Annotated in this window: 156 protein-coding genes, 3 pseudogenes and 1 riboswitch; of the genes and pseudogenes, 83 read left to right on the forward strand and 76 right to left on the reverse strand. The window is 66.8% G+C overall.

Annotated features, from left to right (window positions below; translation table 11 throughout):
• Positions 1 to 206: 206 nt before the first annotated feature.
• Positions 207 to 1,301: an NADH:flavin oxidoreductase/NADH oxidase gene (locus tag ACSHZY_RS10375; protein ID WP_435168817.1), complete on the forward strand. Its 1,095-nt coding sequence runs from the start codon at positions 207 to 209 to the stop codon at positions 1,299 to 1,301.
• Here ACSHZY_RS10375 and ACSHZY_RS10380 read toward each other — a convergent pair whose 3' ends face one another.
• The 6 genes from ACSHZY_RS10380 to dps form a co-directional block, all read right to left on the reverse strand.
• Positions 1,302 to 2,039 carry an ABC transporter permease gene (locus tag ACSHZY_RS10380; protein WP_435168819.1) on the reverse strand — a complete coding sequence of 246 codons (738 nt, stop codon included), beginning with the start codon at positions 2,037 to 2,039 and terminating at the stop codon, positions 1,302 to 1,304.
• Positions 2,036 to 2,953 carry an ABC transporter ATP-binding protein gene (locus ACSHZY_RS10385; RefSeq protein ID WP_435168821.1) on the reverse strand — a complete coding sequence of 306 codons (918 nt, stop codon included), beginning with the start codon at positions 2,951 to 2,953 and terminating at the stop codon, positions 2,036 to 2,038. The genes ACSHZY_RS10380 and ACSHZY_RS10385 overlap by 4 nt, the downstream gene beginning before the upstream one ends.
• Entirely contained in the window at positions 2,950 to 4,059 is a 1,110-nt protein-coding gene (locus tag ACSHZY_RS10390) for an ABC transporter permease (RefSeq protein WP_435168823.1), read from the reverse strand. Before ACSHZY_RS10390 ends, ACSHZY_RS10385 begins: the two co-directional genes overlap by 4 nt.
• Entirely contained in the window at positions 4,056 to 4,955 is a 900-nt protein-coding gene (gene osmF, locus ACSHZY_RS10395; RefSeq protein ID WP_435168825.1) for a glycine betaine ABC transporter substrate-binding protein OsmF, read from the reverse strand. The genes ACSHZY_RS10390 and osmF overlap by 4 nt, the downstream gene beginning before the upstream one ends.
• A gap of 92 nt (positions 4,956 to 5,047) precedes the next feature.
• Positions 5,048 to 6,190: a diguanylate cyclase gene (locus ACSHZY_RS10400; RefSeq protein ID WP_435168827.1), complete on the reverse strand. Its 1,143-nt coding sequence runs from the start codon at positions 6,188 to 6,190 to the stop codon at positions 5,048 to 5,050.
• 47 nt (positions 6,191 to 6,237) lie between these two features.
• Complete coding sequence (gene dps, locus ACSHZY_RS10405) at positions 6,238 to 6,720, reverse strand: DNA starvation/stationary phase protection protein Dps (protein WP_435168829.1); 483 nt, start codon at positions 6,718 to 6,720, stop codon at positions 6,238 to 6,240.
• A gap of 136 nt (positions 6,721 to 6,856) precedes the next feature.
• Here dps and ACSHZY_RS10410 point away from each other — a divergent pair, with 136 nt between their 5' ends.
• The 6 genes from ACSHZY_RS10410 to ACSHZY_RS10435 all read left to right on the forward strand — a co-directional run bounded on the left by ACSHZY_RS10410 (position 6,857) and on the right by ACSHZY_RS10435 (position 11,691).
• The gene (locus tag ACSHZY_RS10410; protein ID WP_435168831.1) at positions 6,857 to 7,252 is read left to right on the forward strand and encodes a hypothetical protein; all 396 of its coding nucleotides are present in this window, start codon (positions 6,857 to 6,859) and stop codon (positions 7,250 to 7,252) included.
• A 61-nt stretch (positions 7,253 to 7,313) separates the two neighbouring features.
• On the forward strand, positions 7,314 to 8,390 hold the full coding sequence (locus ACSHZY_RS10415) for an ABC transporter substrate-binding protein (RefSeq protein WP_435168833.1): 1,077 nt from the start codon (positions 7,314 to 7,316) through the stop codon (positions 8,388 to 8,390).
• A complete protein-coding gene (locus ACSHZY_RS10420) occupies positions 8,387 to 9,427 on the forward strand; it encodes a FecCD family ABC transporter permease (protein ID WP_435168835.1) in 1,041 nt (346 codons plus the stop codon). The genes ACSHZY_RS10415 and ACSHZY_RS10420 overlap by 4 nt, the downstream gene beginning before the upstream one ends.
• Positions 9,428 to 9,429: 2 nt before the next feature.
• Positions 9,430 to 10,173: an ABC transporter ATP-binding protein gene (locus ACSHZY_RS10425; RefSeq protein WP_435168837.1), complete on the forward strand. Its 744-nt coding sequence runs from the start codon at positions 9,430 to 9,432 to the stop codon at positions 10,171 to 10,173.
• 15 nt (positions 10,174 to 10,188) lie between these two features.
• Complete coding sequence (locus ACSHZY_RS10430) at positions 10,189 to 10,650, forward strand: copper chaperone PCu(A)C (protein WP_435168839.1); 462 nt, start codon at positions 10,189 to 10,191, stop codon at positions 10,648 to 10,650.
• 81 nt (positions 10,651 to 10,731) lie between these two features.
• A complete protein-coding gene (locus ACSHZY_RS10435) occupies positions 10,732 to 11,691 on the forward strand; it encodes a glycosyltransferase family 8 protein (protein ID WP_435168841.1) in 960 nt (319 codons plus the stop codon).
• Here the strand turns inward: ACSHZY_RS10435 and ACSHZY_RS10440 are convergent.
• The 7 genes from ACSHZY_RS10440 to ACSHZY_RS10470 form a co-directional block, all read right to left on the reverse strand.
• Positions 11,675 to 12,778, reverse strand: a complete 1,104-nt coding sequence (locus ACSHZY_RS10440) for an ABC transporter permease subunit (RefSeq protein WP_435168843.1) — start codon at positions 12,776 to 12,778, stop codon at positions 11,675 to 11,677. The genes ACSHZY_RS10435 and ACSHZY_RS10440 overlap by 17 nt on opposite strands.
• A gap of 3 nt (positions 12,779 to 12,781) precedes the next feature.
• Positions 12,782 to 13,225 carry a hypothetical protein gene (locus ACSHZY_RS10445; RefSeq protein WP_435168845.1) on the reverse strand — a complete coding sequence of 148 codons (444 nt, stop codon included), beginning with the start codon at positions 13,223 to 13,225 and terminating at the stop codon, positions 12,782 to 12,784.
• Positions 13,226 to 13,426: 201 nt separating this feature from the next.
• Positions 13,427 to 14,098, reverse strand: a complete 672-nt coding sequence (locus ACSHZY_RS10450; RefSeq protein WP_435169108.1) for an ABC transporter substrate-binding protein — start codon at positions 14,096 to 14,098, stop codon at positions 13,427 to 13,429.
• A complete protein-coding gene (locus ACSHZY_RS10455; protein ID WP_435168847.1) occupies positions 14,099 to 14,236 on the reverse strand; it encodes a hypothetical protein in 138 nt (45 codons plus the stop codon).
• Between the two features lie 331 nt (positions 14,237 to 14,567).
• Complete coding sequence (locus ACSHZY_RS10460; protein WP_435168849.1) at positions 14,568 to 14,753, reverse strand: hypothetical protein; 186 nt, start codon at positions 14,751 to 14,753, stop codon at positions 14,568 to 14,570.
• Positions 14,750 to 15,046 (reverse strand): hypothetical protein, encoded by a 297-nt coding sequence (locus ACSHZY_RS10465; protein WP_435168851.1) that lies wholly within the window; start codon positions 15,044 to 15,046, stop codon positions 14,750 to 14,752. The genes ACSHZY_RS10460 and ACSHZY_RS10465 overlap by 4 nt, the downstream gene beginning before the upstream one ends.
• Entirely contained in the window at positions 15,001 to 15,528 is a 528-nt protein-coding gene (locus tag ACSHZY_RS10470) for an ATP-binding cassette domain-containing protein (RefSeq protein WP_435168853.1), read from the reverse strand. The genes ACSHZY_RS10465 and ACSHZY_RS10470 overlap by 46 nt, the downstream gene beginning before the upstream one ends.
• Positions 15,529 to 15,675: 147 nt before the next feature.
• On the opposite strand from ACSHZY_RS10470, the gene ACSHZY_RS10475 reads away from it, so the two are divergent.
• Entirely contained in the window at positions 15,676 to 15,966 is a 291-nt protein-coding gene (locus ACSHZY_RS10475; protein ID WP_435168855.1) for a hypothetical protein, read from the forward strand.
• Between the two features lie 34 nt (positions 15,967 to 16,000).
• On the opposite strand, the gene ACSHZY_RS10480 is transcribed toward ACSHZY_RS10475, so the two are convergent.
• Together ACSHZY_RS10480 and ACSHZY_RS10485 are read right to left on the reverse strand one after the other, a co-directional pair.
• On the reverse strand, positions 16,001 to 17,029 hold the full coding sequence (locus ACSHZY_RS10480; RefSeq protein WP_435168857.1) for an NADP-dependent oxidoreductase: 1,029 nt from the start codon (positions 17,027 to 17,029) through the stop codon (positions 16,001 to 16,003).
• Positions 17,030 to 17,099: 70 nt separating this feature from the next.
• Positions 17,100 to 17,729 (reverse strand): trimeric intracellular cation channel family protein, encoded by a 630-nt coding sequence (locus tag ACSHZY_RS10485; RefSeq protein ID WP_435168859.1) that lies wholly within the window; start codon positions 17,727 to 17,729, stop codon positions 17,100 to 17,102.
• Positions 17,730 to 17,856: 127 nt separating this feature from the next.
• Between ACSHZY_RS10485 and ACSHZY_RS10490 the strand changes: the two genes are divergently transcribed.
• The gene (locus tag ACSHZY_RS10490; protein ID WP_435168861.1) at positions 17,857 to 18,996 is read left to right on the forward strand and encodes a lytic murein transglycosylase; all 1,140 of its coding nucleotides are present in this window, start codon (positions 17,857 to 17,859) and stop codon (positions 18,994 to 18,996) included.
• On the opposite strand, the gene ACSHZY_RS10495 is transcribed toward ACSHZY_RS10490, so the two are convergent.
• The 6 genes from ACSHZY_RS10495 to ACSHZY_RS10520 form a co-directional block, all read right to left on the reverse strand.
• Positions 18,993 to 20,111 carry a mechanosensitive ion channel family protein gene (locus tag ACSHZY_RS10495; RefSeq protein WP_435168863.1) on the reverse strand — a complete coding sequence of 373 codons (1,119 nt, stop codon included), beginning with the start codon at positions 20,109 to 20,111 and terminating at the stop codon, positions 18,993 to 18,995. The genes ACSHZY_RS10490 and ACSHZY_RS10495 overlap by 4 nt on opposite strands.
• Positions 20,112 to 20,180: 69 nt before the next feature.
• Positions 20,181 to 22,502, reverse strand: coding sequence for a glycosyltransferase (locus ACSHZY_RS10500; protein ID WP_435168865.1), 2,322 nt, complete (start codon positions 22,500 to 22,502; stop codon positions 20,181 to 20,183).
• On the reverse strand, positions 22,502 to 23,608 hold the full coding sequence (locus ACSHZY_RS10505) for a zinc-dependent alcohol dehydrogenase (RefSeq protein WP_435168867.1): 1,107 nt from the start codon (positions 23,606 to 23,608) through the stop codon (positions 22,502 to 22,504). The genes ACSHZY_RS10500 and ACSHZY_RS10505 overlap by 1 nt, the downstream gene beginning before the upstream one ends.
• A 1-nt stretch (position 23,609) precedes the next feature.
• The gene (locus ACSHZY_RS10510; RefSeq protein WP_435168869.1) at positions 23,610 to 25,673 is read right to left on the reverse strand and encodes a glycosyltransferase; all 2,064 of its coding nucleotides are present in this window, start codon (positions 25,671 to 25,673) and stop codon (positions 23,610 to 23,612) included.
• On the reverse strand, positions 25,670 to 26,830 hold the full coding sequence (locus ACSHZY_RS10515) for a glycosyltransferase family 1 protein (RefSeq protein WP_435168871.1): 1,161 nt from the start codon (positions 26,828 to 26,830) through the stop codon (positions 25,670 to 25,672). Before ACSHZY_RS10515 ends, ACSHZY_RS10510 begins: the two co-directional genes overlap by 4 nt.
• On the reverse strand, positions 26,827 to 27,969 hold the full coding sequence (locus tag ACSHZY_RS10520; protein ID WP_435168873.1) for a glycosyltransferase family 4 protein: 1,143 nt from the start codon (positions 27,967 to 27,969) through the stop codon (positions 26,827 to 26,829). Before ACSHZY_RS10520 ends, ACSHZY_RS10515 begins: the two co-directional genes overlap by 4 nt.
• Before the next feature lie 169 nt (positions 27,970 to 28,138).
• Here ACSHZY_RS10520 and glf point away from each other — a divergent pair, with 169 nt between their 5' ends.
• Positions 28,139 to 29,290: a UDP-galactopyranose mutase gene (gene glf, locus ACSHZY_RS10525; protein ID WP_435168875.1), complete on the forward strand. Its 1,152-nt coding sequence runs from the start codon at positions 28,139 to 28,141 to the stop codon at positions 29,288 to 29,290.
• A gap of 79 nt (positions 29,291 to 29,369) precedes the next feature.
• On the opposite strand, the gene ACSHZY_RS10530 is transcribed toward glf, so the two are convergent.
• Positions 29,370 to 30,263, reverse strand: coding sequence for a PhnA-like protein (locus tag ACSHZY_RS10530; RefSeq protein WP_435168877.1), 894 nt, complete (start codon positions 30,261 to 30,263; stop codon positions 29,370 to 29,372).
• Positions 30,264 to 30,396: 133 nt separating this feature from the next.
• Positions 30,397 to 31,248 carry a KPN_02809 family neutral zinc metallopeptidase gene (ypfJ, locus tag ACSHZY_RS10535; RefSeq protein ID WP_435168879.1) on the reverse strand — a complete coding sequence of 284 codons (852 nt, stop codon included), beginning with the start codon at positions 31,246 to 31,248 and terminating at the stop codon, positions 30,397 to 30,399.
• 161 nt (positions 31,249 to 31,409) lie between these two features.
• Positions 31,410 to 31,606, forward strand: a riboswitch (cobalamin riboswitch).
• A 124-nt stretch (positions 31,607 to 31,730) separates the two neighbouring features.
• Here ypfJ and ACSHZY_RS10540 point away from each other — a divergent pair.
• Genes ACSHZY_RS10540 through ACSHZY_RS10560 form a run of 5 tightly spaced genes read left to right on the forward strand, consistent with a single transcriptional unit; the run spans position 31,731 to position 36,641 of the window.
• The gene (locus tag ACSHZY_RS10540) at positions 31,731 to 33,593 is read left to right on the forward strand and encodes a TonB-dependent receptor plug domain-containing protein (RefSeq protein WP_435168881.1); all 1,863 of its coding nucleotides are present in this window, start codon (positions 31,731 to 31,733) and stop codon (positions 33,591 to 33,593) included.
• Positions 33,587 to 34,384 carry an ABC transporter substrate-binding protein gene (locus ACSHZY_RS10545; protein WP_435168883.1) on the forward strand — a complete coding sequence of 266 codons (798 nt, stop codon included), beginning with the start codon at positions 33,587 to 33,589 and terminating at the stop codon, positions 34,382 to 34,384. The genes ACSHZY_RS10540 and ACSHZY_RS10545 overlap by 7 nt, the downstream gene beginning before the upstream one ends.
• Positions 34,381 to 35,364: a FecCD family ABC transporter permease gene (locus tag ACSHZY_RS10550; protein WP_435168885.1), complete on the forward strand. Its 984-nt coding sequence runs from the start codon at positions 34,381 to 34,383 to the stop codon at positions 35,362 to 35,364. The genes ACSHZY_RS10545 and ACSHZY_RS10550 overlap by 4 nt, the downstream gene beginning before the upstream one ends.
• Complete coding sequence (locus ACSHZY_RS10555; protein WP_435168887.1) at positions 35,361 to 36,101, forward strand: ABC transporter ATP-binding protein; 741 nt, start codon at positions 35,361 to 35,363, stop codon at positions 36,099 to 36,101. The genes ACSHZY_RS10550 and ACSHZY_RS10555 overlap by 4 nt, the downstream gene beginning before the upstream one ends.
• On the forward strand, positions 36,102 to 36,641 hold the full coding sequence (locus ACSHZY_RS10560; RefSeq protein WP_435168889.1) for a cob(I)yrinic acid a,c-diamide adenosyltransferase: 540 nt from the start codon (positions 36,102 to 36,104) through the stop codon (positions 36,639 to 36,641). It begins immediately after the preceding gene.
• Here the strand turns inward: ACSHZY_RS10560 and metH are convergent.
• The 5 genes from metH to ACSHZY_RS10585 all read right to left on the reverse strand — a co-directional run bounded on the left by metH (position 36,638) and on the right by ACSHZY_RS10585 (position 44,517).
• Positions 36,638 to 39,340 (reverse strand): methionine synthase, encoded by a 2,703-nt coding sequence (gene metH / locus ACSHZY_RS10565; protein WP_435168891.1) that lies wholly within the window; start codon positions 39,338 to 39,340, stop codon positions 36,638 to 36,640. The two genes, ACSHZY_RS10560 and metH, sit on opposite strands and share 4 nt — an antisense overlap.
• A complete protein-coding gene (locus tag ACSHZY_RS10570; protein WP_435168893.1) occupies positions 39,337 to 40,377 on the reverse strand; it encodes a homocysteine S-methyltransferase family protein in 1,041 nt (346 codons plus the stop codon). Before ACSHZY_RS10570 ends, metH begins: the two co-directional genes overlap by 4 nt.
• An 84-nt stretch (positions 40,378 to 40,461) precedes the next feature.
• Positions 40,462 to 41,313 (reverse strand): PPC domain-containing protein, encoded by an 852-nt coding sequence (locus ACSHZY_RS10575; protein WP_435168894.1) that lies wholly within the window; start codon positions 41,311 to 41,313, stop codon positions 40,462 to 40,464.
• 58 nt (positions 41,314 to 41,371) lie between these two features.
• Positions 41,372 to 43,855, reverse strand: coding sequence for an ABC transporter permease (locus tag ACSHZY_RS10580; protein WP_435168896.1), 2,484 nt, complete (start codon positions 43,853 to 43,855; stop codon positions 41,372 to 41,374).
• The gene (locus ACSHZY_RS10585; RefSeq protein WP_435168898.1) at positions 43,852 to 44,517 is read right to left on the reverse strand and encodes an ABC transporter ATP-binding protein; all 666 of its coding nucleotides are present in this window, start codon (positions 44,515 to 44,517) and stop codon (positions 43,852 to 43,854) included. The genes ACSHZY_RS10580 and ACSHZY_RS10585 overlap by 4 nt, the downstream gene beginning before the upstream one ends.
• Between ACSHZY_RS10585 and ACSHZY_RS10590 the strand changes: the two genes are divergently transcribed.
• Positions 44,516 to 45,187: an arylesterase gene (locus ACSHZY_RS10590; RefSeq protein WP_435168899.1), complete on the forward strand. Its 672-nt coding sequence runs from the start codon at positions 44,516 to 44,518 to the stop codon at positions 45,185 to 45,187. The genes ACSHZY_RS10585 and ACSHZY_RS10590 overlap by 2 nt on opposite strands.
• A gap of 4 nt (positions 45,188 to 45,191) precedes the next feature.
• Here ACSHZY_RS10590 and ACSHZY_RS10595 read toward each other — a convergent pair whose 3' ends face one another.
• From ACSHZY_RS10595 to ACSHZY_RS10630, 8 genes are read right to left on the reverse strand one after another with little or no spacing between them, the layout of a single operon-like run.
• Entirely contained in the window at positions 45,192 to 46,649 is a 1,458-nt protein-coding gene (locus ACSHZY_RS10595; protein ID WP_435168901.1) for a sensor histidine kinase, read from the reverse strand.
• A complete protein-coding gene (locus ACSHZY_RS10600; protein ID WP_435168903.1) occupies positions 46,646 to 46,930 on the reverse strand; it encodes a circadian clock KaiB family protein in 285 nt (94 codons plus the stop codon). Before ACSHZY_RS10600 ends, ACSHZY_RS10595 begins: the two co-directional genes overlap by 4 nt.
• A gap of 2 nt (positions 46,931 to 46,932) precedes the next feature.
• A complete protein-coding gene (gene kaiC / locus ACSHZY_RS10605) occupies positions 46,933 to 48,624 on the reverse strand; it encodes a circadian clock protein KaiC (protein ID WP_435168905.1) in 1,692 nt (563 codons plus the stop codon).
• A 46-nt stretch (positions 48,625 to 48,670) separates the two neighbouring features.
• The gene (locus tag ACSHZY_RS10610) at positions 48,671 to 49,579 is read right to left on the reverse strand and encodes an ROK family protein (RefSeq protein WP_435168907.1); all 909 of its coding nucleotides are present in this window, start codon (positions 49,577 to 49,579) and stop codon (positions 48,671 to 48,673) included.
• Complete coding sequence (nagA, locus tag ACSHZY_RS10615) at positions 49,576 to 50,667, reverse strand: N-acetylglucosamine-6-phosphate deacetylase (protein WP_435168909.1); 1,092 nt, start codon at positions 50,665 to 50,667, stop codon at positions 49,576 to 49,578. Before nagA ends, ACSHZY_RS10610 begins: the two co-directional genes overlap by 4 nt.
• Positions 50,664 to 51,746 (reverse strand): D-TA family PLP-dependent enzyme, encoded by a 1,083-nt coding sequence (locus tag ACSHZY_RS10620; RefSeq protein ID WP_435168911.1) that lies wholly within the window; start codon positions 51,744 to 51,746, stop codon positions 50,664 to 50,666. The genes nagA and ACSHZY_RS10620 overlap by 4 nt, the downstream gene beginning before the upstream one ends.
• A complete protein-coding gene (locus ACSHZY_RS10625) occupies positions 51,743 to 53,209 on the reverse strand; it encodes a M81 family metallopeptidase (protein WP_435168913.1) in 1,467 nt (488 codons plus the stop codon). Before ACSHZY_RS10625 ends, ACSHZY_RS10620 begins: the two co-directional genes overlap by 4 nt.
• Positions 53,206 to 53,700 carry a hypothetical protein gene (locus ACSHZY_RS10630; RefSeq protein ID WP_435168915.1) on the reverse strand — a complete coding sequence of 165 codons (495 nt, stop codon included), beginning with the start codon at positions 53,698 to 53,700 and terminating at the stop codon, positions 53,206 to 53,208. Before ACSHZY_RS10630 ends, ACSHZY_RS10625 begins: the two co-directional genes overlap by 4 nt.
• A 93-nt stretch (positions 53,701 to 53,793) precedes the next feature.
• Between ACSHZY_RS10630 and ACSHZY_RS10635 the strand changes: the two genes are divergently transcribed.
• The 6 genes and pseudogenes from ACSHZY_RS10635 (at position 53,794) to ACSHZY_RS10660 (ending at position 60,763) form a co-directional block, all read left to right on the forward strand.
• A complete protein-coding gene (locus ACSHZY_RS10635) occupies positions 53,794 to 54,681 on the forward strand; it encodes a MurR/RpiR family transcriptional regulator (RefSeq protein ID WP_435168917.1) in 888 nt (295 codons plus the stop codon).
• A 17-nt stretch (positions 54,682 to 54,698) separates the two neighbouring features.
• Positions 54,699 to 55,457 (forward strand): SDR family oxidoreductase, encoded by a 759-nt coding sequence (locus ACSHZY_RS10640; protein ID WP_435168919.1) that lies wholly within the window; start codon positions 54,699 to 54,701, stop codon positions 55,455 to 55,457.
• Positions 55,457 to 57,355 carry a beta-N-acetylhexosaminidase gene (locus ACSHZY_RS10645; protein ID WP_435168921.1) on the forward strand — a complete coding sequence of 633 codons (1,899 nt, stop codon included), beginning with the start codon at positions 55,457 to 55,459 and terminating at the stop codon, positions 57,353 to 57,355. The genes ACSHZY_RS10640 and ACSHZY_RS10645 overlap by 1 nt, the downstream gene beginning before the upstream one ends.
• Before the next feature lie 2 nt (positions 57,356 to 57,357).
• Positions 57,358 to 58,782, forward strand: coding sequence for a M81 family metallopeptidase (locus ACSHZY_RS10650; RefSeq protein ID WP_435168923.1), 1,425 nt, complete (start codon positions 57,358 to 57,360; stop codon positions 58,780 to 58,782).
• Positions 58,764 to 60,053 (forward strand): annotated as a pseudogene (locus ACSHZY_RS10655) (MFS transporter); the annotation flags it as partial. The gene ACSHZY_RS10650 and the pseudogene ACSHZY_RS10655, both read left to right, overlap by 19 nt.
• Positions 60,050 to 60,763, forward strand: coding sequence for a copper homeostasis protein CutC (locus tag ACSHZY_RS10660; protein WP_435168925.1), 714 nt, complete (start codon positions 60,050 to 60,052; stop codon positions 60,761 to 60,763). The pseudogene ACSHZY_RS10655 and the gene ACSHZY_RS10660, both read left to right, overlap by 4 nt.
• Here ACSHZY_RS10660 and nagB read toward each other — a convergent pair.
• Genes nagB through ACSHZY_RS10695 form a run of 7 tightly spaced genes read right to left on the reverse strand, consistent with a single transcriptional unit; the run spans position 60,745 to position 67,279 of the window.
• Positions 60,745 to 61,512, reverse strand: coding sequence for a glucosamine-6-phosphate deaminase (nagB, locus tag ACSHZY_RS10665; RefSeq protein WP_435168927.1), 768 nt, complete (start codon positions 61,510 to 61,512; stop codon positions 60,745 to 60,747). The genes ACSHZY_RS10660 and nagB overlap by 19 nt on opposite strands.
• Positions 61,509 to 61,907: a RidA family protein gene (locus tag ACSHZY_RS10670; RefSeq protein ID WP_435168928.1), complete on the reverse strand. Its 399-nt coding sequence runs from the start codon at positions 61,905 to 61,907 to the stop codon at positions 61,509 to 61,511. The genes nagB and ACSHZY_RS10670 overlap by 4 nt, the downstream gene beginning before the upstream one ends.
• A 14-nt stretch (positions 61,908 to 61,921) precedes the next feature.
• Positions 61,922 to 63,034, reverse strand: a complete 1,113-nt coding sequence (locus ACSHZY_RS10675; RefSeq protein WP_435168930.1) for an ABC transporter ATP-binding protein — start codon at positions 63,032 to 63,034, stop codon at positions 61,922 to 61,924.
• A gap of 48 nt (positions 63,035 to 63,082) precedes the next feature.
• A complete protein-coding gene (locus ACSHZY_RS10680) occupies positions 63,083 to 64,288 on the reverse strand; it encodes an extracellular solute-binding protein (RefSeq protein ID WP_435168932.1) in 1,206 nt (401 codons plus the stop codon).
• A 21-nt stretch (positions 64,289 to 64,309) separates the two neighbouring features.
• Positions 64,310 to 65,233: a carbohydrate ABC transporter permease gene (locus ACSHZY_RS10685; RefSeq protein ID WP_435168934.1), complete on the reverse strand. Its 924-nt coding sequence runs from the start codon at positions 65,231 to 65,233 to the stop codon at positions 64,310 to 64,312.
• 10 nt (positions 65,234 to 65,243) lie between these two features.
• Positions 65,244 to 66,122 carry a carbohydrate ABC transporter permease gene (locus ACSHZY_RS10690; protein WP_435168936.1) on the reverse strand — a complete coding sequence of 293 codons (879 nt, stop codon included), beginning with the start codon at positions 66,120 to 66,122 and terminating at the stop codon, positions 65,244 to 65,246.
• A complete protein-coding gene (locus ACSHZY_RS10695; protein WP_435168938.1) occupies positions 66,122 to 67,279 on the reverse strand; it encodes a Gfo/Idh/MocA family protein in 1,158 nt (385 codons plus the stop codon). The genes ACSHZY_RS10690 and ACSHZY_RS10695 overlap by 1 nt, the downstream gene beginning before the upstream one ends.
• Before the next feature lie 228 nt (positions 67,280 to 67,507).
• Here ACSHZY_RS10695 and ACSHZY_RS10700 point away from each other — a divergent pair, with 228 nt between their 5' ends.
• From ACSHZY_RS10700 to ACSHZY_RS10710, 3 genes are all read left to right on the forward strand, one after another.
• A complete protein-coding gene (locus ACSHZY_RS10700; RefSeq protein ID WP_435168940.1) occupies positions 67,508 to 67,996 on the forward strand; it encodes a PRC-barrel domain-containing protein in 489 nt (162 codons plus the stop codon).
• Between the two features lie 71 nt (positions 67,997 to 68,067).
• Positions 68,068 to 68,964 carry an SMP-30/gluconolactonase/LRE family protein gene (locus ACSHZY_RS10705; RefSeq protein ID WP_435168942.1) on the forward strand — a complete coding sequence of 299 codons (897 nt, stop codon included), beginning with the start codon at positions 68,068 to 68,070 and terminating at the stop codon, positions 68,962 to 68,964.
• Between the two features lie 81 nt (positions 68,965 to 69,045).
• Positions 69,046 to 69,240 carry a hypothetical protein gene (locus ACSHZY_RS10710; protein WP_435168944.1) on the forward strand — a complete coding sequence of 65 codons (195 nt, stop codon included), beginning with the start codon at positions 69,046 to 69,048 and terminating at the stop codon, positions 69,238 to 69,240.
• Positions 69,241 to 69,295: 55 nt separating this feature from the next.
• On the opposite strand, the gene ACSHZY_RS10715 is transcribed toward ACSHZY_RS10710, so the two are convergent.
• Positions 69,296 to 69,502 (reverse strand): cold-shock protein, encoded by a 207-nt coding sequence (locus ACSHZY_RS10715; RefSeq protein WP_271973045.1) that lies wholly within the window; start codon positions 69,500 to 69,502, stop codon positions 69,296 to 69,298.
• Positions 69,503 to 69,793: 291 nt separating this feature from the next.
• Between ACSHZY_RS10715 and ACSHZY_RS10720 the strand changes: the two genes are divergently transcribed.
• From ACSHZY_RS10720 to ACSHZY_RS10730, 3 genes are all read left to right on the forward strand, one after another.
• Entirely contained in the window at positions 69,794 to 71,014 is a 1,221-nt protein-coding gene (locus ACSHZY_RS10720; protein WP_435168946.1) for an HAD family hydrolase, read from the forward strand.
• Between the two features lie 42 nt (positions 71,015 to 71,056).
• Positions 71,057 to 71,656, forward strand: coding sequence for a uracil-DNA glycosylase family protein (locus tag ACSHZY_RS10725; RefSeq protein WP_435168947.1), 600 nt, complete (start codon positions 71,057 to 71,059; stop codon positions 71,654 to 71,656).
• Positions 71,657 to 71,740: 84 nt separating this feature from the next.
• A complete protein-coding gene (locus tag ACSHZY_RS10730; protein ID WP_435168949.1) occupies positions 71,741 to 73,855 on the forward strand; it encodes a histidine kinase dimerization/phosphoacceptor domain -containing protein in 2,115 nt (704 codons plus the stop codon).
• 3 nt (positions 73,856 to 73,858) lie between these two features.
• Here the strand turns inward: ACSHZY_RS10730 and ACSHZY_RS10735 are convergent, their stop codons facing one another.
• Both ACSHZY_RS10735 and ACSHZY_RS10740 read right to left on the reverse strand, forming a co-directional pair.
• Positions 73,859 to 74,311 carry a response regulator gene (locus tag ACSHZY_RS10735; RefSeq protein WP_435168951.1) on the reverse strand — a complete coding sequence of 151 codons (453 nt, stop codon included), beginning with the start codon at positions 74,309 to 74,311 and terminating at the stop codon, positions 73,859 to 73,861.
• Entirely contained in the window at positions 74,308 to 75,399 is a 1,092-nt protein-coding gene (locus ACSHZY_RS10740) for a PAS domain-containing protein (RefSeq protein ID WP_435168953.1), read from the reverse strand. The genes ACSHZY_RS10735 and ACSHZY_RS10740 overlap by 4 nt, the downstream gene beginning before the upstream one ends.
• Positions 75,400 to 75,576: 177 nt before the next feature.
• Between ACSHZY_RS10740 and ACSHZY_RS10745 the strand changes: the two genes are divergently transcribed.
• The 3 genes from ACSHZY_RS10745 to ACSHZY_RS10755 all read left to right on the forward strand — a co-directional run bounded on the left by ACSHZY_RS10745 (position 75,577) and on the right by ACSHZY_RS10755 (position 81,199).
• Positions 75,577 to 77,652: an ATP-binding protein gene (locus tag ACSHZY_RS10745; RefSeq protein WP_435168955.1), complete on the forward strand. Its 2,076-nt coding sequence runs from the start codon at positions 75,577 to 75,579 to the stop codon at positions 77,650 to 77,652.
• 76 nt (positions 77,653 to 77,728) lie between these two features.
• Positions 77,729 to 79,672, forward strand: a complete 1,944-nt coding sequence (locus tag ACSHZY_RS10750; protein ID WP_435168957.1) for an AI-2E family transporter — start codon at positions 77,729 to 77,731, stop codon at positions 79,670 to 79,672.
• Between the two features lie 75 nt (positions 79,673 to 79,747).
• Positions 79,748 to 81,199, forward strand: a complete 1,452-nt coding sequence (locus ACSHZY_RS10755) for a phospholipase D-like domain-containing protein (RefSeq protein WP_435168959.1) — start codon at positions 79,748 to 79,750, stop codon at positions 81,197 to 81,199.
• A gap of 107 nt (positions 81,200 to 81,306) precedes the next feature.
• Here the strand turns inward: ACSHZY_RS10755 and ACSHZY_RS10760 are convergent, their stop codons facing one another.
• Positions 81,307 to 82,485 carry a replication initiation protein gene (locus ACSHZY_RS10760; protein ID WP_435168961.1) on the reverse strand — a complete coding sequence of 393 codons (1,179 nt, stop codon included), beginning with the start codon at positions 82,483 to 82,485 and terminating at the stop codon, positions 81,307 to 81,309.
• Between the two features lie 553 nt (positions 82,486 to 83,038).
• Between ACSHZY_RS10760 and ACSHZY_RS10765 the strand changes: the two genes are divergently transcribed.
• Positions 83,039 to 84,439: an AAA family ATPase gene (locus ACSHZY_RS10765; protein WP_435168963.1), complete on the forward strand. Its 1,401-nt coding sequence runs from the start codon at positions 83,039 to 83,041 to the stop codon at positions 84,437 to 84,439.
• A gap of 3 nt (positions 84,440 to 84,442) precedes the next feature.
• Positions 84,443 to 85,537: a ParB N-terminal domain-containing protein gene (locus tag ACSHZY_RS10770; protein ID WP_435168965.1), complete on the forward strand. Its 1,095-nt coding sequence runs from the start codon at positions 84,443 to 84,445 to the stop codon at positions 85,535 to 85,537.
• Between the two features lies 1 nt (position 85,538).
• Here the strand turns inward: ACSHZY_RS10770 and ACSHZY_RS10775 are convergent, their stop codons facing one another.
• Positions 85,539 to 86,678: a M20 family metallopeptidase gene (locus ACSHZY_RS10775; RefSeq protein ID WP_435168967.1), complete on the reverse strand. Its 1,140-nt coding sequence runs from the start codon at positions 86,676 to 86,678 to the stop codon at positions 85,539 to 85,541.
• A gap of 104 nt (positions 86,679 to 86,782) precedes the next feature.
• Between ACSHZY_RS10775 and purU the strand changes: the two genes are divergently transcribed.
• The 5 genes from purU (at position 86,783) to ACSHZY_RS10800 (ending at position 92,617) form a co-directional block, all read left to right on the forward strand.
• The gene (purU, locus tag ACSHZY_RS10780) at positions 86,783 to 87,667 is read left to right on the forward strand and encodes a formyltetrahydrofolate deformylase (protein WP_435168969.1); all 885 of its coding nucleotides are present in this window, start codon (positions 86,783 to 86,785) and stop codon (positions 87,665 to 87,667) included.
• Positions 87,668 to 87,771: 104 nt separating this feature from the next.
• Positions 87,772 to 90,327: an aconitate hydratase AcnA gene (gene acnA / locus ACSHZY_RS10785; RefSeq protein ID WP_435168971.1), complete on the forward strand. Its 2,556-nt coding sequence runs from the start codon at positions 87,772 to 87,774 to the stop codon at positions 90,325 to 90,327.
• Between the two features lie 130 nt (positions 90,328 to 90,457).
• Positions 90,458 to 91,210, forward strand: a complete 753-nt coding sequence (locus ACSHZY_RS10790; protein WP_435168973.1) for an amino acid ABC transporter substrate-binding protein — start codon at positions 90,458 to 90,460, stop codon at positions 91,208 to 91,210.
• Between the two features lies 1 nt (position 91,211).
• Positions 91,212 to 91,886, forward strand: coding sequence for an amino acid ABC transporter permease (locus ACSHZY_RS10795; protein ID WP_435168975.1), 675 nt, complete (start codon positions 91,212 to 91,214; stop codon positions 91,884 to 91,886).
• Positions 91,883 to 92,617 carry an amino acid ABC transporter ATP-binding protein gene (locus ACSHZY_RS10800; protein ID WP_435168977.1) on the forward strand — a complete coding sequence of 245 codons (735 nt, stop codon included), beginning with the start codon at positions 91,883 to 91,885 and terminating at the stop codon, positions 92,615 to 92,617. Before ACSHZY_RS10795 ends, ACSHZY_RS10800 begins: the two co-directional genes overlap by 4 nt.
• A gap of 3 nt (positions 92,618 to 92,620) precedes the next feature.
• On the opposite strand, the gene ACSHZY_RS10805 is transcribed toward ACSHZY_RS10800, so the two are convergent.
• The 4 genes from ACSHZY_RS10805 to ACSHZY_RS10820 form a co-directional block, all read right to left on the reverse strand.
• Entirely contained in the window at positions 92,621 to 93,901 is a 1,281-nt protein-coding gene (locus tag ACSHZY_RS10805) for a TRAP transporter large permease (protein ID WP_435168979.1), read from the reverse strand.
• A 4-nt stretch (positions 93,902 to 93,905) separates the two neighbouring features.
• On the reverse strand, positions 93,906 to 94,442 hold the full coding sequence (locus ACSHZY_RS10810; RefSeq protein ID WP_435168981.1) for a TRAP transporter small permease: 537 nt from the start codon (positions 94,440 to 94,442) through the stop codon (positions 93,906 to 93,908).
• 68 nt (positions 94,443 to 94,510) lie between these two features.
• Positions 94,511 to 95,497, reverse strand: coding sequence for a TRAP transporter substrate-binding protein (locus tag ACSHZY_RS10815; protein ID WP_435168983.1), 987 nt, complete (start codon positions 95,495 to 95,497; stop codon positions 94,511 to 94,513).
• Positions 95,498 to 95,727: 230 nt separating this feature from the next.
• A complete protein-coding gene (locus ACSHZY_RS10820; protein ID WP_435168984.1) occupies positions 95,728 to 96,075 on the reverse strand; it encodes a DUF4112 domain-containing protein in 348 nt (115 codons plus the stop codon).
• A 118-nt stretch (positions 96,076 to 96,193) separates the two neighbouring features.
• On the opposite strand from ACSHZY_RS10820, the gene ACSHZY_RS10825 reads away from it, so the two are divergent.
• The 8 genes from ACSHZY_RS10825 (at position 96,194) to ACSHZY_RS10860 (ending at position 104,307) form a co-directional block, all read left to right on the forward strand.
• A complete protein-coding gene (locus ACSHZY_RS10825) occupies positions 96,194 to 97,786 on the forward strand; it encodes a phospholipase D family protein (RefSeq protein WP_435168986.1) in 1,593 nt (530 codons plus the stop codon).
• A 67-nt stretch (positions 97,787 to 97,853) separates the two neighbouring features.
• Entirely contained in the window at positions 97,854 to 98,093 is a 240-nt protein-coding gene (locus tag ACSHZY_RS10830; protein ID WP_435168988.1) for a DUF982 domain-containing protein, read from the forward strand.
• A 189-nt stretch (positions 98,094 to 98,282) separates the two neighbouring features.
• The gene (locus ACSHZY_RS10835) at positions 98,283 to 99,881 is read left to right on the forward strand and encodes an ABC transporter substrate-binding protein (RefSeq protein ID WP_435168990.1); all 1,599 of its coding nucleotides are present in this window, start codon (positions 98,283 to 98,285) and stop codon (positions 99,879 to 99,881) included.
• Between the two features lie 16 nt (positions 99,882 to 99,897).
• Positions 99,898 to 100,917, forward strand: coding sequence for an ABC transporter permease (locus ACSHZY_RS10840; RefSeq protein ID WP_435168992.1), 1,020 nt, complete (start codon positions 99,898 to 99,900; stop codon positions 100,915 to 100,917).
• A 29-nt stretch (positions 100,918 to 100,946) separates the two neighbouring features.
• Positions 100,947 to 101,807 (forward strand): ABC transporter permease, encoded by an 861-nt coding sequence (locus ACSHZY_RS10845; RefSeq protein ID WP_435169110.1) that lies wholly within the window; start codon positions 100,947 to 100,949, stop codon positions 101,805 to 101,807.
• A gap of 1 nt (position 101,808) precedes the next feature.
• Positions 101,809 to 102,645, forward strand: coding sequence for an ABC transporter ATP-binding protein (locus ACSHZY_RS10850; protein WP_435168993.1), 837 nt, complete (start codon positions 101,809 to 101,811; stop codon positions 102,643 to 102,645).
• Positions 102,642 to 103,397, forward strand: coding sequence for an ABC transporter ATP-binding protein (locus ACSHZY_RS10855; RefSeq protein WP_435168995.1), 756 nt, complete (start codon positions 102,642 to 102,644; stop codon positions 103,395 to 103,397). The genes ACSHZY_RS10850 and ACSHZY_RS10855 overlap by 4 nt, the downstream gene beginning before the upstream one ends.
• Complete coding sequence (locus ACSHZY_RS10860; protein WP_435168997.1) at positions 103,381 to 104,307, forward strand: dienelactone hydrolase family protein; 927 nt, start codon at positions 103,381 to 103,383, stop codon at positions 104,305 to 104,307. Before ACSHZY_RS10855 ends, ACSHZY_RS10860 begins: the two co-directional genes overlap by 17 nt.
• On the opposite strand, the gene ACSHZY_RS10865 is transcribed toward ACSHZY_RS10860, so the two are convergent.
• Both ACSHZY_RS10865 and ACSHZY_RS10870 read right to left on the reverse strand, forming a co-directional pair.
• Positions 104,282 to 105,430, reverse strand: coding sequence for a mandelate racemase family protein (locus ACSHZY_RS10865; protein WP_435168999.1), 1,149 nt, complete (start codon positions 105,428 to 105,430; stop codon positions 104,282 to 104,284). The two genes, ACSHZY_RS10860 and ACSHZY_RS10865, sit on opposite strands and share 26 nt — an antisense overlap.
• Before the next feature lie 47 nt (positions 105,431 to 105,477).
• The gene (locus ACSHZY_RS10870) at positions 105,478 to 106,188 is read right to left on the reverse strand and encodes a FadR/GntR family transcriptional regulator (RefSeq protein WP_435169001.1); all 711 of its coding nucleotides are present in this window, start codon (positions 106,186 to 106,188) and stop codon (positions 105,478 to 105,480) included.
• 101 nt (positions 106,189 to 106,289) lie between these two features.
• Between ACSHZY_RS10870 and ACSHZY_RS10875 the strand changes: the two genes are divergently transcribed.
• From ACSHZY_RS10875 to ACSHZY_RS10890, 4 genes are all read left to right on the forward strand, one after another.
• A complete protein-coding gene (locus ACSHZY_RS10875; RefSeq protein WP_435169003.1) occupies positions 106,290 to 106,997 on the forward strand; it encodes a FadR/GntR family transcriptional regulator in 708 nt (235 codons plus the stop codon).
• Between the two features lie 80 nt (positions 106,998 to 107,077).
• Positions 107,078 to 107,995 (forward strand): 5-dehydro-4-deoxyglucarate dehydratase, encoded by a 918-nt coding sequence (gene kdgD / locus ACSHZY_RS10880; RefSeq protein ID WP_435169005.1) that lies wholly within the window; start codon positions 107,078 to 107,080, stop codon positions 107,993 to 107,995.
• A gap of 6 nt (positions 107,996 to 108,001) precedes the next feature.
• Positions 108,002 to 109,138 carry a mandelate racemase/muconate lactonizing enzyme family protein gene (locus ACSHZY_RS10885; RefSeq protein WP_435169007.1) on the forward strand — a complete coding sequence of 379 codons (1,137 nt, stop codon included), beginning with the start codon at positions 108,002 to 108,004 and terminating at the stop codon, positions 109,136 to 109,138.
• Between the two features lie 6 nt (positions 109,139 to 109,144).
• Positions 109,145 to 110,002 (forward strand): amidohydrolase family protein, encoded by an 858-nt coding sequence (locus ACSHZY_RS10890; protein ID WP_435169009.1) that lies wholly within the window; start codon positions 109,145 to 109,147, stop codon positions 110,000 to 110,002.
• Between the two features lie 27 nt (positions 110,003 to 110,029).
• On the opposite strand, the gene ACSHZY_RS10895 is transcribed toward ACSHZY_RS10890, so the two are convergent.
• Entirely contained in the window at positions 110,030 to 111,832 is a 1,803-nt protein-coding gene (locus ACSHZY_RS10895; protein ID WP_435169011.1) for a glycoside hydrolase family 15 protein, read from the reverse strand.
• Complete coding sequence (locus tag ACSHZY_RS10900; RefSeq protein ID WP_435169013.1) at positions 111,829 to 111,954, reverse strand: hypothetical protein; 126 nt, start codon at positions 111,952 to 111,954, stop codon at positions 111,829 to 111,831. The genes ACSHZY_RS10895 and ACSHZY_RS10900 overlap by 4 nt, the downstream gene beginning before the upstream one ends.
• 115 nt (positions 111,955 to 112,069) lie before the next feature.
• On the opposite strand from ACSHZY_RS10900, the gene ACSHZY_RS10905 reads away from it, so the two are divergent.
• Together ACSHZY_RS10905 and ACSHZY_RS10910 are read left to right on the forward strand one after the other, a co-directional pair.
• A complete protein-coding gene (locus ACSHZY_RS10905) occupies positions 112,070 to 112,963 on the forward strand; it encodes an MBL fold metallo-hydrolase (RefSeq protein WP_435169015.1) in 894 nt (297 codons plus the stop codon).
• Positions 112,964 to 113,191: 228 nt separating this feature from the next.
• Positions 113,192 to 113,926: a siderophore-interacting protein gene (locus ACSHZY_RS10910; protein WP_435169016.1), complete on the forward strand. Its 735-nt coding sequence runs from the start codon at positions 113,192 to 113,194 to the stop codon at positions 113,924 to 113,926.
• Positions 113,927 to 113,952: 26 nt separating this feature from the next.
• Here the strand turns inward: ACSHZY_RS10910 and proP are convergent, their stop codons facing one another.
• Positions 113,953 to 115,485 carry a glycine betaine/L-proline transporter ProP gene (gene proP, locus ACSHZY_RS10915; RefSeq protein WP_435169018.1) on the reverse strand — a complete coding sequence of 511 codons (1,533 nt, stop codon included), beginning with the start codon at positions 115,483 to 115,485 and terminating at the stop codon, positions 113,953 to 113,955.
• A gap of 178 nt (positions 115,486 to 115,663) precedes the next feature.
• Between proP and ACSHZY_RS10920 the strand changes: the two genes are divergently transcribed.
• The 4 genes from ACSHZY_RS10920 to ACSHZY_RS10935 are packed head-to-tail and all read left to right on the forward strand — an operon-like array spanning position 115,664 to position 120,858.
• On the forward strand, positions 115,664 to 117,625 hold the full coding sequence (locus ACSHZY_RS10920) for an HAD-IIB family hydrolase (protein WP_435169020.1): 1,962 nt from the start codon (positions 115,664 to 115,666) through the stop codon (positions 117,623 to 117,625).
• Entirely contained in the window at positions 117,622 to 118,761 is a 1,140-nt protein-coding gene (locus ACSHZY_RS10925) for a hypothetical protein (RefSeq protein WP_435169021.1), read from the forward strand. The genes ACSHZY_RS10920 and ACSHZY_RS10925 overlap by 4 nt, the downstream gene beginning before the upstream one ends.
• Positions 118,762 to 118,768: 7 nt before the next feature.
• Positions 118,769 to 119,725, forward strand: coding sequence for a glycosyltransferase family 2 protein (locus ACSHZY_RS10930; protein WP_435169023.1), 957 nt, complete (start codon positions 118,769 to 118,771; stop codon positions 119,723 to 119,725).
• Complete coding sequence (locus tag ACSHZY_RS10935; protein WP_435169025.1) at positions 119,725 to 120,858, forward strand: glycosyltransferase; 1,134 nt, start codon at positions 119,725 to 119,727, stop codon at positions 120,856 to 120,858. Before ACSHZY_RS10930 ends, ACSHZY_RS10935 begins: the two co-directional genes overlap by 1 nt.
• Positions 120,859 to 120,896: 38 nt before the next feature.
• Here the strand turns inward: ACSHZY_RS10935 and ACSHZY_RS10940 are convergent, their stop codons facing one another.
• The gene (locus ACSHZY_RS10940) at positions 120,897 to 121,133 is read right to left on the reverse strand and encodes a DUF2934 domain-containing protein (RefSeq protein ID WP_435169027.1); all 237 of its coding nucleotides are present in this window, start codon (positions 121,131 to 121,133) and stop codon (positions 120,897 to 120,899) included.
• Positions 121,134 to 121,750: 617 nt separating this feature from the next.
• On the opposite strand from ACSHZY_RS10940, the gene ACSHZY_RS10945 reads away from it, so the two are divergent.
• Complete coding sequence (locus tag ACSHZY_RS10945; RefSeq protein ID WP_435169029.1) at positions 121,751 to 122,107, forward strand: hypothetical protein; 357 nt, start codon at positions 121,751 to 121,753, stop codon at positions 122,105 to 122,107.
• 308 nt (positions 122,108 to 122,415) lie between these two features.
• Here the strand turns inward: ACSHZY_RS10945 and ACSHZY_RS10950 are convergent, their stop codons facing one another.
• Entirely contained in the window at positions 122,416 to 123,612 is a 1,197-nt protein-coding gene (locus ACSHZY_RS10950; protein WP_435169031.1) for an MFS transporter, read from the reverse strand.
• A 102-nt stretch (positions 123,613 to 123,714) separates the two neighbouring features.
• On the opposite strand from ACSHZY_RS10950, the gene ACSHZY_RS10955 reads away from it, so the two are divergent.
• Positions 123,715 to 124,677 carry an AraC family transcriptional regulator gene (locus tag ACSHZY_RS10955; protein WP_435169033.1) on the forward strand — a complete coding sequence of 321 codons (963 nt, stop codon included), beginning with the start codon at positions 123,715 to 123,717 and terminating at the stop codon, positions 124,675 to 124,677.
• Here the strand turns inward: ACSHZY_RS10955 and ACSHZY_RS10960 are convergent.
• Positions 124,646 to 125,575: a DMT family transporter gene (locus ACSHZY_RS10960; RefSeq protein ID WP_435169035.1), complete on the reverse strand. Its 930-nt coding sequence runs from the start codon at positions 125,573 to 125,575 to the stop codon at positions 124,646 to 124,648. The genes ACSHZY_RS10955 and ACSHZY_RS10960 overlap by 32 nt on opposite strands.
• Positions 125,576 to 126,215: 640 nt before the next feature.
• Between ACSHZY_RS10960 and ACSHZY_RS10965 the strand changes: the two genes are divergently transcribed.
• Positions 126,216 to 130,136, forward strand: coding sequence for a Hint domain-containing protein (locus tag ACSHZY_RS10965; RefSeq protein WP_435169037.1), 3,921 nt, complete (start codon positions 126,216 to 126,218; stop codon positions 130,134 to 130,136).
• A gap of 475 nt (positions 130,137 to 130,611) precedes the next feature.
• Here the strand turns inward: ACSHZY_RS10965 and ACSHZY_RS10970 are convergent, their stop codons facing one another.
• From ACSHZY_RS10970 to rfbG, 3 genes are read right to left on the reverse strand one after another with little or no spacing between them, the layout of a single operon-like run.
• On the reverse strand, positions 130,612 to 131,907 hold the full coding sequence (locus ACSHZY_RS10970; RefSeq protein WP_435169039.1) for an NAD(P)H-dependent oxidoreductase: 1,296 nt from the start codon (positions 131,905 to 131,907) through the stop codon (positions 130,612 to 130,614).
• Complete coding sequence (rfbC, locus tag ACSHZY_RS10975) at positions 131,907 to 132,455, reverse strand: dTDP-4-dehydrorhamnose 3,5-epimerase (protein WP_435169041.1); 549 nt, start codon at positions 132,453 to 132,455, stop codon at positions 131,907 to 131,909. The genes ACSHZY_RS10970 and rfbC overlap by 1 nt, the downstream gene beginning before the upstream one ends.
• Before the next feature lie 4 nt (positions 132,456 to 132,459).
• A complete protein-coding gene (rfbG, locus tag ACSHZY_RS10980; protein ID WP_435169042.1) occupies positions 132,460 to 133,602 on the reverse strand; it encodes a CDP-glucose 4,6-dehydratase in 1,143 nt (380 codons plus the stop codon).
• A 386-nt stretch (positions 133,603 to 133,988) separates the two neighbouring features.
• On the opposite strand from rfbG, the gene rfbF reads away from it, so the two are divergent.
• Positions 133,989 to 134,762 carry a glucose-1-phosphate cytidylyltransferase gene (gene rfbF / locus ACSHZY_RS10985; RefSeq protein ID WP_435169044.1) on the forward strand — a complete coding sequence of 258 codons (774 nt, stop codon included), beginning with the start codon at positions 133,989 to 133,991 and terminating at the stop codon, positions 134,760 to 134,762.
• Between the two features lie 28 nt (positions 134,763 to 134,790).
• Here rfbF and ACSHZY_RS10990 read toward each other — a convergent pair whose 3' ends face one another.
• Positions 134,791 to 136,686, reverse strand: a complete 1,896-nt coding sequence (locus ACSHZY_RS10990; protein WP_435169046.1) for a hypothetical protein — start codon at positions 136,684 to 136,686, stop codon at positions 134,791 to 134,793.
• A gap of 604 nt (positions 136,687 to 137,290) precedes the next feature.
• A complete protein-coding gene (locus ACSHZY_RS10995) occupies positions 137,291 to 137,806 on the reverse strand; it encodes a hypothetical protein (protein WP_435169113.1) in 516 nt (171 codons plus the stop codon).
• Between ACSHZY_RS10995 and ACSHZY_RS11000 the strand changes: the two genes are divergently transcribed.
• The 13 genes and pseudogenes from ACSHZY_RS11000 to ACSHZY_RS11060 all read left to right on the forward strand — a co-directional run.
• Positions 137,735 to 138,889, forward strand: a complete 1,155-nt coding sequence (locus tag ACSHZY_RS11000) for an MBOAT family O-acyltransferase (protein ID WP_435169112.1) — start codon at positions 137,735 to 137,737, stop codon at positions 138,887 to 138,889. The two genes, ACSHZY_RS10995 and ACSHZY_RS11000, sit on opposite strands and share 72 nt — an antisense overlap.
• A 6-nt stretch (positions 138,890 to 138,895) precedes the next feature.
• Positions 138,896 to 140,830 (forward strand): HAD-IIIC family phosphatase, encoded by a 1,935-nt coding sequence (locus ACSHZY_RS11005; protein WP_435169047.1) that lies wholly within the window; start codon positions 138,896 to 138,898, stop codon positions 140,828 to 140,830.
• Complete coding sequence (locus ACSHZY_RS11010; protein WP_435169049.1) at positions 140,827 to 141,075, forward strand: acyl carrier protein; 249 nt, start codon at positions 140,827 to 140,829, stop codon at positions 141,073 to 141,075. Before ACSHZY_RS11005 ends, ACSHZY_RS11010 begins: the two co-directional genes overlap by 4 nt.
• Positions 141,072 to 142,055 carry a hypothetical protein gene (locus ACSHZY_RS11015; RefSeq protein WP_435169051.1) on the forward strand — a complete coding sequence of 328 codons (984 nt, stop codon included), beginning with the start codon at positions 141,072 to 141,074 and terminating at the stop codon, positions 142,053 to 142,055. Before ACSHZY_RS11010 ends, ACSHZY_RS11015 begins: the two co-directional genes overlap by 4 nt.
• Positions 142,056 to 142,345: 290 nt before the next feature.
• Positions 142,346 to 143,806, forward strand: coding sequence for a lipopolysaccharide biosynthesis protein (locus ACSHZY_RS11020; RefSeq protein WP_435169052.1), 1,461 nt, complete (start codon positions 142,346 to 142,348; stop codon positions 143,804 to 143,806).
• A gap of 35 nt (positions 143,807 to 143,841) precedes the next feature.
• Positions 143,842 to 144,867, forward strand: coding sequence for a phosphoribosyltransferase family protein (locus ACSHZY_RS11025; protein WP_435169054.1), 1,026 nt, complete (start codon positions 143,842 to 143,844; stop codon positions 144,865 to 144,867).
• Positions 144,868 to 144,892: 25 nt separating this feature from the next.
• A complete protein-coding gene (locus ACSHZY_RS11030; RefSeq protein WP_435169056.1) occupies positions 144,893 to 145,774 on the forward strand; it encodes a glycosyltransferase family 2 protein in 882 nt (293 codons plus the stop codon).
• A 111-nt stretch (positions 145,775 to 145,885) separates the two neighbouring features.
• Positions 145,886 to 146,956, forward strand: a complete 1,071-nt coding sequence (locus ACSHZY_RS11035; RefSeq protein WP_435169058.1) for a glycosyltransferase — start codon at positions 145,886 to 145,888, stop codon at positions 146,954 to 146,956.
• On the forward strand, positions 146,957 to 148,024 hold the full coding sequence (locus ACSHZY_RS11040) for a glycosyltransferase family 4 protein (RefSeq protein WP_435169060.1): 1,068 nt from the start codon (positions 146,957 to 146,959) through the stop codon (positions 148,022 to 148,024). It begins immediately after the preceding gene.
• A 171-nt stretch (positions 148,025 to 148,195) separates the two neighbouring features.
• The gene (locus tag ACSHZY_RS11045) at positions 148,196 to 148,501 is read left to right on the forward strand and encodes a transposase (protein WP_435169062.1); all 306 of its coding nucleotides are present in this window, start codon (positions 148,196 to 148,198) and stop codon (positions 148,499 to 148,501) included.
• The gene (locus tag ACSHZY_RS11050) at positions 148,498 to 148,842 is read left to right on the forward strand and encodes a hypothetical protein (protein WP_435169064.1); all 345 of its coding nucleotides are present in this window, start codon (positions 148,498 to 148,500) and stop codon (positions 148,840 to 148,842) included. The genes ACSHZY_RS11045 and ACSHZY_RS11050 overlap by 4 nt, the downstream gene beginning before the upstream one ends.
• The gene (locus ACSHZY_RS11055; RefSeq protein ID WP_435169066.1) at positions 148,821 to 149,306 is read left to right on the forward strand and encodes a transposase; all 486 of its coding nucleotides are present in this window, start codon (positions 148,821 to 148,823) and stop codon (positions 149,304 to 149,306) included. Before ACSHZY_RS11050 ends, ACSHZY_RS11055 begins: the two co-directional genes overlap by 22 nt.
• Positions 149,307 to 149,386: 80 nt before the next feature.
• A pseudogene (locus tag ACSHZY_RS11060) lies at positions 149,387 to 149,539 on the forward strand (transposase); the annotation flags it as partial.
• A gap of 157 nt (positions 149,540 to 149,696) precedes the next feature.
• On the opposite strand, the gene ACSHZY_RS11065 reads toward ACSHZY_RS11060, so the two are convergent.
• Together ACSHZY_RS11065 and ACSHZY_RS11070 are read right to left on the reverse strand one after the other, a co-directional pair.
• On the reverse strand, positions 149,697 to 153,389 hold the full coding sequence (locus ACSHZY_RS11065; protein WP_435169068.1) for a nucleoside hydrolase-like domain-containing protein: 3,693 nt from the start codon (positions 153,387 to 153,389) through the stop codon (positions 149,697 to 149,699).
• 510 nt (positions 153,390 to 153,899) lie between these two features.
• Positions 153,900 to 156,764, reverse strand: a complete 2,865-nt coding sequence (locus tag ACSHZY_RS11070; RefSeq protein ID WP_435169070.1) for a PAS domain S-box protein — start codon at positions 156,762 to 156,764, stop codon at positions 153,900 to 153,902.
• A gap of 472 nt (positions 156,765 to 157,236) precedes the next feature.
• Between ACSHZY_RS11070 and ACSHZY_RS11075 the strand changes: the two genes are divergently transcribed.
• A complete protein-coding gene (locus ACSHZY_RS11075) occupies positions 157,237 to 157,716 on the forward strand; it encodes a YidB family protein (RefSeq protein ID WP_435169072.1) in 480 nt (159 codons plus the stop codon).
• 90 nt (positions 157,717 to 157,806) lie between these two features.
• Here ACSHZY_RS11075 and ACSHZY_RS11080 read toward each other — a convergent pair whose 3' ends face one another.
• Both ACSHZY_RS11080 and ACSHZY_RS11085 read right to left on the reverse strand, forming a co-directional pair.
• A complete protein-coding gene (locus tag ACSHZY_RS11080; protein WP_435169074.1) occupies positions 157,807 to 158,322 on the reverse strand; it encodes a CYTH domain-containing protein in 516 nt (171 codons plus the stop codon).
• Between the two features lie 81 nt (positions 158,323 to 158,403).
• On the reverse strand, positions 158,404 to 159,225 hold the full coding sequence (locus ACSHZY_RS11085) for a YsnF/AvaK domain-containing protein (RefSeq protein WP_435169076.1): 822 nt from the start codon (positions 159,223 to 159,225) through the stop codon (positions 158,404 to 158,406).
• 735 nt (positions 159,226 to 159,960) lie between these two features.
• Between ACSHZY_RS11085 and ACSHZY_RS11090 the strand changes: the two genes are divergently transcribed.
• Both ACSHZY_RS11090 and ACSHZY_RS11095 read left to right on the forward strand, forming a co-directional pair.
• On the forward strand, positions 159,961 to 161,592 hold the full coding sequence (locus ACSHZY_RS11090; protein WP_435169078.1) for an arylsulfatase: 1,632 nt from the start codon (positions 159,961 to 159,963) through the stop codon (positions 161,590 to 161,592).
• On the forward strand, positions 161,589 to 162,497 hold the full coding sequence (locus ACSHZY_RS11095; protein ID WP_435169080.1) for a formylglycine-generating enzyme family protein: 909 nt from the start codon (positions 161,589 to 161,591) through the stop codon (positions 162,495 to 162,497). The genes ACSHZY_RS11090 and ACSHZY_RS11095 overlap by 4 nt, the downstream gene beginning before the upstream one ends.
• 91 nt (positions 162,498 to 162,588) lie before the next feature.
• Here the strand turns inward: ACSHZY_RS11095 and ACSHZY_RS11100 are convergent, their stop codons facing one another.
• The 5 genes from ACSHZY_RS11100 to ACSHZY_RS11120 are packed head-to-tail and all read right to left on the reverse strand — an operon-like array spanning position 162,589 to position 167,853.
• Complete coding sequence (locus ACSHZY_RS11100; RefSeq protein ID WP_435169082.1) at positions 162,589 to 163,941, reverse strand: FAD/NAD(P)-binding protein; 1,353 nt, start codon at positions 163,939 to 163,941, stop codon at positions 162,589 to 162,591.
• Complete coding sequence (locus tag ACSHZY_RS11105; protein ID WP_435169084.1) at positions 163,938 to 165,275, reverse strand: LLM class flavin-dependent oxidoreductase; 1,338 nt, start codon at positions 165,273 to 165,275, stop codon at positions 163,938 to 163,940. Before ACSHZY_RS11105 ends, ACSHZY_RS11100 begins: the two co-directional genes overlap by 4 nt.
• Before the next feature lie 12 nt (positions 165,276 to 165,287).
• The gene (locus ACSHZY_RS11110; protein ID WP_435169086.1) at positions 165,288 to 166,016 is read right to left on the reverse strand and encodes an ABC transporter ATP-binding protein; all 729 of its coding nucleotides are present in this window, start codon (positions 166,014 to 166,016) and stop codon (positions 165,288 to 165,290) included.
• Complete coding sequence (locus ACSHZY_RS11115) at positions 166,013 to 166,858, reverse strand: ABC transporter permease (protein WP_435169088.1); 846 nt, start codon at positions 166,856 to 166,858, stop codon at positions 166,013 to 166,015. Before ACSHZY_RS11115 ends, ACSHZY_RS11110 begins: the two co-directional genes overlap by 4 nt.
• 14 nt (positions 166,859 to 166,872) lie before the next feature.
• The gene (locus tag ACSHZY_RS11120; RefSeq protein ID WP_435169090.1) at positions 166,873 to 167,853 is read right to left on the reverse strand and encodes an ABC transporter substrate-binding protein; all 981 of its coding nucleotides are present in this window, start codon (positions 167,851 to 167,853) and stop codon (positions 166,873 to 166,875) included.
• Positions 167,854 to 168,294: 441 nt separating this feature from the next.
• Here ACSHZY_RS11120 and ACSHZY_RS11125 point away from each other — a divergent pair, with 441 nt between their 5' ends.
• Both ACSHZY_RS11125 and ACSHZY_RS11130 read left to right on the forward strand, forming a co-directional pair.
• Entirely contained in the window at positions 168,295 to 169,410 is a 1,116-nt protein-coding gene (locus ACSHZY_RS11125; protein WP_435169092.1) for a Gfo/Idh/MocA family protein, read from the forward strand.
• 216 nt (positions 169,411 to 169,626) lie between these two features.
• Positions 169,627 to 169,818, forward strand: a pseudogene (locus tag ACSHZY_RS11130) (transposase); the annotation flags it as partial.
• A gap of 16 nt (positions 169,819 to 169,834) precedes the next feature.
• Here ACSHZY_RS11130 and ACSHZY_RS11135 read toward each other — a convergent pair.
• Complete coding sequence (locus ACSHZY_RS11135; protein ID WP_435169094.1) at positions 169,835 to 170,758, reverse strand: LysR family transcriptional regulator; 924 nt, start codon at positions 170,756 to 170,758, stop codon at positions 169,835 to 169,837.
• 293 nt (positions 170,759 to 171,051) lie between these two features.
• On the opposite strand from ACSHZY_RS11135, the gene ACSHZY_RS11140 reads away from it, so the two are divergent.
• The 5 genes from ACSHZY_RS11140 to ACSHZY_RS11160 all read left to right on the forward strand — a co-directional run bounded on the left by ACSHZY_RS11140 (position 171,052) and on the right by ACSHZY_RS11160 (position 176,612).
• Complete coding sequence (locus tag ACSHZY_RS11140) at positions 171,052 to 172,275, forward strand: ABC transporter substrate-binding protein (protein ID WP_435169096.1); 1,224 nt, start codon at positions 171,052 to 171,054, stop codon at positions 172,273 to 172,275.
• Positions 172,276 to 172,281: 6 nt separating this feature from the next.
• The gene (locus ACSHZY_RS11145) at positions 172,282 to 173,226 is read left to right on the forward strand and encodes a carbohydrate ABC transporter permease (RefSeq protein ID WP_435169098.1); all 945 of its coding nucleotides are present in this window, start codon (positions 172,282 to 172,284) and stop codon (positions 173,224 to 173,226) included.
• Positions 173,219 to 174,094 (forward strand): carbohydrate ABC transporter permease, encoded by an 876-nt coding sequence (locus ACSHZY_RS11150; protein WP_435169100.1) that lies wholly within the window; start codon positions 173,219 to 173,221, stop codon positions 174,092 to 174,094. The genes ACSHZY_RS11145 and ACSHZY_RS11150 overlap by 8 nt, the downstream gene beginning before the upstream one ends.
• Before the next feature lie 60 nt (positions 174,095 to 174,154).
• Positions 174,155 to 175,228 (forward strand): ABC transporter ATP-binding protein, encoded by a 1,074-nt coding sequence (locus ACSHZY_RS11155; protein ID WP_435169102.1) that lies wholly within the window; start codon positions 174,155 to 174,157, stop codon positions 175,226 to 175,228.
• Positions 175,229 to 175,331: 103 nt separating this feature from the next.
• Entirely contained in the window at positions 175,332 to 176,612 is a 1,281-nt protein-coding gene (locus tag ACSHZY_RS11160) for a Gfo/Idh/MocA family oxidoreductase (RefSeq protein WP_435169104.1), read from the forward strand.
• Between the two features lie 599 nt (positions 176,613 to 177,211).
• Here the strand turns inward: ACSHZY_RS11160 and ACSHZY_RS11165 are convergent.
• Positions 177,212 to 177,419, reverse strand: a 208-nt coding sequence (locus ACSHZY_RS11165) for an integrase core domain-containing protein (protein ID WP_435169106.1), incomplete at its 5' end; no start/stop codon positions are given.

A 177,419-nucleotide genomic window follows, 5' to 3' on the forward strand; every position in this document is an offset into this window, starting at 1 on the left:
TGTCGATCCGCCGCTTCCTGCGCCCCGTCGCCTTCCAGAACATGCCGGCCGCGCTGCTGGAGCGTGATCTGGCCTGACCCCGTTGCGGCCGCCCCCATGCGGGGCGGCCCTTCCCCTGACAGCCCTGTGATGGTCCATATGGCCATCGGCGATGGCCGCCCCCCTTCTTCGGACTAGTTTCCCCCCAGAAGCATCCGGAGACTTTCATGCCCAAACTGTTCACCCCGATCCATGTCGGCACCCAGACGCTGGAAAACCGCATCGTCATCGCGCCGATGTGCCAGTATTCCGCCGAAGACGGTTGCACCACGGCTTGGCACGACGTGCATCTGGGCAACCTCGCCTTGTCCGGCGCCGGCCTTTTGACGATCGAGGCGACGGCCGTCGTGCCGGAAGGTCGCATCACCTATGGCGATGTGGGCCTTTGGGACGACAAGACCGAAGCTGCACTGGCCCGCACACTCGCCACCGTCCGCGCCGTGTCCGACATGCCGATCGCGATCCAACTGGCCCATGCCGGGCGCAAGGCCTCCTGCGCGAAGCCGTGGGATGGCGGCGCGCAGATCGCCCCCGATGCGCCGAACGGCTGGCAGACCGAGGCCCCGTCGGCCATCGCCTTCGAAGATCATGAATCGGCCCCCGTCGCCTTGGACGAGGCTGGGCTGACCCGCCTGAAGAACGCCTTCGCCGACGCCGCCCGCCGCGCCGTGCGCCTTGGCATCGACGCGATCCAGGTTCACGCGGCCCACGGCTACCTGCTGCACAGCTTCCTGTCGCCCTTGTCCAACCGGCGCGAGGATGCCTATGGCGGATCGCTTGCCAACCGCATGCGCTTCCCGCTTGAGGTGTTCGAGGCAATCAAGGCCGCCGTGCCCGCAGGCTATCCCGTGACCGTGCGCGTGTCCGGAACGGACTGGGTCGAAGGCGGCTGGGATGTCGAAGGCACGATCGCCTTCGCGAAGGAGCTGGAAGCGCGGGGCTGCGCCGCGATCCACGTCTCCTCGGGCGGGCTGCATCCGGATCAGAAGATCCCCGTCGGGCCCAGCTATCAGGTGCCGCTGTCGCGGGCGGTGAAGCAGGCCGTGTCCATGCCCGTCGTCGCGGTGGGCCTGATCACTGAACCCGAACATGCCGAGGCGGTTCTGGCCACCGGCGACGCCGACATGATCGGCATCGCGCGCGGCATCCTGTACGACCCGCGCTGGCCGTGGCATGCGGCGGCTCAGCTTGGGGCGCAGCTGAAACCGGCACGCCAATACCTGCGCTGCCAGCCCCACACGCTGAAGAACCTGTTCATCTGATCAGGCCCTTGGCGTCCCGCCCGCGCGGGACGCTTTCGGACCGGCAATCGAAAAAACCTGCGCCAGCAGGATCGCAAGCGCCGCCACCAGAAGTCCGCCCTGCGCCACGAAGGCCAGGTTCTGCGAGGTCAGGCCGGCGATGATGACCTCCCCCAGACCCCTTGCCGCCACGACGGACCCGATGGTCGCGGTGGACAGCGAAATCACGCTGGCCGTGCGCACGCCGTCCAGGATCAGCGGCAGGGCCAGCGGCAGTTCCACCTGCCACAAACGCTGGCGCGGCGTCATGCCCATGCCGCGCGCCGCCTCCACCACCGAAGGGGGCAGGCCCTGAAAGGCCGCGACCGTGTTTTCGAACACCGGCAGCAAGCCATAGAGGAACAGCGCCAGCAGGGTCGGCCATGTGCCGAAGCCCAGCACCGGCACCGTCAGCGCCAGCACCGCCACCGGCGGAAAGGTTTGCCCGAACCCGGTCAGGCTGCGCGACAGGGGCAGGAATGCGGCACCGGACGGGCGCTGGACAAAGACACCTAGGGCCACCGCCATCAGCGTTGCCGGCACCATCGCCCCCGCCACCAGCCCCAGATGCGCCAGCGTCAGGGACAGCAGGTTCGCACGGTCATAGATGACGGGGGCCCCGACCGGCGCCAGCGGCGCCAGAAGCGGGGCGAACAGCATCGGCCGGATCAGGAAGGCAAGAACGAGGACCAGCAGAACGGCCACAGGCCAGCGTTTCATGGGTGGCCGGCGCGCAGCAGGGCCGAACGGGTGACGCGGCCGCCACCTTCCACCGGCAGCGCCTCCACGCCGTGCCAGATCAGGGCGTTCAGCGCCTCGGCTGCGGTGGCGTCGGCAGGCAGGGCGAGGCCGTCCGCCGCCCCGCCTTCTGCCAGACTTTCGACCGAGGTGAGGGAAAGGTAGCGGAACGCCCGCTCCCCCTCCCCGACCAGCGCGCGCACGAAATCGGTGGCGGGACGGGCGAGGATCTCGGCCGGCGGGGCGAACTGCTCCACCCGCCCCGCGCGCATGACGGCGATGCGGTCGGACAAGGCGATCGCTTCCGAGATGTCATGCGTGACCAGCAGGATCGTCGTGCCCAGCGTGCGCTGGATGGCCCGCAGATCGGCCTGCGCCTTGCCCCGCAGGACGGGGTCCAAGGCACCGAAAGGTTCATCCATCAGCAGCAGGTCCGGTTCGGCGGCCAGCGCCCGGGCAACGCCCACCCGCTGCATCTGCCCACCCGACAATTGATGGGGAAAGCGTGGTCCAATGGTGGCGGGGTCGAGGGAGAGGAGGGTCATCAACTCCTCCACCCGCGCCTCCACCCGCGCCTTGGGCCAGCCCAGCAGACGGGGCACGGTGGCGATGTTGCGTGCCACGGTCCAATGCGGGAACAGCCCATGGTTCTGGATGACATAGCCGATGCGGCGACGCAGCTCGAACGCCGGGATGGCGCGGTTGTCCTGCCCGTCGATGGTGACATGGCCCGACGTCGGCTCGATCAGGCGGTTCACAAGCCGCAGCAGCGTGGACTTGCCGGAACCGGATGTGCCCACGATGGCAACGACGCTGCCTTTCTCCACGCTCAGACTGACATCGTCGACGGCTTTCGTGGCACCGTAATGCTTGGACAGGTTGTTCAGGCCGATCATGGGCGCACCCCCGGAAGAAGGTCGATCAGCGCGTCGAACACCACTTGCGCGGCGAAGGCCAGCGCCACCGTGGGCAACGCGCCCAAAAGGATGAGGTCGGGCGCCGTCTGGCCCAATCCTTGGAACACGAAGGTCCCGAAGCCGCCCGCCCCGATCAGGGCCCCGATGGTCGCAAGCCCGATGTTCTGCACCAGCACGATCCGCGCGCCCGTCAAGATCACCGGCAGCGCCAGAGGAAGGTCCACGCGGGTCAGCCGCTGGCGCGGGTCGAGCCCCATGCCGCGCGCCGCCTCCGACACACTGGCGGGGACGCCGCGCAAGCCCGCCACCGTGTTCGTGACCATCGGCAGCAGCGCATACAGGAACAGCGCGACGAAGGCTGGCGCCATGCCGATCCCGCTGACGCCCATCGCCCGGGCCAGCGGGACGTAGGCGGCCAGCCAGCCCAGCGGCAGAATCAGAAGCCCGAACAGCGCGATGGACGGCACGGTCTGGATCGCCGTCAACGCCCCCATCACCGCGCCGTGCAGCCGGTCGCGCCGCTGGATCAGGATGCCCAGGGGAACGCCCACCAACACCGCCGCGGCGAAGGACCCGAGGGCCAGCGCCAGATGACGTTGCGCTTCGCCCCAGAACGTCACGCGGCGGGCGCCGTATTCCTGCAGGATCGATACGTTGTCCCAGCCCTGCAACAGCAGCCCCAGCACGACAAGGCTTCCGGCCAGCCAGGCCAGCCGCGCCGCCGGCCCCGGTTGCCGCCGCGCCAGGCCGTCCGCCAGCAGCAAAGCCAGCGCCACCGCCCCCAGCCAGAAGCCCGCCCCCGGGGATACCCTTGCATACTCCGAACCGCCGGACGCCAGACGTGCGGCCACATACCCCAAAAGGGCCAACCATGCCGCCAAAGCCGGCGCCGCCAGAAGACGGCCCCGAGCCACCGTCAGAACGGCGCAGAGGCAAATGCCAAGCGTCGCCGGCCAGCCCAAGGCCTGCCAAAGCCAGACAGGTTCGGCCGCCGCGATCCGGTTTGCCCGCAGCCCCGCAAACGGCAGGGCCAGTCCCGCGGCCAAGGGCACGGACAGGACAAGGGCAAGCCGGTTCGGGATCAAAGGAAGCCGCCCTCCGACAGGAACTGCTTGGCCACATCCGCCGCCGGAACGCCTTCGACCTGCACCTTGCCGTTCAGCGTCTGCAGCACCTCCAGCGTCAGGGCCTCGAAGACGGGGGCCAGCGCGTCCTCGATCTGCGGATACTCCTCCAGCACCTCGGCCCGGATGACGGGCGCGGGTTGATAGACCGGCTGGACCGCCTTGTCATCCGCCAGCACGCGCAAACCCGCGAAGGGAATGGCACCATCCGTGCCATAGACCATGGCCGCGTTCACGCCGCTGGTGCCGTTGGCCGCCGCCTGGATCGTCGCCGCCGTGTCGCCGCCCGACAGGACCACCAGCTGATCGGCCGAAAGCTGGAACCCGTAGGTCGTCTGGAACGACGGCAGCGCGGGGGCGGAGTTCACGAATTCCGACGACGCCGCCAGCTTCACCTCGCCCCCGTCTTTCACCCATGCCCCAAAATCGCTGAGGGTGCCGACCTTTGCCTCGTCCGCCACATCGTCCCGCAAGGCGATGCCCCAGGTGTTGTTGGCGGGCGCGGGGGCCAGCCAGACCACCTTGTTGGCGTCCAGATCCAAGTCATGGGCCGTTTGCCACGCGTCCTTCGCGTCCTTCCAGACCGAATCGTCGGCGCGGTTGAAGAAGAAGGCCGCGTTGCCCGTGTATTCCGGGTAAAGGTCGATCTCACCCCCCAGCAGGGCCTGACGAACGATGGGTGTGCCGCCCAGTTGCAAGCGGCTTTCCACCGGGATGTCATTGGCCTGCAGCACCTGAAGGATGATGTTGCCAAGAACCCCGCCTTCAGTGTCGATCTTCGACGACACCACGACTTGGGCCTGCGCGGCCCCCGTCCCCAGAAGAAGTGCCAGCGCGGCGGATTTCAAAACGGACATGCGGGCCCCTTCCCCAGACGATTTCCCGGAAGGATAAGCCGCCGACGTTTCGAAACCAGTGCCGCGCCGTAATTTCGAAACGGGTTCCCGCCCTACCCGGCCACCATGTCGTCCCAGGAGACGCGGTTGCGCCCGTCGCGCTTCGACCGGTAAAGCGCCAGGTCCGCCCGCGCGATCGCCTCCTCCAGCCGCTCCCCCCCGCGCAGGGAGGTCAGGCCGAAGCTGGCCGTGATCTGCTGGCCGCCCCCCAGATCCTGAAGCGAGGCGGGAACGGAACGACGCATGCGTTCGACCCGCGCCAGACCTTCGGCGGGTTCCGTGCCGGGCAGGACGAAGATGAACTCCTCCCCCCCGGTGCGCGCCGCCAGTTCCTGACCGCCAAGCGCCGAGGAAATCTGCCGCGCGAAGCGGCGCAGGACGGCATCCCCCGCCGCGTGGCCCAGCGTGTCGTTCACCGCCTTGAAATGATCCAGATCCGCCACCACGACCACGAACGGTTCCGGCAGCGGGCGGGTGGCCTTCATTTCAGCAATGCGCTGTTCGAAGCCGCGCCGGTTCAGAAGCCCGGTCAGCGGGTCCGTCCAAGCCTGCATCCGCAACTCCCCCGCAAGGTCGGACGCGGTGATCAGCAGGGTCAGGATGCCGAAGGACACGGCAACCACCGGCCCGCCCACCGCAACTGTCAGCGGAAAGAGAGAGGCGGCCTCCCGACCCGTGTTGCCGATCGTCGCCGCCAACATCGCCACGGCCGCCACGTAAAGCATGGCCAGCACGAACATGATCTGGCCAAGGCGGATCGTCTTTCGTGCCCCCTTCAGGGCCGACAGCGCGATCACCAGAAGCGTCATGTCGCAGAAAGCTGTCAGCAGCCGGTAGGCCGTGATCCATCCATCCCCCTGCCGCGACCACAGGATGACCAGCAAAAGCAGGCCGAAGCCCGACACCTCGAATATCAGGCGCGTGTTGCGCCTTGCACGCCGGCAAAAGCCCCAGGCCAGAAGGCTGACGCTGAGGATGGACGTGCAGCAGGACAGAAGCAGAAGATCCTCCGCCCCTCCCGGCACCAGGCCGGCGGAAAAGCGCAGGCCGTTGGTCATGGCCGCCAATGCGAAGGCGGCGGCCCATGCAAGCGCATGGCCGCCAAGCCGGAAGTCGCGCCATGCCGTCAGCAGGCCGGTGGCCAGCAGCAGGCAGATCACGACGATCGAGGACATGAGGGCGGCATTGATCAACATATGCCGTCTTATAGACTGGTCCTCTTAATGAAACGTAGCGTTTTCGCTCAGTTTCCTTCGGCGTTCGCGCCGATGAACCAGGCATCCTTGTCCACGATCCGGCTCGCCTCGGTGAAGAGGTCGGACGTGTCCTGATCGCCCGCCTCGTCGGTGGTGTCGATCGCTTCGCGCAGCGCGGCGGCCACGATCTTGTAGCGGTCCGTCAGTTCGCGGACATGGTCCTTTACCAGCAGGATGTCGGTGGGATAGCGCGGCAGCGTCGTCTCGTTCGCGACCACCTGCGACAGGCCGACCGGCACGCCGCCCAGAACCACGGCGCGTTCGGCCATGTTGTCCAGAATCACCTGCAGGTTGGCGTAGGTTTCATCCAGCAGCTTGTGGACGCCGATGAAGTTCGTGCCCTGCATGTTCCAGTGGGCCTGCTTCACGATCAGCGACAGGTCGATCACGAGGCTCAGGTTGCGGTTCAGGACCGCGACGGAGGTCTTGGCCGCATCATCGGTCAGTCCGCTGGCAAAACGTTGGCGCATCTTTCTCTCCTTCGTTCGGATGGTCGGGGGCCTAACGCGCAAGGTCGCCGTTCGGTTGCCATGCCATCGTGAAACCGCGCGACGGTGGGACAATTTAGCGCTTGCCGCCCCACGGACTTCCTTGCGACAAGACGGCATGCGTGTGCTTGCGCCCCTTCGTGCCGTGGGTCTGGTTCTGCTGGCCCTGACCGCCGTCGCCTTCGCGACCGGCACGGCCCTGCGTGCCGCCCCGTCCCTGTCGGAACTGCGGCTGGACGCGTATCAGCTGGCCGGCGGCGCGCTGGTGGACCTGTGCAACGATCAGGGGCCGGACCATGCCCACATGGCCAGTTGCGCGCTGTGCCATCTTGTGGCCGGCAGCGACCTGCCCGACACGGACCTTGCCCTGATCGAGATCGAGCGGCGCTATGTCACCGCGCAGCTGCTGCCACAGGTGCGCCGGGCCGAAGCGCGCGCCCGTGATCCCGCCATCCCGCCGCGCGGCCCCCCACTCTCTGTTAAAACGCCTTTCGTCCGTTTCAACCGCGCCTGAACGGCGCCCCTCCGGCCATCGGCCGCGATCCAGAGAGTTGGCAATGACATTTCTAAAATCCATGGCCCTCGCCATGGCCGTTCTGGGCGCGCAAGCGGCCCAGGCGGGGGTCACCCTGACGGACCTTGACGGGCGTCAGGTGGTGCTGGACCACCCGCCCGAACGCATCGCCCTCGGCTTCTATTTCGAGGATTACCTGGCGGTGGCGGGCCCGGAAGGTGCGGACCGCCTTGTGGCCCTGTCGCGCGCGCCCTGGGCCGACTGGCGGCCCGGCCAGTGGAAGGCCTACGCCGCCCGCTATCCGCAGTTGAACAGCCTGCCCGACATCGGCCACGCCGACGACAACACCCTGTCGGCCGAGGCGATCATCGCCACGCGTCCCGACGTCGCGATCCTGTCCACTTGGCAAACCTCCGCCCTTGGGGAACCGGGCCTGCGCCAGCTGGACGCCGCGGGCGTGAAGGTCGTGGCGCTGGATTACAACGCGCAGACGGTGGAACGGCACGTCCTGTCGACGCAGGTTCTGGGCGCCGTTCTGGGCCAGCCAGAGCGGGCGCAGCGTCTGGCCGATCTTTACCGCGCCAAGATCGACGACACACTGGCCCGGATCGCCATGGCCGGCCCCTCCCACCTCAAGATCTATGTGGAACTGGCGCAAAGCGGGCCGAGGGAGGTCGGCAACAGCTATGGCAAGGGGATGTGGGCCGGGGTCATCGACCTTGTGGGCGGGCAGAACATTGCGGCGGGGCAGATCGGCAACTGGGGACCGTTGTCGCCCGAATACGTCATCGCACAGCAGCCAGACGTCATCCTTCTGGCCGGATCGGAATGGATCAACCGACCCGCGTCCGTCCCGATGGGGTTCGGTGCGACGGACACCGTGGCGCAGACGCGCCTTCAGGCCTATGCCGCACGAGCGGGCTGGGCGGACCTTCCCGCGGTGGAAACCAGGCAGGTTTACGGCATCTATCACGGCGGCATCCGCACGCTGTCGGACTTCGTGTATGTCCGCAGCGTGGCAAAGGCCCTTTATCCCGACGCCTTCGCCGATGTCGATCCGGTGCAGGAGCTTCAGGACTTCTACGCCGACTGGCTGCCCGTGGCGCCGGACGGTTTGTTCGTGACGCGCCTGAAATGACCGATGCCATCGTCTCCTGGCGGCGCCGGTCGACACGGCGCGCGGCGGCCCTCGGTGCGGCGCTTGCGGCGCTGGTGGTCCTGATGCTGCTGGACCTTGCCACCGGCCCGTCGGGGATGCCGGTGGGTCAGGTCGTCCACGCGCTGGCGGCAGGACCGAGGGGTGCGGACCATGCCGCCGCCGCCATCATGTTCCAGATCCGCCTGCCCCAGACGACGATGGCCGCGATCGTGGGCGCCTGCCTCGGCCTCGCAGGGCTCTTGATGCAGACCATGCTCGCGAACCCCCTCGCCTCGCCCTACACGCTGGGGTTTTCGGCAGCCGCGGGGTTTGGCGCCTCGCTGGCCATCCTTGGGGCCGGGGGCGCGACATTTGGTCTGCCCTTGTGGCTTCTGACGCCGGTGGCGGCGTTCCTTACCACGCTGATCGCGACCGGGCTTGTCTGGACGATGGCCCATCTGAAAGGCAACCGGCCCGAGATCATGGTGCTGTCCGGCATCGCGGTGCTGTTCCTGTTCCAGTCGCTGCAATCGCTGGTGCAGTTCCTCGCCTCGCCCGAGGTGCTGCAGCAGATCGTCTTCTGGCTGTTCGGCTCGTTTCTGAAGGCGAACTGGACCAGCGTGTGCGTGTCCGGCACCATTCTGCTGGCGTGCCTTCCTTGGATCGCGCGGGACGTCTGGGCCCTGACCGCCCTGCGGATGGGCGAGGCGAACGCCGAAACGCTGGGCCTGAACATGACCGCCCTGCGCCGCCGCACCTTTTTGCTGACCGCGGCCCTGACGGCGGCGGCGGTGGCCTTCACCGGCACCATCGGCTTCGTGGGCCTCATCGCCCCCCATGTCGCCCGCGCGCTGGTGGGGGAGGATCACCGTTTCGCCCTGCCCGGCGCGGCGCTGGCCGGGGCGCTGATCCTGATGTCGGCCTCCGTTCTGGGAAAGCTGATCTCTCCGGGCGCGGTCATTCCGGTGGGCATCATCACGGCGCTGGCGGGCGTGCCGATGCTGCTGGCCGTCATCTGGCGGCACGAGGAGACCTGACCATGCTGTCCCTGACCTGCCCCGCCCTTCACCGCGGCCCCGCCCGCATACTGGAGCCCATGAGGCTGGAGCTTGCCGCCGGCACGATGATCGGCGTCACGGGGCCGAACGGTGCCGGCAAATCCACCCTGCTGCGCGCGATGGCCGGACTTGCGCGCGAACGTGTTAATCTGCGCTTGGACGATCAACCGCTGGGGCGCGATCAGGTTTCCCTTCTGCCGCAGGCCTTCGCGATCCGGTCCTCGCTGTCCGTGCTGGACTGCGTGCTTCTGGGCCAGCGCCGGCAGCTGGGCTTCCGCGTTCCGCCCGCGCTGATCGTGCAGGGGCAGAAGCTGCTGGAGGGGCTGGGGCTGGCCGATCTGGCCGACCGCCCGATGAACCGCCTGTCCGGCGGCCAGCAGCAGCGGGTCCTGATTGCGCAACGGCTTTTCGGCAAGCCGCGCCTTCTTCTGCTGGATGAACCGACCTCCGCCCTTGACCTGCATCACCAGCTGGCAACCCTGTCCCTGCTGCGCACGCACGCGCGCGACAGCGGAACGGTGGTCATCGCCGCGCTGCACGACCTGACGCTCGCCTCGCGCTTCTGCGACCGCCTTCTGGTGCTGGGGCAGGGCCGCATCTGCGCCGACGGCCCGGCCGAGGACGCCCTGACCCCCGCCACGGTGGAGGCTTGCTGGAAGATCCGCCCCGAATACCTGCGGGACCGGGATGACCGCCTTGTCCTGATCCCTCACCTCCCCTTCTGACACAAAGGTTTTGCCATGTTCCGTACCCTGATCCTTGCCCTGTCCCTTTTGATCGCCGGCCCCGTGCTGGCACAAGGCACCGGCGCCATCTCCGTCAGCGACGCCTTCGCGCGGGCGACCCTTCCGGGCGCGCCGGTGGGCGGCGTCTACATGACGCTGACGAACACCGGCGATGATGATGATCGCCTGCTGAAGGCGACCACCGACGCCGCGCAGGAGGTGACGCTTCACCAGATGGTCATGCAGGGCGACACGATGCGCATGGCCCCGCTGTCTGACGGACTTGACCTTCAGGCCGGGCAATCCGTCACGCTGGCCCCCTCCGGCATGCACCTGATGCTGGAGGATCTGGCCGCCCCCCTGAAGGAAGGCGCCCCGATCGACGTCACCCTGACCTTCGAACAGGGGCCGCCGCTGACGGTCGCTGTGCCGGTGATGGCCCTGAACGCTGGCCAGGCGCATCACCACCATCACTGACAGCAGGCCCTTTGCGTCGGGGCCGTCCGTTCTGCTATAGAGGCCGACGGGCACCATGCCCGGAATCGCAACGGACAGATCATGACCCAGCCGGCCCCCGACCAGAAGGCGCCCCTCCGCAAGGCCATCGCCTTCTGCTGCGACGACCGGTACCGCCCCTTCGCGCTGTTCGCGGCGGCGCAGCTCGTGACGCTTCATCCCGACCGGGATTTCGACATCTGCCTGTGCGACGCGACGGCGCCCACCATCCCCGACACGCTGCGCCATCTGGGCCTGCGGTCGGTCGCGCTGAACCCCGGCGACACCTTCGCCGGCTTCGCGCTGGACGACCGCCGGTCCGAAAGCGCCTATTACCGGCTGCTGCTTCCGCGCCTCCTGGGGCTGGAGTATGACCGGATCCTGTATCTGGACGCGGACGTCTTCATTCAGGACGGCGACTTCTCGCACCTGCTGGACGTGCCGCTGATCAATCCGGTGGCGGCGGTGCGGGACAACCCCCAATGGCGCACCCCCAACCGCATGCCGAAGGAGTTCCGGACGGCCGGCCTGCCCAACGCCCCCTATTTCAACAGCGGCGTCCTGCTGATCGACGTCCCCCTGTGGCAAAAACAGCAGGTGGAGGAACGGGCCATCGCCTACGGCGCCGCCTGCAACGGGCGCCTGCGCCGTCACGACCAGACCCTGCTGAACATCGTGCTGCACCGCAACTGGACCGAGATGTCGCCCGTCTGGAACTGGCAATACAGCAAGGCCGCCCGCCTGCACGAGGCGGTGGTCGGCGCCAATGTCGTCCATTTCATCGGCCCGCAAAAGCCGTGGAACGCGCCCCAGCACGCCCTCCCCGCCCGCTTTGCCGCCGCGATGACCTGCTTCCTGCGCGAACACTTTCCCGAACGGATGATCGACCGCACCTTCACCCACATGCCCGTCGACAACCGGATCATGGTGGGAATGCTTCTGCGCCATCTGGTCAACGGCCGGAAGATGACCCGCTACCTGTCGCGCTTTCCCAGCCGGTATTCGGTCATTCCGACGGCCTGACGGACAGGCGGGGTGGCAGCGCCTCGCCCGTTGACGGGTTCAGGTGCGCCGGTCCCACCGCTGGGACGACAGGGCCACACCCAGCACCGACAGCAGCGCCAAGGCCAGAACCGGCGTCAGCACGGCCCAAAGCGCCCGCTCGACATAGGGCATCCCCTCGGCTAGGCTGAGGCCCCATTCGGGCGACGGCGGCCGGGGGCTCAGGCCCCAGAAACCCAAGGGCCGCCGAGGCCAGCGCGGCGCCCGGCAGCCGCAGCGTCGCATGACGCAGCACCGGCGCCGCCACGGCCGGCAAGACGGAGCGGAAGATCAGCCGCACCGGCCCCACGCCAAGGACGGGGGCGATCTGCACATGCGGCTGCGCCCGCACCTCGGCCACCAGGGCGGCGGTGTGCGCGGCCAGCGGGGCCCAGGCCACCGCCGTCACCGCGATCAGGGCGCCGCTGGCGCTTGGCCCCATCGCCGCCGTCACCACAAGGCCCGCGATGATCGGCGGGGTGGCCTTCGTCACCTTTATCAGGCCGATGGTCACGCGCGGCGCAAGGCCCATGACAAGGCCGATCAGCAGGGAAAGCGCCGTCACGGCCACTGCCATGCCGATGGTGGAAACCGCACCATGCGCCACCCGGGCCAGAACGTCGCGCCCTGTGCCGTCCGCCCCCAATGGAAGTGCAAGGCTTGGCCCCTGCAACCGCAGGAAGTCCGAATTGTAGGGGTCGCGCGGCAGGCCGGCCACCACGATCACCAGAGTCACGACCGGCACCCGCCAGCCGCCCCCTTCCTCCTGCGGGACGGGCAGCGCGCCCAGATGCAGCGCGCGCCCCAGAAGCAGCGTGCGGATCAGGTTGGCCACGATCCCGATCGCGGTCACCAGCAGGATCAGGATGCCCGCCCGCAACGCCGGCAGATCCTGGGCCGAGGCCGCGCCCAGCGTGGCACGGCCCAGCCGGGGGATGGAGAAGACCTGCTCCACCGCGATGGCGCCGCCGGTCATGCCGACCATGACCATGCCGATCTGGGGCATCAGGCTGGGCAAGGTGCGGCGCAGCACGGCCAGCCCGATCTGCGGACGGGAAAACCCCGCCACGGCCTAGGCGGCGATCCAGCGTTCGGAGAAGGTGGCGGCCCGCCCGTCCGACAAAAGCCGCCCCAGAAGCCCCCCGGCCGGAAGCCCCCGTGCCAGCGCGGGAAGGATCACATGCCGCGCGTCCTGCCAGCCATAAGGCGGCAGCCATCCCAGCCGGACCGAGAAGACGGCAAGGAACAGCGAGGACAGCATGAACTCCGGCATTGCCGTCAGCCCGGCGGCCAGCGCTCCCGCTGTTTGCGTCCCGCGTCCCCGCAACCCCCGGCGCAGGGTGGACAGGGCGACCAGGACCGCCACCACCGCCGCCACGGCAAAGGCCGCAGCCATGAGCGTCAGCGACACGTCGAAGGCCGCGAGCATCCCCGGCCCCACCGGCCCACCGGAAATCCACGAGGTGCCCGCGCGCCCCTGCAAAAGGTTCGCCCCCCATCGCCGCAGGTGGTCCACCGGACCAAGCGCCAGCCCAAGCTGATGGCGGATCGCGTCCAGCGCCTCGGGCGTGGCCGCCTGCTCGCCGGAACGGGCGGGCAGGATGCTCAGCGCCGGATCCCGGCCCGAGCTCCAGGGGGAGAAGCCCCAACAGCAGCATCACCGTCACCAAGGTCACGGCCCGCGACAGCGCAGGGGCAAGGCCGGCCGGCATCCGCATCATTCGGTCAGGGTCGTGTGTTCGGTGATCAGCGTGCGCTCGCGCGGATCGCGGGCGGCGTCGGCCACGCCCGCCCCTCGCCCTGATTCACCCGTTCGTGCAGCAAGGGCACGGCCGCGTCGGTGGCAAGGATGGCCTGTTCCGCCCGGATGATGGCGCGGCGGCGGTCTTCCCCCCGGAAGGGCCTCGGCCGCGTGTTGCAGGGCGGCGTCCACCGCCGGATCGCACAGCTGCGACAGGTTGAACGATCCGTCGCAGGCGAAATCGCTGTACATGTAGGCCACCGGATCCCCGGAATCGAGGATGGTGGCGCGCGACAGGATGAAGACGTTAAAGGCGCCGGCCAGCGCGTCCGCCTCGATATGGGCGTATTGGCGCACCTCCTGCGTGACGTCGACGCCCGCCTCGGCCAACGACTGGGCGACCAGCACGGCCACTTCCGGCAGTTCGGCGCGATCGCTGAAGGTGGCCACCGTGATCTTGTTGCCTTCGGGAACGGCGGGCGTTGTCCGGTCGAACGCGGGGCGCAAGCCGTCCGCCCAAGGCAGCGCCGGGCCCAGTAGCCCCCGCGCCACGTCCGCGCGGCCTTCATATACCATACGGACGATGCGCGCGCGGTCCACGGCGGCGCGCAGGGCGGGATCGGCCAGCGGGCCCTTTTCAGTGTTCAGCTACAAGGTGTTCGTGCGCGGCATCGGCATTTCGTGGATCAGGTCGGGGTCGATCAGCGCGGCCTGCGACACGGGCAGCGCCTTCACCTGCGCGGTGCCTGTGCGCAGGGCCGCGGCACGGGCTGGGCCGTCGGACACGTAATCCGCGTCGATGCCCGACAGCTTCGCCCGTTCGCCCCAATATCCATCGAACCCATCCAGATGCGCTGGTGACGCCGTTGATCGTCTTCAGCACGAAGGGGCCGGTGCCGGCCTCGATCGGGTTCACGCGGCCATCGGCGCCATAGGCGGGCGGCAAGGATGGCCAGTTGCGGGCTCGACAAACGGTTGGGCAACAGGGGATCGTCGGCCACCGTGCGCACGACACCCGCGTCGCCTTCGGCCATCGTCATCTCGGCCCCATCAAGGATGCGCGGCTTCGGAACCGCCTTCGTCGCCGCCAGAAGGGAGGCCGCCACGCGTTCCACCGTCAGGTCGGCGCCGTCATAAATCTCAGACCCTTGCGGATGATGAAGCGCCGGGTCTGCGCGTCCACGTGTTTCCATTCCGTGACGAGGAAGGGCTGCGGGTTGCGCGACCACGGCGCGCGTCCATAATGGGCATCGGTCAGGCCGACGCCCGACAGCGACAGCGACAGAAAGGGCGCGAGGGTCATGCGTGCAGACGCTCGCACCCGATGCCGCAGCCTTGCGCCGCGTGCACCAGCGATCGGGTGTAGGGTTCGGCCGGCCGGCTCAGGATTTTCGTCATCGGACTGTCCTCCACGATCCGGCCGCCGTCCAGCACAAGGGCGCGGTCGCACAGATGCGCGGCGGCATACAGGTCGTGGGTGATGAACGGCATCCCCGGCCCGCCCGGCGCCTCTGTCACCGCACGCAGCAGCTTCAGGATGCCCGCCTGCGTCACGACATCCAGCGCGATGGTCGGTTCGTCCGAGGCGAGAACCATCGTGATGCGCACCCGCTGCCGCTGCCCGCCGACAGTTCCGGCGAACACCGGTCCAGGATCTCCATACCGGGAAGGCCCATCCGCATCATCAGCCGAACCGCCTCCTCTCGTGCCGCCGCGCGCGACAGGCCGCGGTGGCGCATCAGGGGACGCCCGATCTGGTGGCCGACGGTGGTCAGCGGGTTCGGCGCCGATTGCGTGTCCGGCATGATCATCGCAGCGCGCGTTTTGGGCCAACGGTTCAGGGCGTGGGTGCGGGCGCTGTCGGTGCCGTTCACCTCCACCGTGCCCGACAGGGTCAGCGGCCATGGCATCAGGCCAAGCACGGCGCGGGCCGAAAGCGACTTGCTCGACCCTGACTGCCCCAGAAGGGCCGCGCGTTCCCCCGCGCCGATGCGGAAAGTCAGGTCCTTCAGCAACACGCGGCCCTGCAGCGCGACGCCGAAGTTCCGGAAGGACAGGGTGGAGGGGCGCGAGGACATGGTTCGCCAAGCAATCCTGAAAGGGCGATGGGATCACATAACGTAACCGTCAATCCTGCCTGCGGAAAATTCGGCACTCGCGATGCCGCCGTCGTGACGGGCGCTAGATCCAGACCACAGGCCGAACTCCCTCAGGACGCGATGAACATGACCCACACGGTTGACGACAGAACCACGCTGCAATGCGACATCATGCTGGAAGGCATGGCGGCCATCCGCAACATCTCGGGCGCGCTGCTGGCCTGGGACTGGAAGGATGACGCCGAGCGCCTGGCCGCGATCCACGGCATCTCCGAAGCACTGTACAATTTCGACGTGCGCAGCGATGTGGCCCTTGGCGTCACCCGCACCGCCCTCCTGAAACTGCGCGAGGATCATCCGGAGATCGCCAACATGTGCCCGCAGGCTTTCGCCTGGGTGGACAGCGCCGAGGGCTGACCGGACCGGCGCGCAATGCGCGCCGGACACCCCTTCAAAGATCGGCGACCTTCACCACCACCTTGCCGAAATTCTTGCCTTCCAGCAGTCCGATGAACGCGTCGGGGGCGTTTTCCAGCCCTTCGACCATGTCCTCGCGCCACCTGACGCGGCCTTCGGCGATCCAGCCGGTGACGTCCTTCAGGAAGGCGGGCATCTGCTCCTCCATGAGTTCCGACATGATGAACCCGCGGATGGTGAGGCTTTTCTTCAGCACCGTGCCCATCATCGCGGGCAGGCGGTCCGGCCCTTCGGCCACGTCCTTGTCGTTGTAATGCGCCACCAGACCGCAGACAGGAATCCGGGCGTACAGGTTCAGCAAGGGCTGCACCGCGTCCCAGACGGGGCCGCCCACATTCTCGAAATACACGTCGATGCCGTCGGGGCAGGCCTGCGCCAGTTGCTTTGCGAAATCCGGGGCGCGGTGGTCCACGGCGGCGTCGAAGCCCAGTTCGTCCACCACATAGGCGCATTTGTCCGCACCGCCCGCGATGCCCACGACACGTGCGCCCCTGATCCGCGCGATCTGCCCCACCATCGACCCCACCGGCCCGCTCGCGGCGGCGACCACGACCGTCTCACCCTCTTTCGGCTGTCCGATGGTCAGCAGGCCCGAATAAGCGGTGAACCCCGTCATCCCCAGAACATGCAGCGCGGTTGACGGGGGCGCCGCGTCCGGATCCAGCTTGCGCAGCCCCTTGCCGTCCACCACCGCATGCGTCTGCCACCCTGCAGCGGACAGGACCACATCCCCCGCCTTCAGGTTCGGATAGCGCGACTCCACGACCCGCGACACGGTGCCGCCCACCATGACATCGCCAAGGGCCATCGGCGGCGCATAGGACTCCCCCTCGTTCATCCGGCCCCGCATGTAGGGGTCCAGCGAGAGATACAGCGTTTCCAGCAGCACCTGCCCATCCTGTGGCGCCTTCAGCGCCTGCGTTTCCGTCCGGAAATCCGACGGCTTGGGGCGCCCTTCGGGGCGGGCGGCAAGAACGATGCGGGTGGTCTGGATGTCGGTCATAGTCGGCTCCTGTGAATGCGTCGACCCTCAACGCGCAACAGGGGAACCGGTTCGATGTGACGTCGCGGGACTAGCGGTGATAGCCCGGAAGCGCCAGGCCCCGCAAAAGCGCCAGCGCCCGCAACGCAAAGCCCGCCCCGGCGCCAAGCCCCGCCGCGACCCAAGGCTCCACCCCCGCCGAGGTCAGGGCCACGTACAGCCCCGACGCCACGGCCGCCGCCGTCACATACAGTTCCGGCCGCATCACGATGGAGGGGGTGCCCGCCAGCATGTCGCGCAGGATGCCGCCCAAACAGGCCGTGACCACCCCCATGATGGCGGCGGGCAACGGCGGGATCCCGTAGGCGAGCGCCTTGCCCGACCCATAGACCGCATAGGCCGCCAGCCCCACGGCGTCGAACCATTCCACCGCGCGCAGCGGCCACAACCGTTGCGGCGTGAACCACACCGCCACCGCAACCACGAGGCAGGCGGAGATCCAGACCGGATCGTGCATCCAGAACACCGGCGCCCCGATCAGAAGGTCGCGCATCGTCCCGCCCCCGATCGCCGTGACCGAGGCGAAGAAGGCGAAGGTCACCATCGTCTGCCCTGCCCGCGCCGCCGCCAGCGCCCCCGACACCGCGAAGACGGAAATGCCTGCAAGGTCCAGCCAGGGCAGGGCGGACTGGGTCAGGGAGTGGATGGTGTCGGGAGTCATCATGGCCGTTCTTATGCCACCGCACGCGCGGATCGTCCAACACCCGCGCATCGCGGCCAAGCCCCATTGCGGCCACGGTGTCATCGTCTACTGTTCCCGTCACAAAATCGGACGAGGGAGAGACGGGATGATCGGCAGGCGGAACTTCACCATGGGACTGGGCGCGTTGGGGCTTTCGGCCTGCACAAGCTCCTTCACGGGCGGCACATCCCCGGCCCCGGCTGCCTTGCCCGACGATCTGCGGCCGGTGCGCGACGCGGGCTATGACGCCTGGCTGGCGGCCTTCCGTGGCCGCGCCACCGCGCGCGGGATCACGCCCGCCACCGTGGACCGCGCCTTCCGCTCTGCAGGCTTCCTGCCCGGCGCCATCACGCGTGACCGCAACCAGCCCGAATCCTCCCGCACGCTGGAGGATTACCTGTCCATCGCCGTGTCGGACGAACGGGTGGCCAAGGGCCGCGCCGCCTATGCCCGCAACCGCGCCATCCTGTCCACGCTGGAACAGCGCTATGGCGTCGACGGCACGATCGTCACCGCCGTCTGGGGGCTGGAAAGCTTCTACGGCGAACGCCGGGGGGAGGTGTCGGTGATCGCCGCCACCTCCACCCTCGCCTATGAAGGGCGCCGCGCGGCCTTCTTCGAACAACAGCTGATGGCCGCGCTGCGCATCCTGCAGAACGGCGACATCACACCCGAAGGCATGACGGGAAGCTGGGCCGGCGCCATGGGCCACACGCAGTTCATCCCCACCTCCTACGAGGCTTATGCCGTGGACTTCAACGGCGACGGGCGGCGCGACATCTGGTCGGACGATCCGACGGACGCGCTCGCCTCCACCGCGTCCTACCTCGCGCGCAGCGGCTGGACCCGCGGCACCCGCTGGGGGCAGGAGGTGACGGGCGGCGCATCCGGCGGCACCATCCTCCAGCCGCAGGCGGGCGGGCCGCGCTTTGCGGTGACGGGCAACTTCCGGGCGATCAAGCGCTACAACAACTCCGACCTTTACGCGATCGGGGTGGGGCATCTGGCGGACCGCATCGGCGGTGCGGGCCCGTTGCGGGGCAGCTTCCCGCCCGACGCCAACGGGTTGACCAAAAACGACCGCATCGCGCTGCAACAACGGCTGACGGCCCAAGGCTTCGACACGGGCGGGGCGGATGGGGTGCTGGGCAACAAGTCCCGCGCCGCCATCAGCGCCTATCAGACGCGCATGGGGCAGCCCGTCACCGGGCAACCCTCGCTCGCGCTGCTGCGCAGCCTCGGTTAATCCGGCTTCTGCCCCAGATCGCGGGCCAGCACACCCAGCGTGCTGGCCTGCACCTCCTCGCGCGTGCGCGGCAGGGCGTGGGGCATTTCGCGCTGGATGAAATCGACCAGCTTTTCCCGCATCTCGCACCGCACGTCGAAGGTGCGGGACGCGTTCCGCGCGGATACCAGCACCCGCACCTCCATCACCCGTTCGCGGAAGTCCGTCACCGCAAGGTTGTAGACCTTGCCGTCCCACAAGGGGGAGGCGCGGGCGATCCGCTCCCCTTCGACGCGAATCCGGTCGATGGGGGCGCTGTGGTCCAGATAGATCATCACCACGCCGATCAGCTCGGCATTCTCGCGCGTCCAGTTCTGGAACGGCTTTTCAATGAAATAGCTCAGCGGGATGATCAGCCGCCGCCAGTCCCACACCCGGATCACGACATAGGTGGAGGTGATCTCCTCCACGTTGCCCCATTCGCCTTCCACGATCACGGCGTCGTCGATGCGGATGGGCTGGGTGATCGCCAGTTGGATGCCCGCGAACAGGTTCTTCAGCAAGGGCTGCAAGGCCAGACCTGCCACGATGCCCGCCGCCCCGGCCGACGCCAGAAGCGACACCCCGTATTGCCGCACTGCGTCAAAGGTCATCAGCACGGCCGCCACCGCGATCACGATGATCAGGATCTTGCTGACCTTCACCAAGATGCGGCTTTGCGTGATGTGCTTGCGCGCCATCAGGTTGTCTTCGGCGTCCAGCTTGAACCGCCGCATGTGGATCGTGGTCCAGATGTACAAGGCGGTGTAGGACATCCACGCGATGCAGATGATCGTGCCTACCGTCAGCAACCGCCACAGGACCTGCGCCTCCCCCGTTGTCAGGGGGGACAGGGCGGTGCCGAAGGCCAGCGCGATGATGATCATCACCAGCCGGATCGGGGCCGCCCCCCGTTCCACGAGCGATCGCCAGAACAGGTCCCGGCCCGCCACCATCCGCGTCAGGATGCGGAACAGAATGCGGTAGCACAGCGTGGCCAGAAGAATGGCCAGCGCCAGGATGATAAGCGTGACCAGCCAGTCCGGCAGCCACTGCGTCGCCTCAAGGGCGAAATCTTGTGCGTCATCAAAGGTCATGACGCCAAGCATAGGGTGGAGGAGGCCGAGGTCACGCCAGGCGCGCTGACGAAACCGCGACCGCCTCCATTAAAATTTCAGCGCCGTCCCGCTGCGCGATCCAAGCGCACGTTTGACTTCCGCCGCCAATGGTTCGTGCACCGTCCGCCCCGCGGGACCCGGTTCGTGCCCCACCAGACCGTTCGGGCACAAGCGGCTGTCGTCCCAGCCCAGATGGTTCGCCACCGGGTAAAGGCATATGCCTTCCACCTGCACGCCACGGCCCCGCGCCCTTTGCACCTCTTCCGAGACGTAGCGGAGCCAGGAGGCACGACGCTCCCCCTCCGTCCCCGTTTCGGCGATCATGACCGGGCGGTCGTACCGAGCGGCCACCTCGAACAGCAGGTCCGACAGGGGGGCATACAGCGGATGGTCCATGTCGATGGGCGGCCCGCCATGGATCCACTGGTTGTTGAAGTAGTAGTTCACCCCCGCGATGTCGAGGAAGGACGGATCCCCCCCGATCTGCGGCCAGATCCGGCCCGAGATCAGGTCCATCGCCTGGAACTGCGCGTCGTGCCAGCCATGCGCTTCCCACCGGGGACGGCCGGTATGTTCGGCTTGATGGATACCGATCAGCGGCTCGGCATGGACGAAACGCGCGCGCGGGTCGATGGCGCGCAGTTCTTGCATCGCCATGATGGAGGCGCGGGCCATCTGGACCTTCAGCTCATACCCCCGTCCCGCGGCGAAGGGGTTCAGATACTGTGCATCCCCCCCGGCCCAGGAAAAGAAGCTGATCTCGTTCACCGGGCACCAGAAGGGCACGGCGTCCGTCACTTCGCGGTGGTGCCGCCCCACGGCCCCGGCCAGGGCGGCGAACCGGTCCACGAAGGCGGGCGACCAGATGTCCAGATCGTCGGGCCAGCCGTAATGCATCAGGTCCCAGATAACCTGGGTGCCCGTGTCCCGCGCCGCTTCGAACATCGGGGTGACCGAGGAAAAGTCAAAGCGTCCCGGCGCCTCTTCGATCCGGTGCCAGCGCACAGCGTCGCGATGCGCGCGGATGCCCAGACCGGCCAGCTGGCGATAATCGCTCGCGGCGTTCCGGTCATGGCCGGTCGATTCCAGCACGTCCAGCCGCGTTCCGTTCCGCAGCCGATGGGTGGAACTTTCCCACCCGCCCAGAACGAAGCTCTGGAACACCTCCGCCTTCGGTGCGGGCGCGCGTTCCGCCAGAACCTCGGCGAACAGGCGTTCCCACTGGGGCACCACCACCTCGGCCGCGTAGGTGGATCGGACATGGGCCTGAAGGCGCTTGCCCAGACGGACGCGCAGGGCGGGATCATCCACCAGACGGCGCAGCATCGCGGCCAGCGCGGCGGGGTCCTCGTGCGGCACGAACAGGCCGGTCTCTCCGTCGCGGATCTGCTGAAGCGCGCCGTTGTCGGGTGTGGCCAGAACCGGCAAACCCGCCGCCCCCGCCTCGGCGATGACATGCGGCATGCCTTCGCCCCGCGACAGCCAGCAGAACACGTCCATCGCCGCCAAAAGGTCCGGCACGTCCGCCCGATCGCCGGTGAAGGTCAGGCGCCCTTCCAAGCCCAGATCGCGCGCCAGATGATGCAGTTCATGGGTGTATTCCGGCATGAATGCGTCCGGCCCGCCCACGACCACGAAGTGCGCCTTGGAATGCGTGCAGGCCACGTCGGCGGCGGCGCGGATGAAATCCTCCACCCGCTTCTTGCGGTCCAGACGGCCGACCCAGCCGATCAGCACCTCGCCCTCCGCCACGCCCAGCCGGGCGCGCATTGGGCCCCGTGCGGCCGGATCGAACTCCGCCAGATCCACCATCGACGGGATTTCCAGCGCGTGCTGCGGCCGGTCCGGCATGCGCGACGCCGCCGCCTCGCGGATCGTGTCGCACACGCCGACATAGCGGGTGGTGTGGTGCTTCGGTCCCGACAGCGCCTCGCGCACCAGCCCCCCATGCTCGATCAGCGGGGGGTGCAGGGCCAGCCGGTCCATCGCCGGATAGATGTCCGCCACGTCCTGCGACGACAGCACGATGTCGGCCCGGGCGATTCGGCGGCGCAGATAATCCACCGTCTCCTCGAACCCGAGGGCGTAGGCGGTCGTGTCGACCTCCACCCCAAGGGCGCGCAGCTGCTCGTGGCTTTGTTCGGGCATGCCCTCCTTGCGGAAGCAGGGCAGCACCGTGATCTTGTAGCGGTCGCGGTCCAGAAGGCGCGCCAGATGCCGCACCTCCGTCTCCTCTCCTCCCACGACCAGCCATGCAAAGACCCACAGAATGCGGATCTTGCCCGCGTCCGGATGCGGGTCGGGGAAGTTGCCCCGCGACAGGATCTCTACCGCGCGGCGTTCCTCGCGTTCGCGATCGGTCCCGTCCATCACGAATGCTCCAGCACGATCTGAAGGAATTCGGGCCGGTCGCGGACAAGATGGCGCAGGAAGTCCGGCGCGTCGTCATAAGGCACCACATGGGTGATCATGTGCTGGCGGATCGCCTCGCCATCGATGGCCAGCAGCGCCAGCGTTTCCTGCGCCAACCGGCGCTGGTCCCAGGCCGCCGCCACCGGGCGCGGCATGCGGTTGATCTGCGCGCAGCGGATGGACAGCCCATTGTGGTGGAACTCCTCCCCCAGACGCGCGTCGTTCAGGCCGCCCTGATAGAAGGCCAGATCGATGATGGTGCCCTGCGGCTGCAAGGCCCGCAGCGCCAGATGCAGGCTGCCAGAATGGGCGCGAGTCTGGAACACGATCTCGGCCCCGCGGCCGGATTTCGACCTCCAGCGGGCCTTGGCGTGGCGCCACGCCTCATCCTCGCCCATCGCTTGGAATCCCATGCGGCGGGCCAGATCCTGACGCCAGCCCGAGGGATCGACGACCACAACCTCGGACGCGCCCGCCCGGCGGGCGAACAGCGCGCAGAACAGGCCCACCGTGCCGCCGCCCCAGACCAGCACCGGCCGCCCCGCGACCCCTGCCCCCAGATGCGGCACATGCGCGCCGAATTGCTCGGCATCTGCGTGCAGGATGCCATTGGCCGCGATCGGCCCCATCTGCGCCACAAAGACGCCCAGCATCGGGTCGATCCCTTCGGGCATCGGCAGCAGCAGGTCGTGATCGGGATTGGCCGTGTGGCCGGTCTTGTGCCCGAAGGTCGTGGCCAGCACGTCGCCGTTGGCGAAACCGCCGGCCCGCGCGTCGATCACCCGCGCCACTTCCATGTAACCCAGGAAGTTGACCGGATAATGCGCCGACGCTTCCCCTTCCACGAACACGCCGCGGCCTTCGTCCCAGCGGCTGTGCAGGTAGGGGTTCGTGCCCTTCATGAAGGTCAGCTCGGTCCCCGCGCTGATCCCCGAAAACATCAGGTCCAACCGCAGCTGCCCGTCGCCCGCGGGCCCTTCGTCATAGCCGAAGAAATAGGGTTCGTTCGGACGCTCGATCCCAAGGCTGCGGATGTGGCGGTGCTGATGCGGCAGGGCGGGCATCCTACGAAGCGGTTTCACGAAAAAACGGCTGCGGGTTGGACCGCAGCACCTCCATCTTCACGACCGCGCCCGACGCCGCGGATTGCGAGATGGCCAGCGCCACGCGGTGCGTTTCCAGCGCCTCGGAATAAGGGCAGCGGATGCGGTTCTCCTTGCCCTGCACGGCGTCGATGAAGTCGCGGTCCTCACGCCAGACGGGGTCGCCCTCGGCGTGGCGGACGGGGCGGCCGCGGCCCACATCGACCATGATGTCGTGATCCGTGATCTCCATCGCCAGCGCGTCGGCATAGACATGCAGGCCCACGCGGTGGTTCCAGCGCAGAAGGCAGGTCGCCGACAGGTTGGCGATGGCCCCGCCGGCAAAACGCAGGCTGGCCGTGGTGGCCGTGGGCACCGTCAGCCCGTCGAAGTCCGGCCGGTCGCGGCGGGCGGCAAGGCCGAACGCCTCTGTCACGTCACCGGCGAGGAAACGGGCAAGGTCGATCACATGCGTCGCCTGTTCCACGACCTGCCCGCCCGACCCGTCCTCGCGCCACCACCACTGGGGCGGCGGGGTCTGGTCCAGCCAGAAGCCGGTCATCAGGTGCGCGGGGTTCTGCGCCAGTTGCGCCCGCGCCTCGTCCACCGTGTCCAGATAGCGCCAGTGATACCCCACGGCGGTGATCAGGCCCGCCTCCTCCACCTCGGCGGCGATTTCCTCGGCCAGCTTCAGGTCCAGCGACAGCGGCTTTTCCACGAAGAAGGGCAGCCCGCGGGCGATGCAGGCGCGCTCCACGTCCCCATGGGCGAAGGGCGGCACGCAGATGAACACGGCGTCCAGCTCCACCGTGTCCAGCATGGCCGCGTGGTCGGCAAAGACCGCCGCACCGAAGCGCCGGCCGGCCTCCTCGGCCCGGCCCGTGTCCGGATCGGCGATGGCTGCAATGCGCACATCCGCCATATGCTCCAGCACGCCGAAGTGGCGATGGGCGATGCCCCCCGCGCCGATAAAGCCGAGCCGTGTCGTCATGGGGGTCGTCCTTTGTCTTGTCTGCAACAGGGTGGTGAAGAACGTGTCGGTGTCCGCCGCCATGCGATCGGCGGTGTAATCTTGCGCGAAACGCACCTTTTGCGCGGAGGCCACGGTCGCCCGCAGGTCGGGCCGGTCCAGCGCGTCGGCCAGCGCCGCCGCCAGCGCACGCGCATCGCCTGCCGGGACCAACCAGGGGTGATCGTCGCCAAGCGCTTCGGTCACGCCGCCGATGCGGGTCGCAACCACCGGACATCCGGCCGCCATCGCTTCCAGCACCACCAGCGGCAGGCCCTCGAACGCCGAGGGCAGGACCAAAAGATCCGCCCCCGCCATCAGGGCCGGCACATCATCGGACGGCCCAAGGAATGCGGCCCGGACCCCATAACGCGCAACACGGCGGCGGACAGCAGCCTCCTCCGGCCCCGATCCCACAAGGATAAGGCGCGCCTCCGGATGCGTCCGCTGCAAGCGCGCCAGCGCGTGGATCAGGACGGAATGGTTTTTTTGCGGGGTGAACCGCGCCACGCACAGGATCGTCGGGACGTCCGGCACGGTGCGGGGGGACGGCGCGCTCAGGATGCCGTTCGGGATCGCGCGGCAGGGCAGGTCCGGACGCATCGCCGCCAGCACGGGCCGCCACGTCTCGGCCGAGGCGCGGCTGACCGTGACAACCGCATCCACTTGCGACAGCGCCGCCTTGTAGTCCGCGATCTGATCAGCATCGGTCAGCAGCCAAGGCAGATGTTCCGTCCGCACCACGACCGCCCCGCCAGCCTGGGCGGTGCCACAAAGGTCATGGCTTTCCCAGCCGATGCCGGCATGGACGTTGATCAGCGTGGCACCCTTGAACGCGATGCCCCAGGCCCCTTCCGCCACGACGGCGGCCACCAGCCCGCGCGATCGCGCCTCCGCCACAAGGGCGCGACCGGCCGCGTGGTCCGGAAACAGCAGCCGCGCCCAAGGCAGGCCCCCCGCCAGCGTCAGCATCACCCTCCCGACGCCCGAAGGCTCCGCGCTGTCGGTCGCAAGAACGACGTCCGTGGCGGTGGTCACCCCCGCGCTCCGGACGGCAGAGGCACAAGATGTGCGCCGTCCAGAAGCCCCTTCATATGGGCGAACGTGCAGTCCCAGCTGGTGTCCGCCAGCATCCGGTCCACCTCGTCCAGCCACGGGCCGGGCTTGGTGGCCAGGGCCGCCTCGCAGGCCGCGAGGAAGCCGGGCGTGTCCCCCGCGATCCGAACCGCCTGCACGTCGCCGTAATGCCGGATCACGTCCCGCACGGGGGTGGACACGACCTGACGGCCCCCGGCCAGATATTCCGGCGTCTTGGTCGGGCTGATGAAGCGCGTCGCGTCGTTGATCGCGAACGGCATCAGCGCCACGTCCCAGCCCGCCAGATAGGCCGGAAGATCGGCATAGTTCTTCTGGCCCAGCCAGTGGATGTTCGCCGCATGCGGCAGGTCCGATGGCGCCAGTTTCGCCACCGGACCCACCATCACGATGTGCCAGTCGGGGCGCGCGGCGGCCATGTCGCGGATCAGGTCCAGATCCAGACGTTCGTCGATGACGCCGTAATACCCCAGACGCGGATGCGGGATGCCGACCTGATCGGTTGGATCGGGGCGCGCCTCGCGGGCCGCAGCGAAATGCATCGCCTCCACCGCCGAGGGGAAAGGATGGATGTTGTTGTGCTGATGCCGCTTGGCCTCGTACAGGCTGTAACCGCCGGTGAAGACCACATCCGCCGCGGCCAGCAGCGCCGCCTCGTTCCGCTGAAGATCGGGCGGGGCGAAGCGGAAGTTCGACAATTCGTCCATGCAGTCATAGACCACCGCCGCCGGGCGCAGATGGCGTGCGATCGGCCACATCTGCGGGGTGTAGAACCACAGCACCGGCTGATGCGCCCCCGTGATCGCCAGAAGCTGGTCCAGCAAGCCGGACAGTGCCCGCGCCGCATCCTCGGGCGACAGCCGGGCCGGCACGCGGGGGCGGATCGCCTGAACGCTCGTCCCCTCGAAGGCGTGGAATTCCAGATAAGGCAGATGGTGGTCGGTCGGGATCATCTCCTCCCAGAACCAGACGGGGCGTTCCTGCGCGAAACGCGACATCAGGTGCTGGGGCCGCTGCAACACGAAATCCCAGCGAAGATGGGAAAAACAGATAAGCGGGGCGGGCTTTGCAAGAACCGGATCCAGGGGCAACACAGTCATACGAACACCTCGTTCTTGCGCTGACGCGCGTGATCCAGCAAAGACGCCAGTCGATCAACCGAATGGGGCCATGTCCAGTTCCGTTGAACCACCGGCCGCGGATCATATGAGGCGGCAGTTTCGATCAGCCGGTCAAGCGCTTTGGCAAAATCCACCTCGGACGCCAAAAGGCCCGTGTCCGGGCGGATGTATTGCCGCCCGCAGACCAGCCCCGCATTGGCCAGAACCGGAAGCCCCGCCAGCATGTATTCCGTCAGGATCGCGGGCGCGCCATCGTCCACGCCGCACACCACCCCCACTCTGGCGCGGTTGATCAGCGTGTTCACCTCGCGGTGGTTCACCGGCCCCACCCAGTCCACCTGCAACCCGCGGCGGTCCGCCTCGGCGCGCAGCTCCTCCGTCATGTGGCCGTAGCCCACCACGCACAGCGCCCGCCGCCCCGGCAGTTGCGACAGCGCGTCCAGCAGCAGGTCGTGCCGCTTGTAGGGCTGGGTCGCCGCAACATAAACCACATCGTATTCCTTCGGCGCGCCGGTCGGGAAGAACGTCTCGTCCGAGGCGAATTCGGGCCCGATCGGCAGCACCGCGCACAAGGCGTCCGGATGACGGGCGCGGATCTCGTCCGACTGCCATTCCGCGCCGGCCAGGAACAGATCGACATGGCGGCTCACCTCCGCCGGCAGACGCAGCGCTGGCGCGTCTATGGAGTTGTAGACGATCACGCTGTCCGCACAGGCGCGCACCAGCGCCTCGTCCACGCCCAGACCCCAGACGCACAGGATCTTCGGCGCGCCATGAACCTCGATATGGGCCAGCGCGTCCGCGGATCCGTAGGGGGCGGCATGCCCGTCCGCCCGCAGCGTGCGATAGATCAGCCCTTCCGGCCCCGGAACGCCCAACGGATCATGATGCGCGTCATCCCCAGCAAAGCGCCAAACCTCGGCCCGGTCCACAAGGCCCGCAGCCACGCAGGCCAGCGGCAACCGCTCCAGATACCCGCCCACAACAGACGGCCGCGGGCCGGGCGGGGGCATCGGGCTCGTTTGCCAGAAGGCGCGGGCCATGTCCCGTGTCAGGACGCTCTCATGCGGAGGGGTCGGATCGCAAAAATCCGAAACAGCGATAACGCGCGTGGTCATTCCGTCTCATAAACATTGCAGCATACATAACGGCGGCCGCAACGGGACACGCAACGCATTTGGACTATAACTTCCTTGAAACGTGCCTGGTTCCACGGAAATCGTGGAACTTGCCCGATTTCCCGATGTTCAACGAGGTCAGCAAGAATACAATGAAATGTGAGCAGGAATGAGCCCAGAGTCGAAACGGATCCTGATTGTGGGTGCAGGCCTGTCAGGTGCGGTGGTCGGCCGCATGCTGGCCGAGGCGGGCCATGCGGTAAAGATTGTGGACCGCCGCCCCCACGTGGCCGGCAACTGCCACACCGAACGCGATGCCGACACGGGCGTGATGGTGCATGTCTATGGCCCGCACATCTTCCACACGGATGATGCCGAGGTCTGGGATTACGTCAACGGGTTCGAAACGTTCCGCCCCTATCGCAACCGGGTCAAGACCACCTCTGGCGGGGCCGTCTATTCCCTGCCCGTGAACCTGCACACGATCAACCAGTTCTATGGCCGGACCTTCCGCCCGGCCGAGGCGCGGGCCTTTCTGGAAGAACAGGCCGACACCACCATAACCGACCCCCGGACGTTCGAGGATCAGGCCCTGCGCTTTGTGGGCCGCGACCTGTACGAGGCCTTCTTCAAGGGCTACACCCAGAAGCAATGGGGCTGTTCTCCGCGCGATCTTCCGGCCAGCATCCTGAAACGCCTGCCGGTGCGCTTCAACTACGACGACAACTACTTCTTCCACCGCTTCCAGGGCATGCCCGAAAACGGCTACACCGTGATGGTGGAGCGTATTCTGGACCACCCGAACATCCAGGTGCATCTGAACACGGACTTCGACCGCAGGGACATGGCCGGCCACGACCACGTCTTCTATTCCGGTCCCATCGACGGCTGGTTCGGCTTCGACCTCGGCCGGCTGGGCTACCGCACGCTGGACTTCGAACGGTTCACCCATGACGGGGACTGGCAGGGCTGCGCCGTAATGAACTACGGCGACGTGGGCGTGCCGTTCACCCGGATCACGGAACACAAGTACTTCGCCCCGTGGGAGGAGCATGAAGGCTCCGTCCTTTACCGCGAATTCAGCCGCGCCTGCGAACCGGGCGACATTCCTTACTACCCGATCCGGCAGATGAACGAAAAGGCGCTGCTGGGCCAGTATCTGGAACGGGCGCAGGGGGAACGCCACGTGACCTTCCTCGGCCGTCTGGGCACCTACCGCTATCTGGACATGGACGTCACCATCCGCGAGGCGTTGGATTGCGGCCGCCGCTATCTGGCCGATCCCGACAGCATGCCCGCCTTCACGGTCGACCCGCTTTGACAGTGCAAAACGCCGGCAGCCCAAAGGCGCCGGCGCAAGCACAAATGGATCGGGCGACCCGAAGGCCGCCCTTTTTCCGTCAGTGGCGCACGTCCGTGCGGGCGACAACATGCGTCACCGGGGTGACGACGCCGCTGCGACCACCCAGCCAGGCGGCGATGGCGCCGGCCAGCAGGGCCACGAAGGCGGCCAGGGCGCCGATGGTCAGGGCCTTGGTGGCCGTGTCCGCAGCCTCGATAGCCGTTTGACGGGCTTTCTCGACGGTGTCGCGGTACTGCTGTTCCATCTGGGCGACCTGCTGCTGGGCTTCGGGCAGCGGGATGTTGCGCGCATCGGCCAGGGCCTGTGCGGCTTCCTCGCGGGCGGTTGCGGCGCCAGCCTCATCGGCCGTTGCAAGGGCGCGCATGGCGTCCACGGCGTTCTGACGCAGCGCTTCCGGATCCGTGCCGGTGGAACGGATCTGACGATCCAGCGCGTCCAGCGGGTTGGCATTTTCCAGCGCCGGGCCGGCCGCCTGGGACACGGTCTGCGTCAGGCCACCAAGGGCGCTGGACAGGCCGCTGAACGTCCCGCCCACGATCGAACCGACCGAGGAGGACAGCAGGTACAGCATGAACAGCGTGGTGACGGCAAACACGGTCAGACCATGCAGGCCACCGATCTGCGCGGTCGCGCGGCCCGACAGGCGCGCGGCAACGAAACCGCCGACAAAGGCGGCGATGATGCCCGAAACGGCATACCATGCGGCGGAGGCCACCGAGAAGGTGCTGGTGGCGGGGTTGTCACCCGTGCCGGGGTCCAGCGTGGCCATGCCGATTCCCAGGCCCAGCAGGCTCAGCAGCACGTGCACCACCAGCGCGACCGCGACACCCGCGAAGATCGCGCCCCACGAGATGTTCTTCCGCCGATACAGTGCGTCTTCTGTCACAGTGTCCACGGTGTTGGTGGTACCAGGTGATGTCGTATATGTCATGTTTTGCTCCCAGGACGCGCAGCCTCCCTCGAGGCTTAGGAACGCATCACCGCATAGTGAACGCAATTTGATGAATGAGGTTCCGCAGGAAGCGGAGGAACCGTCACAATCCTGCGGAAGATTTGTGCATCCGTTACAACCGTTCCGCCCCGAACGTGTCGCAGGACCCCAGCTGCCCGCTGTCATGCCCCGTCTGGAACCAGCGCGACCGCTGTTCTGACGTCCCGTGGGTGAAGGTGTGCGGCGAGGGCACGCGGCCCGCATTGCGCTGCAAGGTGTCGTCGCCAATCTGCCGCGCCGCGTTCACGGCCTCCATCATGTCGCCCGCCTCGATCGATCCGAATTGCGCCTCGGCGTGCCGGGCCCAGATACCGGCGAAGCAGTCCGCCTGAAGCTCGGTCCGCACGGAGATGGCGTTGCTGTCGGCCTCGCTGGAATTGCCGCGGGCGTTGTTGGCCTGCGACAGGATGCCAAGCTCGTCCTGCACATGGTGGCCGATCTCATGCGCGACCACGTAGGCGGCCGCGAAATCGCCACCGGCGCCCAGCTGCCGTTCCATCGACACGAAGAAGTCGGTGTCCAGATACACCTTCTGGTCGCCGGGGCAGTAGAAGGGTCCCGTGGCGCCGCTGGCCCCGCCGCAAGGCGATTGCGTCACGCCCTTGTAGAGCACCAGCGCCGCCGGGGTGTAGGTTTCGCCCAGCTGCTCCTGGAACACGGTCTTCCACACATCCTCGGTGTCGGCCAGGGTCACGGACACGAACTGCGCCGCCTCCTCGTCCGCGGCCGTGATCTCTCCTCCGCCACTGTTCGGAACAGACTGGTCGTTCAGCAGCGGCGTCAGGTCCACGCCAAGGAAATAGCCGATGACCACGATCGCCAGCAGGCCCACGCTGCCGCCGCCCACGGCCATCCCGCGCCCGCCACCACCGCTCGACCGGCGATCTTCGATGTTCTGGCTTCCCCGCCGTCCACGCCACTGCATCCGTTGTCCCCCAATGATATCGACATTCGCCACCAAAAGCCCCGATCCGCGCCTGCGGTTCCTCCTCATCTTCCACCCGGGGGCTGTGGCGCGTCCTCCGCACCTTCCGGGTCTTCTTTCGCGCGCGGGCTCGCGGCGCTTGACACGGCGGCGCAGGATTGGGATTTCCGCCCAGCTTCGGTCCCGGCGCCTGCCGGGTTGAAAGGGAATGCCGGTGCGCCTTCGGGACAATCCGCAGCTGCCCCCGCAACTGTAAGCGGAGAGTGACGGGCACCAATGCCACTGGGGGCGACCCCGGGAAGGCCGCCCGAAGCGACGACCCGCAAGCCAGGAGACCTGCCGCAGCGACCACCCAATTCCGGCGCGGGGCGCGTCCGGGATGCGGCCCAACCGCAGAGGTGATCCGTCCACTGCGGCAGGGCCACCCGGTCTTTCCGTTCCTTTCGCCACCCGCAGGGTTCCTGCACCTTGGGAGACCGCCCGTGACCACGTCCCGCCTTCTTCTGCTGTCCACCGCCCTGATCGCCCCCCTGGCCGCCCCGGCTCAGGAGGTGACGGTGCTGGATCCGATCATCGTCTCCGCCGGCCTGACCCCCGCCCCCGCCGACGCTTATGGCCGCGCCTACACCATCCTGATGCGCGAACAGATCGAGGCCCGCGGCATCACCACCCTGCAGGACGCCCTGCGCGGCGTGCCGGGCGTTTCCGTCAGCAGCAGCGGCGCGAACACGACCCAAGTCCGCATCCGCGGGGCGGAGGCCGACCACACCCTGATCCTTGTGGACGGGGTAGAGGTCAGCGGCGGCTCCCCCGCCGGGTATTTCCTGTCCGGCCTGTCCGTCCAGAACATCGAGCGGGTGGAGGTCCTGCGCGGCCCTCACTCCGTGTTCTACGGCTCCAGCGCCTCCGCCGGCGTCATCAACATCATCACCGACAAGGGGACCGAGGGCTTGCATCACGGCGGCACGATGGACGTCGGGAACGGCCATTCCGCATCCGCCCATGTCAGCCAGCGCACCGCGCAAGGCGGTCTCGCCCTGAACCTTTCGCAAATCGATGATCACGGCTTCGACTATTCCGGCGACAGCGGGGAAAAGGACGGCCTGCGCCGGAACACGATCGGCTTCGCCGGTGACTGGAAGGCAACCGAAACCCTGACCTTCGGCTCCACCCTTCGCTGGACGAAGGAGGAGTACGACTACGACAGCTTCGGCCCCTCCACGAACGAAGCGGATGTCATCGTCGACGACAACACCCCCGAGGGGGAAACCCGCGAATTCCAGGGTGCCGTCTTCGGCGAACTTTCCATGCTGGACGGGCGCCTGATCCACCGGCTGGACTACCAGCGCTCCGTCTTCAAGCTGGACACGTTCGACGACGTCCCGAAGCGCGCGGAAAGCGACACGCTCGCATACCGCCTCAGCTACGGCCTTGATGGCCTTCCCGTCGATCAGGCCCGCCACCTCGTGAACGTGCTGGTGGAACACGAGGATGACGATTCCAACATCGCCACCGATTACGAACGGGAACGGGACTCCGTGGCCCTCGAATACCGTGCCTCGCTGGACAATGGCCTGGATCTTCAGGCCGGTGTCCGCCGCGACGACAACAAGGAATACGACGACTTCACCGGCTGGACGCTCGGCCTGTCCTGGCGCATCCCGGGCCAGCCGGTGCGTCTGCACGCCTCGGCCGGGCGTGCTCAGGTCGATCCCTCCTACGAGGAGCTGTTCGGCTCGCTCTACTCGGTCGGCAACCCCGACCTGACGCCCGAACAGAACCGCAGCTACGATCTGGGTGTGGAACTGTCCTTCCTGAACGGGCGGGGCCTGATCGACGTGACCTATTTCCACGAACGGATGACGGACGAGATCACGGCCGACTACAGCTCCCCCGACTTCCTGGCCCGTTACTCCAACGCCGATGGCGAAAGCCCGCGCGAGGGGGTGGAGGTGACGGGGCGTCTGGAAGCGACCGACACGCTCGACCTGTCCTTCGGCTACACCTATCTGAACGCGAAGGGACCGGATGGCCGCATCGAAGTGCGCCGTCCGAAGCATGAACTGCAACTGTCGTCCACCCTGTCCTTCCTCGACGACCGCGCCTCGGCCACCGCAACCCTCCGCCGCGTGGCCGGCAACTACGACGACCAGTTCTATGGTGCCTACGCCCGCGCGGAGCTCCCCGACTATACCACCCTCGACCTCGCCGCCGGCTACAACCTGACAAATGAGGTGCGTCTGACCGGCCGCGTCACCAACCTCTTCGACGAAAGCTATTCCGACGTCTGGGGCTATGCCACGCGCGGGCGGCAGGCCTATGTCGGGGTGCAGGCGCGGTGGTAAGGCGCTGGCTCTGCGCCGCGGGCCTCGCCTGCGGCCTTGGCCTGTCCGCCGCGGCGGGGAACGCGCCCGCGCGCGTCGTGTCGATGAACCTCTGCACCGACCAGTTGGCCCTGATGCTGGCCGCGCCCGGCCAGCTCATCTCGGTCAGTGCCCTGTCCCAGGATCCCCGCGCCTCCGTCATGGCCAGCGAAGCGCGAACCCTCCCCGCCAATCACGGGCTGGCGGAAGAGATTTTTCTCCTCCAACCTGACCTCGTGCTGGCGGGCCGCTTCTCCTCCCCCGCCACGCTGGACATGCTGCGCCGTCTGGGCCTGCGGGTCGAAACCTTCGATCCCGAAAGCACGATGGACGACATCCGCACCAACCTGCGCCGCATGGGGCAGGTGCTGGGGCGCGACGCCACCCGAACGATCGCCCAGTTCGACGCGGACCTTGCCGCCCTGCCGCGTCCCGCGACCCGCCCCCGCGCGGCCAGCTACGGCGCGAACAGCTACGCCGACGGCCCCGACAGCCTCGCCGGCCAGATCATCGCGGCGGCGGGCTATGACAACATCGCCACCGAACAGGGTCTGTCCTTCGGCGGCACCCTCCCGCTGGAGGTGCTGATGCTGTCCGCCCCCGACCTCATCCTTCGCGGCGCCCCCTATCCCGGCGCCTCGCGGGCCGAGGCGGTGCTGGACCATCCCGGCCTGCACCACCTTGCCCCGCAGTTCCGCACCGACCGCGACTGGGTCTGCGGCACCCCCCACATCCTGCGCGCCGTCGCCAAGCTGCAACAGGCCGCACCATGAGCCGACTTCCGATCGCCCTGTCGCTGCTGGTCGCGGCCCTCTTCACCGCCTCCCTCCTGACCGGCCCCGCGCAGGTGCCGCCTTTGTCCAGCCTCCAGGCCCTCATCACCGGCAACGACCCGATGCTGAGCCTGGTGATGCGAGAAGTGCGGCTGCCCCGTGCCATCCTCGGCCTGCTGGTCGGCGCCGCCCTTGGCATGTCGGGCGCGGCCCTTCAGGGCTTTTTGCGCAACCCGCTTGCCGAACCGGGGCTGGTCGGGGCCAGCGGATCCGCCGCCCTTGGCGCCGTGCTGGCGATCCAGACCGGCCTTGCCGCCGCGTTTCCCTTGGGCCTGCCGCTGGCCGCGCTGGCCGGCGCCATGCTCTCGGTCGCGCTGATCCTGCTGCTGGCGGGCCCGCGCGGCGGGGCGCTGGCGCTGATCCTCGCCGGCGTCGCGATCTCGGCCCTTGCCGGGGCCGCCACCTCGCTGGTCCTCAACCTGTCCCCCAACCCCTTCGCCGCGAACGAGATCATCTTCTGGATGATGGGCTCCCTCGCCGACCGTTCGATGCTGCATGTCTGGATCGCGCTGCCTTTCATCGCCCTCGGCGCCACCCTCCTCTGGTCCCTCCGCCGGGGGTTGGAGGCGCTGACGCTGGGCGAGGATGCGGCGGCCTCCTCCGGCATCCGGCTGGGCGCGTTGCGCTGGCGGCTCGTCGTCGGCGTCGCGGCGATGGTCGGCGCGGCTACTGCGGTGGCGGGCTCCATCGGCTTTGTCGGCCTCGCCGCCCCCCACGTCCTGCGCCGCGCCGTCAAGGGCAGCCCGGCACGGCTTCTCCCCGCCTCGGCGCTTGGCGGGGCGGCCCTCGTGCTGGCCGCCGACATCGCCGTGCGCCTCCTGATGCCGGACCGCGACCTGAAACTCGGCGTCCTCACCGCCCTTGTCGGCACCCCCTTCTTCCTGCACCTGATCCTGAAGATGCGGAGAGAGGAGGCATGATGCACCTGCACCACCTTTCCGTCCGGCGCGGCCGCCGCGTGGTGCTGGACGGCATCGACCTGACGCTGAAGGCGGGGGAGTTCGTGGGCCTCCTCGGCTCCAATGGCGCGGGCAAGACGACGCTGCTGCGCGCCGCCCTTGGCCTCCTGCCCGCCGAAGGTCAGTCCTCCCTCGCCACCCTGCCCATCGCCCAACGCGCCCGCGCCGCCGCCTTCCTGCCCCAGACGCGCGACATCGCCTGGCCCATGCCGGTGGAGGATGTGGTCCGCCTTGGCCGCGTCGCTCAAGGCCCTGACGCCGCCATCGTCGAACAGGCGCTCGCGGCGCTGGACCTGACCACGCTGCGCCACCGCCCCGCGACGCAGCTGTCCGGCGGCGAACAGGCCCGCGTCCTGATCGCGCGGGCCTTGGCGCAGGACACGCCCCTCCTTCTGGCGGACGAGCCCATCGCAGGCCTCGACCCCGCCGCCCAGATCGGCGTCATGCGCGTCTTTGCCCGGCTTGCGACCACCGGGCGCACCGTCGTCGCCTCCCTTCACGATCCGGGGCTGGCGGCGCGGCATTGCACGCGGCTGATCCTGATGAAGGCCGGCCGCATCCACGCCGACGGCCCGCCGATGCAGGTGCTGACCCCGGACAACCTTGCGCAGGTCTTCGGAATCCGCGCACATGTGACCGAAGGGCCCCATGGCCCGATCTATCAGGCGCTGGACCTCGCGCCGCCAAAGGGGGACTGAATGGGCCATCGTCTGTCAAGCATCGTGACCCGCACCGGGGATGACGGCACCACCGGCCTCTCCGACGGCTCCCGCATCGCCAAGACTGCCCCGCTGATGGAGGCGATCGGCACGGTGGACGAATTGAACAGCGTGATTGGCTTTGCCGAAAGCCTGCTGGACGACACCGCCCTCTGCGACGCGCTGACCACCATCCAGCACGACCTCTTCGACCTCGGCGGCGCCCTGTCCATCCCCGGCCGCGAGGTGCTGACCGAAGCGCACGTCACCCGCCTCGACCTGATCGTGGAGGATTGGAACGAGGATCTTCCCCCGCTGAAGGAGTTCATCCTTCCCGGCGGCCTGCCCGCCACCGGCGCGCTGCACATGGCCCGCACCGTCTGCCGCCGTGCCGAGCGCACGCTTCTGGCCGTCGACGACCCGCGCACGCGCCTCGGCTGCATCTACCTCAACCGCCTGTCGGACCTCTTGTTTGTCGCCGCCCGCGTCTCCTCCGGCGGGCAGGAACGCGCCTGGCAGAAGGGCCGCAGCCTGCCCTAACCAGTCGACCGGGCCGAGACATAGTTCAGGATCGGCGCCAGCCAGCGTTCCACCTCGTCCAGCGGCATGCCCTTGCGGCGGGCGTAATCCTCCGCCTGGTCCCGCTCCACCTTGGCCACGCCGAAATAGTACGAGTCCGGGTGCCCGATATAGATGCCCGACACCGACGATCCCGGCCACATCGCCATGCTTTCGGTCAGCGTCACGCCCGTGGCCGCCTCGGCGTCCAGCAGGCGGAACAGGGTCAGCTTCTCCGTATGGTCGGGCTGCGCCGGATAGCCGGGCGCGGGGCGGATGCCGTGATAAGGCTCGCCGATCAGCTCCTGCGGGGTGAAGGTCTCGTCCTTGCCATAGCCCCAGAACTCCCGCCGCACCCGGGCGTGCAGCATCTCGGCCATCGCCTCGGCGTAACGGTCGGCCAGCGCCTTCACCATGATCGCGCCGTAATCGTCGTTCGCCTTTTCATACCGGGCGGAAATCTCCGTCTCCTCCGGCCCCGCCGTCACCACGAAGCCGCCCACGTAATCCGTCACCCCCTCCGGCGCCACGAAGTCGGCCAAGGCCACGTTCGGCCGGTTCTCGCGCTTCGTCGTCTGCTGCCGCAGGGTATAAAGCGTCGCAAGCTCCTGCCCCCGATCCTCTCCGGTGAACAGGCGGATGTCGTCGCCCACGGCGTTCGCGGGCCAGAAGCCCACCACGGCGCGCGGCCGGAACCACGTCTCCGCGATGATCCGCGTCAGCATGTCCTGCGCATCGGCAAACAGCTGGCGCGCGGCCTCGCCCTGCTTCTCATCCTCAAGAATACGCGGGTAGACGCCCTTCAACTCCCACGTCTGGAAGAACGGGGTCCAGTCGATGTAACGGGCGATCTCCTCCAGATCCCAATCCTCGACGATGCGCGACCCAAGGAATTGCGGCGCAGGCACCGTGTAATCTGCCCAGTCCACCTTCAACGCATTGGCCCGCGCGGCCGCCAGCGGCAGGCGCTGCTTGGCCAGCTCCGCCCGCTCGTGCCGCTCGGCCACCTGCACATATTCCTCGCGGATGCTGTCCACGTAAGGCTGCTTCTGCGTCGGGCTCAGCAACTGGCTGACCACCCCCACCGCGCGGCTGGCGTCGGTGACATAGATCGCCGGACCCTTGGTGTAACGTGGCGCGATCTTCACCGCCGTATGCACCTTCGACGTCGTCGCCCCGCCGATCAGCAGCGGAATGTCGAATCCTTCCCGCTCCATCTCGGCCGCCAGATGCACCATCTCGTCCAAAGACGGGGTGATGAGGCCGGACAGCCCGATCACGTCCACCTTCCGCTCCCGCGCGACCTCCAGGATCTTCTGCGGTGGGACCATCACGCCCAGATCGATGATCTCGTAGTTGTTGCAGGCCAGCACGACGCCGACGATGTTCTTGCCGATGTCGTGGACATCGCCCTTCACGGTCGCCATCAGGACGGTGCCCGCCGCCTGCCGCGCCTCGCCGCCATTGGCGATCTTCTCCTCCTCCATATAGGGCAGAAGAACGGCCACCGCCTGCTTCATCACGCGGGCCGATTTCACCACCTGCGGCAGGAACATCTTGCCCGCGCCGAACAGGTCGCCCACCACGTTCATCCCGGCCATCAGCGGCCCCTCGATCACGTGCAGCGGGCGCTCGGCGGCCAGACGGGCCTCCTCGGTGTCGGCCTCGATGAACTCGGTGATGCCGTTGACCAGCGCATGCTCCATGCGCTTTTCCACGGGCCAGTCGCGCCAGGCCAGATCGCGCACCTTCTCCTCGCGCGCGCCGCCGCGGAAACGCTCGGCCACCTCCAGCATCCGCTCGGTCGCGTCGGGCCGGCGGTTCAGGACCACGTCCGCGCAGCGCTCGCGCAAATCCGGGTCGATCTGGTCATAGACGGCCAGCTGCCCCGCGTTCACGATCCCCATGTCCATGCCGGCCTTGATGGCGTGGAACAGGAACACCGCGTGCATCGCCTCGCGCACCGGCTCGTTCCCGCGGAAGGAAAACGACAGGTTCGACACGCCACCCGACACGTGCGCGTGGGGCAGGTTCTGGCGGATCCAGTGCGTCGCCTCGATGAAGTCGACGCCGTAATTGTTGTGCTCCTCGATCCCCGTCGCCACGGCAAACACGTTGGGGTCGAAGATGATGTCCTCGGGCGGGAAATCCATCTCCTCCACAAGGATGCGATAAGCCCGCGCGCAGATCTCGGTCTTGCGGGCGAAGGTGTCGGCCTGCCCCTCCTCGTCGAAAGCCATGACGACCACGGCCGCGCCATACTGCATCACCAGCCGCGCGTGGTGGCGGAACGCGTCCTCCCCCTCCTTCAGGCTGATGGAGTTCACGATCGGCTTGCCCTGCACACATTTCAGGCCCGCTTCGATCACCTCCCACTTGGAGCTGTCGATCATGATCGGCACCCGCGCGATGTCGGGCTCGGCGGCGATCAGGTTCAGGAACTCCACCATGGCGGCGCGTGAATCGATCAGCCCCTCGTCCATGTTGATGTCGATGACCTGCGCACCATTCTCCACCTGATCGCGCGCCACCTCCAATGCTGCGGCGTAATCGCGGTTGGTGATCAGCTTGCGGAAACGGGCCGATCCCGTAACGTTCGTCCGTTCCCCCACGTTGACGAAGGGGATGTCGGGCGTCAGGACGAACGGCTCCAGCCCCGACAGGCGCAGATAACGGCTCATGCCCGCACCTCCCGCGGCTGGAAGGGGGCGACGGCTTCGGCGATGGCGCGGATGTGGTCCGGCGTGGTGCCGCAGCAACCGCCCACCACGTTCACCAACCCCTCGCGCGCGAAGTCCTCCACCTGCCGGGCGGTGTCGTCGGGGCCTTCGTCATATTGACCAAAGGCGTTGGGCAGGCCCGCATTGGGATAGGCGCAGGTGAAGGTGTTCGCCACGCCCGACAATTCCTGCATGTGCGGCCGCATCGCTTCGGCCCCCAGGGCGCAGTTCAGGCCCACGGTGAAGGGCCGCGCATGGCGCACCGAATGCCAGAACGCCGTCGGCGTCTGCCCCGACAGCGTCCGCCCCGACGCGTCGGTGATCGTGCCCGAGATCATCAGGGGCAGGCTCTGCCCATGCGCCTCGAACGCTTCGAAGCAGGCAAAGATCGCGGCCTTGGCGTTCAGCGTGTCGAAGATCGTCTCGATCAGGATGATGTCGGCCCCGCCCGCGATCAGCCCGCGCACCTGCTGGCCGTACGCCACGCGCAGATCGTCGAAGCTGACGGCGCGGAACCCCGGATCGTTCACGTCCGGACTGATGGAGGCGGTGCGGTTCGTCGGCCCCACCGCGCCCGCCACGAAACGCGGCTTGCCGTCGATGGCCGTCGCGCGGTCCAGCGCCCGGCGCACGATGCGCGCGCCTTCGGCGTTCAGGTCGTGCACCGCCGCTTCCAGCCCGTAATCGGCCTGCGCGATGGTCGTGGCCGAAAACGTGTTCGTTTCCACGATGTCGGCGCCCGCCATGGCATAGTTGAAGTGGATCTCCTCGATCGCCTCGGGCTGGGTCAGGATCAGAAGGTCGTTGTTGCCCTTCTGCGGATGATCCGAATGGTGCCGGCAGGCATGGCCGGACCCGTGGCCGGTGTAATCCTCCTCGGACAGGCCCAGCCCCTGGATCTGCGTGCCCATCGCACCGTCCAGGATCAGGATGCGGTCCCGCGCCAAGCGGCGCAGCACGTCATGAACGGACGAGGGGGAAACCAGTGGGCTCGGCATGGGCGTTCACCTTGAAGGACAGCGCCCGTAGATAAACCGAACCCCGTTCAAAGTAAAACAGATGGGGGCCGTGGCCCCCACCCATTATTTCGGATCCCCTGCGGCGGGCGCACCACCTTCGGCCGTGACGGTCAGGGTGAAGGGCCCCTCGCTGGTGCCGAACGGGCGGACCACGACGCAATACTCGCCCGGCTCGAACATTTCCCGGATGCGGCTGTCGCTGCCGGTCACGTCCTCATGGTCGTCGTTTTCCCAAAGGCCCGTGCCATCGGCGCCATACACGGCCAGCATCGTGTCGAAGGTCTGGCTGCCGGCGTCGATCTGAAGCACCGTCTGCTCCGCGACCGAGATGCGGTAGCTGCGCAGCGACGTCGCCGGATCGATCATCGCCTGCGTCGGGGGCGCGGCACCGTCCGGCAGGTTTTCCGCCAGCATCGGCGTGCGCGCCGGATCGTTGCAGACGGCGGTCACCTCCGCCTCCTCGGCCACGACCGGATCGGCGGGCAGCCCTTCGGACCCCACCAGAACCAGCATCGGATTGTCCACCGGCGCGGCCGAGATCATGCGCACCTGCGCGCAATATGTCCCCGCCTGCAGCGTCGTCGCCACCCGCGCGTCCAGATCGCCCGCGCTGTCGTCGTCCCAGGCCACCACGCGCCCTCCGGCATCGTACAGCGTCAGGGCCGCGTCGTTTTCCCGCGCCAGCGTTTCCAGCGTGATCTCCGTCGGCGCGGTCACCTCGAACTCGACATAGCGGGGCTCCGAACGCTCCGGCCGCAGGATCAGCGACAGGTCGGCAAAGCCGGGGGCGATCGTGACGCCCGCGGGCTGGGACAGCAGGGCCGGCTGGCCGCAGGCGCCGGCCCCGTCCTGCGCCAGGGCAGGCAGGGCGAACGCGCAAAGGGCAAGGGTGGATGCGCCGACAAGTCTGATCACGTGAACCTCCTGAAACATCGTGCCCGCATCCTGCCTCACGCTTGCGTGAAAGGGAAATCTATTCGTCGGACCGCAACACCTGCGCCGGCCGGCGCGCCAAGGGGCGGCGGGCATAGATCACCCCCGTCACCACCGTGGCCAGCACCCCCGCCACCACGATCACAAGGGCCGACACTGGCGCAAAGGCATAGTCCGCCTCCATCACGAAGCGCATCACGGCCCATCCGGCCGTCGCGCCCACCCCCACGGCCACCAAACCCGCCGCCGCGCCCGTCAAGGCCGACCGCAGCGCGAAACTGGTCAGGATCTGCCGCCGCGTTGCCCCCAGCACCTTCAGGATCGCCGCTTCCCGCACCCGCGCGCGTTCCCCCGCCGCCGCCGTTCCGATCAGCACGACCACGCCGGTCAGCAGCGTGATCGCCGCCGCCGCCCGCGTGGCGGTGGCAATGGCGTCCAGCGCCTCGGTCACTCGGGCGATGGCGTCGCCCACCCGGATCGCGGTGATGTTGGGATAAGCCCGCCCCACATCCCGCAGCAACGTTTCCTCGGCCGAGGAATAGACCGTCGCAATCGACGTGTGCGGCGCCCCGGCCAGAGCCGACGGGTTCATCATCATCACGAACCCCATCCCCGCATCCGAGAAGTCCACGTCGCGCAAACTCGTCAGTTCCGCCTCGATGTCTCGGCCCAGGATGTTGACGGTGATCCGGTCGCCCAAGGCCAGCCCCATCTCCTCCGCCGCCTCGGCCGAGAAGCTGATCTGCGGATCGCCTGCGTAATCCACGGGCCAGCTTTCTCCCGCCACCACGTCGGGCGCGGTCGCGGCATAGGTCACGCCCCGATCCCCGCGCAGCACCCAATGCTCCCCCGCCACCTCGCGCGCCGGACGGCCGTTGATGCGGGTCAGCACCCCGCGCAGCATCGGCGCGCTTTCCACCCGCGTGACCGAGGGATCCCCCTCCAGCCGCGACAGGAACCCCTCCAACTGGTCCGTCTGGATGTCCACGAAGAAATAGGACGGCGCGCGCTCCGGCAGGTCGCGGTCGATCGCGCCGCGCAGGTTGGTGTCGATCTGCCCCACCGCCGCCAGCACCGAAAGCCCCAGACCCAGCGACAGGATGACCGCCGTCGTCGCCCCCGCTTCCCCGATCGAGGCGACGGCCAGCCGCAGCGCCGGCTGCCGGATGTGCCGCGCCGCGCGCCGGGCCAGATGGCGCACGATCCACGCCGCCAGCGCCAGAAGCAGCAACGCCCCCACGATCCCGCCCGCCGTGCCAAGCGCCAGCCCCGGCGTGCCGGAAAACCACACGGCCCCGCCCACCAGCACCGCCGCCAAAGCCACCAGCCCCACTGCATAGCCGCGCGGCACACCGCCGCCCGCCCCGCGATACAAGGCCGCCGCCCGCAACTGCGCCACCCGCGCCAGCGGCCACAGCGTGAACAGCGCCGCCGTCATCAACCCGTAGAACGCCGCCTCCAGCAGCGGCAAAGGATAAACCCCGAACGACACGTCGAACGGCAAGGACGACGCGACCCAGGGCGAGGCGACCATCGGCAGCGCCGTCCCCAGCACCAGCCCCCCCACCACGCCCAGCACCGCCAGCGCCCCGATCTGCAACGCATAGGTCGCCAGAACCAGCCGCCCTTCGGCCCCCAAGGTCCGCAAGGTGGCGATGGTCGGCGTCTTTCGCCCCAGATAGGTGCCCACGGCGGACTGCACGCCGATGCCGCCCACGGCCAAACCGGCCAGCCCCACCAGCACAAGGAACGATCCCGTCCGGTCCACGAACCGCTCGACCGAGGGCGAGGGCCGCCGGCTGTCGCGCCAGCGCATCCCCGTATCGCGAAACTCCCGCTGCGCGCGGGCCTGAAGCGCGTCCAGATCCGCGCCGTCGGGCAACAACAGCCGGTAATCGCTGTCATAGACCGTGCCCGGCGCCAGAAGGCCGCTGCCCCCCAATCCGTCCAGCGACACCACCGTCCGCGGCGCCAAGGTGAACCCGGCCGAGGCGCTGTCCGGCTCCCGCACCAGCATCGCGTTCAGCCGGAACGCCTTTTCCCCCAAGGTGAACGTCTCGCCCACCTCCAGCCCCAGCCGGGCGGCCAGCGCGGGATCCATCACCGCCCCCGGCACATCGCCGCCGGCCAGGGCCTCGGCCACCGGAATCGCCGGCTCCAGCCCCGCCTGCCCGACCAGCGGCCAGTTGCCATCCACGCCCCGCACCTGCGTCAGGACGCGGTCCTCCCCCGCCACGGCCATGGAACGGAAGTCGACCGTTTCCGACACCCGCTCGGCGATGCCCCCCATGAAGGCGCGCTCGGCCTCGGTCGCGGTGCGATAGGTGAAAGTCATCTCGGCATCGCCGCCCAGAAGCACCGCCCCCTGATCGGCCAGCCCCCGTTCGATCGCGGCGCGCACCGATCCGATGGCCGCGATCGCCGCCACCCCAAGGATCAGGCACAGCAGGAACACCCGGAACCCGCCAAGCGCGCCCCGCAACTCCCTTCGCGCGATGCGCCAGGCCAGTGGCAGAACGCTCATGCCGCGATCCGCCCGTCGGCCATCCGCACCACGCGGTCGCAGCGCTCGGCCAGCTCCGGCGCATGCGTCACCATCACCAGCGTCGCCCCCTGTTCGCGCAACCCGAACAGCAGGTCCATCACCGTGGCCCCCGTGGTCCCGTCCAGATTGCCCGTCGGCTCATCCGCCAGAAGGATCGCGGGCCGCGTCGCCCAAGCCCGCGCCAGCGCCACGCGCTGCTGTTCCCCGCCCGACATCTGACGCGGATAATGATCCCCCCGATGCCCCAGCCCCACGGCCGCCAGCTCCTCCCCCGCGCGGCGGAAGGCGTTGTCCATCCCCGCCAATTCCAGCGCCAGCGCGACATTTTCACGCGCCGTCATCGTGGGGATCAGGTGGAAAGACTGGAACACCACGCCCATATTCCCCCTGCGGAAGCGCGCAAGGCCATCCTCGTCCATCGCGGACAGATCCTGGCCAAGCGCGCGGACCGTGCCGCCGCTGGCCCGTTCCAGCCCCCCCATCAGCATGAGGAGCGAGGACTTGCCGGACCCCGAAGGCCCCACCAGACCCAGCGTTTCCCCGCGCGTCACGGTCAGGTCGATGCCCCGCAGGATCTCCACCGGGCCGGCGTTGCCCTCCAGCACCAATTGCGCATCCCGCAGTTCAAGGACCGTCTCCATGAAGCTCTCCCCTTTGTTCGCCCTTGGTTGTAAGCCGCTGGCACATCTACGCAACCTGGGCGTGGCGCTTTGCCTCGGGGGGGCGGGCCCGGCCCTGGCCGATCCTGTCACGGTGGTGGCCCTGGGCGACAGCCTGACGCAAGGCTACGGCCTGCCCGCCGATCAGGGATTCGTGCCGGTGCTTCAGTCCTGGCTGGACGACCGGGACGCCGAGGTCACGATCGTGAACGCAGGCGTTTCGGGCGACACCACCGCCGGCGGTCTTGCCCGCACCGACTGGGCCCTGACGCCCGACGCCGACGCCATGATCCTGAACCTTGGCGGCAACGACCTTCTGCGCGGGCTGGACCCGGCCGCCAGCCGCGCCAACCTCGACGCGATCCTCGACAAGGCCGACGCCCGCGGCCTGCCGGTCCTGCTGTTCGGCCTGCGCGCGCCGGGCAATTACGGCCCCGCCTTCCAGCAGGCCTTCAACGCGATGTATGCCGATCTTGCGCAGGAACACGGCGCCCTCTTCGTGCCCGACTACCTCGGCCCCGTGACGGAAGGCGAACGGCTGAACCTGACCTACATCCAGGGCGACGGCATCCACCCCAACGCCGAAGGCGTGAAGCGGCTGGTGGACGCGGTCGGCCCTTCCGTCCTCGAACTGGTGGCCCGCGCCAGATAGGCGTTCAGGCCGCCGGCAGATGATCCGGCGGGATGGTCAGCGTGCAGATCACCCCGGCCGGATCATAGACCAGCCTCGCCCCGCCGCCCGGCGCGAAGGCCAGGCTCTGGGTGATGACCGTTTCGCCAAAGCCGCCCTGCGCGGGCGTCAACACGACCGGCCCGCCCGTTTCGCGCCATTCCAGCGTCAGCGCGCCCTTCTCGGCCGCGTCCACTGCACGGATGGCGATGTTGCCCTTGTCGGTCGACAGGGCGCCATACTTGACCGCGTTCGTCGCCAGCTCGTGGAACACCAGCCCGATCGCCACCGCCGCCTCGGCCGAGATCAGCTGCTCCAACCCCGACGTGGTGATCCGGCTTCCCCCCATGTCCATGAAGGGCGACAGTTCCGCCACGATCACGTTCTGGACGGTCAGCCCCTTCCACGCGTTCTTGGCCAGCAGGTTGTGCGTCGCCGCCAGAGCGCGCACGCGGTCGGTGAACGTCTTCTCGAACGTCGTCAGATCGCCCGAGGTGCGGATCGTCCGCCGCGTGATCGCGATCACCATGGCCAGCGCGTTCTTCACCCGGTGGTCCAGCTCGTTCATCAGCAAAAGCTGCTGGCGTTCGGCCGCCTTGCGCTGCGTCAGGTCCACCATCGTCACGACGCAGCCGCTGGCCGCGCCCTCGCCCATGCGCAAGGGCGCCGCGCTCAGCAGGAAATCCTTGGCGCCCGGCGCGTCCGGGGCGAACACTTCCATCCCCTGAACCGGCGGGCCGGTCATCGCGCGGTCCAGAATGGCCGCACTGTCGGCCAGGCCCGTGCCGGTGGCCGGAACCAGCGGCACGATGCGCGCAAAGGGCTGGCCCACCGGATCGGACGCATACAGCGCGCGCGACGCCGCATTCCCGCGCGTCACGACCCCGTCGGCATCGCACACCAGCACCGCCTCGTTGACCGAGGCGAGGATGCCCTGCGCCGTGCGCTCGTTCTGCTCGGCCCGGGCGGACCGCACGCGGTCCGTCACATCCGCCAGCGTGATCGCGTGCCCCGCCACCGTGCCGATCTGCAACGGCTTGCTTGCCACCACAAGATAGCGCGCCCCCGACGGCCCGTATTGCGTCACCTGCAAGGTCGCGCGCGGCGTCGTGGCGTCGGCCAGCAGCGCCGCCACATCCGCCGGATCCGCCGCCAGCAGATCGGCCAGCGCCTTTCCCTGCACCGGCGCGCTCACCAGATCGGCAAAGGTCGCGTTGGCATAAAGCACCCGGCCCGCCCCGTCGACGGCGGCGGCTCCGGTGTCCATCACCTCGATGAAGGCGCGGAACGCTTCGGCGTCACCCCCGATCGCGAACACCTGCGGCTGGTCCATGCGGCCCACCACAAGCGCGTCCACCTCACCCTCGCGGATCGCCCGCAGCGTGTCCTCGGCTTCCTGCAAGCGGCGTTGCAACTCGGCCAGCGCTTCGCCCGAGATGCTCATTCGTTTTCAAGACGCAGGTTGACGAGGACCTTTTCCTCGTCCGACAGATCGCCGATGATCTTGCGCAGCGGCACGGGAAGTTCGCGCACCAGCGTCGGGATGGCCACGATGTTGTGCTCGCGCGCCAGCTTCGGGTTCTCGCGCAGGTCGATCACCTCGATCTCGTAGCGGCCCGGAAGATGCTCCTCGCAGATGCGGCGCAGGTTCGAAATTGCCGCCAGCGATTTCGGCGTTTGCCCGGCCACATACAGGACAAGCTTCTTCAGTTTCTGTTCGTTCATCGTCACGCCCGTCGGCTCGCTTCCATCTCGGCCAGATCCTGACGGGCCTGCCGCACATACTCGTTTTCGTTTTCGGCAATCCGCCGCAGTTCCAGCTCGCTCGCCTCGATCTGCGCCTGAAGTTCCTCGATCTGCGCCTGCGCCAGACGGCGGCGCTGCTCGGCCGCCACCCGAAGCCGCTCCACCTCCTGCGCGCGCACCGTTTCCACCCGCCGCAGGCGCGCCTCCTCGGCCCGCCGCGCGGTTCCGGTCAGCGCGCCGCTTTCCCCCAGATGGGGCGGCAGAAGGCGTAGGCCGTGTTCGCTCATGATGAATTCGCGCACCTGGTTGGAATGGGCCGTGCCCCTTGCCTTCAACAGATAGAGCTCGCGGTTGAATTCGCCATTCACCTCGCGGTTCAGCATCAGGATCCACGCGTCCATCAGCGACGAAAGGCCCGCATCCGTGGCCACCGTGTCGCCCTGCGTGTGCGCCAGATGGGTGAAGACCGCCGTGATCCCGCGGTTCTTCAGGTAATCCACCATGCGCAGCAGCATGGCCTGAACCTCCTGCCGGTCGCCGGATTCCAGGAACGCCGATATTGGGTCCAGCACCACCAGCGTCGGGTTCATGCGCGCCACTTCGCGCAGCATGACCGCCAGATGCATCTCAAGGCTGTAAAAGGTCGGCCGCGCCGCCACGTGCCGCCACTGCCCGCTGTCGATCCACGGTTGCAGGTCCAGCCCGATGGACCGCATGTTCCGAACCGTCTGCCGCTCCGATTCCTCGAAGGAAAAATACAGCGCCCGCTCGCCCGCCGCGCAGGCCGCGCCCGCAAAGCTTGCCGCCAGCGTCGACTTCCCCGATCCCGCCACGCCCGACACCAGGATCGACGTCCCGCGATGGAACCCGTGCCCCACGATCATCGCGTCCAGATCCGCCACGCCCGAGGAGATGCGCTCCTCGAACACCTTGTGGTCCAGTCCCAGCGAACTGACCGGCAGGACCGAAAATCCGTCCTCGTCGATCAGGAACGGGTATTCGTTCGTGCCATGCGCCGTGCCGCGATACTTCACGATCCGCATCCGGCGGGTGGAGATCTGGTTGTGCACCCGGTGATCCAGAAGGATCACGCAGTCCGACACGTATTCCTCCAGCCCCTGCCGCGTCAGCGCGCCATCCCCGCGTTCGGCGGTGATCACGGTCGTCATGCCGCGGTCCTTCAGCCAGTCGAACAGGCGGCGGATCTCGGCCCGCAGGATGGCGGGGTTGGTGAAGGCGGAAAACAGGCTCTCGATCGTGTCCAGCACGACGCGCTTGGCACCGATGGAGTCGATCGCCAACTCCAGCCGCAGGAACAGCCCCTCAAGGTCGTAATCCCCGATCTCGGCCAGTTCCGACGGATCGACGCTGACATGCTCCACCACGACCTTGTCCGCCGCGATCAGTTCGTCCAGCCCGAACCCGAGCGAGGCGACGTTGCTCACGATGTCGACCGGCCGCTCCTCGAACGTAACGAACACGCCCGGCTCGTCACACTCCCGCGCGCCATGGATCAGGAAGGTCGAAGCAAACAGCGTCTTCCCGCATCCCGCCGATCCGCACACCAGCGACGGGCGTCCAGTGGGAAGGCCGCCATGCGTCAGATCGTCAAAGCCGCTGATGCCGGTCCGGGATTTAAGGATGCCTTGGGCCGCCATATGTCGTGCTCTCACTGTGAATCACGCAGACATAGGGCAAAACCGGCACGATTGCCAACAGCTATGGCCGACCCGCCATGGCCCGAAAACCAAGCGCGGCCGCCCCGATCAGCCCCGGCTCGATCCGGCACAAGGCGGGCACCACCAGCGGGCGGTCGAAGCGCCGCAAACAACGCGCCCGCACCCCCGCATCCAGCGCCGCCACCAGCGCCGCACTGTTGGACAGCCCGCCCCCCACCGCGATGATGCCCGGCCCCAGCAGGTTCGTCACCATCGCCAGCGGGCCGGACAGCACCTCCAACCACGCGGCAATGGTGCGCCCTGCCGCAGGCTCCCCCGCCTCCCACGCGGCGACGATGGCCTGCGCTTCCGCCGCCTGACCGTTCAGGTGAAGATGCAGCCGCTCCATCCCCCGGGCCGAACAGACCGCGTCCAGACAGCCCACCTGCTCGCATCCACAGGGAATCGCAGGCAAAATCACATCGCCCAGAACACGGGCGGCCACCGGCCCGTGCCCCCATTCGCCCGCAAAGCCCCCATGCGCGTTGATCAGCCCGCCGCGCACCACGATCCCGCCCCCGACGCCGGTGCCAAGGATCACGCCGAACACCACCTCATGCCCGCGCCCGGCGCCGCCCACCGCCTCGGCCATGGCAAAGCAGTCGGCGTCATTGGCCAGCACCACCGGCAGGCCAAGCGCAGCCTCCAGGTCCCGCACCAGCGGACGGCCCCTCAGGCAGGGGATGTTGGCGACGGTCGCCCGCCCCTCCTCGTCCACCACCCCGGCGATGGAAAAGGCCAGCGCCTCGGGCGGAACGCTGGCCGCCGCGACGGCGCCTTTCAGCGCCCCGACGAAAGCGTCGAAATCCCGCCCCGGCGTCGGAATGCGCCCCGTCGGCCGCACCTGATCGGGCGCCACGGCCTCCGCCGTCTTGATCGCCGTGCCGCCGATGTCAAAGCACAGGATCACGGCGCCACCCCTCCGATCCACACCCCGTTCACCCCCAGCCCCTCATCCACCGCCACGAAATCCGCCCGCTGCCCCGCCCGCAACCCGCCGCGCGACGCGTCCCCCATCGCCGCCGCCGGCAGGGCCGAGGCCATGGTCCACGCCTCCCCCAGCCCGACGCCAAGGTCCACCACATGCCGCACCGCATCGATCATCGCGATGTCCGCCCCCGCCAGCGTCCCATCGGCCAGCGTCAGCCGCCCGCCCTGCCGCAAAATTTCCCGCCCGTTCAGCGTGAATGCCGCAATGTCCGTCCCCACCGTGGACATCGCATCGCTGACCAGGAAGATCCGCCCCGCCGCCGCCCGCAAGGCGATCCGCAGCACGGCGTCGTCCACGTGGAACCCGTCCGCGATGATCCCGACCCGGAACCGCGCGTCGTCCAGCGCCGCCCCCGCCAGTCCGGGCGCGCGATGGGTCAGCGGGCTCATCGCGTTGAACAGATGGGTGACCATGCTGGCCCCCGCATCCGCCGCCGCACGCGCCTCGCCCGCCGTGGCGTCGCTGTGCCCAAGGCTGACCACCGCCCCCGCCGCCACGAGCCGGCGGATGGCGTCCACCCCCACCACCTCGGGCGCGAGGGTGCACAGCAGCCGCACCCGTCCCGCCGCATCCTCCAGCCGCCGCAGATCCTCCGCCCCCATCGGGCGGATCAGTCCCGGATCATGCGTGCCCTTGCGCGCCACGGCGAAATGCGGCCCTTCCAGATGCAGCCCCATCACGTCCGAGGCCGCCGCCACCTCCACCGCCCGCGCCGTCACCTCCGGCGTGTCGGTGATCAGCGTCACCATGATCGAGGTCGTCCCCAACCGCGCATGCGCCGCCCGGATCCGCGCCAGCCCCTCGGCCGAAGGGTCGTTGTTGAACAGCACCCCGCCGCCGCCATTCACCTGAAGATCGACCAGCCCCGGCAGGATCCACCCCGCCACCCGCTGCGCCCCCGGCACGTCCCGCGCGATCCGCGCCACGCGCCCATCCTCCACCACCAGCACCGCATCCTCGTGCCAGTCGGTCCCGTCAAAGATGCGGTCGGCGTGAAAGGCGCTCACCAGACCATCCCGCGCGCGGCCACCGGCTCCACCCGCGTCACGACCCCGTCGCGGTGAAACACCACGCGGTCGAACAGGTTCGATACCGGGCAAGTGTGGTTCGGCACCACGCGCAGCACCTCCCCCACCCCCGGCCGCCACTCGCAGGCGGAAATGTCCACCACCGCATGCTCCTCGGACAGCACCACGATCCGCGCCTCGGGCATCCCCTCGATCAGCCCGTGATCCGTGAAGCCCGACAGATCGCTCGTCAGCGCCTTCGATCCCGCATCCAGCACCATCCGGTCCGGCAAAGGGCGCGACACGACGGTGACCTGAACCTGCATCGCCAGATCCTCCGCCCCGCAGGTGCCCGCCCGCAGCATGGCGCGGTCGTTATAGACATAGGTACCCGCCCGATGCTCCGTCACCGAGGGCACCGCATGCGCCTGCCAGAAATCCGGCGATCCGCCCCCGGACCGCACCGGACAGTCCAGCCCCACCCCGGCCAGCAAATCCATCGTCCGCACCAGAAACGCCTCCACCACGGCCGCGCCGCCGGGCACGGGATAGGTCATCAGCCCCTCGAACCGCAAACCCGGCGCCGCTGCGATCCGCCGCGCCAGCGCCACCGCCTCCTCGGGCGTCCCCACCCCGCAGCGCTTCGCCCCCGTGTCGCATTCCACCAGCACCCGCAGCGGACGCCCTTCCCCGAAGGCCGCCGCCAGCCCGTCCACCGTCACGGCGCTGTCGGCCACCACCGTCAGCCGCACGCGTTCGTTCAGCGCCCGCAGCCGCGCCAGCCGCGCCGCCCCCAGAATGTTGTAGGTGATGAGGATGTCGTCAAACCCCGCATCGGCAAACACCTCCGCCTCGGTCAGCTTCTGGCAGGTGATGCCGATGGCCCCCGCCGCCAGCTGCGCCCGCGCGACCGAGGGGATCTTGTGCGTCTTGATGTGCGGCCGGAACCCGATCCCGTGCTTGTCCATGTAACCCTGCGCCCGCGCGATGTTCGCCTCCAGCCGCGCCTCGTCCACGATGGGCATGGGGGTCAGGACGTCCGACAGCTTGGTGCCGGGTTCGGGCCAGGGAAAGGTCATGCCGTCTCCGCAAAGGGGTCGGCACAGATGGGCCAGATGTCGCGCCGCACATGCCGATAAGGGGTTGTCGCCGGATCGTTGGGATAGGGCCGACCGGCGGAACAGTAAAGCACCTCGGACGCGATGGGGGCGAAAGCGGCGTGAAAATGGTTGGTGGACTTGATCACCAGCACCCGCTGCGCCCGCGGATCAAGGCCAAGCGCGGAAAACAGCGACGGATCGAACCCCTGCGCCCGCACCGTGTTCAGGATCACCTGCACGCCCCGAAACGACACCCGCGCCGCGGCACCAAAGGGCACCACGCTGTCGCCGAACCGCATCTCCGCCGCCGGATTCAGCGCCTCCACCCGCACCACCGCATCCACCGGATCGCCCGTCTCGGGCGCGGATTTCGCACCAAAGCGCAAGGGGATCTCCGCCCCCTCTCCGGCGGCAAAGCACAGCTGCACCGCGACCGGGTCCCAGATCGTGCCCACCGCAGCCCCCGTCACGCCCTGCGCCAGAACCTCGTGCAGCAACACGGTCGCATCCCCCGCCGTCCCGCCACCCGGATTGTCCCACATGTCGGCGATCACCACCGGCCCCCGCGCAGCCACCTTCGCCCGTGCCACCGCCTCTTCCGGCCCCATCGCGGGCATCAGGTGCCGGCCCCGGTTGGCGAACAGCTCCCGCCCCAATTCCTCGGCCACCCGCGCGCCCAGCACCGGATCGCCATCGGTCACCGCGATCACCTTGGTCCCCATCTCGGGCACGTCGCCCGCCATGAACCCGTGGATCACCGACAGCGACAACAGCCCCGGCACCTCCCGCTCCATCCTCATCATCCGGTCCACGAACCCCCGCATGGGTTCCCTGGACGTCGGGAACACGTCGATCATCCGGCAATCGAACACCGACATCACCGGCCGCACCCGCCCCGCCAGCCGATCCACAAGGATGCGCCACAGATCCTCGGCCCGGTCCACGAAATCGGTGTGCGGAAACTCCTTGAACGCCACCAGCACATCCGCCGCCGCCACCCGCCGCGCGGTCAGGTGGCTGTGCGGGTCCAGCCCCGCGAACACCGGAACATCCGGCCCCACCAGTGCCCGCACCCGGTCCAGTAGATCGCCCTCGGGGTCCATATACCCCTGCGCCACCATCGCCCCGTGCAGCCCCAGCATCACCGCATCCACCGGCCCCGCCGCCGCCAGCTGCCCCAAGATTTCGTCCCGCAGCCCCTCATAGGCCCCGCGCGCGATCAGCCCCGCCGGATCGGCCCAGGCCGCCGTCCCTTCCACCAGCTCCCATCCGCGCTCCGCACAGACCCGCCGCCCCACGGTGATCGGCGCGGTGCACAGCGTCGGCGTTTCCGGATGCTCCCCCGGCCCTGCGCACAGCGAGGCTTCGAAGGCCCGCCGGTCGATCACGATGGGCGAAAACGTGTTCGTCTCGGTCGCAAGGGCGGCGGCGAAGATCCTCATCCGGCGTCCGTCACATGCGGCAGATAGCCCACGAACCCCGCGATCTTCCAGCGCCCGCCGTCCTTCCGGCACCAATACAGCGTCTGCCAGTTCATCCGGTCCACCCCGCCGTCCGCCCGGCGCAGATGCCCGTCGAACTTCTTGCGCACCAGCGCCGCATCCGCGGTGATCTCGATCTCCTCCAGCCGCGTCGCGGCGAAGATGTCGGCCCGCGGATCCCCCGCAAAGGCCTGCCGCCCGAACTCCTCCGCCTGCCGCAGCCATTCCGTCCGATAGGTCGCAAGGTCCGGAAAGGCCAGCGTCACCCCCTGCGGGTCCGGCTGGAAATGCCCGCTCAGCCCCGTGAAGTTCGCGTCGATGAAATCGCCCGCCACCGCATCCCAGTCCGCCGCCACGAAGGCGTCGATGTCGCGGGGCACCAACATCTCCCAGATCGCGCGGCGGTCGCGGTCGGTGAAGGGATTCAGGAAGGGATCACGCGGCTGTGCCATGAAAATATTTTCACAATTACCGGAATTCTTCTGGATTGATCGCGTATCCTGTGACTTCTTGTCAAGCATCACGAAAATTAATTTCTGAATGCCATGACCGCCGCCGACCTTCCCACCCCGGACCTCCTGACCGCGCTGGCGGACGGGGACCAGCGCCTGTCGGGGCTGGAACGCCGCCTCGCCGCCCTGGTGCTGGAGGATATGGAGTTCGCCACCAACGCCTCCATCACCGATCTGGCCACCCGCGCCGGCGTCTCGCCCCCCACGGTGACGCGCTTCTGCCGCCGCCTCGGTTGCGCTAGCTTTTCCGACTTCAAGGTCCAGCTCGCCCGCAGCCCCTATGTCGGCCTGCGCTACCTGAAACCCGAAAGCCAGTCCTCCAGCGTGGCCGAGGTGGCGGAAGACGTGGTCACCAAGGCCCAGAACGCGCTCTTCCAGATGCACCGCGCGCTGGACCTGTCCGCCGTCGAAAAGGCCACCACGCTCCTTTGCGGCGCGGGGATGATCCACGCCTTCGGATCGGGCGGCAATTCGGCCATGGTCGCGAACGAACTCCAGAACCGCCTTTTCCGCCTCGGCTGCCGGATCGCGGCGTCGAACGATCACGGGATGCACCTGATGCTGGCGGCCGCCGCCCAGCCGGACACGGTGGTCATCGGCTCCTCCTTCACCGGCCGGAACGCCGAACTGGTCCGTTCCTTCCGCCTTCTGGCCGAACGCGGCATCCCCACCATCGCCCTCACCCAAAGCGCCTCCCCGGTGGCGGAGGCCGCGAACATCGTGATCGCCATCGACCTGCCCGAAGGTCAGAACATCTTCCGCCCCTCCTCCACCCGCTTCGCCTTTCTCGCGGTGGTGGACGTGATCGCCAACATGGTCGCCTACGCCGACCGGCCCAAGGCGCAGCGCCTCCTGCGGGGCATCAAGGAACAGCTGATCCGTCATCGCGACGGCAATGACCGCCAGCTTCTGGGGGACTGACCACAAGGGGGAACGGAATGACGGGAACAGCCATCGTGACGGGCGGCGCGGGCGACATCGGACAGGCCATCGCGCGCCGCCTGCTGCAGGACCATGACACGGTGATCCTCGCCGATCTGGACGAAGGCGGCCTCGAACAGGCCTGCGCCGCCCTTGGCCCGCGCAGCCGCGCCGTCCGCACCGACGTGACGAACCCCGACGACTGCGCCGCATTGGCCGTTGCCGCAGGCCCACTGCGCACGCTGGTCAACAACGCCGGCGCCGCCCGCGCCGCCAGCCTGCACGCCACGCGGCTCGACGACTGGCAGGCCGACCGCGCCCTGAACCTCGACGCGGCCTTCCTGATGTTCCGCGCCTGCGCCGATACGCTGCAAGGCTCCGTCGTCAACATCGCCTCGGTCAACGGGATGGGCGTCTTCGGCCACCCCGCCTATTCCGCCGCCAAGGCCGGGATGATCCACCTTACCCGCCTCATCGCGGTGGAATACGGCCCCCGCGGCCTCCGCGCCAACACGGTCGCCCCCGGCACCGTCCGCACCCGCGCGTGGGAGGCCCGGGCCCAAGCCAATCCCGACGTGTTCACCGAGGCCGCCGCCCACTACCCCCTCGGCCGCATCGTCACGCCTCGGGACGTGGGCGAGGCCGTGGGCTTTCTCGCCTCCCCCCTTGCCGCCGCGATCACCGGCATCTGCCTGCCCGTGGATTGCGGCCTGACGGCGGGCACCCCCGCCCTCGCCCGAACCTTCACCCAAAGCGACGATTACAGGAGCGTGTGATGCTGCATCTGGACAACGCCTGGCACCCCGAACCCACCCCGGCCGGCACGTGGGAACTGACCCTCACCAACCTGTCGGACACCACGCTGGCGGATTTCACCCTGTCCCTCACCTCCATCACCCGCGTCGTGGGGGCCGATCCGGACCTGCACAACGTCCGCTTCCTCAAGCGCAACGCCAACTTCCACAGTTTCGCCCCGCCCGAGGGCCTGACGCTGGCACCGGGCGAAGCATGGACCTTCCGCATCGCCAGCCTCAACCGCTCCCCCTTCCACCGCAACGACGCGGCGAAAACAGCGTGGGTCACCATCGCCGGCCAGCACCACCCCGTCTCGGTGGGCGACCTGATGCTCAAGGGCTCCGTCCCCGCCATGCCCCCGCCCCGCCTGCCCGAAGGCCGCCTGACCCTGCCCTTCGCCCTCCTCCCCTGGCCCCGCCAGATCGAGGGCACCCCCGGCCCCGCCCCCGTGATCCTGACCGCCGCCCCCGGCACTTCCGTCGAGGATCGCCGCCTGATGCTGTCGGTGGACGCGCTCCATGCCCGCCTCTTCCCCACCGCGCGCCGCCTCTTCACCCTCACCCCCGCGATGGGCGACCGGACCTTGTCCTTCGCCACCGCCGACATGGCCCCCGACGCCTACCGGCTGGACTTTGGCGACACGATCACCCTCACCGCCAGCGCCGACACCGGCCGCCGCCACGGCCTCGTCACGCTGGCCCGCATGCTGCACGGCGCGTTCGCCGACCCCGACTTCCTGTTCCCCGCCACGGGTCATATCGACGATGCCCCGCGCTACGGCTGGCGCGGCTGCCATCTCGACGTGTCCCGCCACTTCTGGCCGATGGAGGATGTGCTGCGCTTCGTCGACATCCTCGCCTGGGAAAAACTGAACATCTTCCACTGGCATCTGGCCGATGACGAGGCGTTCCGCGCCGAGATCCTCGCCCTCCCCGAGATGACCAAAACCGGCGTCACCCGCGGCCCCGACCGCCCCGACATGCTCCCCCAACTCGGCGACGGCATCACGGACACCGGCGGCTTCTACACGCAAGCCGACATGCGCGCCGTCGTGGCCCACGCCGCCTCTCTCGGGGTCGAGGTGATGCCCGAAATCGACATCCCCGGCCATTGCGCCGCGCTCCTCGCCGCCCGCCCCGAACTCGTGGACCCGGACGAACCCGCCGAAAGCTACCACCCTGTCCAAGGCTTCCCCAACAACGCCCTCAACCCTGCCATGCCCGCCACGTGGACGGTGCTGGAACACATCCTCGACGAACTCTGCGCCCTTTTCCCCTCCCCCCATTTCCACATCGGCGGGGACGAGGTCGCGAAGGGCGCCTGGCTCGCCTCCCCCCAAGCCCGCATCCTGATGCAGCGCGAAGGCCTTGCCGGCACGTTCGAACTGCAAAGCTGGTTCCTGACCCGCGTGAAGAAGATGCTGGAGACACGCGGCAAGATCCTCGTCGGCTGGAACGAGGTGGCGCATGGCGGCGGCGTGCCCCCCGAAAACACCGTCCTCATGGCGTGGGAAAACGCCGCCGTCGGGATCGAACTGGCCGAACAGGGCTACGACGTGGTGATGACGCCGGGGCAGGCCTACTATCTCGACATGGTGCAAGGCGCGGACTGGCTGGAAAACGGCGCGGGCTGGGCCGGTCCCGTCCCCCCGCAACAATCCTATGAATATGAAGCCGAAGGCGACTTTCCCGACCACCTGCGCGCCCGCATGCGCGGCGTGCAAGCTTGCATCTGGTCCGAACACTTCACCACCAAGGCCTGGTTCAACGACCTCGTCTTCCCCCGCCTGTCCGCCATGGCCGAAGCCGCCTGGACCCCCGCCGCCGACAAGGACTGGCTGCGCTTCGCCCGTCAGGTCCGCCAGCATCCGGAGCTTTGATCATGCGCATCGCCGTCGGCGGCCTTCACACCGAATGCTCCACCTACTCCCCCGTCCTGATGCAGGAAACCGACTTCCGCATCCTGCGCGGCGAAGACCTTGTCAGCCACGACTACTTCGCCTTCCTCTCCGACCACGACGCCACCATCGCCCCCCTCCTGCACGCCCGCGCCATCGCGGGCGGCCCCGTCGCCCGCCCGGTCTACGAGGCGTTCAAGGCCGAATTCCTCGACCGCCTGACCCAAGCTATGCCGGTGGACGGCGTCTACCTCGCCATGCACGGCGCCATGTATGTGGAGGGGATGCAGGACGCCGAAGGCGACTTCATCACCGCCGTCCGCGCCCTTGTGGGGGACGTCCCCATCGCCGCCAGCTACGACCTGCACGGCAACGTCTCGCAGCGGATCGTGGACGCGCTAGACATCTTCGCGGCCTACCGCACCGCCCCCCATATCGACATCGCCGAAACGATGCAGACCGCCTTCACCCTCCTCCTCCGCGCGATACGGACGGGGGAAAAACCGGGCCTTGTCTGGACGAAGATCCCGCTCCTCCTCCCCGGCGAACGCTCCTCGACCGAGGATGAACCCGCCCGCAGCCTTTACGCCGCCCTACCCGAACGCGACCAAGGCCCCGGCGTTTGGCGCGCCGACCTGATGATCGGCTACGTCTGGGCGGACGAACCCCGCGCCACCGCCTGCGCCGTCGTCACCGGCACAAACCAAGCCGCGGCGGCGGCGGAGGCCGCGCGCATCGCCGCCGACATGTGGGCCGCCCGCGACGCCTTCGGCTTCGGCCCCGTCACCGGCCCCCTGTCCGACGTGCTGGACCTCGCCGCCACCGCCCCCACCGCGCCCGTGATCCTCGCCGACAGCGGCGACAACCCGACGGGGGGCGGCGTGGGCGACCGCGCCGACGTCCTTTCGGCCCTCATCGACCGCAACTGGCAAAACGCCCTCGTCGCCGGCATCGCGGACCTTCCGGCCACGAACGCCTGCTTCGCCGCCGGCCCCGGCGCCCGCCTCACGCTCTCCATCGGCGCCACCCTCGACCCCTCCGGCACCCGTGTCACCGCCGATGCACAGATCCTGCGCCTGACGGGCGAACACGCCGACCGTCAGGCTGTCCTCCGCATCAACGGCATCACCGTGGTCCTCGCCGCGAAACGCCGCCCCTACCACAACCTGTCCGACTTCGCCGCCCTCGGGCTCGACCCCACGACCTTCCAACTCCTCGTCGTCAAGTCCGGCTACCTCTCGCCCGACCTCGCCCCCCTCGCCGCCCCGAACCTCATGGCGCTGACAAACGGCGTCGTGAACCAGGACATCCCCCGCCTGTCGAACCGCCACCGCCCCGCAGGCACCCTTCCCTTCGACGCGCGCGCGGATTACACGCCGGAACCGATCCCCTCCGCCCGGTTCCGATGATGCTTTCCTTCCTAGGCCCCCTGCGCCGTCACCGCGTCGTCCGGGCCTCGGCCATGGCGATCTTCTTCTACGGCTTCGCGGGGGCCGCGACCGCCCCCTACCAGTCCGTGCTGGCGATCCGGGAACTCGGCCTGTCCGACAACGCCTACGCCGCCATCGCGCTGGCCGCCGCCGTGGCCAACGTCCTGTCCGCCATCGCCATCGGCATCCTGTCGGACCGCTTCCACAGCTACCGCCGGCCGCTGATCGTCGTCGCGGCGCTCGGCGTTGCCAGCTACGCCACCATCTGGCTCGTGCCACACCCTTGGGTCTTCGCCCTTGTCACCATCGGGCCGCTGGCCATGTTCCACGCCACCAACTCCCTGCTTTTCGGCAACGTCCGCGCCCATTCCGCCCGCTATTCGCCGGAAGAGGCCTCCGACATCAACGCCCTGATGCGCATGATGATCTCGCTCGCCTGGGTGCTGGTGCCGGGCGCGGTCGCGATCCTCCTCGCCGGGCGTTCCAGCATGATCGACGCCTGGATCATCGCCGCCCTTCTGGCCGCCGCCTGTCTCGCCACCATCCTCTTCTGGCTCGAACCCGACCACCCCCCGGTGGCCGAGGCTGTGCCCGAAGGCGGCACCGGCACCTCCCCCGTCGCCCCGTCCACCGGCCGCCCCGACCGTCCGGCGCAGGTGCGCGGCGCGCGTGGATCGGCCCTGCTGGAACTGGGCCACATCCTGAACGGCCCCGTCGCGATCCGCATCTTCGGCGTGGCGCTGGTGTCGCAGGTGCTGACGGTTAACGGCACGGTCCTGCCCCTCATCACCACCGGCCCCGCGGGCGGCACGCTGGCCGATGTCGGCCTCATCGTCGGCATGGTCGCCGCGATCGAGGTTGTGTTCATGATGGTCTGGATGCGCCTCACCCGCCGCATCGCCCTGATGACGGCGCTGGCCACCGGCATGGGCCTTTACGCGGCCTACCTCGTCGGCCTCGCCTTCGCCACGGCCCCCTGGCAGATCTATGCGGCCAGCGTGGTCGGCGGCATCGGCGCGGCCGCCATCATCGCGCTGCCCATCAGCTACCTCCTGGACCTGATCCAGAACCGCCCCGGCCTTTCGGCCTCGCTGATCGCGGTGAACATGTTCCTCGGCGCGGCGCTTGGCGCGGGCCTCTTCGCGCTCGGCTCGGCCATCGGCGGGCATGGCACGGCGGCCATCCTCGGCGCGCTGGCAGGCCTTCTCGGCGCCGTTCTCCTCACCCGCCTCGAACGGATCCGCGCATGACCCTTCTGGAAATCTGCGTGGACGACGCCGCAGGCCTTTCCGCCGCCGAAACCGGCGGCGCGGATCGGATCGAGCTGTGCTCCGCCCTCGCCCTCGGCGGCCTCACCCCGTCGGTCGGGTTGATGACACTGGCCGCACGCTCCCCCCTGCCGGTCATGGCGATGATCCGCCCCCGCGCGGGCAACTTCGTCTGGTCCCCCGCCGAACGCGCCGTGATGAAGGAGGAGATCGCCGCCGCCCGCGCCGCAGGCCTCGCGGGCGTCGTCATCGGCGCCTCCCACCCCGACGGCACGCTGGCCGCCGGAACGCTGGCCGACCTCGTCCAACACGCGCGGGGGATGGACATCACCCTGCACCGCGCGATCGACCTTTGCCCCGATCCGGTGGCGGCGGTGCAACTCTGCGCCCGCCTCGGCATCCGCCGCATCCTCAGCTCCGGCGGCGCCCCCACCGCGGCCGAGGGCGTGACCCGCCTGCGCGCCATGACCGGCCACGGCGTCACCATCATGCCGGGTGGCGGCGTCTCGCCCCGCACCCTCCCCCTTCTGGCAGAGTTCACGGAGGTCCACGCCTCCGCCTCCCTCCCCGCGCCGGCCCCCGCCGATCCCCGCATCACGGCCTTCGGCTTCCAGCCCCCCAACGCCCGCGTCACCGACGCCGCCAGCGTCGCCGCCCTGCGCGCCGCGCTGGATCAGCACCCGCCGGGGTGAATGTCCTCGTAATAGTCGCGCAGCGCCAACCCTTCCGCCGCCGCCCGGTCCAGAACCACCGTGCAATGCCGGTGGAATTGCAGGACGGAGGCCGGACAGGACGCGCTCACCGCCCCCTCGATCATCCGCGCCGCAGCCTCGGCCTTGCCGGGCCCGATCGCCACCAGCACCACCTCCCGCGCGCGCAGGATCGTCCCGATGCCCATGGTGATCGCCAGACGCGGCACATCCTCCGCCCGCGCAAAGAACCGCGCGTTCGCCTCCCGCGTGGACCGCGCCAGTGTCTTCACCCGGGTCAATGACGCAAGGCTCGAACTCGGCTCGTTGAACCCGATATGCCCGTTCGGCCCCAGCCCCAGCAGCTGCAAGCCGATATCCCCCGCCGCCACGATCGCGGCCTCGTAGCGTTCCGCCTCCGCCTGCGGATCGGCCGCATCCCCGCGCGGCAGATGCGCCCGCTCCGCCGCCAGATCCACGTGGTCGAACAGATGCTCCCGCATGTAGCGCCAATAGGAACAGGGATGCTCCGCCCCCAGTCCCACATATTCGTCCAGGTTGAAGCTCGTCGCCTCCGCAAACCGGCACGTCCCCGCGCGATGGCGGACGATAAGGCGGCGATACACCTCCTCCATCGTCCCCCCCGTCGCCAGCCCCAGCACGGTTTTCGGGTCCCGCGCCAGCCGCTCCGCGATCAGCCCCGCCGCGCACTCCGCCGCATCCCCGGCATCCGTTCGAACAAGGATCCTCATCCCTGCAACGGCTTCCAGGCCAGCGCGTCGATCTCCACCTTCGCGTCCACCATCAGGCGCGACTGCACAGTGGACCGCGCCGGCGGATGATCGATGAAATGCTTCTCGAACACCGCGTTGAAACTGGAAAAGTCGCGCGGATCGTCCAGCCAGACCGTCACCTTGATCACGTCGGCCAGCGTGCACCCCGCCAAGGCCAGCACCGCCTTGATGTTCTCGATCACCTGCTCGGTCTGCGCCACGATCCCGCCCGTGACCACCTCGCCCCCCACCGTCGGCACCTGGCCTGACACGTGGACGTAATCCCCCGCCCGCACGGCTTTCGCAAAGGGCCGCCGCTGGCCCCCGGCCTGCGCATCAGCCACGTCGTATCGGATCAGTCGCGGATCGGACATGCTCATCTCCTTCTTCAACCACGCGCCAGTTCGGCCAGCGTCCCAAGCCGCGGCAGCGCCCGCCCGTCCACCGTGAACAGATGGCAATCCGCCGCCTCGAACCCCGCCTCCATCGACCGGTCCACCTCGATCGCGGCCCCGCCCGGCAGGATCAGGCAGAAGCTCCCCTCCACCCCCTCGACCGTGGCATGCGCGATCGTCTGCTGCCCCAACCGCTCCACGACCGAAGGCAGGATCGGCAGCACCACCCCGACAGCCCCCGGCCGCACATGCTCCGGCCGGACGCCCAGCGTCAGCGCCGCCCCCTCCAGCCCCGGCTGCGGCGTCACGGGGATCAACGCCCGCTGCCCCCGGAACTCCACCACCACGCCGCCCGCCTCCACGCCCACGCAACGCACCGGCAGCATGTTCATGCGCGGATTGCCGATGAACCCGGCCACAAACGTATTGTCCGGCTTGTGATACAACTCCAGCGGAGAGCCCACCTGCGCGATGTCCCCCGCCCCCAGCACGACGATGCGGTCGGCCATCGTCATCGCCTCCACCTGGTCATGCGTCACATAGATCATGGTCGATCCCAACTGCCGGTGCAGCCGCGTCAGCTCGATCCGCATGTCGGTCCGCAATGCCGCGTCCAGGTTCGACAACGGCTCGTCGAACAGGAAGATCTTCGGCTCCCGCACGATGGCCCGCCCGATGGCCACCCGCTGGCGCTGCCCGCCCGACAGCATGCCGGGCTTCTGGGTCAGCCGCTCCTCCAGATGCAGGATGCGGGCCGCCGCCCCCACCTTCTCGCGGATCACGGCCTCGGGCGCCCGCTCCACCCGCAAGGGAAAGGCGATGTTCTCGAACACGCTCATGTGCGGATAAAGCGCATAGGACTGGAACACCATCGCGATGCCGCGCCGCACGGGCGGCAGGTCGTTCACCCGCAGCCCGTCGATGACGATGTCCCCTTCGGTCGTGTGCTCCAGCCCCGCGATCATGCGCAGCAGCGTGGACTTCCCGCAGCCCGACGGGCCCACGAAAACGACGAACTCGCCATCCTCCACATCCAGCGAGACGTTCTTGACCACGTCGTATTGGCCAAAGCTCTTGATGACGTTTCTCAGGGAAAGCTGGCCCAAACCTGTCTCCTCAGGACAACAAGGGGGGCGCGAAACGCCCCCGCCGCCTCACTTGTAGTCTTCCAGTTCCGCAGCCGCCTTCGTCAGCGCCGCCTGCGGTTCGGCCTGCCCCGTGACCACCGACTGCACCATCGCGATCATCACGTTCTGGAACCCCTTATAGTCGGTGAACAGCGGCTCCGGCCCGCCATACTCGATCCCGTCCACCAGCGGCTTCCAGAACGGCACGTCCACCACCAGCTTGTCCACGTTGGCCGATGGCCGCAGCGGCGTCAGCCCCGCCGTGCCCTTGATCTCGTACTCCTCCTGGATCGCGGGCGAGGTGATGTATTTCGCGAACTCGATCGCCTTCTCCTCCACGCCCGACCCGTCGAAGATCGCAAGGCTGTCGGTGATCAGGAGCGTCCCCGGCCCTTTGGCCTCCGGCCCCAGCGGCAAGGTCGCGATGCCCCAGTCGATGTCCGTTTCCGCCAACCGCGCCGCGGCGCCCGAGCCGTTGTGGATCATCGCCACCTTTCCATCCAGGAAGATCGCCCGCACCTCGTTCTGCTCGTAGGCCGTCGGGCCTTCCTCGGAATAGGGCACCATCGCGGCATAGCCTTCCAGCGCGGCCAGAACCTCGGGGCTGTCCAGCGTGATGTTGCCGTCCGCGTCGATCACCTGCCCGTTGTTGGTGTACACCCAGTGCAGGAACTGGTGGACGGTGTTGTCGAAGGTCTTGGCTACAAGGCCGAATCCCGGAACGCCCGTTTTCTCGGTGATGACCTTGGCGTATTCCAGCTCCTCCGCCCATGTGGTCGGCGGCTTTTCCGGGTCCAGCCCGGCCTGCCGGAACAGGTCCTTGTTCCAGTACAGCGCCTTGGTCGAAAACGCGATCGGCACCCCCCACTGCGTGTCGTCGAAGGTCACCGTGTCCACGATATGCGGGTAATAGGACGCCTTCTCCTCCTCGGTCATGGGCACAGGCACGATCAGCTCGCTCAGCGCGAATTCCTTCAGCGTGCGCGATCCCACATAGGCCATGGCAGGCGGGGTGCCGGCCGCGGCCAGCGTCGTCGCCTTGTCCTGGCACTGCGCCCAGCCCACGACCTCCACGGCGATGGGCCAGTCGGGGTTCTTTTCCTCCCATTCCGCGATGGCCGTCTCGTGGAAGGGGTCCAGAACGTCCCCGCAATAGATCCAGCTGATCTCTTCAGCGGCGGCGGGCAGGGCGGCGGCACTGGCCAGCGCCAGCGCAAGAACGGATGTCTTCACGTCAGTCTCTCCCGGTTGTTGTCATTGCTTGACCGCACCGGCGGTCAGCCCGCCGACAAGGTATCGTTGAAGGATGAAGATGATGACCAGCGCCGGCGCGATGCCGACAAAGGACGCGGCCATCAGCTCGTTCCAGACCACCTCCTGCTTGCCGAAATAGGCGAACAGGCCCACCGGCAGCGGCATGTATTCCGTCTTCGAATTGAAGGTCAGCGCGAAGATGAACTGCTGGGCATAGGCCCCGATGAAGGTGGTGATCGCCACCACGATGATCCCCGGCCGCGCGATGGGCAGGATCACCCGCCGCAGGGTGTAAAGCTGCGACGCCCCGTCCATGTAGGCCGCCTCGTTCAGCTCCCTCGGGATGCGCATCATGTAGGTGCGCAGCAGCCAGATCGCCGAGGGGATAAGGAACGCCACCCCCGGCACGATCATCGCCCAGTAGGTGTTCAGCACGCCCAGCGTCCGCATCAGCCGGAACAGCGGGATCAGCAGCACCGCCCCCGAAAACATGTTCACCGCCAGGAACCCGCCCAGGATCAGCCCCATGCCCTTGAACTCGAACCGCGCAAAGGCATAGGCGGCCGGCACCACCAGCGACAGCACCACCACCGTCACCACGCTGGAAATCAGGAACGAGTTGAAGATGTAGCGCCAGAACCCCGGCACGCTGTCCCACATCGTCCGATAAGCCGCAAAGGACCCGTTCTCCGGCCAGAACCGGTAGGGAGAGGAGAAGAGCTGTGACAGCGGCTTCAAACTGACCAGGAACCCCTCGACGAACGGGGCCAAAATGAAGGCCAGAAACACCAGCACCCCGGCATAGATGCCCACCACCTCCCACCAGCGATAACGGTCGATCATCGCGCCACCGCGGTCCAGCCGGCGGCGCCGGGGGATCGGGGCGGGAACGGGAACGGGAACAGGCTCGGTCGCGTCGGTCATGGCACCCCTCCTAATGGCCCGCCGACAGGCGGCGCGTGACCCGGAAATAGGCAAGGCAGAACAGCGACAGGAAGATGCAGATCACCACGGCCCGCGCCGCCCCCTCGCCGTACTTCTTCGACCCGATGGCGGTCTGGTAGGTGTCGATGATCATCGTCGTCGTCTGCCCGTTCGGCCCGCCTTGGGTCAAAATCCAGATGATGTCGAAACTGTTGAAGGTGGCGATCAGCGACAGCATCGACATGGTGATGATCGCGGGCGCCATCAGCGGCAGCGTGATGCGCCGGAACCGGTACCACCGCCCCGCGCCGTCGGTCCACGCCGCCTCGTACAGGTCGCGCGGAATGGACTGGATCGCCGCCAGGAAATAGATCGTGACCATCGGCACCCCGATCCACACATCCGTCACGATCGTGGCCCAGAAGGCCGTGCTGCCATAGGCCAGGAACGCCACCGGCCCGTCCACCAGCCCGAAGCGTTGCAGAAGGCCCGAGATCATGCCGAACTGCCCGTTGTACATCCATCCCCACATGAAGATGCCGATCGCCATCGGCACGATCCACGGCGGCATGGTCAGCAGGCGGAACACGTGCCGCCCCGGCACCGCCGAATTCAGCAGCACCGCCCCGAAGGTCCCGATGATCATCTTCAAAAGCACCGAAAAGAACGTCCAGACAAAGGTCCGCAGGATCACCTCGAAGAACGTCGCGTCGAAGATCCGCTCGTAGTTCCGCCACCCCACCCAGTTCGTCACCTTGCGCAACGAGGCGTCGGTGAACGACAACTGCACCGTCGCCACCAGCGGATAGGCCACGATGACCAGCACATACAGGATCGCCGGCGCCAGGAGCACGAAGGCGAACAGCCGTGCCGCGCGCGCCTGTCCCATCAGGCTGCCTTGCGCAAAAGCGCCGCGTCATAGCGGTCCCAGACGGGACGCAGGTCCACCACCTGCCGCGACCGCCGCGCCTCGTCCATGGACAAGGCCAACACCCCCGCCTCCAGCGCGTCCAGGGGCGACACCGGCAGCGGTCCGCCCGCCATCACATGCGCCACCACCTCGGCCGCCATGCGCTCGTCCGCGCCGTAATGCTGCGACAGGGCCGTCATCTCATAGGTCTTCTCCACCACCCGCCGCTCGCTCAGCACGTCATGCACGGCAAAGTTCCCGCGGATGAAATCCCCCTCCGCCTGCCCCTTCGTCCCGAAGATCGCAAAGCGACGGAACTGGTCCGGCGCGTTCAGATTCGTGTGGAAGTTCATCCCCACCCCGTTGGCGTATTCCACGATCGCCACCTGCCAGTCGATGATGTCGCCGTCGCTGTCGAACACCCGGTCGCTGCCGTTCCAGCCCGAAGGCTTGCGGTGGAACAAGGACAGGTCGTTCACCCCGTCGTGCCGCGGATCGTTGGCGGGCACGAAGGTCTTGCGCCCCCCGAAACTCGCCACCCGCTCCGGCCGCGCGCCCACCACGCCGTTGTACAGGTCCAGATCGTGGCAGCACTTTTCCAGCATGAAGCTGCCCGACCACTTCTCGTAGCGCCGCCAGTCGCGCATGAAGAAGGCGCCGTGATAGGGGAAGATGTGCTCGGCCGCCTCGATCGACACCACCTGCCCCAGCTGCCCCGCATCCCGCGCGGCCAGCAGATCGCGGTACAGCGGCGCATAGCGCAGCACCAACCCCACCAGCAGCCGGTCCGCCCCGTATTCCCCCAGAAGCGAGGCGAGGGCGTAGGTCTGCTCCAGATCCGCCACCAGCGGCTTTTCCGAAAACACCTTCACCCCGGCCCGCAGGCCCAGCCGGATGTGGTCCAGATGCATGTGGTTGGGCGATCCGATCATCAGCAGGTCAAACCCACCGGCCCGGATCAGTTCCTCCGGCGTCCCATATCGCACGCCCGCCTCGATCCCCTTCGCCGTCAGCGTGGCCAGCCCGACCGGATCGGGATCGACATAGCCCGTGATGCGGAACTCCGGGTCCATCTCGTGAAAGACATGCCCCAGATAGCCGAGCCGGAGACCCAGCCCGATGATGCCGACCTTCATGTCCGGCACTCCCCTGTCGTAATTATTTTTCCTGAGATTGGCGGGCATCCCCCGCCCGGTCAATCATTTTCTACAGATCGCGCCGCGGGATGTAATTCGTTTTCATGCGGATGCCGAAAACGCGGGCGGCGGGCGAACACGCGGTCCGCCCGTCCCACCCGTCTCGGAACCCTGCCGCCGTTCCCCCCGTTCCTTCATGGCATGTCCACCGACATCAAAGGAACACCCATGTTGAAAACGACCCTCCTCGGCCTTCTTTTCGCCAGCGCCGCCACCGTTTCCCTCGCGCAGGCCCCGGACGCCCCGAACGCCCCGTCCAACCCCACGCCCGAGGATGTGCAGACCGTGCCCGGAACCGCTTCCCCCAACGACGCCGATCCGGACCTCGAAACCGAACCGCTGACCAACCGCTCCACCCATGAAGGCTTCGGACGCGCCTTCACCGATCCCGTCACCGCCGAACGCATCGAAGGCGCCGGCGTCTACGCGCAGGACGAAGAAAAGGTCGGCTCCATCTCCGACCTCGTGATGAACGCCGACGGTCAGGTGCAGGACGTGGTGATGACCATCGGCGGCGTCATGGGCGTCGGCGGCAAGACGGTCGCCCTTCCCATGGACCAGGTCGAACTCGTCCAGGCGCACGAGGGCGAGGAAGTGCGCGCCTACCTCCCCATGTCGAAGGACGAGATCGAGGCACTGCCCGAACACGAACACTGATCCCGACACGGCTCGCCTTGCGCCCCGCTCCCATCCGGTGTGATCTGTCCACACCCTTGGGAGGGGGGATCATGATCGACATCGCGCATCCGCATCGCGCCGCCGTGGGCGAAAGCCCCCTCTGGTGCCAGACCACCCAAAGCCTCTGGTGGGTGGATATCGACGGCCACACCGTCCAGCGCCTCCGGGGCGACACCTTCCAGCTCTGGCAACTGGACGAGCCCGTCGGCTGCCTCGCCTTGACCGATGGGGGCCGCCTGATCCTCGGCCTCAAATCCGGCTTCACCCATTTCGACCCCGCCACGGGCCACCTGACGCCGCTGGCCGCCGTGGAACCCGACCGCCCCGGCAACCGCCTGAACGACGGCGCCACCTCGCGTGGCGGGCGCTTCTTCGCCGCCACCATGGCCGGTCCGCCCGACCAGCCCACCGCTGCGCTGCACCGCCTCGACGGCACCCGCGCCACCACGCTGGTCACCGGCCTGCACGTGGGCAACGGCCTCGCCTTCAGCCCCGACGACCGGCGGATCTATCTCTCGGATTCCTGGGCCGGCGTGTCCACCATCTGGACCTTCGATCACGACCCCGCCACCGGCGACATCTCCAACCGCCGCACCTTCCGCACCCTCGATCCCGCCCATGGCCGCCCCGATGGCGGCTGCGTCGACGCCGAAGGCTTCTACTGGATCGCCGCGGTCGGCGGCGGCCGCCTCCTCCGCCTCCACCCCGACGGCAGCACCGAGCGGGAAATCCCCCTCCCCGTCGCCTTCCCCAGCAAGATGGCCTTCGGCGGCCCCGACCTCCGCACCCTGTTCGTCACCAGCATCGACCGCGAAACACCCTCAGGCGACGGCGGCCGCCTTCTGCGCCTGACGCCGGGCGTCACCGGCCTGCCCCAGCCCACCCTGCCCGAACCCGACCTCGCAGGGCGGCCCCACACGGCCACGGCCCGCCTCCGTCACGGCTGACCTCCGCCGGGCGCGGCAATCGACCGCAACCCGGCTGGCCTGCCCCCACCCTACATGCCATTCACCTCAACGGAGAATGGCATGGAAGACTACATCCGGCAGAAGATCACCGATCTGCAACGCGAACATGCACGGCTGAAGGAACTGGAACGCACGACCGAGGATCTGATGATCTCGGGCCTGATCCTGCAGGAACTGAAGCGAAACGAAGGGCTGGCGTCGATCTACGACGCGATCCTCGACCAGTACGGCTGGAACACCACCAACGCCGCCTGAAGCGCGACGCGGAAAAGGGCGCCGCATGCAACGAAACGCCGCATGCGGCAAAGATTCAGGCCAGCTTGATGTTGACCGCGCTTTGACGGCCGTCGCGGCCGGCTTCCACATCATACGTGACCTTCTGGTTGTCACGCAGACCCGTCAGCCCGGCGCGTTGAACCGCGGAAATGTGGACGAAGATGTCCGATCCGCCGGCTTCCGGCTCGATGAAGCCGAAGCCTTTCGTGTCGTTGAACCATTTAACAGTGCCGTTCGCCATAGTCGATCCTTGCATCCATGTGCTGTAGAGCAGTCCGAAAGGTGTAGCGCATCCAAAATAAAGTCTAGCATTTTCGCGCGTCTCCTCCGTCTTTTCGGCCCGCACCGACGCAAAACGCCGATCCCGCAAAAAATTCCGGAACTTTCTTAACCTTTCGTCATTGAGCATCACCTGCACGACGGAATCGCCATGCACATCATGCACATTGCCCTGCGGGGATGCCGAAAGGCCCTCCCCCCGTTCACGGGCTCTCCCGCCGAGGCCGGTCATCCCCTGGATCCCGTCGCCGGTGTGGCCCTGCATCAGGCCGCCTGTCCCGGCGTGTCGCAGGTGGACGTGATCACCTTCGACCCCGCCCCCTCACCTCCGGAATCGCTCGCCCCCCGCGCCCGTCTCTTGCGCCTTCCCGCGCCGACCGGCACGGACGACCTGACCGCCCTCACCGCGGCGCTGACCCACCACCTGCGCCACAACCCCATCCCCGACATCCTCCACGCCCATTTCGCCGACGGCGCCGACATCGCGCGGACCGTCGGCGCGCATTACGGCATCCCCGTCGTCTACACCCCCCACGCGCTGGCCAACGATGGCGACGACCCACGCCGCCTCGCCTCCGAACTGCGCGCCATCCGCTTCGCCCACGGCATCATCGTTTCCACCCGGGACGAGGCGGAACGCCAGATCCCCGCCCGCGACCCTTCGGCCATCACCCGCACGTACCGCATCTCCCCCGAGCTTTGCGCCCTGACGGGCAAGGCCGACTGGACGCGCCACGCCGCCGACAGCGTCGCGGTCTACGACACGCTCCTCAACCCCGCGCCGCCCGTCCACCCCTACGCCCAACGCCTTCTGGTCTGCGACCTCGACGACGTGCACACGGAGGCTGCCGCCGCCTCCGTCCGCCAGCTCGCCCGCTGGACCGACCGCGCCCCCTTCCCCCTCGTAATCTCCACCCACCACTCCCTCCCCGAGGCGCGGGCCCTCCTGCGCCGCTGGTCCCTCCCGACCCCGGCGGCGATCCTCGCCAACAGCGGCACCCAGATCTTCCTGAACGGCACCGCCGGCCTGCACCTTTGCGCCGAGCACGACCGCCGCCTCGCGGCCAGCTGGAACCGCGACGCGGTGCACGCCACCATCGCCAGCCTCAGCCCCGACTGGCAGGACGACCTCGACCAGATCCCCCACAGGATTGGCCTCCTCGGCGGCCGCGACCTCGTCCACCGCGCGCGCGAAGCCTTGCGCCGCGCCGGCCTCGCCGCGCAGGTTCTCCCCACAGGCGACGGGCACATCGACCTCCTCCCCCCCGCCGCCGGACGCACCAACGCGCTGGCCGCGGTCGCCGGCCGCTACGGCCTCACCCTGTCGGACTGCATCACCGCTCTCGCCCCCACAAAGGGCGACACCGCCCACAACCGCTGCGGCGTGGCCCTCGTGGTATCGAACACCAACCGCGAACCCGCCCCTCCTTCCCGCACCAAAAGCCTTCTCGGCCGGCTGAAAAGCTTCGCCTGACGGCCACTTCCGCCGCCCGTCCCCGATGCCTATCTCCCGGCCATGGAAAGCCTCGACACCGTTCTGCGCGAAGCCCGCGCCTGCCGCCTTTGCGCCCCCGACCTTCCGCTCGGGCCGAACCCGATCTTCCGCATCTCCCCCCTCGCGCCCATCCTGATCGCCAGCCAGGCACCGGGTACCAAGGCGCACCTGTCCGGCATTCCCTTCGACGACGCCTCGGGCCAGCGCCTGCGCGACTGGCTCGGCGTCACGCCGGACGTCTTCCACAACCCCGCGAACTTCGCGATCCTCCCCCTCGGCCTCTGCTACCCCGGCAAACGCGCGGGCGGCGACGCCCCGCCCCGCCGCGAATGCGCCCCCCTCTGGCGGGACCGCCTGCTGCGCCAGGCCACCGGCCTCCGCCTCACCCTCCTTGTCGGCACGCACGCGCAAACCCACGCCCTCGGCCCCGGCAACATGACCGACCGCGTGCGCGACTTCCGCCGCACCTTCCCGTCCGTCCTCCCCCTGCCCCACCCGTCATGGAGGTCCACCGGCTGGATGCGCCGCAACCCCTGGTTCGAGGAGGAGGTCCTCCCCGTCCTGCGCGCAGAAGTCCGCCGACTGCTCGCCCCCGAACCGGGTCAAACCGCGAATCCGTGATCCCCGGCAAAGGGTCGCAGTGTTGCCAATCCGTTCGAATTCGGGCATGAACACCCCAACCCCTTGGCCTTGACCGGAGATGCCATGCAAGGCCAGACGGACCTTTTGACAGCCTGCGACCGCGAACCGATCCACATCCCCGGGTCCATCCAGCCCTACGGCCAGATGCTGGTCGCCGAAGCCGCCAGCCACCAGGTCATCGCCCGCGCCGGCCTGTCCGACCCTCGCTTCGAACGCGCCGTCGACGCCCCCCTCGCGGAGTTCCTCGGCACCGACCTCGCCGCCTCCCTGCACGATCTCGACGGCACCCTCCGCGTCGTCGGCGTCCTTGATCTGGGGGGGGAGGCGTGGGACACCGTCGCCTTCCGTTCCGGCACCCATGTCGTGATCGAATGCACGCCGCAACGTCCCGAACAACCGCTCGACGCGGGCTTTCTCAACCGGCTGGAACAGGTGGGCACGGGCTTCGAACGCGCCGTGTCCTTCCCCGACCTGTTCCAGAAGGCCGCCCACGCCTTCCGCACCCTGACCGGCCACGACCGGGTGATGATCTACCGCTTCATCGAAGGCGACGCGGGCGTCGTCGTGGGCGAAAGCCTCGCCCCCGGCGCGCCGTCCTTCATGAACCACCACTTTCCGGCCACGGACATCCCGAAACAGGCCCGCGCGCTTTATGTGCGCAACCGCGTCCGCGTGATCGCCGACGTCTCCTACACCCCCGCCCCGATCACGGGCGCGCAGGACCTGTCGGAACTCGACCTCAGCGACTCCACCCTGCGCAGCGTGTCGCCCGTGCACATCCGCTATCTGCACAACATGGGCATCCAGGCTTCGGCCTCGGTGTCCATCGTCAAGGACGGGCTTCTCTGGGGCCTCGTCGCCTGCCACCATCACGAACCCCGCAGCCTGTCGCTGACCACGCGCCTGGCCTGCCAGACGCTGGCCGTCATCCTGTCGCGCCAGATCCACGCGCGCGAGGATGCGGACCTTTACCGCGAACGGATCCGCCTGCGCGCGCAGGAGGACGTCATCCTCGGCACGCTCGGCTCCGAACGCTCGCTGGCCGACTTCTTCGCCGATTCCGGCCACAAGGTCGCCGCCCTCCTGAACGCCGACGGCTTTGCCGCGGTTCAGGGCCTCGACCTCTTCACCGCGGGTCACTGCCCCGACTCCTCCGACATCCGGTCCTTGGCCGAACATGTGCGCCTTCCGGCTGCCATGCGGACCTACGCCACCCACCACCTGTCGAAGGACTATCCCGAAGCCGCCTTCTACGCCTCGATCGTCAGCGGCGTCGTCGCCGTCACCATGTCGACCGAGGTGCCGATCATCCTCATGTGGTTCCGCGCCGAACACCTGCAAACGGTGACCTGGGCCGGCAACCCGCACAAGGACGTCCCCCACGACCCGAACGCCCAGCTCAACCCCCGCACCTCGTTCGAGGACTGGTCCGAAACCGTGCGCGGCCGCGCCCGCCCCTGGACCCATGCCGAGGAAGAGGCCGCCGCCCGCATCGTCCGCCTCATGCTGGACACCCGCAACAACCAGCGCCTGCGCGAGCTGAACCGCGAAATCGCGACCACGTTGAAGGAAAACGAAAGCCTCCTGCGCCAGAAGGACTTCCTCCTGCGCGAAGTGAACCACCGCGTCCAGAACAGCCTGTCACTCGTCGCGGCCTTCCTGCGCATGCAGGCCCGCGAAGCCTCGCCCGAGGTGAAAAGCCAGCTGGGGGAAGCCGAGAACCGCCTCAAGGCCGTCAGCCTCGTCCACCGCCGCCTTCACCAGAACGACAGCGTCGAAATCCTCGACCTCGCCCGCTACCTCGACGATCTGTGCGTGGAACTCAAGGACACGATCGGCGACACCTGGGCCCGCCAGCTCGACACCAGCTTCACGCCGATCCTGATCAGCACGGACCGCGCGATCAGCGTCGGCCTCATCGTGAACGAGCTGATCACCAACGCCACCAAATACGCCTATCCGAACGGAACAGGGCCGATCAGCATAGCGCTCGAACAGCATCGGGACCAGTTCCGCCTGATCGTGGCCGACAGCGGCGTCGGCCGCCACGGCCCGGTCCAAGGCAGCGGCTTCGGCTCGCGCATGCTCATTTCGCTGGTCGAACGCCTGGGCGGCCATCTCGACCTCGAAGACAACCACCCCGGCACCCGCGCCGTCGTCACCGCCCCCATCCGCTAGGCGTCAGTGCTTCCACATCTCGGCAAACCGGGGCGAGGCGACGAAGCTGCCCGGCTGCGGGCTGACGGGCGGCGGATCGCCCACCCCTTCCTGCAGGTATTGCAGCGCCGCCATGAACCCGTGCGACGAAAAGGGCTTCGCGATCACGCCATGCGCCCCGCCGAAATCCTCGGGGATCTTCTTCGGGTTGGCCGTCACGAACACGATGATCGTGCTGGGCCAGCGCTCCTGGATCAGCGTGTTCACGTCCAGCCCGCTCGACCCTTCGGCCAGCTGGATGTCCACGAAGGCGACGTCCGGCACCGCCGCCTCGGGCAGCGCGGTCACCTCGCGCAACGACGCGGCCGTGTTGATCACGTTGTGGCCCGCATCCTCGATCATGAACTGGATGTCCATGGCGATCAGCGGCTCGTCCTCGACGATCAGCACGTCAAGCGGCGGTGTGGCATGGGTCATTCGTCACGTCCGATCGTCAGGGTCACCCGTTCTCCGTCTTCAACCGGATCCGTGGTCACCGTGGCATTGGCCTGCGCTGTCAGGCGTTGAATCAGCGACCGGCTCAGCGCGCCGGCATCCTCGCGGTCGAAAAGGCTCCGCCCTCCCCGGTCCTCCAGCGTCAGCACCACCGCGGACGGCGTCGTGTGCGCGCTCACCCGCACCTCCCCCGCCGACTGGCCCCGGTTCTGGCGCTGGAAGATCAGGGTCAGCAGCTCGTTCACCACCAGCCCAAGCGCCGAGGCATGGCCCACCGGAATCTCCGCCCGCCGCAGATCCGTCAGGATCCGCACCCCCGGCGCCATCTGCGCCAAATCCGACGCCAGCGTCGCGGCAAAGGCCCCGATGTCGAACCGCGTCACGTCGTCGGACTGGTACAGCCGCCGGTGCACGGTCCCCAACGCGTCGATCCGCTGCATGGTCGCGCGCAACTGCCCGGCCCCCTCGGGGTTCAACTCGCGCAATTGCAACCGCAGGATCGACCCGATCATGGTCATGTTGTTCTTCACGCGGTGATCCACCTCGTGCAGCAGAAGCGTCTTGGCCTCCAGCGCCGCCTCCAGATCCGCCGTCCGCCGCCGGACCTCCTGCTCCACCTGGTCCTTCTGCCGCGCGATCCGCGAATGCGCGTCGATCCGGTTGGTGATGTCCAATTGCGAGGCGAAGAAATACCGGATCGTCCCATCCTCGTCCCGCACCGGGCTGATATACAGCGCGTTCCAGAAGGTGCTGCCATCCTTTCGATAGTTCAGCACGTCCACCGACACGTCCTCGCCCGCCGTCACGGCCGCCCGCACCCGCGCCACCGCGTCCCGGTTCGTTTCGGGCCCCTGAAGCAGACGGCAGTTCTGCCCCATCAACTCCTCCCGGGAATACCCGGTCAGCTGCTGAAACGCGGCATTGGCAAAGACGATGGGGTTGTCGGGCTGCGCGGGATCGGTGACGATCATGGGCATGCGGGTCGCCCGCACGGCCGCCGCAAAGGGATCGCCACGCCCCAACTGGTGCGGCAAGGCCTCCGTCAGCCTCCAATCGTCCTGCTGTTCCAATCCGTACCTCCGTGATACCTGCTTGTGCCGCAGGTCGCCATCGGCCTCAACCCCCGAACATCCCACCAGTTCCGCAGGGTTAGCCGCCTGTGCGCCCATAATCCGCCCCCACGCTGGCAGGTTCCCTCTCGCGCGCTAGATCACTCCCGACACTGCCCAACGCCCGAGTCCCTTCACGTGACGAACATCCCTCCACCGCCAGGCGACCTTCGGCAACCGGCCCCCCTCGAAGCCCGCTACCGCGCCCTGTTCGAAGCCATCGACGACGGCTTCTGCATCATCGAATTCATCGACGGCCCGGCCGGTCCCCTCAGCAACTACGTCCACGTCGAATCTAACACCGGCTACCAGCGCCACACCGGCATCCCCGACATCGTAGGCAAGACGGTCTATGACGTGGCCCCCCACGACGCGCCGGAATGGGTGGCACTTTACGGCCGCGTGCTGGAAACCGGCCAGCCCCTCCGCTTCGAACGCGCCTTCACCGAGGTCGACCGCCATATCGAGGTGTCGGCTTCCCGCCTCGAACCCGCCAGCCTGAACCAGGTGTCGGTGCTGTTCCGCGACATCACCGAACGCAAACGCGCCGAAGCTGCCCTCCGCACCAGCGAGGCGCTGGCCCGCGAAAACATCCAGCGCGTCCAGCTCGCGCTCGAAGCGGGCGCGATCATCGGCACCTGGCTCTGGGACTTGCGCGAAAACCGCTTCACGGTGGACGACGCGCTCGCCAACGCCTTCGGCCTCGACCCCAGCCTTCCGCGCGAAAACCTGACGCTGGCCCAGATCACCGAAACCGTCCACCCCGACGACCGTGCCCCGCTGGACGCCGCCATCCGCGACATCGTGGCCCGCGGCGGCAGCTACGCCCACCAGTACCGCACCCGCCGCCTCGACGGTCACTACTACTGGCTCGAAGCCAATGGCCGCGTCGACCTTGCCCCCGACGGCACCCCCCTCACCTTTTCGGGCGTGCTGATCGACATCGAAGGCCGCCGCGCCGCCGAAGCGGAACGCCACCGCATGACCGAAATGCTGCGCCGCCTGAACGACACGCTGGAACAGCGCGTGGCCGAACAAACCGCCGAACTCATGGCGAAAGAGGAAGCCCTCCGCCAGTCCCGGAAGATGGAAGCGGTGGGCCAGCTCACCGGCGGCATCGCGCATGACTTCAACAACCTCCTCGCCGGCATCTCCGGCTCGCTGGAGATGATCCAGTCCCGCCTCCACCAGAACCGCACCGGGGATCTCGACCGCTACATTTCCGGCGCGCAGACGGCGGCCCGCCGTGCCGCCGCCCTCACCCACCGCCTTCTGGCCTTTTCCCGCCGCCAGACGCTGGACCCGAAGCCCACGAACGCCGCCCGCCTCGTGCAGGACATGCTGGACCTGATCCAGCGCTCCGTCGGCCCGCAGATCACGGTCACCACGCAAGCGGACGCGGCGCTCTGGCCCACACTGGTGGATCCGAACCAGCTGGAAAACGCCCTCCTCAACCTGTGCATCAACGCCCGCGACGCGATGCCCGACGGCGGTCGCATCGCGATCGACCTGCACAACCGCACCCTTGATGGGGCCGAAGCCGGCGAACTCGAGCTTTCCCCCGGCGACTACATCGCCCTGTCCGTCGCCGACACCGGCAGCGGCATGACCCCCGAGGTGATCGAGAAGGCCTTCGACCCCTTCTTCACCACCAAGCCCCTCGGCCTCGGCACCGGCCTCGGATTGTCCATGATCTACGGCTTCGCGCGCCAGTCGAACGGTCAGGTCCACATCACCTCCCGCCCCGGCGCGGGCACGCGCATCCAGCTCTACCTTCCGCGCGAACAGGCCGCCGAACAGCCCGCGACCCGCCCGGCCCCCGAAGCGCCCGAAGCCCCCGCCCCCCGCACCATCCTCATCACCGACGACGAACCCATCATCCGCATGCTCCTCACCGACGTGGTGGAGGATCTGGGCCTTACCGCGCTCGAAGCCGGCGACGGCCCGCAGGCCCTCGCCATCCTGCGCTCCGACACGCCGATCGACCTCCTCATCACCGATGTCGGCCTGCCGAACGGCATGAACGGACGGCAGGTGGCCGACGCCGCGCGCGAACTGCGCCCCGGCCTCAAGGTCATGTTCGTGACGGGCTACGCCGAAACCGCCGTCCTCGGCCAAAGCCGTCTCGAACCGGGGATGGAGATCATGACGAAACCCTTCGACATCGGCGCCCTGTCCGACCGGATCCAGCGGATGCTCGACCCCACGGCCTAGGCGCAAAAAAATTTCGTTCCCCATGCACCGAACCGCCCGTGATCCGCGTTGGGCCGTGTCGAAGAAGGGGACGTCCATGCAAACAGAGGCAAAGCGCAGCGCAGGGTCACGCCGCGAACCGGCGGACCTGATGCGGTACAACGGATCGGCCACCACGGCCCGCCGCATCAGCCTGCCGACGCTGGCCACCATCGCGGGCGTCGTGGCGGTCGTCTACTTCGCCCAAAGCGTCTTCCTGCCGCTGGCCATCGCGATGCTCCTGACCTTCGCGCTGTCTCCGCTGGCCACATGGCTGCGCAAGCTGGGCATCCCCAACCTGCCCGCCGTCCTCATCGTGGTGACGGTGGCCTTCGCGCTCGTCTGCTTCTTCGTGCTGATCGTGGCGACGCAGCTCACCACCCTCGCCACGAACCTGCCCACCTTCCAGGCGAACATCATCTCCAAGGTCGCCACCCTGCGCGACGCCAGCAGCGACACCAGCCTGCTGCGCCGCCTGTCCGACATGATCGCCGCCATCAACGCCCAGGTGGCCGCCCCCGACCCCGCCGCGGTCGCCAAGAACATCGTCGCCCCCCTTCAGGTGGAGGTGATCGAGCATCAGGGCCTGCTCGGCATGCTGCAAAGCCTCGTCCTGCCGCTGGTCAGCCCCATTGCCACCACCGGCCTCGTCATCGTGGTCGTGGTGTTCATGCTCCTCGAACGGACCGAGCTTCGCGACCGCTTCATCAAGCTCGTGGGCTCCGACGACCTGCACCGCACCACCCAAGTGCTGCAGGAAGCCGGCCGCCGCGTCGGCCGCTACCTCCTGATCCAGCTGACCGTGAACATCATCTACGCCGTCCCCATCGGCGTCGGCCTCTGGCTCATCGGGGTCCCGAACGCGCTCCTCTGGGGCCTCCTCACCCTCGTGCTGCGCTTCGTTCCCTATATCGGCTCCATCCTTTCGGCCGCCTTTCCCCTCTTCCTCGCCTTCGCCGTGTCCCCCGGCTGGGGCGCGATCCTCTGGACCCTCGCCCTTTTCGGCTTCGTCGAACTCGTCACCAGCAACGTGATCGAGCCGTGGCTCTACGGTTCCCGCACCGGCGTCAGCCCCCTCGCCATCATCGTGTCCGCCATCTTCTGGACCTGGCTCTGGGGACCGCTCGGCCTGATTCTCTCCACCCCCCTCACCGTGTGCCTCGTCGTGCTCGGCCGCCACATCCCGCAGTTCGAGCTGTTCGACATCCTCTTCGGCGACGAACCCGTCCTCGCCCCCCACGCCCGCCTCTACCAGCGCCTCCTCGCCGGCGACGTCCTCGAAGCCACCTCCCGCGCGGATGAGGCGCTGGAGGACATGTATATCGGCGAATATTACCGCGACATCGGCATCCCCGCCCTCCTCATCGCCCACCACGACAAGCGCCGCGGCGTCCTCACCCACGAACAGGAGGATCGCCTGATCTTCGTCGCCGAGGCCATGGTCGCCGACCTCGCCGAGATCGCCGAAGACGATGCCGAAAAGGAGGTGGAGCAGGAGGTGAAGCAAGGCGAAGGCTTCTCCATCCTGTGCATGGGCGGCCGCACCGACCTCGACGACGTGTCCGCCCTCATGCTCGCCCAGACCATGAAGGCCGAAGGCGCCACCGCCGCCCACAACCCCCACAGCGACCTCCCCCTCGCCCGCTTCCGCAACATCGGGGCCGAACAGTACAACTGCATCATCCTCAGCTACGTGGACCCCTCGCCAAGCCGCGCCTCCCTTCTCCACATCCGGCGCATCAAGCAGGCGGCCCCCCACCTGCGCGTCGGCGTCGCCATCTGGGAAATGCCGAAGGACGCCCAGAACCGCGCCGACGCCCGCACGGGCGACGCCTTCACCATCGCCGAAACCAAGCTGCAAGAGGCCCGGGACATCGGCGCCGACTTCGCCGTCAAGTCCTTCGAGGACCTGATGCGTGAAACCTTCAAGAAAGAGGCCCCGCGCACCATCGCCCCCGTCCACAGCCACATCCGGCGCGGCGCCTTCCGCATGGCGCGGTAACCCTGCCCCGCCGCCTTTGTTGACTTGCCGCCCGATAACCCCCATTCGGTGGATGACCCCTTTTTCCGGAACATGATGCCCGACCTTCTCCAACCCTCCCGCAACTGCTGGCAGATCGCCCGCGCGGACAACTTCTCGGTGATCGTGGACGCGGCGGATTATTTCGACGCCGCCCGCGCCGTGATGCAGCAGGCCGAAAAAAGCATCGTGATGGTGGGCTGGGACTTCGACGCCCGCATCCGCCTCGGCTCACTGGGCCTTCAGGACGGCGCCCCCACGAAGCTCGGCAACTTCATCCTCTGGCTCGCCGACCGCCGGCCCGAGCTGGAGATCCGGCTCCTCCAGTGGAACTCCGGCATGCTGCGCAACTGGCTGCGCGGCAACAACGCCTACTACCTCCTGCGCTGGAAGGCCCACAAGCGCATCACCGCCCGCTTCGACGGCATCCACCCGCCGGCCGGTTCGCACCACCAGAAGCTTCTGGTCATCGACGACCGGGTGGCCTTCTGCGGCGGCATCGACATGACGCTGAAACGCTGGGACACGCGCGACCACCGCGACGACGAACCCGGCCGCGTCACCCCCTCGGGGCGCAAGCTGGAACCCTGGCATGACGCGACCAGCATCTGCGACGGCGACGCCGCAAGGGTGCTGGCCGACGTCTGCCGCCGCCGCTGGAAACGCGCCACAAACGAAACGCTGCCCCCCGTCACCGGCGGCCGCGCGTCCTGGCCGCAAGCGATCCGCCCGATGCTGCGGGACGTCGACATCGCCGTCGCCCGCAGCCGCCCCAAGATGGACGACCAGGAACCGGTGCACGAGATCGAGAGTCTCTACCTCGACATGATCGCTGCCGCGAAACGCTTCATCTACGCCGAAAGCCAGTATTTCGCCTCGCGCCGCATCGCTTCCGCCCTCGCCCGCCGCCTCGAAGAGCCGAACGGCCCCGAGGTGGTGATCGTCAACCCCGTCCGCGCCGATGGCTGGCTCGAACCCCTCGCGATGGACACCGCCCGCGCCCGCCTCGTCCAGTCACTGCAAAAGCACGATCCCCATGGCCGCTTCGGCATCTTCCACCCGGTGACCGCGAAGGAAAACCCGATCTACGTCCACGCCAAGACCATGATCGTGGACGATCGCCTGCTCCGCATCGGCTCGTCGAACTTCAACAACCGCTCCATGCGGCTCGATTCCGAATGCGACGTGGCGCTGGACGCCGCACAGGACCCCACCGGCGCCATGACGACCGAGATACGCGACCTGCGCCTCGGCCTCATGGCCGAACATCTCGGCTGCACGCCCGCTGACGTCACGCGCGAAATCGACGCCGGCGGCTCCCTTCTCGCCGCCGTCCACGCCCTGCGCGGTCCCGGCCGCTCCCTTGTCCCCTACCAGATTCCCGATCTCAACGGCCTCGAAGAATGGCTCGCGGATAATGAGATTCTCGATCCCGACGGCCCGGACGAGATTTTTGAAAGCCTCACCCGCCGCGGCCTCTTCCGCGGCCGCCTGCGCCGCCCCGACTGACAGGTCTGCAGGCCCGAAGGCCGCCGAACGCGTCCCCGTCACCCGCATTCGGACGGTCGATCGCGACGCCGGCGCACAGGAACATCGCGGGGTTTCGTGGCGAAACCTCAGGCGTCCGGATCGAACACGCCGGGATGCAGGTCTTCCCAGAAGGCCAGAATGGCGGGCGCGTTCAGCGCGCTCATCCAGCCGTGCTTCTCGAAATCGTCGCGCGGCGCGCCCGACAGCCGGCTCAGGAACAGCCGCTTGTCGGCGTCGCGCTGCGTCGGGCTGCGCGCCGCCACCAACTCCTGGATGCGCCGCAACCGCCGCGCCCGCGCCGACACTTCCGGATCGGCCACAGGCTTCTCCGCCGCCACGCCGAACCCGTTCTTCAACGCGGCCGAAAGATAGCGCACCGGATCGCGCACGCCTTCCTGCCCCGCCACGTAATCCAGCCGCCCGTCCACATGCCCCTCGCCATGCTCCGCGATCCACTGCCGCGCCAACCGGTCCGAGGTGCCCATCTTCCGCAGCCGCTCATAGGTCCCCGACCGGCGCACCCCTTCCCCGTCATCCAGGTCCAGGATCGCCAGTTGCGGGTTCTCCTCGATGCGAAAGCGGATGTCCATCACCGTCCGCCCCAGCTTGCGCGTTTCCGGCGTCACGATGATGTTCGACGTGCGGTTCACCTCCAGCACGGCCGGCTTGATGATCTTGGCGTTCAGATGCTTGAACACCTCGTAATACTCGCTGTCCGCCACCCCCATCAGCCGACGGAACGTGTCCAGGGGCCACCAGCCCGTGCTGCCCGTCCGCACGAAGCGATAACAGTTTTCATACAGCGCCAGCGCGTGCCCGCTCGTGAACCGCCGCTGGATGTTCAGGTTGATCAGCGCAAACACCTTCGGATCGTGCAGCTTTTCCGCCAGCGCCGGCGAATAGGCGTATTCGCACACGCCCCCCTTCAGCTTGGCATAGGACAGAAGGCTCGACACCCCCCATTCCTGCCGGCCCTGCTCGTCCAGCATGTCCCACTCGGCCACCGTCTCGGCCAGCCCGCGCAAGCTGGCCTTCAGCGTGTCCATGTCGTTTGAGTTGTAGCCGATCATCAGGCACAGCGTCCGTGCGTCGATCCGGTGCACCGGCTGCGTGATCAGCGTGTCATAGGCATTGAGCAGCAGCACGTTCGACAACCGCCGCTGCAACAGCGTCAGCTTGCCCGACACGTGGATCGCGGCCACATGCTTCTTCACCGCCCCCCGCCGCAACGCCCCGCTCAAACGCTCCCGCGGAATGTCCTCCATCGTCCGGTCCAACCCCTGCCTCCACCCACGCGCCCGGCCTTCTCCGGCCCGAATCACGCTCACCCGTCTTTTGAGTGAAGACTACGTGTTCGGGTACCCGCCCGCAACGCCCGCGCAGGAACCTTGAAAGGCACCCGTTTACAGGATGCCCCTTCCCGCACCCCAAACTCGAAGGTATCCGTTTACAGGATCACCCCTCCCCGCCCGCCCCGTAAAGCCCCCGCAAATCCCCAACACCCCCACCTTTCCCCCCGATCCACCCCTTTTTCCCGCGAATCGGCACCCAATCCCCCGTATTCAGGCACCCTTCGCCCCGTAAACGGGCACCCAAAGCCCCGTAAACGGGCACCCGATGAACGGTAACTTGTTGACGCATATGGATAATCATAGGGTCAAAGATTCTAAAGATCAGAAAGAATTGCAAAGCACCTTGTCGGTTTCGCTGCGAAACCTCTTATTTTTAACGACCTGCAGCCAAGATGATTCCCAAGTCGTTTTGAATGTGCGATGAACTTGGCAACATCAGCGCAAACCGCGCACATGAGGGACATGAATGAGTGGCAAGCCCGACCTGCCCCCCTATTTCGGCATCGATCCGGCCGCCGCCGCCGCCCGTCTGGCCGAGCCGATCGACACCGCCCGCTTCGCCAAGGCCGCCGCCTTCGCCATGCGGGGCCGTGACGACCTCGCCCGCCGAGGCTACGCCCCCGACGGCAAGAAGCGCCTCCGCAAGTTCTCCACGTGGGAGATCTGCAAGTACCTGATCCCCGTCGCCGCCGGCCACCTCCGCCGCGTCCTCAAGGCCAACCCGGCTCTGCCCCAAGGTGTCGGTGAAGGTCCGGCCAAGCGGTTCAGCCTCGAAGAAGTTCTCGCCCTCCGCGCCCATTTCGCCACACAAGGCGCCGGCTGGCGCGAATACAAGACCTGGCGGCCCGAGGGGCTCCCCGCCAAGGTCCTGGCCGTGGCGAACTTCAAGGGCGGCGTCGGCAAAAGCTCCACCTGCGCCCATCTGGCGATGTCGGCGGCCCTGGACGGCTACCGGGTGCTGGTGATTGATCTCGACAGCCAGGGGTCGATGACCTCCATCATGGGCGGTACGGTGGCGGACGAATGGCAGACGGCGTTCCCCCTCCTCGCCCGCGACTTCGCCCTTCATGTGGAGGAGGAGAACCGCGTGCGCGAGGCGGCGGGCCAGTCGCTCATTCCCTTGGACGAGACATTGACCGAGGCGCTGAAGGTTTCGCCGCGAAACCTGATCCAGAGCACCCACTGGCCGAACATCGACCTGATCGGGGCGCAGTTGAACCTGTACTGGGCGGAGTTCCAGATTCCGGTCTGGCGGATGCAGCTACGGGGCTGGGCGCTTTGGGACAGCCTGGGCAACGCCTTGTCCGAGGCGGGCATTCTGGACGAGTATGACATCGTTCTTCTGGATACGCCTCCGGCCCTCGGCTACCTCACGATCAACGCGCTCGCGGCGGCAGACATCCTGCTGGTGCCGCTGGGCGCCTCGTTCCTCGAATTCGATTCGACGGGGCGGTTCTTCGACATGATCTATTCGACCTTCGCCTCGATCGAAGAAGGCGAAAACCGGGCCCGGCGGGAGGCGGGGTTGCCGGAGATCGGGTTCCAGTGGGACGCGGTTCGGGCGCTGATCACCCGGTTCGATCCGGCGCAGCAGACCGATCTGGCCAATGTGGTGCAGGCCTATTTCGGGGACTTCATGACCACCTTCCGGCAGGAGATGACGGCCATGGTCGGCCAGGCCGGGGAGCAGGTGTCGGGCATTTACGAGGCGGATTACCGGAACTTCAACCGCGACACCTATGTTCGGGGGCGGGAAACGTTCGACCGGACCTGGGCCGAGGTGAAGGAGATCATCCTTGGGACATGGTGGCGGGACATGAAGCTGGCGGAGGCCGAGGCCGAAGCGGCGGCGGGCAAGGAGGGGTAAGCCATGGCAAAGCGCATGAAGCTGGAGGCGCCGAGCGCCGACGATCTGGCCCGGATGGAGTCGGAGTTTCGCCGCGAAACCTCCCCCCGCGGGATGATGGCGGCGCCGATCGCGCAGGTGGCGGCGGACACGGCGCGGGCCCATGATCCGCGCGATGCGGAGGTGCGCGCGGCCAGTGCACGGGATCGTAACGATGCCGAGCGTCTGCGCGAGGCGGAGGGACGGGGGCTGGTGCTTCTGGAGATCCCGCTGGAGCGGGTGGAGGCGGAGGCCATCGTGCGCGACCGGATGGCGCTGGATCCGGAGTCGATGAAGGAGTTGCAGCTTTCGATCGCGGCGCAGGGCTTGCGGCTGCCGGTGGAGGTGTTCCGTTTGCCGGGGGCGGCGGGGCAGGGGGAGCGTTACGGGCTTTTGTCGGGCTATCGCCGGTTGCGGGCGGTGCAGAACCTGCGGGGGCTGACGGGGGACGCGAAATACGACACGATCCGCGCCATCCTGCGGGAGCCGGAGGCCATGGGCGGGACCTTTGCCGCGATGGTGGAGGAGAACGAGGTTCGGGCAGGTCTTTCGCATTTCGAGCGGGGGCGGATCGCGGTGATTGCGGCGCAGCAGGGGGCGTTCCCGAATGTGGAGGCGGCGGTGGACGCGCTGTTCCCCGTGGCGTCGAAGGGGAAGCGGTCGAAGATCCGGTCCTTTGCGCTGATCTTCGAGGAGTTGGGGGACATGCTTTTGTTCCCCGACGCGCTGCGCGAGAAGGACGGGTTGCGGCTGGCGGGCGCCTTGCGCGAAGGGCATGAAGGGCGGCTGCGCGAGGCGCTGGCCGACGGATCGCCGGAAACGCCGGCGGAGGAGCTGGCGGTGCTGGAAGAGGCAATGGGCAATCTGGGACCTGCGCCGGTGCGCCCGTCGCGTGGGGGGCGGCCCCGGACGCGGGCACCCCAGACGGGGCGGAGCGCGAGCGGGGCCAATGGCTTCGGGTTGCGGTCGGGGCGCGACGCGAAGGGATGGTTCATCCGCTTTGAGGGCGAGCGGGTGGACGCGGAGCTGGTGGACGTGGCCTTGCGGGAGCTGGAGCGGCTTTTGTCGCCCTCTCACTAGGTCAGGCGTTCGATTCCGTGAGCGTTATCAGCAGGTTGGTGAGCATGGCCAGCCTTGGGGCGATCGTGGAGGGGAAGATGTGTTCCGTTTGGGTATGGGCGTCCGCGCCGTCGGGGCCGAGGCCGTCGAGGGTGGGGATGCCGAGGGCGGCGGTGAAGTTGCCGTCCGAGCCGCCGCCGGAGGTCATGGCGACGAGCGGGTAGCCCATGGCTTCGGCGATGGGGGCGGCGCGGTCGAAGAGGGCGAGACTTCCTGCGTCGGCGGTGAAGGCGGGGCGGGACACGCCGCCGGAGATGTCGAAGGAAATGTCGGGATCGGAGGGGGTCAGAGCCTCGATCTTCGCGATGATGTCGTGCTGGGCGGCGAGGTCGGGGAGGCGGACGTCGACGTCAAGGACGCATTCGGCGGGGACGGTGTTGCGGGTGGTGCCGCCGCGGATGACGCCCACGTTGACGCCGATGCGGCGGTCGGGGTCGTTCATGGATTCGAGGTCCAGCACCAGTTTGGCGGCGGCGCGGATGGCGCTGCGGCCATCCTGTGGACGGGTACCTGAATGGGCGGCGCGGCCCTGCACCCGAATGCGGTAAAGGGCGGAGCCGCGGCGGCCGGTGACGATCTTGCCGCCTTCGCGCGCGGGTTCCATGACAAGGACGGCCCGGGCGCGGCGTGCGTGATCCTCGACCAGCGTGCGGGTGGCGTGGGTGCCGGTTTCTTCGTCGGGGATGAAAAGGATGGTGGCGGCGGCGCGACCTTCGGCGAGGGTCAGGGCGTGCAGCGCCATGAGGGCGCCGGATTTCATGTCGTAGACGCCGGGGCCGTAGAGACGGTCGCCGTCTTCGCGCCAGGGCAGCGGGCCCGACAGGGTGCCGCGCGGGTGGACCGTGTCGAGATGGGTGAGGATCAGGATCCGGGCGGCGCGGTCGGGATCGCCGCAGCGGGCGACGAGGAGGTCGCCGGTCTGGGCGTCGGTCGGGATGCGGGTGGTGTGGAAGCCGCGGGCGGTGGCGGCGGCCTGCGCGAGATCGGCCATGGCGTTGACGGCGTTGCGGTCGGCGGTGGGGCTTTCGATGTCCACCCATGTGCGGAGTTCGGCGAGAAAGGCCGGAAGGTCGATGTCCTGCGGCTGGATGGGGTGAGTCATGGGCGGGCTCCGGGTTGTCGGGGATGGGCGGAGTGTGGCGGGAAAGGGTGGAAGCCTCAAGCGGTTGCGGGTATGGGAGGGGCGTTCCGCATGCGAGAGGCCCCATGTCCCATTACGTTCTGACGGTCACCTGTCCGGCCGCCCGCGGCATCGTGGCCGCGATTTCCGGTTGTTTGGCGCAGGTGGGTGGCAACATCACGGATTCGAGCCAGTTCGACGACGCGCGCACGGGGCGGTTCTTCATGCGCGTGAGCTTCGTAAGCGAGGAGGGCGTGGGGCTGGAAGCGCTGAAGGCGGCGTTCGCGCCGGTGGCGGAGGGGTTCGGGATGGAGTGGGCGATCCATCCGGGCGACGAGAAGATGAAGGTCGTGCTGATGGTGAGCCGGTTCGGGCATTGCCTGAACGACCTGCTGTACCGCTGGCGGATCGGGGCCTTGCCGATCGACATCGTGGCGGTGATCTCCAACCACCTTGATTATCAGAAGCTGGTGGTGAACCATGACATCCCGTTCCACCACGTCCCGGTGACGAAGGACACGAAGCCCGAGGCCGAGGCGCGGCAGATGGCGATCGTGCGCGAGACGGGGGCGGAGCTGATCGTGCTGGCGCGCTACATGCAGGTGCTGTCGGACGAGATGTGCCGCGAGATGTCGGGGCGGATCATCAACATCCACCATTCGTTCCTGCCGTCGTTCAAGGGGGCGAACCCCTACAAGCAGGCCTACGAGCGGGGGGTGAAGCTGATCGGGGCCACGAGCCACTACGTGACGGCGGATCTGGACGAGGGGCCGATCATCGAGCAGGACACGGTGCGGATCACGCACGCGCAGTCGGCAGAGGATTACGTGAGCCTGGGGCGGGACGTGGAGGCGTCGGTGCTGGCGCGGGCAATCCACGCGCACATCCACCGGCGCGTGTTCCTGAACGGAAACAAGACCGTGGTGTTCCCGGCCTCGCCGGGGTCGTACGCGTCGGAGCGGATGGGGTAGTGCTGTTTATATGATAAAGATCAATGCAGTGATGGACTTCGTGGCATCCTTGGCGGAAATATTGCACTTTGTGATGTGATAATGCTATTCTTCCGGTGGGGAGAATGGCGATGCATCATGTGACGGAGTGGGACGGGCGGAGGATCGTGGATCTTCCCGTGGCGGCGGAGGGGGAGATCCGCCGGTTGCCGCATATTTTGCGGCTGCTTCTGGAGAACGTGGTCCGGACGGCGGGGGCGGATGCCGAGGGGGCGCGGCGGGCGATCCTGGGCTGGCTGGCGGCGGGGCGGAGCGAGGCGGAGATCCCGTTCCTGCCCGGTCGGGTGCTGATGCATGACACGACCTGCGGGCCGGCGCTGGTGGACATCGCGGGGATGCGGTCCGCGCTGGCGGAGGCGGGGCATGATCCGGGGTTGTTGAACCCCGTGTTGCCGGTGGACGTGTCGACGGATCATTCGCTGGCGGTGGACGTGTTCGGGACGGGGGGGGCCGCCGCGCGGAACCTGGAGAACGAGTACCGCCGGAACGGCGAACGCTATCGTTTCATGAAATGGGCGACGCAGTCCTTGTCGAACTTCCGGGTGCATCCGCCCGGGACGGGGATCATGCACACGCTGAACCTGGAGCGGCTGGCGACGGTGGTGACCGCGCGGGACGGCTGGGTGATGCCGGACGCCATGATCGGGACGGACAGCCATACGCCGATGGTGAACGGGATCGGGGTGCTTGCCTGGGGTGTGGGCGGGATCGAGGCGGAAAGCGTGTTCTTTGGGATGCCCGTGATGCTGCGCGTGCCGGATGTGGTGGGGGTGCGGCTGGTGGGGCGCCTGCGCGAGGGGGTGACGGCGACGGATCTGGCGCTGACGGTGACGGAGCGGCTGCGGCGGGTGGATCTGGCGGACCGGTTCGTGGAGTTCTTCGGGGAGGGGGTTTCGGCGCTGTCGGCGGGGGACCGGTGCGTCGTGGCGAACATGACGCCGGAGTTCGGGGCGAATTCGGGCTTCTTCCCGGTGGACGGGGCGGTGCTGGATTATCTGCGGGCGACGGGGCGGGACGAGGCGCAGGTGGCGCTGGTAGAAGGCTATTGCCGGCGTCAGGGGCTGTGGTTTGATTCTGCGGAGGCGCCGGTGTTCACGCAAGTTGTGAAGATCGATCTGGGGGAGGTGGAGGTGAGCGTGGCCGGACCCCGGCGGCCGCAGGACCGGATGGCGGCGGGGGCAACGGCGGCGGCGGTGCGGGCGCTGCGGGGTGGCGCGCCGCGCGTGACGGGGGCGGGCGAGGTGCCGGACGGGGCGGTGGCGATCGCCGCGATCACGAGCTGCACGAACACCTCTGATCCGCGGCTTCTGGTGGCGGCGGGGCTGGTGGCGCGGAAGGCGCGGGTGCTTGGGCTGGGGCCTGCGGCGCATGTGAAGACCTCCTTGGCGCCGGGGTCGCCGACGGCGGAGCGGTATCTGCGGAGAGCGGGATTGCTGGAGGATCTGGAGGCGGTGGGGTTCGGGATCGTCGGTTACGGCTGCACGACCTGCATCGGGAATTCGGGACCCTTGCCGGAGGTGGCGCAGGTGGCGCTGGCGGAAGGAAAGGTGCAGGTGGCGGTGCTGTCGGGGAACCGGAACTTCCCCGGGCGGGTGCATCCGCAGCTGGAAGCGGGATTTTTGGCGTCTCCGCCGCTGGTGGTGGCCTTTGCGCTGGCGGGGGATGTGGAGCGGGACATCCTGAACGATCCGATCGCGGAGGGGGTGTATCTGCGCGACCTGTGGCCGACGGGGGCGGAGATCGATGCGGCCTTGGCGCTGGCGGGCGATGCGGGGGATGTGGCCGTCGCCTATGACGAGGCGGAGGCCAGCCGGATGTGGGCGGAGCTGGAGGCGCCGGATGCGGCGCTGTTCCCGTGGGAGGCGGCGTCGACCTATATCCGTCGCCCGCCCTTCGCCGCCTTCGGGGCGGGGGAGGGGGTGGCGCCCTTCGTGGCCGCGCCGATCCTTGTGCTGGGGGATGACATCACGACGGACCACATCTCGCCCGCGTCGGCCATTCCGGCGGGGGGCGAGGCGGGGCGGTGGCTGGTGGAGCGGGGGGAGGATCCGAAGGATCTGAACGTCTTCTCCTCGCGCCGCGGGAACTGGGAGGTGATGCTGCGGGGGTTGTTCACCAACCGCAACCTGCGCAACCTGCTGGCGGCGGATCTTCCGGCGGGATCGACGGTGATGGAGGGGGGCGAGGTGCTGCCCCTTTGGGTTGCGGCGGAGCGGTATCGGGCGGCGGGCCGGCCGGTCGTGATCGTGGCGGGCGACCGCTATGGCATGGGATCGTCGCGCGATTGGGCGGCCAAGGGCGCGGCCCTGCTGGGCGCGCGGGCGGTGCTGGCCACGGGGTTCGAGCGCATTCACCGGTCCAACCTGATCGGGATGGGGGTGTTGCCGTTGCGCCTGTCGGAGCGGCTGACGCTGTCGGTGGAGGACCGGATCGCGGTGGATGTGACGGCGCTGGTGCCGCGCGGGGTGGTGCCGGTGCGGGTGCTGCGCGCGGACGGGCGGGAGGAGCGGATCGAGGCGGTGGCGGCCATCGAGACGTCCTTGGAGGTGGAGGTGCTGCGGCAAGGAGGGCTGTTGCCGATGATTCTGGCCCGGGTGACGGAACGGCCTTCCGCGCCCTGAGGGCGGCGTGGAACGGTGATCTGCGGGGAAAGGGAACCCGGAGCGTGTCATCCTTGTTTTCGTGGGAGTCTTGCCGACCGGACGCGGGTGCGTCATTTCGGTGATCCGGCTTCCATGGAAAGGAACAGGCATGCTGAAGGCTATCACTCTTGCCACGACCGTTGCGCTGCTGGCGACGCCCGTGATGTCCGAGACGCTGCGCGTCGGCATGTCGGGCGGGTATTTCCCGTTCACCTTCACCCGCGACGACACGTTGCAGGGCTTCGAGGTGGATTTCCTGAACGAGATCGGCAAGCGCACCGACATGGACGTGGAATTCGTGACCATGTCGTTTTCGGGCCTGATCGGCGCGCTGGAGGCCGACCGGATCGACACGGTGGCCAACCAGATCACCGTGACGCCGGAGCGCGAAGCGAAGTTCGATTTCACGCAGCCCTACGTGTATGACGGCGCGCAGGTGGTGGTGAAGAAGGGCAACGAGGGCGAGATTACCGGCCCCGAATCCCTTAAGGGCAAGAGCGTGGCCGTGAACCTGGGGTCCAACTACGAGCAGTTGCTGCGCGAGTTGCCTTACGCGAACGAGATCGACATCCGCACCTACGAGTCCAACATCGAGCAGGACACGGCGCTTGGCCGCGTGGACGCCTTCGTGATGGACCGCGTGTCCTCGGCGCAGGTGATTGCCGAGAGCCCCGCGCCTTTGGCACTCGCGGGCGAGCCGTTCAGCGAGATCCAGAACGCGCTGCCCTTCCGCAAGGATGATGCCGCGCTGCGCGACAAGGTGGATGCGGCGATCACCGCGATGAAGGAAGACGGCACGCTGGCCGAAATCTCGGAAAAGTGGCTGAAGGCGGATGTGACGAAACCCGCGACCGCCGAATAAGATGAGGGCGCTGGACCTCGACTTCATGATCGGTCTGGTGCCCATCCTGTTGGGTTACCTGCCGCTGACCCTGTTCATGGCGGTGGTGGGGATGGTCTGCGCGCTGGTGCTGGGCTGCCTGCTGGCGATGGAGCGGGTGGCCCGGATTCCGGTGCTGGACCTGTTCGTGAAGCTGTATATCAGCTTCTTCCGCGGGACGCCGCTGCTGGTGCAGCTGTTCCTGTTCTATTACGGGTTGCCGCAGGTGATGCCCTTCCTGAGCGGGATGACCGGCGTGCAGGCGGCGATCATCGGGCTGACGCTGCATTTCAGCGCCTATATGGCCGAAAGCATCCGCGCGGCGATCGTGGGCGTGGACCGCAGCCAGTGGGAGGCGGGCGAGGCCGTGGGCATGACGCGCAACCAGCTGATGGGGCGGATCATCCTGCCGCAGGCGGCGCGGGTGGCGGCGCCGACGCTGGTGAATTACTTCATCGACATGATCAAGAGCACGTCCCTGGCGTTCACGCTGGGCGTGACGGAGATGATGGGCGCGACGCAGAAGGAAGCGGCGAGCAACTTCCTGTATTTCGAGGCCTTCATCGTGGTGGCGGTGATCTACTGGATCATCGTGGAGGCGCTGTCCTTCGTGCAGCGCCGGATCGAGGTTTCCCTGAACAAGGCGTTCACGCGATGATCCGGCTGACGGGACTGACCAAGCGGTTCGGGACGAACACGGTGCTGGACGGGATCGACCTGTCCATCGCGCCGGGGGAGCGGGTGGTGGTGATCGGGCCGTCGGGGACGGGGAAGTCCACCTTGTTGCGCTGCATCAATTTCTTGGACCGGCCGGAGGCGGGGGTGATCCGCGTGGGCGATCTGGAGGTGGAGGCCGCTCGGGCGACGCGGGCGCAGGTGCTGGGGTTGCGGCGGCGGACGGCCTTCGTGTTCCAGAACTATGCGCTCTTCGCCAACAAGACGGCGCGGCAGAACATCACCGAGGCGCTGATCACCGTGCAGAAGCGGCCGCGGGCCGAGGCCGAGGCGCGGGCGGATGCGATCCTGGCCGAGACGGGGCTGACGGAGAAGGCGGACAGCTATCCCGCGGCGCTTTCGGGCGGGCAGCAGCAGCGGGTGGGGATCGGGCGCGCGATGGCGCTGGATGCGGACCTGATGCTGTTCGACGAGCCGACCTCGGCCCTTGACCCCGAATGGGTGGGGGAGGTGCTGGACCTGATGCGGCGGGTGGCGGAGCGGCGGCAGACCATGCTGATCGTGACGCATGAGATGCAGTTCGCGCGCGAGATCGCGGACCGGGTCATTTTCATGGAAGGCGGGCGGATCGTGGAAGAGGGGCCGCCCGCGCAGATCTTCGAGGCGGCCCGCGATCCCCGGACCCGCGCGTTTTTGCGGCGGGTCACGGGGTAGGGGTCAGCGGAACATCGCGGGCAGCCAGAGCGACAGCGCCGGGATGTAGGTGACGAGCATCAGCACGAAGAGGCCCGCGCCGTAGAAGGGCCAGACGCTGCGCATCGCTTCCCAGATGGAGATGCGGGCGACGGCGGCGGCGACGAACTGCACGGGGCCAAGGGGCGGCGTGTTCAGGCCGATGCCGAGGTTCAGGATCATGATCACGCCGAAATGCACCGGGTCGATGCCGAAGGCGGAAACGACAGGCAGGAAGATGGGCGTGGTGATGATGATCAGGGGACTCATGTCCATGAAGGTGCCAAGGACGAGGAGCACGAGGTTGATCATCAGGAGGATGACGAAGGGGTTGTCCGACACCGACTGCATCCAAGCAAGCGAGATCTGCGCCACGTGCAGATAGGCCATGAGCCAGCCGAAGGCGCCGGCCATGCCGATGATCAGGAGGACCATGGAGGTGGTGCGGACGGCCTGCTGGGTGGCGTGGACGAAGTCCTGCCAGCTCATGCTTTTGTAGACGAAGGCGGTGACGAGGAGGGCGTAGATCACCGCGATGCAGGAGCTTTCGGTGGCGGTGAAGATGCCCGAGCGGACGCCGCCGAAGATGATCGCGATCAGCAGCATGCCCGGCAGCGAGGCGACGAGGAGGCTGAGGACGCGGGCGAAGCCGGGGAACGCCTCGGTCGGGTAGCCGCGTTTGCGGGCGACGAGGTAGGCCACGACCGACAGGGACGCGGCGAGAAGGAGGCCGGGGATGATGCCGGCCGTGAACAGGTCCGCGATGGAGATGCGGCCGCCGCCCGAGATGGCGTAGATGATCATGTTGTGGCTGGGCGGCAGCATCAGCGCGATGAGGGCGGCCATGGAGGTCACGTTCACCGCGTAGTCGGCGCCGTAGCCGCGGGCCTTCATCTGCGGGATCATGATGCCGCCGACGGCCGCGGCCTCGGCCACGGCGGAACCGGAGATGCCGCCGAAGAGGGTGGAGGCCGCGATGTTCACCTGGCCGAGGCCGCCGCGCACATGGCCGATGAGCGAGCCTGCGAAGGCCACGATGCGGGCCGCGATGCCGCCGCGCACCATCAGGTCGCCCGCGAAGATGAAGAACGGGATGGCCATCAGCGTGAAGACCGAGATGCCCGAGGACAGGCGCTGGAACACCACGATCGGGGGCAGGTCGAGATACAGGATCGTGGCGAGGCTGGACAGGCCGAGGCAGAAGGCGATCGGCGTGCCGATCAGCATGAGGGCGGTGAAGACGCCGAAGAGGATGGTGTATTCCATGCGGTCACGCCTCGCTTTGCAGGATGTCTTGGGCGGCGGGTGCGGCCGGATCGACCTGACGGCCGGTCAGCCGTTTCAGGACATGTTCGAGGGTGAAGAGCGTCATCAGGACCCCGCCCGCGAAGAGCGGCATGTAGGTGAAGCCGCCGGGCAAGCCGATGATCGGCAGGCTGGAGCCCCATGTCTTGGCCATGAGTTGCCAGCCATAGACGACCATGGCGGCGCTGAACACGAGAACGGCGAGGTCCGAGATCAGGCGCAGACCGTTGCCGGCCTTTTCGGGAACGAAATGGACGAGGATGTCGAAGCCCATGTGAAACGCCTCGTGCACGCCGACGGCGGCGCCGAGGAAGATGAACCAGGCCATCAGGAGGATGGCGGCGGGTTCGACCCAGAGAAGGCTGTCGTTCAGGACGTAGCGGACGAAGACCTGTGCGAAGACGATGGCCGTCATCGCCACGAGGCCCAGGCCCGCCACCCAGAGGCTGGCCTGGCTGAGGCGCGTGTTGAATCGGGAAAAGGCGGCGAGACGGCCGGGCATGGCATCACCCCTGTATGCGGGACAAGAAAAGCCCGCAGCCCCTGTTCGGGGGTGCGGGCGGGGTTCGTTCATTCGGTGGCGCGGATTCGTTCGATCAGGTCCTTGGCGTCCGGCGTGGTGACGTATTTTTCGTAGACCGGGGCCATCGCCTCGATGAAGGCGGTCTTGTCGACGTCCTTGATGATCTCCGCCCCTTCCTCGAGGACGGCGGCTTCGGACGCGGCTTCCTGATCGGCCCAGAGTTGGCGCTGCACCGTGGCCGAGTTGCGGGCGGCGGTGCGCAGGATCTCCTGATCCTCGGGCGTCAGCTTCTCCCACGAGGATTTGGAGACGGCGACGAGTTCGGGGACCATCAGGTGCTGGTCGAGGGTGAAGTATTTCGCGACCTCGGCATGGCCCGACGTGTCATAGGAGGGGAAGTTGTTTTCCGCCCCGTCGATGACGCCGGTCTGGATGGAGGAGTAGACTTCGCCATACGGCATCGGGGTGGCGTTGGCGCCGAGCGCGTCCATCATGTCCACGAAGACGTCGTTCTGCATGACGCGGAACTTCAGGCCCTTCAGATCCTCGACCGTGCGGATGGGGCGTTCGGAGTTGTAGAAGCTGCGCGCGCCGCCGTCGTAATAGGCCAGCGCGATCAGGTCCTTTTCGGCGAAGGCTTCGGCAATCTCCTCTCCGATCGGGCCGTCCATGACGCGGTGCATGTGATCTTCGGACTTGAAGAGGTAGGGCATGGAGGTGAGCTGGGTGATCGGGACGATGTCGTTGAACGAGCCAAAGGAGGCGCGGACCATGTCGATCACGCCGAACTGGGTTTGTTCGATCGTGTCCTTTTCCTCGCCCAGTTGGGAGGAGGGGAAGACTTCGATGCAGATGCGGTTGTTCGATTTTTCCCGCACCTCGGCCGCCATCGACTTGACGCCGGCCACGGTCGGGTAGCCGTCGGGATGGGTGTCGGAGGAGCGGAGCGTGATCTCGCAATCCGCCGCGGCGGATGCGGTGACCCAGGCGGCCGAGATCAGAAGGCCGGCGCAAAGGCGTGTGACATGTTTCATTTGTTGTTCTCCCCACGTTGTTGACGCGGAGCGTTCGGGCGGAGATCCCCCATGCGTGCGCGGGACCGTCCCGGTGGGGCGGCCGCGGTCGGAAATGGGGGTCGCTGTCCGTGGCGCCGGGCCGCCTCCCAACGGTCCCGAGTTCGCCATGCTCCTTGATGCGATTAATGTCGCATGTGGGGCGTGACGTCAATCGTCGTATAAATGTTCCAGCTTGCCAGACGAGTTGGTCAGAGCGGGCGTTGGAGGTGCCGGCGGATCAGGGCGATGTTGCGCATGTTGGCCTTGAAGTAGATGTCGAAGACGCTGCCGAGGATGGGGATGGAGCCGAAGGCGAAGTCGGCGCCGGTGTTCAGGGCCATGCGGGCGAGCGTCGCGCGGGGCAGGCCGAGACGCCAGGCGCGGTGGATGATGAGCGCCGAGGGGACGGCGGTGGCGAAGTCGCCGAGGCCGGGAATGAGGCCGAGGATGCCGTCCCAGCCGAAGCGGAAGCCGAGGAGGGGCATCCGGAACTTCGAATCGAGCCGGTGGGCGAGGCGGTCGAGGCGGGCGAGTTCCTGTTCGTGGGTGCGGGGCATGTGGTTCTTTCCGTTCGCGTTCCGGGATCAACCCGCGACAGGGCCGCGCGTTCCGCCGGGGGCGCGGACGGAACCGGGGCGGGGACGGGACGTTGGAACGGATCATCTGGGGGACGGCATGAGACGGCGATATCTGGCGACGGCGGCGGTGGCGGTAGGGCTGGTCGCGTTGGGTTTGAAGCGCGCCTCCACCTTGCCGCCGCCGAAGCATGGACGTTCGGTGCCGCGGCCGCCCGCGGGTGTGGCGACACCGCTGGATCTGGCGGCGCGGAAGGCCGCGCGGCGGCATCCGGGGCGGTCGGGGATCCACATGCTGTCGGACCCGCATGACGCCTTTGCCGCGCGCATGCTGCTGGTGCGCGAGGCGCAGCGGACGCTGGATCTGCAATACTACATCTGGCACGGCGACCGGACGGGCACGTTGCTGCTGAACGCGGTTTATGCGGCGGCGCGGCGCGGGGTGCGGGTGCGGATGCTGCTGGACGACAACGGGATCGCCGGGCTGGACCGCATCCTGTCCGGGGTGAACCGGCATCCCAACATCGAGGTGCGGCTGTTCAACCCCTTCGCGATCCGGTTTCCGAAGGCGCTTGGCTTTGTGTTCGACTTCAAGCGGCTGAACCGGCGGATGCACAACAAGAGCCTGACGGTGGACGGGGTGACGACCATCGTGGGCGGGCGCAACATCGGCGACGAGTATTTCGGATCGGGCGAGGGCGGACTTTACGGCGACATGGACGTGCTGGCCATCGGGCCGGTGGTGGCCGAGGTGGAGAAGGATTTCGAGCGGTACTGGACCTCGGAATCCGCCTATCCTGCGGAGCAGATCCTGCGGAAGGTGAACGGCCGGACGATACGCAAGCTGCGGCGGGCGGCGGTGAAGGTGGAGCGGGATCCGGCCTCGGCCGCGTTCATGCGGCGCATCCGGGATCTGCCGATCGTTCGGGAACTGGTGGACGGGACGCTGGCGCTGGAATGGGCGCCCGTGCGGCTTTTGAGCGACGATCCCGCCAAGGCGCTGGACCGGGTGCGGCCGGAAGGGTTGCTGGCGGGGCGGCTGGAAAAGGCGATCGGGCGGCCGCGGCGGAAGTTGGGGATCATCACCGGCTATTTCGTGCCAGGGCCGCAGGGCGCGCGCTGGCTGGCGGCGCTGGCGCGGCACGGGGTGGAGGTGTCGGTGCTGACCAACGGCTACGAGGCGGGGGACGTGTCACTGGTGCATGCGGGGTATGCGCCCTCTCGGCGCACCATGCTGGAAGGGGGGGTGCGGCTGTTCGAGTTGCGGGCGGGCGCGGCGCGGACGATGAACCCGCGCGACGGGGTGCGGGTGGGGGTTGGCAGCCGGTTGCGGGGGACCGGCACGGGATCGACCGCCGCGCTGCGGTCGGGGGTGACGACGTTGCACGCCAAGACCTTCACCGTGGATGACCGCAAGCTGTTCATCGGATCGTTCAACCTGGACCCGCGATCCTGGCAGCTGAACACCGAGATGGGGTTCGTGATCGAGAGTCCGCGTCTGGCGCGCAAGGTGGCGGAGGTGTTCGGCCACCATGTGCCGCTGCACGCCTATGAGCTGCGTCTTGGCAAGGAGATTGAGTGGATCGAGCGCGGCGCCTCGGTCGAGGTGCACCGGCGGGAGCCGGGGATGTCGCGGGTGACGGCGGCGGTCATGGGCGTTCTGCGGTTCCTGCCGATCCGGTGGATGCTGTAGGGCGAAAAAAGCCGGGAACCAAATGGTCGGCCGGTGGTTGTGTGGGCTGTTGAAGGCAGGAATGACCATGAACCTCTGGACCCGACCGATCGTATTCGATGACGCGCCGCGCGACCTGTCCGGTGTGTATTCCCGTACCGAAGACGCGTTGAACGCCTTGTCCCGCTGGCCGAGCACGATGGGACGGGAGTATCGTTCCGCGAAGGCCGCCTGCGAGGCGGCGATTGCCGGGCGCGGGTCCCATGCGGCGGCGCGTCAGGCGTTCCTGTATGCCGCCGACGAGATCGGGATGTTCGCCCGCGTCTGAGATTTCGGAGATACCGTTCCTGTGGCCCCGTCGGATGTTCCGCCGGGGCTTTTTGCTGTTCGCTTGGAGTTTCGGTTGTGGGGAACTGTTGGAAAAAAGCGTTGACTCCGATCCCACATGTATAACAAATGAGGTCATGCTGTCGGACATCCCGTGAGGGGCGGGTGTGTCATCAGCCCGGAGGATCTTATGACGTATCATGCGCGCCTGCGCCTGACGGTGGCCGCCTTTGCCTTGGCTGCGGCCCCTGCGATGGCGGACACGCCCGACAACCAGCTGGTCGTGGGGTTTTCCATGACCAACATCCTGACATTGGACCCGGCCGCGATCACCGGCAAGGAGACCGTGCAGGTTCTGGCCAACGTGTATGACGGGTTGGTCCAGTTGGACCCCGTCAACCGGTCCGAGGTGCAGCCCGATCTGGCCGAAAGCTGGGATGTGGCGGAGGACGGCATGTCCATCACCTTCCATCTGCGCGAGGCCGAGTTCGCGTCGGGCAATCCGGTGCGGGCGGAGGATGTGGTCTGGTCGTTCAAGCGGCTGCTGACGCTGAACCTGGCGCAGGCGTCGTTCCTGAAGACCTATGGCTTTACCGCGGAGGGTGCGGATGCGGCCTTTGCGGCACCGGACGAGCGGACGGTGGTGGTGACGCTGCCGCAGAAGGTGAACCCGCAGCTGATCATCGCCACGCTGGGCATCGTGGGGCCGGGATCGGTTCTGGATTCGGTGGAGGTGATGGAGCACGAGGAGAACGGCGATCTGGGCGCGGCGTGGCTGGCGCAGCAATCGGCGGGATCGGCGGCCTTCGTGTTGCAGCAGTGGCAATCCAACAACCTTGTGCTGCTGGCCCAGAACGAGAATTTCTGGGGCGAAGCGCCCGCGATGCGCCGCATCATCTGGCGCCATATCCCGGAATCGCAAAGCCAGCGGTTGCAGCTGGAGCGGCACGATCTGGACATCGCGTTCCAGCTGGCGCCCGCGGACCTTGCGGCCTTGCAGAATGCCGAAGGGGTGAAGATCCAGACGACGCCTTCGGCCGGGTTCTATTACCTTGCCATGTCGATGGCGGATGAGCGGTTCCAGAACCCCAAGGTGCGCGAGGCGATGCGCTACCTCATCGACTACAAGGGTTTGAACGAGGCGATCCTGCCCTTCTATGGCACGGAGCATCAGCGCCCCATCTCGGGCGGGTTCTTCGGGTTGCTGGACGATCCGGGATACACGTTCGACCCCGAGAAGGCCAAGGCGCTGCTGGCCGAGGCCGGCTATCCCGACGGGATGGACGTGACGCTGCGCGCGTTGTCGGATGACCCCTTCCTGAACCTTGCGACCGCGATGCAGGCGACGCTGGCGCAGGGCGGCATCCGGGCCGAGGTGATTACCGGCTCGGGCGACCAGATCTATGGCGCGATGCGCGAGCGGAAGTTCGAGATGCTGGTGGGCCGTGGCGGCGGCGGGCAGTTGCCGGACCCCGACAGCAACATGCGGGCGCTGATCTACAACCCCGACAACTCGGCCGAGGCGCGGCTGACGAACTTCCAGGGGTGGCGCACGAGCTTCTACGACGAGGGGCTGAACCGCCTGATCGACGCGGCCGCGTCGGAGGTGGACGTGGAGAAGCGGCGGCAGATGTATGCCGACATCCAGAACCGGATCGACGCGGTCGTCCCGCCGATCCTGCCGTTCTCGGAGGTCGTGACCTCGGCCGGGTATCGGGACGACCTGGACGGGTTCGTGGTGAACCCGTCCTGGTCCACCGACCTGTCCACGGTTTCGAAGAACCGCTGAACCGGGGGAGGTTCCGATGTTGAAACAGTCCAGAACCCGCGGCTTTGCCCGGCAGGTCGGCACCATCGCCGTCACGCTGGTGGGGCTGTTGATCCTGACCTTCGTGATCGGGCGGATGATGCCGGCCGATCCGGTGCGCGCCATCGTGGGCGAGGAAGCGACGCAGGACACCTATATGCAGGTGTATCAGGAGCTGGGGTTGGACCGGCCGTTGCCGGTGCAGTTCGTGATGTATCTGCGGGACGTTGTGACGGGGGATTTCGGAACCTCCATCCGCACCGGGCAGCCGGTGATCCACGACATCGCGGCGGTGATGCCCGCGACGCTGGAGCTGGCGACGCTGGCGATCCTGATCGGAGCGACACTGGGGATCACCATGGGCGTGATCGCGGCGGTGAAGAAGGACCAGTGGCCGGACCAGCTGATCCGCGTGATCAGCCTTGCGGGCCATTCGATGCCGATCTTCTGGACGGGGATGATCGCGTTGCTGATCTTCTATGCCTGGCTGGGCTGGGTCGGCGGGGGTGGCCGGATCGACGACTACTTCATCGGGCTGGTGCCGGAGGTGACGCATTTCATCCTGATCGACGCGGCGCTGGCCGGGGAGTGGGAGGTGTTCTGGAGCGCGCTGAACCACATGATCCTGCCCGCGAGCCTGCTGGGATATTCGTCGAGCGCGTATATCACGCGGATGACGCGCAGCTTCATGCTGGACCAGATCAACCAGGAATACGTGACCACGGCGCGGGTGAAGGGGCTGTCGGTGCGGCAGACGATCTGGCGGCACGCGTTCCTGAACATCCGCGTGCAGCTGGTGACGATCGTGGCGCTGGCCTATGGCGCGCTGCTGGAAGGGGCCGTGCTGATCGAAACGGTGTTTTCCTGGCCGGGCTTCGGGCAGTACCTGACGTCGAACCTGATGATCGGGGACATGAACGCGGTGATGACCTGCGTGCTGCTGGTGGGCGTGATCTTCATCGCGCTGAACCTGCTGTCGGACGTGCTGTACCGCGTCTTTGATCCGAGGACGCGCTGATGCAGGACGTGTTGAAGAAAGGCCGTACCATGACCGTTCCGGGATTGGCCCCTTTGGGGCGGATATTGCGGTTTCTGATGCGTCAGCCCACCTCGGCCTTCGGGCTGGGGGTGATCGGGCTGCTGATCTTCGGCGCGGTGTTCGCGCCGTGGCTGGCGACGCATGATCCTTATGCGCAGGACCTGACGAACATTCTGGCGGCGCCGGGGGGCGGGCACTGGTTCGGCACGGACGAGCTGGGCCGCGACATCTGGAGCCGGCTGGTCTGGGGCACGCGCATCACGCTGACCATCATCGCGCTGGTGACGGTGGTGGTGGGGCCGATCGGGTTGGCCGTGGGCACCATCGCCGGGTATTACGGCGGGGCGGTGGACACGGTGATGATGCGGATCACGGACATCTTCTTGTCCTTCCCCTCGCTGATCCTGTCGCTGGCTTTCGTGGCGGCTTTGGGGCCAAGCCTGTCGAACGCGATCATCGCGATCGCCCTGACCTCGTGGCCGCCGATCGCGCGGCTGGCGCGGGCCGAGACGCTGACCTTCCGGGCGGAGGACTACGTGTCGGCCGCGCGGTTGCAGGGGGCGTCGGACGCGCGGATCATCCTGAAATCCATCGTGCCGATGTGCCTGCCTTCGGTGCTGATCCGGCTGACGCTGAACATGGCGACGGTGATTTTGACGGCGGCGGGGCTTGGGTTCCTGGGGTTGGGGGCGCAGCCGCCCTTGCCCGAATGGGGCGCGATGATCGCCACGGGCCGGCGCTACATGATCGACAGCTGGTGGCTGGTGACCTTCCCGGGCATCGCGATCCTGTGCGTGAGCCTGGCCTTCAACCTTGTGGGCGACGGGCTGCGCGACGCGCTGGACCCCAAGCAGATGAACCGGAGGTGACATGGATACGATCCTTGATATCCAGAACCTGAGCGTGGCCTATCGCGGATCGCCCGCGCCGGCCGTGCGGGGCGCGTCCTTCACGCTGGGTCGGGAACGGCTGGGCATCGTGGGGGAAAGCGGGTCGGGCAAGTCCACCTTGGGGCGGGCGCTGCTGAAGCTGCTGCCGACGGCGGACATCACGGCCGACCGGATGCGGTTTCGGGACGTGGACCTGCTGGCGACGCCGGAAAAGCGGATGCTGGGCATACGGGGCAAGCGGATTTCGATGATCCTGCAGGACCCGAAGTTCAGTTTGAACCCGATCCGGCGCGTGGGCGACCAGGTGGCCGAGGCGTGGCGGGTGCACGTGAAATGTTCGAAGGCGGAGGCGAAGGAGAAGGCGCTGGCGATGCTGCGGTCCGTGGCGATCCGGGATGTGGAGCGGGTGTATGAGCTTTATCCGCATCAGGTCTCGGGTGGGATGGGGCAGCGGATCATGATCGCCATGATGCTGCTGACCGAGCCGGAGCTGGTGATCGCGGACGAGCCGACGAGTGCGCTGGACGTGACGGTGCGGATGCAGGTGCTGTCCATCCTGGACGGGTTGGTGCGGGACCGGGGCATCGGGCTGATTGTCATCAGCCACGATTTGAACCTTGTGCGGAATTTCTGCGACCGGGTGCTGATCATGTATGCCGGGCGGATCGTGGAAAGCCTGAAGGCGAGCGAGCTGGACAAGGCGCAGCATCCTTATACCCGGGGGTTGCTGGCGGCGCAGCCGCGTATCGGGGGGCCGCGTCAGCCGTTGCCGGTGTTGCAGCGCCGTCCCGAATGGGCCGAGGAGAGCCGCGCATGAAGGATATCGTGATCCGCGACCTGTCGATCACGCTGGGGGAGGCGCGCATTCTGGACGCGATTTCCTTCAGCGTGCAGGCGGGGGAGTGTTTCGGGCTGGTGGGGGAAAGCGGGTCGGGCAAGTCCACGATCCTGCGCTGCATGTCGCTGTTGATGAAGCAGTGGCAGGGGCAGGTGTCCATTGGTGGGCAGGATGTGCGGGCCATGCCGGTGGTGGCGCGGTGCCGGACGATGCAGATGGTGTTTCAGGACCCCTATGGCTCGCTTCACCCGCGGCAGTCGGTGCGGACGGTGCTGGCGGAGCCGCTGCGCATTCACGGGCTGGACGATCCGCGCGGGCGGATGGACCGGGCGATGACGGAAGTGGGCTTGCCGCTGGCGTTTCTGGACCGCTATCCGCACCAGTTGTCGGGCGGGCAGCGGCAGCGCGTGGCCATCGCGCGCGCCCTGATCCTGGAGCCGGACGTGCTGCTGCTGGACGAGCCGACGAGCGCGCTGGATGTGAGCGTGCAGGCCGAGATCCTGAACCTGCTGGCGGATCTGCGGGCGCGGCGGGGCTTCACCTACCTCATGGTCAGCCATGATCTGGCGGTGGTGGACCACATGTGCGACCGCTTTGCCGTGATGCAGAAGGGGCAGCTGGTGGAAGTTCTGGGCCGCGGGGCGTTGACCGGCGTTCCGGGGGAAGGGGCGCGTCATCCTTATGCGCGGGAGTTGATCGACGCCTCCATCGCCTATGACCGGGCCATGTGACTGGCCGGAGGATTGGCGGCGGCGTCTGGAGGCGCCGCTGCCGTTGCGGTTCGGCGTGCCGGGGTGGCGGGAGCGTATCCGGCAGGCTTGGGATGCGGCCTTGCCGCCGCCCGACCCCGTGACGGGGTTTGCGGGCGGCGTTTTGCGTTTTGCCAGCGGCAAGGGGGCGGAGGGCGTGGTGCTGGTGCCGGAGCGGGTCACCGGCTGCGCCGTGCTGATGTTTCACGATCATGGCGGGCGGTTCGATCTGGGCTGGCGCAAGCTGACCGAGGATCCGCAGGGATTTTATGGAGGGCCGCCGGCGCAGCGGCTGGTGGCGGCGGGGCATCCGGTGTTCTGCTTTGATGCGCTCGGCTGGGGATCGCGGGGGTTGCCGGGGGATCAGCAGGCACAGGCGTGCATGGCGTTGGGAATGGGAACCTCCTTGGCCGGGTTGGTGGCGGGGGAGGATCGGGACATTGCCGCTTGGGCCGCCGGGCGGCCGGAGGCGGCGCGGGGGCTGGCCGTGTGGGGCTTTTCCTTTGGCGGGTTCCGGGCGTGGCAGTGTCTGGCCACGTGCGACGCGGTGGATGCGGCGGTGGCGCTGTCCTGGATGGCGCGGCGGCGGGACTTGCTGCGTTTGGGCGCGCCGGTGGTGCAGGGGCAGGCGGCGTTCTGGATGCTGCACCCGTCATTGACCGGGTTGGCGGATCTGCCGGATCTGGCGGCAGTGGCGGCGCCGAAGCCGTTGTTCCTGCGGTCGGGGGATGCGGACCGGCATCTGCCGCTGGCGGCGGTGGAGCCGGCGTTCGAGGATTTGCGGCGCATCTGGCCTGTTGATGCGGCGATCTTCGAAGGCGGGCATGTCTGCCCGCCGGCGGTTCAGGAGGAGGCGATCGCCTTCCTTAATGCACGCGGTTGTTCTCGATGAAGTCGAAGTTGATGTCCTCGCCGATGCCGGGGCGGTCGGGGACGTGGACGTAGCCGTCGGAATCCATCGGGTCGGACAACTGGTTAAGGTAGTCGAAGCCGTCGTCGTATTCGAGGAACGGGTGCAGGAGGCCGCGTTCGTACCAGCGGCAGTTCTTCGACACGGCGGTGACGACGAGGTTCATGGCGGTGTTGCCGTGAACCTCACACTCCATCCCGAAGGATTCGGCCATGCGCATGGTCTTGAGGGCCGGAGTGATGCCGCCCACGTCGTTCACGCCGGTGCGCAGGATGTCGCAGGCGCCGTGCTTGACCCATTCGGCGCGGTGCCAGTGCTTGCCGGAGGCACTTTCAGGGCCGACCACGGGGATGTCGAGGTTGTCGGCCAGCCACTTGTAGGAGGACATGGACTGTTCGTCCATCGGCTCCTCGATCCAGTCGAAGCCCAGCTTTTCGAGGCCGCGGCCGAGGAGGAGGGAATCGGTGCGGGAATACCAGTGGAAGGCGTCGATCATCAGGTGGATGTCGGGGCCCACCGCTTCGCGCACGGCGGCGCAGGCCTTGAGGTCCATCTTCACGTCGGGGGCCCAGGACACGGGGGGCATCCAGGTGTGCAGCTTGATGCCCTTGTAGCCGCGGGCGACCAGCTTTTCGGCGAAGCGGCCGTAATCTTCGGGCGTGGCGAGGCCGCCTTCGATTTCATCCCCGCACATGATGGAGCCGTAGGCGAGGATCTTGTCGCGATAGGCGCCGATCAGCTTGTGGGTGGGGGTGTTGAGCGCGCGGCCGGCGAGGTCCCAAAGGGCGACGTCCACCGCGGCCAGCGTCCGGTCCGTCAGCTGGGCCGCCGAACCGCGCTGCCAGTGGGCGAGGTCGTGCCACAGGCGTTCGCGGTCGCGGTGGTCCTGACCGATCAGCACCTTCTTCACGAACTTGTCGATCACGTGGGGGCGGACGATTTCGGGGACGGTAAAGGAATGGCCTTCGTGCCCGTCTTCCGTCCGCAGGGTGAGGAGCGAGGTCTTGACCTGGTGCGGGGGGCCGGGATGCGCGTGGCCGGCGGTGTCGGAATGGCGGCGCGTGGTGCTGAGGAAGTGGCGCACCTGAACGTCGGTGATGATCATGGAATCCTCCGGTTGTGGGCGGAGCATGACCAGTTGTAATACAGGTGTCAAGAAGCTGTATGCTGATTGCCGCGCAGGAGGGCGCGGTAACGCGCAAGGCTGCCCTTAAGGTGGTCCTGCATGGCCTGGCGCGCGGCGGCTTCGTCGCTGTTGAGGATGGCGCGGCAGATGTCGCCGTGTTCCTGCGCCAGGTCGCGGTTGTAATCCTGCGGGCGGACGTTGTCCTGACCCGTCTGGAGTTCGCCGCGGGGAATGATGCCGATGCGGATCAGGGTCAGGAATTCGGTGAAGCGCGGGTTGTTCGTGGCTTCGGCAATGGCGATGTGAAGATCGAAATCGGCGTCGCGCGTGGGTTTGCCTTCGGCCAGGCAGTCAAGAACCGTTTGATGCGCTGCCAGAATCCGTTCGTCCTGCTGGGGGGAGCGGCGCAGGGCGGCAAGGCCCGCGCTTTCCACCTCAACGGCGCGGCGGAGTTCGAGGAGTTCGATGACGGAGGACACGCGGCCGAGGTCGAGGTTCACGAAGGGGCCGCTCTGGGCCTTCAGCGCGAAGATGCCGGCACCCTTGCGGGCCTGCACCAGCCCCTCGAAGGACAGGGTGGCGATGGCCTCGCGCACCACGGTGCGGCTGACGCCGTGAAGTTCGGCGAGGCGGGTCTCCGAGGGCAGGCGGTCGCCGGGGCGGATGCGGCCGTCCGTGATCTCGGTGCGAAGAACCTCGGCCACGCGGGTGGCGAGGCGGGCTTTCGTGCCTGACATGCGGCTCTCTCCCCTCAACTTGTCCAACATGTGATATACGTTGTGGCGAGGCGTGGCAAATGGCGTTCGCTGCTGTATGATGGGAGAAAAAGGACCCTGCCATGACCCTTTCCCCAGCCCGCACCGGCAATCTTGTGGCCCGTGTCAGCGAGGCGCTGCGCGCCGAGATCACCGAAGGGCGCCTGAAGCCCGGTGACCGCCTGCCGTCCGAAGCGCGTTTGACCGAAGCCCATGGCGTGAGCCGCACCGTGGTGCGCGAGGCCATCGCGGCACTGCGCGCCGACCGTCTGGTGGAAGCGCGGCAAGGCGCGGGCGTGTTCGTGCTGGAAGCGCCGATGCCGGAAAAGGCCCCGTTCCAGAACATCGACTATGTGCGGCTGTCGTCCATGATCGAGATGCTGGAGCTTCGCACGGCCGTGGAGATGGAGGCGGCGGGTTTGGCCGCCACACGCCGTTCGGCCCAGCAGGAGGAGCGGATCATCGACGCCTATCGCGCGGTGAGCGCGGCGATCGCGGCCGGGGAGCCGACGACGGCGGCGGATTACGACCTGCATCTGGCCATTGCCGAGGCGACCAACAACCCGCGATTCCCCGAGTTTCTGGCGATGGTGGGGGGCAACGTGATTCCGCGGCAGGCCTTGCAGAATGCGGGGGATGCCGCGCCGCAGCCTTACCTGGTGCAGATCCAGGAAGAGCATGACCGCATCGTGACGGCCATCCTGGCGGGGGACGAGGAAGGCGCGCGGCGGGCGATGCGGGTGCATCTGCGCGGGGCGCAGGCGCGGTACCGGGTGCTGTTGCGCGGATAGTCATCATACAAGTGTTGACGCATGTCTGTTGGGTGGTGTAGGGTCCGATCCAGACCCCATGTTCTCAAAGGATCCGCACAATGGCTCAGGCCCTCAAGACCGCGCTTGGTTCGGGACTTCTGTCCTTCCCTGTCACGCATTTCGACGCCGAGGGCCGTTTCGCGGCCGAAAGCTACAAGAGCCATGTGGAGTGGCTTTCGGGGTTTGACGCGCCGGTTCTGTTCGCTGCGGGCGGGACGGGGGAGTTCTTTTCTCTGAAGCCGGCCGAGATCCCGGGCATCGTGAAGGCGGCGATCGAGGCTGCGGGCGACAACACGACCATCGTGTCGGGTTGCGGTTACGGCACCGAGATCGCGGTGGAAATCGCGCAATCGGTGGAGAAGGTGGGCGCCACGGGCATCCTTTTGCTGCCGCACTACCTGATCGACGCGCCGCAGGAAGGGCTGTACCAGCACGTGAAGGCCGTCTGCGACGCGACCGACATGGGCGTCATGGTCTACAACCGTGACAACGCCGTGCTGACCGCCGACACGCTGGCCCGTTTGTGCGACGCCTGCCCGAACCTGATCGGGTTCAAGGACGGCACCGGCGACATCGGCCTTGTGCGCCAGATCACGGCGAAGATGGGCGACCGTTTGACCTATCTGGGCGGGATGCCGACGGCGGAACTGTTTGCCGAGGCCTATCTGGGCGCGGGCTTCACGACCTATTCCTCGGCCGTGTTCAACTTCGTGCCGCAGCTGGCGGTGGACTTCTACAAGGCGCTGCGCGCGAACGACCGCGCGACCTGCGAGAAGATCCTGAACGACTTCTTCTATCCGTTCATGGCGATCCGCAACCGCCAGAAGGGTTATGCCGTGTCGGCCATCAAGGCGGGCGTGCGGTTGCAGGGCTTCAACGCCGGGAAGGTTCGTCCGCCGATCACCGACCTGAACGCCGAGGAAGAGCGGATGCTGGACGCGCTGATCGAGCCGTATCGCCGCAAGAAAGCCGCCTGATCCGGCATGAAGATCGCGAAGGTTCGGACGCATCTTCTGGATCACCGTCTGGAGGTCGCGTTCGAAAGCGCCTCCATGCGGTTCGACCGGCGCGTGCATGTGCTGGTGGAGATCGAATGCGATGACGGGACCGTGGGCTGGGGCGAATGCCTTGGCCCCGCGCGCCCGAACGCGGCCGTCGTGGCCACCTATGCCCAGTGGCTGGTGGGGCAGGACCCGCTGGAAACGGAAAAGATCTGGGCGACGCTGTACAACGCGCTGCGCGATCAGGGGCAGCGCGGGCTGACGATCACGGCGCTGTCGGGGATCGACATGGCGCTGTGGGACATCAAGGGCAAGCGGTTCGGCGTGCCGGTGTCGGTGCTGCTGGGCGGACGCTTCCGCGAGTCCGTGCGGGCTTATGCCACCGGCAGCTTCAAGCGCGACGGCGTGGACCGGGTGGAGGACAACGCCGCCGAGATGGCCGGTCATCGCGATGCGGGCTTCCACGCCTGCAAGGTGAAGATCGGCTTCGGGGTGGAGGAGGACCTGCGCGTCATCGCCGCCGTGCGCGATGCCATCGGGCCGGACATGCGCCTGATGATCGACGCGAACCACGGCTATGACGCGATCGAGGCGGTGCGTGTCGGGCAGCGTGCCGCCGAGTTCGGCATCGACTGGTTCGAGGAGCCGGTGGTGCCGGAGCAGCTGGCCGCCTATCGCGAGGTGCGGGCGCGTCAGCCGATCCCGGTCGCGGGGGGCGAGACGTGGCACACCCGCTGGGGCCACCGCGAGCCGATCGAGACGCGGGCCGTGGACATCATTCAGCCGGACCTGGCCGGATGCGGCGGGTTCACCGAAGCGCGACGGATCGCGGATCTGGCGGCCTTACACGGCGTGCGGGTGGTGCCGCATGTGTGGGGCACGGCGGTGCACATCGCGGCGGCCCTGCAGTTCATGGCGGCGATGGTGCCTTCGCCGGTGCGGAACAGCCCGATCGAGCCGATCCTGGAATTCGACCGCACCCACAACCCGTTCCGGCAGGCGATCGTTGCGACGCCGATCGACCATGTGAACGGCGTGGTTTCCATTCCCGACGCGCCGGGACTGGGGATCGAGATCAACCGCGACGCGCTTCGCGAATACGCTCCGAAAGAGGACTGAATGGACATGATCCGCACCCTGACCGGCAAAAAGCCGGCGACCGTCCTGCCCAAAGGGACCATCGACACGCAGATGCACATGTATCTGCCAGGCTTTGACGCGCAGGCGGGCGGGCCGCCGCTGCCGCCCGGCGCCTTGCCGGGTCCGGACCAGTATCGCGAGTTCATGCGGTGGATCGGGATCGACCGCGTGGTGATCACGCAGGGGAACGCGCATCAGTCGGACAATGCGAACCTTGTCGCCTGTCTGGCGGCGATGGGGGATGTGGCGCGGGGGGTGGCGGTGATCCATCCCGACACGGCAGAGGCGGAGATCGCGCGGCTGGCGGAGGCGGGCGTCGTGGGCGCGCGGATCATGGATCTGCCGGGCGGGGCGCTTGGCCTATCGGGGCTGGAAGGCGTGGACGCGCGGGCGGCGGATGCGGGCTGGGTGATGGCCGTGCAGTTCGACGGCAGCCATATCCTGGACCATGAAAACCGTCTGGCGAAGGTGCAAAGCCGCTGGATCCTGGACCACCACGGCAAGTTCTTTGCCGGGGCGGGGCGTGCGCAGGTTGATGCCGTGAAGCGGCTGATCGACCGGGGGAACTGCTGGTTCAAGTTTGCGGGCGTGTACGAATCCAGCAAGTCGGGCGGGCCGGATTATGCGGATGTGGCGGAGGTGGCGCGGGAGATCGCGGCCCATGCGCCGGACCGGATCATCTGGGGCACGAACTGGCCGCACAATCTGGCGAAGACCACGGCGGATTATCCGGACGACCGGGCGCTGACGGACACGGTGCTGTCGTGGTTGCCTTCCGACGCGGCGCGGCGGCAGGTGCTGGTGACGACGCCCGAGGCGCTGTTCGGCTTCCCGCCGATGTGAAGGGGAAGGCCCTGTGCGGGCCTTCCGTCATTCCTTGCGGCGCAAACCGGCCGCCGCTTGCAGGGCGGCGAGGTGGGTCAAGCCCTGCGGCATGTTGCCGAGCCATGAGCCGTCCTTGGGGTCCACCATCTCGGGCAGGATGCCGGTGCCGCGGCCTAGCCCGGCGCGCAGGTCGTCGAAGGCCTTGTGCGCACGGTCCACCTGCCCCAGCCGGTTGCGGGCGTCCACCATCCAGAAGGAACAGGCGAGGAAGCAGCCTTCCTCCTTCTCGGCCCCCGAATAGCGATAATGGAAGGGGCCTGCGCCAAGCTTGCGGTCGATCGCGTCCAGCGTGCGTTCCAGCTTGTCGTTCCCGTCAAAGCTGAAGCGCACGGCGAGCGCGACAGAGGCGTCGAGGCGGTCCGTGCCGGGATACATGGTGTAGGCGCCGATCTTTTCGTTCCAGCACTGCGTTTCGATGAACTCGGCGATGCGGGCGCGTTCGCGGTCCCAGCGGTCGCGGCAGGTGGTGGGAAGGTGGCCCGCATCGGCCAGTTCCACCGCGCGGCTGAGGGCCTGCCAGCAGGCGATCTTCGACATCGTGTATTGCTGCACCTCGGGCAGTTCCCAGATACCGCTGTCGGGCTGACGCCAGTGGTCGGTGCATTCGTCGGCCAGATGGGACAGGACCTCGGCGCTGCGGGCGTCGATGATGTTGCCGCGCCCGACAAAGGAGGCGACGGTTTCGAAGATGTCGCCATAGGTGCCGTGCTGGTGCTGGCGGGCGGCGATGTTGCCGCGCAGGACGGGCTGGCTGTGGCGGTAGCCGGGCAAAGGCAGGGGCAGGACCGTGTCGTCCACCCCGCCGTCCAGCGCGAAGCATACGCGGGAGCCGTGGTTCGCGAGCTGGTTCAGGAGCCAGGTGAGCGCGGCCTTCGCCTCGGCCTCGGCGCCGAGGTCGAGGAAGGAGATGATCGTGTAGCCGGCGTCGCGCACCCAGGCGAAGCGGTAGTCGTAGTTCTTGTCGCCGCCGATGCGTTCGGGCAGCGAGGTGGTGGCCGCCGCGGCGATGGCCCCCGAGGGGGAGTAGAGCAGCAGTTTCAGCACCAGCGCCTGGCGCAGCATGTAGCTGGAAAGGTCGTCGCCTTCGTCGAAGATGGCGGCCCAGTCCCGCCATTCCTTGTCCGACACGTCGATGCGCCGGTCGATGGCGGAAAGTTTCGGCACGACCAGCGGTTCGCCTTCGCCGGCGATGATGGCGAAGGTCTGGCGCTGGCCTTCGGCCAGTTCGAAGGTGCCGTGGATGCGGTCATCCTCGGCCAGAAGGGAGACGGTGTCGGAATCGTGGAGGAGCATGCCGAGCACGTCGCCCACGTGGAACAGCTGGTGATCGCCGCCGCGTGACAGGTAGGGGCTGCGCTGGCCCGCCTGATGGCCAAGGCGCATGTCCAGCCGGAAGCGCATGGTGCCGCGCGTCACCTCGATCCGGCGGGCGAGTTCGCACCAGGGCAGGCGGCCGGCGGAGCCGCTGTTGAGCGATTCCGAAAGAACAGCCTCACCCGTGGCGGTGGTGAAGCGGGTGTCGAGGACGTTGCTGTGGGGGCGGTAGCTTTGGGTGGTCTGGTAGTCTTCTTCCGGGCGGATCACGAAATAGCCGCCGAAGGTGCCGTCCGGAAGCGGCATGTCGCCCGTCATGAGGCGGTCGAAGAGGGGTGGGCTGTCCATGTTGGGCACGCACCACCAGTCGATGGAGCCGTCGGCGGCCGAGAGGGCGATGGAGCGGCCTTCGCCAAGGGCGGCGTAGGCGTGAAGCGGGGCGAATCCGTCCTTGTCGCGGTGGCGGAAGGTCAATGCGCGAAGGCCCCGTAGGCGAAGAGAAGGCCCGAGCCGACGAGGATGAACGCCCCGCGTTGCAGCGCGCTGCGCCAAAGGGGCGTGGGGCACAACGGATCGCGGGGGTCGTGTTCGGTCATCTTCATTCTCCATCTGTCAGGGCACAAACGGAGCGTGGGGGCTGCGGTTCCCCACGACTTGCCAAGGCGGGCGGAACGGGAAATACCTTGGCCAAGGCGAACACAGGAGCGTGCCATGCTGACAAGGATCAGTCCTTCGACAGGGAAGGGATCGCCCGAGGTGGTGGGCTTTCACGATCCCGAAACCGGATCCTGCCAGTATCTGGTGATCGACCCGGCGACGCGGGCGGCCGCGCTGATCGACATCGTGCTGGATTTCGATCCGGTGGCGTGCCGCACCTCGGCCGCGTCGGCCGAATGGGCCTTGGGGCTGGTGGAGGCGCATGGGGCGGATCTGCGGCTGATCCTGGACACGCATCCCCATGCGGATCATCTGTCGGCGGGGGACTGGCTGCGGGGGCGGACGGGCGCGCCGCTGTGGTCGGGTGCCAAGGTGCGCGAGATCGCGGCGCTGTGGGAAGGGTTCTACAACGCGCCGGGGATGTTCGATCCCGACGCGGATTTCGACCGGCTGCTGGAGGATGGCGAAACGTTCCGGCTGGGGGATCTGGACGTGCGGGTGATGCTGTCGCCGGGCCACACGCTGGGGTCGATCAGCTTCGTGATCGGGGATGCGGCCTTTGTGCACGACACGTTCATGCAGCCCGACAGCGGCACCTCGCGTGCGGATTTCCCCGGCGGGTCGGCGGCGGCGCTGCATGACAGCCTGATGGCGATCCTGGCGCTTCCGGACGCGACGCGCCTGTTCATCGGGCATGATTACGGCGCGGCGGACCGGACGGAGCCGTCCTGGGAAAGCACGGTGGCCGAGCAGCGGGCGTCGAACACGCATCTGGGCGGCGGCGTGTCGCGCGACGCGTTCATCGCCCGGCGCAAGGCGCGGGATGCGACGCTGAAGCTGCCGCGCCGGATGCTGCACGCGTTGCAGGTGAACCTGCGGGGCGGCAAGCTGCCGGCCGCGGAAAGCAACGGGCAGAGCTTCTTCAAGCTGCCGGCGAACCTGTTCTGATCGCGATTACGCGCGCGGGGGAAGGCGTTCAGGAGACAGGTCCGGTGTTTCTGGCAAGGGCGGTCATCGATCGGGCGCCGTCTTGGCAAGACTGCGTTCGGGGGGTAGCGTGGAGGCTGACGCGCCCGGCCCCTGCACCGTCGGGGCCTTTGGGGCCGGCGGGCGGTGCATCTGCGAAGGTCTTCCTCCCTCTGGCCCCGCGGGCGCCGCAAGAGGAAGGACACGACCATGACCGAACCGCCCCGGATCGACCGCATCCGCCACGACACCCGCCGCCGCACCCTGACCATCGCCCGGACGGAGCGGCTGACGCCCCACATGATCCGCCTGACGCTGGCGGGTCCGGATTTGGAAGGGTTCGTCAGTGCGGGGTTCGATGATCACATCAAGCTGTTCATCCCGCAGGAGGGGGGCGAGGTGATGCGCGACTACACCCCCCGGCGCTTTGGTCCCGACAGCCTGATCGTGGATGTGGTGGATCATCCGGGCGGGCCGGCGGCGGATTGGGCGCGGGTGGCGGTTGCGGGCGACAGCCTGACGATCGGCGGGCCGCGCGGGTCCAAGGTCATCGACGGGCCGATCGCCCACTGGCTTCTGATCGGGGACGAGACGGCCTTGCCCGCCATCGGCCGCAAGATCGAGGAGGCGCCGGCGGGCTGCGCGATCACGGCGATCGTGGCCGTGCCCTCGGCGGCGGATGAACAGGTGTTCGACACGGCGGCGGCGCTGTCGATGCATTGGGTGCACCGGGAGGCCGAGGAGGCGCACCAGCCGGAGCCGCTTATGGCGGCCCTGGAAGCCCTGACGCTGCCGGACCGGACCTTTGCCTGGATCGCGGCGGAGGCGGGGGTGGCGCGCATGCTGCGCGACCGGCTGGTGGAACGCGGGATGCCGCGCGAATGGACGTCGGCGGCGGGTTACTGGCTGCGCGGCGTGGCGGATTCCGCGGTGAAGGACTTGTAGGGGGCGGAAGACCGCCCCCCTTTGGGTCAGTCCAGTTCGGGGTGCTGGCCGACCAGGCGTTCGCGTTTCCGGCGCAGGGCGTCCAGTTCCCCCTCCAGCTTCAGGATGTCGGCGTCCACATCCTCCACCCGTTGTTCGATGCGGTCGTAGGTTTCCTGAAGCAGCACGGCGGCTTCCTGCGGGCTGGACGCGTTGGGCGTGTCGCCGCGCAGGGGGCGGTTGGCGGTTTCCGGCAGGAACACGGCTGTGAGAAGGCCGATCAAGGCCGCCACCATCAGGTAGTAGGCGGGGACCATGAGGTTGTCCGTCCGTTCGACCAGAAGGGCCGCGACGGTGGGCGTCAGGCCCGCGACGATGATCGCCACGTTGAACGAGCTGGCCAGCGCGCTGTAGCGGATGCGGGTGGGGAACAGCGCGGGCAGGGTGGAGGCCATGACGCCCGTGAAGCAGTTCAGGATCACCGCGAGGATCAGCAGGCCGAGGAAGATCCGGGCCGGGCTGTCGCTGCCGATCAGCGTGAAGGACGGAAAAGCCATCACCACGAGGCCGAGGCTGCCCGCGATCAGGAACGGCCGTCGGCCGATCTTGTCGCTGAGAAAGCCGACCACGGGCTGGACGAACAGCATGCCGATCATCACGGCGATGATGATCATGACCCCGTTCTGCTGCGAATAGCCGAGGTTGCTGGACAGGTAGGTCGGCATGTAGGTCAGCAGCATGTAGTAGGTGACGTTGGTGACCAGCACCATGCCCACGCAGACCAGAAGCGCCTTGCGATAGGTGCGGGCGATTTCCAAGATGGACACGGTGGGATGGTCCTGCACCGCGCCCTGATCGCCTTTTTCCATGTTTTCAAGGTGCTGGGTGAAGGCGGGCGTTTCCTCCACCGCGTGGCGGAGGTAGAGGCCGAGCAGGCCGAGGGGGCCCGCCACGAAGAAGGGAATGCGCCAGCCCCAGTCGAGGAAGCTGTGTTCCCCCAGCAGGGATTGCAGCAGGACGACAAGGCCCGCCCCCGTGACGAAGCCGATGATGGACCCGAAGTCGAGCCAGCTTCCCAGAAAGCCGCGTCGCCGGTCGGGGGCGTATTCGGCCACGAAGATGGCGGCGCCGGTGTATTCGCCCCCCACGGAAAAGCCTTGCGCCAGCTTGCACAGCAGCAGAAGGATCGGCGCCCAGATCCCGATCGTGGCGAAGGAGGGGATGAGACCGATGCAGAATGTGCTGACGGCCATGATGACGATGGTCAGCGACAGCACCTTCTGCCGCCCCAGCCGGTCCCCGATGATGCCGAACACCACGCCGCCCAGCGGGCGGACGAGAAAGGGCACGGAGAACGTGCCAAGCGCGGCGATCGTCTGGACGGCGGGGGAAGCGGAGGGGAAGAAGACCTGGCCGAGCGCGTAGGCGACGAAGCCGTAGACGCCAAAGTCGAACCATTCCATCGCGTTGCCAAGCGCCGCCGCCGTCACGCTTTTCTTCAGGGTCGCGGGGTCGATGACGGTGATGTCGTCGATGCCTAGGGGATCGGGGGCGGCGGGTGAACGTGCGGGGGGTGTCATGCATGTGTCCTTTGGTTGTGCCGGTCTTGATGCCGAACATGCGGGGGGCCCCACCATATCGTCCGGCGGCACGCTTTATCCAGCCGGAAACGGCAAGAGGCGTGAATGGGGAATGTTCGGAACTGGATGATGATCCTGCGCATTGGGGGGCGCGTACAGACGGAATATCATGCACATCATGCACATAGCTCTGGGTGGCTGCCTGAAGGCGCCGCCCGTTCAATACGGTTTGTCCGAGGATACGGGCGGGCACATCGCCTATGTTCTGGGTGCCGCGACGCGCCAGGCGGCCAGGCCGGAGGTGACGCGGGTGGACGTGGTCACCCGTGCCTTCGGGGATTTCGGTTCCGACTATCTGCGCGAGGAGGAGCGGCTGTGCGCCAAGGCCCGGATCTTGCGCCTGCGGACGCGGGATCTGCGCTATCTGACCAAGGGCGCCTTGTGGGGCGAGGTGGCGGTTCTGCGCGACGCGCTTGCCGAACGACTGCGGCAGGGCCCGCGCCCCGACATCCTGCACGCCCATTTCGCCGACGCGGCCGAGGTGGCGCTGGCCGTCGGTGGGCTGTTCGGGATCCCCGTCGTCTACACTCCGCATTCGCTGGCGCTGGACAAGATCGACGGAGCGACGGACGCGCGGCGCGTCGCGGCCGAGCGGCGCATCATCGGCTGCGCCGACGCGATCGTTGTGTCCAGCCGGGACGAGGCGGAACGGCAGGTGCCAGCCTACGACGCAACGGCGATCACGCGGACCCACCGCATCGGGCCGGGCGTCGGTGCTGCGGCCGAGGATACGGGTGCGGCGCGGCGGCTGCTGACGGGATGGCTGGACAAGCCGGAAAAGCCGATGATCCTGGCTATTGCCCGCCCCGTGGCGAAGAAGAACCTGGGCGCGCTGGTGCGGGCCTATGCTGCCGATCCGGTGCTGCGGGGGATGGCGAACCTTGTCATCCTGGCGGGGCAGCACGCGACGGCGGATGCGGATGCGCGGGCGGTTCTGGACGGCCTGCGTGCGGACGGGGCCGGGTTGGAGGGGCGGTTCGCGCTGCCCCCGGCCCATAACACGCATGATGTGGGCGCGCTGTACCGGTTGGCGGCGCAGACGCGCGGCGTTTTCGTGAACCCTGCCTTGTTCGAGCCGTTCGGTTTGACTTTGCTGGAAGCCGCGCAGGCCGGCCTGCCGGTGGTGGCCACGCGGCACGGGGGGCCTTCGGCGATCCTGGAGGATCTGGGAAACGGCCTTCTGGTGGAGCCGACGCGCGAAATGGCGATCGCCGCCGCCTGCCGGTCGTTGATCGGGGATGCGGCCGAATGGGACAAAGCCTCGGCCAACGGGATGGCGGGGATCGGGCGGTACGACTGGGACCGTTATGCCGCGGAAAGCGTGCGGCTGTATGCCGGTCTGCGGCGGAAGGTCCTCCGTCCGCCGCGTCGGGTGGCCCGGCGGCTTCTGGCCTGCGACATCGACAACACGCTGACAGGCTGCGCCCCGTCGGCCCGCGCCTTTGCCCGCTGGACGGACGCGGCGGATCTGCCCTTCATCGTGGCGACGGGACGTTCCCTGCCCGAGGCGCGGGCGGTGCTGCGGCAATGGGAGCTGCCGGAACCGGAGGTGTTCATCACCTCGGTCGGGACGGAGATCTTTCGGTGGGGGGAGGGCGGGCTGTTCTTGTGCGCGGACTATGACCGGCATGTCGGCGCAAGTTGGGACCGGGCGGCCGTTCATCGCGTCGTGGCGGGTTTGCATCCCGAATGGCAAGGGGATGTCGATCAGAAGCGCCACAAGATCAGCCTGTTCGGGGATGCCGGAATGGCGGCTGGCGTGCGTCTGGACTTGGCGCAGGCCGGGCTGGCGGCGCAGGTCGTGCATTCGCATGACCGGCTGATCGACATCCTGCCCCCCGCTGCCGGAAAGGCCAACGCCATCGCGGCGGTGGCGGCGGGCTTGGGGCTGGGGCTGGCGGACTGCATCGCGGCCGGGGACAGCGGCAACGATTTCGACATGCTGGACCGGTGCGGGTCCGCGATCGTTGTGGGGAATGCCAGCGCGGAACTGGCAAACCTGAAGCCGCGCAAGGGACTTTTGCGCGCGGCGCATCCCTTTGCCCGCGGGGTGCTGGAAGGATTGGAGCGGATCGCATGACAGCCCCCATCGGTTATTTCGTTCATCATCAGGGGCGGGGGCACGCCGAACGCTGCGCGGCGCTGGTGAACGCGCTGCCCGCCGACCGGCCCGTGACGATCTTCTGCGCGCGCGACGACATCTTTCCGCCGCTGCGCGACGGCGTGACCGTGATGCGCATTCCGTCCTTGTTCGAGGCGACGGGGGCGGAGCCTGCGACCATGGACTGGGTGTCCACTCCTGCCACGCTGCATTGCGCCCCGCTGGGCTGGCCGGGCATTCGGGTGGCGATGGCGCGCATCGCGGGGTGGTTTGCCGAAGTCAACCCTGCGCTGATGATCTGCGACGTGTCGGCCGAGGTGGCGCAGCTGGCGCGCATCTGTTCCGTGCCGCATGTGAAGGTGGTGCAGCATGGCGACCGGGGCGATCCGGGGCATCGCGCGGCCTATGACGGCGCGGCGGGGCTTCTGGCGCCGTTCCACGAAGCGTTGGCACAGCCCGATTGGGACGACACGATGCGCGCGCGCATGATGTTCGCGCCGGGCCTTGGCTGCCCTGCGGGGCCGCGCGTGGACCGGGCGGCGGCGCGGGCGCGCTTGTCGCTGGACCCGGACCGGCGCGTGGTGCTGGTGTTGTGGGGCAAAGGCGGCAACGGCTTTGCGCAGGCCCCGATCGGCGTGGGCGCCCGGACCATGCCTGACGCGCAATGGATCACCGTAGGGCATGTGGAGCGGGACTGGCACGCGACCGAGCCGTCGAACCTGAGGCATGAGGGCTGGGTGGACGGGGTGGCGGATCACGTCGCGGCGGCGGATGTGATCGTCGCCTCCACCGGCAACACGACGTGCCAGCAGATCCTTGCGGCGGGCAAGCCGTGGATCGCGGTGCCCGAATGGCGCTATTTCGACGAACAGGTGATGAAGGCCCGCGCGCTGGACGCGGCGGGCGTGGCGCTCCACCTGCCCCATCTGCCGTCTTCGGCCCATGCCTGGGGCCGGGCGATGGCCGGGGTTCTGGACCGTCACGATCCGGCCCGTCAGGCCGCGCTGGCGGGGACGGACGCCGCCCCCTTGGCCGCCGCCTGGGTGGAAGGGCTGATCGACCGTCTTTGGCCCGCCCGCACGGGCAACATCATTCCGCTTTCTTCCGCATCCTGAGGTTTCCATGACTCTTTCTTCGGCTTCCGTCCTCACCATCGCCTCGGGCCGCGGCGAGCATCTGCACAACGTGATGATCGGCCTGTCCCGCCAAACGGTGCTTCCGGCAGAACTGATCATCGCCCACATGCAGGAGGCGCCTTATGCCGACCTGCCGTCCGTGCCCTTCCCTGTCCGCCAGATCGCCGTGACGGGGGCGGAGCTGCCGCTGGCGCGGGCGCGCAACGTGGCCGCCAAGGCCGCCACGGGGGAGTTGCTGATCTTTCTGGACGTGGACTGCATCCCGACGCCCACGCTGGTGGAGGATTACCTGGCGGCCGGTTTCGACGGGCTGATGATGGGGGAGGTGATGTATCTGCCGGGCGGCGCCGTCGCCCCAGGCTGGCAAAGCGCCGATTTCGATGCGGTGGCCGTGCGCCATTCCGACCGTCAGGGCCCGCCGGCCGAGGGGGTGGAGATCTGCACGGATTACCGCTGCTTCTGGTCGCTGAACTTCGCTCTGCCGGCGGCGATCTTCCACCGCGTGGGCGGGTTCGACGAACGCTTCACCGGCTATGGCGGCGAGGATACGGATTTCGGCAAGACCCTGTCCATGGCGGGCGAGGCGATCGGCTGGATCCGTGGCGCGAAGGTGCATCACCAGTATCACCCCCATCACATGCCCCCCGTGCATCACCTGCACAGCGTGGTCCGCAATTCCGAACTGTTCGCGCAGAAATGGGGATATCGGACGATGGAGCATTGGCTTTATGCCTTCATGCTGATGGGGCTGATCGACAATTCGGGCCCGCGCATCCGCATCCTGCGGGAGGCGGAGGAAGGCGACATCGCCTATACCCGCCAGCACGCGCACATGCCTTACGCCAACACGGCCAGCGTCATCCGGCGGCTGAAGGAGGAGAAGGCGGCGGCTGACGATGCGGGGCAGAAGGCGCTGCTGCAACCGGCCATCGCGGCGGAATGATGCGGATCGCCGTCGTCTCGCATGTCCGGCACCCGATCGCCCAGCCGTTCATGGGCGGGATGGAGGCGCATTCCTGGGCGCTGGTGCAGGGGCTGATGGCGCGCGGGCACGACGTGACGCTGTTCGCCGCCGGCGACAGCGATCCCGCCTTCCGCATCCACCCGATCCTGCCCGAACATTACGACCGCCGCTATCCGTGGAGCGAGTATGTGGAAACGCGGGTGCTGCACGATTATCTGGATGCGGGCTTTGCCGACGCGGCGCGGGCGTTGCTGGAGGGCGGGTTCGATGTGGTCCACAACAACTCGCTTCACCGGTATCCGCCACGGCTGGCGCGGGTGCACCGGGTGCCGACCGTGACCTCTCTGCACATTCCGCCCTTCGACGCGATCCATAGGGCGGTGCGGGAAAGTGCGGCGCCGTGGTCGCTGTTCACCGTCACTTCGGCCAAGCAGTTGGAGAGTTGGTGGCCGGAAGTGCCGCCCGCCGCCGCGCATGTGGCGCATAACGGGATCGATGTGGCGCAGTGGCCCTTCGTGGCCGCGGGGGATGGCAGTGCGGTTTGGGCCGGACGGATCGCGCGCACCAAGGGGCCGCATCTGGCGGTGCAGGCGGCGCTGCGGCTGGGGCTTCCGTTGACGCTGTATGGCGTGATCGAGGATGTGGAGTATTTCGACGCGGAGATCCGGCCCCATCTGGGCGATCTGGTCCGGCATGGCGGGCATCTGGGCCCGCGCGAACTGGCGGCGGAGCTGGGGCGCGCCTCGGTCCTGCTGTTCACGCCGTTGTGGGACGAACCCTTCGGCCTTGCGGCGGTGGAGGCGATGGCCTGCGGCTTGCCGGTGGCGGCGCTGGAGATGGGCGCCGTGCGCGAAATCGCGGGCGAGGCAGGACGTTACGCGGCCCCAGATGATCCGGCAGGGTTCGACGCGGCGATCCGCGAGGCGCTGACCATTCCGCGCCGCGTTCCGCGCCAGCGGGTGGAAGCGCTGTTCACGCGCGACCGGATGATCGACCGTTACGAGGGTTTGTACGCCAAGGCGCAGGCGGGGCTCGCGGCGCCCTTGGGTCCCGTGACCTTCCCCGAGATCGAGCTGCCGGCCTTGCGCTCCACCCCTGTTTTTCAGAAGTGATCGGTGGCCCGCGCCGCGGAGGGCGGGGGCCGTTCCGGTCAGCTTTCGGGTTTCGAGGGGGCGGGGTCCGCCTGACCGGACACGCTGCCGGCGTTCACCTCGGGCGCGGCGTCGCGGGTTTGTCCGCCCAGCATGCCGCCGACCTCGCCGGATTGCACGGGAACGTCCAGTTCCTCCTTGGCGCGGTTCCAGTGTTCCTCGTGCCGGCCCTCGGGCTGGCCTTCCTGTTCCCACAGCTGGTGCGCCCGTGTCCGGATGTTGTCATCGTTGTCCATGTCATCCTCCGTCTGGTTGGGAAAGAGAAACCCGTGGCGTCGGGCGATGTTCCGACACGTATGCGTGCTGCGTCCCCGTTGATGGCGGGCGGAAGGGGCGTATGCCGCCGGGCGGACATGGGCCGCGCGGCCCTTGCGTAAGCGTTGACGTCAACCCTCGCTTTCTGAACGGCCACGGGTTTTCCGTGGTTGTCAGATGCACGGTTGCGCGGACTGTTTCCCGAATCCTTGACGTCGCTGGCAAGACGGGGCCTTTCCTCACCATCGTCCTGCTGGACGCGAACCTTCGCGCGCCGATTTCCGGCGTGGGTCCGGTGCTGCGGGACATCATGGCGGATCCTGGGCTGGAGGGAACAAGGGCGCTGATCCTGTTCGCCCTCTTGTCGCTGGCAAGGCGGCGGCACGGGCTTGGACCCGTACTAGAAGACGGCACTGTAGCCAATGCGGGCGGGGTGCTTGTGCGGGTCAGCGGGGGGGGGCGATGCCCCTTGGATCGGGACGATCGTGCTGGGCGTGGGGATCGCCTTTGGCCATGTCCTTTTGCCGCGATATGTGAAGCCATCGTTCCCGACCGCGCGCCGCGCGCGATTGGCTTCACTGCCGCAGCAATGGAGGGGGTGGCAAGCCGTGCCACGGGGCTGGCCGTTCCGAACGCGCGGCTGCCGGGGCTGGACGGGCGACGGGCGCTTGGGGTCTGGGCGGCGCCGGGGCCTGTGGCGCTGGTGTTGCGGCGGGCTTATGCGCGCGATGCGGTGACGCCCGTGCTGTGGGCGGCACGTTCGGAGCCGTTGCTGTGGCGGCAGCCGCTGGCGGGGTCGATCACGCTGTTCTTTGCCGCGCATTCGCTGGTCTTCTATTCCGTCGTGAATTGGTATGCGACCTGTGGGCTGGCGCGCGGGGTGCCGGCGGCGACGGCGGGGTATCACCTGCTGGTCTATAAGGAGGTGGCGAAGTTGGCACCGGGGCGGTTCTAGGGCGCGTGCGGGATCAGAAGCTGGTCGGGCTGACCTGCGGCAGGCTGCTGGTGATCGGGACGGGTGGATTGCGCCGCAGGCGGCGCGGGCTTTTCGATGGTCACGAGCCTTGCACTGTTTTCCCTGCGGACACGGGATTCGGGCACGGCCACAGCCCTGCCGGGGATGGTGCAGTTGCTTCACGACGCGACCGGGGGGATGGACGCGCCGGTTCGCGGTGTCGGTGGCGGTTCTTGGTGGGATGTCGCGCCGTGACCGCTTTGTAGGGGCAGGGTAGCGGGGCGTCCCGACCCGCCACCCGTTCGGCCTTAGGCCGGGACGCGGTTCGGGGCCTTCACGCTAAGGGCGATCAGGGCGCTGGCGAGGACAAGGACCGCGCCGCCATAGGTGTAGACGCCGGAGGAGCCTGCGCTTTCGAACACGAGGCCACCGGTGCCGGCACCTGCCGCGATGGCGAACTGGATCGCGGCGACGATCAGGCCGCCGGCGCTTTCAGGTTCATCCGGGGCCACGCGGGTGTTCCACGTCGTCCAAGCGACCGGCACGGCCCCAAAGGCCAGACCCCACAGTGACACCAGCAGAAGGCTGAGCGGCGAGGCGCTGTTCAGGCCCGAAAGGGCAAGGGCGCTGGCCCCCGCAAGGAGCGGCATGGCCATCAGCGTGAAGCCGAGGCTGCGCTTCAGAAGCGGTCCGGCCAGAAGCGTGCCCACGAAGTTGGCGACGCCGAAGCCCAGCAGGAACACGGTCACCGCCGTGACGCCTGCGGCCAGAGACACCTCGAGGAACGGGCGGATGAAGGTGAACAGCGCGAAATGGCCGGTGAAGACGAGGGCCACGCAGGTGATGCCCTGCCAGACGCCCGGACGCAGCAGCACGGCGAACAGGGTGCGCAGGCTGGCCGCGCTGGTGGAGGCCATGGCCGGAAGCGTCGCCCATTGCGCCAGAAGGCCGAGGGCGCCGAAGAGGGCGGCGCCGAGATACACCTCCCTCCACCCCAGGATCGCGCCGAGCCAGCTGCCCAGGGGGGCGGCGACCACGGTGGCCAGCGACACGCCGGCAAAGATCATCGACAGGGCCTTGGGCACCTGATCGGACGGCACCAGCCGCATCGCGATGGCGGCGGACATCGTCCAGAAGCCGCCGATGGCCACGCCCAGAAGCAGGCGGCCCACCAGAAGCAGGGCAAAGCTGCCCGACAGCGCGACCAGCAGGTTGGACAGGATCAGCAGGACCGAAAAGCCCAGAAGGACGTGGCGGCGGTCGATGCCGCGGGTCAGGGTGGCGATCAGCAGGCCTGTGAACAGCGCGACCACGGCGGTGGCCGTCACGGCCTGACCGGCCATGCCTTCGCTGACCTGAAGATCGGTGGCCATGGGGGTCAGCAGGCTCATCGGCAGGAACTCGGCCGCGATCAGGCCGAACACGCCGAAGCTGACGGCGTAGACGGCGGGCCAGCGGGCCACCACGGGCGGGCCGGAGATGGGAGGGGCGATCTGTCCGTGCATCGGGCAGTCCTTTCGTGCAGGGGGAGGTTGTTTCCAGATCTATCCGGCGGGGGCCGGACGTGCTATGGGCTTCGGCGTGAGTTTGTTGATCGGACGTCCGGAATGCTTGATCATCTTCCCCTGCACCCCCTTGCCCCGGCCGCCACCGAGGATGTCATGAGCGAGCTGCTGCTGGGGATGCGGCTGAACGGGATCGCGTATCGGCGCCTGCGGCTGGCGCAGCCCTTCGGCGTCGGGTTCGGCGGCGTGCCCGGCAAGGCGCAGCTGCATTTCGTGGCGCAGGGCAGCGCGATCCTTCGGCTGGGCGGCGCGCAGCGGCGGATCGAATGCGGCGACGCGGTGTTCCTGCCCCGGGGCGACGCCCATGCGCTGCTGTCGGGCGACGGCGCGGACGTGCAGGATCTGGGCCATTTCCCCGCCGCCCCCATCTGCACCACGGTGGAGGCGGTGTCGAGCTGCCCCGACGGCACCTGCCGCACCGCCGACACCATCATCTTCAGCGGGTGCATGGATTTCGAACTGGGCACGATGCATCCGCTGGTCGCCATGATGCCCGAGGTGATGCAGCTGAGCATGCTGTCCGAACGCCAGCCCGAGATCCTGCCCATCCTTGAGGCGATGGAGCGGGAAGCGCGAACCGAGCGTGCGGGCTTTGCGGGGATCCTGGCGCGGCTGGCGGACGTGGTCGCGGCCTCTATCGTGCGGGGGTGGGTGGAAAGCGGGTGCGGCAGCGCCGCGGGTTGGGTGGAGGCGTTGCGCGATCCCCGGCTGGGCCGCGTGCTGCTGGCGATCCACCGCGATCCGGGGCGGGCGTGGACGGTGGCCGCGCTGGCCGAGGAGATGGGGGCCTCACGCTCGGTCTTTGCGGAACGGTTTCTGGCGGTGACGGGGACGACGCCGCTGGGATACGTCACGGACCTGCGGATGCGTCTGGCCGCGCAGTGGATCGGGCGCGAAGGGGTGGCGATCGAGGCGGCGGCCCATCGGCTGGGCTACGGTTCCCAGGCCGCGTTCAGCCGGGCGTTCAAGCGGGTCATGGGGCATCCGCCGGGGGGTGCGCGCTAGGGGTGGCGCGGGCCTTTTGGCGGCGTTCGGCCAGAACGGCCTGAAGGTTCGACAAAAGGATGATGCCGCCGCCAAGGAAGACCCAGATGTCGATCGCCTCGCCATACAAATAGAAGCCGGTGACGGCGGCGAGGGGCACGCGCAGGAAGTCGATGGGGATCACGACCGAGGCTTCCAGCCGCTTCAGCGCCTGCGCCTGACCGTAATGGGCGGCCAAGGCCCCCACGCCCGCCAGCACCATCCAAGGCACGTCCGTCAGGTGAACGGGGCGCCAGTCGGTCAGGGCGGCGATCAGGCCAAGGGGAAGCTGGATCAGGATCATCCACACCACGATCGCCCCCGGTGAGGCGTGACCCGTCAGGCGTTTCACCAGAATCAGCGACAGGCCGTAGCCGGCCGCGGCGACCAGAACGAGGCCTGCGGCGGGATCGATCATCCCGACGCCCGGCCGGACGATCACCAGCACGCCCAGAAAACCGCCGATGGTGGCGGCGACGCGGCGGCGGCTGAGGCGTTCGCCCAGCATCAGCCAGGCGAACAGCGCCACCCAGATCGGCATGGTGAATTCCAGCGCGAAGACCGAGGCGAGGGGCAGGAGCACGATCCCCACCGTCCAGAAATACTGCGCGGTGAAGTGGACGATGTTGCGCAGCAGGTGCAGCCGCAGCTGCGCCATCTGCCGGATTTCGGGCCAAATGGCGCGGCCGACGGCGAGGATGACGACCAGCCCCACCAGCGCCCGGAAGAACAGCACCTGCCGGATGGACAGCGTGGCGGCCAGTTCGCGCGATCCGACGGACATGGCGATGAAGGATGCCATGCTCAGCCCCATCCAGAGGAGGCCGTAGCCAAAGGCACTGCGTGCCGGAGCGTCCGGAAGCGGGGCGGCGTTTGCCATGTCGTGGGCCTTTCGCTGATGTTCGCGTCCTTCATCACTCATATGACAAGTGAGGGCCAGCGCGACGTGGGGCCACGGGTTTCGGAAACAGGTTGAATCCTGAGGCAGGCGGTGGGGCAATGTGCCTGATCTTCGCCCAAACCGGGCGTTCCACGGTTTTGTAACAGACTTATCAGCTTAAAGTTTAATCAAACTCAACTTCAGGATGAGGCTTTCCGGCCACAACCATGGGGTGATCGGCGTTTTTCGTCCGCGGGTCGTTAAAGTTTGATTAATCAAGTTTGACTCAACCATGGGTTATAATAACCCTTCCCTCAGGTTGCATTGCGCGGGCGGTTTCCGCGCTTCATCTTGGCAAAGGGACGAGCAGATGGCAGTTGGCGATACGATCACGACGGGTCTTCGGGTCTTCACAGGCACGAATGGTGTTAACGGACCTTCCGGTTTTCTTGGTCTGGCTGCCGACTCGGTCGGTGTGCTGTCACTTCAACCAATTGTCGCAAGCCCGCCTTTCGTTGAAGCGGCGGAGATTGGCACGGGTTCTGTTTCTTCCGTAGGAATCGCGCTCCCGATCCCTGGGCGATTTGTACTCGGCACGGACGGTCTCACATATTTCGTTGCGACCAACCCCAATGCCATTTTGGGCACGAACCTCAGCCTTCTGCCACTCGTTTCCACCTACACCGGCACCACCAGCAACATTTACGGCACAACCGCCGGTGACACGCTTGCCGGCACGGCGGCGAACGACATCATCTATGGCGGACCTGCGGCCGATGCTATCCAAGGCACGCCTGCCCAGACCGGAACGGGTGCGGACAGCCTTTCGGGCGGGGCCGGCAACGATGCCATCTTCGGCTTTGACGGCAACGACACGATCACGGGCGGTGTGGGCGCGGACTCGCTTTATGGCGGTGTGGGCACTGACACGGTCAGCTATGCCGATTCATCCGCGGGGGTGAACGTCACTCTCTCCACCACGACCATCACCACGGGGTCCGGCGGCGAAGCCGCAGGCGACGCCCTTGGCGGGTTCGAGAATATCACGGGTTCCGCTTACAACGACACCCTGACGGGCGACGAAGTGGCGAACGTCATCAGCGGCGGGGCGGGGGACGACTCCATCAACGCCGGTGACGGGAACGACACCGTTTCGGGTGGTGCGGGTGCGGACACGCTTGCGGGCGGTGCGGGGATCGACACGCTCACCTATGCAGCGGCCACTGCGGCCGTGGGGGTCAACCTGACGGCGGGCACGAACACCTCGAACGATGTCCTGAGCGGGTTCGAGGTCGTGATCGGGTCGGGGTTCAATGACACGCTGACGGGTTCGGCCAGTGCGGACACCCTGGACGGGGGTGCGGGCAACGACTTGCTGTCGGGCAGCACGGGCAACGATTCGCTGATTGGCGGTGTGGGCGATGACACGCTGACAGGCGGGGCCGGTGCGGACACGATGGTCGGCAACAACGGAATTGACCTTGTGGACTATGCCGCGTCGGGGGCGGCGCTGCAGATCAACCTGAGCACAAACACCCTGTCGGGCGGCGATGCGACCGGCGACGTCATCTCGGGCATCGACGGGGCGATTGGCACCGGCTTCAACGACACCATGGTCGGCTTCGACGCGGTCGGGACGACGGCGGACTACTACACGAACGTCTTCTATGGTGCCGCGGGCGACGACGTCATTTCGGGCCTGGGCGGTGGCGACAGCCTGTATGGCGGCGCGGGCAACGACACGATCTATGGCGACCGGGCGGGCAACACCTTCACGGGCGCGGATGCGGACGTCATCTCGGGCGGTGACGGCAACGACCTGATCGACGGGGGCGCGGACAGCGACACGATCACGGGCGACGCCGGGGCCGACAGCCTTCTGGGCGCGGCGGGCAACGATTCCATCGCGGGCGGGGTCGGCAACGACACGGTGCGCGGCGGCGCGGGTGCCGACACGCTGGACGGTGGCGCGGACATCGATACGCTGGATTACAGCGACAGCGCGGCCGGTGTGGCAGTAAACCTGGCCACGAACACCGCTTCGGGCGGGGACGCGACGGGCGACGTCATCAGCAACTTCGAGAACGTCACGGGTTCGGAAGGCGCGGACACGCTGACGGGCAGCACGGCGGCCAACGTGATCGTGGGCGCGGCGGGCGCCGATCTGATCGACGCGGGTGCGGGTGCGGACAGCGTGGATGCCGGGGCCGGCAACGACACGGTCGTCGGCGGTACGGGCGCGGACACGCTGGACGGTGGCGCGGATACCGATACGCTGTCCTATGCCGGATCGACGGCGGGCGTGGCGGTGAACCTCGGCTCCGGCGTGGTGTCGGGCGGGGACGCGACGGGCGACGTCATCAGCAACTTCGAGAACGTCACGGGTTCGGAAGGCGCGGACACGCTGACGGGCAGCACGGGGGCCAACGTGATCGTGGGCGGCGCGGGCGCTGACCTGATCGATGCGGGTGCGGGTGCCGACAGCGTCAGCGCGGGCCTGGGCAACGACACCGTGGTGGGCGGTGCGGGTGCGGACACGCTGGACGGCGGCGCGGACATCGACACCCTCTCCTATGCCGGGTCGGCGGCGGGCGTGGCGGTGAACCTGGCCACGAACACCGCTTCGGGCGGGGACGCGGCGGGCGACGTCATCAGCAACTTCGAGAACGTCACGGGTTCGGCGGGTGCCGACACGCTGACGGGCGACACGAACGCCAACACGATCGCGGGCGGTGACGGCGCCGACGTGATCGACGCGGGCGCGGGCGCCGACAACGTGGACGCGGGCACGGGCAACGACACCGTCACGGGCGGCGCGGGCGCGGACACGCTGGCCGGCGGCGTCGGCACCGACACGCTGTCCTATGCCGGATCGGCCGAAGGGGTCAGCGTGAACCTGGCCACGAACGTGGTGTCGGGCGGGGACGCGGCGGGCGACGTCGTCAGCGGGTTCGAGAACGTGACGGGTTCGGCCGGCGCGGACACGCTCACGGGCGACGGCAACGCCAACACCATCACGGCCGGTGACGGCGCCGACGTGATCGTCGCGGGTGCGGGGGCCGACAGCGTCGACGCCGGCGCGGGCGACGACTCCGTCACGGGTGGCGCGGGCGCCGACACGCTGGCGGGCGGCGCGGGCACCGACACGCTGTCCTATGCCGGATCGACGGCGGGCGTGGCGGTGGATCTGGCCGCGAACACCGCCTCGGGCGGGGACGCGGACGGCGATGTCATCAGCGGGTTCGAGAACCTGGCCGGCTCGGCCGGGTCGGACACGCTGACGGGCGACGGGGCGGCCAACGTCATCACGGCGGGCGACGGCAACGACGTGGTCAGCGCCGGCGCGGGGGCCGACAATGTCGACGCCGGCACCGGCAACGACACGGTGACGGGCGGCGCGGGCGCGGACACGCTGGCCGGCGGGATCGGCACCGACACGCTGTCCTATGCCGGGTCCACGGCCGGGGTGAACGTGAACCTCGGCACGGCTGCGGCCTCGGGCGGGGACGCGGCGGGCGATGTCATCAGCGGGTTCGAGAACCTGACCGGTTCGGCCGGCAACGACACGCTGACGGGCAGCGCCGGCGCCAACACGCTGACGGGCGGCGCGGGCTCGGACTCCCTTATCGGGGGGGACGGGAACGACAGCCTGGATGGCGGCGACGGGGACGACACCCTGTCGGGCGGCGCGGGCGTGGACACGCTGACCGCCGGGGACGGCAACAACCGTCTCATTTTTGGCCGGGGCGATCTGGCCAGCGCGGGCGGCGGCAACGACACCTTCGTGCTGGACAACGCGGTCGACAACCCGTCCAGCGACCCGGGCACGCCCGACAACACGATCACGGTCACGGGCGGCGGCCAGGGCGAGAACGGGTCCGACATCCTGGACCTGAGCGCGAACACCGGCTGGCGGAATGCGCCCGGCACGGTGGCCGGCGCGGGCACGATCACGCTCTCGGACGGGACGATCATCAATTACACCGGGATCGAGCAGATCATCTGCTTCACCCCCGGCACGATGATCCGCACCCTGGGCGGGCTGCGCGCGATCGAGACGCTGAAGGCCGGCGACATGGTCGTGACCCGCGACAGCGGTCTGCAGCCCATCCGCTGGATCGGCACCTCGGTCGTGGCGGGCACGGGCACCTTCGCGCCGATCCGCCTGCGCAAGGGCGCGCTGCCGGACCTGACGGCCGACATGCTGGTGTCCCCGCAGCACCGGATGCTGATCGAAGGCTACCGGGCCGAGCTGCTGTTCGGCGAGCGCGAGGTGCTGGCCTCGGCCAAGCACCTGGTGGACGGCAAATACGTGACGGTGGAGGAGGCGGAGGCCGTCACCTACATCCACATGCTGTTCGACCAGCATGAGGTGGTGTTTGCCAACGGGGCGGCGACGGAAAGCTACCACCCGGCCAGCTACGGCCTGGGCGGCCTGTGCGAGGAGGCCCGCGAGGAGCTGTTCGCGATCTTCCCCGACCTGCGCGCCATGCCCGAAACCTACGGCCGCACCGCCCGCCGCGTCCTCAAGGCCTTCGAGGCCCGCGCCATGAGCTGGTAAAACAACACACGGCCAAACACGACAGGAACGCGCGGGCCGAATGGTCCGCGCGTTTCGCGTGGGGGGGATGTCAAGCTTCGGGGCTTGGGCCGTACGAAAAGCCAGCCACAGATCATGATCTGGCTTCCACGGGGATGCTTCACGGAGTTCCCACGGATGGGACTTGTCGGCTAAGACGGAGAGCGTCCTCAAGACGCCGGAGGCCTTGTCTCCTCACGTCGCCGACTGTGAGATCGGTGAGGGCCGTGGCATCGTTGTTCGAAGAAAGCGGCTTGTTCCTGTTCCAAGGGCCGTGGGTGGGACAGGATGGGCCGTCATCATCCTCGGCGGCGAGGAGCCGTTTCGGGTTCGAATTGTGCCGCTTTCGGGGAGGAGAGCGAAACGTCTTGCGCCGGTATCTACGACTTCCGGAATGATCCGTGGTTGGCGGGACGAAGATCAGGGGGCGACGCGTGACTGCGCCGCCCCCTGATGTTCAAGGTTGGAATACCTGGTCCTGTTCGGCCCGAAGGCTGCAGGCGAGGCTTCCTGCCGGAAGCTCCACGTCGTCATAGGTCAGCACCTGGTCCTTGGGCACCCGACGGCGCAACTTGGCCCCGGCGGCAATGCCCATCGGCAGCAGGTTCTGGGCGCGGGACACGGGGTAGTTTTCGCACAGCCCATAGGTCAGGAAGCCGCCCAGCCCGTCCAGCACGGTGCCTTCGTCCAGATCGCACTTCGCGGCCGCCACCACATCGACCACCGGCCCGGCCTTCGGCGCGATGACGCGGTCGCCGAACAGCACCACGCGTGCGACGGACAGCGGAACCTCGAAGATCATCAGGTGATACGGGACGTAGAAGCTGTAAAGCGGCCCTTCGCCCAGCTTTCCATAGTTCAGGTAATGGGCCTGCACCTTGTCCTGCGCCTCGGCGAAGACGTAGACGCCGGGTGAGGGCAGCCCGCCGACGACGTAATCCACGACGCCGCCCAGTTCCCGTAGCCGGTCCAGATCGTACATGCCCGTCATCTCGTCCACCGGGCCGCGATGTTCCATCCCGATCATGCCGCGCTGCGCCACCTGCATTCCAGTGGCGTTGGCGACGATGGCCTGCTCGAACGAGATCTTGGTGCCGTCGGCGAAGCTCGTCACCATGTGCGGGGTCTGGCCCCACTGCTTGGCATAGGCGGCCTGCGTCGCGGGGGTGCGATACCGGTCCTGCAGGCCCTTGATGTTGCCGCACACCCGGGGGATCAGGCCGATGCTTTGCACGAAGCGCAGAAGGTTCAGCTGCACCCCGGGCTGATCGCCGTCGCAGCCGCTGAGGATGACCCCGGCGGCGTCCGCCTTCTGTCGCAGCAGCGGCCCGACGGTCGCATCGAGTTCGGCGTTCATCAGCACCATGTGCTTGCCGCCCGCGATGGCCTGCATCGTCACCTGTGCGCCGTGTTCGACGTGACCCGTCGCCTCGACCAGCGCTTCGAGGCTCGGGGCCTCGCACAGCACAGCGGGGTCGGAGGTCACGGCATACCGGCCGGCCCGAAGCGCGTCTTCCAGCTCGCTCGCGGTGTGCACTTCGACGATCCGGTCCCGGGGAACGCCGCAATCTTCGTAGATCGCGATGGCCGCCGGCAGGGTGCGGTTGCAGATGGCCGCCAGATGCATGCCGGGCATGTATTTCAGCACCTGGTTCGCGATGCCGCGGGCCATGTAGCCCGCCCCGATCATGCCGAAACGAACCGGATTTCCCGCCTCTGCGCGCGCCGCAAGCGCCGTGTCCACGATCAGCATCAGAGAAGCCCTCCCTCGTGCGGCCGATAGTCGGGCCAGTTTGCGTCCTTGTCGGAGATCTGCCGGACCTCCATCCCCCAGTCAATGCCGAAGGCGGGGTCGTTCCAGCGCACGCCGCCTTCCGCCGCAGGGGTGTAAGGTGTCGAAACAAGATAACTGACGGCGCTTTGGTCTGTCAGGGTGATGTAGCCATGGGCGAACCCCTTGGGCACGTAAAGCTGGCGGTCGTTCTCCTCGGTCAGTTCGAAAGCTTCCCATTTCAGGTAGCTGACCGAGTCCGGACGCAGGTCGATGATGATGTCGCGGATGGCCCCGCGCGTGCATCTTACCACCTTCACCTCGGCTGCGGGGGCGTTCTGGAAGTGCATTCCGCGCAGGGTCCCGGCCGCGTGGTTGAACGAGGAGTTCTGCTGCGGAAAGCGTGTTTCAAGGCCGGCGGCCCCGAATTCGGCGTCGCAGAAGGTGCGGGCGAAATGGCCGCGGGAGTCCCCCCGGTGCTCGGGCTCGATCAGACACGCGCCGGCAAGGGTGGTCGGAAGAAAGCGCATCAGGTTATCCTTGGATATGGGGGGAAGACCCGGCGAGGTCCGCGATCTGGGACCGGGTCAGTGCCGAAAGTTCCGACGGAGAGGCGTTGTTCGCGGCGGCCTGGTACCACGCGACCGTGGCGTCCAGCCCGGCGAAGACATCGCTCATCTGGCGCCAGCCAAGGGTGCGTTGCGCAAGGCCCGAGTCAAGCAGGAGAAGCCCCGCTTCCTTCAGGTGAGCTTCGCCCGGCTGATGTTGCCAGCCGGCGCCTTTGCCCCAGCGTTCCGCGAAGGCCGAAGCAAGATCGCCCACCGTCAGCAGCTGTTCCGCCGCGGGCCCGAAATTGAAGGCCTTGGCATAGGGCGTGCCGCCTTCATGACAGGCGCGGGCCAGACGCAGGTAACCGGCAATGGGTTCAAGGCAATGTTGCCAGGGCCGCACGGCGTCGGGGGAGCGGATGACCAGCGGCTCGTTCACGGTGAAGGCGCGGACTGCGTCGGGAAGCAGGCGATCGGCCGAATAGTCGCCGCCCCCGAACACGTTGCCGGCGCGGGCCGAGGACACCGGAACCTGGCGCGAGATGGCGGAATTGGACGAAAAGAAGGATTCGCGCCAGGCATGTGTCACGATCTCGGCGCAGGCCTTGGACGCGCTGTAGGGGTCCTTGCCGCCCATGGGATCGTTTTCGCGATAAGCGAAGGGCCATTCGGCATTTTCGTAACACTTGTCGGTTGTCACGACCACGACGGAGGCCACGCTGTCGCAGGCACGGCAGGCTTCCAGAAGGTTGATCGTTCCCATCACGTTGCTGGAGAACGTTTCGACCGGTTCCCGGTAGGACAGGCGCACCAGGGGCTGGGCGGCCGCATGGATCACGATGTCCGGCCGGAAGGCGACCAGCGCCTCCCGCAGGGCGGCGGCGTCGCGGATGTCGCCGAGGACATGATCGCAAAGCTCTGCCGCGCCGGTCAGCGCGAACATCGAAGGCTGGGTGTCGGGGGGGAGGGCGTAGCCGCGGGTGACCGCGCCCAGCATGTCCAGCCAATGCAGCATCCAGCTGCCCTTGAACCCGGTATGCCCGGTCAGGAACACGCGTTTCCCGGACCAGAAGGCGCGATCCACGGCGAAGGACGCACCGCCGGATTTCGCAGCGGTCATTTGGTTCATCCGAGCTTCCTTTCACGGCCATTGCCGGTTGTGGCATGCACTTCCTCGGACCGGGTGCGGCTTTGGTACAATGCAACGCTCCTGCTTCTTGCCACGGCTTTGCCTCTGGTCATTTCTGAATGCTCTTTCCAACAGGGGGCGCGGGATGCGGATTCCTTGCCGCCCGCGCCCGGAAATGAATAAGATCGCTGGCGGCGAAAAGGATCCGAAACACCGCCGTGCCGGGACGCTGATGCGTATGAATACTCATGCAAAGTCGGCACGACAGCATCAATTCTTCATCTTCGGGCAAACGTCTAAAAGTGTCTGTATTATACGCAAGCAGAACCGTTTATCTGTCGCATGATTGGACGCTGTCGCAGCGGAACACTTACAGGAGCAACACGATGAAGGCCGTTATTCTTGCCGGGGGCTATGGCACCCGGTTGAGTGAGGAAACCGGGGTGGTGCCGAAGCCCCTGCTCGAGATTGGCGGTCGCCCGATTCTCTGGCACATCATGAAGATATACGCTGCGCATGGTATCACCGATTTCGTGGTCTGCTGCGGTTACAAGGGTACTCTCATCAAGGAGTATTTCCTGAACTACTTCAACCGCAACAGCGACTTCACCATCGACCTCAGCTCCAACAGCATCGAGATCACGCGTGGCGCCGTCGAGCCATGGCGCGTGACGCTGGCCGATACCGGACTCGACTCGATGACGGGCGGGCGGATCAAGCGTATCGCCCCTTATATCGGCAACGAAACCTTCTGTTTGACCTATGGCGACGGGGTCAGCGATATCGACATCGGCAAGCTGGTGGCGTTCCACCGCCAGCAGGGCACCAAGGCGACCGTGACGGCCGTGCGGCAGCCGGGACGCTTTGGCACGCTCGACCTGTCCGAGGACGTGACGCGCGTGAACGCCATCCGCGAGAAGAGCGTTCTGGACGGGCAGACCATCAACGGTGGCTTCTTCGTACTGGAACCTTCGGTGTTCGACCTGATCGAGGGCGACCAGACCGTCTGGGAGGAAGCGCCGCTGCAGCAGCTGGTGCGTTCGAACGAACTTTCGGTCTATCGGCATGAGGGCTTCTGGCAGAACATGGACACGCTGAGGGACAAGAACCTTTTGCAGTCCATGTGGGACAACAACCCGCCCTGGCGCGTCTGGAACTGATCGACGCGGACCGGCAGGCAGGGGTTGTTCACGCGAGGATCTCGTCCAGCATGGCCTTGAACTCCACCATGACCTGCCGGTCCGAACTGCGCGCCTTCACCTGGCGCATGATCGCCTGGGCCTTCTGCCAGTCCTTGCCGCCAAAGGCAGAGGCGGTCCTGGCCCAGGCCATTTCCAGATCCTCCGGCGCCAGGCTGTCGGCGTAGAAGGGGTAATCGTCCCCCAGGTAGTGCATGGCGTTCATGTCGTCCCGCGTGACGATCACCACGGCCCCGCATCGGGCGGCGACGAAGGCTTTCAGGAAGGGTTTCCATTCCTGAAGGTGATCCAGCTCCCGCACGATCCAGTGGCAGTTGAACAGCGGCGCCTGCCGGACCCAGTCTTCGGCCGTGAAGCTTGCGTCCACGACGTTGACCAGTTCGATGACGTCCGACAGGGTGCTGGGCCGCGAGGTGTTGGCGAGACGGCCGAAATAGCCCGTCCGAAGCCTGTCGGTGGGCCCGGCGCAGTCGGGAACGGCCGGGTTGACGTGATGGGTGACGTGGAAGGCGGGCGTGGCGGGGTAAAGGCGGTTCAGTTCCACCGCCTGCGGCAGGCTGAAGGCCATGTGGGCGTCGAAGACGGGAACGGTCTTTGGCCGTATCGGCATGTCCAGCCAGTCACTGACCGAGACGATGTTGCGGTCCCGCAGGTCCGCGAGATGTTCGGGCGGGTTGAATTCGATGGCGCCACGATTGACGATCACGACCTGATCCCGCACGGACCGGATGTCCGATGTCAGGGTCACGTCGTAACGGTCGGAATAGGTGTCTGCCACCATCTCGCTGAGTTGCCGGGCGCGCATCAGCGTGATGCCGGAATTGCGGCGCTGTTCGGCGTAAAGGAAGGTGATCGGGATCCGGCGCGTGTGCAGCGCCGGTGAGGGCAGGCGCGGGCGCAGGGCCTGAAGCTCCGTCACGTTGCGCGCGAAGAAGATGTTGTGTTCGGCCGTGCCAAGCGCGGAGGGCAGCAGCGTGACGGAATGGTCCGGGACGTCTTTCTCTTGGGCGAGGCGGTACCAGGACAGTGACGGGTGTCCCGCCGGTTCCGCCTCGTGCAGTGCCCACCACGCGTCCATTTGGGCCTGGACGGCGGGGTCGGAATGACGCCTCCAGATCATCCCGGTGTCGCTTGCGCCCTGATCATGCGGGACATCGGCCGCCTCGTAAGCCTGGGCCTGTGCCAGCACCGATGCCGCAGGGTGGCGCCCTGTCAGCAGCAGATGTTCGGCAAGCCCTTGCCAATCGTGCGCCGCAGGGTGCCGCCAAAGCACCATGTCCTGGTGCATCAGCCATCGCGTGATCAGGGTGTGCAGGTTGCCGACGGGGATCAGGGCGCGATCCACGAACAGCGACCATTCGGCATCAAGCCCCGCCTCGGCCAGAACGCGGTGGGGGCAGATGGTGGCGAAGGCTTCGCTTTCCGGCCGGGGGGCCATGACGATCACCTCCCACCCCGGGGCCTGGACGGGGGCGTCGGTGATGCACAGGAAGCGCAGGCCTTCCGGTTGACCCAGGAGGGGCGGGAGATACGGGCGGCTGCCGAAACAGACGGTGTACACGATGATCCGGCGCGCAAGGTCGACCGGCAGGTCCACGGCGCGATCCTCTTGCGGAACCGAAAGGCGAAGGCCTTGCGCCGGTTGGGCGGGGGACAGCAGATGTTGCGGCAGCGTCGGGGCCTGACCGCGGCGCCCTGTGTCCATCCGCAGGAACAAGGGTGCGGCCTTGTGCCAGCCGGACATCCGCGCCGTCAGCACCGCATGCATCTGCGCCATCCCAACGTGGTGCGGCGCGATCAGCCGCAGCGGGCGCAGCGTGGCGTCCAGCAGACCCGGCCTGTGTTGCGCACATCGGAACAGCCAGGTTCCGAAGGTCCGCGCCATCGCCTTTTGTGCTTGGCGACGGGCGCTTCGGAGATGACGACGCGTGGCCGAGGCGCGATTCTTCAGGCTATTCAGGCGCAGCATTGGGAAACTCGGTAAGGGGCAGCGTCGAAACTTGGTGGCTGCCGTTTGGCCGGGACAAAACACATGGAACGTCTTCTACGCGGGTCGGCTGAACAGGCCAAGGCCTTGTTCAGCCGACTTATTGCGAAGGCGAGCAAGTCTTGGACCAAATGTCTTTCGAGAAAAAAATGTCGCCAAGCCCAAGAAACTCGTCATGTGCACACGCAAACCAATGGGGCGGATACCTGCGATACATAGCAAGAAATATCCGCCTTGGAAGGTGAAATCCAAGGTTGAGGCGCGGCCATAATTCTCGCGATACAGGGATGGCGGCGGGGTGCGTTAATAAACTTTTAACCAAGAATTGCCGATCCGGGCGACACGCGCGTTGCTTTTGATCGCGCTCAGGTAGAATGATGGGCAAGGTCAAGTGCCCGTCCCATGATGGTTGAGGCCAGCCTGCAACAGCAAAGACGTGTTCGAGCCATGCTCGGCATGAAACGGGGCTGAATGCCGCTGGGAGGATATCTTGCTTTTCAATTCACCGGAATTCCTCCTTCAGTTTCTTCCCGTCGTATTCTTGGGCTTCCTTCTTCTTCATCTCGTGAACCTTCAGCGTTGTGCCGTCCTGTGGCTGATAGTGGCGTCGCTGGTCTTTTACGGCTGGTGGTCTTGGAACAATCTGCCGCTGATCATTGGCAGCGTTCTGTTCAATTACGCCTTGGGTGGCCTTTTGATGCGACGGCCCAATCGCGCCCTTCTTGTGTTCGGAATCACCGCGAACGTCCTGCTTCTTGCGGTCTTCAAATATACCGGATTTCTGGCGCAAACGGTCCGCGACATTTCCGGAGTGGACGTCCCCATTCCGACATTCGTCCTTCCGCTGGCCCTGTCCTTCTTCACGTTCCAGCAGATCGCGTATCTGGTTGTCGCTTATGACGGAGCGGTCCCCGATCGTAAATTCCTGAGCTATTGCCTCTTTATCGTGTTCTTTCCGCACCTTATCGCTGGGCCCATCACTCAACCCCGGGAAATGCTGCCGCAATTCAGCGACCATGAGCGGTTCCGGCCCCGGCTGGATTTCGTCGCCCTCGGGTCGACCATCTTTCTTGTCGGGCTTTTCAAGAAGGTCGTCATCGCGGATCCGTTCGGTGCCTACGCCGCCCCGGTCTTCGTGGCGGCACGGGAGGGGGGCGTGCAGGCATTCGAGGCCTGGGGGGGCGCCCTGGCCTATACGCTCCAGATGTATTTCGACTTCTCGGGCTACAGCGACATGGCGATCGGCCTCGGGCTCTTGTTCGGCATCTCGCTGCCCTTGAACTTCAACAGTCCCTACAAGGCCCGGAACGTCATTGAATACTGGTCGCGCTGGCACATGACGCTGACGCGCTTCCTGACGGCCCATATCTACAACCCGATCGTCATGTCCATTACCCGCAAGCGCATGACGAAGGGCCTGCCGCTGCCAAAACGCGGCCGGATGACGACGGGGACATTCGCCGCGCTTGTGGCGTTTCCGACGCTGTTCACCATGCTCGTGTCCGGGGTTTGGCACGGTGCGGGATGGCAGTTCGTCGTTTTCGGGCTTTTGCATGGCGTCTTTCTGATCATCGCGCACGCCTGGCGCCAGTGGAAGGTGCGGCGCGGCTTGCCGCTTGAAACCACGAGCCTGTGGCGAAACGGCGGGGCGGTTCTGTTGACCTTCTTCTGCGCGATGATCGCGCTGGTCTTCTTCCGGGCGGACAGCGTCGGCACGGCGGTGAACCTTCTGCAAGGGATGGCCGGTCTGAACGGCGTGGTCTTTCCCCAATTTGTCGGCCTGGTGCCGGGGGGTGCCGAGGCGATCGGGGCGCTTGGCCTGCACATGGGCGAGCTGCCGCTTTTCGACGGATGGCTTTTCCTGCGGATCGTGGCCTTCCTGGTGGTCGTCTGGGCGTTTCCCAACCTTTATCAATGGCTGGGCGACTACCGCGAGGCGATCGGCGTCGACGTGCGGCCCAGCGGCCTTGTGCAGCGTCTGTCCTTTGCGCGGTGGCGCCCGTCGATGGTGTACGGGGCGGTCGTGGGCGCCTTCGCGGTCATCGCCGTTCTCTTTTCCTTGTCGGGGGCTCCCTCCGAATTCCTCTACTTCCAGTTCTAGAGGGGCATGATGCACTCACTCCTTCCTTGGCTGCCGCAACACGCCGATCTTGGCGCGGCGATCCGAAAGGCGCGGGATATTCCCGACCCGGCCGAGCGGCTTCAGGCCGCGCGCGGTCTTGCCGGCCACGCGCGGGACATGGTGACGACGGGGCGGATCGACCGCATCGCGGCAGGGTGCTTCGACGCTCTGGGGACCGAGGGCTCTTTGGCCGGTGGGTTCGCGCACATGCGTCTTGCCATCCTGTCGTCCCACACCGTGGATCACCTTGTGCCGTCGATCCGGGTCGGCGGTCTGGCCCGTGGGATGAACCTGTCTGTCCATGTGGGGCCTTACGGGCTTTATCGTCAGATGCTGCTGGGGCGGGATGCCGCGCTCGCGGCCTTTGCTCCTCAGCTCATCCTTCTGGCCCTTGACGCCGAGGCGCTTGTGCCGCCTTTGCCGCTGTCCGCAAGCGAGGCCGAGGTGGCCGCCGCGATCCAGAGGGCGGTGGACGATGTGCGGGTGCTGTGGCGGAGGGCGAAAGAGGAATACGGCGCCCAGCCCGTTCAGCAGACCCTTCCGGAAACCACGCTCCCTCTTTTCGGGTCGTTCGAGGGGCTGGTGCCGGCCTCCCCGATGGCGCTACGGGCGAGCCTCAACGCGGCGATCCGGTCGGCCGCACGCGAGGAGGGGGTCCTGCTCCTCGACCTCGCGTGGCAGGTTCCTCCGCGGATGGGCGAGGCGGAACTGACCGACGCGCTGCTTTGGCATCATGCGAAGCAACTCATCAATCCGGTCTTCGCGCCGCTTTACGGTGACCTCGTGGCGCGCCTTGCGGCGGCCATCGCCGGGAGGTCCCGCAAATGCCTGGTCCTCGACCTCGACAACACGGTCTGGGGCGGCGTGATCGGGGATGACGGGCCTGAAGGCATCAAGCTGGGGCAGGGGAGCGCGGAGGGCGAAGCGTTCGCGGCCTTCCAGCGCTATGCCGCCCGGCTGGCCGAACGCGGGGTGATCCTTGCGGTGTGCAGCAAGAACGACGAGGCCGTCGCGCGGAAGGCCTTCGAGACGCATCCGGAGATGGTGCTGCGCGCAGAAGACGTGGCCTGTTTCGTCGCGAACTGGACCGACAAGGCCACCAACCTTCGCGAGATCGCGCGCCGGCTGAATATCGGCATCGACAGCCTTGTGTTCGTGGACGACAACCCGGCCGAGCGGGAGATCATCCGCCGCGAGTTGCCGGAGGTTGCCGTTCCCGAGCTGCCGGACGACATCTCCCGCTACCCCGCCGTGGTGGCGGCGGCCGGTTACTTCGAAGCGGTGTCGCTGACCGGGGACGATCTGTCCCGCAGCCGCAGCTATGCCGCCAATGTGCAGCGTGCCGCCGCGCTCCAATCCACCACCGACATGCAAGGCTACCTCCAAAGCCTCGACATGTGCCTTGTGGCGCGGCCTTTGGGGCCGATCGACCGACCGCGGGCGGCGCAGCTCATCAACAAGAGCAACCAGTTCAACCTGACGACGCGGCGGCGCACCGAGCAGGAACTCGAGGCGCTGCTGCGCGACCCTGCCACGATGGGCTACGGCTTCCGCCTGAGCGATCGGTTCGGTGACAACGGTCTTATCAGCGTGGTCCTTCTGCGGCCCGATCCCGCCTGGCGCCAAGATGAATTGCTGATCGACACCTGGCTCATGAGTTGTCGTGTTCTGGGGCGGCAGGTGGAGCAGGCGGTGCTTGAAACGCTTGCCTCCCTTGCGAGCTCGCGTGGCATTCGTGCCTTCATTGGCGAATACCGCCCCAGCGGGCGGAACGGAATGGTCGAGAAACATTACGAACAGTTGGGTTTTGCGCCTGTCGAGCCCGCTGCGGGCGCGTCGGCGGAGGCGCGGTTCTGGCGGCTGGACCTGCCCGGACACGTGCCGGCCCGCCATGTGATCAAGATGGAGATGACGGCATGACCGAAGGCGAGATCTACGAAACACTGACCGAAGTGATGCGGGACGTGTTCGACAACGACGACGTCGTGATCAGCCCGCAGACGACGGCCCAGGACGTGCAGGGCTGGGACAGTCAGGCCCACGTGATGCTGATCATCGCCGTCGAGCAGCGCCTTGGCATCCGTTTCCGCGCTTCGGAATACGACCAGCTTCATGATGTCGGGGAATTCGTCAGCGTCATCGAAGCCAAGCTGCAGTCCAAATGACGGCGCCCCCCGAACCCCGGCAGGGCCGGCGGTCGATGGGCCGCTACCTCCTTGCGCTGGTGGCGGGGGCCTTGATGGTGCCGGGCCTGTTCCTCCTGATGCTGGCCCTTCTTGACCCGGACGAGACACGGCCACCGCCGCAATTCTCCAACAGCCTGTGCGTGGACGAGAAGCTTGCGGCCATGCGCCGGTCGCCGCCGCAGGATCCGGATCTTCTTGTGATCGGCTCTTCCGTGGCCTGGCGTCACTTCAACAGCCCCGAAGCGATCGAGCTTCGGCCCGGGCTTCATCCCTACAATGCAGGCTTCTGCGGCGCCAATATCAAGCAGACCGAGGCCGTCGCCAACTGGATGCTGACACGCCTCCCTTCCTTGAAGGAGGTGATCCTGATCGCCTCTCCGGTGGACTTCGAACATTGCGAGGATCAGTCGACGAACACGCTGTTCCCGGCGGGCTTCGATGTCACGGAAGCCGACACCTTCGTCTTCGCCGACGGTTCTCCGTTGCTTTACTATCTGCGCTACTTCGATCCCATGACGCTCTGGCGGAATGGCCGCGGCCTTGAGGCGCGCCGGACCGACATCAGGTCCTATGCATCGCTTGTGACGGATGAGTTCGGCGATGGTCCGATCGAACCGCCCGGCAGCCGGCGGCTTCTGTATGGGGCACCGACGTTCGATGCGGCCTGTTTTGCCGGATTGCACCGGATAGGAATGGAGTTGCGGAAGCGGGGGATCGGCTTCCATGTCGCCGTGACCCCGCTTCACCCGGAATGGCTCCGTCTTTACGATCAGGGGGGGCAGGTCACCGCAACGCTCGACACGGCCATCCGGGAGGCGCTGGCCGGAACCGGGGGACGCTTCATCAAGGCTGGGACGGGCATCGAGGAAGCGGCATTCTTCGATGGCATCCACCTGCGGTGGTCGTACACCGACGAGTATACGCGGTTCCTGCTTGCTGAAGTCCGGCCCTCCGGCTGAAGCCGCTTTCCCGATCCACCCGTCAAAGGATCTGCTTGCGATCGGCGCGGAGCTTCAGGATATCGTACCGGGCGATCCGTGCCTCTTCAGATGAAACTCGCAACTGCCTTTTTTCGTCCCGACCGGATAAATAGCCAACTGGATCTTCGTGCGGTAACGTTGCATGACATGACATATGCAACGGGGGTGTGTTTCAGCTTCCGTCAATCATGGGCAAGCTGCTGCAGCTTTGAGATGGGGCCGAGATCATAGACGACGACAGCAAACGGTTCGATCCGCCGGACCAGTCGATGGGCCAGTCCGTGAAACGAGGGGCGATGGCGACAGGAGGGGCGCAGATCGTGAAGCTGGGTTGCCAGATCACCTCCGTCATCGTGCTGTCGCGCCTGCTGCAGCCCGACGATTTCGGGATCGTGGCCATGGCGGCGCCGGTTGCGGCCTTTGTGGGCCTGTTTCTGGACATGGGCCTGACGCAGGCGACGGTGCAGAAAAAAAGCATCACCGCGGCCGAGGTCAACAGCCTGTTCTGGATCAACATGGCGGTCAGCGCCGTGCTGGGGGTGATCATGATCCTGATCTCGCCCCTCGTGGCGAGATTTTACGGCGAGCCGCAGGTGGCCCTGCTTGTGGCCGTGATGAGCCTGCAGCTTCTGGTCGTGGGGCTTGGGGCCCAGCATTCGGCGCTTGTCACCCGAAGGATGGCGTTCGGTCGCCTCGCGTTGCTGGAAAGCGTCGGGGCCCTGCTGGGCTTGGCGACGGCGATCGCCTGGGCCTATTTCGAGAGAACCTATTGGGCGCTGTTCGTCGGCGGCATGACGACGATGGTGTTCATGACCTTGGGTTGCTGGATAAGTTCGCATTGGCGCCCGGGCGTCCCGCGTTGGGCCAGCGGGACCAAGGACATGGTCCGGTTCGGGGCTGGCCTTACCGGCTTCAACTTTGCCAACTTCTTTGGCCGCAACATCGACCAGATCCTGATCGGTCGTCATTGGGGCAACCAGCAGCTGGGGCTGTACGACCGCGCCAACCGGTTGCTTCTGTTCCCCTTGCAGCAGGTCATATATCCGCTGGGCAAGGTCATGGTGCCCGCCCTGTCACGGCTGAGCCATGAGCCGGAGCGATACAGGAAAGCCTATCTGCGCGTGGCCCCGTTGCTGCTGTTCGTGGCGGTGCCGGGCGTGGCGGTCGCGATCGCAACGGCCGACTTCCTGATTCCCCTTGCGCTTGGCGATCAGTGGGAAGGAAGCGTGAGGATTTTCCAGGCACTTGGCTTCGCCGGAATGCTTCAGCCGCTGAACAGCCCTGCCGGATGGCTGTTCATCAGCCAGGGCCGTTCGGGTGACTTCATGAAATGGGGCATTTTCGGGGCGATAACGATAAGTGTTTCCGTAGTTCTTGGCCTTCCCTACGGTGCCATCGGTGTGGCCGTGAGCTATGCTGTTCATGAATATCTGCGCACGCCCGTGTTGTGGCTTTACGTCGGTCGAAGCGGGCCGGTACAGGCTGGCCACATCCTGCGCATGGCCGCACCTTTCGTTCTGGGGGCGCATGTCGCGGTGGGCGTGCTGTGGCTTCTCAAATCCCACCTGCCGGGGGAACCGATCATGGCTTTGATCCTTGCGACCGTCCTGAGTTACCTGATCGTTGCGGCTATCGCCGCGCTGTTTGCCGCAGGGCGTGACACCCTGATGGAAGTTCATGCCCTGGCATCAAAAGGGCTGATCACCAGACTACGTACCGGAAAAGCCTGAACATCGGATCCCGCCGATCAACATGGACAAGAGAAATGAATTACCGCTCTCTGGCAGATCTGAACGACGCCATCATCACGAACCTGCACCGCCTTCCGCGTGACATCGATCTGGTGGTGGGCGTGCCCCGCAGCGGGCTGCTTGCGGCCAACCTGCTGAGCCTGGTGTCGAACATTCCGCTGACGGATCTGGACTCGTTCCTGGAAGGGCGGATCTACTCCTCCGGCACCTCGACCAAGCGCACGCAGCGACTGGATCGCGGCCTGGCCGACATGCGCCGCATCCTGGTCCTGGATGACAGCGTCAAGAGCGGCGACGCCATGCGCCGCGCCCGCGCCCGGATCGCGGAAGCCGGCATCGAAGCGGAGATCCTGTTTGCGGCGGTCTACGGGCTGGAGGCCACCCATCCCGATGTCGACGTGATCTTCGAGAAGGTCCCGAACCCCCGCATCTTCCAGTGGAACTTCATGCACCACATCGTGCTGGAGCAGGCCTGCGTCGACATCGACGGGGTGCTGTGCCTGGACCCGACCAAGCAGGAAAACGATGATGGCGAGGCCTACCGCCGTTTCCTGAGCGAGGCGGTCCCCCTGCACACTACCTCGCGCAAGATCGGGTGGCTGGTGACCAGCCGTCTGGAGAAATATCGCGACCTGACGGAAGCCTGGCTGAAGCGCCAGGGGGTCGAATACGGCGAGTTGATCATGCTGGATCTGCCCAGTGCCGAGGAGCGCCGGCGTCAGGGCGTGCATGGCAGCTTCAAGGCCAACTTCTATCGCACCGCCGAAAGCACCCTGTTCATCGAAAGCGAGGAACGTCAGGCCGAAGTCATCGCGCGCCTGTCGGGCAAGCCCGTCCTGTGCGTCGAAACGCATCAGGTTCACCTGCCGGATCCGCTGTCCTCGGCCGCGGTCCGGCAGCAGATGCGCAACCTGCCCACCCGTCTGAAACAGCGCGGCCGCAGCACGGGCGACCGCTGGAAGGTCATCGCGCGCAATGTCCTGGGGGAAGGCCGGTACCAAAGCCTGAAGAAGCTGGTTCGCCCGCAACCCAAATCCTGATCCGGCCCAGAAGAAGGCATGTCCGATGCAGCACACTGATCCTGTCATCAGCATCATCATTCCGGTCTGGAACAGCGAACGGCGCATCGTGCAGACGCTTGGGGCGATCGCCGCGCAGACCGTCGACCGTCACCGGTTCGAGGTGATCGTCGTGGACAACGGATCGACCGACGGCACGGCGGAGGCCGTGCGTGCGTTCGACTTCGTCACCTTGCTGTCCGAGCCGATCCCCAGTTCCTACCGGTCGCGCAACCGGGGGCTGGAGGTGGCGCGTGGGCAATACGTCCTGTTCACCGATGGCGACTGCGTGCCCGCACCCGATTGGGTGGAGCAGGCCCTTGCCATCGTGGAGCGCCGGCCCGATGCGGGGCTTTATGCCGGGGACATCGTTCTTTTCCGCGAGGGCGGCGCGCGGGCGGTTGCCGCCTGCTATGAAGAGCTGACGGCCTTCAACCAGCGTTACAACGCCGAGCATGGCTATTGCGTCACGGCAAACTGGCTGTGTCGGCGGGATGATCTGCGCGCGATCGGCGGCTTCAACTCCGCTCTGCTGTCCGGCGGGGACAGCGAATGTTCCCGCCGGATGGTCGCGGCCGGCCACAAGGTCATCCATGTGCCCGAGATGATCGTCGGCCATCCGACCCGCGCCACCCTGGCGGAACTGGTCCGCAAGCGGCGCCGGGTGGTCGGAGGGCGCTGGCAGATGGACGGAATGGCGAAGGCCGGCGTCCCGAAGACCCTGTGGCGGATGGCCCATGAGGCCACGGGCCAGGCGCGGTGGATGGTCCGAACGAAGATCGGCTTGCGGAACAAGTTCGGCGTCCTTGGCATCACGGCGGCCCTGATGCTCGCCTCGCAGGCGGAGGTGCTGCGCCTGTCTGCGGGACGTCCGCCCTACAGGTCCTGACATGCGGACACGAAAACCGGGTCGCGGCGGTTGTGTCCGCAATCCTCGGCAGGTGCCGTCCTTGTCCTCAAAAAGCTCTGTGCCGCAGGAGCCGATCAGCATGGAGTGTTCATGAGGATTCTTATCGGGAGCGCTCACCCCTACCTGCCTCAGCTTTTGGGAGGGGCCCAGTCCAGCACGCATGAACTGGCCTTGGCCTTCCGCCAGCGCGGGCATGACGTCTGCGTGGTCAGCGGGCTGGCGGGCCACGGCTGGTTCGGATTTCGCCGGCGCGTGGAACTGAAGCTGCGGCGCCGGCGGTGGGTGCGTGATGAACAACTGGGTTATCCCGTGTGTCGGGCCTGGTTCGCCTCGGACGTCGTGGCCGATGTGGCCCGGGATTTCCGGGCCGACGTTGCCATGTTCCAGTCGGGCTTTCCGGTCCAGATGGCCCGCGCCATGGCCGGAACGGACATCCCGAGCGTCATCTACCTGCACAATGTGGAAACCGACGATCTCGGCGGCCGCCTGAGCGAGTTGAACGGCATTGCCTTTATCGCGAATTCCCGGTTCACCGCCGAAAGCTTCAGGCGCTCGGACGGGATCTCCGCCGACGTCATCTATCCCATGGTGGAGGCCGACCGCTATCGCACCTCCTCGTCGCGCAAGAACGTCACCTTCATCAATCCCCACCCGCACAAGGGCGTGGACATCGCGCTGAAGGTGGCCGAGGCGTGCCCGGACATCCCCTTCGTCTTCGTCAAGGCGTGGACCTTGTCGCCCAAGGACGAGGACAGCCTGGAACAGCACGCTGCACGCCTGAGCAACCTTTCCATCCGCCCGCCCACCCGGGACATGCAATCCGTTTATGGAAAGGCACGGATCCTTCTGGCCCCCAGCCGTTGGGAGGAGGCCTTCGGCCGCGTGGCGGCCGAGGCCCATCTGAGCGGCATTCCCGTGGTGGGAAGCGACCGCGGCGGTCTGCCCGAGGCGATCGGCCCGGGTGGAAGTGTCCACTCGCTTGATGCCCCCATGGAGGAATGGGTCGAGGCCGTGCGCGCGCTTTGGTCGGACGAGGCGCATTACCAAGCGGTCTCGGCGGCGGCGCTGCAGTATTCCCAGCGGGACGACATGCGGCCGGAGCGGCAGATCGACCGGATCGTGAAAATCCTTGCCACTGCACATGAAGAAGGCCGGAAGTAGATGCGCATTCTGTTTACCATCGGGGATGCCTACCTTCCTCAACGTTCCGGAGGGGCGCAATCCAGCACTTGGCAACTTGTTGAGGAACTTCGCGCGCAAGGGCACGCTGTGGCGGTGATGTGCCGTCTGTCCGGCGGTGGCTGGACCGAGATGTCCTCGCGGATCAAGCGTCGCATTGGCCGCACGCGATTTTCCCGTGACGCATTGCCGGGTCATACGGTCTTCCGGGCATGGGACCCGACCGACACCACCGAAGTTGTCCTGAAATTCCGCCCCGACGTTGCAGTTGTGCAGAACGGCAGCACGATCCCCATCGCCCGAAGCCTGGAAGCCCACGGCGTTCCTGTTGTGGTGTATTTCCGGAATGTGGAATTCGAGGAACTTGAGGGCTCGCCAGCAGATCTGAAACGGGCGCTTTTCGTCGCGAACTCGCAATTTACGGCGAAGCGACACGAGGAGGCATTCGGTATCACCTGTACGGTCATACCTCCTCTTGTGAATGCCGACCTTTATCGGACCAAGTCCAGCCGTGCGAACGTCACCTTTATCAACCCGTACCCGGTCAAGGGTCTGGACATCGCCCTTGCTGTCGCAGAGCGGTGCCCGGACATTCCCTTCACTTTCGTGGAAAGCTGGGGGATCAACACAGAGCTTCGCACTCTTCTGGACCAGCGACTGGCCAGGTTGCCCAATGTGACCTTGCAGCCCCGCACCTCCGACATGAAGACCGTCTATGGAAAAACACGTATCCTGCTGGCGCCCAGCCTTTGGGAAGAAGCTTGGGGCCGGGTCGCCACCGAGGCTCATTACAGCGGCATCCCGGTCATCGGGTCGCAGCGGGGCGGACTGCCCGAGGCTATCGGGCCTGGTGGGCTGATACTTGATATCGATGCGCCTGTTTCAGATTGGGCCGCAGCGGTGAGGCGTCTGTGGGAGGACCCGGACGAATACGCCCGTCTCTCGGCCTCTGCGCTGGAGTTCTCACAACGTCCGGAAATTCAGGCGGGTTATCAGGTCAATCAACTTCTCAAGGTTTTGCACGAAGCTCGATCAGGTGCTCGACGTTGAACGTGAAAGTGCGCGCCACTTGAAGTCCGCCTTCTACTGGAAGGGGATCATCTGCTTTTCCGCATCTTCTGTTTGAAGACGTCAAGGGGGGTCCATCTGACGCGTTCCTGTATTGACCCAGTGGAAACCTGCTCATGCTACAAGGAGTGAAACGTAGCGATGAGTGGACCATTGGAAGACGTCGTCAAGCGGTGGACGGCCAAGCGCAAGTCGGCGCTGGTCATCGAGATCATCCAGGGCAAGACAACGGTGGCGGAAGCCAGCCGTGGCTATGATCTTTCCCCATCGGAGATCGAGGGCTGGGTCGATGATGCTCGTCGGGGCATGGAGAACGCGCTGCGGGCGAACTCGCTCGACGTCCGGCAGGAATACGAGAAGCAGCTCCGGGATCTGCAGGAGGCCTATGGCGAGGCCATGCTGGAGCTTCGCGCGCGAAAAAAGCTGGCGGCCTTCATGGATCGGGAGGACGATGCATGATCCGGACGCTCCATTGGGGCCTGCTGGCGGACGGGATCAAGGTGTCGCGGGTAAAGCTGTGCGCCTGCCGCGCCGGGACGGTCTACTACAAGCCGACCACGGCTTCGCCGAAAGTCGATCCGCGCTTCGCCGTGCCAATCAAGGCGATGATCGAGGAGAACCCCTCCTTCGGCTACCGCACGGTGGCGTTCCTGCTGGGCTTCAACAAGAACACCGTGCAGCGGATCTTCCAGCTGAAGAGCTGGCATGCGCAAGCGCCCCACCGGCTGCGCCCAAGCATCCCGGCGCTGCCGTCTGGCGTCACGGTGCCGAACAAGCGTTGGTTCACCATCTCTGCCTGATCCGGGCCGACAAGGACGGATGGACCAATCTGGCCTTGGTCATCGACTGCCACACGCGTGAGCTTCTCGGTTGGCATCTGTCGCGCACCGGCAAGGAAACCACGGCCGCCAGCGCGCTGGAACACGCCCTGATCAGCCGCTTCGGCACCCTCGGCCGCGTTGACCGCGCGTTCCTGCTGCGGTCGGACAACGGCCTCGTCTGCACCAGCCGCCATCACACCGCCCTGGTCCGCAGCTACGGCCTGAAGCAGGAGTTCATCACCCCTCATTGCCCGCAACAGAACGGCATGGTCGAGCGCATCATCCGGACCCTGAAAGAGCAGTGCGTTCACCGCCACCGCTTCGAAAGCATCCAATGCGCGGCCCGCACCATCGGGGACCGGATCCAGTTCTACAAAACCGGCCGCCCGCATCAGGCGCTTGCCATGCGCACGCCTGCCGAGGCATTCAGATCAACCACTTAAGCTGAGCAGATTCCCCTAGGGTCAGGACCCATTGAGATCATCGGATTGAGTTGATTCAGTCGCCTCAAAGGAGGCGACTGATGAGTGATCTTTTCTGGCTGAGCGATGCGCAGATGGCGCGTCTGCGTCCTTACTTTCCCAAGTCTCGCGGCCGCCGTCGTGTGGAGGATCGGCGTGTGTTGAGCGGAATAATCTTCCTCAATAGCAACGGCTTGCGGTGGCGAAACGCCCCTTCTGGCTGTGACTGATGAACGAGTCCTGAGCCTAGGGTCAATACATTCCTTTATTTCCGATATAACGGAAATCACGCGACTGTTTTTGGCCGGCCTCTGTCTGAGGCCGGCTTTCGTTCTGATGCCTGATGGTTCGGAGTGGCCTGGAAACCTTACGTCAGAACAGGAAATCGTTGCGCGCAAGCGAGCCGATGTCTGTCACCAGGGCCTCGAAGTCGGCGATCCTGTCGCCGGTCACGTCCGCCCTCAGGAGGAGATCCTTGCCCGACCCGACCGTCCAGACCGAATGGGCCGCCGCAGTCGAGCCGGAGAAGCGGACGTCCTGATGGCCGGAGGCGGAGGCGTTTGCGTCGAAGGCCCGGAAGTCAAACGCGTCGATCCCCGAGACGAAGTCGTGCACGGTGTCACGGGCCGTACCGGGACGGCTTTCGGAGGCGGTGTTGAAGACGAAGTCGTGCACGGTGTCACGGGCCGTACCGGGACGGCTTTCGGAGGCGGTGTTGAAGACGAACGTGTCCTTCGACCGCTCGTCCCCGCCGAAGAGGATGTCCGTCCCGGCGCCGCCCGTCAGCGTGTCACGGCCGGCACCACCCGTCAGGACGTCATCGCCCCCGCGCCCGTCCAGAAGGTCGTCTCCGCCAAGGCCCGACAGGGTATTGCCCTGTCCATCTCCCTTCAGGGTGTCGCCATAGGCCGACCCCACGACGCTCTTGATGCCGGTCAGGATGTCGCGCTCCTGTCCGATCCCCGTCTCGTCAAGGGCCAGATGATCCCTGAACGCTTCAAGCCACAGATCCGCCATCTTCTCATAGCCTGCCTCGGTCGGGTGCATGCCGTTGTCGACCGAAAGGCTGGACATGTCGCTCACCTGGAGGGACGACATGTCCACGAAGGCCACGTTGTGCCCCTGCTTGGCCAGGTTCTCGATCATCGGTCCCATGGCCTCGCTGTAGGCGTCCAGCTTGTCGGCCATCGACTGCGGATACTGCCCGACCCGAAGTGGCGTCAGCGATCCGACGAGGATGGTGGCCTCGGGCTTGTCGGCGCTGATGTTGGTCACAAGGGTCTGGAGGTCGGACAGCATCTGGCTGACGCTGTCCGTGAAGCTGTCATTGCCGCCTGCGATGAGCATGACGACATCCGGATCGGTGTTCTTCAGAACCTGATCATGAGTGGCGTTCAGCTGGTTGATCGTCCATCCGCGATGGCCCTGATGATCCGCGTCGATGCCGGAAGGTCCGTCCGAGAGCCCGCCCACCATGTTCACCTGGATGCCCTGATCGACCAGATCGTTCCACAGGAACGTGCGATAGCCCCCGCTTTCGGTATTGCCCTTGTTCACGTAGCCTTCCGTCAAGGAGTCGCCGAAGGGCAGGATGTTGAGGACGCGGTAGCCCGCATCCGTCTCCAGGTCGGCGACGACCGCCCGGGCGGAGTCCGAGTAGTCGGCGGCCTTGCCGACGGGTGCCGGTGTCTCGACCGAAGGCACCTCAACCGGAGGCGGTTCGACGACGGGCGGCGAAACGGGTGAAGGGCCGCCCTTGGCCACCAGCGAGAAGTCGTCCAGCAGGGCGCCCAGCCCGTCGCTGCTCTGGTGGCCGACTTCGCGGATGGTCAGCCGGTCGTCGCCGCCGGTGCCGATGACGTCCACGCGGAAGGTGCCCCAGGATGCGCCCGGCGTGGCGGTGGCCACGACCTTGTCGTTCCACACGACCTCCACCTGCTGGGTGGACAGGGACGCGCCCGGGCGGCCTTGCAGATCGAAGCTCAGCGTGTAGGTCTGGCGGGCGACCGTGTCGACGTCCTGGTAGAAGCCGTCGCGCGCGCCCACGAAGTCCAGCTCCGCATAGGTGTCACCCTGCGTGGCCTTCACGCCCTTCATCCCGTTCCACAATTCGATCCCGCCGCCAGAAAGCGCCGTCCATCCCGACACCGATCCGAAGGTGGCGTATTTTCCAGCCGCGACGTGGGAGCTTTCAAACGAGCCGTTCACCAGGAGGTTGGCGCCGGAGGGAGTAGGATTCACCTCGGGAGCCGGCGTCGGAGCGACGGTGGGAGGCCGTGCGGAAGCGTCGGCCCTGAGCCAGTCCAAGCGCTCGGCGAAATCCCCCATCCAGGCGTTCCGGTCTTCGGAAATGGACCCGGCCCCCACCTTTCCATACTGCGTGTAGGCCGGGTTGTCGGTGTAGTATCCCTTTGACACCTTGATGAATTCGCCGCCCCAGCTTTCTTTCGTCGGGTCGTCCAGATCACCGCTGAGGAAGCGCAGCACCGTCGGGCTGTCGCCCATCTTCACGCCCGCCTGGCCGTGGATCCTGACCGACAGGTCGGCGAACATGTCGCCCAGGGCCCCGTGACCGTCCGCATGCTTCTGGTGCCAGCCATTGATGTAATCGCCGCTTTCGCCGCTTTTCCACATGCCGAAATAGCTGGACTGGTTGTCCACCCACATGTCCAGCTTGCCCTTGAAGTTCGCGGCGATGTAGTCGTAGGCGGCGTCGTCCTGCGTGTTGATGGTGAACAGGCGGATATGGGGCGCGATGTCCGGCGCATCATGCAGGGCCTGCGCGATGTCCGTTTCCCCACCCCATACGAGGACGCTCAGCTTTTCCCCGGCCGCCGCGGCGTCCCGGGCCTGTTCCACGATGGCACGGGAGCCGTCGGTCGGACGTGAGAAGCCCTGCGAGGGTGCGACTTCCGTGGCACCCTGCCATGACACCGCCCGCAGTTCCGCGGCCGTCTTGAAGTCGTCGCTGTGCGCCTGAAGCTTCGCCTGATCCTTTTCGTAGACGTCGAGGATCGTCTTCACGTCCTTGACCAAGCCGTCCTGGATCCCCCATTTCGAGGCCGTCGCCGAGATGCCGACGATGTCCATCTTGTCCTGATACATCAACGCGTGGATCAGCGATTGGGCGTCGTCCAGTTCGGCCGAGTTCAGCCGGAGATCCGTGGAAATGAAGACGCGCGGCGGGGAAGATGCGTCCTCCCCGGCATCCGGTGCGACATCCGGCGGGGTGGGCGCGACAGGTGCGACCTCCGGATCCACATCATCCGATGTGTCAGTGTCGTCGCCTGGAAGGCCGACATCCCCATCGCCCGCCGATACGTGGTTGCTGTCGAATTCGCCCGGCCGGATCTCGGCGTCCGAAACCCTAGCCACCAAGGGTTCGTCGAGGCCTTTCCACTGGCCGGCCCAGGCCTCCTGTCCCTTGTCCACAGCCCAGAGGTCCACGAAGCTGTTCATGGGGCCGATCTGCCACACATCCCCCTGCATGTCCTTGGCGCTGAACACGCCGACGACCTTGCCGTCGATGTAGAAGGTCGCGTCCTTCTCGGTAACGGTCACCTCGTAGGTGTGCAGCCCCTTCGCCGCATCGAAGCCCAGGTCGATGATCGCCCGTCCGCGTGCCGCTTCATCAAGGACGACATGTCTTCCCTGGGCATCCTCCATGTGGATGTTGAGCTGGACCTTCGTCGTGTCCGCTCCCACGAACTCAAAGTCGAACTCCACCCATGGCTGGTTTTTCCAGTCCTTCGTATAGGTGAACATCCCGAACACCGCGCCCGACACCATGTCCGGGGCCTGTGCCGTCCAGCCCCAGGTGCCCGTGGTGGCCGAATTGGTATTTTGAATCTCGCCTCCGGCAACGGAGCGTCCGGATCCGTTGCCGGATGAAAGCACCAGTTCAACCTGTCCATCCGCCGCAATGCGGGCGTTGTTCGCGGACCATTTGGTGAGGGTCGACTGACCGGCATTCCAATCCGACACCAGCCAGCTGTCGGTCGAATGCGGTTGCCCGGATCGATGAAGATCAAGCGACGAGGCTTTCGAAGGAGCGATGTTCGTCATGGCACGTACCTCAATTTCTCACTGGCTGGCAGGGCTGCCAAACGAGGCGCAGGCCGACCAGATTTCGGCGGCGGATATACAATCCAACAAATCGAAAAGACAACCCTAGGTTGCATCACAAACCTGCGAACACGTTGCTCGCGTTTGATTGGCAGAAGCTTGCAAGATTGTAAGGACGCCATATGGAACGTCCTTCCGCACCGGCCCAACCAGCCGCCATGCTGCCTCATGCTTCGTCAGATGGACACGCGGCGTGTTGGCGCACGTGCTTGTTTCAGCAAAACCTCGGGTGAGAAGCCGATGTGGCCGTTCAGCGCACGAGTGTTCTCTGATGCCGTTGCAAGATTGGAACATCATTTGCAGAGAGATGAACGTGTTTCACGTTCAGCGGACGCAGGGGGCCTTCCGGCCCTGGGCGTTTTTCCTTGCCGTGGATGCCGGGAACCGTTTCATGGGCGGGCATCAATCTGTCGCCAGCGATCAGGATCCGTCACCGGCTGCTCGACGGCTTTACCGCTTCGCGCCGTCCCACGAGGAAACGAAGTCGCACACATCGCTCGCGGCCATGGGATGGCCAAAGTAGAACCCCTGCGCGGCGGTGCAGCCCTGCTGGCGCAGGAGCGCGGCTTGTCCTGCGGTTTCCACGCCTTCGGCAACCACAAGGATTCCAAGGTTCTGACCAAGACCCAGCAGGACCTTGACGACGGCGGCGTCGCTGGCGTCCCTTTCCAGGCCGCCTATGAAGGACCGGTCGATCTTGAGGACGTTCACCGGGAACTGCTTGAGGTGCGACAGGGACGCATAGCCGGTGCCGAAGTCATCGAGCGCCACGGTTACCCCGGCCGCGCTGAGCGTGAAGAGGGCCCGCTTCACGAACTCGGACCCGTCGCCGAGAAACACGCCTTCCGTGACCTCGATCTCGAGACAATGCGTCGGAATGCCTGCCACCCTCAGCTTTGCAAGCACCCGCTCGGCATAATCGTCGCGCCGGAACTCGCTCGAGGAGGCGTTGACGGCGATCCGCCCGACCTCCGTGCCGCTGTCCAACCAGCCGCGGAGGTGCCGGAACACGCAGGATTGGATGCGTTCGCCGATGGCGATCCCCAAGTCGGTGTTGTCGAAGGCCGGAGCGATCGTTTCCGGCGACTGGAGGCCCTTGCGGGGGTCGTTCCAGCGCAGCAGGGCCTCGAAGCCGATCAACTTCCCCGAGCGCAAATCGACCTTGGGCTGGTAATGAGGAACGATCCAGTCAAAGGCGATGGCTTGTTCCGCCGCCTCAAGCGCTGATGCAAGCTTCTGCAGATCCTTTTGCATCGAGGGCCGGAACATCGTGAAGACACCCCGCCCGGCCGCTTTGCTGGCATAAAGCGCGAGATCGGCCTGTTTTCGCAGCTCCTCCGGTGTCACGGCCAACCCGGGCTTCGTGATCGCTCCGCCGATGCTGGTGTGGCAGTCGAGAACATCGTCATGAAGAAAAAGCGGCTCGTACATCCGGTCGACGATGGCCTTGGCCAAGGCGGAGATGTCGCGTTCGCTCCTGACGTCGGGCAGGACCACCGCGAATTCGTCCCCGCCCAGTCGGGCGATCTGCCCGCGATCCCCCACGACCTGACGCAAACGTTCGGCGAAGCCCTTCAGGCAAACGTCGCCCACGTCATGGCCGAACCTGTCGTTGATCTGCTTGAAGTGATCGACATCCATGGCCAGCAGCCCGACCAGACACCCCGCCGCGGCACATTCCTCCAAAGCCTTCCCGATCTGCTCCTGAAACAGCCTGCGGTTGGCGAGGCCGGTCAGCTCATCGTGGTAAGCTGCCCACAGCAAGCGTTCTTCCACATCCTTCCGATGGGTGATGTCCCGGGCGATGCCGATGACACCTATGATGGCTTCGTCCTGGCGCCAAGGCACCTTGACGGTGTGATAGTAGCGGCGGGTACCTTTTTCGGTGACATACTCCTCGATGCTCAATGTCTGGCCCGTTGCCAGCACCTCCTGGTCATCCCGCACGTATTTGTCGGCAATGTGGGCCGATGACAGATCATAATCCGTCTTGCCCAGAACTGCCGCGCCGCCGAACTTCTTGTTGGCCGCCCGGTAGCGCCCGTTGACGTCCTTGACGAAGATCAGGTCGTCGGCGCTGTCGATGACGTCCTGCAAAAGATCGTTGGCTTTACGGGCGCGCTCTTCGGCCAGCGTGTGACGGGTGATATCCTCCGCGACCGTGACGGTCCCGGTGATGTCTCCCGCCTCGTTCCGGACGTAGGACATGTTGATATTGCACCAGATGATCGAGCCGTCCGTCCGGACATATCGCGTTTCCAGCTGGAGCGGCTCGCCCGTCTGTTCGTGTTCCTGCAGCTGCGCCGTTTGCCGTTCGATGTCCCGGGGATGAACAAACCGGATGGGCAATATCCCTTCAAGTTCGTCCTGGGTTCGGCCCAGGATATCCAGATATCTCTGGTTGACCATCACCACCCGATTGTGCCGATCCTGATGCAGGAGGCCGATGGAGGTCTGGTTGAACACGGTCTGGAGTTGCCGTTCACGCTCCAGCAGGGCGAGGGTATCCTGCTTGTGACTGTGGATGTCCTCGGACGTGCCGTACCAACGGGAAATTCGACCCAAGCTGTCTCGTTGAGCCTGGCCCCGTGCCCTGAACCAGCGATAGCTCCCGTCGCGGATACGAACGCGATACTCGTGGTCGAAGGGCGCCCCGGTCGCCACGCAATGGCTCCAGACCTTCGACGTCGTCCCCACATCCTCCGGATGCAAGGCCTTGGCCCATCCCTCACCACGGGCCTCCTCGCGTGACATGCCCGTTATCTCGCACCAGCGTTCCGAGAATTCGATGATGTTCCCCTGGGCATCCGCAACCCACGGGATCTGGGGGTTCAGTTCCATCGAATTCCGATAATGCTCTTCGCTTTCCCGAAGGGCTCTTTCCGTTTGCCGGCTTTCCGTGACGTCAAGGGCCGACACAACCAGAAGAGGCTCATCCCCCTCAGGCCCTTGGCGGGTGAGGAGACGCTTGTGGATCCGCATGAGACGGGCGCTGCCGTCCACCGTCACGACCTCATCGACCACGCGTTCGCGCCCCGTGGCAAACACATGCTCATCATCGGCCGCTGACATGAGCGCCTGATCCTCGGGTTCGAAATCGGCGATGGAGCGGCCCAGCAGCTCGTCGCGGCTATGTTTCAGAAGGGCACACATCGCGCTGTTCACCAGCAGAAACCGGTGCGCGCGATCCTTGGCCGCCAAAGGCTGCGACACGTCATTCAGCAGACGTTCCAGCACCTCCATCGAAAGGGATGGTGGCGATGCTTCGGGAATGGAAACGGTCTTGTCATGCGAGCCTGAGCCGTTGGGTGCCATCTCGTGCGATCCCGTGCTGATCGGTGGACGTTTCATCCTGAAGCCAAGTTACAGATCAATCGTGCAATCAGGAAGCGTATTCGATCTTCCTTGAAATCATGACGCAGCGGCGAATAAGGGGCCGAAGGCTGGCGCAGACGGCACGCCCTTTTGGCAGTTCCGGCACGAAGACATCCAGCGTGGCACCTGCCGCAGATCATGGGACACGACAAGCCACATGGGCACACGCGCCACCACGATGACAGCCAGCACCAACCTGGGCGATCGTCGCGAAGGCAAGATGCCACATGGAATCATGCGGGCCAGCGAGGTTCGTGGAAGACCAGAGGACGCAGCTTGATGCTGCGGGCTGCGCAAACGCCCGTCTTGGTGGAACATGGGGGTCGGGCCGGGGTTGACCCGCACAATGCAATGAATGGCGATGCCCCACGATTTGGCGGGGCCTTGTATCACACACATGAAGGGTGACATCATGGGTTTGCTTGATCAAGTGCTGGGCGGGGTGATGAATTCCCGCGGAATGGGGGGGCAGACCGGCTCCAGCTCCTCCCCGCTGCTGCCGATCCTCATGGCGCTGCTGTCCAACCGGGGCGGGCAAGGTGGCGGGCTGGGCGGGTTGCTGGGCGGCATGGCCGGTGGTGGCGGACAGTTTGGCGGAGGAGCGCAAGGCGCCGGCCTGAATGGCGGCCTCGGCGGCCTAATTGACATGTTCACGCAAGCGGGACACGGGGACGCGGCCCGCTCCTGGGTTTCGTCCGGGCAGAACCAGCCCATCGGGCCACATGAGGTCGAGACGGCTTTCGGCGGGCAGACCATCGACCGTCTTTCCCAGCAGACCGGCCTTCAACGCGGGGACTTGCTGTCCCAGCTGTCCGCCATCCTGCCCGAAGCGGTCGACAAGCTTACACCGAACGGCCGTCTGCCGGACGAGCACGAAACGCGCCACTGGTAAGGCGAAGTCCGAATTGGCGGGGACACAAAGGCAATTGCCAGCGTCCCGCCAGTTCAGGTTATCGGTAAGGGCCTTTTCAAGAACGCTTCTTCACACGGAAGATGAGGATGCTGCGGCCTTGAGCAGCCTCGCGACGGTGCCTCCGCCCTGATGGGCGGCGGTCACCAAGGCTGCGGATCCGAAACGGGCATCCGACGTGATCTCCCGCCCGGCCCAGGTGGGCAGCACCAGCGGATGGTCTTCCCTCAGAAGCTCCACATCTGCGGTGACGAAACCGGCGAGGGGCCCGAGATATTCGTCGACCTGCCAGACGAGGCCGGCCACCTCGACGTCATGGCGGTTCTTTTCGATCGCCGGTGCTGTCGAAAAGTCCGCGATCATCGCGCGGGCATGCTGGTCGTCCAGCGGAATATGGTATTCGCTCCGCTTGCACCCGCTGCGCTGCCCCTTGAAGGTGAGCATGGCCTCGCCCTCGCAGATGCGGATCCGGGCCTTGCCCAGTTCGAACTTCGCGATCAGATGGTCCGTGATGTGCCATGTCTTGCGAACACCCGCACGCCACGTTCCGGATGTGATCAGAAACTTCCTTTCGATTTCCACAAGCATGATGGTTCCTGAAGCTGTGCACTCGACGTGAGCAAGGAAAAGGGCCGGATGAACCGGCCCTCGGCAGATGTTGCGGATTGTTCAGAGGTCCTTCTTCGGAAGGCCGCGCTCGTCCTCGATCTCGACCTCCGTATGCCGCACGGTGTCGGAGATCGTCTCGCGGTGGGTGTCGCTCGTCTTGCGCAGGCCGACCTCCTCCACGACACGGGCGTCTTTCGACACGACGGCTTCCTCGCGATACTCCTCCGCCTCGAGGATCCGTTCCCGGTAATCCTCGTCGACGATGGCGGCCCGATCGACCGGGCGGCGCTCCAGTTCCACACGCTCCTCGCGCAGTTCGACGCTTTCGGTGACCGGCACGTCGACCGTGTAGGCGCGGACGCGCATGTGACCGCGGCTGGTGTCGCGCTTGCCGACGCGCAGACGCTCTTCCACCACCGGGATCGTGGCGTCGTCGGAAAGGTCGTCCGCAGACGCAGCGGCGACGAGCGTGGCGTAAGAGCTGGAGGCATACCCGCCCCAGCCTTCGGAGCGCCAGCTTTCCTCGCGCTCGTCCATGTTCACCGTGCCTTCGTCCTCCAGGATGGTCAGGGCGGCGTCATATTCACCGGAGGTCAGACCGGTGAGGGTGACAAGGTATCCGCCCCGGGACAGCCCTTCGGCGTAGGCGTAGCGATCTTCGTCGGGAAAGGCGTGGTCGCCCAGCTTGTCCCAGAAGCCCTTGTTCGTGTCGGCGTCGCCGGCCACGCCCGTCGTCTCGGAGCCGCCTTCCACGCGGATCTGGGAGGACGCGATCCCCACCTCTTGCAGGCGTTCGACCGCACGCTCCGCGTCCATACGGTTGTCGAACAGGGAGGAGATCGTCGTATGGCCGATCGTGTCGCTTTCGATGTTATAGGTCATGAGGTGCCGTCCTTTATGCCAGAGTTCCGACGTGAGGTGTGGGTCGCGGGGAGAACGTTCATCGCGCTTTCGACACGGCTACCTCATGCGGTTGCGGGTGATCTTCCGGTCCGAGGATCGCTGCCTGACCTGAAGGACAGACAGCCCGAGTTTCATGCTCGTGACCTCCTGTCAGGTGGGGCAACCGAAAATCCACATACACGTTCCTTAGGAGCCGCCCAAAGCGGACGACTTTCGGCGGCGCGAGCGGAATTCCGCCGTTTATGCTGGGGGAGGAGCATTCTTCGCCGACGGCGCAAGTTACCGAAACGCTGACGCGGCCGGAATTCCTGAACCCGTCAGCGGCCCATCGTAGCGCCGCCTATCTGGGAGCGACCCCACCCTGATCTTCCCCAATCAGACCACCCATTTTCTCTAAGGGTATTGGCAGAATTCTTGCCGGCTGAAGACTCCGCAGATCGCCCCTTTGTCACCTCTCTTCCACGAAGGACGGCGGACCGCACGCTGATGACAGTCCCGGTCCAAAGGCCGAATCCTTCGGGCAAGATCCATTGCCATGGCTCGATGCCCGTAAGGAGCATCATCGGCCGAAGGCTCCTCATGGCCGTGGCGCCGACAGGGCCGCTGCAGGATCGTTCTCCGGTCCGCTCAGATTTCGCAGGATTTCTTCTACCGCGTCTGCGTTGCCCCGTTCGAAAGCCCCTCGTAGCTTCACAGGGAAATGAGGAGCACGACATGACACGACTGGCCACACTTCTGGGGACCGCGGTGGCGCTGGCGCTTCCGCATGGCGCGTTGGCGCATGGCACGACGGAGCGTCCGAACCTTCTGCTGATCGTCGCCGACGACCTCGGCTATGCCGACACCGGCCCGTTCGGAGGGGAGATCGCGACGCCCAACCTCGACGCGCTGGCGGGGGAAGGAGTGCTTTTCACCAACTTCCATGCCAACGCTTCCTGCGCCGTGACGCGGGCGATGCTTCTGACCGGCATCGACAACCACCTCGCGGGTGTGGGCCAGCAGGGCAACCTGCCCGCGAACCAGCCGATCCGCGCGGGATACGAGGCGGTGCTGTCGGACCGGGTAGCCACCGTCGCGGAACTTCTGTCGGATGCGGGGTACCGCACGTCCATCGCCGGCAAGTGGCATCAGGGCAGCGACTGGGACAGCCAGCCGCAGAACCGTGGCTTCGACAAGGCGGCCGTGCTGCTGGAAGGCGGAGGAGCGCATTTCAAGCAGGACGAGATGGGAATCCTGAAGAACAGCCCCTTCACCTTCATGCATGACGGGAGGATCGTGGAGGTGCCGGACGACTATTATTCCTCCACCTACTTCACCGACCAACTGATCGAGGCCATCGGCGACGGACAAGAGGAAGCCCCTTTCTTTGCCTTTGGCGCCTTCACGGCCCCGCACTGGCCCATTCAGGCGCCCAAAGTCGACATCGACGCCTATGCCGGACGCTATGACGCGGGGTGGGAGGTTCTGGCGACCGAGCGTATCCGGCGGCAAAAGGAGTTGGGCCTGCTGCGCGCGGACTTCCCCGAACAGCCGGAATTCGAACGCGCCCGCGCGTGGGACAGCCTGAGCGCGGAGGAAAAACGCACCGCATCCCGCCACATGGAGGCTTATGCCGGGATGGTCACCGCCTTCGACAGAGAGATCGGCCGTCTGGTCGACCATCTGAAAGCGATCGGTGAATATGACACCACGGCCATCGTGTTCATGTCGGACAACGGGGCCGAAGGGGGCGTGCGGGGCGAACCCGACTGGGTCGCGGCCAATTTCAACCAAAGCTATGACAATATCGGTCAGGCAAATTCCTTCGTGGAATACGGGCCCGGCTGGGCGCAGGCGGGCACTGTCCCGAACCGCCTTTACAAGTATCTTCCTTATGAAGGGGGAAACCATGTGCCCGCCATCATCCACTATCCCGCGGCCTTTCCGGCCCGTCACACCGACGCGCTCGCCTCGGTCATCGACGTGACGCCGACGCTGCTGGATCTGGCGGGGGTGGAACATCCCGGTATCCGCTTTGACCGGCGGGACATCCTGCCGATGGAAGGGGCAAGCATGGCGGGATTCCTGCGGGGCGACACGCGGGTTCTGAACCCCGAAGGGCATGTGGTGGCGTTCGAATCCGCGGGCTTCGCGTCGCTCCGTCGCGGCGATTGGAAGATCGTCTTCGAACCGAAGGAGCATCAGGACTGGCAGCTTTACGACATGACCGCGATGACACCCGAAAAGACCGACGTGGCGGCCGCCCATCCCGAGGTGACGGAGGATATGCGCCGTGCCTTCGTGCTGTGGGCGGGCGCGCACAACGTGCCGGTGACGGAACGCGGCCTGCCGCGCGGTCTGCAATGATTGTGACCGGCGCGGGCAGCCGGGACCGCCTGGACGACTATCATGCCGCCCGGCCCGCTCCGGGCGCCCCACCGCGCCCCGGCATGGTGTGGGTGCCGGGCGGGACGTTCCTGAAAGGGTGCGATCACTTCTACCCCGAGGAGCGCCCCCAGGCATCCTGCGATGTCGCGGGGTTCTGGATGGACACAACCCCGGTCACGAACGCCGGTTTCCGGGCCTTCGTGAAGGCTACGGGGCACGTCACCACGGCCGAACAGCCCATATTTGAAGGCGGCCGCGCCTTGCCGCCGCACGGCATGGTCTTCGTTTCGCCGAAGGAGCCCGTGCCGCTGGAGGATCCGACGCGGTGGTGGCGCATTGTCGACGGGGCGACCTGGCAGGCGCCGCGCGGTCCCGCGTCCTCGCGCCCCGACCGCTGGCTTTTTCATCCGGTGGTTCAGGTGTCGCTGGCCGATGCGCAGGCCTATGCCCGCTGGGCCGGCGCCGATCTTCCGTCAGAGGCGGAATGGGAGTTCGCCGCGCGGGCGGGTTTGGACGGGGCCGTCTTCGCTTGGGGCGACGTGGACGATCCCGCGGCCGCGAACCGTTGGCGGGGCACCTTCCCCCGCCAGTCGGAGAAGCGGGGCGGGCGCTACACCTCTCCGGTCGATCAGCATCCACCGAACCGCTATGGCCTGCGCGACATGATCGGCAACGTCTGGGAATGGACGGCATCCCCCGCGAAAGAGCCCGGATCCTGTTGCAGCGCCCCCACCGGGGGAACGGCCCCGCGCCACGTCCTGAAGGGCGGATCCCACCTTTGCGCCCCGAACTATTGCTTCCGGTACCGACCGGCGGCCCGCATGTTCCATGACGTCACGGCCCCCACGTCGCATATCGGGTTCCGCTGCGTGATCCGCGCTTGATGGGCTGCGCATTTGGCGGGTTGACGTAGCGCCCGCCCGACGCCGATGGTAAGGATCGCCCCTCACCCCGAAAAGCCTGCGCTGGCAGGTGTCAGGCCAGAGGGATGACATCCTCCGACGCGGCCGGGTCCACCCGCTGGCGGCACGGCAACATCGCCAGACGTGCTGCCTGCTCGCGGATGTCGGGAATGGCCGTTATTTCCCAGAACGCGGCGCGGGAAACCGGCCCAAGGGCCAGGATCCGGTCCACGGGCCTTCCATCCCGGTCGATCAGCCTTGCGTCCAGCGCCACGTCCAGCCCGATGCGCAACGGGTCGATCCGTGCCGTGCCGCGCGCCAGCAGGTCGCGGATCAACGGGCTGCCATGCGCCTCCAGATCCCGAAGGATGCCGCGACAGTCGATGATCCGGGCGGCCGGGATCCTGGCCGTGGTGCCGTCCCGGTGGTGCACATGCGCAAGTCGCTGGCCGGTCGACCTTTCCGCCCTCTCGAAGGTGCCACGCCGGATCACCAGCTGCTCCCGGATCAGTGCATCGCGCAGCGTGTCCCACGAGGCGGGGGGAATGCGGTGGCGGTGGACCCCCCACCAAGGGGCCGCATGGCGCAGGAACCGCCGGCGTTGAGTCAGGGACATGTCCCGCCAAATGCGGTGAACATGGGGGCGGATGCTGTCCACCGCGTCGCGCCAGCTTCCGCCGCGGGCCTCCGCCTCTGTCGCCAGCGCCCGACCCCAATGCAGCAAGGCGCTGATCTCGGCGCCCAATGGGGGTTCCACCGGAACGGGATGGGGAAGGACCTCCCCATGCGCCAGGGGCAGCAGCCCGTGGCGCGAGATGGAGACGATCTCCCCCCGGTGCCCGGCATTGAGGAGCGACAACGTCTGATCCACCATGCTGAGACCGGAGCCGATGATGACCACGCGCCCGTCCGGGTCCACCGCGCCCTGAAAGCTCCAGGCGCTGTCCAGATCGGGCTCCGGCTCGGGGACGGCGTGGCCGGTCGCGAGGATCGCCCGGTCGGCGTTGATGGTCCGGCCGTCCGAAAGCTGCGCGGTCACGCCCCTTTCACTGTGATCCAGCGCCACCACCTCGCCCCGCAGGATCGTCAGACGATCGCTTTCCTTCCAGGGCTTAAGGAGATCGCCCATGTAATGGCCGTAGGTCGTGCGGCTGACGAAACCGTTCGGGCCCGGACCGCGCCCGCGGGCCGCCAGCCAATCCTGGAAGTGATGGGGCTGGTCGGGGAACGCGCTCATGTTGTGGACGCGGGTGTTCAGCAGGTGATCGGGGTCGGTGGTCGAATAGGCGATGCCGCATCCCAGCAGATCGCCCTTTTCGACCAGAGTGACGGCGGTGTCCGTTCGCCTCAGCAGGTGGGCCGCCATGAGGACGCCACTGGCGCCGCCGCCGATGACCAGAACCTGGTGGGGGGACAGGTCCTTCATGCGCTTTCCGCCAAAGGTTCGGGCGCGCGCACCGGTGCCAGCCCGTAATGTTCGCGCAGGGTGCGGCCTTCGTAGTCTTCGCGGAAGATCCCGCGCTTGCGCAGGATCGGGACCACTTCGGCGGTGAACAGCTCCAACTGCTCGTAGATGACGGGCGGCATCACGTTGAACCCGTCGGCCGCGCCGGAGGTGAACCAGTCCTCGATCACGTCGGCCACGCGTTCGGGCGTGCCGGCGAACGTGAAGTGGCCGCGTGCGCCGGCCAGCTTGCGCAGCAGTTCCCGCATCGTCAGCCCGTCGTTGAGCGCGAGGGTCGCGATGCCCATGGCGCGGCTCTTGGAGGCCTCCACCGTGGCGGGATCGGGGAAGTCGCCGGCGGTCAGCGGGCGATCCAGCGGAACGCTTGTGAAGTCGTGTCCGCCGAAGCGCGCGGTCAGTCGCGTCAGGCCCAGCTGCGGGCTCGTCAGGTCGTCCAGTTCCTCGAACACGCGGTCGGCTTCGGCCTGGGTCGATCCGATGGCCGGGCTGATGCCGGGCAGGATCACCACGTCCTGCGCGCGGCGGCCCTGCGCCGTGACGCGTGCCTTCAGGTCGGCATAGAAAACTTGCGCGGGTTCCTTTGACAGATGCGCGGTGAAGATCGCCTCCGCCCACTCGGCGGCGAAGGCGCGGCCATCCTCGGACTGCCCGGCCTGGATGTAGACGGGTCGCCCCTGCGGCCCCGCCGGCACGTTCAGGGGGCCGCGCGTGCGGTGGAAGGGGCCGCGGTGGTGAACGGGATGGATCAGCGCCTCGTCGGAATAACGGCCACTGGCGCGGTCGTCCAGCAGCGCCTCGGCTGGCCAACTGCGCCAAAGGGCGTCCACCGCCTGCATGAAGTCCGCGGCCATGGCGTAGCGTTCGCCATGCCCCGGTTCCGCGTCATACCCGTAGTTCTGTCCCGCCAGCGGCGCCCAGGAGGTGACGATGTTCCAGCCCGCCCGCCCGTTCGAAAGATGGTCCAGCGTGGCGAACTGACGCGCCAGCGTGTAGGGCAGGCTGTAGGTGGTGGACGCGGTGCCGATCAGCCCGATGCGGTCCGTCACGGCCGCCAGCGCCGACAGCAGCGTGATGGGCTCCAGCACGCCCGAGGCGACGAGGCCGCCGCTGGCCGGTGCGACCAGCGCGTCCGCCAGGAAGATGGCGTCGAAACGCGCCTCCTCGGCGATGCGGGCGGCCCTGGTGTAAAGGGCAAGGTCCGTCAGCGCCTCGGGGGCGGAGCGGGGGTGGAGCCACGCGCTTTCATGGTGACCGCGGGGCATCAGGAACAGGTTCAGGTGAAGCTTGCGTGTCATGGGATGTCCAGTTCAAACGGTGTTCGTGTCGACGCCAAGGCTCGACAGGAGGGACCGGCGCAGCGCCTCGAAGTCCGGGTGGCTGCCGCGGCGGGGATGGGCAAGGTCCACGCGGTGATCCTCCGCGATGGTGCCGTCGCGCAGCACGAGGATGCGGTCCGCCAGCATGAGCGCCTCGTCCACATCATGGGTCACGAGGATGACCGTGGGGCGGCGGCGTTCCACCAGCTGGAACAGCAGGGCGTGCATCCGCAGCCGTGTCAGCGCGTCCAGCGCGCCGAAGGGTTCGTCCGCCAGAAGCAGTTCGGGACTGCGCAGCAGCGACCGCGCAAGGGCCGCGCGCTGCTTCTGCCCGCCCGACAGGGTGTTCGGCCAGACATCCGCCTTGTCGCCGATGCCGACGGCGGCCAACATCTCCCGCGCGTCCGCCTCGGCGGTCGGGTGGCGCAGGCCGAGGGTCAGGTTCTCGATCACGCGCAGCCAAGGCAGAAGCCGCGCGTCCTGGAACAGGACGGACACGCTGGCGGGAATGGTGTAGGTGCCGTCACCCTCCGCATCCTCGTCCAGCCCGGCCAGCGCGCGCAGAAGTGTCGTCTTGCCCGAGCCGCTTTCGCCCAGAAGGGCCACAAACTGCCCGCGCGGGATGTCGAGCGTCAGGTTGCGCAGGACAGGGCGGCCTTTGAACCCGCGCGACAGGTTCCGGATCGCGATCGCGCCGGCCAATGGGGGGTGGAACGTCATGATCCGATCGACCTCCGCCAGGACAGGAAGCGCGCCTCGACCGCGCGGACGGCGGCGTCCGACAGAAGGCCAAGAGCGGCATAGATGAAGATGCCGACGACGATGATGTCGGTCTGTCCCCAGTCGCGCGCCCGGTTCATCAGATAGCCGATGCCCGTTTGGGTGTTGATCAGCTCCAGCACCACCAGCGCGGTCCAGCACAGCGTCACGGCAAGGCGGAGCGAGACGAAGAAGCCGGGCAGCGCGCCGGGCAGGGCGACCTTGCGGATGAACTCCGACCGGGTCAGGCCCAAGGTGCGCGCCAGTTCCACATGGCCGATGTCGATGCCCCGCAGGGCCGCGTGGGTGTTGATGTAGACGGGAACAAGAACGGCCGTGAAGATCAGGAAGGTCTTCATCGCCTCGCCGATCCCGAGCCAGAGGATCACGAGCGGGATCAGCGCCAGCGTCGGGATCGCGCGCTTGACCTGCACAAGGCCGTCGATCAGCGCCTCGCCGCTGCGGGTGAGGCCGGCGGCCAGCGCGAGGACAAGGCCCGCGATCACGCCAAGGAACAGGCCCGCATAAGCCCGCCCCGCCGAAGCCGCGAGGTGCGGCAGCAGCGTGCCGTCCAGTGTCATCTCCACCGCCGTCGCCACGGCCGTGGACGGCGCGGCCAGCGTGTAGGGCGACAGAAGCCCCACACGCGAGGCCGCCTCCCAAAGCGCCACCACCAGAAGCGGGCCCAGAAGGCGCGCACCACGGGGAAGGCGGGACGGCACAAGGGCCGCAGGGCGCTTGTTCGTGCTGCCGCGGACGATCCGGATGGGCGGGATGTCGGTGGCGCGTGTCATGTCGTTCATCGGAAACCTCCGTTTCAACGTGCCGCTTCGATGATCGGGTCGAATTCGCTGGTGAAGGAGCCCTTGGCGTCGAGCGTCTCGGGCAGTTCGCCCGCTCCGGCGAGGATGTCGATCAGCCGCTGGTGGTGCGGGATCGCCTCGGCCGAGGTCTGGAATTCCATGGGGGACTGGGAGGCGAGGATGGCAGCCGTGTCCTCGTCCGGGATGCGCTGGAAGTCTGCGTAGTAATGTTCGCCCCACGCCTCGCGGTTCTCGTTGCTCCAGGTGCCCGCCTTGATCGTGGCGGTCAGGAAGGCGCCGATGGCGGCCTTCTTGGCTGGATCGGCCAGCGCTTCGGGGCGGGCATAGATGTACCAGGTGCCTGGCAGAAGGCGCCGCTCCTCGGGGTCGGCCACCGTGGTGGCGCCGACCTGCGCCTTCAGGCGCGTCACATGCGGTTCCTGCAGCACGGCGACGTCCACCGCCTTCGTCCGGATGGCATCCGGCAGGTCGGCGATGCGCAGCGGCACCGGCTCCACATCCTCTAGGGTCAGGCCCGCGCGGTTCAGCGCCTCGATCAGGTAGGCCTGACGGCCGGATCCTTCGATGTAGCTGACGCGCTTGCCCTTCAGGTCCGCCAGCGTGCCGATCGTGATCCCGGAGCGGGCCACCAGCCGGTATTCGGAAATCTCGCGGTGGACGGTTGCGACGATCGGCAACAGCGTTCCCGAGGCGCGGGCCTGGATCGGTGGCGTGTCCCCGACATAGGCGATGTCGAGTGCGCCCGCCCGCATCGCCTCCAGAATCGCGGGGCCGCCAGCAAAGTTCGGAAGCTCCAGATCGAATTGAAGGGAGTCGTCCTGGCCGCTGGCCTCAAGAAGGTTGCGGATCAGCTCGCTCTGGTCCCCCACGACAAGCGTCGTGTTCGCGGGCACCTCTTGCGCTACGACGGGACTTCCGGCCAGCAAGATGGCCACGAGTGCGATCAATCGGGAGGTCGACGACAGGATCGGCATGATCAGTTCCTTCACTGGACAGCCAGAACTTCGCATGCCCAAGAGAGGAATCAATATCTACAAAGCCAGTCGTGCTTATTTGGAAGGCACTTGTTGTGCTGGCGGGGCGGCGGAGAAGAAATGAAGCGTGACTGGGCCGTAGGCGGTGGAAACATGCTCCCTCTCGAAAAGCCAACCCGATGCATGATGACGGTTGCCGATCCTTTGCGATCCCATGATCCGCCCGTTCAGACATACCTGAGGGAATTTCGAGAGCCATCTTAACCTCCATCAGCTCCGCATCCCCTGCAACAAGCGTAGATCGTCGGAAAGCGTTGGCACCCGACCTTGGATCCCCCGCTTCAACACTCTTCGGCTGATGTAAGCCAGTCGCACAAGAAAATGTCATAGAACCAGAGGGTTTCGGCGGCGTTGGCTTCGGAAGCAGATCAAGGAGACAGCATGTTCGGACACAAGACCAAGGTGCGCTACGCCGTCGTCGCGGGTGGGCAGATTTCGCAACAGGCGTTCATGCCCGGGATCGGGCGGACGGACAATTCGGAACTGACGGCGCTGGTCACCGGCGATCCGATCAAGGCCGATAAGCTGGCCGGGCTCTACAAGATCAAGGCATGGTCCTATGAAGAGTATGCGGCGCTGCTGGCTTCGGACGAGATCGACGCCGTCTATGTCGCGACACCCAACTTCCGCCACACAGAATTCGTGGTGCCGGCCCTGAAGGCGGGGAAGCATGTGCTCGTGGAAAAGCCCATGGCCGACAGCGTGGAAGATTGCGAGCGGATGCTGGCCGCGCAGCGCGAAACGGGGGCCAAGCTGATGGTCGCCTACCGCCTTCACCACGAACCGGGCAACGTCGAGATGTTCACGCGCGCGCAGAACGGTGACTTTGGCGAGCTGCGCGCCTTCACCTCCGCGTTCACGCAGGATGTGGCCGAGGAAAATTCACGTGGGCATAACGGGTACTGGTGCGGACCTGTCCCGGACATGGGAACCTATCCTCTCAACGCCGTGCGCAACCTGTTCGGACAGGAACCCATCGCCGTGCACGCCGTGGGCACGAAGACCCCGAGCCGCGGCTTCAACTTCCATGATACGGTGGCCGTGACGCTGCGTTTCGAAGGCGAACGCACCGCGCAGTTCACCGTCAGCTACGCCACCGCGTCCGCTGAAAACTTCACGCTTGTGGGGAAGAAGGCGACCATCCACGCCTCGCCCTGCTTCATGTTCGGGCCGAAGGTCGGCATCTCCTATACTGAAACCACGGCCGAGGGGACCAATACCCACAGCTTTGACCCGGTGGAGCAGTTCGGCAACGAGACGCAGTACTTCTCCGACTGCATTCTCAATGACCGGCATCCGGAAGCGGATGGCGAGGAAGGGTTGTTGGACGTTCGCGTGCTTGCCGCCGTGGAGCAGTCCCTAGAGACGGGTGAGACGATCCTTCTGGAACCCGCGCGGCGCAGCCGTCGTGTGCATCCTGACCAGGCACTGAAGCTGAAGCCTGCGAAGGAACCCTCGGAAAACGAGCTGATCCACGTCATTCCGCAGTCGGCGTGACGTAGACGACGCTACAATACGACGATCCTCCTGTTCCGCAGCCGCCTTGACGGGGAGCGGGCAGGGGAGCGTCTGGGGTCGACGACGTGGCCTCCCTCGCACCTTTCTATCTGAGGAAAAGGTGGACGCTGTCCATCTGTCGAGCCGAACCTGGGCTGCAGACCCATTGTTTTGAGCGGTTTTGCAGGATTCAGCCTCCGCAAGGAGACCTGAGTGATGAGCAATCCTTACTGGCTGAACGACGCGCAGATGGAGCGCTTGAAGCCCTTCTTTCCGAAAAGCCATGGCAAGCCGCGCGTCGATGATCGACGGGTGCTCAGCGGCATGATCTTCGTCGATCGCAATGGGTTGAGAGGGTGCGATGCGCCCAAGGAGCATGACCCGGCCAAGACCCTCTACAACCTCTGGCCCGGCTCCCGACATCTCAACCGCGTCTCAAGATTTCGTCAGCCTTGTAAGGAAATAACCTCAGAGCCTCGGCCCGTTCTATGATCGCGTCGATACAGCTCTGCAGTTTTGGGTCCGCCCGCCGTTCAGGCAGTACATGGATGCCCATGACGGCAATGCGCTTGTTGTCGTCTGGGTCTGTCTCCACGGCGACCAGCCCCTGTTCTACGAAATAATCCTGCAAGACCATGCTGTGGATCAATATGGCATCCGTGGTGCGGACGAACTCCATGCAGGCCTCGAGCGAGTTCGATGTGAAGGCATGGCCCAGCCGTTTCACTTCATCACCGCTTGAAAGCAGCCGCCTGTGTCGCGTGACCGGGGGATAAGCCATGGTCGTCGGATAAGATCGGATTTCGGCCTCTCGGCAGATGCGGCCATGCAGAGGATGATCACGACGGGTGTAATACCCGTCGGAGGCATATCCCAGGGGAATGAAGTCTACTTCCAGTCCTTGCTTCAATCGGTCGATACGGTGACCGATGAACAACGAGATATCGCCCGCGATCAGTTGATCCATGCACTGCATCATGTTGCCGATGCTGACGTTGATGGGCGCCCTCGGATTGGCTTGGTGATGTGCCACGACATAGTCGCGCAAGATGAGGATCCAGGTGGAATAACCGGTGCCGATGCTGATGCCTTCTTCGTATTCGGCCTTCTGGCTCGCGATCGTTGCAAGTGCGTTCGACTTAAGGCGACTCATGAAGACGGCACTGCTGTACAGCGTTTCGCCGTAACGTGTCAGTTGCACGCCGCGTGAGGAACGGCGGAACAGTTCGACACCCAAGCTCTCTTCCAGTCGTTTGATGTTGTAGCTGAGTGCCGGTTGAGACACCCGCAATTCCTCTGCCGCAGCCATAAAGGAACCGGCATCCGCCACCGCCACGAAATGTTCCAAGGCTTTGTCCATCGATCCCGCTCACGAGTCTGCCATCAACTTCGTTTATGGAATGGCCGAAATATTGTATTTGTCCAGAGATGCCACCTGCGTACACTGAAACCCGGTGAATGATGACGCGAGGGAGGCGCATTCACCGACACACGGTGTGGGAGCGCCGAAACAGCGCGGACGTTTTGCTGCTGGAACGCTTGACGGGAACCGCGCAGCCTGGGGAGGAACATATGATAACGTCCCGTATGGGTCGGCGCCGGTTTGTCGGCGCTGGACTCGCGATGTCTGCCTTGCCGCACATGATCGGCCGGGGCGCACTGGCGCAGGAACCGGCCAACATCCGCATGATCTGGTGGGGCGGTGACGAGCGGTCACGCCGCACCGAAGCCGCGGTCGAGCTGTTCCGGCAGGCCAATCCGGGTATCGCCATCCAGACCGAGTCCATGGGATGGGACGATTACTGGGCGCGGCTCGCCACGCAGGTTGCCGGGGGCAATGCGCCGGATTTCATCCAGATGGATTACCGTTACATGTTCGAATACGCCCGGCGCGGCGCCATTCGTCCATTGGACGAATTCATGGGGAAGGAGTTGAAGATCGCCGATTTCGGCCAGGCGAACCTGGACAGCTGCTCCATGGACGGTAAGCTCTACGGCGGCAATGTGGGCGTGAACGCTTATACCCTCCTCTTGGACACGGCGGCATGGAATGAAGCGGGCCTCGAACCGCCCGGCCATGACATGACCTGGGACACGTTTGCCGAAAAATGTGCGGACTTCACCAAGACGAACAAGAGACCGCGCGTCTACGCCACGGCTGACGGAAGCTGTCAGGAAGCGCTGTTCGAAGCATGGCTTCGCAGCCAGGGCAAAGCGCTCTACACTCCCGACGGCACTCTGGGCTTTGACGCTGACGATGCCGCTCGATGGTTCGCCTACTGGGCCGAAATGCGGAAGGCCAGCTCCTGCGTGCCGGCGGATGTGCAGGCGCTGTACAAGTTCTCGCCGGAAAGCTCGCCCATTGTGCTGCGGCGAGCGGCGACGGACTTCGGTCATTCAAACCAATTTGTCGCGTTCCAGACGTTGATCGACGTGGACCTTGCCATCACGGGCACCCCGGTGATGGAGGGTGGCGCGCCGGCCCAATATTTCAAACCATCCCAGTTGTTTGCCATTTCGTCCGGGGCGAAGAATCCGGCGGCCGTGGCGCGGCTGATCAACTTCCTGATCCGCGAACCGGAAGGTGCGAAGATCCTGGGACTGGATCGGGGTGTTCCCGCTTCGCCGGAAATCCGGGATGTGATCATGCCGGAACTGGATGAGACGGGACGCAAGGTGGTGCAGTTCATCGAGGACATGAGCCCTAGGATCGGGCAGCTGCCCCCCTCGCCCCCGCAAGGCGCAGGCGAGGTGAACGACACCATCATCCGCATCAGTCAGGAAGTCGGCTTCGACGCACTTACCCCTGAAGAGGGCGGCGCCAATCTCGTGGACGAAGCCGCAGCCATCCTGAAGCGAGGGTGACGGGTCATGTCCGCTGACACGCTGCCAAGGCGCCAGGTCAGGAAGCGGAGCCGGACCGGAACATGGATGACGGGGGCGATGCGGCGCAACGGGGCGGGCTATCTGTTCCTTGCGCCATGGCTTCTCGGCTTCTTTCTTCTGACGCTCGGTCCGGCGCTCGCCTCGCTGTATCTGTCCTTCACCGACTTCGACCTGCTGACCTCGCCGGAATTTGTCGGCGCCCAGAATTACGTGCGCATGGTGACGGCGGACGCAAAGTTCGCGTCTTCCATGAAGGTCACGCTGCTTTACGTGCTGTTTTCGGTGCCGCTGAAGCTGGCCTTCGCGCTGACGGTGGCGATGCTCCTGAACCGGGGGATGCGCGGACTGCCTGCCTACCGTGCAATCTTCTATTTGCCATCCCTTCTGGGCACCTCGGTGGCCATCGCGGTGTTGTGGCGGCAGCTCTTCGCCTCGGACGGGCTGGTCAACAGCCTGCTCGCCCAGATCGGGATCGAGGGGCCAAGCTGGATTTCCAATCCGAACTACTCGCTTTACACGCTGGTGATCCTGTCGGTCTGGCAGTTCGGCTCGCCCATGATCATCTTCCTTGCCGGTTTGCGCCAGATACCCACGGACATGTACGAAGCCGCCAGCCTGGACGGGGCATCGCCCCGCCGCCAGTTCCTGCGGATCACGCTGCCGCTGCTGTCACCGGTGATCTTCTTCAACCTGGTGATCCAGACGATCGAGGCGTTCAAGGCCTTTACGCCGGCCTTCATCATCTCGGGCGGGTCGGGGGGACCGATCAACTCCACCCTCTTCTACACGCTTTACCTGTATCAGGAGGCGTTCGGCTATTTCCGCATGGGCTATGCCTCGGCGCTGGCTTGGGTTCTGGTGATCATCATCGCGATCTTCACGGCCATCGCCTTCCTGACCACGAGATACTGGGTGCATTACGATGACTGACACCCCCCATGAATTGCCGGGCCACCGACCGGCGCATCCGAAGCTCAACTCCACCCTGCGGCACGCACTGCTGATCGCCGTGTGCTTCATGATGATCTATCCCATCCTGTGGATGCTGTCGGGCTCGCTCCGCCCGGCCGAGGAACTGTTCGGCGGCGATGCCGGCCTCATCCCCTCGCAGGTGACGGTCAGCGCCTATCCGGACGGATGGTTCGGGTTGCAGGTCAGCTTCGGCCGCTTCTTCGTTAACTCGCTGATCATCGCGGTGTTGTCGACGGTGGGAAACGTGGTGGCGGCCTCGCTCGTGGCCTATGCCTTCGCGCGGTTGCAGTTCTTCGGCCGGGGGTTCTGGTTCGCGCTGATGCTGGGCACGCTGATGCTGCCCTATCACGTGACGCTGATCCCGCAATACGTGCTGTTCCGCAACCTCGATCTGGTGAACACGTGGTGGCCGCTGATCCTGCCGAAATATTTCGCGGTGGACGCGTTCTTCATCTTCCTGATGGTGCAGTTCTTCCGCGGCATCCCGAAGGAACTGGACGAAGCGGCGCGGATGGACGGATGCAGCGCGTGGCGCATCTACTGGAAGATCATCCTGCCCCTCTCGATGCCGGTGCTGGCCACGGCCGCCATCTTTTCGTTCATCTGGACGTGGGAGGATTTCTTCGGCCCCCTCATCTACATCAGCGAGATGCGCAACTACACGGTCCAGCTGGGCCTGCGCTCCTTCATCGACTCCAGCGGCACCTCCAGCTGGAACGAGCTTTTCGCGATGTCGGTGCTGTCGCTGGTTCCGATCTTCCTGATCTTCCTCTTCTTCCAGAGGTTGCTGATAGAAGGCATCGCAACAACCGGCATGAAACGCTGACGCTCTTCCGTCCGCCCATGAGGGGCGGGCGCCACGCGGGCCCAGAGATTGGAACGGCGAATGACGACCAGAATAGAGTTAAGGAATGTCGAGAAACGCTACGGTGCGTACGACGTGATCCGAGGGATCGATCTTGAGGTCAAGCCGGGGGCGTTCACCGTCTTCGTCGGTCCTTCGGGCTGCGGAAAATCCACCCTGTTGCGCATGATCGCAGGTCTGGAGACGATCTCGAACGGGGACCTGCTGATCGACGACCAGAAGATGAACGACGTGGCGGCCTCCAAGCGCGGGATCGCAATGGTCTTCCAGTCCTACGCGCTTTACCCGCATATGAACGTCTACAAGAACCTGGCCTTCGGGTTGGAGACCGCCGGTTATGCCAAGCGCGAGGTGGACCGTCGGGTCAGGGCCGCAGCCGAGACGTTGCAGATCACGGATTATCTTCAGCGCAAGCCGAAGGCGCTGTCGGGCGGCCAGCGGCAGCGCGTGGCGATCGGCCGGTCTATCGTGCGTGACCCAAAGATCTTCCTGTTCGACGAACCCTTGTCGAACCTGGACGCCGAGTTGCGGGTGCAGATGCGGGTCGAGATTTCCAAGATGCACGAGCGGTTGGGCAACACGATGATCTATGTCACGCATGATCAGGTTGAGGCGATGACCATGGCCGACCAGATCGTGGTGCTGCGGGGCGGCAAGGTGATGCAGGTCGGATCGCCGCTGGAACTTTACAACGCGCCCGCAAACGAATTCGTGGCGGGGTTCATCGGTTCGCCGAAGATGAACTTCCTGCCGGTCAGGATCGGGGACGATGGCGGCGTTCTGTGCGCCGGCCGCCGGCTGGAGATGGGCCGGCAACTGACCGGCGCGCCCGGTGCTGCAGTGACGCTGGGCATCCGCCCGGAACACATCACCCTTGGGGGCGGAGGTGAACCGCTGGCGGAAGGGCGGGTTGACCTCGTCGAACATCTCGGCGGCAGCACTGTTCTGCATGTCAGGCCCCGAGTGGGGGAAGGCGTGCTGAGCGTCGTCCTGCCGGGGCAGCAGCCGTGCCACACCGGCGACGTTGTCCCGCTCCACGTCGATCCTGCACGCTGCCATTTCTTTGATCGCGAGGGGATCACCCTCCGCTCGTAACGCCAGCCTCTCGACAGTCATCCCGCCTCGGTTCCGACAGGGACCGGGCCAGCCACACCTGACCCGACGGTTGTCGTCCGGGCCTGATCCACAGGAGAAGAAGATGCGCAGGAAATACGCGCTAGTCGGTACAGGGTCCCGTGCCCGCATGTTCTATGAAGCCGTCGCGGGCGCCTATCGCGAAACCGCCGAGTTGGTGGCGCTGTGTGACACCAACCAGACGCGCATGGACTACACCAACCGGCTGCTTCAGACGGATTTCGACCATCCGGCCCTGCCCACTTACAAGGCCACGGATTTTGGCCGAATGCTGGAGGAGACGGGCGCGGATGCGGTGATCGTCACCTCGATCGACCGCACCCACCATATCTACATCATTGCCGCACTCGAGGCAGGGCGCGATGTGATCACCGAAAAGCCGATGACGACCGATGTCGACAAATGCCAGCAGATCATCGATGCCGTGAAACGAACCGGCCGGTCCGTCCGTGTCACGTTTAACTACCGTTACGCGCCCCACAATGCGGCCGTGCGCGAACTGATCGCCTCGGGCGGTATCGGAGAGGTGTTCTCGGTCCATTTCGAATGGCTGCTGGATACCAAGCATGGCGCCGATTATTTCCGCCGCTGGCACCGGGACAAGCGAAACAGCGGCGGGTTGATGGTGCACAAGTCCACTCACCATTTCGATCTGGTCAACTTCTGGCTGGGCAGCCAGCCCGAAATTGTCTTCGGCATGGGCGACCTGCGCTTCTATGGCCGCGCCAACGCCGAGGAACGGGGCGTCTTCACGCCCTATACCCGCACTACCGGAGTGGACGCCGCAAGGAATGATCCATTTGCCATCGACCTGACGGCCAGTCCCACCCAGAAAAGCTTGTACTGGGAGGCCGAGCACGAGGACGGCTATCAGCGCGACCAGAACGTTTTCGGCGACGGGATCAGCATTGAGGACACCATGCAGGTCATGGTGCGCTATCGCAACCGCGCGGTCATGACGTATTCTTTGAACGCCTACGCTCCATGGGAAGGATTCAATGTCAGCTTCAACGGGTCAGGTGGGCGGATCGAGCTGATGGTGCGCGAAACGTCCTACATCAACGGGGGCGGGGCCGCCGAACAGGAAGGGGCCGCCGAGGGTATTCAACTGTACCACTTCCCGCTGCACGGCACCCCCCGTGTGGTTCCCGTAGAGATGGGAGAGGGGGGGCACGGTGGAGGCGACAACCGGATGCTGGCCGACATCTTCGGAAAGTCTAACTCCGGCGGGGCATATGCGGCGGGATATCGCGACGGAGCCATGTCAATCCTGACGGGACTCGCTGCGAACCGATCCTTTACCACCGGATTGCCTGTCGAGGTTTCCGGCATGATCAAGCTTTGAAGATGCAGAGGCGGAGCTTTGGGCTCCGCCATCCGAGGAAAGTTCGTGGGAAAGCTGATCTGCTGGCCTGATCGGGGTAGATCCCACGACCGAGCCGCAGTTTTCTTTCCATTGCGACCGTCTGCTCAACTTTTGCACTGACCTCTCTGGCAGAAGCAGGGCATGGCCTCTTTAAATCATATATGTGGCGGGGCCGCCAATGGACCGTTGATCGCCGGGAATGTGCGAAAAACCGCTGATACTCCGCGCGGTCTCGTTCCTCTCGCGGGTCGATACCGGGGCCCTCGGAGGAGCAACGTGCCACGGCGCTGGCGGACAGGAACAGGCCACGCCCCGGTCTGTCCGGAGCCAAGGCCTTGTCATCGCGAAGCTTAACCGGATGTTCGACCAGAGAGCCGGTATTGTGGAACGAGTACTCCATCCATGTACGATCCGGCTGGGCGGCTGCCAGATGAACGCCCATCTCCAACGGCATATTGCGGATCGAAAGCTCGCGGGGAATGTTCATGTGCCAGCCAGGCGGCCGCATCGTCGCGGGGATCACGCTATGACAATTGATGATGTCGGCACAGCCTCCCTCGATCAGCTTCACCTCGCTTTCAGGTCCAGATATTCACGGAATTGACCAACATGTCGGGGCCGCCGCGCCGCACACCTTGAAGCCCTTCAAAGTCATCGCGCGCGCAGAGGTCTTCTGCCCAGTAGATGTCGACACCACTGGTCCGGTATCCGATCGCGCTGTGGGGTCGGTCTTCGTTGTGGTGTCGACGCCAATCCTCCAGCTTTTCCCGTGCGACCGCGAGGCTC

The organism is Falsirhodobacter sp. 1013 (assembly GCF_051195255.1).
GTDB lineage: Bacteria > Pseudomonadota > Alphaproteobacteria > Rhodobacterales > Rhodobacteraceae > Falsirhodobacter.

What these genes read in the sequence shown, in the direction of transcription:
- ACSHZY_RS10715 (WP_271973045.1), bottom strand. Translation starts at nt 69,502, where the DNA reads ATGGCGAACGGCACTGTTAAATGGTTCAACGACACGAAAGGCTTCGGC.
- ACSHZY_RS10500 (WP_435168865.1), bottom strand. Translation starts at nt 22,502, where the DNA reads ATGGACGGGACCGATCGCGAACGCGAGGAACGCCGCGCGGTAGAGATC.
- ACSHZY_RS10750 (WP_435168957.1), top strand. Translation starts at nt 77,729, where the DNA reads ATGCAAACAGAGGCAAAGCGCAGCGCAGGGTCACGCCGCGAACCGGCG.
- ACSHZY_RS10840 (WP_435168992.1), top strand. Translation starts at nt 99,898, where the DNA reads ATGTTGAAACAGTCCAGAACCCGCGGCTTTGCCCGGCAGGTCGGCACC.
- ACSHZY_RS10690 (WP_435168936.1), bottom strand. Translation starts at nt 66,122, where the DNA reads ATGGGACAGGCGCGCGCGGCACGGCTGTTCGCCTTCGTGCTCCTGGCG.
- ACSHZY_RS11100 (WP_435169082.1), bottom strand. Translation starts at nt 163,941, where the DNA reads ATGAAGGACCTGTCCCCCCACCAGGTTCTGGTCATCGGCGGCGGCGCC.
- ACSHZY_RS10890 (WP_435169009.1), top strand. Translation starts at nt 109,145, where the DNA reads ATGATCCGCACCCTGACCGGCAAAAAGCCGGCGACCGTCCTGCCCAAA.
- rfbF (WP_435169044.1), top strand. Translation starts at nt 133,989, where the DNA reads ATGAAGGCCGTTATTCTTGCCGGGGGCTATGGCACCCGGTTGAGTGAG.
- ACSHZY_RS10795 (WP_435168975.1), top strand. Translation starts at nt 91,212, where the DNA reads ATGAGGGCGCTGGACCTCGACTTCATGATCGGTCTGGTGCCCATCCTG.
- ACSHZY_RS10760 (WP_435168961.1), bottom strand. Translation starts at nt 82,485, where the DNA reads ATGGAGGACATTCCGCGGGAGCGTTTGAGCGGGGCGTTGCGGCGGGGG.
- ACSHZY_RS10640 (WP_435168919.1), top strand. Translation starts at nt 54,699, where the DNA reads ATGACGGGAACAGCCATCGTGACGGGCGGCGCGGGCGACATCGGACAG.
- ACSHZY_RS10730 (WP_435168949.1), top strand. Translation starts at nt 71,741, where the DNA reads ATGCAAGGCCAGACGGACCTTTTGACAGCCTGCGACCGCGAACCGATC.
- ACSHZY_RS10410 (WP_435168831.1), top strand. Translation starts at nt 6,857, where the DNA reads ATGCGTGTGCTTGCGCCCCTTCGTGCCGTGGGTCTGGTTCTGCTGGCC.
- ACSHZY_RS11025 (WP_435169054.1), top strand. Translation starts at nt 143,842, where the DNA reads ATGAATTACCGCTCTCTGGCAGATCTGAACGACGCCATCATCACGAAC.
- ACSHZY_RS10695 (WP_435168938.1), bottom strand. Translation starts at nt 67,279, where the DNA reads ATGAAGGTCGGCATCATCGGGCTGGGTCTCCGGCTCGGCTATCTGGGG.
- ACSHZY_RS10485 (WP_435168859.1), bottom strand. Translation starts at nt 17,729, where the DNA reads ATGACTCCCGACACCATCCACTCCCTGACCCAGTCCGCCCTGCCCTGG.
- ACSHZY_RS10830 (WP_435168988.1), top strand. Translation starts at nt 97,854, where the DNA reads ATGAACCTCTGGACCCGACCGATCGTATTCGATGACGCGCCGCGCGAC.
- ACSHZY_RS10935 (WP_435169025.1), top strand. Translation starts at nt 119,725, where the DNA reads ATGCGGATCGCCGTCGTCTCGCATGTCCGGCACCCGATCGCCCAGCCG.
- acnA (WP_435168971.1), top strand. Translation starts at nt 87,772, where the DNA reads ATGGCGATGCATCATGTGACGGAGTGGGACGGGCGGAGGATCGTGGAT.
- ACSHZY_RS10430 (WP_435168839.1), top strand. Translation starts at nt 10,189, where the DNA reads ATGTTCCGTACCCTGATCCTTGCCCTGTCCCTTTTGATCGCCGGCCCC.
- ACSHZY_RS10620 (WP_435168911.1), bottom strand. Translation starts at nt 51,746, where the DNA reads ATGACCTTTCCCTGGCCCGAACCCGGCACCAAGCTGTCGGACGTCCTG.
- ACSHZY_RS10630 (WP_435168915.1), bottom strand. Translation starts at nt 53,700, where the DNA reads ATGGCACAGCCGCGTGATCCCTTCCTGAATCCCTTCACCGACCGCGAC.
- ACSHZY_RS10865 (WP_435168999.1), bottom strand. Translation starts at nt 105,430, where the DNA reads ATGATCATCACCGACGTTCAGGTGCGCCACTTCCTCAGCACCACGCGC.
- ACSHZY_RS10705 (WP_435168942.1), top strand. Translation starts at nt 68,068, where the DNA reads ATGATCGACATCGCGCATCCGCATCGCGCCGCCGTGGGCGAAAGCCCC.
- ACSHZY_RS10790 (WP_435168973.1), top strand. Translation starts at nt 90,458, where the DNA reads ATGCTGAAGGCTATCACTCTTGCCACGACCGTTGCGCTGCTGGCGACG.
- ACSHZY_RS10425 (WP_435168837.1), top strand. Translation starts at nt 9,430, where the DNA reads ATGCTGTCCCTGACCTGCCCCGCCCTTCACCGCGGCCCCGCCCGCATA.
- ACSHZY_RS10495 (WP_435168863.1), bottom strand. Translation starts at nt 20,111, where the DNA reads ATGACCTTTGATGACGCACAAGATTTCGCCCTTGAGGCGACGCAGTGG.
- ACSHZY_RS10710 (WP_435168944.1), top strand. Translation starts at nt 69,046, where the DNA reads ATGGAAGACTACATCCGGCAGAAGATCACCGATCTGCAACGCGAACAT.
- ACSHZY_RS10815 (WP_435168983.1), bottom strand. Translation starts at nt 95,497, where the DNA reads ATGAAACATGTCACACGCCTTTGCGCCGGCCTTCTGATCTCGGCCGCC.
- ACSHZY_RS10775 (WP_435168967.1), bottom strand. Translation starts at nt 86,678, where the DNA reads ATGACTCACCCCATCCAGCCGCAGGACATCGACCTTCCGGCCTTTCTC.
- ACSHZY_RS10925 (WP_435169021.1), top strand. Translation starts at nt 117,622, where the DNA reads ATGACAGCCCCCATCGGTTATTTCGTTCATCATCAGGGGCGGGGGCAC.
- ACSHZY_RS10820 (WP_435168984.1), bottom strand. Translation starts at nt 96,075, where the DNA reads ATGCCCCGCACCCACGAACAGGAACTCGCCCGCCTCGACCGCCTCGCC.
- ACSHZY_RS10755 (WP_435168959.1), top strand. Translation starts at nt 79,748, where the DNA reads ATGCCCGACCTTCTCCAACCCTCCCGCAACTGCTGGCAGATCGCCCGC.
- ACSHZY_RS11075 (WP_435169072.1), top strand. Translation starts at nt 157,237, where the DNA reads ATGGGTTTGCTTGATCAAGTGCTGGGCGGGGTGATGAATTCCCGCGGA.
- ACSHZY_RS10685 (WP_435168934.1), bottom strand. Translation starts at nt 65,233, where the DNA reads ATGACCGACGCGACCGAGCCTGTTCCCGTTCCCGTTCCCGCCCCGATC.
- rfbC (WP_435169041.1), bottom strand. Translation starts at nt 132,455, where the DNA reads ATGCGCTTTCTTCCGACCACCCTTGCCGGCGCGTGTCTGATCGAGCCC.
- ACSHZY_RS10800 (WP_435168977.1), top strand. Translation starts at nt 91,883, where the DNA reads ATGATCCGGCTGACGGGACTGACCAAGCGGTTCGGGACGAACACGGTG.
- ACSHZY_RS11020 (WP_435169052.1), top strand. Translation starts at nt 142,346, where the DNA reads ATGGGCCAGTCCGTGAAACGAGGGGCGATGGCGACAGGAGGGGCGCAG.
- ACSHZY_RS11015 (WP_435169051.1), top strand. Translation starts at nt 141,072, where the DNA reads ATGACGGCGCCCCCCGAACCCCGGCAGGGCCGGCGGTCGATGGGCCGC.
- ACSHZY_RS10380 (WP_435168819.1), bottom strand. Translation starts at nt 2,039, where the DNA reads ATGAAACGCTGGCCTGTGGCCGTTCTGCTGGTCCTCGTTCTTGCCTTC.
- ACSHZY_RS10810 (WP_435168981.1), bottom strand. Translation starts at nt 94,442, where the DNA reads ATGCCCGGCCGTCTCGCCGCCTTTTCCCGATTCAACACGCGCCTCAGC.
- ACSHZY_RS10805 (WP_435168979.1), bottom strand. Translation starts at nt 93,901, where the DNA reads ATGGAATACACCATCCTCTTCGGCGTCTTCACCGCCCTCATGCTGATC.
- ACSHZY_RS10475 (WP_435168855.1), top strand. Translation starts at nt 15,676, where the DNA reads ATGACCCACACGGTTGACGACAGAACCACGCTGCAATGCGACATCATG.
- ACSHZY_RS10940 (WP_435169027.1), bottom strand. Translation starts at nt 121,133, where the DNA reads ATGGACAACGATGACAACATCCGGACACGGGCGCACCAGCTGTGGGAA.
- ACSHZY_RS10550 (WP_435168885.1), top strand. Translation starts at nt 34,381, where the DNA reads ATGAGCCGACTTCCGATCGCCCTGTCGCTGCTGGTCGCGGCCCTCTTC.
- ACSHZY_RS10910 (WP_435169016.1), top strand. Translation starts at nt 113,192, where the DNA reads ATGACCGAACCGCCCCGGATCGACCGCATCCGCCACGACACCCGCCGC.
- ACSHZY_RS10555 (WP_435168887.1), top strand. Translation starts at nt 35,361, where the DNA reads ATGATGCACCTGCACCACCTTTCCGTCCGGCGCGGCCGCCGCGTGGTG.
- ACSHZY_RS10725 (WP_435168947.1), top strand. Translation starts at nt 71,057, where the DNA reads ATGGAAAGCCTCGACACCGTTCTGCGCGAAGCCCGCGCCTGCCGCCTT.
- ACSHZY_RS10870 (WP_435169001.1), bottom strand. Translation starts at nt 106,188, where the DNA reads ATGTCAGGCACGAAAGCCCGCCTCGCCACCCGCGTGGCCGAGGTTCTT.
- ACSHZY_RS10505 (WP_435168867.1), bottom strand. Translation starts at nt 23,608, where the DNA reads ATGCCCGCCCTGCCGCATCAGCACCGCCACATCCGCAGCCTTGGGATC.
- ACSHZY_RS11105 (WP_435169084.1), bottom strand. Translation starts at nt 165,275, where the DNA reads ATGACACGCAAGCTTCACCTGAACCTGTTCCTGATGCCCCGCGGTCAC.
- ACSHZY_RS10825 (WP_435168986.1), top strand. Translation starts at nt 96,194, where the DNA reads ATGAGACGGCGATATCTGGCGACGGCGGCGGTGGCGGTAGGGCTGGTC.
- ACSHZY_RS10670 (WP_435168928.1), bottom strand. Translation starts at nt 61,907, where the DNA reads ATGTCCGATCCGCGACTGATCCGATACGACGTGGCTGATGCGCAGGCC.
- ACSHZY_RS11010 (WP_435169049.1), top strand. Translation starts at nt 140,827, where the DNA reads ATGACCGAAGGCGAGATCTACGAAACACTGACCGAAGTGATGCGGGAC.
- ACSHZY_RS11030 (WP_435169056.1), top strand. Translation starts at nt 144,893, where the DNA reads ATGCAGCACACTGATCCTGTCATCAGCATCATCATTCCGGTCTGGAAC.
- ACSHZY_RS10520 (WP_435168873.1), bottom strand. Translation starts at nt 27,969, where the DNA reads ATGACCACGCGCGTTATCGCTGTTTCGGATTTTTGCGATCCGACCCCT.
- ACSHZY_RS10860 (WP_435168997.1), top strand. Translation starts at nt 103,381, where the DNA reads ATGACCGGGCCATGTGACTGGCCGGAGGATTGGCGGCGGCGTCTGGAG.
- ACSHZY_RS11115 (WP_435169088.1), bottom strand. Translation starts at nt 166,858, where the DNA reads ATGAACGACATGACACGCGCCACCGACATCCCGCCCATCCGGATCGTC.
- proP (WP_435169018.1), bottom strand. Translation starts at nt 115,485, where the DNA reads ATGACACCCCCCGCACGTTCACCCGCCGCCCCCGATCCCCTAGGCATC.
- ACSHZY_RS10875 (WP_435169003.1), top strand. Translation starts at nt 106,290, where the DNA reads ATGACCCTTTCCCCAGCCCGCACCGGCAATCTTGTGGCCCGTGTCAGC.
- ACSHZY_RS10995 (WP_435169113.1), bottom strand. Translation starts at nt 137,806, where the DNA reads ATGGTCGCTGAATTGCGGCAGCATTTCCCGGGGTTGAGTGATGGGCCC.
- ACSHZY_RS11085 (WP_435169076.1), bottom strand. Translation starts at nt 159,225, where the DNA reads ATGACCTATAACATCGAAAGCGACACGATCGGCCATACGACGATCTCC.
- ACSHZY_RS10765 (WP_435168963.1), top strand. Translation starts at nt 83,039, where the DNA reads ATGAGTGGCAAGCCCGACCTGCCCCCCTATTTCGGCATCGATCCGGCC.
- ACSHZY_RS11140 (WP_435169096.1), top strand. Translation starts at nt 171,052, where the DNA reads ATGATCGGCCGGGGCGCACTGGCGCAGGAACCGGCCAACATCCGCATG.
- ACSHZY_RS10420 (WP_435168835.1), top strand. Translation starts at nt 8,387, where the DNA reads ATGACCGATGCCATCGTCTCCTGGCGGCGCCGGTCGACACGGCGCGCG.
- ACSHZY_RS10900 (WP_435169013.1), bottom strand. Translation starts at nt 111,954, where the DNA reads ATGACCGAACACGACCCCCGCGATCCGTTGTGCCCCACGCCCCTTTGG.
- ACSHZY_RS10660 (WP_435168925.1), top strand. Translation starts at nt 60,050, where the DNA reads ATGACCCTTCTGGAAATCTGCGTGGACGACGCCGCAGGCCTTTCCGCC.
- ACSHZY_RS10480 (WP_435168857.1), bottom strand. Translation starts at nt 17,029, where the DNA reads ATGACCGACATCCAGACCACCCGCATCGTTCTTGCCGCCCGCCCCGAA.
- metH (WP_435168891.1), bottom strand. Translation starts at nt 39,340, where the DNA reads ATGAGCCGTTATCTGCGCCTGTCGGGGCTGGAGCCGTTCGTCCTGACG.
- ACSHZY_RS10955 (WP_435169033.1), top strand. Translation starts at nt 123,715, where the DNA reads ATGCTTGATCATCTTCCCCTGCACCCCCTTGCCCCGGCCGCCACCGAG.
- ACSHZY_RS10990 (WP_435169046.1), bottom strand. Translation starts at nt 136,686, where the DNA reads ATGGCGCGGACCTTCGGAACCTGGCTGTTCCGATGTGCGCAACACAGG.
- ACSHZY_RS10645 (WP_435168921.1), top strand. Translation starts at nt 55,457, where the DNA reads ATGCTGCATCTGGACAACGCCTGGCACCCCGAACCCACCCCGGCCGGC.
- dps (WP_435168829.1), bottom strand. Translation starts at nt 6,720, where the DNA reads ATGCGCCAACGTTTTGCCAGCGGACTGACCGATGATGCGGCCAAGACC.
- ACSHZY_RS10585 (WP_435168898.1), bottom strand. Translation starts at nt 44,517, where the DNA reads ATGGAGACGGTCCTTGAACTGCGGGATGCGCAATTGGTGCTGGAGGGC.
- ACSHZY_RS11160 (WP_435169104.1), top strand. Translation starts at nt 175,332, where the DNA reads ATGCGCAGGAAATACGCGCTAGTCGGTACAGGGTCCCGTGCCCGCATG.
- ACSHZY_RS10845 (WP_435169110.1), top strand. Translation starts at nt 100,947, where the DNA reads ATGACCGTTCCGGGATTGGCCCCTTTGGGGCGGATATTGCGGTTTCTG.
- ACSHZY_RS10635 (WP_435168917.1), top strand. Translation starts at nt 53,794, where the DNA reads ATGACCGCCGCCGACCTTCCCACCCCGGACCTCCTGACCGCGCTGGCG.
- ACSHZY_RS11125 (WP_435169092.1), top strand. Translation starts at nt 168,295, where the DNA reads ATGTTCGGACACAAGACCAAGGTGCGCTACGCCGTCGTCGCGGGTGGG.
- ACSHZY_RS10560 (WP_435168889.1), top strand. Translation starts at nt 36,102, where the DNA reads ATGGGCCATCGTCTGTCAAGCATCGTGACCCGCACCGGGGATGACGGC.
- ACSHZY_RS10735 (WP_435168951.1), bottom strand. Translation starts at nt 74,311, where the DNA reads ATGACCCATGCCACACCGCCGCTTGACGTGCTGATCGTCGAGGACGAG.
- glf (WP_435168875.1), top strand. Translation starts at nt 28,139, where the DNA reads ATGAGCCCAGAGTCGAAACGGATCCTGATTGTGGGTGCAGGCCTGTCA.
- ACSHZY_RS10400 (WP_435168827.1), bottom strand. Translation starts at nt 6,190, where the DNA reads ATGTTGATCAATGCCGCCCTCATGTCCTCGATCGTCGTGATCTGCCTG.
- ACSHZY_RS10385 (WP_435168821.1), bottom strand. Translation starts at nt 2,953, where the DNA reads ATGATCGGCCTGAACAACCTGTCCAAGCATTACGGTGCCACGAAAGCC.
- ACSHZY_RS11150 (WP_435169100.1), top strand. Translation starts at nt 173,219, where the DNA reads ATGACTGACACCCCCCATGAATTGCCGGGCCACCGACCGGCGCATCCG.
- ACSHZY_RS11040 (WP_435169060.1), top strand. Translation starts at nt 146,957, where the DNA reads ATGCGCATTCTGTTTACCATCGGGGATGCCTACCTTCCTCAACGTTCC.
- ACSHZY_RS10700 (WP_435168940.1), top strand. Translation starts at nt 67,508, where the DNA reads ATGTTGAAAACGACCCTCCTCGGCCTTCTTTTCGCCAGCGCCGCCACC.
- ACSHZY_RS10595 (WP_435168901.1), bottom strand. Translation starts at nt 46,649, where the DNA reads ATGAGCATCTCGGGCGAAGCGCTGGCCGAGTTGCAACGCCGCTTGCAG.
- ACSHZY_RS10625 (WP_435168913.1), bottom strand. Translation starts at nt 53,209, where the DNA reads ATGAGGATCTTCGCCGCCGCCCTTGCGACCGAGACGAACACGTTTTCG.
- ACSHZY_RS10530 (WP_435168877.1), bottom strand. Translation starts at nt 30,263, where the DNA reads ATGACATATACGACATCACCTGGTACCACCAACACCGTGGACACTGTG.
- ACSHZY_RS10885 (WP_435169007.1), top strand. Translation starts at nt 108,002, where the DNA reads ATGAAGATCGCGAAGGTTCGGACGCATCTTCTGGATCACCGTCTGGAG.
- ACSHZY_RS11155 (WP_435169102.1), top strand. Translation starts at nt 174,155, where the DNA reads ATGACGACCAGAATAGAGTTAAGGAATGTCGAGAAACGCTACGGTGCG.
- ACSHZY_RS11090 (WP_435169078.1), top strand. Translation starts at nt 159,961, where the DNA reads ATGACACGACTGGCCACACTTCTGGGGACCGCGGTGGCGCTGGCGCTT.
- ACSHZY_RS10580 (WP_435168896.1), bottom strand. Translation starts at nt 43,855, where the DNA reads ATGAGCGTTCTGCCACTGGCCTGGCGCATCGCGCGAAGGGAGTTGCGG.
- ACSHZY_RS10470 (WP_435168853.1), bottom strand. Translation starts at nt 15,528, where the DNA reads ATGTCCTCGCGCCCCTCCACCCTGTCCTTCCGGAACTTCGGCGTCGCG.
- ACSHZY_RS11005 (WP_435169047.1), top strand. Translation starts at nt 138,896, where the DNA reads ATGATGCACTCACTCCTTCCTTGGCTGCCGCAACACGCCGATCTTGGC.
- ACSHZY_RS11110 (WP_435169086.1), bottom strand. Translation starts at nt 166,016, where the DNA reads ATGACGTTCCACCCCCCATTGGCCGGCGCGATCGCGATCCGGAACCTG.
- ACSHZY_RS10515 (WP_435168871.1), bottom strand. Translation starts at nt 26,830, where the DNA reads ATGACTGTGTTGCCCCTGGATCCGGTTCTTGCAAAGCCCGCCCCGCTT.
- ACSHZY_RS10930 (WP_435169023.1), top strand. Translation starts at nt 118,769, where the DNA reads ATGACTCTTTCTTCGGCTTCCGTCCTCACCATCGCCTCGGGCCGCGGC.
- ACSHZY_RS10855 (WP_435168995.1), top strand. Translation starts at nt 102,642, where the DNA reads ATGAAGGATATCGTGATCCGCGACCTGTCGATCACGCTGGGGGAGGCG.
- ACSHZY_RS11065 (WP_435169068.1), bottom strand. Translation starts at nt 153,389, where the DNA reads ATGACGAACATCGCTCCTTCGAAAGCCTCGTCGCTTGATCTTCATCGA.
- ACSHZY_RS10460 (WP_435168849.1), bottom strand. Translation starts at nt 14,753, where the DNA reads ATGACCCTCGCGCCCTTTCTGTCGCTGTCGCTGTCGGGCGTCGGCCTG.
- ACSHZY_RS10770 (WP_435168965.1), top strand. Translation starts at nt 84,443, where the DNA reads ATGGCAAAGCGCATGAAGCTGGAGGCGCCGAGCGCCGACGATCTGGCC.
- ACSHZY_RS10600 (WP_435168903.1), bottom strand. Translation starts at nt 46,930, where the DNA reads ATGAACGAACAGAAACTGAAGAAGCTTGTCCTGTATGTGGCCGGGCAA.
- ACSHZY_RS10970 (WP_435169039.1), bottom strand. Translation starts at nt 131,907, where the DNA reads ATGCTGATCGTGGACACGGCGCTTGCGGCGCGCGCAGAGGCGGGAAAT.
- ACSHZY_RS10375 (WP_435168817.1), top strand. Translation starts at nt 207, where the DNA reads ATGCCCAAACTGTTCACCCCGATCCATGTCGGCACCCAGACGCTGGAA.
- ACSHZY_RS10835 (WP_435168990.1), top strand. Translation starts at nt 98,283, where the DNA reads ATGACGTATCATGCGCGCCTGCGCCTGACGGTGGCCGCCTTTGCCTTG.
- purU (WP_435168969.1), top strand. Translation starts at nt 86,783, where the DNA reads ATGTCCCATTACGTTCTGACGGTCACCTGTCCGGCCGCCCGCGGCATC.
- ACSHZY_RS10850 (WP_435168993.1), top strand. Translation starts at nt 101,809, where the DNA reads ATGGATACGATCCTTGATATCCAGAACCTGAGCGTGGCCTATCGCGGA.
- ACSHZY_RS10415 (WP_435168833.1), top strand. Translation starts at nt 7,314, where the DNA reads ATGGCCCTCGCCATGGCCGTTCTGGGCGCGCAAGCGGCCCAGGCGGGG.
- ACSHZY_RS11070 (WP_435169070.1), bottom strand. Translation starts at nt 156,764, where the DNA reads ATGGCACCCAACGGCTCAGGCTCGCATGACAAGACCGTTTCCATTCCC.
- ACSHZY_RS10920 (WP_435169020.1), top strand. Translation starts at nt 115,664, where the DNA reads ATGCACATAGCTCTGGGTGGCTGCCTGAAGGCGCCGCCCGTTCAATAC.
- ACSHZY_RS10570 (WP_435168893.1), bottom strand. Translation starts at nt 40,377, where the DNA reads ATGCCGAGCCCACTGGTTTCCCCCTCGTCCGTTCATGACGTGCTGCGC.
- ACSHZY_RS10435 (WP_435168841.1), top strand. Translation starts at nt 10,732, where the DNA reads ATGACCCAGCCGGCCCCCGACCAGAAGGCGCCCCTCCGCAAGGCCATC.
- kdgD (WP_435169005.1), top strand. Translation starts at nt 107,078, where the DNA reads ATGGCTCAGGCCCTCAAGACCGCGCTTGGTTCGGGACTTCTGTCCTTC.
- nagB (WP_435168927.1), bottom strand. Translation starts at nt 61,512, where the DNA reads ATGAGGATCCTTGTTCGAACGGATGCCGGGGATGCGGCGGAGTGCGCG.
- ACSHZY_RS10905 (WP_435169015.1), top strand. Translation starts at nt 112,070, where the DNA reads ATGCTGACAAGGATCAGTCCTTCGACAGGGAAGGGATCGCCCGAGGTG.
- ACSHZY_RS11095 (WP_435169080.1), top strand. Translation starts at nt 161,589, where the DNA reads ATGATTGTGACCGGCGCGGGCAGCCGGGACCGCCTGGACGACTATCAT.
- rfbG (WP_435169042.1), bottom strand. Translation starts at nt 133,602, where the DNA reads ATGAACCAAATGACCGCTGCGAAATCCGGCGGTGCGTCCTTCGCCGTG.
- ypfJ (WP_435168879.1), bottom strand. Translation starts at nt 31,248, where the DNA reads ATGCAGTGGCGTGGACGGCGGGGAAGCCAGAACATCGAAGATCGCCGG.
- osmF (WP_435168825.1), bottom strand. Translation starts at nt 4,955, where the DNA reads ATGTCCGTTTTGAAATCCGCCGCGCTGGCACTTCTTCTGGGGACGGGG.
- ACSHZY_RS10650 (WP_435168923.1), top strand. Translation starts at nt 57,358, where the DNA reads ATGCGCATCGCCGTCGGCGGCCTTCACACCGAATGCTCCACCTACTCC.
- ACSHZY_RS10960 (WP_435169035.1), bottom strand. Translation starts at nt 125,575, where the DNA reads ATGGCAAACGCCGCCCCGCTTCCGGACGCTCCGGCACGCAGTGCCTTT.
- ACSHZY_RS11145 (WP_435169098.1), top strand. Translation starts at nt 172,282, where the DNA reads ATGTCCGCTGACACGCTGCCAAGGCGCCAGGTCAGGAAGCGGAGCCGG.
- ACSHZY_RS11050 (WP_435169064.1), top strand. Translation starts at nt 148,498, where the DNA reads ATGATCCGGACGCTCCATTGGGGCCTGCTGGCGGACGGGATCAAGGTG.
- ACSHZY_RS10465 (WP_435168851.1), bottom strand. Translation starts at nt 15,046, where the DNA reads ATGGTTCTCGCCTCGGACGAACCGACCATCGCGCTGGATGTCGTGACG.
- ACSHZY_RS11120 (WP_435169090.1), bottom strand. Translation starts at nt 167,853, where the DNA reads ATGCCGATCCTGTCGTCGACCTCCCGATTGATCGCACTCGTGGCCATC.
- ACSHZY_RS10950 (WP_435169031.1), bottom strand. Translation starts at nt 123,612, where the DNA reads ATGCACGGACAGATCGCCCCTCCCATCTCCGGCCCGCCCGTGGTGGCC.
- ACSHZY_RS11080 (WP_435169074.1), bottom strand. Translation starts at nt 158,322, where the DNA reads ATGCTTGTGGAAATCGAAAGGAAGTTTCTGATCACATCCGGAACGTGG.
- ACSHZY_RS10590 (WP_435168899.1), top strand. Translation starts at nt 44,516, where the DNA reads ATGAAGCTCTCCCCTTTGTTCGCCCTTGGTTGTAAGCCGCTGGCACAT.
- ACSHZY_RS11035 (WP_435169058.1), top strand. Translation starts at nt 145,886, where the DNA reads ATGAGGATTCTTATCGGGAGCGCTCACCCCTACCTGCCTCAGCTTTTG.
- ACSHZY_RS10490 (WP_435168861.1), top strand. Translation starts at nt 17,857, where the DNA reads ATGATCGGCAGGCGGAACTTCACCATGGGACTGGGCGCGTTGGGGCTT.